The sequence below is a fragment of the Collinsella sp. AF18-8LB genome, assembly GCF_003459795.1.
In the GTDB taxonomy this organism is placed as follows: domain Bacteria; phylum Actinomycetota; class Coriobacteriia; order Coriobacteriales; family Coriobacteriaceae; genus Collinsella.
Map to the genome: position 1 here is coordinate 1 of NZ_QRWU01000003.1, position 177,826 is coordinate 177,826.

At 59.7% G+C, this 177,826-nt stretch carries 156 protein-coding genes, 6 tRNA genes, 1 other RNA gene, 4 pseudogenes and 1 riboswitch; of the genes and pseudogenes, 39 read left to right on the top strand and 128 right to left on the bottom strand.

What is annotated here, in order from left to right; all coding sequences use genetic code 11:
• The 6 genes from DWX25_RS04690 to thyA form a co-directional block, all read right to left on the bottom strand.
• Positions 1 to 823 (bottom strand): IS110 family transposase (locus DWX25_RS04690; RefSeq protein ID WP_233514237.1); only part of this gene is annotated, 823 nt, incomplete at its 3' end.
• A gap of 170 nt (positions 824 to 993) precedes the next feature.
• Positions 994 to 1,764, bottom strand: a complete 771-nt coding sequence (locus DWX25_RS04695; protein ID WP_117799357.1) for a transposase — start codon at positions 1,762 to 1,764, stop codon at positions 994 to 996.
• Between the two features lie 205 nt (positions 1,765 to 1,969).
• On the bottom strand, positions 1,970 to 3,319 hold the full coding sequence (locus DWX25_RS04700) for an MATE family efflux transporter (RefSeq protein ID WP_117799355.1): 1,350 nt from the start codon (positions 3,317 to 3,319) through the stop codon (positions 1,970 to 1,972).
• A gap of 125 nt (positions 3,320 to 3,444) precedes the next feature.
• Positions 3,445 to 4,359: an RNA methyltransferase gene (locus DWX25_RS04705; RefSeq protein ID WP_117794258.1), complete on the bottom strand. Its 915-nt coding sequence runs from the start codon at positions 4,357 to 4,359 to the stop codon at positions 3,445 to 3,447.
• Between the two features lie 109 nt (positions 4,360 to 4,468).
• Complete coding sequence (locus DWX25_RS04710; protein ID WP_117794257.1) at positions 4,469 to 4,987, bottom strand: dihydrofolate reductase; 519 nt, start codon at positions 4,985 to 4,987, stop codon at positions 4,469 to 4,471.
• Between the two features lie 9 nt (positions 4,988 to 4,996).
• Positions 4,997 to 5,845 carry a thymidylate synthase gene (gene thyA / locus DWX25_RS04715; RefSeq protein ID WP_117794256.1) on the bottom strand — a complete coding sequence of 283 codons (849 nt, stop codon included), beginning with the start codon at positions 5,843 to 5,845 and terminating at the stop codon, positions 4,997 to 4,999.
• Positions 5,846 to 6,054: 209 nt separating this feature from the next.
• Between thyA and DWX25_RS04720 the strand changes: the two genes are divergently transcribed.
• Positions 6,055 to 6,819 carry a NifB/NifX family molybdenum-iron cluster-binding protein gene (locus tag DWX25_RS04720; protein WP_117735046.1) on the top strand — a complete coding sequence of 255 codons (765 nt, stop codon included), beginning with the start codon at positions 6,055 to 6,057 and terminating at the stop codon, positions 6,817 to 6,819.
• A 115-nt stretch (positions 6,820 to 6,934) separates the two neighbouring features.
• On the opposite strand, the gene ffh is transcribed toward DWX25_RS04720, so the two are convergent.
• The 27 genes from ffh to DWX25_RS04855 form a co-directional block, all read right to left on the bottom strand.
• Positions 6,935 to 8,410 carry a signal recognition particle protein gene (gene ffh, locus DWX25_RS04725; RefSeq protein WP_117799353.1) on the bottom strand — a complete coding sequence of 492 codons (1,476 nt, stop codon included), beginning with the start codon at positions 8,408 to 8,410 and terminating at the stop codon, positions 6,935 to 6,937.
• A gap of 10 nt (positions 8,411 to 8,420) precedes the next feature.
• Positions 8,421 to 9,338 (bottom strand): signal recognition particle-docking protein FtsY, encoded by a 918-nt coding sequence (gene ftsY, locus DWX25_RS04730; protein WP_117564147.1) that lies wholly within the window; start codon positions 9,336 to 9,338, stop codon positions 8,421 to 8,423.
• On the bottom strand, positions 9,338 to 12,874 hold the full coding sequence (gene smc / locus DWX25_RS04735; protein ID WP_117799351.1) for a chromosome segregation protein SMC: 3,537 nt from the start codon (positions 12,872 to 12,874) through the stop codon (positions 9,338 to 9,340). The genes ftsY and smc overlap by 1 nt, the downstream gene beginning before the upstream one ends.
• A 10-nt stretch (positions 12,875 to 12,884) precedes the next feature.
• The gene (gene rnc / locus DWX25_RS04740) at positions 12,885 to 13,610 is read right to left on the bottom strand and encodes a ribonuclease III (RefSeq protein ID WP_117637759.1); all 726 of its coding nucleotides are present in this window, start codon (positions 13,608 to 13,610) and stop codon (positions 12,885 to 12,887) included.
• 3 nt (positions 13,611 to 13,613) lie between these two features.
• The gene (locus tag DWX25_RS04745; protein WP_055309519.1) at positions 13,614 to 13,856 is read right to left on the bottom strand and encodes an acyl carrier protein; all 243 of its coding nucleotides are present in this window, start codon (positions 13,854 to 13,856) and stop codon (positions 13,614 to 13,616) included.
• A 124-nt stretch (positions 13,857 to 13,980) separates the two neighbouring features.
• Positions 13,981 to 15,000 carry a phosphate acyltransferase PlsX gene (gene plsX / locus DWX25_RS04750; protein WP_117799349.1) on the bottom strand — a complete coding sequence of 340 codons (1,020 nt, stop codon included), beginning with the start codon at positions 14,998 to 15,000 and terminating at the stop codon, positions 13,981 to 13,983.
• Between the two features lie 87 nt (positions 15,001 to 15,087).
• Positions 15,088 to 15,267 (bottom strand): 50S ribosomal protein L32, encoded by a 180-nt coding sequence (gene rpmF, locus DWX25_RS04755; protein ID WP_022094017.1) that lies wholly within the window; start codon positions 15,265 to 15,267, stop codon positions 15,088 to 15,090.
• 64 nt (positions 15,268 to 15,331) lie between these two features.
• Entirely contained in the window at positions 15,332 to 15,886 is a 555-nt protein-coding gene (locus tag DWX25_RS04760; protein WP_117735041.1) for a DUF177 domain-containing protein, read from the bottom strand.
• Positions 15,886 to 16,383: an ATPase gene (locus tag DWX25_RS04765; protein ID WP_040358176.1), complete on the bottom strand. Its 498-nt coding sequence runs from the start codon at positions 16,381 to 16,383 to the stop codon at positions 15,886 to 15,888. Before DWX25_RS04765 ends, DWX25_RS04760 begins: the two co-directional genes overlap by 1 nt.
• Positions 16,384 to 16,451: 68 nt before the next feature.
• A complete protein-coding gene (gene coaD / locus DWX25_RS04770) occupies positions 16,452 to 16,949 on the bottom strand; it encodes a pantetheine-phosphate adenylyltransferase (RefSeq protein WP_117735040.1) in 498 nt (165 codons plus the stop codon).
• A complete protein-coding gene (rsmD, locus tag DWX25_RS04775; RefSeq protein WP_117799347.1) occupies positions 16,942 to 17,598 on the bottom strand; it encodes a 16S rRNA (guanine(966)-N(2))-methyltransferase RsmD in 657 nt (218 codons plus the stop codon). Before rsmD ends, coaD begins: the two co-directional genes overlap by 8 nt.
• Complete coding sequence (locus tag DWX25_RS04780) at positions 17,595 to 19,772, bottom strand: ATP-dependent DNA helicase RecG (protein WP_117799346.1); 2,178 nt, start codon at positions 19,770 to 19,772, stop codon at positions 17,595 to 17,597. Before DWX25_RS04780 ends, rsmD begins: the two co-directional genes overlap by 4 nt.
• A gap of 10 nt (positions 19,773 to 19,782) precedes the next feature.
• Positions 19,783 to 21,444 carry a DAK2 domain-containing protein gene (locus DWX25_RS04785; protein ID WP_117799345.1) on the bottom strand — a complete coding sequence of 554 codons (1,662 nt, stop codon included), beginning with the start codon at positions 21,442 to 21,444 and terminating at the stop codon, positions 19,783 to 19,785.
• 27 nt (positions 21,445 to 21,471) lie between these two features.
• Positions 21,472 to 21,861 carry an Asp23/Gls24 family envelope stress response protein gene (locus tag DWX25_RS04790; RefSeq protein WP_199412317.1) on the bottom strand — a complete coding sequence of 130 codons (390 nt, stop codon included), beginning with the start codon at positions 21,859 to 21,861 and terminating at the stop codon, positions 21,472 to 21,474.
• A gap of 161 nt (positions 21,862 to 22,022) precedes the next feature.
• Positions 22,023 to 22,097 (bottom strand) — tRNA-Asn (locus tag DWX25_RS04795).
• A 34-nt stretch (positions 22,098 to 22,131) separates the two neighbouring features.
• A tRNA-Asn gene (locus DWX25_RS04800) sits at positions 22,132 to 22,206 on the bottom strand.
• 165 nt (positions 22,207 to 22,371) lie between these two features.
• Positions 22,372 to 23,721, bottom strand: a complete 1,350-nt coding sequence (gene rpoD / locus DWX25_RS04805) for an RNA polymerase sigma factor RpoD (protein ID WP_117742812.1) — start codon at positions 23,719 to 23,721, stop codon at positions 22,372 to 22,374.
• Positions 23,722 to 23,831: 110 nt separating this feature from the next.
• The gene (gene dnaG, locus DWX25_RS04810; protein ID WP_117858864.1) at positions 23,832 to 25,931 is read right to left on the bottom strand and encodes a DNA primase; all 2,100 of its coding nucleotides are present in this window, start codon (positions 25,929 to 25,931) and stop codon (positions 23,832 to 23,834) included.
• On the bottom strand, positions 25,924 to 26,931 hold the full coding sequence (ribF, locus tag DWX25_RS04815) for a riboflavin biosynthesis protein RibF (RefSeq protein ID WP_233505046.1): 1,008 nt from the start codon (positions 26,929 to 26,931) through the stop codon (positions 25,924 to 25,926). Before ribF ends, dnaG begins: the two co-directional genes overlap by 8 nt.
• Positions 26,928 to 27,860, bottom strand: coding sequence for a tRNA pseudouridine(55) synthase TruB (truB, locus tag DWX25_RS04820; protein WP_117799343.1), 933 nt, complete (start codon positions 27,858 to 27,860; stop codon positions 26,928 to 26,930). The genes ribF and truB overlap by 4 nt, the downstream gene beginning before the upstream one ends.
• A 15-nt stretch (positions 27,861 to 27,875) precedes the next feature.
• Positions 27,876 to 28,919 carry a bifunctional oligoribonuclease/PAP phosphatase NrnA gene (locus DWX25_RS04825; RefSeq protein WP_117799342.1) on the bottom strand — a complete coding sequence of 348 codons (1,044 nt, stop codon included), beginning with the start codon at positions 28,917 to 28,919 and terminating at the stop codon, positions 27,876 to 27,878.
• Entirely contained in the window at positions 28,912 to 29,322 is a 411-nt protein-coding gene (gene rbfA, locus DWX25_RS04830; protein ID WP_117799341.1) for a 30S ribosome-binding factor RbfA, read from the bottom strand. The genes DWX25_RS04825 and rbfA overlap by 8 nt, the downstream gene beginning before the upstream one ends.
• Before the next feature lie 11 nt (positions 29,323 to 29,333).
• Positions 29,334 to 32,048, bottom strand: a complete 2,715-nt coding sequence (gene infB, locus DWX25_RS04835) for a translation initiation factor IF-2 (RefSeq protein ID WP_117735032.1) — start codon at positions 32,046 to 32,048, stop codon at positions 29,334 to 29,336.
• Between the two features lie 91 nt (positions 32,049 to 32,139).
• A complete protein-coding gene (nusA, locus tag DWX25_RS04840) occupies positions 32,140 to 33,387 on the bottom strand; it encodes a transcription termination factor NusA (RefSeq protein WP_006234042.1) in 1,248 nt (415 codons plus the stop codon).
• A gap of 1 nt (position 33,388) precedes the next feature.
• Positions 33,389 to 33,883 (bottom strand): ribosome maturation factor RimP, encoded by a 495-nt coding sequence (gene rimP, locus DWX25_RS04845; RefSeq protein WP_117794244.1) that lies wholly within the window; start codon positions 33,881 to 33,883, stop codon positions 33,389 to 33,391.
• Positions 33,884 to 34,139: 256 nt separating this feature from the next.
• Positions 34,140 to 36,716, bottom strand: coding sequence for a leucine--tRNA ligase (leuS, locus tag DWX25_RS04850; RefSeq protein WP_117799340.1), 2,577 nt, complete (start codon positions 36,714 to 36,716; stop codon positions 34,140 to 34,142).
• Between the two features lie 259 nt (positions 36,717 to 36,975).
• The gene (locus DWX25_RS04855) at positions 36,976 to 38,487 is read right to left on the bottom strand and encodes an IMP dehydrogenase (protein WP_089571691.1); all 1,512 of its coding nucleotides are present in this window, start codon (positions 38,485 to 38,487) and stop codon (positions 36,976 to 36,978) included.
• A gap of 193 nt (positions 38,488 to 38,680) precedes the next feature.
• Between DWX25_RS04855 and DWX25_RS04860 the strand changes: the two genes are divergently transcribed.
• Entirely contained in the window at positions 38,681 to 38,905 is a 225-nt protein-coding gene (locus DWX25_RS04860; RefSeq protein ID WP_117799339.1) for a hypothetical protein, read from the top strand.
• A 101-nt stretch (positions 38,906 to 39,006) separates the two neighbouring features.
• Here the strand turns inward: DWX25_RS04860 and DWX25_RS04865 are convergent, their stop codons facing one another.
• The 5 genes from DWX25_RS04865 to DWX25_RS04885 all read right to left on the bottom strand — a co-directional run bounded on the left by DWX25_RS04865 (position 39,007) and on the right by DWX25_RS04885 (position 45,142).
• Entirely contained in the window at positions 39,007 to 39,999 is a 993-nt protein-coding gene (locus DWX25_RS04865) for a PLP-dependent transferase (RefSeq protein ID WP_158557599.1), read from the bottom strand.
• A gap of 96 nt (positions 40,000 to 40,095) precedes the next feature.
• A complete protein-coding gene (locus DWX25_RS04870) occupies positions 40,096 to 41,637 on the bottom strand; it encodes a glycoside hydrolase family 32 protein (RefSeq protein ID WP_117799337.1) in 1,542 nt (513 codons plus the stop codon).
• A gap of 107 nt (positions 41,638 to 41,744) precedes the next feature.
• Positions 41,745 to 43,145: a PTS transporter subunit EIIC gene (locus tag DWX25_RS04875; protein WP_233505271.1), complete on the bottom strand. Its 1,401-nt coding sequence runs from the start codon at positions 43,143 to 43,145 to the stop codon at positions 41,745 to 41,747.
• 184 nt (positions 43,146 to 43,329) lie between these two features.
• A complete protein-coding gene (locus DWX25_RS04880) occupies positions 43,330 to 44,301 on the bottom strand; it encodes a LacI family DNA-binding transcriptional regulator (RefSeq protein ID WP_233505273.1) in 972 nt (323 codons plus the stop codon).
• Between the two features lie 247 nt (positions 44,302 to 44,548).
• Positions 44,549 to 45,142 (bottom strand): DUF4956 domain-containing protein, encoded by a 594-nt coding sequence (locus DWX25_RS04885; protein ID WP_369832058.1) that lies wholly within the window; start codon positions 45,140 to 45,142, stop codon positions 44,549 to 44,551.
• A 46-nt stretch (positions 45,143 to 45,188) separates the two neighbouring features.
• Between DWX25_RS04885 and DWX25_RS04890 the strand changes: the two genes are divergently transcribed.
• Entirely contained in the window at positions 45,189 to 46,469 is a 1,281-nt protein-coding gene (locus DWX25_RS04890; protein WP_117799335.1) for an IS256 family transposase, read from the top strand.
• A gap of 4 nt (positions 46,470 to 46,473) precedes the next feature.
• Here DWX25_RS04890 and DWX25_RS09520 read toward each other — a convergent pair whose 3' ends face one another.
• The 5 genes from DWX25_RS09520 to DWX25_RS04915 form a co-directional block, all read right to left on the bottom strand.
• Complete coding sequence (locus DWX25_RS09520; protein ID WP_199412318.1) at positions 46,474 to 46,692, bottom strand: hypothetical protein; 219 nt, start codon at positions 46,690 to 46,692, stop codon at positions 46,474 to 46,476.
• Positions 46,693 to 46,713: 21 nt separating this feature from the next.
• Positions 46,714 to 47,457, bottom strand: a complete 744-nt coding sequence (locus tag DWX25_RS04900) for a hypothetical protein (protein WP_199407086.1) — start codon at positions 47,455 to 47,457, stop codon at positions 46,714 to 46,716.
• 77 nt (positions 47,458 to 47,534) lie between these two features.
• Positions 47,535 to 48,635, bottom strand: coding sequence for an ATP/GTP-binding protein (locus tag DWX25_RS04905; RefSeq protein WP_117742802.1), 1,101 nt, complete (start codon positions 48,633 to 48,635; stop codon positions 47,535 to 47,537).
• A 478-nt stretch (positions 48,636 to 49,113) separates the two neighbouring features.
• The gene (locus DWX25_RS04910) at positions 49,114 to 50,478 is read right to left on the bottom strand and encodes an AbiH family protein (RefSeq protein WP_158557598.1); all 1,365 of its coding nucleotides are present in this window, start codon (positions 50,476 to 50,478) and stop codon (positions 49,114 to 49,116) included.
• Positions 50,479 to 51,067: 589 nt separating this feature from the next.
• Positions 51,068 to 52,033 carry an Abi family protein gene (locus tag DWX25_RS04915; RefSeq protein ID WP_117735020.1) on the bottom strand — a complete coding sequence of 322 codons (966 nt, stop codon included), beginning with the start codon at positions 52,031 to 52,033 and terminating at the stop codon, positions 51,068 to 51,070.
• Between the two features lie 216 nt (positions 52,034 to 52,249).
• Between DWX25_RS04915 and DWX25_RS04920 the strand changes: the two genes are divergently transcribed.
• The 3 genes from DWX25_RS04920 to DWX25_RS04930 all read left to right on the top strand — a co-directional run bounded on the left by DWX25_RS04920 (position 52,250) and on the right by DWX25_RS04930 (position 56,603).
• A complete protein-coding gene (locus DWX25_RS04920; RefSeq protein WP_117799333.1) occupies positions 52,250 to 52,918 on the top strand; it encodes a hypothetical protein in 669 nt (222 codons plus the stop codon).
• 230 nt (positions 52,919 to 53,148) lie between these two features.
• Positions 53,149 to 53,820, top strand: coding sequence for a hypothetical protein (locus DWX25_RS04925; protein WP_117799332.1), 672 nt, complete (start codon positions 53,149 to 53,151; stop codon positions 53,818 to 53,820).
• Between the two features lie 182 nt (positions 53,821 to 54,002).
• A complete protein-coding gene (locus DWX25_RS04930) occupies positions 54,003 to 56,603 on the top strand; it encodes a transglutaminase domain-containing protein (protein WP_117799331.1) in 2,601 nt (866 codons plus the stop codon).
• A 35-nt stretch (positions 56,604 to 56,638) separates the two neighbouring features.
• On the opposite strand, the gene DWX25_RS04935 is transcribed toward DWX25_RS04930, so the two are convergent.
• From DWX25_RS04935 to DWX25_RS05000, 14 genes are all read right to left on the bottom strand, one after another.
• On the bottom strand, positions 56,639 to 57,478 hold the full coding sequence (locus DWX25_RS04935; RefSeq protein ID WP_158557597.1) for an SDR family NAD(P)-dependent oxidoreductase: 840 nt from the start codon (positions 57,476 to 57,478) through the stop codon (positions 56,639 to 56,641).
• A 4-nt stretch (positions 57,479 to 57,482) separates the two neighbouring features.
• Positions 57,483 to 58,511, bottom strand: coding sequence for a glycosyltransferase (locus DWX25_RS04940; RefSeq protein ID WP_117635101.1), 1,029 nt, complete (start codon positions 58,509 to 58,511; stop codon positions 57,483 to 57,485).
• A gap of 8 nt (positions 58,512 to 58,519) precedes the next feature.
• Positions 58,520 to 59,614, bottom strand: a complete 1,095-nt coding sequence (locus tag DWX25_RS04945) for a polysaccharide pyruvyl transferase family protein (RefSeq protein WP_117794229.1) — start codon at positions 59,612 to 59,614, stop codon at positions 58,520 to 58,522.
• Positions 59,615 to 59,624: 10 nt separating this feature from the next.
• On the bottom strand, positions 59,625 to 60,884 hold the full coding sequence (locus DWX25_RS04950; protein ID WP_158557596.1) for an oligosaccharide flippase family protein: 1,260 nt from the start codon (positions 60,882 to 60,884) through the stop codon (positions 59,625 to 59,627).
• 2 nt (positions 60,885 to 60,886) lie between these two features.
• Complete coding sequence (locus DWX25_RS04955; RefSeq protein ID WP_117799329.1) at positions 60,887 to 62,140, bottom strand: hypothetical protein; 1,254 nt, start codon at positions 62,138 to 62,140, stop codon at positions 60,887 to 60,889.
• On the bottom strand, positions 62,137 to 63,699 hold the full coding sequence (locus tag DWX25_RS09660; RefSeq protein ID WP_117858867.1) for a glycosyltransferase: 1,563 nt from the start codon (positions 63,697 to 63,699) through the stop codon (positions 62,137 to 62,139). The genes DWX25_RS04955 and DWX25_RS09660 overlap by 4 nt, the downstream gene beginning before the upstream one ends.
• Positions 63,699 to 65,174, bottom strand: a complete 1,476-nt coding sequence (locus tag DWX25_RS04965) for a sugar nucleotide-binding protein (protein WP_117807898.1) — start codon at positions 65,172 to 65,174, stop codon at positions 63,699 to 63,701. Before DWX25_RS04965 ends, DWX25_RS09660 begins: the two co-directional genes overlap by 1 nt.
• Positions 65,175 to 65,295: 121 nt before the next feature.
• On the bottom strand, positions 65,296 to 66,318 hold the full coding sequence (rfbB, locus tag DWX25_RS04970) for a dTDP-glucose 4,6-dehydratase (protein ID WP_117807892.1): 1,023 nt from the start codon (positions 66,316 to 66,318) through the stop codon (positions 65,296 to 65,298).
• A 24-nt stretch (positions 66,319 to 66,342) separates the two neighbouring features.
• Positions 66,343 to 67,242: a glucose-1-phosphate thymidylyltransferase RfbA gene (gene rfbA, locus DWX25_RS04975; protein ID WP_117807889.1), complete on the bottom strand. Its 900-nt coding sequence runs from the start codon at positions 67,240 to 67,242 to the stop codon at positions 66,343 to 66,345.
• A 3-nt stretch (positions 67,243 to 67,245) separates the two neighbouring features.
• Positions 67,246 to 68,115, bottom strand: coding sequence for a glycosyltransferase family 2 protein (locus DWX25_RS04980; protein WP_117799175.1), 870 nt, complete (start codon positions 68,113 to 68,115; stop codon positions 67,246 to 67,248).
• Entirely contained in the window at positions 68,116 to 68,817 is a 702-nt protein-coding gene (locus tag DWX25_RS04985) for a sugar transferase (RefSeq protein WP_147335824.1), read from the bottom strand.
• A gap of 85 nt (positions 68,818 to 68,902) precedes the next feature.
• Positions 68,903 to 69,493 (bottom strand): hypothetical protein, encoded by a 591-nt coding sequence (locus DWX25_RS04990; RefSeq protein WP_117799177.1) that lies wholly within the window; start codon positions 69,491 to 69,493, stop codon positions 68,903 to 68,905.
• 324 nt (positions 69,494 to 69,817) lie between these two features.
• Positions 69,818 to 71,581 carry a threonine--tRNA ligase gene (thrS, locus tag DWX25_RS04995; protein WP_117799178.1) on the bottom strand — a complete coding sequence of 588 codons (1,764 nt, stop codon included), beginning with the start codon at positions 71,579 to 71,581 and terminating at the stop codon, positions 69,818 to 69,820.
• A gap of 234 nt (positions 71,582 to 71,815) precedes the next feature.
• On the bottom strand, positions 71,816 to 72,247 hold the full coding sequence (locus tag DWX25_RS05000; protein WP_055251579.1) for a zinc ribbon domain-containing protein: 432 nt from the start codon (positions 72,245 to 72,247) through the stop codon (positions 71,816 to 71,818).
• 565 nt (positions 72,248 to 72,812) lie between these two features.
• On the opposite strand from DWX25_RS05000, the gene DWX25_RS05005 reads away from it, so the two are divergent.
• The 4 genes from DWX25_RS05005 to DWX25_RS05020 all read left to right on the top strand — a co-directional run bounded on the left by DWX25_RS05005 (position 72,813) and on the right by DWX25_RS05020 (position 77,604).
• On the top strand, positions 72,813 to 74,267 hold the full coding sequence (locus DWX25_RS05005; RefSeq protein ID WP_117799179.1) for an NAD(P)/FAD-dependent oxidoreductase: 1,455 nt from the start codon (positions 72,813 to 72,815) through the stop codon (positions 74,265 to 74,267).
• Between the two features lie 16 nt (positions 74,268 to 74,283).
• Entirely contained in the window at positions 74,284 to 75,630 is a 1,347-nt protein-coding gene (locus DWX25_RS05010; protein ID WP_117799228.1) for an NAD(P)/FAD-dependent oxidoreductase, read from the top strand.
• A 3-nt stretch (positions 75,631 to 75,633) separates the two neighbouring features.
• Positions 75,634 to 76,044, top strand: coding sequence for a DUF1667 domain-containing protein (locus DWX25_RS05015; protein WP_117799180.1), 411 nt, complete (start codon positions 75,634 to 75,636; stop codon positions 76,042 to 76,044).
• Between the two features lie 471 nt (positions 76,045 to 76,515).
• Positions 76,516 to 77,604: a Xaa-Pro peptidase family protein gene (locus tag DWX25_RS05020; RefSeq protein WP_199412319.1), complete on the top strand. Its 1,089-nt coding sequence runs from the start codon at positions 76,516 to 76,518 to the stop codon at positions 77,602 to 77,604.
• Between the two features lie 151 nt (positions 77,605 to 77,755).
• Here the strand turns inward: DWX25_RS05020 and DWX25_RS05025 are convergent, their stop codons facing one another.
• From DWX25_RS05025 to DWX25_RS05080, 14 genes and pseudogenes are all read right to left on the bottom strand, one after another.
• Positions 77,756 to 79,099, bottom strand: coding sequence for a folylpolyglutamate synthase/dihydrofolate synthase family protein (locus DWX25_RS05025; protein ID WP_117799181.1), 1,344 nt, complete (start codon positions 79,097 to 79,099; stop codon positions 77,756 to 77,758).
• Positions 79,100 to 79,378: 279 nt separating this feature from the next.
• Complete coding sequence (locus DWX25_RS05030; RefSeq protein WP_117799182.1) at positions 79,379 to 82,075, bottom strand: valine--tRNA ligase; 2,697 nt, start codon at positions 82,073 to 82,075, stop codon at positions 79,379 to 79,381.
• A gap of 287 nt (positions 82,076 to 82,362) precedes the next feature.
• Positions 82,363 to 83,772, bottom strand: a complete 1,410-nt coding sequence (gene clpX, locus DWX25_RS05035; protein ID WP_117799183.1) for an ATP-dependent Clp protease ATP-binding subunit ClpX — start codon at positions 83,770 to 83,772, stop codon at positions 82,363 to 82,365.
• 1 nt (position 83,773) lies between these two features.
• A complete protein-coding gene (locus DWX25_RS05040; RefSeq protein ID WP_022095182.1) occupies positions 83,774 to 84,394 on the bottom strand; it encodes an ATP-dependent Clp protease proteolytic subunit in 621 nt (206 codons plus the stop codon).
• 163 nt (positions 84,395 to 84,557) lie between these two features.
• Positions 84,558 to 85,859: a trigger factor gene (gene tig / locus DWX25_RS05045; RefSeq protein ID WP_233505253.1), complete on the bottom strand. Its 1,302-nt coding sequence runs from the start codon at positions 85,857 to 85,859 to the stop codon at positions 84,558 to 84,560.
• An 89-nt stretch (positions 85,860 to 85,948) separates the two neighbouring features.
• Positions 85,949 to 86,032 (bottom strand) — tRNA-Leu (locus tag DWX25_RS05050).
• Between the two features lie 57 nt (positions 86,033 to 86,089).
• Complete coding sequence (locus DWX25_RS05055; protein WP_199412320.1) at positions 86,090 to 86,644, bottom strand: FAD binding domain-containing protein; 555 nt, start codon at positions 86,642 to 86,644, stop codon at positions 86,090 to 86,092.
• 236 nt (positions 86,645 to 86,880) lie between these two features.
• Positions 86,881 to 88,236: an NADP-specific glutamate dehydrogenase gene (gene gdhA, locus DWX25_RS05060; RefSeq protein WP_117799185.1), complete on the bottom strand. Its 1,356-nt coding sequence runs from the start codon at positions 88,234 to 88,236 to the stop codon at positions 86,881 to 86,883.
• A gap of 263 nt (positions 88,237 to 88,499) precedes the next feature.
• Positions 88,500 to 88,596: transfer RNA gene (locus DWX25_RS09450), tRNA-Sec, on the bottom strand.
• Positions 88,597 to 88,709: 113 nt separating this feature from the next.
• Positions 88,710 to 88,922, bottom strand: a pseudogene (locus DWX25_RS09795) (SelB C-terminal domain-containing protein); the annotation flags it as partial.
• Positions 88,923 to 88,974: 52 nt separating this feature from the next.
• The gene (locus DWX25_RS09670; RefSeq protein WP_233505254.1) at positions 88,975 to 89,466 is read right to left on the bottom strand and encodes a hypothetical protein; all 492 of its coding nucleotides are present in this window, start codon (positions 89,464 to 89,466) and stop codon (positions 88,975 to 88,977) included.
• A gap of 17 nt (positions 89,467 to 89,483) precedes the next feature.
• A complete protein-coding gene (locus tag DWX25_RS05070; protein WP_158558446.1) occupies positions 89,484 to 90,251 on the bottom strand; it encodes a GTP-binding protein in 768 nt (255 codons plus the stop codon).
• Between the two features lie 151 nt (positions 90,252 to 90,402).
• Complete coding sequence (locus DWX25_RS05075; RefSeq protein ID WP_199412321.1) at positions 90,403 to 90,987, bottom strand: hypothetical protein; 585 nt, start codon at positions 90,985 to 90,987, stop codon at positions 90,403 to 90,405.
• 185 nt (positions 90,988 to 91,172) lie between these two features.
• Positions 91,173 to 92,009, bottom strand: coding sequence for a formate/nitrite transporter family protein (locus DWX25_RS05080; RefSeq protein WP_117799231.1), 837 nt, complete (start codon positions 92,007 to 92,009; stop codon positions 91,173 to 91,175).
• A gap of 526 nt (positions 92,010 to 92,535) precedes the next feature.
• Here DWX25_RS05080 and DWX25_RS05085 point away from each other — a divergent pair.
• The 8 genes from DWX25_RS05085 to DWX25_RS05120 all read left to right on the top strand — a co-directional run bounded on the left by DWX25_RS05085 (position 92,536) and on the right by DWX25_RS05120 (position 98,588).
• On the top strand, positions 92,536 to 93,828 hold the full coding sequence (locus DWX25_RS05085; protein ID WP_158557588.1) for a tyrosine-type recombinase/integrase: 1,293 nt from the start codon (positions 92,536 to 92,538) through the stop codon (positions 93,826 to 93,828).
• Between the two features lie 13 nt (positions 93,829 to 93,841).
• A complete protein-coding gene (locus DWX25_RS05090) occupies positions 93,842 to 94,069 on the top strand; it encodes a hypothetical protein (protein ID WP_117799189.1) in 228 nt (75 codons plus the stop codon).
• Positions 94,070 to 94,096: 27 nt separating this feature from the next.
• Positions 94,097 to 94,348 carry a helix-turn-helix domain-containing protein gene (locus tag DWX25_RS05095; protein ID WP_117799190.1) on the top strand — a complete coding sequence of 84 codons (252 nt, stop codon included), beginning with the start codon at positions 94,097 to 94,099 and terminating at the stop codon, positions 94,346 to 94,348.
• 156 nt (positions 94,349 to 94,504) lie between these two features.
• A complete protein-coding gene (locus DWX25_RS05100; protein ID WP_117799191.1) occupies positions 94,505 to 94,948 on the top strand; it encodes a helix-turn-helix transcriptional regulator in 444 nt (147 codons plus the stop codon).
• A 291-nt stretch (positions 94,949 to 95,239) separates the two neighbouring features.
• On the top strand, positions 95,240 to 95,488 hold the full coding sequence (locus DWX25_RS05105) for a helix-turn-helix domain-containing protein (RefSeq protein WP_117799192.1): 249 nt from the start codon (positions 95,240 to 95,242) through the stop codon (positions 95,486 to 95,488).
• 12 nt (positions 95,489 to 95,500) lie between these two features.
• Positions 95,501 to 95,968 carry a hypothetical protein gene (locus DWX25_RS05110; RefSeq protein WP_117799193.1) on the top strand — a complete coding sequence of 156 codons (468 nt, stop codon included), beginning with the start codon at positions 95,501 to 95,503 and terminating at the stop codon, positions 95,966 to 95,968.
• 325 nt (positions 95,969 to 96,293) lie between these two features.
• Positions 96,294 to 97,967, top strand: a complete 1,674-nt coding sequence (locus DWX25_RS05115; protein ID WP_117799194.1) for a DnaB-like helicase C-terminal domain-containing protein — start codon at positions 96,294 to 96,296, stop codon at positions 97,965 to 97,967.
• Positions 97,968 to 98,081: 114 nt separating this feature from the next.
• The gene (locus DWX25_RS05120) at positions 98,082 to 98,588 is read left to right on the top strand and encodes a hypothetical protein (protein WP_117799195.1); all 507 of its coding nucleotides are present in this window, start codon (positions 98,082 to 98,084) and stop codon (positions 98,586 to 98,588) included.
• A 247-nt stretch (positions 98,589 to 98,835) separates the two neighbouring features.
• On the opposite strand, the gene DWX25_RS05125 is transcribed toward DWX25_RS05120, so the two are convergent.
• The 6 genes from DWX25_RS05125 to DWX25_RS05150 all read right to left on the bottom strand — a co-directional run bounded on the left by DWX25_RS05125 (position 98,836) and on the right by DWX25_RS05150 (position 101,823).
• Positions 98,836 to 98,909, bottom strand: a tRNA-Gly gene (locus tag DWX25_RS05125).
• A gap of 6 nt (positions 98,910 to 98,915) precedes the next feature.
• Positions 98,916 to 98,992 (bottom strand) — tRNA-Pro (locus tag DWX25_RS05130).
• 91 nt (positions 98,993 to 99,083) lie between these two features.
• A complete protein-coding gene (brnQ, locus tag DWX25_RS05135) occupies positions 99,084 to 100,442 on the bottom strand; it encodes a branched-chain amino acid transport system II carrier protein (protein ID WP_117799196.1) in 1,359 nt (452 codons plus the stop codon).
• 118 nt (positions 100,443 to 100,560) lie between these two features.
• Positions 100,561 to 101,061, bottom strand: coding sequence for an MBG domain-containing protein (locus DWX25_RS05140; protein WP_117799197.1), 501 nt, complete (start codon positions 101,059 to 101,061; stop codon positions 100,561 to 100,563).
• 5 nt (positions 101,062 to 101,066) lie between these two features.
• Positions 101,067 to 101,405 (bottom strand): molybdenum cofactor biosynthesis protein B, encoded by a 339-nt coding sequence (locus tag DWX25_RS09675; RefSeq protein WP_233505255.1) that lies wholly within the window; start codon positions 101,403 to 101,405, stop codon positions 101,067 to 101,069.
• Between the two features lie 10 nt (positions 101,406 to 101,415).
• Entirely contained in the window at positions 101,416 to 101,823 is a 408-nt protein-coding gene (locus DWX25_RS05150) for a hypothetical protein (protein ID WP_233505256.1), read from the bottom strand.
• Positions 101,824 to 102,040: 217 nt separating this feature from the next.
• Here DWX25_RS05150 and DWX25_RS05155 point away from each other — a divergent pair, with 217 nt between their 5' ends.
• Both DWX25_RS05155 and DWX25_RS05160 read left to right on the top strand, forming a co-directional pair.
• Positions 102,041 to 103,462, top strand: a complete 1,422-nt coding sequence (locus DWX25_RS05155) for a chloride channel protein (protein ID WP_117799198.1) — start codon at positions 102,041 to 102,043, stop codon at positions 103,460 to 103,462.
• Positions 103,463 to 103,546: 84 nt separating this feature from the next.
• Entirely contained in the window at positions 103,547 to 104,509 is a 963-nt protein-coding gene (locus tag DWX25_RS05160; RefSeq protein ID WP_117734988.1) for a diacylglycerol kinase family protein, read from the top strand.
• A 21-nt stretch (positions 104,510 to 104,530) separates the two neighbouring features.
• On the opposite strand, the pseudogene DWX25_RS05165 reads toward DWX25_RS05160, so the two are convergent.
• From DWX25_RS05165 to DWX25_RS05180, 4 genes and pseudogenes are all read right to left on the bottom strand, one after another.
• A pseudogene (locus DWX25_RS05165) lies at positions 104,531 to 104,839 on the bottom strand (peptide chain release factor-like protein); the annotation flags it as partial.
• Positions 104,840 to 104,995: 156 nt separating this feature from the next.
• Positions 104,996 to 105,574, bottom strand: a complete 579-nt coding sequence (locus tag DWX25_RS05170) for a xanthine phosphoribosyltransferase (protein ID WP_117799199.1) — start codon at positions 105,572 to 105,574, stop codon at positions 104,996 to 104,998.
• A gap of 180 nt (positions 105,575 to 105,754) precedes the next feature.
• Positions 105,755 to 107,059: an MFS transporter gene (locus DWX25_RS05175; RefSeq protein ID WP_117799200.1), complete on the bottom strand. Its 1,305-nt coding sequence runs from the start codon at positions 107,057 to 107,059 to the stop codon at positions 105,755 to 105,757.
• 141 nt (positions 107,060 to 107,200) lie between these two features.
• Positions 107,201 to 108,484, bottom strand: coding sequence for an O-acetylhomoserine aminocarboxypropyltransferase/cysteine synthase family protein (locus DWX25_RS05180; RefSeq protein ID WP_117799201.1), 1,284 nt, complete (start codon positions 108,482 to 108,484; stop codon positions 107,201 to 107,203).
• 233 nt (positions 108,485 to 108,717) lie between these two features.
• Between DWX25_RS05180 and DWX25_RS05185 the strand changes: the two genes are divergently transcribed.
• Positions 108,718 to 109,164, top strand: coding sequence for a C-GCAxxG-C-C family protein (locus DWX25_RS05185; protein ID WP_117799202.1), 447 nt, complete (start codon positions 108,718 to 108,720; stop codon positions 109,162 to 109,164).
• Between the two features lie 67 nt (positions 109,165 to 109,231).
• Here DWX25_RS05185 and DWX25_RS05190 read toward each other — a convergent pair whose 3' ends face one another.
• The 3 genes from DWX25_RS05190 to rpsA all read right to left on the bottom strand — a co-directional run bounded on the left by DWX25_RS05190 (position 109,232) and on the right by rpsA (position 111,820).
• Positions 109,232 to 109,870: a YigZ family protein gene (locus tag DWX25_RS05190; RefSeq protein ID WP_199412323.1), complete on the bottom strand. Its 639-nt coding sequence runs from the start codon at positions 109,868 to 109,870 to the stop codon at positions 109,232 to 109,234.
• Positions 109,871 to 109,948: 78 nt separating this feature from the next.
• Positions 109,949 to 110,310: RNase P RNA component class A (gene rnpB / locus DWX25_RS05195), an RNA gene on the bottom strand.
• Between the two features lie 343 nt (positions 110,311 to 110,653).
• Positions 110,654 to 111,820, bottom strand: a complete 1,167-nt coding sequence (gene rpsA / locus DWX25_RS05200; RefSeq protein WP_022095232.1) for a 30S ribosomal protein S1 — start codon at positions 111,818 to 111,820, stop codon at positions 110,654 to 110,656.
• 315 nt (positions 111,821 to 112,135) lie between these two features.
• Between rpsA and DWX25_RS05205 the strand changes: the two genes are divergently transcribed.
• On the top strand, positions 112,136 to 112,894 hold the full coding sequence (locus DWX25_RS05205) for an HAD family hydrolase (RefSeq protein ID WP_117799204.1): 759 nt from the start codon (positions 112,136 to 112,138) through the stop codon (positions 112,892 to 112,894).
• 87 nt (positions 112,895 to 112,981) lie between these two features.
• Here the strand turns inward: DWX25_RS05205 and DWX25_RS05210 are convergent, their stop codons facing one another.
• Positions 112,982 to 113,371, bottom strand: coding sequence for a hypothetical protein (locus DWX25_RS05210; protein WP_233505257.1), 390 nt, complete (start codon positions 113,369 to 113,371; stop codon positions 112,982 to 112,984).
• A gap of 298 nt (positions 113,372 to 113,669) precedes the next feature.
• Between DWX25_RS05210 and trpS the strand changes: the two are divergent.
• From trpS to DWX25_RS05230, 3 genes and pseudogenes are all read left to right on the top strand, one after another.
• Positions 113,670 to 114,720, top strand: a pseudogene (gene trpS / locus DWX25_RS05220) (tryptophan--tRNA ligase).
• A gap of 136 nt (positions 114,721 to 114,856) precedes the next feature.
• On the top strand, positions 114,857 to 115,687 hold the full coding sequence (locus tag DWX25_RS05225) for an HAD-IIB family hydrolase (RefSeq protein WP_233505115.1): 831 nt from the start codon (positions 114,857 to 114,859) through the stop codon (positions 115,685 to 115,687).
• A 257-nt stretch (positions 115,688 to 115,944) separates the two neighbouring features.
• Entirely contained in the window at positions 115,945 to 116,277 is a 333-nt protein-coding gene (locus DWX25_RS05230; protein WP_117743637.1) for an MGMT family protein, read from the top strand.
• Positions 116,278 to 116,331: 54 nt separating this feature from the next.
• Here DWX25_RS05230 and DWX25_RS09680 read toward each other — a convergent pair whose 3' ends face one another.
• From DWX25_RS09680 to DWX25_RS05240, 3 genes are all read right to left on the bottom strand, one after another.
• Positions 116,332 to 116,619: a hypothetical protein gene (locus tag DWX25_RS09680; protein ID WP_233505258.1), complete on the bottom strand. Its 288-nt coding sequence runs from the start codon at positions 116,617 to 116,619 to the stop codon at positions 116,332 to 116,334.
• A complete protein-coding gene (locus DWX25_RS05235) occupies positions 116,579 to 117,427 on the bottom strand; it encodes a hypothetical protein (RefSeq protein ID WP_233505259.1) in 849 nt (282 codons plus the stop codon). Before DWX25_RS05235 ends, DWX25_RS09680 begins: the two co-directional genes overlap by 41 nt.
• 257 nt (positions 117,428 to 117,684) lie before the next feature.
• Positions 117,685 to 118,935, bottom strand: a complete 1,251-nt coding sequence (locus DWX25_RS05240; protein WP_117799207.1) for an MFS transporter — start codon at positions 118,933 to 118,935, stop codon at positions 117,685 to 117,687.
• A 394-nt stretch (positions 118,936 to 119,329) separates the two neighbouring features.
• Between DWX25_RS05240 and DWX25_RS05245 the strand changes: the two genes are divergently transcribed.
• The 5 genes and pseudogenes from DWX25_RS05245 to DWX25_RS09750 form a co-directional block, all read left to right on the top strand.
• Entirely contained in the window at positions 119,330 to 120,349 is a 1,020-nt protein-coding gene (locus DWX25_RS05245; protein WP_117799208.1) for an SPFH domain-containing protein, read from the top strand.
• A 64-nt stretch (positions 120,350 to 120,413) separates the two neighbouring features.
• Positions 120,414 to 120,605 (top strand): Arc family DNA binding domain-containing protein, encoded by a 192-nt coding sequence (locus DWX25_RS05250; RefSeq protein WP_117734980.1) that lies wholly within the window; start codon positions 120,414 to 120,416, stop codon positions 120,603 to 120,605.
• Positions 120,606 to 120,951: 346 nt separating this feature from the next.
• Positions 120,952 to 121,572, top strand: a complete 621-nt coding sequence (locus DWX25_RS05255) for a helix-turn-helix domain-containing protein (RefSeq protein ID WP_117762863.1) — start codon at positions 120,952 to 120,954, stop codon at positions 121,570 to 121,572.
• 100 nt (positions 121,573 to 121,672) lie between these two features.
• Positions 121,673 to 122,026, top strand: a complete 354-nt coding sequence (locus tag DWX25_RS05260) for a hypothetical protein (protein ID WP_117799209.1) — start codon at positions 121,673 to 121,675, stop codon at positions 122,024 to 122,026.
• A gap of 146 nt (positions 122,027 to 122,172) precedes the next feature.
• Positions 122,173 to 122,343 (top strand): annotated as a pseudogene (locus DWX25_RS09750) (helix-turn-helix transcriptional regulator); the annotation flags it as partial.
• A gap of 342 nt (positions 122,344 to 122,685) precedes the next feature.
• Here the strand turns inward: DWX25_RS09750 and DWX25_RS05270 are convergent.
• A complete protein-coding gene (locus tag DWX25_RS05270; RefSeq protein WP_117799210.1) occupies positions 122,686 to 123,999 on the bottom strand; it encodes a serine dehydratase subunit alpha family protein in 1,314 nt (437 codons plus the stop codon).
• A gap of 267 nt (positions 124,000 to 124,266) precedes the next feature.
• Between DWX25_RS05270 and rpiB the strand changes: the two genes are divergently transcribed.
• Positions 124,267 to 124,734 (top strand): ribose 5-phosphate isomerase B, encoded by a 468-nt coding sequence (rpiB, locus tag DWX25_RS05275; protein WP_055251633.1) that lies wholly within the window; start codon positions 124,267 to 124,269, stop codon positions 124,732 to 124,734.
• A 177-nt stretch (positions 124,735 to 124,911) separates the two neighbouring features.
• On the opposite strand, the gene ndk is transcribed toward rpiB, so the two are convergent.
• The 3 genes from ndk to DWX25_RS05290 all read right to left on the bottom strand — a co-directional run bounded on the left by ndk (position 124,912) and on the right by DWX25_RS05290 (position 128,782).
• Positions 124,912 to 125,316, bottom strand: a complete 405-nt coding sequence (gene ndk, locus DWX25_RS05280; protein ID WP_117799211.1) for a nucleoside-diphosphate kinase — start codon at positions 125,314 to 125,316, stop codon at positions 124,912 to 124,914.
• A gap of 386 nt (positions 125,317 to 125,702) precedes the next feature.
• Complete coding sequence (argH, locus tag DWX25_RS05285; RefSeq protein ID WP_117799212.1) at positions 125,703 to 127,133, bottom strand: argininosuccinate lyase; 1,431 nt, start codon at positions 127,131 to 127,133, stop codon at positions 125,703 to 125,705.
• A gap of 422 nt (positions 127,134 to 127,555) precedes the next feature.
• Positions 127,556 to 128,782: an argininosuccinate synthase gene (locus DWX25_RS05290; RefSeq protein WP_035138001.1), complete on the bottom strand. Its 1,227-nt coding sequence runs from the start codon at positions 128,780 to 128,782 to the stop codon at positions 127,556 to 127,558.
• A 554-nt stretch (positions 128,783 to 129,336) separates the two neighbouring features.
• On the opposite strand from DWX25_RS05290, the gene DWX25_RS05295 reads away from it, so the two are divergent.
• Positions 129,337 to 130,164, top strand: a complete 828-nt coding sequence (locus tag DWX25_RS05295; protein ID WP_117776705.1) for a Cof-type HAD-IIB family hydrolase — start codon at positions 129,337 to 129,339, stop codon at positions 130,162 to 130,164.
• A 344-nt stretch (positions 130,165 to 130,508) separates the two neighbouring features.
• On the opposite strand, the gene polA is transcribed toward DWX25_RS05295, so the two are convergent.
• On the bottom strand, positions 130,509 to 133,259 hold the full coding sequence (gene polA / locus DWX25_RS05300; protein WP_117799213.1) for a DNA polymerase I: 2,751 nt from the start codon (positions 133,257 to 133,259) through the stop codon (positions 130,509 to 130,511).
• A gap of 166 nt (positions 133,260 to 133,425) precedes the next feature.
• Here polA and DWX25_RS05305 point away from each other — a divergent pair, with 166 nt between their 5' ends.
• Together DWX25_RS05305 and DWX25_RS05310 are read left to right on the top strand one after the other, a co-directional pair.
• Positions 133,426 to 134,823 (top strand): aminopeptidase, encoded by a 1,398-nt coding sequence (locus DWX25_RS05305; protein ID WP_117799214.1) that lies wholly within the window; start codon positions 133,426 to 133,428, stop codon positions 134,821 to 134,823.
• A 102-nt stretch (positions 134,824 to 134,925) separates the two neighbouring features.
• Positions 134,926 to 135,735 carry a YaaA family protein gene (locus tag DWX25_RS05310; RefSeq protein ID WP_117799215.1) on the top strand — a complete coding sequence of 270 codons (810 nt, stop codon included), beginning with the start codon at positions 134,926 to 134,928 and terminating at the stop codon, positions 135,733 to 135,735.
• 39 nt (positions 135,736 to 135,774) lie between these two features.
• Here the strand turns inward: DWX25_RS05310 and DWX25_RS05315 are convergent, their stop codons facing one another.
• The gene (locus DWX25_RS05315; RefSeq protein WP_117799216.1) at positions 135,775 to 136,296 is read right to left on the bottom strand and encodes a hypothetical protein; all 522 of its coding nucleotides are present in this window, start codon (positions 136,294 to 136,296) and stop codon (positions 135,775 to 135,777) included.
• A gap of 62 nt (positions 136,297 to 136,358) precedes the next feature.
• Positions 136,359 to 136,475, top strand: a riboswitch (TPP riboswitch).
• On the opposite strand from DWX25_RS05315, the gene thiC reads away from it, so the two are divergent.
• Together thiC and thiD are read left to right on the top strand one after the other, a co-directional pair.
• Positions 136,467 to 137,801: a phosphomethylpyrimidine synthase ThiC gene (gene thiC / locus DWX25_RS05320; RefSeq protein ID WP_117799217.1), complete on the top strand. Its 1,335-nt coding sequence runs from the start codon at positions 136,467 to 136,469 to the stop codon at positions 137,799 to 137,801. It overlaps the preceding riboswitch by 9 nt.
• 180 nt (positions 137,802 to 137,981) lie before the next feature.
• Positions 137,982 to 138,812 carry a bifunctional hydroxymethylpyrimidine kinase/phosphomethylpyrimidine kinase gene (gene thiD, locus DWX25_RS05325; RefSeq protein WP_117734968.1) on the top strand — a complete coding sequence of 277 codons (831 nt, stop codon included), beginning with the start codon at positions 137,982 to 137,984 and terminating at the stop codon, positions 138,810 to 138,812.
• 61 nt (positions 138,813 to 138,873) lie between these two features.
• Here the strand turns inward: thiD and DWX25_RS05330 are convergent, their stop codons facing one another.
• From DWX25_RS05330 to DWX25_RS05350, 5 genes are all read right to left on the bottom strand, one after another.
• Positions 138,874 to 139,479 carry a pentapeptide repeat-containing protein gene (locus DWX25_RS05330; protein WP_233505133.1) on the bottom strand — a complete coding sequence of 202 codons (606 nt, stop codon included), beginning with the start codon at positions 139,477 to 139,479 and terminating at the stop codon, positions 138,874 to 138,876.
• Positions 139,480 to 139,564: 85 nt separating this feature from the next.
• Positions 139,565 to 140,224, bottom strand: a complete 660-nt coding sequence (locus tag DWX25_RS05335; RefSeq protein ID WP_158550217.1) for an SGNH/GDSL hydrolase family protein — start codon at positions 140,222 to 140,224, stop codon at positions 139,565 to 139,567.
• A 75-nt stretch (positions 140,225 to 140,299) separates the two neighbouring features.
• Complete coding sequence (locus DWX25_RS05340; RefSeq protein WP_199412324.1) at positions 140,300 to 141,430, bottom strand: TIGR02452 family protein; 1,131 nt, start codon at positions 141,428 to 141,430, stop codon at positions 140,300 to 140,302.
• 138 nt (positions 141,431 to 141,568) lie between these two features.
• Positions 141,569 to 142,264, bottom strand: coding sequence for a Bax inhibitor-1 family protein (locus DWX25_RS05345; protein WP_117734964.1), 696 nt, complete (start codon positions 142,262 to 142,264; stop codon positions 141,569 to 141,571).
• A gap of 82 nt (positions 142,265 to 142,346) precedes the next feature.
• Entirely contained in the window at positions 142,347 to 142,685 is a 339-nt protein-coding gene (locus DWX25_RS05350) for a hypothetical protein (RefSeq protein WP_147351590.1), read from the bottom strand.
• A gap of 249 nt (positions 142,686 to 142,934) precedes the next feature.
• Between DWX25_RS05350 and DWX25_RS05355 the strand changes: the two genes are divergently transcribed.
• The 3 genes from DWX25_RS05355 to DWX25_RS05365 all read left to right on the top strand — a co-directional run bounded on the left by DWX25_RS05355 (position 142,935) and on the right by DWX25_RS05365 (position 145,486).
• Entirely contained in the window at positions 142,935 to 143,984 is a 1,050-nt protein-coding gene (locus DWX25_RS05355) for an inorganic phosphate transporter (protein WP_117734962.1), read from the top strand.
• Positions 143,985 to 144,051: 67 nt separating this feature from the next.
• Positions 144,052 to 144,675, top strand: a complete 624-nt coding sequence (locus DWX25_RS05360) for a DUF47 domain-containing protein (RefSeq protein ID WP_117734961.1) — start codon at positions 144,052 to 144,054, stop codon at positions 144,673 to 144,675.
• Between the two features lie 280 nt (positions 144,676 to 144,955).
• Positions 144,956 to 145,486, top strand: a complete 531-nt coding sequence (locus tag DWX25_RS05365) for a nitroreductase family protein (RefSeq protein ID WP_117799218.1) — start codon at positions 144,956 to 144,958, stop codon at positions 145,484 to 145,486.
• A gap of 176 nt (positions 145,487 to 145,662) precedes the next feature.
• Here the strand turns inward: DWX25_RS05365 and DWX25_RS05370 are convergent, their stop codons facing one another.
• The 29 genes from DWX25_RS05370 to argF form a co-directional block, all read right to left on the bottom strand.
• A complete protein-coding gene (locus DWX25_RS05370; RefSeq protein ID WP_117734960.1) occupies positions 145,663 to 146,337 on the bottom strand; it encodes a DivIVA domain-containing protein in 675 nt (224 codons plus the stop codon).
• A gap of 61 nt (positions 146,338 to 146,398) precedes the next feature.
• Positions 146,399 to 146,686: a YggT family protein gene (locus DWX25_RS05375; RefSeq protein WP_369832059.1), complete on the bottom strand. Its 288-nt coding sequence runs from the start codon at positions 146,684 to 146,686 to the stop codon at positions 146,399 to 146,401.
• A gap of 15 nt (positions 146,687 to 146,701) precedes the next feature.
• Entirely contained in the window at positions 146,702 to 147,427 is a 726-nt protein-coding gene (locus DWX25_RS05380) for a cell division protein SepF (protein ID WP_117734958.1), read from the bottom strand.
• 60 nt (positions 147,428 to 147,487) lie between these two features.
• Positions 147,488 to 148,225 (bottom strand): YggS family pyridoxal phosphate-dependent enzyme, encoded by a 738-nt coding sequence (locus DWX25_RS05385; protein ID WP_117734957.1) that lies wholly within the window; start codon positions 148,223 to 148,225, stop codon positions 147,488 to 147,490.
• 120 nt (positions 148,226 to 148,345) lie between these two features.
• Positions 148,346 to 149,203 carry a PhoU domain-containing protein gene (locus tag DWX25_RS05390; protein WP_117734956.1) on the bottom strand — a complete coding sequence of 286 codons (858 nt, stop codon included), beginning with the start codon at positions 149,201 to 149,203 and terminating at the stop codon, positions 148,346 to 148,348.
• 92 nt (positions 149,204 to 149,295) lie between these two features.
• Positions 149,296 to 150,099 (bottom strand): phosphate ABC transporter ATP-binding protein PstB, encoded by an 804-nt coding sequence (pstB, locus tag DWX25_RS09525; RefSeq protein ID WP_117647229.1) that lies wholly within the window; start codon positions 150,097 to 150,099, stop codon positions 149,296 to 149,298.
• A gap of 12 nt (positions 150,100 to 150,111) precedes the next feature.
• Positions 150,112 to 151,017, bottom strand: a complete 906-nt coding sequence (gene pstA / locus DWX25_RS09530) for a phosphate ABC transporter permease PstA (RefSeq protein ID WP_117762846.1) — start codon at positions 151,015 to 151,017, stop codon at positions 150,112 to 150,114.
• 3 nt (positions 151,018 to 151,020) lie between these two features.
• Entirely contained in the window at positions 151,021 to 151,947 is a 927-nt protein-coding gene (pstC, locus tag DWX25_RS05400; protein WP_117743761.1) for a phosphate ABC transporter permease subunit PstC, read from the bottom strand.
• A gap of 1 nt (position 151,948) precedes the next feature.
• Positions 151,949 to 152,785 (bottom strand): phosphate ABC transporter substrate-binding protein, encoded by an 837-nt coding sequence (locus DWX25_RS05405; protein WP_117734953.1) that lies wholly within the window; start codon positions 152,783 to 152,785, stop codon positions 151,949 to 151,951.
• Positions 152,782 to 153,582 carry a polyphenol oxidase family protein gene (locus DWX25_RS05410; protein ID WP_117743760.1) on the bottom strand — a complete coding sequence of 267 codons (801 nt, stop codon included), beginning with the start codon at positions 153,580 to 153,582 and terminating at the stop codon, positions 152,782 to 152,784. Before DWX25_RS05410 ends, DWX25_RS05405 begins: the two co-directional genes overlap by 4 nt.
• A gap of 209 nt (positions 153,583 to 153,791) precedes the next feature.
• Positions 153,792 to 154,946 carry a cell division protein FtsZ gene (ftsZ, locus tag DWX25_RS05415; RefSeq protein ID WP_117734951.1) on the bottom strand — a complete coding sequence of 385 codons (1,155 nt, stop codon included), beginning with the start codon at positions 154,944 to 154,946 and terminating at the stop codon, positions 153,792 to 153,794.
• Between the two features lie 199 nt (positions 154,947 to 155,145).
• Positions 155,146 to 156,402 (bottom strand): cell division protein FtsQ/DivIB, encoded by a 1,257-nt coding sequence (locus tag DWX25_RS05420; RefSeq protein ID WP_233505616.1) that lies wholly within the window; start codon positions 156,400 to 156,402, stop codon positions 155,146 to 155,148.
• Positions 156,359 to 157,270 carry a UDP-N-acetylmuramate dehydrogenase gene (gene murB, locus DWX25_RS05425; protein ID WP_006234257.1) on the bottom strand — a complete coding sequence of 304 codons (912 nt, stop codon included), beginning with the start codon at positions 157,268 to 157,270 and terminating at the stop codon, positions 156,359 to 156,361. Before murB ends, DWX25_RS05420 begins: the two co-directional genes overlap by 44 nt.
• Before the next feature lie 5 nt (positions 157,271 to 157,275).
• Complete coding sequence (murC, locus tag DWX25_RS05430) at positions 157,276 to 158,694, bottom strand: UDP-N-acetylmuramate--L-alanine ligase (protein ID WP_117799219.1); 1,419 nt, start codon at positions 158,692 to 158,694, stop codon at positions 157,276 to 157,278.
• 97 nt (positions 158,695 to 158,791) lie between these two features.
• A complete protein-coding gene (gene murG / locus DWX25_RS05435; RefSeq protein WP_117799220.1) occupies positions 158,792 to 159,907 on the bottom strand; it encodes an undecaprenyldiphospho-muramoylpentapeptide beta-N-acetylglucosaminyltransferase in 1,116 nt (371 codons plus the stop codon).
• Positions 159,897 to 161,390: a putative lipid II flippase FtsW gene (gene ftsW, locus DWX25_RS05440; protein ID WP_117799221.1), complete on the bottom strand. Its 1,494-nt coding sequence runs from the start codon at positions 161,388 to 161,390 to the stop codon at positions 159,897 to 159,899. The genes murG and ftsW overlap by 11 nt, the downstream gene beginning before the upstream one ends.
• A 36-nt stretch (positions 161,391 to 161,426) precedes the next feature.
• Entirely contained in the window at positions 161,427 to 162,833 is a 1,407-nt protein-coding gene (gene murD, locus DWX25_RS05445; protein WP_117799222.1) for a UDP-N-acetylmuramoyl-L-alanine--D-glutamate ligase, read from the bottom strand.
• Positions 162,834 to 162,842: 9 nt separating this feature from the next.
• Positions 162,843 to 163,862 (bottom strand): phospho-N-acetylmuramoyl-pentapeptide-transferase, encoded by a 1,020-nt coding sequence (gene mraY, locus DWX25_RS05450; RefSeq protein WP_117799223.1) that lies wholly within the window; start codon positions 163,860 to 163,862, stop codon positions 162,843 to 162,845.
• A 3-nt stretch (positions 163,863 to 163,865) separates the two neighbouring features.
• Complete coding sequence (gene murF, locus DWX25_RS05455) at positions 163,866 to 165,290, bottom strand: UDP-N-acetylmuramoyl-tripeptide--D-alanyl-D-alanine ligase (protein WP_117799224.1); 1,425 nt, start codon at positions 165,288 to 165,290, stop codon at positions 163,866 to 163,868.
• 127 nt (positions 165,291 to 165,417) lie between these two features.
• The gene (locus tag DWX25_RS05460) at positions 165,418 to 167,118 is read right to left on the bottom strand and encodes a peptidoglycan D,D-transpeptidase FtsI family protein (RefSeq protein ID WP_369831509.1); all 1,701 of its coding nucleotides are present in this window, start codon (positions 167,116 to 167,118) and stop codon (positions 165,418 to 165,420) included.
• 182 nt (positions 167,119 to 167,300) lie between these two features.
• The gene (locus tag DWX25_RS05465) at positions 167,301 to 167,771 is read right to left on the bottom strand and encodes a hypothetical protein (RefSeq protein WP_022094483.1); all 471 of its coding nucleotides are present in this window, start codon (positions 167,769 to 167,771) and stop codon (positions 167,301 to 167,303) included.
• Between the two features lie 90 nt (positions 167,772 to 167,861).
• Positions 167,862 to 168,827: a 16S rRNA (cytosine(1402)-N(4))-methyltransferase RsmH gene (rsmH, locus tag DWX25_RS05470; RefSeq protein WP_117799226.1), complete on the bottom strand. Its 966-nt coding sequence runs from the start codon at positions 168,825 to 168,827 to the stop codon at positions 167,862 to 167,864.
• A gap of 20 nt (positions 168,828 to 168,847) precedes the next feature.
• Entirely contained in the window at positions 168,848 to 169,282 is a 435-nt protein-coding gene (locus tag DWX25_RS05475; protein WP_006234269.1) for a division/cell wall cluster transcriptional repressor MraZ, read from the bottom strand.
• 460 nt (positions 169,283 to 169,742) lie between these two features.
• The gene (gene xerD / locus DWX25_RS05480) at positions 169,743 to 170,684 is read right to left on the bottom strand and encodes a site-specific tyrosine recombinase XerD (RefSeq protein WP_199412325.1); all 942 of its coding nucleotides are present in this window, start codon (positions 170,682 to 170,684) and stop codon (positions 169,743 to 169,745) included.
• A gap of 2 nt (positions 170,685 to 170,686) precedes the next feature.
• Positions 170,687 to 172,348: a CTP synthase gene (locus DWX25_RS05485; RefSeq protein ID WP_055286060.1), complete on the bottom strand. Its 1,662-nt coding sequence runs from the start codon at positions 172,346 to 172,348 to the stop codon at positions 170,687 to 170,689.
• A gap of 178 nt (positions 172,349 to 172,526) precedes the next feature.
• Complete coding sequence (locus tag DWX25_RS05490; protein ID WP_117734940.1) at positions 172,527 to 172,865, bottom strand: hypothetical protein; 339 nt, start codon at positions 172,863 to 172,865, stop codon at positions 172,527 to 172,529.
• 212 nt (positions 172,866 to 173,077) lie between these two features.
• Positions 173,078 to 174,559, bottom strand: coding sequence for a DUF1846 domain-containing protein (locus tag DWX25_RS05495; protein ID WP_117794763.1), 1,482 nt, complete (start codon positions 174,557 to 174,559; stop codon positions 173,078 to 173,080).
• Positions 174,560 to 175,036: 477 nt separating this feature from the next.
• On the bottom strand, positions 175,037 to 176,524 hold the full coding sequence (locus DWX25_RS05500; RefSeq protein ID WP_369831392.1) for a YfcC family protein: 1,488 nt from the start codon (positions 176,522 to 176,524) through the stop codon (positions 175,037 to 175,039).
• A 138-nt stretch (positions 176,525 to 176,662) separates the two neighbouring features.
• Positions 176,663 to 177,658: an ornithine carbamoyltransferase gene (argF, locus tag DWX25_RS05505; protein ID WP_006234279.1), complete on the bottom strand. Its 996-nt coding sequence runs from the start codon at positions 177,656 to 177,658 to the stop codon at positions 176,663 to 176,665.
• Between the last annotated feature and the right edge of the window lie 168 nt (positions 177,659 to 177,826).

The window sequence follows — 177,826 nt, forward strand, 5'->3', positions numbered from 1 at the left end:
TCTCCCCGCTGGAGTGCTCGGAGGGCGTCAGGCCGACCCACGCGGCGAACGAGCGGGCGTTCCTGAACCTGGAGAACTCGCCGGCCTCGAACACGAGGTCGGCGGCGGAAGCGGTGTCGACGCCCTTGAGGCAGCGCAGGGAGTCGACCCTCTTCCGCCACCTGGGCTTGCGGGCCTCGGCCTCGACGAGCCCCTCGAGCCTCGCCTTCTCCTCCGCCGCCCGCCTGACCGCGTCGACGTAGTAGGCGAGCACCTCCTCGTCGGCCCCCTCCGCGAACCTAATCGACTCGATCCAGGACCAGTGCGCCCGGGTCCAGTTGCCCTTCCTGCGGCCGGTGGGCGTCCTCTCGTCGAAGACGAGCCCGTGCCTGAGCAGGAACTTGGAGAGCCGCTGCTTCGAGCGCGAGAGGTCGTCCCTCGCGTCCTCGAGCGCCCTGGTCAGGTCGCGGGCGGCCTCGCACTCGTCGTCGGGGACCCACACCTCGACCACGTTGCCGACCGACAGCATGCGGGCGAGGAACTCGGCGTCGTTGCGGTCGTTCTTCCTGCGCCTGTCCGCGCTGGGCTTGATCATCTTCGAGACGGCGCCGACCACGCAGTCGACCCCCAGGCCGGAGAGCCTCTTCTGCAGGTCGAAGCCCGTGACCCCGGACTCGTACACGCACCTGGCCCCGGGGTCCACGGAGCGGACCCACTCCGCGACGGCCCCGGCGTCGTAGCCGAAGGTCGCGCAGCGCACCTCCCCGGTCATGACGTCGAGGGAGACGGCCTTTATCGAGCGGGCGTGGACGTCGAGGCCGACGAAGGTGGTAGTATCGAGCATGGGAGCCCCTTCCATGAATGCGGCGCGGCCGCCACGGCTGGATTAGACACTCACCATTGTCGGCCTGATCCGCGGACTTTCATGCCGGGGGCTCCCAATGTTTTATGTCCTGCTCATATCGTCTCTGCCGGCAGTTGGAGACGCTCCTGCGCCGTCACCAATCCAGTAACCTAAATCTTCTTCCAACCTGCCGTACCAGAAACAACTGACGTACGACCGATGCCAACGACCCTCACTATTTGATTAATCGTGAGACCCGCTCTTCTCATTTTGCAGAGAATGGGCTTTCGCTCAGATGGCTTCAAGGAAACAAGCTCGGGAAGTGATATAGGGGCGGCAACGCTTTTGGCGACCTCAAGAGCCTCATCATCCAGAATGCGCGGTCGAGGCTCAGCATCGTAGGGCGCTTGGTCAATTCGATCGGCAGGATAGTGCCGATACTCAAGAGATCCACCCACGAGATCCAAAACAATCCCGGGGTCACAAAATCCAAATCCATCATAGCCGTAAGCGTATGCTCGGTAACTGGACCAACGATATGTATCAACGGCGGAAATGCCCGCCTTGACCGGGTTCATATGAATATAGTCAGCAAGCGAAATTGCTTGCACGCCATTCTCGACCGGAATATTAGTAAATCTATCTTGGAACAAGTGCCCAACTCGGTCTGTTTTGCGATTGAAATACATCGCATACGACGTAAGAACGCCACTCATGCACGAAGATATATTTCCATGAGGATCGTCGACCATAAGATGAAAATGATTCGACATGAGACACCATGCGGTAACGCCAACGCCATTACCGACAAGTTTACCCTCGAACAGTGTAAGCATCCGATAGCGATCTTCATCGTCTTCGAAGATGCAAATGCCGCCATTTCCACGCGCGATAATGTGGTTATAGCCCGTTAACGAAACGACTCGACCAGTTCTTGGCATATCGCCCTCCCATCAAAAACCCACCGGGCAACATCTGATAGGCGCGGACGATCTAATTTGCTGAGCCCGTTTTGACAGTTTACAAGGGCACGGCAAACAGAGTCTCCGAAAAAGGCGAAATTGCTTCACAAGGAGTGTCCCAAAGTGCCGGCAGAAAAGGAGCGTCCCTATGTGCCGGCAGAAAAGGAACGTCCCCAAGTGCCGACTAGGCGGTGGCGCGGCCTAGCCAATTGCCGCTGTGGTGGTAGATGGTGAACATCGTAGCCGTGATGAGCCAGGTTACGGGATAGACCAGCAGCAGGTGCTCGAGCGACGGATCAAAGGGCATAATCGCAAACACCCAGATTACCCTTAGGACGACGGTACCGAAGATGGTGAGAACCATGGGCTGGAAGCTCACGCCGGCGCCGCGGATGGAGCCCGACGCGTTCTCGATAATCGAGAAGATCGCGTAGAACGGTGCAATGAAATGGATGATGGTCGTGGTGTAACCCGAAATCGAAGCATCATCGACAAACAGGCGCGACAGGGGACCCGAGAACACCAACAGTACACCGGACAGACCGCCGATGAGCAAAAACGACAGCACGAGCGACGTGTGGTAGCCCTTGCGCATGCGCTCGTAATTGCGCGCGCCAAAGTTCTGCGCCGAGAACGTGGTGATGGATACGCCGAGCGCCTCGGTCACCATCCAGATGATGCCGTCGAGACGGCCCGAAAGACCCCACGCCGTCGTAACATCGGCACCAAACGAGTTGACCGATACCTGAATCAGAACGTTGGAAATCGAATACGCCGCCGATTGAAAACCCAGCGGCAAACCGCACGAAAGCATGCTCTTGCAAATACCGCGATCGATGCCGAGCTTGGATATCGACAAACGCCATGCGCCCGGAGCACGCATCATGCGAATCACAATCATCGTGGCATTAGAGCAAATGGTCAGTGCCACCGCGATACCGCAACCCAAGGCCTCCAAATGCAGCACGGCAACAAAAATGATATCGAGCACCACGTTCACGAGGCAGCCGGAAGCAATAATCACGGCAGGGCCACGCGTATCGCCCACGGCACGCAGCAGCGCGGTACCCATATTGAGCAGCAGCGCCGCAAACATGGCGGCAAAATAGCAGCGAGCATAGGCTACGCCCTCGGCGAGAAGCTCGTGCGGCGTATTCATCAAAACGAGCATGGGCTCGATAAGCACTATGCCAAGAATGGAAACGACGATACCGCCCACGAGCGCAAGCGTCATGGCTGTATGGATCGAACGGCTCAAGCGCTCGTCATCGTGCTGGCCAAAAAACTGCCCCGTGATAACGGCGCAACCGGCGCCAACGCCAACGCAAAAACCAATGCAGAGCTCCGTGAGCACCATCGTGGCTTGAATGCCGCCCAGCGCAAGCTTGCCGCCAAACTGACCGACGATATAGGTGCCGATAAGCGTGTAAGCCTGCTGGAAAAACGAACTAAAAAAGATGGGAACGCACAGCGACAGCAATTGCTGCCAAATGACACCTTGCGTTACATCGATAGCCGTAGATTTCTTAGCCACACGCCCTCCCCACTCGTATACGTCAAACAACAAATTAGCAATTTAAAACCAAAGTCAAAACCAGCTTAGCACCGACTGGCGGCTACCGAAACGCCCCGAATCAGAGCGCGGTGCGGAATATCTGCCTAGTGATACAAACCCGGCTGGTAGTGATACTCGTTGCTCACGTGCGGGCACAGCTGCCAAAAGGCGACGGCGCTCGCCGCAGCAACGTTGAGCGAATCGACCCCGTGCGCCATCGGAATGCGCACGGCTCGGTCGCAGCCGGCAATGGTCTTGGCGCCCAAGCCAGCACCCTCGGTGCCCATAAAGATCGCCAGACGGTCAATCTCGCGCAGCGCAGGGTCGTCCAGCGAAACGGAGTCGTCCGTCAGCGCCATGGCGGCACAGGAAAACCCGGCATTGTGCAGCGCCGCCAGGCCATCATGCGGCCATACGCGCGCCTCGCTGCCAATACGAGTCCACGGCACCTGAAACACCGTGCCCATGCTCACACGGGCGGAACGACGATACAGCGGATCGCAGCACGTAGGGCTGACCAAAATACCGTCAACATTCAATGCGGCAGCCGAGCGGAAAATCGCGCCCACATTGGTATGGTCGACAATGCCCTCAAGCACGCACACGCGCACCGGACGCTCCCCTGCCGCCTCAGCGACGCCGCCGAGAAACTCATCGACCGGAATCTGCCGCGGGCGACGAAAAGCCGCCAGCGCGCCGCGCGTCACATTAAAGCCCGTCAGCTGCTCCATGAGCTCCATCGAGGCAACAAACACGGGAACCGGGCCCTCACCGTCGCGAACGGCCAGACGCCCAAACAGCGGCATCATCTGATCGAGCCAGCGCTCGCCCAACAGAAAGCTCACCGGCTCGTAGCCGGCGCGTACCGCACGCTCGATGACCTTGGCGCTCTCTGCGATAAAGATGCCCTTTTGCGGCTCCAGCACGCAACGTAGCTCACGCTCCGTCAGTCGCACGTAGGCATCGAGCCGCTCGTCCTCGAGCGAATCGATTCGCAGCACCTCAACGGCATCAGTCATAGTAGCCAGCCCGCACCTTTCTTTGCAGCACCTATACAAATATCGGGGCAACGCCATGCGCCGCCCCGTCATTCATTTCATCCCGATAATACCGAAGGGATAATCGGTTTTACGCCTCGATGCGACGATACGTCACGAACTCATAATCGACGCCCTCGTCACCCTCACCGGCGGCAATCGTTGCGACCCCGCTACGCTGCGCAATCTCCCACGCAGGATCGGTTCCCAAATCGGGAAAGTACGTATCCACGACATGCACGCAATGGTTGTGCGTGACCTCGGCCTCGACGCAATACGGCAAAAACTGCCGATAGACATCGCCGCCACCAATCACCCACGCAACGGGCTCATCGGCAACCGCAGCGAGCGCCTCATCAATACTATGCACCACATCGACGTCCTCGGGAGCAAAGTCCACGTCGCGCGTGAGCACGATATTGCGGCGGTTCTTGAGCGGACGCCCCCCGGGAAAACTCAGCAGCGTCTTGCGTCCCATGATGACCGGACAGCCTTTGGTGCACGCAACAAAATGGCGCATGTCGGCGCGATTGGACACTACCATGTCGCCCTCGCAGCCAATGCCCCAGTCGTCACACACGGCGACGATGACAGAAAGCTTACACGTCATAAGCGCCACCTACACCGCAATAGGAATGTTCTTGACCTGCGGACCGTGCTCATAGCCCTCGACGATCAGATCATCGGTCGTAAACGCATAGAAATCATGCACGTCGGGGCTCAGCGTTACCTTAGGCGCCGCAAACTGCGGACGCTCGATAAGCTCGCGGACAATATCGACATGACGGTCGTAAATGTGAGCATCGGCAATCACGTGCAGCAGCTCGCCGGGAATCATATCGACGGACTGCGCAACCATCATGAGCAGAATGGCGTACTGGCACACGTTCCAGTTGTTCGCGGCCAAAATGTCCTGGCTGCGCTGGTTGAGAATCATGTTGAGCGTCGGTTTGTCATCCTGCGGGCGCTGCGTCACGTTATATGTCACGCTGTAGGCGCACGGATACAGGTGCATCTCGGACAGGTCGCTGAACACATAGGTGTTCGTCATGATGCGACGGCTATACGGCGTATGCTTAAGGTCGTACAGCACGCGGTCCATCTGGTCAAAGTCGCCCTCGGCATAATGGCTCTTCTGGCCAATCTGGTATCCGTAGGCCTTACCGATGGAGCCGGTCTCGTCAGCCCACTCGTCCCAAATATGGCTGTGGAGGTCATGGACGTTATTGGACTTCTTTTGATAGATCCACAGGATCTCGTCCATGGCAGACTTAAGCGCCGTGCGGCGCAGCGTGAGCGCGGGGAACTCCTCGCGCAGGTCGTAGCGCGCCGTAACGCCAAAGTTTTTAATGGTATAGGCAGGGGTGCCGTCCTCCCACACCGGACGGACCTTTTGGCCCTCGGTGGTGGTGCCATGGTCCAAGATATCGCGGCACATGGCTACAAACTGTTGATCAGCTTTGCTCATTGACCCTCCTGTCAGTCGCCTATAAGCAATTTTTATTGTAGCCCAGGCGCACAGCATCGGATGGGACACTTGGGCCGGCACACGCAATGCACGGCAGCTCACTCTCAGTCGCAACGGCTTTGCCTTTTTCTGACATATGCCAAAAATGCCTTGCGCTGGTCCGCAGGTGCGCTATCCTATTTTTGACATATGTCAGATTTGGAGTGTATATGGCAGGAAGACGCAAAAAATTGCGCCGTGTTGGGATTATTCCCGAATATCGCGGTTTTACCCCCGATGGCCTTGCCAGCGGAGACGCCATCGACATGACGGTCGACGAGCTCGAGGTGCTGCGGCTGTGCGACCTGGAAGGCCTCAATCAGGAGGCTGTCGCCCAGCACATGGGCATCGCTCGTGCCACCGTGGCGGCCATCGGCAGCCGCGCGCATCGCAAGGTGGCAAACGCGCTGGTCAACGGGCGCGCGCTGAGTATCGAAGGTGGCAACATCGCGTACTCCCCCATTACCACGACGACGGCCGCATGGCCAGCAAAGGAGGTTGACACTATGAGGGTGGCAACGACGTACGACAACGGCAACATCTTTATGCACTTTGGCCGCAGCGAGCAGTTCAAGATCTACGACATCCAGGACGGCGAGGTGATCGACGAGCAGGTCGTGGGCACCGGTGGCACCGGTCATGGCGCGCTGGCGGGTCTGCTCGCCAACGGCGGCGTCGACACGCTCATCTGCGGCGGCATCGGCGGTGGCGCTATCAACGCGCTTGCTCAAGCCGGCATCACCGTCTATGCGGGAGCCCAGGGCAGCTGCGATGCGTGCGTCGAAGCCCTTATCGCTGGCACGCTCGCACAGAACGGCGAGGCCACGTGCGGCTGCCACGGCCATGACCACGAGCATTCCCATGAGCATGGCGAGTCCTGTGGCTGCCACGGCCATCACGAGCACGAGGGCCATGAGGGCTGCGGCTGCCACTAGCGGCAGGCAATCGATGCCATCACGTGCCTGCTCACACAACAAATAACGCACCAACGACGAAGGCCGCCTGGAATACCATCCGGGCGGCCTTCGCCATACACGACTCAGCCAGTCGCTACTTTTTCTTACGCATCTGCGCTTCCATCTGGCGCAGCAGATCCATATCGGACTTGGGGCCACCCGTTCCCAGGCCGCCCATGCCGCCCAGGCCCATGGCATCCAGGCCGGGAATATTGGGCATGCGCATCTTTTTGCCCTTCTTACCCTTTTTGCCCTTCTTGCCGCCGGCCTGTGCCTGATTGGCCATCGTGCGCATGCGGCCCATCATCTTGTTCATCTCGCCCCACTGCTTCATAAGGCTGTTGACCTCGGTTGGGGTTACGCCAGCTCCCTTGGCAATGCGGGCACGGCGCTGACCGTTGATGATGGAGGGACGCAGGCGCTCCTCCTTGGTCATCGACATGATGATGGCCTCGTTCTTATCGAAGATGCCCTCGTCCAGGTTGCCGCCCATCTGGCTGAGCGCGCGCTGGCCACCGGGAAGCATGCCCAGAATGCCCTTCATGCCGCCCATCTTCTTAACGGCCTTCATCTGGTCGAGCATATCGTTCATGGTGAAGCCCTCGCGCAGCATACGCTCGGCAGCCTCGAGCTGCTCGGCGTCGGCTGCCTCCTGGGCCTTCTCGATGATGCCGACAACATCGCCCATGCCCAAAATACGCTTGGCCATACGATCGGGATAGAACGGCTCCAGCGAATCGGGTTTCTCGCCCATGCTCACGAACTTGATGGGCTTACCGGTCACCTGGCGCACGGAAAGCGCGCCGCCGCCACGGGCATCGCCGTCGAGCTTGGAGATGATCACACCGTCAAAGTCGGTGCGCTCGGCAAAGGTCGAGACCACGTTGACGATATCCTGGCCGGTCATGGCATCGACGACCATCAGCACCTGATCGGGCTTGACGGCTTTCTTGATGTCCACGGCCTCCTTCATCATCTGCTCATCGATCTGCAGGCGACCGGCGGTATCGACGATGACCACGTCGCGCAGGTGGTCGACGGCCTCCTGGATGGCGCCCGTGGCAATGTCGACCGGATGCGCACCGTCACCGCGGAAGACCGGCACGCCAATCTCGCCGCCAAGCGTTGCCAACTGGTCGGCAGCGGCAGGGCGGTAGACGTCGCACGCGGCGAGCAGCGGCGAGCGGCCCTGCTTCTTGAGCAGGTAGGCCAGCTTTACGGCCGCCGTGGTCTTACCGGAGCCCTGCAGACCCACAAGCATGATGACGTTGGGGATACGGTTGCTAAAGACGAGCTTGCTCTCGGTGGAGCCGAGCATCTCGGTGAGCTCGTCGAGCACGATCTTGACGACGTTTTGCGCCGGCGACAGCGACTCCATGACCTCTGCGGTCATGCAGCGCTCCTTGGTCTTGGCGACGAACTCCTTGACGACCTTAAAGTTGACGTCGGCCTCGAGCAGCGCCATACGGATGTCGCGCATGGCCGAGGTGATATCGGCCTCGGTCAGCTTGCCTTTGCCGCGCAGGCGGTCAAATGTGTCGTTGAGGCGATCGCTCAGGGAATCAAACACTAGTCACTCCTTAATTGGACTCGCCCACCAGGGCGCGGCAGAAATCTTTGGCATTGAACTCCTGCAGGTCATCGACCTGCTCACCCACGCCGATGCGCAGGATCGGGAGCTTGAGCTTCTCAGCCACGGCCATGGCGATACCGCCCTTTGCCGTGCCGTCGAGCTTCGTCATGATAATACCGTCCAGACCCAGCGCCTCGTTAAACTCGAGCGCCTGGTTCAGACCGTTCTGACCGGTGGCGGCATCAATCACGAGGACAACCGAGACGGGCATGGGGCCGGCGGCCATATTGGCGGCGCGCTTACGCGTCACGTTGACCACCTTGGCAAGCTCTCGCATGAGCTCGGGGCTTGTGTGCAGACGACCGGCGGTGTCGATCAGCACCAGGTCGCTGCCGCGCTTATCGGCCTCGTCGAGCACGTCATAGCACACGCTCGCCGGATCGGAGCCGCGGTCGCGCTTGATGACGGGGACGCCGGCGCGCTGGCCCCACACATCGAGCTGCTCGATGGCGGCGGCGCGGAAGGTATCGGCCGAACCGATCACGACGTTCTTGCCGCGGGCGGCCATGGCGCTCGCGATCTTACCGACCGTCGTGGTCTTGCCGGCACCGTTAATGCCCACAAACAGCACGCAGCTTGGAGTATCGGAAAACGGATCGCGCTCAACAGGCACAAAATGGCCCTCGAGCTGCTCGGCCAGGGCACGACGAAGCTGCGGAGCGGTCTTGAGGTTCTTCTTTGCCGCGGCATCGCGCAGGTCATCGGAGACCTGAATGGCGACCTCAGCACCCATGTCACCCATAACGAGGGTGTCCTCAAGGTCCTCCCAAAAATCCTCGTCGACCTCGCCGCCAAAGTAGAAGACCTCGTTGAGGGCCTCACGGCTGCGCTCAAGTCCGCGCGAGAGTGCGTCAAAGAATCCCATTATGCATTCACGACCTTTCCGGTTTCGCGATCGAGTTTTTGCGAGACGACGCGGCTGACGCCGTCGGCTTGCATCGAGACGCCATAGAGAACGTCAGCGTCCTCCATAGTACGGCGCTGATGCGAAATGACCAAGAGCTGCGTATCGGAACGCAGCACATCGAGGGCGCCGATGAGCTTGGACAGGTTGGCGTCATCAAGCGCCGCCTCGACCTCGTCCAGCACATAGAACGGCACCGTGCGCGTGCGGTACACGGCAAAGAGCAGGGCGAGCGCCGTCAGACTCTTCTCGCCGCCCGACATGAGCATCATCTTGGTGATGCGCTTGCCGCGCGGCTGCGCCACGACCTCAATGCCCGTCTCGGCCGGATGCTCGGGATCGGTCATCTCCAGATGAGCCTGACCGCCCGGGAAGAGCATGGCGAAGATCTCGCGGAAGTTCGCGTCGACCTTCTCAAAGGTCACCAGGAACGCCTTGCGCATCTTGCGATCAATGGCCACCGTGATCTTGGTGAGCGCCTTGCGCGCGCTCTCCAGATCGGCCAGCTGCTCCTCGATGTAGTCGGCGCGGCGCTTGAGCTGCTCGTACTCCTCCATGGCAACTTGGTTCACAGGGCCCAGGTTGTTGATCTGGCGCACAAGCTGGTTGAGCTCGCGCTCGGCGGCATCGCGGTCCGTGGGCGCGGGAAGCATGAGCGCTTCCTCGAGTACCGTGGTGCCATCGGCGGTAATGGCCTTAATGGCGGCCTCTACCTGCACCTCGAGCTTGCCACGCGCGACCTTAAACTCGTTTTGCGTGGCGGTGGCGGTATCGACCCGCTCCTTAGCGCGGGCAACCTCTGCCTTGGCATCCTCGATGGTCTTCTTGAGCGAAGCGGAGTCCGCCTCTTCCAGAGAGGCCTGGTCACGCAGGCGCGCTGCCCAATCCGACGCGCGTTCCAACAGGGCAGAATATCGTTCGTGCATGGGGTCGACGCGCAGGCGCAGCAGCTCGAGCGAGCGCGAAGCCTGGCGTGTTCCGCGGATACGACGGTCGATGCCCTCAAGACGATGCTCCAGGTCGGGCACGCGGCCCTTCAGCGAACGCAGGCGCTCGCTCGTCCGAGCTAGGCGAACCTTGGCGTCGGCGAGCTTGCCAGCAGCCTCGGAATCGTCACGACGAACGCGGTCAAGTTCATCGTTGGCCTGGGCAATCTGCAAGCCCAGGTCGCTCGCCTGCGCACGAGCCTCGTCACGCGAACGAGCGAGCTCGTCCACGCGCGGACGCGCAGCGCGAACGGCTTCGGAAGCCTGCTCACGGCGCTTGGAAATGCGCATGCGCTCGACCTCTGCGTTGTTGGCGCTTTGCTCCAAGCGGCCGATCTCGGAGAGCAGCGAGCGACGCTCGCCCTCAAGACGGGCAATCTCGCCGGCGGCATCGCCCTCAGCGGCACGCGCTTCCTCAACGGCCGCATTGGCCTCGACGACCTGATCCGACACATGCTCAAACACGGCAGCCAGATCGGGCTCCAAGCCATCGAGCTCACGAATGCGGCGCTTGCGCTCCAAGGCACCCGATGCCTCACCGGCATCGAGCCCCACACGCACCAAGCCGCCGCAGGCAACGCGGGCACCATCGGGGGTCACATAGGTCACACCGTCAACGACCGGCGCCGACAGCGCGGCAGAAAGATCGTCCACTACGTAATAGCCGCCGAGCAGCGCCTCGACAATCGGACCATAACCGGCACGCACGGAAAGGCGATCAACCAGACGCGAACCGGCAGCGCCCTCGGCGGCAGCAGTGCCGCTCACGCCGCGCGCTACCAGCAGCGCCTCGCCCGAGGCCTTCTTCTGGTCCAGGGCCGCACGACCGGCACGCTCAAGCGCGGACGTATCGTCGAACAGCAGCGCATCGATATCGCCGGCGAGCAATTGCTCAACCAGGCCCTCAAGCTCACGCGGGGCCTCGAGCACGTCGCCCAGACGACCCGAGACATCGTCGCCCAGCGCACCCACCAGGCGGCTCACGAGCGGCGAGCTGTCGGCCATGCGGGCATCGAGTTTCTTTTGACTGGCAAGCTCCGAGCGCACCTCGGATAACTTGTTGCGCGCCTCGCTCTCGCGGGCACGCAGGCCCTTCAGGACCGCGCGTGCCGTCTCGGTGGCTTCACGCGCATCGACCTGAGCCTGGCGCGCTTCGTCAAGAGCGCACTCAAGCTCCTCGGCGCGGTCGCGACGGCTCTCGAGCGAAGCCGTGACCTCCTCGAGCTGTTCATCGATCTGCTCCAGGCGCGAGGCGTACATGTTGTCCTCGACCTCGGCATTGCTCAAGGAATCCTTCACCTTAGCGAGCTCGAGCGCGGCGTTATCGGCCACGCGCTGCACATCGCGTTGCTCACGCATAAGCTGCGAAAGCTGATTGTCGAGCGCCACGCGGCGCTCGTGGAGCTCGGCGGCGGCAGGACCAGCGGCGTCAACGTCCTCCTGGGCCTGCATGTGCGCACCAGTCACTTCCTCAAGCTGCGCACGCGCGTCCTCGAGCTCCTCGACCACGCGACGACGCTGATGCTCGGAGCTCGAAATCTGGCCGCGCATGTCGGACAGGCGCGACACCATGTTGTGGCCCTTTTCCTCGAGCAGGCGCATATCGGAGTTAATGCGACCGACCACGTCTTGCATATGGCGGCGCTGCTCGCCCAGATCGCCCACAAACAGGCCCTTTTCCTCGAGCATAACCTGGAGCTTCTCGAGCTCGCGCTCCTTTTCGCCCATGCGGTACTGCGCAAGCTCCAGCTCGGCGGCACCTTCCTTGGAGCGGCTCTCCAAGTCGTTCCACTGCGACTGCAGCGAACGCAGCTCGTCGACGGCTAGCATCTGCGTAAGCTCATTCGCGCGCGAGGACAGCTCTTTGTACTTGCGCGCGCGATCGACCTGACGCTCCAGCGGTCGCAGCTGACGGGCGATTTCCTTATTGATGTCGCGGGCACGCGTCAGGTGCTCGTCCATCGACTTAATTTTTTTGAGCGCACGCTCCTTGCGGCGCTTGTGCTTGGAGATGCCGGCGGCCTCCTCGATGAGGACACGGCGCTCCTCGGGGCGGCTCTGCAAAATGGCATCGAGCTTGCCCTGGCTGATGATGGAATGCGTATCCTTACCCAGGCCCGAATCGTGCAGGATGTCCTGAATGTCCATCAGGCGGCACGGACTCGAGTTGATGAGGTACTCGCTCTCGCCCGAGCGATACATGCGACGGGTGATGGCGACCTCGTCAAAATCGACGGGTAGCACATGGTCCGAGTTATCGAGCACCAGCGTGACCTCGGCGACACCCACCGGCTTGCGAGCCGACGAGCCCGAGAAGATGACATCCTCCATGGCCTGGCCGCGCAGCTGCTTGGCGCTCTGCTCGCCCAGAACCCACAGGATGGAGTCGGAGATGTTCGATTTTCCCGAGCCGTTGGGACCGACGATGACGGTCAGGCCCGGCTCAAACGTCATATGGGCGCGGTCGGCAAACGACTTGAACCCTTTGAGCGTGAGGGACTTGAGATACACGGTTCCTCGCTTACACAGGCTTCTTGTTGAGAATCACGCCGTTAGTGGTGTAGCCCATGCGGTCAAGTGCCTCGAGTGCAGCGGCCCCCTCGGCTTCCTTCTTTGAGGAGCCGGAGCCGCGACCTTGGCGAATACCATCGATCAACACCACGGCGGTAAAGGTGGGCGCATGCGCCGGACCCTCGGAACCAACCAGCTTATACGCCGGAGGCTCGTGGCCGTCGGCCTGCACGCACTCCTGCAAAAACGACTTGGGGTTCGCAGGGTGCTCGGCACGCTCGGAAGCCAAGTGCGGCTTAAGCGTGCGATGAATGAACTCCGCTGCGGCATCCCAGCCGGCATCCAGGTACAGCGCGCCCACGAGCGACTCATAGACGTTCTCGAGCGCCGAATGCAGGCCGCGTGCGCCCGTACCGGTCTCGGAGGCACCAAAGATGATGATGTCGTCGATACCCAGCTCGTGCGATACCTCGGACAGCGTGGCGCCCGAGACAAGCGACACCTTCAGGCGCGTGAGCTTGCCCTCGTCAAACTCCGGATAGGACTCAAACAGGGAGCGTGCGACCACGGCGCCCAAAATGGAATCGCCCAAGAACTCAAGGCGCTCATAGCTGGCAGAAACCGGCTGGCCCTCGACTGCCGAGGGATGCGTAAGCGCCGCGCGCAGCAGCACCTTATTATTGAACTCATGCCCCAGGATTTCCTGGGCGCGCGTAAGTCGTTCAGACAAAGCCAAGACCTAGGCCTCCCTGGCGTTTTCGATCGCGTCGACGGCGTCGGCGACAGAGTTGAGCGAAAGCAGAGTCTCGTCATCGATCTCGAGGTTGAACTCGTCCTCGATAGCCGTAACCAGCTGCAGGCGCTCGAGCGAGTTGGCATCGAGGTCGTCAAAGGTGGTCTCATCGCTAATTTCGGCAACATCGACGCCCAGAACGTCAGCAGCGACCTCGGCGATCTTGTCGAAGATTTCGGAGCGGTCCATAGCGCTTCCTCTCATAGTGCATGAATACCAAAAGAATGGTACCGCCCGGGCGGTACCAAGACACGGTTCTGATTCTACCCCACGACGCACGCCCCGAGGCGCATAACAGCGCTCTAACTCGCTCTTATAAAACGATACCGTCCATAGAGTTGGCGACATTCTCGACCAGCCCGGCGCGCACAGCTTCGGCCGCCGCGAGCGTACCGTTTTTGACAGCTTCGACCGACGTGGCGCCGTGGCCGATCAGAACCACGCCGCGCAGGCCCAAAAGAATCGCGCCGCCCTTGGCGTCGCCAGAGAGCTTAGCCTTGATCTCGCGCATCTGCTTTTTAATAAGCAGCGCGGCGATCTTGGTGCCAAGTGAAGACATAAAGACGCCCTTGAGTTCCTGCAGCAAAAACTTAGTAGCGCCCTCAGTGGCCTTGAGCGCGATGTTGCCCGACATGCCGTCGGCGACCACGACGTCAAAATTGCCCGACGTAAGATCGGTGCCCTCGCAGTTACCAACAAAGCCGGGAACGACGGCTTTCATGGCCGGGAAGCACGCCTTGGTAAAGTTGGAGCCCTTCTCGTCCTCGGTGCCGTTAGCAAGCAGGCCCACGCGGGGATGCTCAATGCCCAGGACGACGCGGGCATAGGCGCTACCCATCTGAGCAAAACGCACCATGTCATCGACCTCGACATCGGGGTTGGCGCCCATATCGCACAGCACCGTCAGACCGCCGGCGCGATTGGGCAGCGCATTGGTCAGACAGGGGCGCACCGGCTGCTTCTTGCCTTCGGCCTGATACCTAAACGGCGTCACATAGGCGGTGGCGGCGGCGGTCATGGCACCGGTCGAGCCGGCAGAGAAGAACGCGTCCGCATTGCCCTTCTTGATGGCGCGGCAAGACAGCACGATCGAAGACTTGCGTTTGGTCATCACGGCGCGAATGGGATCGTCATCCATGGCGATAACGTCGGGTGCCTCAAGGGCCTCAACACGTGCATGGGAAGCTGCAAAGGGATTGACGATTTCGGCGGGGCCAGCTGCCAAGACCTCGATATCGGGATCGGCGGCAAGCGCAGCCTCGATACCATTGAGAACAACCTGAGGTTTCTCGTCTCCGCCCACAACGTCTACACAAACGCGAACGTTACTCATATACATGCTCCTTATACAAAAATGGCCGACTCATTGAGCCGGCCATTGTGGTTCCATTTGGAACGGCATCGCATCCAGAGTATACCGTTACTCGGTAACGATAACCTCGCGGTCCTTGTAGAAACCGCAGCTGGGGCACACGTGGTGCGGGAGCTTGACAGCGCCGCAACGGGGGCACGTGGACTGAGCCGCAGCCGAGATCTTCATGTTGGCGGAACGACGGGTGTGAGTGCGGATACGACCCTGCTTTTGTTTAGGTACGGGCATAGTGACCTTCCTTATGAACTATCCAGTGTGGCGATTACGCGCAAGTAGCGATACTACCACAGTTTTACTCGTCAAGCTTGAGATTCTTCAATGCTGCAAATGGATTTTCCGTGGCAGCGGCCCATTCGGCCTCCGCCTGGGCGGCGCAATCGCATTGCTCGACGTTGAGATTGCAACCGCAAGTGGAGCACAGACCGTGGCAATCGGGCTTGCAGAGCACCACAAACGGCGTGTCCATGACGACCGCGTCATTGATGGGCTCACCCAGATCGACGATGCGGTCCTCACCCAGGAGCTCGTAGCCGTCCTCGTAGGCCTCGGGGTCCTCGGGCTCCTCAAAGAGGTAGAACTCCTCGATCTCGCCGGCGATATCAAACGAAGCGGGCTCCAGGCAACGGTCGCACTCGCCGGTGGCGTGCGCGCGGACCATACCCGTGAGCAAGACACCGGTACCGGCGTTGGTAAAGACAACGTCGTAGTCGATGCCGTCCTGTAGCTGGTACTCCTTCTCGCCCACCGTGTAGGTGGCGACATCGACCTTACCGGTCAGCGGATACGAATCTCCAGGAAACTCGAGCTGCTCAGATAGATCGACGGTAACGCTCGGGAACTCAGCCATTACCACTGACCATTCTGTTGGGCGGCACCCTCGTTAAGCTGCTGACGGCAACGAGTAACGGTGCCGGTCAGGCTCTTGAGGTTCTCCTCCAGGTGCGTAAAGACCTGCTCTGCGTAGTCCTCGGCAGCATAACGCGTCTCGCGCTCGTACTGCTGGGCACGATCACGGATGTCGTCGGCCTGCTGCTGCGCTAAGCGGACGATCTCCTGCTCACCGGCAATGGTAAGGGCCTGCTGCTGAGCGTCGGCGATGATGGAATCGGCCTGAGCGGCAGCGGAAGCCATAAGCTCCTCGCGCTCCTTAAGGATACGGCGGGACTTCTGCCACTCCTCGGGATAGCTCATGCGGATCTCGTCGAGGATGTTGAAGAACACGTCGGCGTCGATGACCTTGAACTGAGCGTTCTTGCCGAAAGGCGGCTTGGCTTCCTCGATCAGCCCTTCGAGCTCATCGACCAAGCTGACGATCCTATCGCCAGGAAAATTCTCGCCCGGCATCCGGTCTCCTTTCATAGGTAACATATCATCGTGCTAGTTTACCACATGCCACCAGGCAATAAGAAACGTCACGAAAAGCGAAGTCTGAGCGCTTCGACCACGTTGGGCGGGACAAACGTCGATACATCGCTGCCGAGTGAGGCGATCTGGCGAACGACCGAGCTCGAGATGTAGCCGTACTGCGGCGCACTCATGACAAAGATGGACTCCAGCTCGTTATCCAAGCGATAGTTGAGATCTGCCTGCTGCAGCTCGTACTCAAAGTCGGTCATGGCGCGCAGGCCCTTGACCACGGCCCCCGCCCCCTGCTCACGTGCAAAGTCGACCAAGAGGCCGGTGAAGGGCAGTACCTCAACGCCGTCCAAATCACCGAGGGCCTCGCGGGCCAGCGCCACGCGCTCATCGAGCATAAACGTCGTGCCCACACCGTTTTTACCCTGCGACTCGGCAACAGCGACGATCACGCTGGGAAAGATGCGGCGGGCGCGGCGGATTACATCGATATGGCCAAACGTAATGGGGTCGAAGGTGCCCGGAACGATGACGCGGTTAATGGTGTCACTCATGGGCGTCCTCCTGAAACGTCGTGGCATCGTTGTTGTCAGCATCGGTGCCGGCGTTATCACCCTCACCATCGTCATCGCCGACCCAACGAAGCAGATCGACCGAGGTGATGCCATAACGCTTCTCACGCACGGTCTCAAAACCTGCCGGATGCGCGCCCGCATCGGCGGCGGCATGCTCAAACAGGGCGTAAGCGCCAGACGCAAGCAGACCCTGCTGGGCCAGATTCTGCAGCAGTTCCTCGACCGGCTCGGCACCAAAAGCATAGGGCGGGTCGAGCAGGACCAGATCAAAGGGGCCGCCCGGTACACGACCGCGTGAGGCACTCGTCAGCATGTCGCCCGTGACCACGCGCCAACGCGCACGGTCACGGCAGAGCGACTCGATATTCTTGGTAATGAGCCGCGCGGCGTTGCGATCGATCTCAAACGTCGTGAGCGAGCGGGCCCCACGAGAGAGCATCTCTAACCCTAAGGCACCGGAGCCGCCAAAGGCGTCCAGCACACGGACCTCGTCCAAATCGAAGTCGAATGCCGACATGACCATAGATGCGCACGCCTCGCGTACGCGATCAGTCGTGGGGCGGGTGACATCGCGACCACGGGGCTCCTCGATCTTACGACCGCGCCATTCGCCGCCGATGATTCTCATCCTCCGCTGACCTCCTTAAAAATGTGTCGATATCGCATGGCGACCGCATCGCGCAGGGGGCGCGTCGCCACGGAGTCAAGGGTGCAAGCATACCGCAAGAGCTCGACCGCGTCCAAATGTGCCCACTCAATCAGCTCCTCGTCGGCATCCAGGTCGACAAACCGCAGGGTCACACCGCCATGTTGGCGGTACCCCAGGATCTCGCCCTCGTGGCGCAGACGCAGGTCCATCTGGGCGAGCGTAAAGCCATCCGAGGTCTTCTCGAGCGATTGTAGGCGATCTTGTGCTGCCGACGCGCCGCCGTTGCCCTTGGAGTGCGTCATGACCAGGCACGTGCCCGACACGCTGCCACGGCCCACGCGACCGCGCAGCTGGTGCAGGGCAGCCAAACCAAAGCGCTCGCCGTTCTCGATGACCATGACGGTGGCATTGGGCACGTCGACGCCCACCTCGACCACCGTAGTCGAGACGAGCACGTCGATCTCGCCACGCTTGAAGGCATCGATGACCCGATCCTTCTCCCCCGCCGGCATGCGGCCGTGAAGGCGCTCGACGGTAAGCCCAGGCAACGCAAGACGCAGTCGGTCGAGCTCGGTTGCCGTATCGTGCAGCGGCACGGGGACCGTCAAGCGGCCCTCGTCGTCGCGGGCGATACCGGGCACGTCCTCCAGCTCATCGGCCGAGTCACTCGGCTCCACGAGCGGGCAGATCACGTAAGCCTGCTGGCCCTTTTCGTGCGCCTCACGGATGGCGCCATAGGCGAGGTCACGGCTCGACTCGGTCAGCACGCGTGTCGTCACGCCAGCGCCAGGGACGGGCCGATGGCGGATGATGCTCGTGTCCAGATCGCCGTAGACCGAAAGCGCCAGCGTACGCGGGATGGGCGTTGCCGTCATTACGAGCAGATCGGCACCGGGGCCCTTCGCGCGCAGGGCGTTGCGTTGGCCGACGCCAAACCGGTGCTGCTCATCGATGACCACGAGCGACAGGTGCTTGAACGCAACGTCATCCGAAAGCACCGCGTGGGTGCCAAAGAGCACGTCAAGCTCGCCCGATTCCAGCTGTGCATGGATGCGCTCGCGCTCTGCGGTCGGCGTAGCACCCGTCAGAAGCGCCCAGGACATGCCGGCCTGCGAGAGCAGAGGGCCAGTCTTATCGGCATATTGGCGCGCCAGCACGCCCGTGGGCGCCATAACGCAGGCCTGGGTGCCCGAATCGGCCGCGACAGCCAGTGCGCAGGCGGCGGCGGCGGTCTTACCGGTACCGACATCACCCAGCAGCAGGCGGTTCATCACGCGCCCGCCATCGCACATATCGCGCAGGATATCCTGGAACGCGGCTTCCTGCTCGTCGCTCAGCGAAAACGGCAAGGCCTGCTTGAGCGCGGCCAGGTGATCGCCCGCGGTATGGGCATAGGGCACCACATCGACCAGGCCGCCGTCGTTGCGCAGGCGCAGCGCCAGCTGCAGGTAGAGGCACTCCTCGTAGGCAAGCCGTGCGCGCGCGATATCGCGCTCAGCCATGCTCGAGGGAAAGTGGATCGAGTGCAAAGCACGGGCATTGCTCATGAGCTTCCGCTTTGCGCGCAGCGGTGCCGGAATGGGATCAAAGGGATTGCCGACAACCTCGAGCGCGCCGCTTACAATGCGGCGCATCCATGCCTGGCTCACCCCATCGCTCACATAATGGACCGGCAGGATCGTGCCCGCGGCACGCCCGTCCTCGAGCTTTTCGAAATGCGGAGAGGCCATCTGCTTAAAACCATAGGCAAACTCGACCTTGCCCATCACGGCCAGGCGGTCGCCCTGCTTAAGCTGCTGGGCAATCCAGGGCTGGCGGAAAAAGGCGACCTGCAGCACGCCCGTCTCGTCAACGAGCGAGACCTCGGTCACCTGCATGCGCGGACGCGGCTGCTTTTGGACGATACGGTCAACCGTGGCGATGATGGTGCACACGATACCGATGGGCGCCATCTCGATGGACCACGAGCGGGTAAAGTCGAGGTATCGATGAGGGATATGGAGAAGGAGGTCCCCCACCGTCCGAATTCCCAGACGGCGAAGGGCCTCCTCACGTTTACCCGAAACATATTTGAGTCGCGCGATATCCTCGTCGAGCGCATTGCTCTGGGCAAAGCGCTCCGAGACGCGCGGCACGGAGCACAGCTCGGACATGGGCAGTTGCCTACTCGATCGAGAAGATCACGGGATAGAGCGGCTGCTCGCCACGATGGGCGTCAATCTCCAGATCGGGCTGAGCCTCCTCAATGGCGTCGACGATCTCCTGGAAGGCTTCATCGGACAGCTCCTCGCCGGCCAGAATCGTCAGCGCGTCACCCTCCTCTTCCTCCTGCATGCGGTTGATGCAATCGAGCGTGACCTGCTTCACATCGGAGCCGACCACGTCAATGGAACCGGCAATGATACCCATAACGTCACCGGAGTGAATCGGCGAGCCGTCGGAGGCGCTGGAGTCGCGCACAGCGCGGGTGACCTCGCCATCGCGGACCTCGCTGATGGCGTCGACCATAGCGGCGACGGCGTCCTCGAGCTCGGAATCGGGCAGGACCGCGAACAGCGCAGAGAAGGCCTGCGGAACGGTCTTGGTGGGAACGACGGCAACCTTCTTGTCGGTGCATGCAGAAGCGGCAGCCTCGGCGGCCATGCGGATGTTACCGTTATTAGGCAGGATGATGACCGAGGTCGCGTTGACCTGGTCGACGGCGCCCAGCAGGTCTGCAGTCGAGGGGTTCATGGTCTGACCACCCGACACGATCACGTCGACGCCGAGGGACTTGAGGATATCGGCCTCGCCGGAACCGGCGGCAACGGCGACAAAGCCCAGCGCCTTGGCGGGCTCGGCGGCCTTCTCCTGGTCCTCATGGATCTTGGCGGTACGGTCGTGGGCCTCCATCTCCATGTTGTGGATAAAGACCTCATAGATCTGACCAAGCTGCAGCATGTGCTCGAGCACCAGGTTGGGGGTGTTGGAGTGCACGTGAATCTTGTAATCGGGGTAAGCACCCACGAGCAGCTCGCAGTCGCCCATGGAGCCCAGGAACTTAAGGCATTCGTCCTCATCAAACGGGGCATCGGCCTTAAAGAGGAACTCGTTGCAGTAACGAAACTCCGAGCCCTCCCAGTCGTCGTTGGCCTCGATCTCAACGCGGTCGAGGGCCGCGTCGCGGGCAGAGCCAGCGGAGTCAAACATGGCGGAGAAATCCTCGACAACGGTGCTGCGACCAAGCGCGGCGGCAACGAAGTTCTCCAGGAAGATAGCAAAGCCAAAGGCGCCGGAGTCGACCACGCCGTTCTCCTTCAGAACAGGCAGCAGGTCGGGCGTACGGGCGACGGACTGATAGGCCTCGACGACGATAGCGTCGAGCGCGTCCTCGGCCGAGAACTTCTTCTTCTCGCACTCGTCGGCCTTGGTCGAAACATCGCGCAGGACCGTGAGAATCGTGCCCTCGATGGGCTTGCGGACGGCCTGGAAGGCGACCTTGACGGCGCGGCGGAACGCGTGGGCGATGTTGGCGGACGTGATAGGCTCATCGGCAGAGACGAGGCCCTCGGCCACGCCGCGCAGGATCTGCGAGGTGATGACGCCGGAGTTACCGCGAGCACCCATCAGGGAGCCGTGGGTGATGGCGCCGGCGATGGCCTCCATGTCGGCATCGGCAGGAAGGGCGGAAAGCTCCTTGGTCACCGAGGCGAGTGTGAGCGACATGTTGGTACCGGTGTCGCCGTCGGGTACGGGGAAGACGTTGAGCTTGTTGATCTCCTCGGCCTTGTCGGAAACAGCAGCCGCAGCGATCGGAAAACAGGTGCGAATGGTCTTTGCAATCATGGGTATTTGAATCTCCGTTTTCGGATGCTAGTTCAGACGGCTCTTGAGCGCGTCGATGTGAATGCCGATCTTAAGGCTGGCGGGATCGATCTGGGCGACCTCCTGCAGAGTGAAGGCAACGGAGCTCGAAAGATTGTGGCAGACGGACTTCATGTTGACGCCGTTCTCGAGCACGACGTGAAGGTCGACCGTGAGGCCGTTCTCGTCGGCGGCGACAAGCACGCCCTTGCGGAGGCGCTGACCGGCAAGCAGGCGCACGCTCTCGGCGCCCTGGAGCTGCTCAGCCATACCGACAACGCCATAGCACGTCATCGCGGCATAACCGGCAATATCGGCAATAACGTCGTTCGAGACGCTCAGGCTGCCGTTAATAGTCTCAGACACAAGAATCTCCTTATCTGGTGCTCGCGGCACCATCTCGTGGGAGCAATCATTGCAATATTCTACAACGAGCGCGCCATGTTGAGGTGGTGGGTCGCGGGATTACATCCTCGACACGAAATGTTGATATGGTAACGTTCGCGCCAGGCGATCGCGGTATGAAAAAACCCGCCGCATAAGCGACGGGTTTTACAACCTGGCTCCCCGGGTAGGACTCGAACCTACAACAGCGCGGTTAACAGCCGCGTGCTCTACCATTGAGCTACCGAGGAATTTAAAAGCCCAGCGGAATGGGCTGAAAAATTCTGGCTCCCCGGGTAGGACTCGAACCTACAACAGCGCGGTTAACAGCCGCGTGCTCTACCATTGAGCTACCGAGGAATAGGTGCGTGCTCTCAAGCAACGAAGTTTATTATACGGACGAATCAGCTCAGGGCAAGAACTTTTTTAAGAAATTTTCCGACCCAACCGTTGCGGCAAGGAGTGTCCCAAAGTGCCGGCAAAAAAGGAACGTCCCTAACTGCCGGAACGGAAACGCCGTGACTACTAAGACTCAATGTAGTCCTTGAGCTTGCTCGAGCGGCTCGGGTGGCGGAGCTTGGCCAGGGTCTTGGACTCGATCTGGCGGATACGCTCGCGCGTGACACCAAACTCGCGGCCGACTTCCTCGAGCGTGCGGGGATGTCCGTCGACAAGGCCAAAGCGCAGCTCGATAACCTTGCGCTCACGATCGGCAAGCGAATCGAGCACCTGGGTGAGCTGCTCCTGCAGCATGGAGAAGCTGGCCGCATCGGGCGGAACGATGGCCTGGGAGTCCTCGATGAAGTCGCCCAGTTGGGAATCCTCTTCCTCGCCGATGGGAGTCTCGAGCGACACGGGCTCCTGCGAAATCTTCTGGATCTCGCGGACGCGGTCGGCACTCATGTCCATCTCGGCACCGATCTCCTCGGGGGTCGGGTCGCGACCCAGGTCCTGGAGAAGTTGGCGCTGCACGCGGACGAGCTTGTTGATGGTCTCGACCATGTGCACGGGAATACGGATGGTACGGGCTTGGTCGGCGATAGCGCGCGTGATGGCCTGACGGATCCACCACGTAGCGTACGTGGAGAACTTAAAACCCTTCTGGTAGTCGAACTTCTCGACGGCGCGGATCAGACCGAGGTTGCCCTCCTGGATCAGGTCCAGGAACAGCATGCCGCGACCGACATAGCGCTTGGCGATGGAGACGACCAAACGCAGGTTTGCGCTGATGAGTGCCTGCTTGGCTTCGAGGCCCACGTTCTCAATGCGCGTAAGACGACGCATCTCGGCACGCGTGAGCTCGAGCTCGCCCGCCTCGGCAGCCTCGAGCTTCTCGGTGGCCTCGAGACCGGCCTCGATCTTCATGGCCAGATCGACTTCTTCGGAGGCGGTCAGCAGGTCGACCTTGCCGATCTCCTTGAGGTACATACGAACCGGATCGCCAGTCAGCATCACCGTGGAGGCATCGATGCCACGCACGCGGGAGCGTGAACGGGACGTGCGCACGGTGCGCTTCTTCTTGCTCTTGGAAGAACCCATCTCGGCGTCGGCCTGACGGGCCATCTTGAGCTCATGATCGTCGAGCGAGCCGGAATCGTGCTCGTCGTCGTCATCGAAATCGTCGGTATCGGTATCGTTATCGTCATCGTCGACGTCCATGGGGGCGTCGTCGTTACCGCTCGCGGAGATAATCTGGATGCCGCTGTTGCGCAGCGCGGAATACACCGCGGTGAGCTGCTCGTCAGAAACATCGATATCCTTCAGGGCGACCTGAATCTCGTCCTCGGTTACCGAAGTCCTGTTTGAGCCGTTGCCCATGAGCTTTGCAACGCAGGATTCCAGCCCAGTACCCGTGCTCTCAGTCTTTTTTGGCACAGATTCTCCCTTCATAGTCCACAGGACTCAATACTTTAGCACACACATAGACGTCTATACCCAAAAAGAGAACTGGATATAGGCGAGAATACGCTGGTTGACCACAACATCTAGGCCTGTTCGGTGCCCGCGGTCTCCAAACCGATCAAACGGAACGGGTCCGCCACGCCGCCGATAGACTTTTGCAGCTCGCGTTGACGCTGCGAGTCCTGCGCGGCCTGCACGGTCAGCGCGCGGCGGGCCTCATCATCGAGCGATCGATCCTGGCGCAGTTTGGCCTGTGCGGCACGCATGCGGCGCTTGATGGTGTAGAGCTCGAGCGTATCGAGCATGAACACGATGTTCGTCTCGGTAGGGTGTTTGCTCGTCGCGGAGATGCGCCCGGCACTCACAAGCGTTGCCGCCTCGGGACACACCGAGCGCGCCGCATCCATGCAGTTCGCAGGATCGGTACCCGGCGGCGTTGCCAGCACGGCCCACGCGATGGACTCGTGGCGCGGGTCGACCCACTCGATGGAGCAGATGCGATCGGCATACGTGCGGAACAGGTCGGGGTAGCTCGTGAGCATGGTCAGCAGCTCGCGCTCCCCTGCCAAGGACTTGCGCTCTAGATCGGTCAAAACCATAGGGAACGAGGCGTCTACCGGAGCACCGGCGGGCGCAGAGCCCATACCATCAGGCACGTCGATAGGCGGCAGGTCGTCGACGACCTCCACAGGAGCGGCACCGTAAGCATCGAGCGGGACATAGTCGTACGGCTCTTCCTCGACCGGCGCCGCTACTGCCGGCGTCGCGCCCGACGCCCAAGCACCACGAGATGTCCCCTGCAAACCAGACGACCGACCGCCCGCGCTACCAGATCGCTCGGCTTGCGCCCGCTGGCGTTCATAATTCTGCTCGCGACGTCGTTCCGCATCTTCGCGCTTGGCGACATCGCGAAACACGCGACCCGAACTCGCGCGCACCGTCTCCAAATCCAAACCCAGCAGATCGGCAATCTGGATAAAGTACGTGTCGATCATATAGCTATCGCGCAGCGGATAGATAAGCGTCAGCGCATCTTCCAGCGCCTTGGCGCGACCGCCCGGCGTGGTGATGTCGCTCGCTTCCTGCAGCGAACGGTACACGAAGTCCATGAGCGGCTCGGCGGCGTCGATGCGCGCCTGCAGCTCCTTTCCGCCGTGCGCCGTGATGAACTCCATGGGATCGTTGCCGTCGGGCAGCACCACGCAGCGCAGGCCCATCGAATCCTGCTCGATAAACTGTATCGCGCGACGGGCGGCCTTCTGGCCCGCGGCATCGCCGTCAAACATATACACGATGCGCTTGGCAAAGCGGGTGAGCGTCTTGACGTGATGCTCCGTGAGCGCAGTGCCCAGCGTGGCGACGACGTTTTTAATCCCCGCCTCCCAACAGGCGATGCAGTCGGTATAGCCCTCTACCACGATAGCGGTATCCTGCGCGACGATAAACTCCTTGGCCCAATTAAAGCCGTAGAGGTTTCGCTTTTTATGAAACACGCTCGTCTCGGCGGTGTTGAGGTACTTAGGTTGGCCGTCTCCCATGATGCGACCGCCAAAGGCGATGTTATGCCCCTGCTCATCAAAAATGGGAAACATCACGCGGTCGTAGAAGCGGTCGGCAAGCTGCCCGCGCCCGCGACTCACAGCCACGTTGGCGTCGATCATCTCCTGCGGAGTAAAGCCCGCCTGCGACAGATGAGCCACCAGCATGTTACGACCCGGTGCAAAGCCCAGGCAGTAGCGGCGGCAGACGTCGCCACCCATGCCGCGGCTGGCGAAGTACTCACGTGGACGGCCGTCCTTACCGCGCATAAGCATGGTGTGGTAGAACTGGGCGGTCTGGGCGCACAGATCGTAGATTCGGGCACGCTTAGTACCGCGCTCGCGGCGCTCTCCGGTGTCGTGCAGCTCAATACCCGCGCGATCGGCTAAATAACGGATTGACTCGGGAAAGCTCAGGTTCTCGCGCTTCATGATATAGGTGAAGACGTCGCCGCCCTCGCCACATCCAAAGCAGTGCCACACCTGCGTGGCAGGGATAATGTGAAACGACGGGGTCTTTTCGCCATGGAAGGGGCAGCAGCCCCAAAACTCATGGCCGCGGGGCTTGAGCTCAACCGTTTCCTGCACGATGGCTACCAGGTCGGACGCAGCGCGGACCTGGTCTTTCTCCTCATCGCTAATCACGGATACTCACCCCCTGCTCACCCAAGTTATGACGGATATCATCGATATTACCCTCGACGGTCGCGATCAACTCGTCCAGGGAATCGAACACGCGTGACGGACGCAGCCAGCGCGTAAACGCCAGCGAAACGGAAGCGCCGTACAGGTCGCCCGTATACCCAATTAAGTTGGCTTCGAGATGCGCAGATGCCGCATCGTCGGCATACGTTGGCGGCAGGCCGACGTTGACAGCAGCGGGCCACACGGTGTCATCGACCAGCACCAGACCCTCATACACACCATCGGCAGGCACCTGAATGCCGCTGGGAACCTGCAGGTTTGCCGTGGGAAAGCCCATGCCAGAACCCTCGTGACGACCGCGAATAACACCGCCACGCACCATATACGGGCGGCCGAGTAACCCAGCAGCAAGCCCCACATGGCCCTGTCCCAGCTCGTGACGAATGCGGGTGGCGCAAATGGCCTCACCGCCCTCGCAAAGCAGGTCGTGACCATACACGTCAACGCCGCGCTCGGAACCCCAAACGCGCATCTCGGCAACACCAGAAGCACCGCCGCGACCCAGCCTAAAGTCGCTGCCAACGCGAATCGAACGAATGTCGACCACGCGTGACAACAGTGCGAGAAAACCGACATGGTCGAGTGCCGCAACCTCAGGCGTAAAGGGAACGGCCACCACTGCATCGACCCCGATTTGAGCCAGGGCATGCAGACGGTCGGCCGTCGTCATCAATTTTTGAGCGGGTGAAGGGCTCACGACAACGTCCGGGTCGGGATCGAAGGTAACTACGACCGCCTTGCAGCCATGGGCACGGGCATCACGGACGAGCGCCGCAATAAGCTCCTGGTGTCCACGGTGCACACCATCGAACACGCCGATGGCGATGGAGGCAGCACCCAAGTGCTCGCACTCATCAAACACATCGGCAGTAACGATGCGAGCCTCGTCCGACTCGCCCGCGAAAAAGATACGCGCAAGCTCGCGAGCGGAAAACATCATCGAACACCGCCGATTGCCTGCGGAAACACGTGCTCCATGACAAAGCGGCCACTCTCAATGCGAGCGAGCGCCTTGAGTCCTCCATCGAGCACCAACGCAAAAGGCGCCTTCGCGGTATCGAAATCGGCAAGCGCACGCTCAACGGGAATGCGTCGGCCGCAGAGCAGGTCGTCGGCAAGATTGCCCGGCAAGTCAACACGCGTGGCGCCCAGGGCCGCAATGGGATCCAGGGCAAAGCCAGCCGCGGACTCGGGAGAAAGCTCCTCGACCGCATGACAAGCGCCAATGGAAACAACACCGGAGGCCGTGCGGCGCAACGCGGAAATGTGCGCGGCGCTCTCACAGGCGCGGCCCAAGTCGCGAGCGAGCGCACGGATATAGGTGCCCTTGCTCACCGAGAACGCCACGGTCCACACGCATGTATCACCTTCGCCGCCCACGGCGATCAGGTCGGCGGCATAGACCTCGACAGGGCGCAGAGGTAGGTCCACCGCATTGCCCTCTCGAGCAGACTTGTAGGCGCGAACGCCATTGACCGAGATAGCCGAAAACACCGGCGGCACCTGCATCTGCGGACCCATCATGGCGGCTAGCTGCTCGCGGGCATAGGCCGGATCGCGCAGCTCGGGTGCAACGGGCACCGTGCGGACCGCCTCGCCCTCCGCATCATCGGTATTGGTCTCGGCGCCAAACGAGATGTCGGCGACGTAGCTTTTGGTATCGAGCGTGAGCATGCCCAGCAGACGGGTGGCTTGGCCTACACCCACCACCATGACACCCGATGCCATGGGGTCGAGCGTGCCGGCATGGCCGACGCGCCGCTCATGGAGGGCACGCCGGCATTGCGAAACCACATCGTGGGACGTGCAGCCCACCGGCTTATCGACAGCAAGCAGCATATTCAGTTGAGAAGGTGTACGACGAGCCATGTACCATCCAAAAAATTAAAGCTCGACGGTCACCGAAGCGGGATCCTCCCCCACCAGCTCGGCCAGCATGGGAAGTGCCACGGCAAGCGTCTCGAGAATCGTTCCGTTGTTGGAGAAACCGGCGGCAGCGGGATGTCCGCCTCCGCCAAAAGCAGCAGCGATCTCAGACACATTGAGGTCGCCCTTGGAGCGCAGGTTGCCGCGCACCTTGGTATCGCCCTCAATGCCCTTCAGAAACAGGCAGACCTCGACGCCCATCACCGAGCGCACCACGTCAACTAGGCCGTCACACTCATCCGAGGTGACACCGCAAGCCTCAAGGTCACTCTGGTACGCGTAGCTATACGCGACGCGTCCGTGGGCCACCGTCTTGATGCGGCCCATAACGATGGACTTGAGGTGCAAAAACTCAACGCGCATGCTCTGGTAGACCTCGAGCGCAACACGGGCCGGATCGGCACCGTGAGCAACCAGACGCGAGGCCGCATGGAATGCGGCGGCATCGGCGTTTTGGTACTGAAAACGACCGGTGTCGGTAACCAGGCCACACAGCAGACAGGTCGCAACGCCATCACGTGCGACAATGCCGCAATTGTCCAAGAAGCGGTCGATAATCATAGCGCAGGCTGCAGCTTCGACGCGTCTCAGGCTTAGCTCGGCAAACTCCTCGCGCGCCGGATGGTGATCGAAGCACACCACATGCTTGGAGCGGCGAAGCACCTCGGCGGAATTATTGAGGCGCTCGACGACCGGTACGTCCACCGAGATGAACAGGTCAGGATTGCCGGTGTACGCAGATGCCGGCACCAGGCGATCGGAGCCTTCCATAAAGCGGTAGATGCGCGGAACCGGGTCATCGTCTGCTAGCAGCAGGGCAATGTCCTTGTTGGGGAAAAACTTCATAAGCGAGAGGCCCAGACCCAGCACGGAGCCCAGGGCGTCGCCGTCGGGAGAAGTGTGTCCCGAAATCGCAATGGAGGACGCATCCTCGATGAGCTCGAGGATGCGTCGCTGAATATCTGCAGACTCGCACGAGGCGAGGTCGGCGGAATTAGTCATCTAAAGCTGCCTCCTGGACGGCATCCGCTATGGGGTAGCCGTCCTCGTCCTTTTCGATCGCAAGCGTGGCGGGAACGTTTTCCAGCGCACGCGTGATGCGCTCTGCCTCATCGGTCGAGCGATCGATGCGAAAATCGAGCTCGGGCGTAACACGCCAATCGAGCGAGCGAGCCAACAGGCTGCGAATACGGCCCTTGGCGCTTGCGAGCGCCTCCATGACCTCATCGTAGCGGCTCGCATCGCACGACACGTACACGCGCGCGAACGAACGGTCCACCGCGACCTCGACCGCGGTCAAAGTAACCAGGTCGAGACGCGGATCGGAAACCTCAAAGAGCAGGATATAACCGAGCTTCTCGCGAAGCTGCTCGCCCAGACGGCGGGTTGCCTGCGTTTGCTTCATAGCGCTACCCCCTACTCGGTGCGGGCAACCTGGTCGATGCGGTAACCCTCGATCTGGTCGCCGGGCTTGATGTCCTGGAAGTTCTCCAGGCCAATGCCGCCCTCGGAACCACTCTTGAGGCTCTTGGCCTCGTCCTTGTAGTGGCGCATCGAGGCGATCTTGCCGTTAAAGACCACGATGCCGTCGCGCACCAGACGCACGGAATCGGTCGCGGCGATCTCGCCCTCTTCGACGCGGACACCGGCGGCGATACCGACTTTGGGCACCTTGAAGGTGTCCAGGACGGTCGCGGTACCCGTGGAGACCTCGACCTCGGTGGGCTTGAGCATGCCGATACGGGCAGCGTCGAGCTCCTCGAGGCACTTGTAGATGACATCGTAGCAACGGATCTCGACGCCCTCGCGCTCCGCAGCGGAGCGGGCCTTACCGTCGGGACGGACACCAAAGCCGATGATGATGGCGTTGGAGGCGTCGGCCAGGACGACGTCGGTCTCGTTGATGGCACCGACTGCGGAGTGGATCGTGTTGATGCGCACCTCGGACTGGTCCATCTTGTCGAGCGAGTCCTGAAGGGCCTCGATAGAACCCTGAACGTCGGCCTTGATGATCAGGTTGAGCTCCTTGACCTCGGCGTCGGCAATGGTCTCGAAGAGGTTCTCGAGCGTGACGTGCTTAACGCGACTCTGCTCCTCGATACGGGCCTTGAGCGAACGCTCGTCGGCAAGGGCGCGAGCCTCGCGCTCGTCCTCGAACACGCGGAACTCATCACCGGCGTTGGGCACGGACTGAAGACCCAGAATCTCGACGGCGTCGGAAGGACCGGCCTCGGTGACGGCGTTGCCCTTGGGGTCGAGCATGGCGCGGACGCGGCCGTAGGTAAGGCCGGCGACCAGCGTATCGCCCACGTGCAGGGTACCGCGGGTGACGAGCACCGTGGCAACCGAGCCGCGACCCTTGTCGAGCTTGGCCTCGAGGACGTTGCCGGAGGCAAAGGTGTCGGGATTGGCCTTGAGCTCGAGCACGTCGGCCTGGAGCAGCACGGTCTCGAGCAGATCATCGATACCAATCTTCTGCTTGGCCGAGATGTTGACGAACATGTTCTGTCCGCCCCACTCCTCGGGGATGATGCCGTACTCGGTGAGCTCTTGGCGCACGCGGTCGGGGTTGGCACCCGGCTTATCGATCTTGTTGACGGCGACGACGATGGGTACGCCGGCGGCCTTGGCGTGGTTGATCGACTCGATGGTCTGGGGCATGACGCCGTCGTCGGCAGCCACGATCAGAATGACGATGTCGGTCACCTTGGCACCACGGGCACGCATGGCCGTAAAGGTGGCGTGGCCCGGGGTATCGATGAAGGTGATCTTGCGGTCGTTAATCATGACCTGCGAAGCGCCGATGGCCTGGGTAATGCCGCCCGCCTCGCCGGCAGCGACACCGGTGTGACGGATGGCGTCGAGCAGCGACGTCTTACCGTGGTCGACGTGGCCCATGACGGTGACGACCGGTGCGCGCGGCTTAAGGTCGGCGGGATCGTCGTAGAACGAGAAGGTGTTCTCCTCCTCGGGGGTGATGATCTTGATCTGACGACCCAGGTCGTCGGCAACGAGCTCGACGAGGTCGTCGGACATGGACTGCGTCATGGTGAGCGGCGTACCCAGCAGGAACAGGCGCTTGATGATATCGTTGGCCGGAACGTCAAGCGCCTCGGCGAGCTCCTGGACCGTAACGCCCTGGGAGACCTTGATGGCATCGAGCTCCTCGGGGTTCACGCCCTGGGCCAATGCCTCCTCTATCTTGCGCTCCTCCTGAGCCTTTGCAGCCTCGCGCTCGCGCTTCTCCTTGCGCTTCTTGCGGCGACCGGTGGACTCGCGAGAGGCCTCCTCGACGGCGGCACGGGCCTCCTCGAGCACCTTCTCGCGGCTGTACTCCTCGGCCTCGCGAGCCATGCGGCTGTAGTGGTCCTCTTCGTTGTTGTGACCGCCCTTGCGCTTCTTACCCTTGCCCTGCTTGTCGGGGTTGGGGAAGTCCATGCCGGCAGCGACGTTGTTGCTGGCGTTGGTGCGATGGCTGTGCGGGCGGCTCTCGGAGACGTTGCGCTCGGAGTTGTTGTCGGAGGCGTTGCGGTCGTTGCGACGGCCACCGCGGCGGTCGTTGTTACCGCCACGACGGTTACCGCGCTCGGCGGCGCGCTCGGCCTTGGCCTTGTCCTCGGCGTCCTTCTTCTCCTTGAGCACGGTCTCCTGTGCGGCGATCTGGTCGAGCAGCGAACGGAAGCGCGAACCGGAGTCCGAAGCGGGAACGGCGCGGCGCTGAGCCTCGCGGGCTGCCTCCTCCTTCTCGCGGGCAAGGCGCTCCTGCTCGGCCTTCTTTTTGGCCTCGGCCTCGGCGCGCGCAGCCTCCTCGGCAGCCTGGGCTGCGGCAAACTGGCGGCGCTCCTCCTCGCGGGCCTTCTCGGCGGCGATGCGCTCGCGCTCGGCCTCGGCGGCGCGAGCGGCCTCCTCGGCGGCGGCAGCCTCCTCCTCGGCCTGCTTGGCGGCCTCGACTTCCTGAGCGCGGGCCTCGATCACCGAAGCGAGCTGCTTGCGGACCATAGCGACATAGGCGTCCTCCAAGGTGGAGGAAGCGGACTTAGCGGGAATCTTCATATCGGCGAGATGACCCATCAGTTCCTTGGAGGTCATGCCGAACTCTTTGGCCAGGGTGGACACACGGACTTTTGCCATATGACTTCACCTACCCTTTCTGGCACCTTGGGTGCCTAGAGACTGAACGAGCGTGGGAGATGCGCCGGGACCCGCCCGGCGCGACCGCGCGCTAGATCAGGTCCTCCGCATCATCGAAGGCGTCGGTGTCGTGGACACCGCAGAAACGGGAGCCGGGACGAGCCTGGTTGCGGCACTGGATGCCGTCCTCGGACACGTACTCGCAGCGGCGGACATCCTCGTCCTCCTCGTCACCGATCAGGTCGGCGGCGGGCTCCTCGTGAACGGGAACGTTCTTGAGGATGTCGGCGGCAAGCGTCTCGGACTTGATGTCGATGTGCCAGCCGGTCAGGCGCGCGGCGAGGCGGGCGTTCTGGCCCTCCTTGCCGATGGCGAGGGACAGCTGGTCGTCGGGCACGATGACGCCGGCGTAGGCCTTCTCCTCGTCGATGAGGACGCGGGTGACCTTAGCGGGCGAAAGGGCGTTGGCGACGTAGACGGCAGGATCGGCATCCCACAGGATGACGTCGACGCGCTCGCCACGGAGCTCGCCCACGACAGCGCGAACACGGCTGCCCTTGGGGCCGACGCAGGCGCCCACGGGATCCAGACGATCGTCGAGCGAGTGGACGGCGACCTTGGAGCGCTGGCCGGGCTCGCGGGCGATCGACTTGATCTGGACGGTGCCCTCATAGATCTCGGGCACCTCCTGCTCAAACAGACGACGCATGAGCTCGGGGTGGGTACGAGAGATGACAATCGGCGGACGGCTGTGTTCGCCGCGAACAGGCTGCAGGTTGGAGTTGGGGTCGCGAACGTCGATAATCACGGCCTTGATGTGCTGGTTGTGCAGGTAGCGCTCGCCCATCGGACGCTCGTTGCGCTCGTTCTCGTAACGGCGCTGGTCGAAGTGCGGAAGCTCGGCCTCGACGCCCTCGCGAATCTTGACGATCGTAAAGTCGGGGGTGGACTGCAGCACGGTACCGCTGATGAGGTCGCCGATGCGGCCGGAGAACTCCTCGTAGATCTGCTCGCGGGCGGAGTTGCGAACGATGGCGTTGATCTCGGCCTTGGCGTGCTGGGCGGCGATGCGGCTCGTGTTCTTGGGAGTGACGTCGATCTCCTCGAACTCGGTAAAGTTGCCCTCCTCGTCCATGGAATCGTCGATCGGCTCCAGGCGGTAGACATAGATCTTGCCGGTGGTGCGGTCGATGGTCACCTTGGCGCCCCACTCAAGATGCAGGATCTCGGCGTAGCTCTTGGCGAGCGACTGCTCCAGGCGGTCGATCAGGTAGAGCTGGTCGATGTGCTTCTCCTGGCAAAGCTCCATCAGGGCGGACATCATGTCGGATGCTGCCATCTTACTTTCCTTCCTTCGCGGGCTTGAAGTCGTAGGTGGGCTTCAACTTGCATTTTTTAACATCAGAGAAATCGAGGGTAACGGACTCGCCGTCCTCGAGCTCAAGGGTCACGTTCGTCTCGGTGGCGGCGGCAATCTTGCCGGCGTACTTGCGACGGCCCTCGGTGGCGGTGGAGGTGAGCTCGCAGTCCTCGCCCACAAAGCGGGCAAAGTCGCACGGGCGGCGCAGCGGGCGCGCCATGCCCGGGCTCGACACCTCGAGCATATAGCTCGAAGAGATGGGGTCGAGCTCCTCAATCACATCGCCGACCCACTTGGTGTTGGCCGTGACGTCGTTGAGCGACAGGCTCTGACCCTCGGCACCCTCGATACGCACACGCACGCAGGGGGCCTTGGTGGCGCCCACGAGCTCGACGTCGACGATGTCGACATCGTGCTGGGGAGCGACGGCCTCGAGCGCGTCGATGATCGCCTGCTCGGTCTTGGTCTTGACCATTGCGGCACCTCCATCCATACAAAAAAGAAGCGGGGCCGAGACCCCACTTCTTTCAATTACAACTTCATTTGCAAGCAAACTATACCAATACCTGCGGAAACACGCAAGTGCCACAGAAACCCGCAGGTCAGCGTGCCCACAGCATCTCCACAAGAATAAGACAATTGACCGCGGTCTCGAGTGAACGACAATAAGACGAGGGACGCCCCAACCGGATCGTCCCTCGTCTTTTACACGTCAGCTGCGCATGCGGCGTTTACTTGACCACCAGGTTGACCAGCTTGCCGGGCACGCAGATGGCCTTGATGACCGTCTTGCCCTCAAGCCACTTGGCAACGGCTTCCTCAGCGGCAGCCTGCATCTCCTCGTTAGAGGCATCGCGGGCCACGTCGATGCGGCCGCGGACCTTGCCGAGCACCTGGACGACGATCTGCACCGTGTCCTCAACGGACTCGGCCAGGTCAAACTCGGGCCAGGCGGCGGTGTAGGCGTTGCCCTCGCAGCCGAGGGCCTCATGCCACAGCTCATCGGCCCAGAACGGGCAGATGGGGGCAAGGACGCTCACGATATCCTTAGCCACGCCGTAGCACAGCGCCTTGTCGCGGGCGGTACCCTCGGTGGCGTTGAGGTAGGCGCTCGCCGCGTTGACGAGCTCCATGACGGCCGAGATGGCAGTGTTGAACTGGCCGCGGTCAAAGTCCTCGGTGCACTTGGCAATGGTGCGGTGACGCTCGCGATAGAGCTTGAGTGCGGCCTCGTCGAGCACGGACTTGTCGAAGGCCACGTTGGCATCGCCGGACTGGACGAGCTGCCACACGATACGCCAGGCGCGCTTGATAAAGCGGTTGGCACCCTCGACGGCCTTGGGATCCCAGTCGAAGTCCTTCTCGGGCGGGGCGATAAACAGAATCGCCAGACGCATGGTATCGGCGCCGTAGGGCTCGATAACCGAGCTCGGGGGCACAACATTGCCCTTGGACTTAGACATGGTGTCGCCGTTCTCGTCCTTGACCATGCCCTGGCACAGCAGGTTGGTGAAGGGCTCGTCCACGCTCAGCAGACCCAGGTCGCGCAGCGCCTTGGTAAAGAAGCGGCTGTAGAGCAGGTGCAAAATGGCGTGCTCGATGCCGCCGATGTAGTTATCGACGGGCATCCAACGGTCGGCAGCTTCCTTGGAGAAGGGCAGCTCAGTGTTGTGCGGGTCGGTGTAGCGCAGGTAATACCAGCTGGAGCAGGTGAAGGTGTCCATGGTATCGGTCTCGCGCTTGGCCGGGCGACCGCAGACTGGGCAGGTGGTCTCGTAGAAGTCCTTGCACTCGGCGAGGGTCTCGCCGGCGCCCAGGTCCAGGTTCTCAGGCAGCGTCACCGGCAGCTGATCCTCGGGAACGGGCACGATACCGCAGTGCTCGCAGTGGATGGCCGGGATGGGGTTGCCCCAATAGCGCTGACGGCTGATGAGCCAGTCACGCAGGCGGAACTCGACCTTGCGACGACCGCAGCCCATGGCCTCGAGGTCGGCAACGATGGCAGACTCGCCCTCGGAGTGCTTACCGCCGCGCATGCCGGTGTACTTGCCCGACTGCACCAGCGTACCCTCGGCGGCATGGGCGCAATCCCAGTCGACGGTCTCGGCATGGAAGGTGTCGATGGTCTCGCCGCTGGCCTCGACGGCAGCGCGATCCTCATCGTCCAGAATGATCGGCACGATCGGCAGATCGTACTTGCGGGCGAACTCAAAATCGCGCTGGTCGCCGCAGGGAACGGCCATGACGGCACCGGTGCCGTAGTCGGCCACGACGTAGTCGGCAACCCATACGGGGATCTTCTCGCCGTTGACGGGGTTCACCACGTAGCGACCCGTAAAGGCGCCGTGCTTCTCGAGGGTGCCCTGGGCGCGCTCGACGGCAGAGATATGCTTGGAGTCCTCGACGATCTTGGTGACGGCTTCCTCGTACTGAGTGCCCTCGACGAGCTCGTGCAGACGAGCGTACTCGGGAGCGAGGACAAAGAAGGAAACGCCAAAGAGCGTGTCGGCGCGCGTAGTGAAGACGGTGATCTTGCCCTCGTCGCCCTCAATGGGCTCGCCATCGGCATCGCACAGGGTAAAGTCGACCTCGGCGCCCTCGGAGCGGCCGATCCAGTTAGCCTGCATCTGCTTGACGCGCTCGGGCCAGCCGGGAAGCTTCTCCAGGTCGTCGAGCAGCTCCTGGGAGTACTCGGTGATCTTGTAGTACCACTGCTCGAGGTCGCGCTTCTCGGGCTCGGTGCCGCAGCGCCAGCACTTGCCCTCGGTTACCTGCTCGTTGGCCAAAACGGTCTTGCAGGTGGGGCACCAGTTAACCGGGTTCTTCTTGCGGTAGACCAGGCCCTTTTCCCACATCTTCTCAAAGATCCACTGACCCCAGCGATAGTAGTCGGGGCTGCAGGTCTTAACGGTACGATCCAGATCGTAGGAGAAGCCCATGCGCCTCATCGTGGCGAGCGCCTGGTCCATGTTCTTATACGTCCAGGCGGCAGCCTGCGTGTTGTGCTTGATGGCGGCGTTCTCGGCGGGCAGGCCAAAGGCGTCAAAGCCGATGGGATGCAGCACGTCAAAGCCGCGCATGCGGGCCTGACGGGCCATGGCATCGCCGATGGTGTAGTTGCGCGCGTGGCCCATGTGCAGGTCGCCCGACGGATACGGGAACATCTCGAGCACGTACTTCTTGGGCTTGATGGCATCGGTGTCGACGGCAAAGAGGTTGGAGTCCTCCCAGGCCTTCATCCACCGGGACTCGATGGCCTGCGCGTCGTAGGCAGGAATCTCGTCCTTATGATCTGTGCAATCGCACATATCAGCTCCTTTAATCTTTAATGGGGTCGGTCGGCTTAGCTTTATTCGCTACTGCGAACAGTCCTGCGCAAGACGAAGAACACATTAAGTGCTCTACTTTGCGTGCGGAACTTGTAGCGAACAAAGCTAAGCCGCCCGACCCTAAGGTTGACTCGCATGATGATAGCAAATACAACAAGCGAGATGTCTGCGACTTGCAGGCATCTCGCTTTATCTAAATAACGTGGTTGGAACTCAACCTTTATGTGCAGCTCTTATCCTATCGATAAGACACAGACTGCTGGGAGTCTTTCACGACAACGTCGTGGGCTCCGCCTTCGACGATCGAGGTCGAGCTTACCAGGGTCAGACGTGCCTTTTCCTGGAGCTCGGGGATCGAGAGGGCACCGCAGTTGCACATCGTGGACTTGACCTTGTAGAGCGTGCCTCCCACGCCGTCCTTAAGGGAACCGGCATAGGGAACGTAGGAGTCGACGCCCTCGACGAAGCTGAGCTTCGCCGCGCCGCCCAGGTCGTAGCGCTGCCAGTTGCGAGCACGCGCAGAACCCTCGCCCCAGTACTCCTTCATGTACTGGCCGTTGACGTTGACGCGCTCGGTCGGGCTCTCATCGAAGCGGGCGAAGTAGCGACCCAACATCATAAAGTCGGCACCCATAGCAAGGGCGAGCGTCATGTGGTAGTCGTATACGATACCGCCGTCGGAGCACACGGGCACGTAGACGCCGGTCTCCTCGTAGTACTCGTCGCGAGCGCGGCAGACGTCGATCAGCGCGGTGGCCTGGCCACGGCCAATGCCCTTGGTCTCGCGGGTAATGCAAATGGAACCGCCGCCGATACCGACCTTGATGAAGTCGGCACCGCAGTCGGCCAGGAAGCGGAAGCCCTCGGCGTCGACGACGTTACCGGCACCGACCTTGACGTCCTCGCCGTAGTTGGCGCGAATCCACTCGATGGTGCGCTTCTGCCACTCGCTGAAGCCCTCGGAAGAGTCAATGCACAGGACATCGGCACCAGCCTCGATGAGCAGCGGCACGCGCTCGGCATAATCGCGGGTATTGATACCGGCGCCGACCATGTAGCGCTTGTCGTTATCGAGCAGCTCGTTGGGGTTGGTCTTGTGGCTGTCGTAGTCCTTGCGGAAGACGATGCCCATAAGGTGATCGTTGTCGTCGACGATAGGCAGAGCGTTGAGCTTGTTGTCCCAGATGACGTCGTTGGCAACCTTGAGGCTAATGTTCTTGTCGCCCACGATGAGCTGCTCACGCGGGGTCATGAACTCGGAGACCTTCTTCTGGTGGTCATCGCGGCTGGGGCGATAGTCGCGGCTGGTGACGATACCCAGGAGCTTGCCCTTGGGAGTGCCGTCGTCGGTTACCGGCATGGTGGAGTGACCGGTCTTCTCCTTGAGCTCGATGACCTGCTCCATGGTCATGTCGGGGGTCAGCGTGGAATCGGACTGAACAAAGCCGGCCTTGTGATCCTTGACGGCCTTGACCATAGCGGCCTCGGACTCGGGGGTCTGGGAACCGTAAATGAAGGACAGGCCACCCTCGGTAGCGAGCGCGACACCCATGTCGACGCCCGAGACGGACTGCATGATGGCGGAAACCATGGGGATGTTCAGGGTGATAGCCGGCTTCTCACCGCGCTTAAAGCGGGTTAACGGCGTCTTAAGAGAGACGTTATTGGGGATGCACTGCGAGGACGAGTAACCAGGGACCAGCAGATACTCCGAAAACGTGTGGGACTCACCGGGAAAGAACGTAGCCATGTTTCTCCTTTTTCCATGCGACCGGTCGGCTGCAGGCCTCGTAGGACCCAGCCCAACCTTGGGCGCCCAATACTGGAGAAGTATCTTAACGCACTTTGACTGCTACAATGCATGATTTAAGAAGAGCACACGAGGGCTTGACGCAGGCATTGCGTTTGCCCAGCAAACACTTTAGCGGGAAGACGTGGGGCACATGGAGCACAAGACGGCGGCGCGACTGGTCATTCAATCGTGCGACAACGATCTGCCGGGCGTGTTCGGCCACGGCCGCGTCTTGCTGCTGCAGGGTATCGCCCGCGAGCACTCGCTCAACCGCGCCGGCAAGCGAGCCGTAGCGGTCTACAAGGGCCTGCAAGCAGAAATCAACCAAGCGATCGCCACCAAGGCCAACGACCTCATCGCCAGAATCAAAGAGTAGCTAATTTGGGACGGGGCTTTTTTAGCTACCCATCCAGAGCATTCTTGACTCATAGCCAAAAATTGACATTGGGTAGCTAAAAAAGCCCCGTCCCAAATTAGCTACTTGCGGAGGGCGTGGTCTAGGGTGGCCGCTACTGCCAGAGGATCGTCGGTGCCGGCGAAAAGGCGGATGATACTCCCCTGCTTGCCGTGTGGAGCAGAAAGGCGCGTCGCGGCGCCGCCGGCGGGCGATGTGCGAAACTCCCCCGGCAAAGCCTCGAACAACTCACCTGCGCTGCGCTCGATAAGGTCAAACTCAACTACCGGACCAAAGCCGTGCTCGAGGATTCCCGTTGCAACTGCATGATCGGGATGCGAACTCAGCCCGGGGTAACGCACATTGCGCACCATCTCGTTCGCAGCCAAATACTCTGCCAGCGCACGGGCGCGGTCAAAGTGCGATTGCATGCGAGCGTTGAGCGTCTCGAGCCCGCACTCCAGCACGTCGGCCTCATCAACATTCAGATCAAGCACAGGCGCACCGCAGCCGGTAAGCAACGCATGCGCGCACTCGGCAGCGGTGTCCACACGATGCCGTTTGAGCCGCGAGCGCGCAACCGACGCCGCCACAAGCTTGCGCGGAGCCCCACCGGCACACACACGATCAAGGGCCTCGAGCGACAGCACGGCTCCCAAGCGCAGCGGATCGCACCCAAAGACGCTTGCCACAGTGTTATCCACCACGAGGAGTGCACGGGCATCACGAGCCGCGCGGCCCAGAGCACGAAGATCGGGCACGCGCAGGCCAAACCCGCCAATGGAGTTAACGAACCACCACAGATGCGGGCCCGCGGCATCAAACGAAGCATCAAAGCCCGCGGACGCGGCGTCAAACGCTGCAACCGACAGCTCCCCCACCATAGCCACGTTGAGGGCATCAAAGCCGTGCGCAAACGCATCGACAAAGTCATCGGCAAACGCAACTAGGCGGTCACCGGGGCGCACAATCCCCAATTGCGACAACGCTGCTGGCACATGCGAGGCCGTGAGCAACCGCGCTTCACGCGCGCCGGCCCTCAAAGCCCAGGCCTCTTCTAGCTGCTGTACGTCCACGCGGCACCGTCCCTTCATAAGCAAAAACCCACGATGCGGGTGTTCCCCGCATCGTGGGCAACGGCTGCAGTATAGCGCCGATAGACGACCAATCGCCTAGATATTGAGTACGTGGCAGGTCACGCTCGCACCCGGAGCGTCAACGGACACGCCATAGGCCTCCGGATAGATGCGCGTCGAAAACACGAGCGCGCCATCATTCACAAACACCTCGACCGACGAGACATCGGCGACAATGCGCACGTTACGAACCTCGTCGACGGGCTCCCAGCGCACGGTACGACCGCAGCCGGCAGAAGCGCGACCTTCATCGGTAAATCGCATCTCAAAGCGCGAGGGCAGCTCGCCCTCGGCGGGCATAAACGCCAGTTTCAGCTCGCCATCAACGGTTGCGGTAAACGCGCCTTCGATACCGCCAACAATAACGTCAAAGCAGGTATCGCCGGCAACCTCCAACGAGCCCTCCCCCACACGCACCGAGGCATAATGGCGCTCGATCTCGCGCGCCGGCTGCTGCAGTACCACGCCGCCGTCACCGGCCGTAAGCTCGCGCGGCGCCGTCATGCAGTGCTGCCAGCCGCACACCACGGTGGGTGCGTTGCCATAGGTCGGTTCATCGGGCATGCCCATCCAGCCGATCAGAATGTGGCGACCGTCCTCGGCCGTGAACTCCTGCGGAGCATAGAAGTCAAAACCGGCGTCCCACAGGCGGAACTCGCCCAGCTCATAGGTACCGTCAACACCGGTAATGTCGCCCGTTACAGGCATGTAGCCAGCAGCGTATACGTTGCCGCGGTCCCAACGACCGCCCTCGAGCCCCTGAGGAGAGAAGGACAGGAACTTCACCGGCACACCGTCATCGGTCTTAAGCTCAAGATACCCCGGGCACTCCCACATAAAGCCGAAACGCTCGGGCGTAGACACACGGCTCTCGAGTTCCCAGCTCAACATATCGGCCGAGCCATACACCAGGATCTCGCCCACATCGCGCCCGGCACCCTCGCCGTGCATCGCACAAAAATGGCTTTCGATATGCGGTCCATCCACGCGACGACGGGCGCCCAGCACCATGTGATAACGCCCGTCCGCGTCACGCCACACCTTGGGATCGCGCACGTGGCAGGTCAAATCCTCGGGATAATCATCGGACGCCAGCACCACGCGCTTTTGGCTGAATTCCCGACCGGCAAGACCATCAATGCTCTCGACATAAACAGTATCGGCTCGTCGACCGGTATTGACGTAGTCGTACGTGCCGTCTGCATCGGAAAGCTTAACGTTGCCCGTGTACAGCACGCGAATGCGGCCGTCCTCAGCAAGCGCGGAGCCCGAATACACGCCATGGCAATCGAACGGCTCGTCGGGCAGCAGCGGGGCGCCAACGTAGTCCCACGCCATAAGGTCGCGGCTCGTCGCATGACCCCAGACCTTAACGCCACCCTCGACATCAAACGGCGCATATTGAAAATAAGCGTGGAACACGCCGCCCGCTTGGCAAAGACCGTTGGGGTCATTGAGCCAACCCGCCGGCGGCATAATATGGAAGTGCTGGCCATACGCGCCATGACCGCACTCAGAGGCGGCAGCGTCAACAGCGGCAACCAGCTTTGCAAGGTCGCGACCAAGTGCATTAGACATATCAAAGTCCTAACGGATCGAAAGTTACAAGGCACCAGAGATCGGCACCAGATACGGGAAACGCCCGCGAGCATACAACCCGCGGGCACTCCCTCAATCAAAAGCCCTTAGGCCTGCTCGGAAGCCTTGGGCTCGTCCTTGTACAGGACAAACGAGACGCCAAAGGAAACCAGCGCGGCGACCGCAAACATGATCGCGTACTGCACGGGCTGGGCCAGGCAAAGCAGGATACCGAAGATACCGGTAACGCCCGTGCCGGAGGCAGCCAGCGAGGTGAGCGCGCAGACCAGGGCACCGCAACCGGCGCCGATGCAGCCGGCGATGAAGGGCTTAAAGAAGCGCAGGTTCACACCAAAGATGGCAGGCTCGGTAATGCCCATAAAGGCGGACAGAGCCGAAGGAAGCGCCAGGCCCTTGATCTTGGCATCGCGGGTCTTAAAGGCAACGGCAAGCGCGGCGCCACCCTGGGCGATATTGGCAGCGCTAGCGATGGGCAGCCAGTAGGTCACGCCGTACTGGGCGAGCTGGCCCAGGTCGATGGCGGTGTACATCTGGTGGATACCGGTAACGACCGTGGGGGCATAGAACAGGCCGACGATAAAGGAACCGATGCCGAAGGGCAGGGTCAGCAGGGTCTGGATCAGACCGAGGATGGCGTTCTCGGCCCAAACAAAGATGGGGCCGACGGCAACGAGCGTCACGAGCACGGTCACGAACACCGAGACAAGCGGGGTCACAAAGAGGTCGAACATCTCGGGGACAACCTTGTGGAGACGCTTCTCGAGGAAGGCGAGAATGGCGCAGGCGATAACGATGGGAATCACATGGCCCTGATAGCCGACCCACTCAAAGCTGTACACGCCGGGGATGACGGTGACCATGGTCTGCACGCCCTCAGAGGCAACCGTGTAGGCGCTCTGCAGCGAGGAGTTGATGAACGCACCGCCGACGACGGCACCCAGGTACGGGTTGGCGCCAAAGGCCTTGGCGGCGGAGTAGCCGATCAGGATCTGCAGAATGCCGAAGGACGTTCCCGAGACCAGGTCGGCGATCTTGTAGATAAAGTTATTGGTGTCGAGCGCGATAAAGCCGTTGGAGGCCATAAAGTTGAGGGCGCTCATAATGCCCAGCAGCAGGCCCGAAGCCACGATGGCGGGGATGATGGGGACAAAGACGTCTCCGAGTACCTTAATGGCGCGCATAAAGATGTTCTGCTGCTGCGCCGCGGCCTCCTTGACCTCGGCCTTGGTGGCAGCCTCGACGCCACTAAGCGCGATGAACTCCTCGTAGACCTTGTTGACAGTGCCGGTGCCAAAAATAATCTGAAGCTGGCCCTGAGCCTCAAAGACGCCCTTGGCGCCGTCGACGTTCTCGATGGCCCCCTTGTTAACCTTGGCGTTATCGGCGATCACCAGGCGAAGACGCGTAGCGCAGTGCGCGGCCGAAACAACGTTGTCGGCGCCACCGACGTTGTCGAGCACCGCTTGGGCTGATTTGCGGTAGTCCATGACTTCCCTTTCCTCCAACGGGTGCATTCGCACCCGGCCATCTTTGACACTTATACTGTAATCGTTTTCAGTTTCATAATTCTGTAATCGTTTTCATAATAGGGTGAACGGTAGGAAAAAGCCGGCGAAAGGTAGTTTTAAGGCAAAAACAGGCGACTCAGAGGCAGACAGACATGCCCAAACCCTAGACATTCATAAGCTGATGGCCGAGCTTGAGCGTCTTGAGACCGCTCTCCCCCTCCACGCCATCGAGCGTGTTGAGCAACATATTGGTCGCCTCGACGCCACTGGTCAGGTAGCCATAGTGCACGGTGGGAATGCCGCCCGTCAGCGCGCGCAAAAACGCGTTGTCACCAAAACCACTTACGCGGTGCATGCCCTCGCCCACGCCGCGAACCTCATCGATGGCACGCAGCGCACCCGCCGCCATGGTGTCGGTCGCGCAGGCGATAAACGAAACATCGGGAGCGACGGAAAGCAGTTCACGCGCCGCACCATAGCCCGAGTCGAGCGTAAAAGACCCCTGGCGAATCAGGCTCGGATCAAGCGCCACGCCCGCGGCGCGCAAGCCGGCCTCAAAACCGCGACGGCGGTCATAGCCAGCAGCGCGGTCCTCCTCGGTAACTCCAATGTAGGCAATCTTGCCATCCACGCGACCCGCAAGCGCATGACCCAGCTCAAAGGCGGCCTCGTAATCGTCGTGATAGACGCACGCCGCGCCCTCAACATTCTGACCGATCAGCACGATGGGCACGCGGCACGACTCAATCGCCCGGCGATGCTCGTCGGTAATCATGGTTGCCACCAGCACAATGCCATCGACCGGGTGGTTTTGGAATAAATCGAGGTATTCGAGCTCGCGATCGGCAGCGTTGTCGGTATTGGCAAGCAGCATCTGGTAGCCACGGCGACCGAGCACCTGGCCAATGCCGGCGGTAATGCGGCTCACGGATTCCGAGTTAATCTTAGGTACGATGACGCCGATGAGCTTGGTGGAACCGGTGCGCAGCGCGCGAGCCTGGCTGGACCGCACGTATCCGGTCAGCTCAATCGCCTGCTTAATGCGCTCGCCCTTGTCCGTCGATATGTAGCCACCGTTGAGGTAGCGCGAGACGGCGGCGCTCGAAACGCCGGCCAGCTCGGCCACATCTTTCATCTTTACCACGAGTACCCCTGTCGTTGAAATCGCTTTCACCATGATACCCGTGAAGACGGCATGCGAACCAAATCGGCCCACTCAGGTCGAGCAAACGTCAGCGAGCGGGCAGCTGCCGTGGCGAGGTGCCGCGAAAGAGGAGCGAAGCGTACTTTATGTACGCGAGCGACGGTTTGAGCGGCAGATCGCCCGGCAGATGTTCGCGCAGCGTCGACCGGTCCGGCGTTCGGTAGAACGCCGGAAATAGTTAGCCGTGGTACTCGCCGTTGTACTGGATGAGCGTCAGGTCTTCCACGCCGTCGAGCGCGCGGATGGCGTCGGCATAGGGCATATCAACGCCGTCCGAGAACACCTCGACGGCCATCTCGACCTTGTCACCGCGCATGGTCTTGGACTTGACGGTGAACTTGGTGCGGCCAAAGGCGCGCACAATGTCGTCGCCGGCGGTCTGGCCCGTGTAGTGGATGACCATCATGTACACGCGCGCCTTGTCCTGGTGGCTCGCAAAGCCGGCAATCATCACCACAATCACCACCGCCGTGAGCCCCACGAGCGCATACATGCTGGCACCCGCCGTAATGCCCGTGGTAATGGCCCAAAACAGATACAGCAGGTCGAGCGGGTCCTTGACCGCCGTGCGGTAGCGGACAATAGACAGAGCACCGACCTTACCGAGCGAGATAACCACGTTCGTCGAGATCGCGAGCGTGACCATGCAGGTGAGCACGCACATGCCCACGAGCGTCACGGCAAAGCTGCGCGAATAGATTGCGTCGAAAATGTTGGTGTAAGGGTGGCTCCCTAGCGTCCGTTTAACGAAGAGTGGCCTTCGTCCTAGAATCTGAAATCACCACAACAACAGGTTCTAGGAAAGGACGAAGACCGCTATGGAAATCTTATCAGACCCGAAGCCGGACATGCTCGCCATGCCGCGGTTCGACGACGGTGCCATCGACATGCAGGAGCTGCTCAGGCGCCTCGCCGAGCAGGTCGTGAACGCCGTGATGGACGCCGAGGCCGACCAGCTGTGCGGCGGCGGGGCGAACAGCCGCAACGGCTACCGGGAGCGCGGCCTCGCCACCTGCGTCGGCACGCTGACGCTGCGCATCCCGAAGCTCCGCACCGGCAGCTTCTTCCCGGACGACGTGATCGAGCGCTACCAGCGCGCGGACCGCGCCCTCGTGGCCGCCGCCGCCGAGATGTACGCCACCGGCACGAGCACCCGCAAGGTGCGGCGCGTCGCGGAGAAGATGAGCGTGTCCAGGCTCTCCAAGGACCAGGTGAGCGCCATCGCGTCGAGCCTTGACGCCGACATCGAGGAGCCCTGCGCGAGGCCCCTCGACGGCTCGCCGGCGCCCTACGTCTGGCTCGACGCGACCTACGTCAAGTGCCGCCGCGGGGGCCGCGTGGCCTCCACGGCCGTCGTCACGGCCATCGGCTGCGACGCGGGCGGCTGGAGGCGCGTCCTGGGCGTCGACGCGGTGGACACGGAGTCGTGCGACTCGTGGCTGGCATTCCTCAGGAAGATCCGCGACCGCGGCGTCTCCGGCGTGGAGCTCGTCGTCTCCGACGCGCACGCGGGCCTCGTCGCGGCCGCGGCGGAGGTCTTCCGGGGGGCGGCATGGCGGCGCTGCGCCGTCCACCTCATGCGCGACCGCATGCGCGAGGCGGGCTCCCGGCGGCTCAGGCGCCGCGTGGGCAGGATCGTCTCGCAGGTGTTCCGCGGGCGCGACGCCGCCACCGTGACCGCCATGCACCACGCGGCGTGCGACATGCTGGAGGGGTGCTGCCCGAGGGCGGCGGCGATCCTCGAGGAGGCCGAGCCGGACGCCCTGGCATACCTCGACTTCCCGCCGACCCACTGGAAGCGCCTGCGCACCAACAACGTGCAGGAGAGGACCAACCGAGAGATAAAGCGCAGGTCGCGCGTCGTGCAGGTGTTCCCGTCAACGGGCTCGCTGGTGCGGCTCGCGGGCGCGGTCATGCGCGAGCAGGACGAGATATGGCAGGAGTCCAGGTACTTCTCGGAGGAGAGGATGAACGAGCTCTACGACGAGGGCCGCACGCGCGGGCTCGACGGGACGGTCGACTGGTCGCGGCTGGAGGCCGAGGCCAGGAAGATGATCGAATCGGGCCTCGAGCTTGCGGACAGGATCGAGGCGGCATAGGATATCAACCGTATTCCAGGTTCCTGGACGCCGGGCCGACTCGCTTCGGATCGGACGCTACACCAACTTTCTCGACACTACCCTCGCGACAGAGCGGATAGGGGCTCCTCAGCAAAAAGCCGTAGTCGCCAGCCAGAATCTGCTCAAACTCACCGCGTGTAAGTGGCGCGTCCTCCTTGTAGATCCAGCTGCCGTACTTCTTTTTGCGCTCGAGCTTAATCACCTTGTCGCTGCCGTTATAGATTTAGAACAAACGAATACCCAAACCCCTCTTAATCGCCTTATTCAAAACGTCGTTAAGTCGCTTAGGCCAATTCGAAATAAAGAATAGACAAGTGCAGCATGCGCAAAATGAATCATTGTTCAGACGATCAATCTCGTTGAGCAAAAGTTCAGAATGATTGATGTCCGCCACAGTCGCAGCTAAGTCAGCCATACACTCGTTTGCATTTTGCGTCGCCTGTTCATTAGTTAACCATAGCGACCTCAGGGCATGAACGGCAATAATGCAAGCAAATGTATAGCCATCAATACGCCCAATATCCGCAAGCGAATCTCCCCTCCTGGCAACCCAGTCCTTGTAAGATCGCTGGCCAAAAATCACATCTGAAGGAACAAGGGCATCATCCAGAGAGAAAAACTTCGAAGGATCAAAATCACGATATGCTTCAACCGATGGATAGCTTAGATATAGCTGACCCATATCAGTGCTGTCGCAGTAATAGTCTTGCATTAGCTCAAGCCGCTTAAAATCGAGCCGATTGTCCTGAGGATCTAAGTCAAATATAAGCAAGGTGTCTGTAAAACTGGATTCGAGAAGCTGGGCAGCATCATCTTTATCCGAAAGAAGCTCTGCGACAAAGGATTTAAGATCAATGGACTCGAAATCGCAACCGCATTCTTGAAAGAGCTTGTCTAGAAAGTCATGAACATTAATCTCGACAGGAACAATTTGATGATCATCTGCGAGGCTAAAAGAATCAAACATGCGCTCCATCAGCTGAGGCTCGCGTTTAGCACCTTCGACAATGAGCAGGACGTTCTTTACGGACGCATTGTTCATGACTAGTCAAACTCTCCGGCACGGAGGAGCTTCTCAATGTTGTTGCCAAGCCTCAACTCGCGATCGGTGGAATCGGCCAAAGTTCGAATGCCCCCTTTTGCAGAGATTTGATAAACGCAGTCAGGCCTCATTACGCCATTCTTAACAAGCGAGGTATTGTGGGTCGAGCACAGTATCTGACACGATGCCTTTGAAGCAAAGAGCTTCAAAAGGCTCTCTGCCATCTCAAAGTGACAAAAAGCGTCAAACTCATCTATGAACAAAAAGCTGGCCGACTCGTTAAGCTCAAGCTCAGAGAACAACTTAACCAGAGTTCTTGTACCGCTAGAACATGCCTCGACAAACGGGATGCATCGCATGGGATGATTGAAATACAGAACAGGTAAGCCGTCGGACTCTTTAATAACGATCAGGGACTCATCGACTCCAAAATTGCGAATAAATGACTCGAATTCCGCGACCTTGTTCTCGCGTATGATCTTGTCGATTACCTTTCTTGTTTCAAACCCTTTCAATCGAAAACTGTCCATGCGAATCAGTCTCATGCGCGAGACAAATCGGCGCAACTCCGCCAAGACGCCTAAAACATTAGTTGGAAGACTGCTCGTTATGTATGAAAGAAGGCTCAACGAGGTATCGGAGAATTCAAAATTGATCCCAGCAGCACCGATTCGTTCAAGATGGTTCTCTTCGAAAACGCCGCTTGCATTATTGAATTCGAAAATTCGTTCCCCATCAATCAATAGGGTCTCGTGAAGCCAAGTAGTCGGAGAAGTCTTCTCATAGCAGTAATTGATTTCGCGACCGTCAAATTCAAAGACATAGGTGAACTGTGCCGTACCTCGCCCGCAGTCAGCACTCAAAAACAGACGATCATCCTGGTCAGAATAATCGAATGCCTTTGGAAAGCCGAGTGTAATGTCGAATAAAGCTGAACCGAAATTCGATTTACCAGACGCATTTCTGCCGATCAAAAGTGCAGTTTTCACGGTTCCGTTTTTAACGTTATTTTCTGCAAACTGGTAATCACGAGAAGCTGCGAAATTAAATGAAACCGGAGTCGAAAAATTCCTATAGCCATCAACAGTAAAACGCTTAAGCATGAGAGTCTCCTATCTCTTGCCGTAATTATATTACGGCAAGAGATAGGAGACCTGCATCAATTACGTAACTACGGGAAACGTCATGTAACCAAAGCCAATCCGAACCATGAAAACCTACTGAGAGAGCCACTCAAACCTGTAGTATGCGGCAAATTCCAGACATTTCGACCACACTGGATAGTGACAAAGCTTCTACCTGCGGTTTCGTTTCTTGAAAAGGGCGGCGTGCTCGAGAGTTCCGAAATTTGCCGCATACTTCCGTCGAGCGGTTCCGGAAGTGCGGTGAAAAACAGAGAGCTGTCGACCACACCCCGGTTTTGGGCATCAGCGACCTGCGGTTTTGTTGGTAAAAATCCGGGTGTGCTCGGAGGTTTCCGATTTTTCCCCGCACTTCCGGAAAACACGACAACACCAAGCACCCTAAAACTGAAGACGCGATAAGAGACCCCTCAGAAAACAACCTTTTGAGCAGATCGACCTAAATCTCCCGAACGACAAGTCGGCCTTCAAGCATGAGCTTGTGTGCAAGGCTGTTGCTACGTCCGGCAATACCAAGCGAAGCGCCATAGTAATCGAGAAGGGCAAGTACCTTGGCCACCTCTGAGTCGCGAACACCCTTGGCGTAGCTTGAGTATAGGAAGACCAGGCTGGTATGCCCGTTATACAAATCCACCGTGCTAAAAATAGACTCAAAATACGAATAATCGGCTCGCGAAAGCGAATGGCCAAAAAAGACTATCGAAGATGTCTTAAGACCATCCCCTCCCCTTTGCGAAGGATAAGCAATCGAGCCACTTGGAACCCCTCGGGCAGACTTCAATACACGATATGTCTTGGTAAATGGGAGGATATCCCGATTATCCAAATTGCCGGAACCGTCGATTCCAAAAATGCATTCACCATCAAGCGTGCCGTGGATATTGACAAGATCGGCATCCCCAAACCGCTGTTTAAGCCACCGATATGGAGACGTATAGTTAAAGTTGAGAACAGTCACCGCATCATCGGGCACACCATCGGGCACCACGGTATGCTCAATCAGCTTGCGCATTAAGTTATCCGAACAATCTGAATAGCCATCGTTGCGAGCAACCTCATCTTTGAGATAGCAATTGAAGTAGTGTTCCATACGCTCGAGTTCCGACATGAGGATGGAAGATAACTGCCCCTCGGGATCCTCAAGGACCCGAGGGAACGCATGGGCGAGGTAATGCCCCACACGCTCGGTCCAAGGATTGGGCTCGTGTCCCAAAAGGCGAGCACCCTCTCTCAATAGAGCAGAATATACCTCTGAGTCATCCGAACTCTCCGAATCTTCAATGCTCAGCTCAGAAAGAACCCCTTGATTACCATCGTCAATGCCGTCTCCAAGCCGTTCGATCTCGTCGACCCGATTCTCGATGTAGTCACTTACATTGAGAGCGTTCGCTTCATTTGCTATATAAAAGTAGTCCTGCAGAGAACCGAACGAGACGGCATAGTCGGATATCATTACGCCCTCATCGTCGATGCCGTCCTCGGACAGGTTGATGCCAAACACATTGGCAATAGCCGTCTCGACATCGCACCAGTTCACGTTGAAGGCTCTTGCCTCCATGTCCTTCCGGCTTCTAAGGATTAGATCCCAAGCAGTCAGGCCTCTCGCTTTGATGGCTCCGTAATCACAAGCGCCCTCTTCCGAGACAAGAGAATCTATGACCTTCATTCGAGGCTCAAAGAAATCCTTAAACGAAGACGCCAGGCCACAGGAAAGATCGAAACCGTTGCCAACCACTATAAGATGATGATTGCGGCATCTCTTCCCATCATCCTCACCGGTAAACCTGATATCTTCTGCACTCACATTAGTCCTTAATACACCGTTTAGACTCATTCTCAGTCAGATAACGCTCAGGCATCCAGACCATTCGGATGTAATTAACGATTTTATGTCCGCCAACCTTGGCGTAATAAGCCCTCACAATAAGCATAATGAAGAAAGACGGCCATCCAAAAGAACGGCCGCCTCTCCGTAGGACGTAGGCCCGTAGGTTGACTACGTCAATACCAACTATTTACTCTATCGTCCAGGCTCCAAGGGGTCAATTCAATTTAAAGAGCGGCACCGTAAACATCGCTGTCCTGACTACCAGACGATTGATCGAGGAGTTCAGGTACGCCGACGGCTGAATCGGCATCGTGAGGTATGCCTGCTTTGAGCGGCCGCTGGATCGCAGGGGCAATTCTGGAGATGACATTATCCAGAACGATTCCATGCAGCCATCTCACGCATGCTGTAAAGAAATCGACAAAAAAAGAGGGCCGACGCATCAACCCTCTTCAGGTGTCGCCCGAAGGCTTCCACCGCAATTGGCTATATTTTAGTCGATATCCTATGTTTGTCTACGGGCCCAGCACCAAAGAATGTCATCTCCATCTTTAGCTACTGCTTCTTAAGAAGCAGCTATATAGCTACGAAGTGCATCCATCTTGCTCCTAGCCCCAGTCTTTACTATTTTATGAAAATCTGAGGAAGACAGGGAGCCGTGCAAGTCTTCCAGCACGCTAGAGTAGTTCCGAATTAACTGATAGCACTCAGTTTTGGAAACCATCATCTTTCTGAGCAGATAGACAATTAGGACGACATAATCAGTAATAGTTGAAAAGTCTATCGAAGGAACGCCAACCTCGGATGACAGCATCTGGCCAAGCTGATTTCCCACTTTTGCCCTCTTAAACCTAACGTCATAAATGGCACTGTTATGAGCAATCGCGTTACGGAGATCTTTGAGCACAAAGATAGTACGTTCGAGAAGCCCGGGGCCGTCGTAATTGTTCGGAAGCTTTAGGTCATCAGATATGCTCTGTCTAACCGAGCCCTTTAAGCACGAATAGAAAACACCGAAGTTTCCTAGAGTCATGACCTCGAATAGCGCCCAAATAGGCAAGGGTTTATCGCTGTCATAAAAATGCCTAACAACAGGGTTCTTGGAATAATTGTACTGAATCAACCTATTGATTTCCGCACGCAGGCCTAAGCGCTTTTTCATGGCATCGCTATAGTTGCTACTTTTTCTAGGGTAATCACGATATGCCACGAGCGTTCGAGAGAAAATATCCTCCAGCGCGAACGAGCGAGAATCTTCAAGCACGGCCTCCAGCGTATAGTTCTTTAGCGCAGTTTCAATAAACATTACGCTTGGATACAAGAGCGCCTTAACCGCCATATCAAACTCATTTAAAGCAATTACTTCATCAAAGCTTGTTAAACCCAAACAGTTGGAAGAATTGCCCACAAAACGATGGCCCTTATAGCCATGGTAATAACCGTAATTCTTCATCTTTCTTTTATGGACAGAGCCATGCGTCTCTATCCCTTTATCCCTAAGATGTTTCATGAGGCCATTGAGAGTTTTCATTATGGGTCCTTAAGCGCGGAGCCGAAATTGAATTAATTATATCCGCTACCGGGCAAACCTAGGATATCGGTACAAATGGCCCAGCCCCACTTCCCTAAAGCCGTAGAATAAAAAGCTATACAGCGTCGCGCATCCTCAGAAGAATGCCCTCAATATACTTAAACCCGCAATTAGGCAAACACCAAACCCATAATCCGGACAACAGAGGTGAGCCATATGCATAGCCCCATTGATAGCGAAAGCTACGTAAAGCCCATCCTTGGCAGGACCAAAATCGATATCTGGGAGTGTTATGCGAGACATATTCTGCAATTTATCGATAGCGACAAATACGGCAATTTGGCTTACAGCGATAAACCGGATCTGATCGATCGGGCACATTCCCTGGGCATCGAGGTAACAGCTTCCCAATCACAAGACAGCAGAAAGGCAGAATCCCTCTATTCCAAACTCCTATACGAGAATGATTCCTCTCAAGAAAAACGCCGAATCGAACTTATTGAGCAATGTGGAGCACATTTCGAAAAAGGAGTCCTGTTTGGTCCAAATGGTACGGATTCATTCAAGCAGGTTATTGAAGCTCTTCGCAAAAAGCTGGACAGACTCGACTCTGATGACTACGAACTCTTTAGGAGAAACGAGTTGTTTGTCAGATCCAATATTCTTGCTGACGAGGAAATGCTTCGCGAAGCGCTCTCCAACATGAAAAAAGAATCCAGTGGCCACTCATGCCACTTCGCATCTGTTATCGTCTCGGTCCCTGGATACAATTATGTTTTCGATCTCGATGCATCGACATGCGTATCTCTTAAATTCGGATACGAAGACCAGCATCGTATTGCTCGCGAAGCAAACAAGGAAGTGAACATCGCACAGCCAAGCTGAACCGAGCTGCTATAACCGATCTACTAGCAGACCATTTCTTAGCGGGTCGGAAAAAAGCCCCCGGAGCTCTTTGCTGCGCAAGCCTCAACGTCCTAATGAGCCAGCACGCTCAAGCGGCGCAGATTCACGCCAATCCGGCACGAAGGTTCTTAAAATTTCCCTTATCTTGGCAGTGAGAAACCGGAATGCACAAGGCGACCCGGGCACCTCCACCCAAGATAGGATCTTATATGCTCAAAGACGGCATCGCATATCTACTCAAGTTCGCCCCCAAGGAGGCATACATCGTCGACCTGCTGAATGGTCACCTCTACATGAACGCGGCCGGCTACTACCATGGTCTGCCTGGTGAACAGGGCGATCCGCTCGAGGCTTCCATAGCTCCCGGGGTGTGCCTCTACGGATATACTTGCTTGCCCATCTACTGCATGTACGCGGTTCGCGAGGACGACATAGTCAACGACTCAGCCCAAATCCCGATGCGCATGATCCGTGAGTTCGGATGTGCGGAAGGATGGATCGGCATTGTGCAGTACGACAGCTTCGCGCGTCTTTTGGACAGTCACACCACCGACGGCGGGGACGTATACGCCCACGGTCCCATCTCCTACGGCGTCCCCGGGCCAAAACTAATCCGCGAGATCTTTGAGGGCATCCCGCACAATCTCGTTATCAAAACGCCCAAGTACGCATATCAGAAGGGGTATCGAATCATCGGGTCGTTACCGGTCGAATGTCGCCTTTTACCAGACGAGAATCACCCAGGCTGCAAAATTGAAAAATACGACCACGCAGAACTTGACCTAAGCAGCAGCCTCGCGGACTTTTCCTGGAAGGTCTCGGTGGCGAGTCTCGAAGAAGCGCGAGACGGCCTCATGCTGGATTTGCCGCATCAGGCATAGTCAACCCAACGCGATCCACAACGTCACCGGGCAACCAACCATCCGTCCCCTCCCCAACATTCCCCAGAAAGTTCGCTGATGTTGACTAGTATTCCCGTAAAATAAACCCAATAAAATATGTGCGGAGTGCTGGCCTGGAGCTGCCTTCGGACCCTATTGGCTGCTCACCGAGAGGCTCCGCTATGAAACGACCCCTTTACTACCTGCTCTGCGCGATCGCGTGCACGTCCATGGTCGGCGCGACGATGCCCATGGCGGCCATTGCGGAAGCCATTCAGCCTCAATCAACTGCCGCGCAACAGACACAAACCGATACCGCAACCAGCGATACCGACAAGGCCGAAGACACCACGAGCTCAAATGCCACCGGCTCAAGTGACCCCACATCAGATACAGAGGACAACAGCGGCGCCCCCGCCGGCGCGACCAGCGCAACCGACACAGCCACCCCGGCAGCCCCTACCCCCCAACCATCCCTCCGAGCCCAAACCAACGGCACGCCCGAGGCAATCTCCGCCGCGGCAGAAACCGGCTACGCCCACTCCGCCACCGCAACCCAAAACGGCGTCACCTTCACCGTCTCGTGGAACGATGCCCCCGCGGGCTCCGCAACGACCTTCCATGTAACCCAGACCAACGGCTCGTCCCAGGCCAAGGCGCGCATGGACGTGCCCACCTATTGGGACGGCGGCAGCCAGGAAAGCGTCTGCGATCCGTCGCGCCCGGCATGGGCCAGCTACTACAGCCTGGGCGCCGCGGGCCACGACTTTACCTTCGACTTCACGGCGTCGGGCACGTACCGCATCTACTTCTACTTTATGGACAACGACAGAAACGACCCCCAAAACGACAAGGGGATCTACTACCTGCGCACCACGACGGAGGTGACCGTAAACGACCCCGCCCGCCCGAGCGTCACGCAGATCGTCAACGGTGCCGTGGACCTGTGCAGGCAAGAGACAGACGGCTCGGAATACGACATGGCGCTGTGGCTCCACGACTGGACGCTCGACCAGCTGGAGTACGACCACAGCCTCAACTGGTGCTCGGCCGAAAGCGGCCTCACGCGCCACCAGGGCACCTGCGAGAGCTACCAGCGCATCTACTCCAAGCTCCTTGACGCCGCGGGCATCGCCAACGGCCGCATCACCGGCAACGGCCACACCTGGAACGCCGTAAAGATCGACGGCAAATGGTGCCAGATGGACCTAACCTGGGACGACACCAGCGACAACTGGTACGGAGACCTGGACCAGCGCCATCTGTACTTTGGCCTGACCGACGAGCTCATGGCAATCGCCCACTCCGACCACACGGCTAACTACCAGAAGGCCGACTACGCCTACCGCTCGACCGACCTATCCAACAATTACTTTGTGCGAAATGGCAAGGCCGATGAATGGGCCGAGAAGTATGCCGACCGCATTCAGCAGCACCTGGATGCCAAGGAAGAGGGCTTTTCCATCAATGCCGACAACAAGTTGTTTCCGCCGAGCATCTCGGGGATTCAGAACGGGATTGTTGCTTATGCGATGAATCAGAGGGAGTGGAAGACCGGTGGCGCCAAGGTTGAGCTTACTGCGGCATCTAGCGTCACAAAAGAATCGAACAGCAAATGGAGCGCCAAGTACGACCTCACAGCAAGCTATGAGACCACGTACGCCATAACAACCATGCCGAAGGACTGTGAAGTATACAACGGAGCCCAAGCCGAATTCACCGTAACGGCACCAAGCGCGACATCGTTCCAATGGCAATGCTCCGACAACGGAGGTTCAAGTTGGTACAACACGGGTATAGGCGGCGAAACTTCCAGGCAGAAAACCCTGAGGTTTGCATCCAATGCCCAGCTCGCGAAGAGGCTCTACCGCTGCCTAGTCTCGTTCCCGAACAGCAGCACCCTCGCAAGCGAGCCCGCACGCCTCGTCCTTGTCGCCCGATACGCCATCAGCTCCCAGCCCGAAGACTGCACAACTGCCGCAGGGTCAACAGCGTTCTTCGCCATCGAAGCAGAGCGGGCTACTTCGTTCCAGTGGCAATGCTCCGACAATGAGGGCAGATCATGGTACAACACGGGGATCGGAGGTGAGACTTCCACGCAGGCGAGAATCGAGTTCACTGCAAGTACGGGATTGTCAAAACGCCGCTATAGATGCTTGGCATTCTTCCCTGATGGGACTAGCTCGGCTTCAAACACTGCGCAACTAAAACTAAGCGCTAACCAAATAACCGGGCAACCGCGAGACACGGCCGCCTCGACTGGATCCGAAGTGTCTTTCTCCGTGCGAGCCCTAGGTGCCATCTCGTACCAGTGGCAATGTTCCGACAATGATGGGAAGGGCTGGTACGACACCGGGATTGGCAATGCCGCCTCAAAGCTGCCTACGCTGCGGTTCACCGCCAGTGCCGCACTTGCGAAACGTCTCTACAGGTGCGTTGTCACCTTCCAGGATGGAACAACAGCTGCGACTCAAAACGCCAAACTCTCGTTATTGTCGAATAAAGAGAGGATCACCACGCAGCCGAAAGATTGCGCAACGAGCGCAGGAATTGAGGCCTCGTTCTCAATCGACGCTGAGCACGCGGCCGCATTTCAATGGCAATGTTCTGACAACGGAGGCGGGACCTGGTACAACACCGCAATCGGAGGTGTCACCTCGAAAAGTTGCACCATAAGTTTCATTGCAACCGAAGGCTTGGCAAAGAGGCTGTTTCGATGCTTAGTCTCCCTCGAAGACGGTTCGACGCAAGCCTCCGAGGCAGCCAGGCTGCTTCTACGGTAAAGGAGATCTCATACTTTGAAGCGCCCGCAAAGCCGCTACCGGATATCACAGACCCCACGGCCACCGGAGACGTACAAAGTATCGCCAACGACCATGTCGCCCATGGGGCTGGCCAACATCACGGCGAACTCTGCGATCTCCTCGGGCATGGCGAACCTGCCAAGCCTGTTGTCCTCAGCGGAGATGCTGTCGCCCTTCTCGACGCCAAGAAGAGGAGTCGCCGTACTGCCGGGCGCAATCGCGTTGACTACAATGCCATGAGGAACCAGGGCGGATGCCATGCCCTCAGTGATGCCCTTCAGACCCCACTTCGACACGCGGTAGGGAGACCATGCGGGCTCGTTGCCGGCCGAGGATGAGACGATAAGGATATGCCCATTGCTGACCTTATCGGAAATCATGCGCTTTGCAACAGACTGCACCATGAAGTAGACGCCGCGCAGGTTGATGTCCAAGATACGATCGTATTCCTCAACTGAAAAATCGAGAAACCCGCCCATGGAGACGTCCTCGGTGTGAACGCCGGCAGAATTGACTAGGATATTGATGGGGCCGTAGAATGCCACCGCCTCGTCGATGACTTTCGAAAAGGTCTCTGGCTCGGCAAGGTCGACAACAACCCCGGCGCAATTCCCGCCAAGCTCTAACACCACCTTGTCGACCTTCGCGCGCCTAGTGCCGGCGATGACAACATTCGCGCCGTTCTTCAGGAACGCCTTGGCGACCGCCTTGCCGATTCCGCCTGAGCCTCCCACTACGAGGGCGGTCTTCCCCTTGAGCAAGCATTCATCGCCGACGGTCTGCATCACAGGCTGTATATTCTTTGCTTTGAGAGCGACGATGCCCTGCTTGATTGCGTGCTTTAAATTCGCCATGCACCTACTCCTCGACATCCATGAACTTGCCTTTATCGGCCTCGAGCCCCTTCCGATTTCGATCTATGACCAGCTTCGCGTAAAGCACGGGTGCCATGCCGCAGCATGCAATCTTTACTTTCTCGGAACGGCCGACCTCGCTGTTCTTGAACACGGACAGCCAGTTCTTCCTAACGTACGCCGTACATTCTTTCACGAGTTCACCTTCGGAGTCCATTTCATCCGCACCTATTATCTGAGTGAGTAGGAACTCGTAGTTTCGCCAGATATGCCAATCGCATGCGTGGCGAACCATCGGAGTGTCCAGAGTCAAGTTCTCTTTAATGAATTTAATATTTCCAAGGGCGTTCTTGCCATTTTGAACGTTGTAGTTGGTAAGACCGCTACCCATGTTATTCAGACGGTAGTTGTAGACCTTACGTCTACCGACGCCCACATGATTAGAGTGCTGTGCAACCTCGGTAGCAAAGTACAGACCCTCGCCGAACCAAGGAACGGAAAACGAAATATTGTTGTCGACAACTACGGAACGTTTGTACAACTTATTCCAAGGCCCTAGTCGCATAAAGGGATAGATGATGGCAGAGGTAGCGCGCTCTGCCGACCAGGTCTCTCGGACATCCTCAACAATCTGCTCCCTATCGCGCGTTGTAAAGAGATTCACCGAGTAGGACATGTCGGAGCCGGTGCTCTCTGCCAAGTCGACCAAATATTCGACACAATCGGGCTCCAGCCAGTCGTCACCGTCCACAATCATGAGATAGTCACCCGTCGCGACACCAAGTCCCGCATTCCTAGCGGAGCAAGTGCCGCCATTAGGCTTGTGAATAACAATAGCCCTAGGGTCACGTGTAGCATAGTCATCGCAGATGCGACCGCTGTCATCGGGAGAACCATCGTCAACGAGAATAATCTGGAGATTCTTATGGGTTTGAACCTCAAAGGAATGAAGAAGCTTCGGCAGAAATTGTTCAGATTTGTAAACAGCGACGATGATGGAAACAGATGGCTGACTCAAAATACGACCTTCCATTCATTATTCTAGCGAGCAAGACGGGCGGAGAACTCGCCAACGGTGTCACAAAGGAACTCCGAGGAGGACTCACGGTTGACGGCAAGCGACTCATTGACGCCCGCCCAATCAAAATCGTTGAGGCAAAGCTCTTCTGGCTGAAGCTCCGTGCTTATGCGGGAATCCAACCCGTAGCGAGAAAGAATTGCTTTGTTACGCTCCGCATACTGCTCAGGCAGAATATCGACAAAGGGCGTATTGAACAGCAACGAAAAAGCAGTCCCGTGGAATGAATCCGTGAGCACGCAGGTAGCATTGTCAAACAGCCAAAGGAATTCATGAAGCGACGGGTAGAACAAATTCTTCCCCATCGTCTTACGAAGCGACGGACGAATGCTAACGACCTCGAGGCCGAGTGACTTGCATGCGGCAGCAGAATAGCGGTCGAATGCATCGCTTGGATGCAGGTTGTAGATCAGGCAGTACTTCCCATTCACCCCGCGGGGAGCACGAGGCTCAACACGATCAAACCAGGCCTCTTTTGAGAGCAGGTGCACGGGGTCGACAACGGTTTGCGCCTCAAGTCCCATTTCCTCAAGAGTTTTCTGCCCACTTTCCTCGCGCACTGAAAGCCTATCAAAGCGCGCAAACGCTTTGGCGGCACGTTCGCGTTCGCGTGGATCGAGGCCATTTTTACCAAAGGAGGAAGAGAAGGAGAACTTGTAGGCATCGTCTGATGCGCCCTCCAAAAGGTAGGCGCCCTCGATGTTTCCATCAGACATGATGTTCCACACTTGGTCGCCTCCCACACAAAGGACAGGGTACTCCGCAAGAAGCTTACCGAGCTCTTCTGAGTCGGTAACCCTACGGCTCTGCTTCAACAAATCACTCCTCATCGCCTCGAACTTACGGGCACCAATCGCTTTTGGAATCGCACGAATCGGACCGAGCGCGCCAGAGGTCCTCATGGCATCTGCTAAAGGAAAGTCCCGGGGGATGCGGTAGTCAACATACTCAGCATTGATACCCATTGAGGCGAACGCATCCTGAAGGGCATATGCTTGCAGAATGGAACCGTAGTTCGGCACTGCATGGCGTGACAATATACCGACGCACTTTTTCATTTCTTATTCCCTACCTTTCGCAATCGGCGGTAACACTTCGAGACGGAAACAAGTATCCGCGCGCGAGCCAAATGCGACTCACGCACATAATTGCCTCAGTAAGGCAACGGATGATGCAAATGACCTGCAAACTCGCGACTCCTATTGCAGACACGGTCAAAAGCGAAACAATGCAAAATACAGCAGATCCAACTGTGGTGAAGGTAACCTCAGTGACTTTGCCAGAGGCGCCAAGAATCGGCCAGCCGACCATCGTTGCATAGAAGGAAAACAGGAGTACAGGTGAAGCCCAGGCGATAACCCAGGAACCTGATAGATAGTCCTTGCCACCGAGCACGAGCATAACTACATCGGAAAGCGCTGCGAAAGCGATGGTGCCAATGAGCAGAACGGGTATAGAGACAAGGAGCAACTTCCTTGCAAAACCGTAGTCACCCCCCTTGACCATATGGGGGTACAGACTGTTCACAATTGGCGAATAAAGGGACTGGATGGCATTAATTGCAGTCACAGCAAGGGACCAGTAGGAAATCATCGCCTTGTTGGTAATCACGATACCAATCAAAAGCGTAGTGAAACCGGAAAAAACGACGGAGGCCATGTTCGAGAAACAATAGAGCGCGGAAACCTTCAGCTCTGAAAGCGCCTCGCATAGGGGGACGAACGTAATGGTGGTACCGAACATTCGCTTGGCGGAAATGAAAGACCAGGCAAGGGCAATAACGCTCGAAAGGATGTCGAGAATAGGAATCCACAGAATGTCATCGATAGAATGGACAACGACGAACGTCAAGGCAGTAGAGACACCCTTCGAGACAAAATAGCGAGTCGTCAATGGGCCCATGTTTTCATGTCCCTGGAAAAGAAAGTCCGGAGCAACTGCCTTACCGAATACAGCAACAAATGCAAGCATGGTATATAGCATGTTCGAATGAGTAATGGGGATGAACCAGGCCACAACAACAACGATAGCGCCGGTCACTACACCAAGCAACAGGCGAGCCTCTGTCACAGCGCCGATAGCCCGGTTCTCCTCTTCGACAGTCTCGGATTTTGCTATGCGTTTAGTACCGGAAAGGTTGAAACCAAAATCGACGAAAGTCTGGGCGAAAGTCATGAACGACACAACATACGCGTAGATCGCGTAACCCTCCGGCAGAAGCACACGTGTCAGATAAGGCAGCGTAATGAGGGGAAAAATGTACTTAACAATCTGCAGTCCGTACTGCCAAACGACATTGCTGTAGAAATGTTTGTGTTGAGAACTCAAAACTAAACTCCGAACAAACCATGAAGAATAAAGCAGGACATATCGGCGACGCTTGCGAGATAAGCCCACTGAACGACAAAACCGATAACCGCAATAATCGCAAGTGCGATATCTATAAATAGATTTACGGCATCATCCTTATGACTCAAAGAAGCTAAGACAAACAACGTTGAGCAAGGCATCGCATACCGAAAGAAAACATCTGCGGCAAAAAATACTGAAACTGCAATGCATAGGGCAGACCAAATGCCTGAAAAAACAAGCAAACCGGATTTAGAAACGTCGTAACGCCTAAACACCAAAAGGATGCAGAAAACAGCGATAGCTTCAAAATAATATCGGTACCCCATAAGCAACACACTATGTTGAGATGCTGCGGCCCATCCCCAATCGCTGAACTCGCTATATACAGAAAACTTATCCAAAGCGCTCATAAATAGAGAAAGAACAGGTATCGTCCTGAAGGAGGCCGGTAAGGCGGCGGAAAGTATATTTGATAAAGGAAGTAATGCAAGACTGATGCCGTAAATGGCAATCTCATTTTTTACGAAAAGCAGCACAACTCTTAAAGCTATCACCGGTAAAACAGATGAATGAGTAGAGGCGGCAAAGGCGTAAAGCAAAATCAATACAACCGGCCCGGTACGCTTCCCAAAGTCCAAATAGAGTGCCAACAAAAGCAACGAAAAAGCCGGGGTACTTTTTGCATAAGAGAGAACGTTGAAAAACGGTGGGATTGCCACTGAAATCAAAAGGGCGGCACAAGTCCTCCTAAACGACCACCCCTGAAGCACGGCATAATCGTCAACAATAAAGGCCAAGACTGAGTAAAAAGTTGCTGTAACTGCGCTTCGCAGAAGATGGTCATCATTAAATCTCGAAACAATCCAAGCAAAAAGGTTGTAACCATGAGACCCCACAGAGGAATAGACACCCTTGATTGAAAGGAGGTCCCAAAATGATGTCTCACGAAAGATAGGCAGACTGTTGGTATATCGATCAATGTCAGCCATTAATGTCGTATTAACCCCATAGGCAATTGCGCCAGAGCAAAGACCAACCAGAATCGCCAGGCCCACACTCGAATGCTTCTCGGACCTAATATAAAGAATAATGAAGAAAATCGAAGCAAAAGGAAAGAGAAAGCATGATAGAAGGGCGAGGAGAAAATAGGCGTTGTTATATGCACCGGCGTCAGATTTGCGAGGAACAATGCGATGCGAGTTTGTCAAATCAAGCTCGAGTGTATCCATCATCCTACGACCTTTCCGGTCAAGTTGCCGTAAAGGCTGTATACAAGATTATGAAGTGCTGGCGAAGATGCAAAAAGCCCGCAGCGAAAGCGCCAAGTCTTGCTCGCAAGAGGGTTGCCGGCGACCTTCCTGCAGCGTTTCCTCGCATTAAGGACATAAGCCTTAGCCTTGCGCCTGTCGATGCATTTATTCAAATCCAGCCTCGACGCAACGCGAAGAGAGCAAAAAGCCTCAAAGCAAGCAAACGCATCTTTCAACTCAGGTCTATCATCAACCACGTCTCTCACAGTTGACAAAGACGCTTCCATGCCCTCAAGGTGCTTGTCTTCGTATTTCTTATTCGTAGTAATGGAACCCTCGCGGGCAAGATAGCCATAAAGCTCTGCGCCAGAAATACAAGCCTTATCAACACTAGAGAAGACAGTAGCTTCAACGCCAAAGTCCTCGAACAGTTGTCCCTCGGGAAACGCAAGGAGCGGGAATAGTTCCCTAGCATACAGCTTCGCGCAGGCAGAGCCGGACTCACCGTTAAGCAGAAGCAACATTCCAAGAAGTTCGTCGCCGGAAACGATCTTGCCTTCGCCAATCTCTTGACACCCAAAGTCGTCAGTCGAGTCAATCTTCTTATATTCACATGTGACAAGCGGCACGCCCGTCTTCTGGGCAAGGGCAACCATATGCCCCACGGCCCACTTGTCCAGGACATCGTCACCGTCCACAAATGTGACAAAGTCGCCAGTAGCACGGGCGAGGCCGAAGTTACGAGCGGAAGAGAGGCCTCCGTTCTCCTTGTGCACGAGTTTAACTCGATCATCATCCGCAATGGTACGGGCACATATATCTGCCGTATCATCGGTTGCCCCATCATCAACAACCACAATTTCTATGTTTTTATACGTCTGGCCCATAAGAGAGCGAAGACAAGCCGCGGCGCATTCGCCCACGTTATACATGGGGACGACGATGCTTACCTTTGGGGTCTTACCGTTTTCCACTGGGAAGCCACCCCCCCCCACAAATCGCTTAATGGGTTTAGCGGGAACCCCGGCAACGATCACGTTGTCGGGAACGTCGCGAGTCACCACCGCATTGGTACCGATAATCACACCGTTGCCAATGGTCACACCGGGCATCACCGCTGCACCTTCGCCTATCCACACGTTATCGCCAATGCGCACGGGCTTAGTAACTATCTTTCGATCATCAGGCGCCATATCGGGCAACGAGGGATCGTCGCCATAGGACCCATGACTGTTATCAGATATAAAAATATTCGAAGCCATGAGCACGTTATCTCCGATAACGACACTCTCATGCGCAGAGATATGAACTCGATCGTTTATCTTGCAGTTCTTGCCGACAATTAGAGGGGTGCCGTCACCAGCAAGGTCGAAACGACAAGAATAACCACAGGTGAAACCCTCACCATAAACGAAGCGACACTTGCCACCACGAAGGTAAAAGGGGCGGCGGACAAGTCTCGCACCAGGGAACAACACCTTGGTGAGAAGTAGCGCCCACACATTTTTAAACGTCTCAGAAGGACCATATTGACCAAACATTAGGCTTCACCATCCTGCATGGCGAAAGTCTTGAGGTACTCCCCCAGCTCTTCTTCCCAGTCGGGCATGTGGAAGCCGGCGGCCTCAAGCTTGGACAGGTCGAGCGCGGAGTGGACCGGGCGCGGGGCGATGGGGCCCTCGGCGTTCGCGTAGTAGTCGGCGGTCGACACAGGCACGACCCTGTCGCCGTTGCCGTTGGCGGCCTCGAAGACGGAGCGGGCGATGTCCGCCCAGGACTTGACCGCGCCGGAGCCGGTGCAGTTATAGATCCCGTAGGGGGCGTGCGTCCCCAGTACGTGGAAGATGGCCTCGGCCATGTCGCGCGTGAAGGTCAGGCGGCCCAGCTGGTCGTCCACGACCGTGATCTGCGCGAGGCCGTCCTCGGGATCGGCTACGCGGTCGGACAGCCCCCTCATGGTCTTGACGAAGTTGTGGCCCTCGCCGATGACCCAGGAGCTGCGCATGATGTAGTGGCGCGGGCACCCTGCCACGGCGATGTCGCCGGCGGCCTTGGTCTGGCCGTAGACGGACAGCGGAGAGAACGGCTCGTCCTCCGTATGGACCTCGGCGGTGCCGTCGAAGACGTAGTCGGAGGACACGTGGACGAGCGTGATGCCGTGCCCGGCGCAGGTGCGGGCGAGGAGGGCGGGCCCCGTCGCGTTGGCCTTCCAGGCGGTCACGCGGCCCTCGGGGGTCTCGGCTTTATCCACGGCCGTGTAGGCGCCGCAGTTGATGACGGTGCCGTAGAGCGACCAGTCGTACTTGGAATAGGCGTCCGGGTCGGACATGTCGAAGGTGTCGATGTCGCAGAAGTCGAAGTCCTTCGCCACGCCGCGCTCCTCGGCGAGCTTTCGCACCGCACGGCCCAGCTGGCCGTTGCAGCCGGTGACGAGCGTCCTCTTGGGCGCCATGGGGACGACGTCCCTGAGCATCGGGTGGTTGAGGTCCGCCTCGGAGACGGTGGCCTGGTCCAGCGGGATCGGCCACTCGATGGCGAGCTCCGGGTCGGCGAGGTTCACGAAGGTGTAGGTCTTCTTGAGCTCCAGCGACCAGTGGGCGTCCACCAGGTAGGTGTAGGCGGTGCCGTCCTCCAGGGCCTGGAAGGAGTTGCCCACGCCGCGCGGGACGTAGATGGCCCTGGAGGGGTCCAGCACGGTCGTGTAGACCTTCCCGTAGGTGGCGCTGCCCTCGCGCAGGTCGACCCAGGCGCCGAAGACCGAGCCGCGCGCCACGGAGATGAACTTGTCCCAGGGCTCGGCGTGGATGCCGCGGGTGACGCCGCGGCTGTCGTTGTAGGAGACGTTGTTCTGGACGAAGCGGAGGTCCGGGATGCCCAGGGCGCACATCTTGGCGCGCTGCCAGTTCTCCTTGAACCAGCCGCGCGAGTCGCCGTGGACGGCGAGGTCGACGACCTTGAGGCCCTCGATGCCGGTCTCGGCGACGGAGAGGTCCTTCTCGAATGCGATGTCTGCCATGTGGGAAAAGCTCCTATCGAAGAGGTTCAGGTTGCGGGCGCCCGCGCGGGGACGCAGGATCATCCCCATGCCCTGCGGCCCCGCGCGGGCGCCCCGCGGTGCGGTTCGCCGGGATGCGGTCTTACTGGCCCTGTGCGCGGTAGCGGGCCTCGGTGGCCTCCTTGGCCGGGCGCCACCAGGACTCGTTCTTGACGTACCAGTCGATGGTGGCCTTGAGCCCCTCGGCGAAGTCGGTGTGGGCCGGCCTCCAGCCGAGCTCGCACTGGAGCTTGGTGGAGTCGATGGCGTAGCGGCGGTCGTGGCCGGGGCGGTCGGCGACCCAGTCGAAGTCCTCGGGGTCGCGCCCCATCGCCTCGAGGATCATGCGCAGGACCGTGATGTTGTTCCTCTCGCCGTCGGCGCCGATGAGGTAGGTCTCCCCCGTGCGGCCCTTGGTGAGGATGTCCCAGACGGCGCTGGAGTGGTCCTCGGTGTGGATCCAGTCGCGGACGTTCTCGCCCTTGCCGTAGAGCTTGGGGCGGACGCCGTCGATGATGTTCGTGATCTGCCTGGGGATGAACTTCTCCACGTGCTGGTAGGGGCCGTAGTTGTTGGAGCAGTTGGAGATCGTGGCGCGAAGGCCGTAGGTGCGGGTCCATGCGCGCACGAGCATGTCGGAGCTGGCCTTGGTGCTCGAGTACGGCGAGGACGGGTGGTACGGCGTCTCCTCGGTGAACTTCGCCGGGTCGTCGAGCGCCAGGTCGCCGTAGACCTCGTCGGTGGAGACGTGGTGGTAGCGGACGCCGTGCTTCCTCACGGCCTCCAGCAGGCGGAAGGTGCCCTCCACGTTGGTGCGCAGGAACGGCTCCGGGTCGGCGATGGAGTTGTCGTTGTGGCTCTCGGCGGCGTAGTGCACGATGGCGTCGTGGCCGGGGACCAGCCCGTCCAGCAGTTCCGCGTCGCAGATGTCGCCCACGACGAGCTCCACGCGGTCGGAGGGCAGGCCCGCGATGTTCTCGGGGTTGCCTGCGTAGGTCAGCTTGTCCAGGACTGTGACGTGGACCTCGGGGTGGTTGTTGACCACGTAGTGCACGAAGTTGCTGCCGATGAAGCCGCAGCCGCCCGTTACGATGATGTTCTTCGGTTCGAAGAGCTCTTCAGACATGTTTCTATCTCCCATTGGATCGGATTAGTACTCGCGCGGGCTGTTGACGATCTCGCCGGCGGCGACCTTCTTCAGGTGCTGCCCGTAGACCGACTTGCCGTAGGCCTTCGCTGCCTCCTCAAGCCCGGCGGTCGTGATCCAGCCGTTCTCCCAGGCGATCTCCTCGGGCACGGACACGGGCAGGTCCTGGGAGTGCTCCACGGCGCGGACGAACTCCGCGGCCTCGTGCAGGCTCTCCATGGTGCCGGTGTCCAGCCACGCGTAGCCGCGGCCGAGGGTGACCACGGACAGCGTCCCCTCCTCCAGGTACATCTGGTTGAGCGTCGTGATCTCCAGCTCGCCGCGGGCCGAGGGCCTGACCTCATGCGCCTTGGCGGCCACGTCGCCCGGGTAGAAGTACAGGCCGGTGACGGCGTAGGAGCTCTTGGGGCACTCGGGCTTCTCCTCGATGGAGACGGCCCTCCCCTCGCGGTCGAACTCCACGACGCCGAAGCGCTCGGGGTCGTCCACGTGGTAGCCGAAGACCGTGGCGCGGCCCGACTCTGCGTTCTGGACGGCGCGCGTCAGGTGGCGCGACAGGCCGTTGCCGTAGAAGATGTTGTCGCCGAGCACCAGCGCGCACGGCTCGCCGGCGATGAACTCCTCGCCGATGGTGAACGCCTGCGCCAGGCCGTCCGGCGAGGGCTGCTCGGCGTAGGACAGGTTCACGCCGTAGCGCGAGCCGTCCCCGAGCAGGCGCTCGAAGTTGGGGAGGTCGGTAGGCGTGGAGATGACCAGGATGTCCCGGATGCCAGCCAGCATGAGGGTGGACAGCGGGTAGTAGATCATGGGCTTGTCGTAGACCGGCAGCAGCTGCTTGGAGGTCACGAGCGTGAGCGGGTACAGGCGGGTGCCGGACCCGCCGGCGAGGATGATGCCTTTCATTGGCTATAACCTTTCATTTCTTGCAGCCCTGCGGCCAGCGCGATTTCCGAGAAGGCGAGCGCAGCAGTCGACTCCGAAAGCAACGAGCTCGCCAAGACTTCCCTCTCGTAGAAGTTGCGACGAAACCATCTTGGCGAGCCGGCCGCCTTCACCAATCTCACTTGCATGCATGAGTTCGTCTGCATGCGTTTCGAGAAAGAACCCGACGGCACGGTTGCGGGCAAATTGTTGGGATGGCGTCAAGTTATGCGAGTGATAGACCTCTGCACGCGGCTCGTAAGCCACCTTCAACCCTGAGGCGATAAACCTTGCCGCCATGAGCATGTCCTCGTTGGTGTTAACGTGCTCGAATCCGCCGCATTCGAGATATGCAGTTCGTCGATAGGCGGAACAGACATCAGATGCAAAAAACGTCTTAATACCGAGTTTCTCGAGATCACATTTGGAACGAACGGATGGCCAGTCGGGATAGTTAAAACCACGCACCAGCTGTTCAAAACGTCGGGCATCCGCCTTAGGCAGCTGCCTGCCGCTTACGAGAGCGATATCGGAATCATCAAGCATGGGAGCAACAAGCCGCTCCAGATAATCATCAGAAACAGGCACAGCATCTTGGGTAAGGAAGCATACAAAGTCACCCCTCGACTCCCTTAGTGCCATGTCTCTTGTGGTGCCGTGGTTGAAATCCTGGCGATCAATCTTCAGCAGGCGGACTCTTTTGTGCTGCCGGACCAGCTCTATAGTTTTATCTTCCGAAGCGGAATCAACGATCAGGATATCAACCGGCTGAATAGACTGGTGTTCGAGGGCAATTAAAAGCCCATCGATTTCATGCTCAGCATTAAGAGTCGGAATGATGACGGAGATTTCCATCTATCGGCCCGTCCTCTCCTTGCCAAACATGGCGCCGAAAGTGCCAGCAAAACACTTCCAATCCATTCGGAAACAACGGTTCCGCACGTAATGCAATTCGATTTTTTGGCGCAAACCGCTTTCAAATGACGCATCGTTGCGATCCGTTGCCTGCCATAAACCGGTAATTCCAGGTTGAACCGAAAGAAATACAACCTTATCCTCATCAGAAAAATGCATTTCGAGTTCATCACGCGTAATGGGACGAGGACCGATAACGGATAAATCACCATTTAAAACATTAAGAAACTGCGGCATCTCATCGATAGAGCACTTACGAATAAACTGCCCTACCTTAGTGATGCGCGGATCGTTATCGACCTTGCGCTCAATTTCCCACTGATGCAGCTGCTCAAAATTTAAATACTTCTGAACATTGCCCGCATCGGCAACCATGCTGCGCAGCTTAAAGATCTTAATGACCTTGCCATTTTTGCCAATTCGCTCCTGGGTGTACAAGGGATTACCCGGAGACTCTAGACAAATCAGGACGCACACAAGCCCCACTGGAATGAATAAAATAGCGATCGCCATAAGACTAAAAACAAGGTCAAACAGCCTCTTAACAAAGCGATAGCCCAATGTTCCACTAGGCTTTATTTGATTTACAACAAGAGCATCTCTCGTTGGGATACACTTCTCAGTTACTTCTTTAGCAGCCACAGTCAAACTTACGTTCCTGTCCCCAGGAACCCCCCCCCCATCTATGAATCCAAAAACCAAATAAATTGCCGGTGCAACGTCTCCCTTACGTTTTGCTGGGCACGTCTAACGGAAGCAGCTCCCTAAATGTGGAGTCACCCTCGCCCACATCCACCAGGCACCAGCGTTTATGACGGTCGATCTTCTTTACACGGGCCTCTTGCCCCACCAAGGGCCCTTGCTCTATGTGCAGCACGCCGTCTTCTATGCGGGCGACGCTGTTGCGTACCACGCCGTCGTCGTCGAGCACGCTGCAATACCAATCCTGCGCATCGTCCGGCATGGGCATGTACGCCCGCTCCCTACTGCCGGCGATGCGGCAGCCAAAGCTCAACTGGGCCAAGGCCCTATCGAGCGCGGCAGCATCGTGCGTGGCGACGAAGAAATATTCCTTGTACATGGGTTTGGTTTGGAGCGACCATGCGCCGTCACGCTTAAACCAGAACTCCTTTTGCATCACAAAGGCGTCCTGCATAAGGTTGTGCGGAATAATGCGGCGGACCTTTTCGCAGGTCTCGCGCTCTTTTCCATGGGGGGTGTGGACCAGATACCAGCGGACGCGACCGTGCTGGCTACTGGTGGTGACGCCGTTAAATGCGCCCGGCAGCTGCTCTTGGCGCCGTGCCGTCTGTTCCATGTTCTCGCCCCCCCTTGGCTTTGCGATGCACACAAATGCAGGGGCGTTTAGAACAGGCTTCTCGCTCGCAGCTAGGCGCAGTCGCAAAAGTACAGGTTTTTGTATCTTTCGACATAGGCAATTATACGAGCAATTAATCAACGATTGCCCAGATTACGCAAAATGTCCTGCCGGTAGATACATCTCCATAGCCCTCTACAAAAACCTGTACCTTTTTGTGCAACAAAAAAAAGCCGCTCAACCAGCGGCTTTTCTTATTTCGGCATGAAAAAGGCGACCGCCCTTTGTGGACGGTCGCCTTTGTTAATTGTTGTGAAGTTTGCCTTAGGCGCGAGTCTTGATCTCCTCGGTCACCTTGGCAACAAACTCGTCAACGCTCATCTGAACGGTCTCGTTGGAGCGATCGCGGACGGAGATGTTGCCGGCCTCGACCTCCTTCTCGCCCAGGATAAGCATGTAGGGCACGCGATCGATGCTGCGGGCCTCGCGGATCTTGTAACCGATCTTCTCGTCGCGGTCGTCGCAGACCACGCGAATGCCGGCCTGCTCCAGCTTGGCGCACACCTCGTGGGCGTAGTCGCGGCTCTTCTCAGAGACGGGAAGTGCCTTGACCTGCACGGGAGCCAGCCAGGTGGGGAACTTGCCGGCAAAGTGCTCAATCAGAATACCGATGAAGCGCTCGATGGAGCCAAAGCATACGCGATGCAGCATGATGGGGCGCTTCTTGGTGCCGTCGGCGTCCACGTACTCCAAGTCAAAGTTGAGCGGCATCTGGAAGTCGAGCTGCACGGTACCGCACTGCCAGGTACGGCCGAGCGAGTCCTCCAGGTGGAAGTCGATCTTGGGGCCGTAGAAGGCGCCGTCGCCCTCGTTGACCTCGTAGTCCATGCCCAGCTTCTCCAGAGCGGTGCGTAGGCCTTCCTCGGCACGCGCCCAGTCCTCGTCCGAACCCATGGAGTCCTCGGGGCGGGTGGAAAGCTCAACATGGTACTTAAAGCCAAACTTCTGGTACACGGAGTCGATGAGGTTGACCACGCCCACGATCTCGTCGGTCAGCTGGTCGGGGCGCACAAACAGGTGGGCGTCGTCCTGGTTAAAGCAACGCACGCGGAACAGGCCGTGCAGGGCGCCGCGCAGCTCGTGGCGGTGCACCAGGCCAATCTCGCCGGCGCGGATGGGCAGCTCGCGGTAGGAGTGCGGCTTGGAGGCGTACACCAGCACGCCGCCCGGGCAGTTCATGGGCTTAATGCAGTACTCTTCGTCATCGATGACGGTGGAGTACATGTTGTCCTTGTAGTGGTCCCAGTGGCCAGAGGTCTTCCACAGCTGCTTGTTCATGATGAGCGGCGTGGAGATCTCCACGTAGCCGGCCTTGTGGTGGATCTCGCGCCAGTAGTCCAGCAGCGTGTTCTTAAGGATCATGCCGTTGGGCAGGAAGAACGGGAAACCGGGGGCCTCGTCGCGCATCATAAAGAGGTCCATCTCGCGGCCGATCTTACGGTGGTCGCGCTTCTTGGCCTCCTCCAGCATGTGCATGTGCTCATCGAGCTCTTCCTTGGTGGCAAAGGCGACGCCGTTGATGCGGGTGAGCATCTTGTTGTCCTTGTCGCCCTTCCAGTAGGCGCCCGAGACGCCGGTGAGCTTAAAGGCCTTGAGCGCCTTGGTGTAGCAGATGTGGGGGCCGACGCACATGTCGATGTAGTCGCCCTGCTGGTAGAAGGTAATGCGGGCGTCGTCGTCCAGGTCGCCGATGTGCTCGACCTTGTACTTCTCGCCGCGCTCCTCCATAAGGGCGATGGCCTCGGCGCGGGGCTTCTCGTACACGGTAAACTTGAGGTTCTCCTTGACGATCTTTTTCATCTCGGCCTCGATCGCGGGGAAGTCGTCCTCGCTGATCTTGACGCCCTCGGGCAGGTCGACGTCGTAGTAGAAGCCGTTGTCGGTCGCGGGGCCGTAGGCAAAGTCGGCCTCGGGATAGAGGCGCTTGATGGCCTGCGCCATGATGTGCGCGGCAGAGTGGCGGATGACGTGCGTGACCTCGTCCTGCGGGAGCTCGGCCACCGAACCGTCATTGTAGAGTGCCTTCATGGGTATGTTTTCTCCTCTCGGATGCCTGATGCAAGTGCGTGCGATGCGCTCGGCGTTTTTGACTTGCATCATTATAGGCAGGTTGCCTTGGTATACAAGCGCCCGCCGCACCTTAATGGCACGGCGGGCGATTTTCTACGCATGCTTCATCGTGTGGGGCGGGGTTTGGGGCGCGCGTGGCTTGCGCGAGACGCGTGGTGCCCGTGGCTTGCGGCCGGCCCGGCGATGGATGCGTTACTGGATGCGAGTTCGGCAGTAGGGGCAGACCTTCCAGTGCGCGTCGAGCGGGCGATGGCAGCTGGGGCAGACGTTGCGAACCTGGGTATCGCACACCGGGCACACGACAAAGTCCTTCTCGATGGGCGCGCCGCACTGCGGGCAGGTGCCGTACTGGGCAAGCTGGCGCTCGCGCAGGGCCATGTCCAGCTCCTGCTCCTCGCGGTCGGACGCGTAGGAGTGCGGGCGCAGGACCAGGTAGGCAATGAGGCCCACAAACGGGATAAGGGCGATGATGCCCCATGCCACGTAGGCGCTGGCGCCGCGGCGGCGAGCGTCGATGAACACATAGACGACCGACAGCACATACAGGGCGATGATAAAGCCAACGAAGGCATAGACGACGCCCATAAGCTGCGGCGACATGAGTTCGGAGATGTACTTGGACATTACGGGTACCTTTCGGGATATTAACACTCCGGTCAAGTTTACCACGGGGTTTGTTTATATGGGACCACGGCTAGGGGCGGGGCCGGCGCGGACACAAACATCTCAATCTGTAACAGTTAGGAGCGGAATCCGGTCCTAGATGTTACAGAACGAGACACAGGAGTCCATCCCCGACTTCAATCTCGATCAGTAACATCTAGGGTCCCAAAACCCCTCTTACTGTTACAGATCGAGACATTCAAAATCCGCCGGAAGGTTTGTCTTGATCTGTAACATCTAGAACCCAAATCCTCGTCTAACTGTTACAGGTCGAGACAAAGGAAACCGTCCGAACCGAATGTCTCAATCTGTAACAGTTACTCGGCAAAAACAGTCCCAGATGTTACAGAACGAGACAAACCTCTGACGCCAGGGGCGGCAGACGAAGTTATCGACGTTACTGAGTCTCCCCTCGTCTGCCGTTAGCGGGCGCTGCGGGGCTGTTCGCCGCATTGCCGCCGCACCGGAGATGTGCAGACCGTAGGATAGTCTTATTGACAGCCTGTCAACTCGTCTGGGAGGCACTGTGACAGAAACGTTTGATATCGCGATTGTCGGCGCGGGCATCACCGGATGCGCCATCGCGCGGCAGCTCGCGCGCTATGACCTGTCCATTTGCGTGGTCGAGGCGGCTATCGATATTGCGCTGGGCGCGTCGAAGGCCAACGGCGGCCTGGTGCACGCTGGCTACGATCCGGCGCCGGGCACGGTTAAGGCCCAGGTCAACGCTCGTGGCTGCGAGCTGTACGGTACGTGGGCGCAGGAGCTGGGCTTTCTGTTCTGCCGCACCGGGTCGATGGTGTTGGGCTTTAACGACGAGGACCGCGCGCACCTGGAGAAGCTGCGCCAGAATGGCCTTGCCAACGGCGTGCCCGAGCTGTCGATCATCGGACCCGACCGCATCCACGAATTAGAGCCGCGCGCCAGTGCCGATGCAACGTGCGCGTTGTGGTGCCCCTCCACTGGCTTTGTCGACCCGTTTGAGGTTGCCATCGCCGCGCTGGAGAACGCCGTGGCCAACGGGGTGACGTTTATGCGCTCCGCACCGGTGGAGGCGATTGAAGTCGCAGGCTCGGGCGACGACGCACGCTTTACGCTGGCGACCCCTGCTGGCAGCGTGCGCTGCCGCTACCTGATCAACGCCGCGGGCAACGGCGCCGCCGACATCTCGCATATGGCGGGCGCCGAGGAGTTCCAGATGGTCTGGCGTCAGGGCAACATCGTGGTGCTGGACAAGGAGCCGCGTGCGCTTATGCCGCTCTACCCCGTGCCCACGCCGTTGTCCAAGGGCGTTATCGTCACGGGCACGGTCCACGGCAACACCGTGATCACCGCCACGGCTGCCGTGCGTGAGCCGGGCGACACGCAGACCTATGCGAGCGATGTGAACGCGCTGCTGACGGGAGCGCGCAAGCTGATTCCCGATCTGGATACGCGCCGCGTGGTGCGCGCATTTGCCGGCGGGCGCCCGGTCATTCAGGGAACGAACGACTTCTTTATTGGACAGTCGGCCGTGGTGCCGGGGCTGTTCCAGGCGGCAGGTATTCAGTCGCCGGGCGTGGCGAGCGCGCCGGCCATTGCCGAGCGCATGGAGCGCGTGATGCGCGAGGCGGGCGTTGCTTTGCGCGAAAGGGCCGATTGGGACCCGATTCGCCGCGCGCCGGACGACTTTGACCGCGTGCCGCTTGCGCGCAAGGAAGAGCTCATTGAATCCGACCCCGCTTGGGGGCAAATCGTCTGCCGCTGCGAAACGGTGCCCGAAGCCGAGATTGTGGCCGCGATCCGACGCCAGCCGGGCGCGGTTTCGGTCGAGGGCGTCAAGCGCCGCTGCCGTGCCGGCATGGGTCGGTGCCAGAGCGGCTTTTGCCAGAGCCGTGTGGTGGCGATCCTGGCGCGCGAGCTGGGCTGCGACCCCAGCGAGGTATTACTGGAGGACGCCGGCTCCTGGCTGGTCGAGGGACCTTTGAAGGGGGTGCGCTAGGATGGCGACGTTTGATATGCGCGACGAACGCACAGGGGCAGAAGCCGTAGCGGCAGTGCAGACGCAAGCGTTCGACGTGGTCGTTATCGGTGGCGGACCTGCCGGCATGGCGGCCGCGCTTGCCGCGTACAAGGCCGGCGCACAAGTGGCCATCGTGGAGCGCGAGCAGCATCTGGGCGGCATCCTGCGCCAGTGCATCCACCCCGGCTTTGGGCTTTCGCACTTTAAGCAGGAGCTCACCGGTCCCGAGTACGCGCAGCGCTTTATCGACCAGGTTCGCGCGACCGACATCGCGCTGTTCTTGGACAGCATGGTAATTGGGATTGATTCAGGCGAGCCGACGGGAGCCACCGAGGTCCATACCGTCACGCTCATGAGCCCTGCCGGCATGCTACAGCTCACCGGGCGAGCGGTCGTCCTTGCCATGGGCTGCCGCGAGCGCACCCGAAGCGAGATCAAGATTCCCGGTAGCCGCCCCGCCGGCGTGTTTACGGCCGGCCTGGCGCAGCGATACATCAATATCGAGAACCTCAGACCCGGCTCGCGCGCCGTCATTTTGGGTTCGGGCGATATCGGGCTGATCATGGCACGTCGCTGCACGCTCGAGGGGATTTCGGTCGAGGGCGTATACGAGCTCATGCCGTACGCCAACGGGCTGCGCCGCAATGTGAAGAACTGTCTGGACGACTTTGGCATTCCGCTGCACCTGTCCACCACCGTGACGCGTGTAATTGGGCACGACCGCGTGGAAGCCGTCGAGGTGAGTCAAGTCAACGAGCGCCTGGCGCCCATTCCGGGGACCGAGCGCATTGTTCCGTGTGACACGCTGCTGCTTTCGGTGGGCTTGATTCCCGAGAATGAGCTTTCGGTTGCCGCGGGCGTGGAGCTTGACCCGCGCACGCGCGGCGCCGTGGTGGACCAGAGCCTGCAGACGGGCATACCAGGCATCTTTGCCTGCGGCAACGTTCTGCATGTGCACGACCTGGCCGACAACGTGACGACCGAGTCCGAGCACGCCGGTGCGGCTGCGGCGGCGTGGGCGTTGGGCGGCAACGCCGGGGCGAGCGCTGCGGACACGGTCTGCGAGCTCACGGTCTCCCCAGCCGGCATCGCGGGCTACACGCTGCCGGGACGCATTACGGCTGTGGCGCTCACCAAGCTCAACTTCCGCGTACGCCGACCGGTCGATACCGCCCGCGTGCGTATTCTGGCAGGCGACGAGGAACTGCTTGCAGGCAAGGTCCGCGCGTTTAAGCCGAGCGTTATGGAGAGTTTCCCACTACCGGCGAAAGTCATCCAGCAAGCGCTCGACCTGGGCGCCAGCGAGATTGTCCTATCCGTCAACCCCGTTGAGGAGGCATAGCTCATGAGCACGAATGCGACCGAGACGCTGCAGTTCAACTGCACGACCTGCCCATCCGAATGCCTTCTGACCGTAAAGGTGGAGCGCGACGCCAATGGCGCCGTGGTGGAAGTGCGCTCCGTAATCGGCAACAACTGCCCGCGCGGAGATAAGTTCGCACATCAGGAGCTCACCTGCCCTATGCGCGTGCTCACGACGACCGTGGCCGTCTCCGGCAGCGACGAAGCCCTGCTCCCCGTGCGCACGGCCGAAGCCATCCCGCTGGCGCTCCACGCCCAAGCCATGGCCCTCATCCGAGGCCTAGTCGTCAACGCCCCCATCCGCATGGGCGACGTCGTGCTAGAGAACCTCCTAGGCACCAACATCAACCTAATCGCCAGCATGGACATCGACCGAGCCCAAGTAGCTAATTAGGGACGGAGCTCTTTTAGCTACCCCGCCATCCACCCCGCCCCTCCTCAATTGCGGTGAAATAGTTCCTGATTTCCGCCAAAACCCCGGCATCCAGGAACTATTCCACCGCAACTATCCTTGGAATCGGTATTCAGCTTGTGCCTACTTTAGTGCCATTTCAAAACTATGCCGGATTACGGGGCCGATTCGGAGACCCCCATCCATACCGGCAGTTTTCGATTTTTGATAAGCCGTCTACCTGCGGTTTTAATTTCGCGATTTTACCCATGGTCAAGTAATACAGGTCCAGCCCCGTAATCCGCCATACTTTTGAAACCAGCCCATTTGGGACGGGCCTCTTATGACTCCTTTTTCCTGCACACTTGCCAGGCTGGCCATGCCAAGGAGTGTCCCGAAGTGCCGTCATAAAAGGAGCGTCCCTATGTGCCGGGCTTGGGATACCATGGTGGCACCCTAGCGAAAGGACGATGTATGGCACATGTCGATGACCAGCGTGTGGCTCACGTGCTTGATGCGCTCGAGGCTCAGCACCCCGGCGCACAGTTGCTCGTAAACGACCCGTGGTCGATTTACTATCTGACCGGTTTTTATGCCGATATGTTCGAGCGTTTTTGCGGCGTGCTGCTCGCGCGCGGCGCCGAGCCGGTGATCCTAGTCAACGCCCTGCACCAGCTGCCAGAGTATGACAATGCCCGCGTTGCCTACCACACCGATACCGATGTCGTGGCCGACGCCATCGCGAGTGAGATCGACCCGACCAAACCGATCGGCATCGATACTGTCATGCGTTCCGGCTTTTTGATGCCGCTCATGGAGCGCCATGCCGCCAGCGAGTTTTTCCTGGGTGATTTTGCCGTGACCGCCGCGCGAACCTACAAAGACGCCGCCGAGCAGGAACTCATGCGCGTGTCCTCGGCAGCCAACGACGCCGTGATGGCCGACGCGATCAAACTCGTCCACGAAGGCGTGACAGAGCGCGAGATTGCCGACCAGATGCTCGGCCTGTATCGCAAGCATGGCTGCGAGAGCTTTAGCTTTCCGCCCATCGTGAGCTTTGGCGCCAACGCCGGCGACCCGCACCACGAGCCCGACAACACCGTACTCAAGCGCGGCGACGTGGTGCTGTTCGATATTGGCGGACGTCACCGCAACTACTGCTCGGATATGACGCGCACGTTCTTTTGGGGCGAGCCGGACGAGGAGACGACACGCATCTACGACATCGTGCGCCGCGCTAACGAAGCCGCCGAGGCACTCATCGCACCGGGCGTTCGCATGCGCGACCTGGACCGCGCCGCGCGCGACGTGATTGAGGATGCGGGCTACGGTAAGTACTTTACGCATCGCCTGGGACACTCGATCGGCTTGCAGGACCACGAGCCGGGCGACGTTTCACTCGTCAACGAGCAGGTCGTAGAGCCGGGCATGACGTTCTCCATCGAACCGGGCATCTACCTCCCCGGCCGCACCGGCGTCCGCATCGAGGACCTAGCCCTGGTGACCGAGAACGGCGTCGAGATTCTCAACGCCTACCCCCACGACGCCATGCGCCTGGACTAGGCTCATCCCCAACTGAAGAGGAAACTTGGGTAGCTAATTTGGGACGGGGCTTTTTTAGCTGCCCTATGTCAAATGTGGTTTCCTGCTTCGAAGACTCCGGGTAGGGTAGCTAAAAAAGCCCCGTCCCAAATTAGCTACCCTCCAGGATGGGTTAACGGAGCAGACCGGCTACTTCGCCGGCTAGGGTGATGGTGCCGGCTGCTACGAAGGGCTCGCCCGCGGCCTTGAAAGCTGCGAGGGCCTCGGACACGCTGGGGTACACGCCCGCCAGCTTATCAGCATCAACGAGGGCGGCGAGCTCCTCTGCCGGCAGGGCGCGGTCGGAATCGGTCTGAGTCACAATCACGCGCGGAAAGGCCGGGATTAGCACGTCAACGATGCCCGCCACGTCCTTGTCGGCCAGCGCAGCGCACAGCAGCGTGGGGCGATTCTCCACGCACGGATCGATCTCGTCCAGCGCGCTCACAAAGTTCTCGCAGCTCTGGGGATTATGACAGGCGTCGATCAACTTGAGCGGATCGGTTCCCAGCACATCAAAGCGACCCGGCGTGGGGCAGCCCATAAGCGAAGCATCAAGCGCATCGTGGTCAAGCTCGCGGCCCAGATAACCCTCGCACAGCATAATCGCACACGCTGCATTCTGCGGCTGATACGCCGGCTTCACCATGCTCGACGCATAGATCGAACGCGGCGTAGTGCAGCTAAACTCCACCGTGTCGCCAACATGCGCCGGCACCTTAGTCGTGGCGTGGCTCACCACGAGCGGCACGATGCCGCACTCGCGGCAACGGGCATCCATCACGCGCTGAACGCTCGCCTCGTGCGTGCCCTCGCCCAGCACAACCAGGCGTCCGGGCTTAATGACCGCAGCCTTCTCACCCGCAATGGCCTCAAGCGTATCGCCCAGAATGCGTGTATGGTCGAGCCCAATGCCCGTAATGGCAACGGCGACGGGATCGGTCGCACTCGTGGCGTCCCAACGTCCGCCCATGCCGACCTCGAGCACGGCAACATCCACCGCGGCCTCGGCAAACACCACAAGCGCAGCAGCCGTCAGCAGGTCAAACGGCGTGATGGTATAGGCGCGCTCCCCCGCCGCCACACGGTGCGCATTCACCCGACGCCCCGCCTCGACAGCCGCCGAAACGCCACGGGCAAAGGCCTCGTCGCTCACAACGCGCCCGTCAACCTCCATGCGCTCGGGATAGCGAATAAGCTGCGGCGACGTATACAGTGCGGTTTTAAGCCCTTCGCCGCGAAGGATAGCAGCCGAAAAACGCGTAGTCGAAGTCTTGCCATTGGTGCCGGCGACCTGAATGCAATCGAAATACTCGTCCGGACGCCCCAGCTCATCGAGCATATCGACAACCGTCTCAAGCAGAGGACCAGCATCCCCAGAAATCCGCCCCGTATCAGCAGCCAAAGCAACGGCATCATCAAACGAAAGCAACTCAAACGAAAAAGGAACGACATACGACCCAGAACGCTTAGCCATAACCCAAAGTCCCCCATAACAGAAAAAGAGGCTCATCAAAAAGAATGAGCCCCTCGCGTTGACAATTTCAGCCTTTACCCGATTGCAGCAAGATCAAGGCCACAACCAAGTGGCCCCAACCTACCAGTTGCAAACAACCACGTAAACGAACTAGGAGCGGCCCGATGCTTTGCTCGCCGCAAGTTCCGCACGCAAAGGACAGCACTTAATGTGCTGTCCGTCTTGCGCAGGACTGTCCGCAGTAGCGAGCAAAGCGTCGGGACGCCCCCCCAGTAACGCCTACGAGAAGTCAGCAACCTGAGCAGTCAGCGCCGCCAGGATCTCCTTGAGCTCAGCCGCACGGTCCCTCTTCTTCTGGACCACTGCGGGCGCGGCCTTGGCCACAAAGCCCTCGTTGGCGAGCGTCTTCTCGCAGCCGGCGAGCTCCTTCTGCGCCGCGGCGATCTCCTTCTCCAGGCGTGCCTTCTCGGCCGAAAGGTCAACCTTGCCCTCGAGCACCACAAAGACCTCGACGCCGCTATCGACCACGGCGATGCTCGCGGCCGGCTTCTCAACGTCGGTACCCATGACCAGCGAGGTGGTGTTGGCCAGCGGCTCGATGGTCGAGCGCAGGCTCTCGAGCTTCTCGATATCCTCGGCACCGGCGCGCACGACCACGTCGAGCTCGGCCTTGGGGCTCAAGCGATAACGCGAACGGGTGGCGCGGGCGGCGGAAACGACGGTACGGCACAGCTCAAACGCGCGCTCGGCAGGCTCGTCGACGTACTTGGCGTAGTCGGCGGGCTCCGGCCACTTGGCGATCATGAGCGCCTCGGCGCGGTCCACGTTGCCCTCGGCGTCCAAATCGAGCACGCTCGCCGGCATGTTGTCCCAAATCTCCTCGGTGACAAACGGCATGAGCGGGTGCATCAGGCGAATGGAGGTGTCGAGCACAAAGATCAGGTTGCGCTGCGCCTGCAGACGGCCCTCGCCCTTCAGGCGGGCCTTGGTGACCTCGACGTACCAGTCGCAGACCTCGTTCCAGAAGAACTGCTGCACGCCGCGGGCCATGTCGCCAAAGGTGTAGTTCTCGATGCCCTCGGTGACCATCTTCACGGCCTTGGCCAGGCGGCTGAACATCCAAGCGTCGGCCGGCGTCTCCACGACGGGCTCGCCGGGCGCGTAGCCCTCCATGTTCATAAGCAGGAAGCGGCTAGCGTTCCAGATCTTGGTCACAAAGCTCTTGGCCTGATCGGTGCGCGGGCTGTCGATGAGCTTCTTGGTCTTCTTGTCGATGTTCGCGTCGAACTTAACATCCTGGTTGTTGGTGCACAGCGTCAGCAGGTTGTAACGCATGGCGTCGGCGCCGTACATACCGATGAGGTCCATGGGGTCAACGCCGTTGCCCTTGGACTTGGACATGCGGCTGCCGTCCTTGGCCAGAATCGTCGGGTAGATGACGACGTCCTTAGACGGCACCTCGTCCAGGAAGTACAGCGAGCTCATGACCATGCGGGCGACCCACAGCGCGATGATGTCGCGCGCGGTGACGAGTGCCGTCGTGGGATGATGGCCCTCGAGCAGCTCCGGCTTTTGCGGCCAGCCCTGCGTGGCGAAGGTCCACAGCTGCGAGCTAAACCACGTGTCCAGCACGTTCTCGTCCTGGTGCACGTGATGACCGCCGCACTTGGGGCACACATCGGTGTCCTCGGTGAGGGCGTCCTCCCAGCCGCAGTCCTCGCAGTAGAACACGGGGATGCGGTGGCCCCACCACAGCTGGCGGCTGATGCACCAGTCCTTAAGGTTCTCCATCCAAGTGGTGTAGGTCTGCGTCCAGCGCGCGGGGTGGAAGGTGACCTTGCCGGAGTTGACGGCGTCGAGCGCCGGTCCCTTGAGCTTGTCGACGGCCACGAACCACTGCTCGGACAGCCACGGCTCCAGGGCGGAGTCGCAACGGTAGCAGTGCATGACGGAGTGATCGTGCTCGTCGACGTGGTCGAGCAGGCCGTGCTCGTCGAACCACTTGATGACGGCCTCGCGGCACTCGTCGCGGTTCATGCCGGTGAACTCGCCGTAGCCCTCGACGACCACCGCGTGCTCGTCGAAGATATTGATCTGCGGCAGGTCGTGGGCCTGACCCATGGCGTAGTCGTTGGGGTCGTGGGCCGGGGTGACCTTAACGAAGCCGGAGCCAAAGTTGGCGTCGACGTGCCAATCCTCAAAGATGGGGATCTCGCGGTCGACGATGGGGAGCTTGACGGTCTTGCCCACAAAGGCGGCCTTCTCGGGGTCCTTCGGGGAGACGGCAACGCCCGTGTCGCCGAGCATGGTCTCGGGGCGCGTGGTGGCGACGACGATGTAGTCCTGGCCGTTGACCGGCTCGGTCAGCGGGTAGCGCAGGTGCCACAGGTGGCCCTTCTCGTCCTTGTACTCGGCCTCGTCGTCCGAAATAGCGGTGGTGCAGTTGGGGCACCAGTTGACGATGCGCTTGCCGCGGTAGATCAGGCCGTCGTGGTACCAGTCGCAGAACACCTTGCGCACGGCCTGGGCGTAGTCCTCGTCCATGGTAAAGCGCTCGTTGTCGAAGTCGACGGAGCAACCCATGCGCTTGATCTGCTCGACGATGATGCCGCCGTACTCGTGGGTCCAGTCCCAGCAGGCGTCGACAAACTTGTCGCGGCCAATCTCCAGGCGGCTGATGCCCTCACTCTTGAGTTTCTTGTCGACCTTGGTCTGCGTGGCGATACCGGCGTGGTCGGTACCCAGCACCCAGCGCGTGGACTTGCCGCGCATGCGGGCCATACGGATGATGGCGTCCTGGATGGAGTCGTCGGTGGCGTGGCCCATGTGGAGCTTGCCGGTCACGTTGGGAGGCGGAATGGTGACGGTACAGTCGCCCACGCCCTCGCGGCGCTTGTAGTAGCCGCCGTCGAGCCACTTCTGCAGGATCGCCGGCTCGTTGGTCGACGGATCGTAATTCTTGGGCATCTCTTCCATATATCTCTCCCTGTCCCACCGGGGAGGAATGTAGGCCCGATTTTCGTTCGGTCAGGTCCTGGGCTCGCTCGAAGACCACATTAAGTGGTCTTCGGCTCGTGCGGAATCTACGAAAAACGGGCCTACATTCCTCCCCTTAGGTATCGATTACTTCAGTCTGAATTGACTTCGCTTTGGCTTAAACAAACACACAGAATAGCACAGGTAGTTGGGGTTATTGCGTATATATAAAATAGCCTCCGACCGCGGGTGGTCGGAGGCTATTTGCAAGCACGTATTTGGCTGGTTTAGCCGTAGAAGCGCTGGGGCTGCTCGTCGCCCTTTACGGAGGCTTCGGTCACGATGACCTTGGTGACGCCTTCCTCGCTGGGCAGATCGAACATCGTCTGCTGCAGCACGTCCTCGCAGATGGAGCGCAGGCCGCGGGCGCCGGTCTTGCGGGCAAGTGCCATGCGGGCGATCTCGTGCAGGGCCGCGTCCTCAAACTCAAGCTCAACGTCCTCGAGCTGGAACATCTTACGGTACTGGCGCACCACGGCGTTCTTGGGCTCGGTCAGGATCGACACCAGGTCGTCCTCGTCGAGCGCTTGCGTCTGGGTGACGACCGGCGTACGTCCCACAAACTCGGGGATCATGCCAAAGGCGTTGAGGTCCTGCGGGAGCACCTGACGCAGCAGGTCGTTCTCGTCGACCGAAGTGGGGCCGGCGATCTCGGAGTTAAAGCCCACGCCCTTGTTGCCAACACGGTCGGCGATGATCTTATCCAGGCCCACAAAGGCACCGCCGCAGATGAACAGGATGTTGGTCGTGTCGATCTGCAGCAGCTCCTGCTGGGGATGCTTGCGGCCGCCGGTGGGCGGAACGCTTGCCACCGTGCCCTCAAGAATCTTAAGCAGTGCCTGCTGAACGCCCTCGCCCGAAACATCGCGGGTGATGGACAGGTTCTCGGCCTTGCGGGCGATCTTGTCGATCTCGTCCACATAGATGATGCCCACCTGTGCGCGCTCGATATCGCCATCGGCAGCGTTGATGAGCTTGAGCAGGATGTTCTCCACGTCCTCGCCCACGTAACCGGCCTCGGTGAGCGCGGTGGCGTCGGCGATGGCAAACGGCACCTCGAGGATGCGCGCGAGCGTCTGGGCAAGCAGGGTCTTACCGGTACCGGTGGGACCGAGCAGCAAAATGTTGGACTTGGCGAGCTCCACCTCGTCCATATCGTCGTCGAGCTGCGCGTCCGAGCCGTCGTCAAAGGCCGAAAGCGCAGCGCCGCCCTCAATCACGCGGCGGTAGTGGTTGTACACGGCAACCGACATGGCGCGCTTGGCGTCTTCCTGGCCCATGACATAGGCCGAAAGCTCGGCATAGATCTCGTGCGGCGTCGGCACGCGCGTAATGACCTGACGCATATCGTCCTCGAGCTCAAAGCCCTCGGCCTCGGTATCCACAGCGGGCTGAGACGCAGCCTGGCCGTGGTCGTTGAGAAAGCCCGGCAGCTTGCCGTTGCGGGCGGCGTCCATAAAGTCCGAAGCCAGCGACTCCTCCAAAATCTCGGAGCAGGCGGCAACGCACTCGTCGCAGATAAAGATGTTGGTCGGACCCTTAACAAGGCGGCGAACCTGACCCTGCTCTTTTCCGCAGAAGGAGCAGCGGATGGGGTTTCCGTTCTCGTCGAAGTTATCCTGCATGTTACCTGCCATCCTAGGCATCCTTCGCGGCGAGATCGCGCGAGGTGACGATACGGTCGATCAGACCGTAGTCGAGGGCCTCGGCAGCGGTCAGGTAGTTGTCGCGCTCGGTATCGGCCTGGACCTTCTCGATGGGCTGGCCCGAGGCATCGGACAGGATCTGGTTGAGCTCGCGACGGGTCTTCTTGATCTCCTCGGCAACGATCTCAATCTCGGTCTGCTGGCCCTGGGCGCCACCGCTGGGCTGGTGAATCATGACCTTGGAGTGCGGCAAGCAGAAGCGCTTGCCCTTGGCGCCGGCCGAAAGAAGCACGGCGGCCATAGACGCGGCCATACCGACACAGATGGTGGAGACCTGCGGCTTGATAAAGTTCATGGTGTCAAGAATCGCCAGGCCGGAGTATACCTCGCCACCGGGCGAATTGATGTAGAGCGAGATATCCTTCTCGGCATCCTGGCTCTCAAGATGCAGCAGCTGGGCAACGACCAGGTTGGCACTGACAGAGTTGATCTCCTCGCCCAAGAAGATGATGCGGTCGTTGAGCAGGCGCGAATAGATATCGTAACTGCGCTCACCGCGCGGCGTCTGCTCGATAACGTATGGCACGAGGGCGGAATCGAACTTAGCGATCATACGCATCTCCATTTCTCTCTTGCGGACCAAATTGGTTCTAGATAAACGTACGGTGCCCGCATGCTATGCATTGGCTGGCACCGTACGAAGCAACCGGATAACCGGCTTATAACTTTACCCCATCACGGGCACACGCATGCGCTCGCGAACAAGGTGGCGAGAATTACTCGGCGTCCTTGGCGGTCTCGTCGACCTCGGTCACCTTGGCGTTCTCGACCAGGTGATCGACGGCCTTGGAGCGACGGATGGACTCGCGGACGGCGGGCATACGGCCATCGGCGATGAACTCGGCCTTGGAAGCCTCGACGTCCTTGACGCCGGCCTTCTCGAACTCGGCGTTGATGTCGTCCTCGGTGACCTCGATTTTGAGCTCACGGGCGAGGGCGTCGAGCGCCAGGGACTCACGGGCAACGTCGTTGGCCTGCTTGTGCAGGTCGCCGATGAACTGCTCCATGGTCAGACCGGAAGCGGGCAGCCAAGTGTCCAGGGTCATGCCGCGGGCAGCGAGGTTGGACAGGAAGTTCTGGCCAAGCTCCTCAAAGACGGATTGCTCGTAGTCGGCGTCCATCTCCTCGAGCTGCAGACGCTCGGCGAGAGCGGAGACGCAACGGTTCTCCTTCTCGGCCGGGAGGCGGGAAGCCTTGTCCTGCTCGATCTCGAGCTTGATGGCGTCGCGCATGGCGTCGATGCTGTCGAAGCCAAAGTCGGACTTGACGAGCTCGTCGGTGAGCTCGGGGGTGTTGCGGACCTTGATGCCCTTGACGGTGACCTCGACGGTGTGGGTCTCGGCCTCCTCGCCCTCCTCGACCTCGTCGGTCCAGGTGACGGTCTTGACGTCGTCAACGTTAGCGCCGATCAGGGCCTCGTTGAACTCCTTGGGGTTGCTGTCGCTACCGGCGATGAGCATACGGCCCTCGGCGGCGAAGTTATCAGCGTTCTCGACGGCCTTGAGGTCGACGGTCACATAGTCGTCAGCCTCGACGGCGCGACCCTCGACGTCCTCGAAGGTGGCACGGTAGTTGAGGAGCATCTCGACCTGGTTGTTGATCTCGGACTCGGTGACCTCCGCGGGAGGCATCTCGATCTCGACGGCGTCGAAGGAGGAGAGCTCAGCGGCGGGACGCAGGGAGAACTCGACGGTGTAAGTGTAGTCCTCGTGATCCTTGGCGAGGTCGAGCTCCTTGTAGTCACCGCTCTTGGTGGGGACGATGTCCAGCTCGTTGAGGACGGCGGGCTCGTTGGCGGCGATCAGGTCGTTGGTGGCCTGAGCGAGGGTAGCCTCGGCGCCAAGAGCAGAGTCGATGACCGGACGAGGGGCCTTACCGGCGCGGAAGCCCGGGAAGCGGTACTTCTTGGCGGTCTCCTTGTAGGCCTTCTTGATCGCGGCGTCGACGTCGGCGGCCGGGATGGTGACCGTAGCGGTGAGCTTGGCGTCCTTGACGTCAGAAGCGGTGATGTTCAACACGTTCCTCCTCATACTGCCCAGCTTATCTGAGGTGCTGGTACCTTTTATGCAACAAAGAGTCGCGACGGCGGGAGCCGACGCAAGTGCGTTGGTGCGGGCGAAAGGACTCGAACCTTCACGGGAATCCCACCAGAACCTAAATCTGGCGCGTCTACCAATTCCGCCACGCCCGCATGAGCGCACAGACTAGGAATGATAGCAGATACGAACGGCAAGCGCACGCACACGTTTTACAGGCTCACGACCTCACCACGAGTTGCCGATGGCTCAGGGTAGCTAATTTGGGACGGGGCTATTTTATCTACCCCACCAAGGCGTTCGAGCTCGGGGCCAAATTCGAAGTGTGGGTAGCTAAAGCGTACGGCCTCGTAGCTCGCGCGGTAGTCGTGTTTGACGACCACGATGTGCTCGATCACGTCGCGCACGTAACCCATGTCCACGAACTCGGCGAGCGGCACGCGGCCGGCACCCGTCAGCTCAACATAGGAATCGAGCGCGAGGAAGGCGGAGAGCACGTCCGAGAAGCCAAAGCGGCCGTAGATGCTGCCACCCACCGTGGCGGTATTGCGCAGCTGCACGCCCACAATGTCGTAGACGGCAAACTCAAACACATTGTTGACGAGCGTGTTGAGCTCGGCATGGCGCTCGAGCTGGCGCAGGGTGCACATGGCGCCGATGCGAAACTCGGTCTCGGTCTCCTCGATCTGATCGAGTCCGCAGGCCGAAAGGTCAATCGCCGTCGCCACGCGACGCGATCCCAGGCGCATCCAGATGCCGCCGCCCACAATCTTGTTGTTGCGGTTTTACTGCAAGAGCTCATAGGCTTCGGCCGCGTTTCCAACACGGACGTAGGTACCGAACTTGAGTAAGTTCTCCCCCATCTCTTTACTTGTCCAGTACCTCTAAGTGTACCAAACGAGGGCGCACGACCCTCGCCACCATAGAAAAAGGCTCCCGGCCGATATGGTCGAGAGCCTTAGGTGCATCAGCTGGTGCTGAACGGAGCTATGTTGAGCTGGATTTAGCAGACGCCCTGAGCGAGCATGGCGTCGGCGACCTTCAGGAAGCCGGCGATGTTGGCGCCCATGACAAAGTTGCCCTCCTGGCCATACTCCTTGGCGGTGTCGTCAACGTTGTGGAACATGCCGCGCATGAGCTGCTCGAGCTTACCGTCGACCTCCTCGAAGGTCCAGGACAGGTGCTCGGCGTTCTGGCTCATCTCCAGGCCGGACACGAGCACGCCACCGGCGTTGGCAGCCTTACCAGGCATAAAGGTGACGCCGTTCTCCTGGAAGTAGGTCGTGGCCTCGATGGTCGTGGGCATGTTTGCGCCCTCGCCGACTACCTTGCAGCCGTTGGCGACGAGCGCCTGGGCGTCCTCGAGCAGCAGCGTGTTCTCGCGAGCACAGGGCAGCGCGATGTCGCAGGGCAGCTGCCACACGCCGCGGCCGTCGCCCTCGTGCCACACGGCGTTGGGCTTCTCGTCAACATACATGGCGAGCGTGACGCCCTTATCGTGACCGGAACGCTTCTGGTTGTAGACGTGCTCGAGCACGGAGTAGTCGATGCCGTCGGGATCCTCGACCCAGCCGTGGGTATCGGAGCAGGCCAGCACCTTGCCGCCGAGCTGGGAAACCTTCTGGACGGCGTAGATAGCGACGTTGCCGGAGCCGTGAACGACGACGTTCTTGCCCTCGAAGGAGTCGCCGCGGCTCTTGAGGTACTCGTCCACAAAGTAGACCAGGCCGTAGCCGGTGGCCTCGGTACGGGCGAGCGAGCCGCCAAAGGAGAGGCCCTTGCCGGTGAGGACGCCGGTCCACTCGTTGGTCAGGCGCTTGTACTGACCGAACATGTAGGCAACCTCGCGGCCGCCAACGCCCAGGTCGCCGGCGGGGACGTCGGTGTTGGGGCCGATGTGACGATAGAGCTCGGTCATGAAGGACTGGCAGAAGTGCATGATCTCGTTGTTGGACTTGCCCTTGGGGTCAAAGTCGGAGCCGCCCTTGCCGCCGCCCATGGGAAGGGTGGTCAGGCTGTTCTTAAGAATCTGCTCCAGACCCAGGAACTTGAGCATACCCAAGGTGACCGTCGGGTTAAAGCGCAGGCCGCCCTTGTAGGGTCCAATGGCAGAGTTGAACTCGACGCGGTAACCGCGGTTGACCTGAACCTTACCCTGGTCGTCGACCCAGGGAACACGGAACATGACGATGCGCTCGGGCTCGACGAGGCGCTCAAGCAGGGCGGCCTCCTCGTACTCGGGGTGGGCGTCGAGCGCCGGCTGGATGGTGCCGAGGATCTCGGTCGCGGCCTGGATGAACTCAGGCTGCTCGGGATAGCGGGCCTTGAGCTCTTCGAGAACTTTCTGCGTGTAGCTCATGCTTCCTCCAATGATGGGAAACGAAAAGTGTCGGTCGCGGCACCCTATGCGCCGCGAGCTTTATCGTGTATGGATAATATCGCACTGTTGCGGCAAAGTTACGAATAAGACCGCGGGCGGATGTTTCATTTTGATTACGATGCAGGTAGATGGGTTTTTGACCGCCTGACGTGCAAATCGCGTGTTTCGAAGCTGTTTCTCGCGCGTATCGAAACCACCACAAAGGGGACAGGCACCTTTGTGGTGGTTTTGGCGCGATGCGTTGGCGGGAACGTATGCAAATCGAACACATCCAAGACGTTTTGCACGCCTCGCAACGGTTTTGAGGACCGCAGGGCCCACCGGAGCCCATCCGTTCCCAAGCGTGGCGGTATTTTACCAAACCGAATATGCCGCAATCGAAAAGAGCAATGCGGAAACCGCAAGCGCAGCGATCTCAGACCGCCGGCCTCCTTGTCGAGCACCGTAAAGCGCACGGCATCCAGGTGCTCCAAGATGCTAATGGCTCGCTTGCGCGATACGCCCAGGGCTTCGCGCAGCACACTCGTGGTGGCAGCGCCGCTGGAAGCCTCGATAGCCGTCGCAACAACCTCACGCGCATGAGCCTCGGCGGCGGACAAGGCAACGTCACGCTCGACCTTAACGATCGAGCGGTTGAGCGAAAGCTCGCGCAGTGCACGCGTCATGGTGTCGCGATCGAGCTGAAGCTGCTCGCCCACCTCGGGAAGCGTCGGCGCATTAAGACCAGCCTCGTCCAGCAGGGCAACGATACGCTGGCCAGCCTCGCGTACCACGCGTATCGCCGCAGCAGCGGAATGCGGGTCGATCACCTCGGCACCTTCGACGGTGCACACGCCACGCGCGCTCCCCCGCCGACAGAGCCCGCGCGCGGCGACAGTGCGAAAGCAGGACGCGTCCGCCACCAAGCAGCGAAACTGGCGAATACGACAGAATGACGGCCTGATCGCCGACGCGCAACGGCAGCGGCCGTTCCAGGCGCACCTGCACCACACGCGTCTCGCCGACCGCGAGGGGCGGCTCGTCGTCCAAAAGCATAATGCGGCCGAGCACCTCGGCCGTGCCCGCCATGACGTGCATGCGCGTACCCGAAGCAAGAACGCCGGATCGCACGCCATCGCGCCCCACATATGTCAGTTGCATCAAAAAGCGCAGCGTCTGGCCCACGCGACCCTCGACGCCGAGCATCTCGCCGCGCTTGAGGCCCGCCACGCCATCGCCCACCAGGTTCAGGGCGACGCGCTGGCCGGGAACCGCGCACTGGGTATCCCCGTGAACCTGCCCCCGCGCACGCGACAGCGCGTTTGCGACGGCAGCGCAACGAGCTCATCGCCAACCGAAACGGGACCGTCGTGCAGCGTACCCGTCACGACGGTTCCGATGCCGCGGATGCTAAAGCAACGGTCGATGGGAAGACGGGGCGCGGCGCCCGAGCCCACGGCTGCCTCCAGGTGCTCCGACCAGCACGAGCGAACCGCGTTATCGAGCGCCGTAAGCAGCTCGTCCAGGCCCTCGCCCGTCTTGGAGGACACCGGCACTATCGACGCCCCCGCAAACACGGTCCCGTCCAGAAACGCCTCGACATCGAGCTCCGCCAGCGTGGCAATCTCGTCGTCGGCCAAATCGCGCATCGTGAGCGCGACGACCATGCGCGTCACACCCAACAGCTCCAGAACCCGAACGTGCTCGCGGGTCTGCGGCATCACGCCCTCAACGGCCGAAACCACCAGTAACGCTACGTCCACGCCGGTGGCGCCCTGCACCATGGCGCGCAGATAGTGCGCATGCCCGGACACGTCGACCAGGCCGACAATCTTGCCACCGGGAAGCTCGAGCTCGCCAAAACCGAGCTCTGTAGTCATGCCTCGGCGGCGTTCGACCTCCAGACGGTCGGGATCTTTGCCGGTCAGTGCCTCGATAAGGGCCGACTTTCCGTGGTCGACGTGTCCCGCTGTTCCAACGACAACGGGACATTCGACAAGCTCGCGCGCCGTCATCGGCGCAAACCTGCCCGCACGGCATCCACCAACGCAGACGCACATAGATCAAGGTCGGTGTCGTGCAAAAGCGTGCGAACGTCAAACAGCACCTGGTCGTGCCGCACGCGTGTCACGACCGGCGTATCGGGCTCCTGAACCAAGGCGCGCTTTAGGCCATCGGCGGATAGGCGCCCATCGACAGGGCAGACGGCACGCAAAATGTTGGGAGCTCGACAGTCGGCAGCGATCCGCCGCCGGGAGTAGAGGCGCCCTCGACAACCTGCAGCTCCACGGCCTCTTCGCACTGAGCCTCGCGAAGCTTGCGCAGCAGACGCGCGGCGTGCTCTTTGCGGCCCCCACGGGCACAGGTCGCGACGTCATACTCAAGCGTGCTGTAGCCGCGGGCGACATCGGTCACCGCCTGCACCGCTGCGGGAGCAAGCGGAGCGCGGCCCAGATTGGTGTGAATCACAACGCCCGTCGCGTTGACGGCAGGGCGCAGGGTCGGCAGCGACAGTCGGTGGCACCGCTGCTCGATGGCCAAGGCGAGCTCGCGCTTATTCCTAGCGGGGGTGCCAGAGCGGATCGCCTCGCGCTCGGCATCGAGCTCGGCATCAATCGCCTCGCGCACAATCATGTCGCCCGCATCGCCGGCAGCCTTCATGACCGGCCACTCGGCCAGCAGCTCGTGAGCGGCGGGAATGGAGCGCAGGCGGTCGCGCACCTCGGCAGGCGTGGATTCGCAGTCGCTCATGGAAAGCCTTTCGACATGTTCAATAAATAGCGGGTCCCCTTTGGTCGTCATCGGCCAAAATGTGACGAGACGTATGCAAAAGGGACAGGTCCATTATGGCAGCTCGCGACAAGACGGCGAAGCGCCTCGTCCAAAACCTGCCAAAATAAACCTGTCCCTTTTTGGTCGGTTATGGGTTGGGTCCTTTAGGCCTCTTTATTGGTGTAAATAAACCAGTAGCCCAGCGCCACGATCAGGGCGCCGCCCACGATATTGCCCAGCGTGGCGACCGAAAGGTTGAGCGCCAGCCCGGCGGCGTTGAGGGCATCGGCGCCGGCGACATCGGCTCCATAGCCGCAGGAATGCATCAAAATGCCCATGGGCAAAAAGTACATGTTGGCAACGCAGTGCTCAAAACCGCAGGCCACAAAGGCAGCGATAGGCAGCAAAATGCCCACGACCTTATCGACCACGGTCTTGCCGGCAGTGCCGATCCATACGGCAAGGCAGACAAAGATGTTGCACAGAATGCCGCGGAAGAAGATGGTAACGGCGTCGATCGTAACCTTACCGGCGGCGACGCTCACCATGGTGTTGGCGACGGCCTCGCCGTTGAGCTTATAAATAGCTGCCATGTAAATCAAAAAGACAACGAACAGGGCGCCGGCAAAGTTGCCGGTCCACACAATAGTCCAAGCCTTGAGCATCTGGACGAGCGTGATCTTTTTGCTCTTAAGCGCGCAGACCATAAGCGAGTTACCGGTAAACAGCTCCGCGCCGCAAATGAGCACGAGCACCAGTCCCAGGCAAAAAGCAAGACCGCCCACGAAGCGCTGGGCGCCCCAGCCAAGCGTGGGATCGCTCAGAAAGACCGTGAAGAACAGGCCGCCGAAGGCGATAAACGCGCCGGCGAACATGGCGAGCAAAAAGGCCTTCGAGACCGGCAGGCTGGCCTTGGCAACACCGGCAGCCTCGGTCTTGGCCTCGATCGCGGCGGGCGCCAGGCAGTCGGGAGTGGGATATTCTGCCTTACTTTGTGCCATGGCAATCACTACTTTCGTACGATGTGGGACAAACATTGGTCATAAACATGTCCCGCGAAGATGGGAAAAACAAACGCGAGCCAAATTAGCATATTGGCCTGCGATTATATAGCTTGGAGCGGGCGACGGGAAGTCCAAGGATTTGCTTCGCAAATCCTTGTTTCGCTGCGGGCCTTCGGCCCTTGCGTGCTGCGCTGGAAAATGCTCACGCTTTTTCTCAGCTCCGCACCCTGACGGGTTCGATTCCCGTCGCCCGGCGCGTAAACAAAAACAGCTCTGATTCCCAAAGGAAACCAAAGCCGTTAAAACAATTCTTATGGAGCGGGCGACGGGAATCGAACCCGCGTCATCAGCTTGGAAGTGTTGCGACTATTTGCACCAAGCCGTCTACCTGCAAAAACGCGTTCGCTCTACCTGCTATTTCTCTGTCTGTTGCGTCTAAAAAGACTATGTTTTATAGTTCAGTCAACGCAAGTTGTTACACGTTTGTTACACGGCGTGTTACACGGAAATGAAGGCGGAACACATGGAACCAACTGGGGAAATGTACAACTCCTGTTCAGTTTTTCCTTACGTTAGGAAAGACAAAGAGGGAAATGTAACAGCCGAAAAGTGGCGGGCGTACTTCTCCTACAAAGACGAGGACGGAAAGCGCAAGCAAAAGACCGTAACCCTAAAGACGGAGGGGCACGGAAAAGGACGTGGCGGTAAACCGTCTGCCAAGATGCAGAACATGGCGATGATTGAAGCCGAAGCGATCCGCCAACAGCTGAACGAACAGGCTGAACAGGCACCTGAAAACCACGAGACGGTAGCCGAGTATTTCGGAAAGTACGTGGAGGAACGAGCGAACAGCATCGAGCGTTCATCAGCCAACGAGCTAAGGCGCATACTCAAAAGCTACATTGCGCCCAGCATCGGGAAAATAGAGCTGGACGAGCTGACCCCAGACGATGTGGCGGCATGGGTTACGAAGCTCAGCAAGAAGTATTCACCGTCCACGGTGAAGAAGTGCCTAACCAACCTGCGCTCAGCCATGCGGCAGGCGGTAGACCGCGACAGGCTCGTTAAAGACCCCACGCGCGGCGTTAAGAACCCCCAGCAGGCGCACAGGAACCCCAACGCCCTAGATGCAAAGGGACGCGCCAAGGTAGCGCAGTTCATTGCCCTAGACCCCGACAAGCCCCTAAACGTTGGGTTTGCCCTAGCAATGTATATGGGCTTGCGCGAGGGCGAGATATGCGGACTGACGTGGAAGTGCGTGGATCTGGACGAGGGAACCGTTAGCATCGAGCGCACCATAGGGCGTGACGGCTCAAAGTGGTACGTGAAGGAACCCAAGACGGGCGGCAGCAGGCGCGAGCTGTACGCCCCCTCCATCATCGCCGACATGCTCACGGCACGCCTAGCCAACGCCAAAGCCGAGTGCCTAGAGTTGGGCGTTCCGTTCGATGAAAACATGTACGTGACGGGCGGCGCTGACGGCTCGTTTATGCAGCCCCACTATCTTTCGCACAGGTGGAGGATTGCGGCTGACGCTTTGGAGCTTATCGGTACGGAGGGCAACCGCCCAACGTTCCATGACCTGCGCCATACGTTCGCAACGGCGGCGGTTACGGCAGGCACGGATATTAAGACCGTGGCGAGCATGATGGGACACGCCAACGCAGCTATGACGCTGAACATATACGCGAGCGCCGACAAAGAAGCCAAGAAGCGCGGCGCGGCTGTGGTCGAGCAGGCGTACATGGCAGACGTTGCCCAGCACGCCAAGGACGGCTCAGTTATCGAGCTGAACAGGACGGGAACCGAGGACTAGGAAGGTAAGAGAAGTGAGCGACAAGACGAACGAAACCGTATGGGTCATGGGCGATGCAGACATTAACGAGTTGCGCGGCTCTATCTGCACACTCGAAACGCTGACGGAACTGATGGGCAAGTTCGACAGCAACGAATCGCTGGAAGGGGCACAGCTAAGAGATCTAGCCGAATTGCTGGACAGGGAGATAGCCAACGCACGAAAGGCGATGGACAGGGCATACCCGAGAAACGCGGCATAGAGCGGAACCGTGGAAGGACGGAGACAGATGGAAACCCTTATAGAATCTGAACGCGAGCGCAAGGGGCTAAGCCGAATCGAGCTAGGGGCGGCGCTGACCCCACCAGTAACCGAAATCACGGTAAGCGAATGGGAAAATGGCACTCACGACATTCCATCGGCACAGCTGCTGAATCTGACAAAGCTGTTTCGATGCTCAGCCGATTACCTGCTTGGCTTGACCGATGAACGCACCTCTACGTTGCTTGAAAGCGATAGCCCAGCCATACCAACCATCTAGCGCTATCGCCGAGCGAGAATAGAATATAGACAGGTCGGGGCGCTCGAAAGCCGAACGCCCCTTTTTCGTAACTCCCCGCGCTGCAAACGGGAAATGTACACGCCGCCATTCTAGCGCATCGCTGGGACACGCGCGGCACTTGGAGGTCTAGCGCCCATGATTGACGAGCGCCTGAAAGAGCAAATGGCAAATGAAATGTCTTTTCTGCCCAACGGCGCGGTCAAGACGGCGCTAAAGACTCTATTCAAGCATTACGGCGTATCGCAAGCCGCTGTAGCGGACTGTATTGGCAAAGACCGCTCAACGCTAAGCAGGTGGCTAAACACGCTAAAGGGTCTATCAGAGCGCGACCAAGAACGCATCTACCAAATACTGGAAGCCGTAGCCGAGATTAGCGCCACGCCGCCCAGATCGCCCAAGGATGTTGCCGAGCGGTTTAGAAGTGAGCTGGAAGAAGCGAACACGTTGGATCAGCCAACCACCCCGCGCGAGATAGCCGTTATGAATATCGCCCAGATGCTCGACAGCCTGACCGACAGCGACCTAGAGCTTGTAGAGCGGATGGTCGAGAGGTTGCAGGAGCATGGCAACGGCTCATAGCGCCCATTAGTGCCCATATCTCAAATATGAACAGCCCGTGTGTTTTCTGCCCCAATCGAAAATTGCAGTCATTGCACAATTCGCGCAACATGGCAGTAGCCGCAGGGCTATAGCCGCCTTATACAATTCGCATCGCTTCTACAGAGGGCTATACGCGCCTATGGAAAAATAAGGCGCTCAGCCGTTGCGCCGAAAGCGCAACGAAAGCCGCCCAGACGTGCGCGGCGGCGTTTCTCCCCTACGGGTATCTTTCGACTTGTAAGACCGTGTACAAGCGAAAGAGGTAAGAACATGGACGCTGATACCAAGACCACAGCCCGCCAAGAGAAAGCCCGCAGCGCCGAGACGCTAGAGGAAATCTTGAACTCTGACGCGCTCGTTCTGACCGTCAAGCAGGCGGCAACCCTGCTGGATTGCAGCGAACGTTCGGTTTGCCGAGCGTGCGAGCGCGGCATGATTAAAGCCGCCAAGGTTATGAGCATGTGGCGCATCAACAAGGCGGCACTGCTCGAATATATCGGCATCGACACAGCCGCCTAATGGGTCAGATCTATGACGGCAAATACAAATGAGCCGTTTTCAAAGGTATTTGAAGCATGGGCTAGAGCGTGGGCGCACAACCATTTCTCAGCCAAGGAGATACTGATACTCATAGCGCTAGCCCAATGGGCGAAAACTGACGAGAACGGCAGAAAATACGCGTGGCGCAGCCGCAGTGAGTTGGCAGCGTTCGCCAACTGCTCAGAGGGCGGCGTAACGTCAGCGATAACCAGATTGAAGAAAACAGACCCAGCCAAGGGGCGCAATATTCGCGGCTTGGAGCTGAAAAGCGCTGGGCACAAGGGCAGGGCGAGCGAATACTACCTAATGCCCGACACGCCGCTACCGCAGCAAGGCAAGGGCAAGCCCAAAGGCAAGAAGCGGTGCATACGCAAACAGGGTAGTAGCAAGGACAAATCAGACCAAGAGCAGAACACGCTGGAAAAACTGATAGAGCAGATACAAAACGGTCAAGCGTGATAACGCGAGGTCTATAGGTTATTCAATTCAAATAACCTTATGCCCCATATAGGTTATTCAACCCGAGCAACCTACAAATCAAAGGTTATTCACGCAAAGGTTACCTTTGCAGCCGTTTGTAGGTTATTCAGCCCAGCCAACCCATAAGAAGAGAAGAAGGGGGCTGCTATACGCCCACCGCTTTATTCGCGGTGGGACGATAGCACCCCTACTCCTACTTTCAAAAATAAAAACCGCGCGACCACTACCGGCCGCTCATGACGGCGAATCACGTGGGCGGTCTGGAAGTATTCGCGCGTGGCACGAGAGGGGGCGATGCACCCAAATGGATGTGACGGAAAGGGAGCGATTACGTAGAGAAAAGTCCGCGTATTTCAATGATGTGCTCGGACGGCTCACAGCTATGGGGATTACCGACCTTAAAACTCGAGCGGATATAGCCGAGCTTGAGTGGCACCTGTTCACTCTGAATTGCGAGTACTACGAACAAAAGCGATTCATAAGGCATAGGGAGCGGGAACGGCAGAGGGAAATCGAAAGGGAGTGTTTGCGGTTGATGGACAAAGAAGAAGCCGCGCGGCAGGTCGAAACGCCCAGCGCCGACCATGATGGGAAGCAGGAAAGCGCCACCGACCACGACCAGCAACCCGAGGACGAGAAGCGGGACGATGGAGGGGCAAAACTAGAGACGGGCGCGACCGAGGGCGATGGGAATGAACCCGACAGCGAAACCGCCGAATCGCTCGACCTGCTACGGGAAATTGACGAAATGTTATCGGACGCGACAGGCATTATCGGAACGGCGGCGAAAAACGCCATACCCAGACTCAAGACGGGTATACCATCGCTGGATGAAAAGCTGGGCGGCGGTTTAGCTGCGGGCGTGCACATACTCATGGCACCGCCCAGTACGGGAAAGACGGCGCAATCCCTGTTCATATGCAAAAAGGCTATCAGTGATAAAGCAAACGACTGGGGAGACGAACAAGTTCTCTACTGGGGCTTGGACACGAGCGAACCAGACGTGCGGGCACGCTTGGCAAGTTGCGTATCGCTGCTAAATGGAAAGGAACTTGGCATAAAGCCGTTTGAATACAAAGACGTTCCGAGCGATGAACTCATACGGCTAAACGAACTCAGAGAGGACGTTGGGCGCTACAGGAAGAACCCCGCCAACCATGAGCGCGAATTGAGGGAGTGTCTAGAAGCTATTAAGGAGATCTTAGGCGGCATCGTGGGCGATTACCTGAAAGCAGCCGATGAGGTTGAAAGGACGATGTTTAGGAGCAGCCCATGGTTTAGATTCATGAAACCGACCGACAGGACGCGCGATGAGATTAGCGAAATACTTGGCGAGGACTGTAGGCCCAATGCCTGTGAAAACCATTCCCAGATGCTAGAGAACTTACTGGATCTAAGACCGTACGTAGACGAGTACGGAGACAGAGACATGGACGCAGCACGCGAAATTCTAAAAGACTATTGTTCCTATGAAGAGCTGGAAAAGAACCACCTTATAGGCAACCACCCTCGGGGCGATGAGGTCGAATTGCTTCTCTCCTACCTGTACGCATGGGGCAACGTGCGCCTGTGCGTGGTTGACTTCTTGCAAAGGCTGACAATCGCGCCGAAAAACGGCAGCGGCGATGAACGACAGAAAACCGTCCAAATACTTGATCTGCTATCTAACGCGGCGATGGAATTGAAGATACCCATAATAGTAATTAGCAGCATGAGCAAGGAAGCCGTGCGAACCAACAAACCAGACATGATGAATGTAAACGGCAGCACGCGGCTTTCGTACGATGTGGAGACGATAACCGAGATGAGAGCGGAGAAGGACGGGGAAGGCGTTAAATCGGTCACGCTGCACATAGTGAAAAACAAGAGCTATAAACCGTGCGCTTTGAAACTCAAATATTTGCCCGCGTACAACTATTTTGCCGAGGTGAAGGAAGCGAAACAAGAGGACGCGGGCACGGCAAGGGAGGGGCGGTAACGGATCGCATCGAACCGCCCACGGACTACCATCCGCGTGTGCCCCATTCCTCTCTCCCCGACCATATTAGCGGGGCTGTAGCCCTGCGGATGAAACGCCCAAGGAGGTAGCTGGATGGAAGGAAACGCCAAAAAGGACGCTGGAAGCCCGCAGAAGCGCAAGAAGAACCCAAGCAAGAAGAAGCACACAGACAACCCGACCGTATACGACACTGTGAAACGGGAAAACGAGCACGGGGACGCGCAGAAGAGCGGCAAGCCGTGGACGGACGAAGATAAGCGCTACCTGATAGCCCACGCCGCAGACGGGTACGTTTTCCTAGCAATGGCTATGGGCAGGACGGAGGGCGCGATAAGGTCGAAAGCAGATGAGATGGGTGTACACATGACCATGCGCCCAAGGCTGGGCGGTCTGTGCCCCAACTGTGGGCGGCACAGGCTAAGGGAAACCTGCACACGCGCGTACAACATGGGGCTGTGCCCAACGTGCTATGAGATCGCCAAGGCTGACGCTATGACGGAGCGCGTTGACTTTATGAAAGCCCGCAGGCGCTACACGGCAGAGAAGAGGGAGTGCCAAAGGGAGAAGGAGCGGGCGCGGAAGCTGAACCGCGAGCGCTAGCAGAGCCAACCAGAAGCCCCAAAACGGCGCACGGCGCCGACCAGCAATCACGACAGCACAAGACCGAAACAAGGCGCTCAGAGCCGTCCACAATCACCGTGGGCGGCTTTTTTCATGGCGCAAAACTAGACGGAGAACGGGCGAACCCAAGCGACCATTTGCGTAAAGTTGTTACACGTTTGTTACACCCAAGTGTTACACAAAAAAGCAGGTCAGAAGCTTTAATACCTCTGACCTGCTGTTTTTCTGGAGCGGGCGACGGGAATCGAACCCGCGTCATCAGCTTGGAAGGCTGGGGTTCTACCATTGAACTACGCCCGCAAGATATGGTCGGGACGACAGGATTTGAACCTGCGACATCCTGCTCCCAAAGCAGGCGCGCTACCAAACTGCGCCACGTCCCGAAGGTGTTGAGCAGCTAAGGTCTAAACCTTGCGTGTCCCAAAGCGAAGGAAATTATAGGGGAGACTCCCCGCCTGTGCAAGTGACGATACCCTAGCTCCTCGAATGTGCGACAAACCGGCTGTGGAGCAGGCCAATCACAAACGCCACCACGGCAACCGGCGCCCACGCGGCGCCGATATCCGCCAGCGGCAGCACATCAAACGGCAGCCACGCGCCCGCAAAGAACGCATCGCGGACCGAGGTGATCACACTCTGCACGGCAACCACGCCGCCGACCCAGACCCACACCTGCGGATGCGCATCGCAAAAACCGTGCACCAGACCCATAAGCACCAGCACGATGGCGACGGGGTACAGGGCGTTGAGCATGGGCACCGAGAACAAGAGGATCACGTCGAGACCCACGTTGGAGAGCACGCACGAAAACGCCGCGAACACAAAGGCGAGAACCGCAAAGGGACGGCGCATGGCCTCCTCGGAAGCCTCCGCTCCCCCTTTGACCACATACGTCTCGCAGAAATAGCGCGAACAGCAGCTGATGAGCCCGATGCACACGTTCATGCAAGCGAGGAAGAAGATCGCAAAGACCACGACCGTGCCGGCAAGGCCAAAATGCATGGAGGCAGAGCGAGCGAGGATGGCGGCGCCATTGGTGGCATCGGGCATCACGGTGCTGAGTTGCGTGCCGGCAAGTGCTAGGCCGCAGTAGATGATGGCCATGAGCACACCGGCGATCACGCCGGAGCGCGAAATCTCGAAGGCAACGCGCTTGTCATCGGTAACGCCCAGCTCGTGGATAATCTCGGCGATGATGATGCCAAAGGCGAGCGAGGCGAGCAGGTCCATGGTCTGGTAGCCGGTCAAAAAGCCCTGCACGGCAGCGCCGGCATTATAGGGAGCCTGCGGCGCGGCAGCGGGACCCAGCGGCGAGACCACGGCGGCACCCACGACCAACACGATAAGGGCGATGAGCGCGGGGCCCGTAATACGGCCGAGCACGCGCGTGATGACGCCGGGACGCAGCGTGAGCGCAAATGCGACGATAAAGAATCCGACAGCGAACACCAGGCGAGCCGTGGCGAGCGAGACGCCCTCGGGCAGCAGCGGCACCAGCATCTCGAAGGCTGTTGAGCTCGTGCGCGGAATGGCCAAGCACGGGCCGATGGCCAGATACACCGCCGCGACAAAGAATTCGCCAAACTTGGGGTGCACGCGGCCGGCAAGCTCGCGCGCCGTTCCGGCAAGTGCCACGGCGATAAAGCCCATGACGGGCAGGCCGATGGCGGCGATGAGAAAGCCGAGCATGGCGACCGGCGTGGCAGAACCTGCCTGCAGTGCCAGCAGCGGCGGAATAATGAGGTTGCCGGCGCCAAAGAGCATCGAGAACAGGGCAATGCCGACAGTGAGGACATGGTCGGAGCGCAGGCCGCGGGGAGCGGATGAGGCCATGGGACCACCTTTCGAGTCGAGACAAAAACGGGACGGGCAAAAGACCCGTCCCGCAAGTATATATGCTTTAGCAGACTAAATCGTGCAAAGCTTCAATCTAGCCACCCCTTTTGAGCCGTTACGCGTCCGAGCGACGACGACGCAGCAGCTCGAGCGCTATTGCGATAAGCGCAACGGCGCTCGCAGCCACGGCGACTGCCAATGGCGCGTGATCGCCCGTATCGGCGAGCTGCTGAGCGCTCGTCTTGGACGAAGCCTTCTGTCCGGGGTTTTCCGCGCCCGATGCCTTTGCCTTATCGACTGCGGAGTCATCCGAACTACCTGGTTTTGCCGGATCCCCAGAATCCGGCCGGTCGGAATCGGGCGTCCCGGGCTTATCCGGGTCCGGGTTGCCGGGCTCCTGCTTCTTCTTCACCGTCAGCGTACCGGGCTCAACCGTGACATCAAAGTTCGGGTCGGTGACCGTCGCCTCGATCTGGTACTCGCCCGCCGGGGAACTCTCATCGGCGACGCAGGAGTACTCGACCTTCACGCCCGAGGTATCGACCGCCCTCTCAAGGCTCGAGGTGAACGCGGGGTTCGTCTCTCCCTCGAAGCGCTCGGTGTCGTCAACCTTCACCGTTACTAGATTATGCTTTCGCGCGAATAATGTTTATGATAAATATCTCTCGCCTGATAATTTTCTTTTACCAATAACCACGAGACGGCCCGCACTGTCGCTGCATAAAAAGGCGGAGCAGCCCGTAAGGTTACTCCGCCGCAGGTGAGCACGACATTGGCGCGGCACTCATCGGCGGCTTCCACAATGGCATCACCGATTTCGCTGACGTCGTCGCGCACAACCACATGTGAGGCGACCCTCCATCCCTGCGCCTCGATAAGCTCCTCGAGTGCGGCACCTGCCTCGTCCTGGGCAAGGTCGCGCGTATCCGAGCACGTCACGATCGATATCTTCAACTCCATAGCGTTCCTCCTATAGCACCGTTCCCTCGGGCAGGTCGACGCGCACAACGTCCACAACATCTCCCGCCTTGAGCTCACACGGCCCTTCGTCAATACGCAGCAGGCAGTTGGCCCGCTGCATCGTGCCGAGTAGCGCCGAATTCTGCGTCTTGGCCTCGGTCACCAGCAGCTCATCGGTCTCGGGGTCGCGCAAAACCGTGGCGCGATCGAAGAAGCGTCGGTCCTGGCGCTTCTTCACGCCGTGCGTCAATATCGCCTGCTGCACGGGACGCGTACCCTCGGCAAAGCCGCGCATCTTGCGGATCGCGGGGCGGGCGAGCATCTCAAAGCCCGCATACGCCGCCGCGGGATTACCCGAAAGCCCCAAAAACGGCTTGCCCCCAAGCAGGCCAAACGTGATGGCCTTGCCGGGACGCATCGAGATGCGATCTTACAGGCCACGGCGCGCAACGGCAGCGCCGATTCTTTATGTTTGGTTCAGTATAATCCCCCGCTGCCCGCTCAAGACATGGCCCGCAACGGCAAATACACCTGTCGGCTACGCGCCTCTCGTAACAGATCCGAAACCTGCCAATCGCCTTGAGACTGAGGGCGCCGTCCTATAATGCATGCATCACAACAAAAAAGAGGACGTTATGGCTTTTATCGATAAACGTGAAAATACACTCGACCAGTCTGATGACGCCCGTCAGGACAAAGACGGCAGAACCTTCTCTCCGGCCGACTTGATCATCAGCGGTCGCAACCAGCTCACCCGCTCTGAGCAGCTCTTGGCCGCCGACACGCGCCGCAATGCCCGCAACATGCTCGCGAGCGCCAAGTTGCTCGTGCTCGTCGTCATCGTCTCGCTCGCCATGGGCGTTGCCGCTTGGGCGTTTTTAGCCTCGCTGAATATCGCGACTGACTATCGCGAGCACCATGAGTGGATTTACGCGCTGCTTCCCGTTGTGGGCCTTGCCACCGCATGGGTGTACAAAAACCACGGTCTCGCCGCCAAGCGTGGCAACAACCTGGTCATCGACTCCGCTCTGGGCACACGCCTCATCCATATGCGCATGGCCGTCCTCACCTTCGTCTGCTCCACGCTCACGCACCTAACGGGCGGATCGGCCGGTCGCGAGGGAGCCGCAGTGCAGATTGGCGGCACCATCGCCAGCAACATCTCGAGCCTCGCCCACCTCAAAAAGCATGACCACCACGACCTCATGCTCGCCGGCATCTCGTCGGCCTTTGGCGCCGTATTCGGTTCGCCCCTTGCCGGAGCTTTCTTTGGCATGGAGATGTGCTTTATCGGCAAGATCGACTACACCGCGGGCATCTACTGCCTGGTCGCCTCGTTTACCGGCTACTTTACGTCACTCGCTATGGGCACCCAGTACGAGAGCAACGTCATCGCCAGCGTTCCCGACATGACGCCCAGAACGGTTGCCATCGTCGTTATCGGAGGCATTATCTTTGGCCTGACGGCACGTCTCTTTGCCTGGTCGGTTCGAACCGTCAAAAGCCTGTACGGTCGCTTTATCACCAACTACCTTGCTCGCGCACTCGTGGGCGCGCTCGTGGTGCTCGCGGCCTACGCGATACTCGACGCCTGGGACTACGCCGGCCTTTCCACGTGGCTTTCCGGCGCCGGATTTGCAGGCAACACCACCCTGGCGGACGCAGTCATCAAGTTGGTCGTCACAGCGCTTACCCTGGGCGCGGGCTTCCAAGGCGGCGAGGTCACGCCCCTGTTTGGCATCGGCGCGGCACTCGGTGGCTGGATCGGTTGCCTCGCTGGACTCGACCCGAGCTTTATGGCGGCCCTCGGCATGCTCGGCGTCTTCTGCGCCGGCCTCAACGTGCCCATCACCACCTGCATGATGGCTATCGACCTGTTCCATGGAACGGCCGCAGGCTTCTTTGTCATCGTCTCGTTTATTAGCTATCTCGTCGGCGGACACCGCGGCGTATATGCCGCGCAGCGCATCATCTCACCCAAACGCCGTTCGCTTATTGTGGACGAGGGCGGCACGGTGGCGGATGCTATCGAGCGCCACAACGACCTGATAGAGTAGACGTAGTAATCACCGTGCAGCCACAATCGGGCAATTCGACCTGAACGCGGCAGCACCGTCACGCCACACGCTGGGAGTCGCCCCATGCACGCAACTGATTTTGGTCGCACGCTCATCATCGCCAACCCCGCTGCCCAGTCGGGCGCGGCGCGCGAGGTTGCCGAGCGCCTGCAACGCTTTTTGGACATGACGGCGCGCGCGTCCCAGTTTGACTTGGTGCTGACCGAGCGCACGGGGCATGCCAAGGAACTTGCCGCACAGGCCCAGGGCTACCGCACGGTTATCGCACTCGGCGGCGACGGCGTGATCCACGAGGTTGTCAATGGGCTCATGGCGCAGGAAGAGGCCATCCGTCCCGCCCTTGCCGTCCTGCCCGTGGGCTCCGGCAACGATTTTGCCCAGACGCTCGGAATCGACGATTTCTCCGGTAAGGATTTTGGCGCGCTGCTCACCTGTGAGCTGCAACGTCAGGACATCGGGCGTATTCGCTCATGGAATCCCGCAAGCGGAAGCGGCGAGGCCTCGGTGGAGTACTACGACCAGACGCTCTCGGTCGGCATCGATGCCGCCATCGGCCTGGGCACCACCGAGTTGCGCAAGAAGACCGGCTTGACGGGTGCTCCGCTCTACACTCTCTCAGGGCTTGAACAGTTTGGCCTGCGCTATCGCAACTACCCCATGACGGTCACCTTTGACGGCGCCCCCGCCGAGCGCGTGCGGGCGATTATCATGGCGATTCAGCTGGGCCCCACCTATGGCTCGGGCTATCGCATCTGTCCCGATGCCGACCCCTGCGACGGCATACTCGACGTATGCTACGCCTGCGGCCCCGTCCCCCGCGCGGTTGCCCTACCCATGTTCCTTTCGGCCAAGGACGGCCACCACACCAAGTTGCCGCCGGTTCGTATGCGCCGCTGCCGCCATGCCGAGCTCACCTTCGAGCAGCCCGATTACCCCATCCAAGCCGATGGCGAGCCCGTTGTCGCCTCGCGCATCGAGGTCGATGTCCTCGGCAGCGCCCTCCAAGTTTGGCACCCTACCCGCTAGCAAGACCAGTGGAACAAGCGACTACTCGTCCCTGCCCGGCTTGCGCCGGTTGGCCTTTTTAATGGCATTGAAGTGCTTATCGTTGAGCCTGCGCTGACGAGAGCGCTGGGGCACCTTGGTCTTTACACGTCGGCGCGGTGGACGCCCGCGACGCTCGAGCTCGGCGCGCAGCTTGCGCAGGCAGCTCGCGCGATTTTGGAACTGACTACGGCTTTCGCGCGCCGTCACGGTAATCCCTGTGGGCACATGCTTCATGCGCACCGCCGAGTCCGTCGTGTTCACGCCCTGACCGCCCGGACCTGTCGCGCGAAACACCTGCACCTCGCAATCGCGCGCCAACTCCTCAGCCGACATCGCGGCATAGCCCGCATACTCGCGCCATCCCATCTTGTTCTCATCCATATCAACACCTCCCCTCATACAAAAAAATGTGACAAAGGGACAGTCCCTTTGTCACATCGCATACCAATCGCTTGTGTTGCGCGCTTAGGCGAAGGTGATCTCGCCGGTCTCGCAGTCCATATCGGCGATACGGGCCAGGCTCTCAACGCGGAAGCCACGCTCGCGGAGCTTATCGCCACCGCCCTGGAAGCCCTTCTCCACCGCAATGCCAATACCGGATACCTCGGCACCCGCAGCCTCGCAGATCTTGATAAGACCCTCAAGCGCGCAGCCATTGGCCAAGAAGTCGTCGATGATCAGGACCTTGTCGCCCTCGGACAGGAAACGCTTACCAACGATGACCGGGTACTCCTTTTGCTTGGTAAAGGAGTAGATGGTCGTGGCATACTGCTCGCCGTCGAGGTTGATGGACTGCGCCTTCTTGGCAAAGACCACCGGCACACCGCCAAAATGCTGAGCCGCGATGCAGGCCATGCCAATGCCCGAAGTCTCAATCGTCAGGATCTTGTTGATCTCGACGCCCTCGAACAGACGGGCCCACTCGGCGCCCATGTGGTCAAACAGCTCAACGTCGCACTGGTGGTTGAGGAAGGCATCAACCTTAAGGACGTTACCGGCCTTTACGATGCCGTCATGGCGAATACGATCCTCAAGCTCCTGCATGAGGCAACCCCTTCTCGCAGCAAGGATGCCGCGCGATTAATAAACGTTGTTCGGTAGTCTACCACGGACCGACCCCCGCCCGCCCCACAAGCCCCTGCGCACCATAAAGCCGCAAGACCAGCTAATTTGGGACGGGGCTCTTTTAGCTACTTTCAATGAGCCGATAGCCGCCTTCGCAAGCTAATGGCGGGCGCGCATCCTCACCAAACGCACCATGGCGAGCGCAAAGCCCGCTGCCGCCACAGCCATGAGCACGTAGAATACCGAGCGAAAACCAAACAGGAACACATCCGGACGACCTGCAACAATACTGGTCACGGCCTCGCCCATCGCCACGCTCATCTGCCCATACAGGATATGCGATGCCGCTGTAATGCCCACTGCCATACCCGCATAGCGCGCCAGGCTACCCAGGCTGCCCGCAAAGCCGAGCGCTTCGCGCGGAGCCGAGCCCATATACAGCGAGTTATTGGGGCTCTGGAAAATCGACGTACCGCACGACATAAACGCGACGCAACACACGATCACAGGGATGGAAGAGTGCTCGTCGAGCGTGCTTACCGCAAAAAGACCGCATACGTACACGCCTAGGCCGACCGCCGTGGGACCCTCGCAGCCAACACGGTCCGAAACCGTACCCGAAAGCGGGCCGATAAAGGCATTCACCATCGGCAGCGCCAAAAAGAGCAATCCGGAAATGTCGGAACCAAAGCCGTGGGCGTCCTGAAAATAGAACGGCAGGATAAACTCTGATGCGCCAATACCAACGAACACGATGAGCATGCAGGCGAGGTTGATGGTGAAGGCCGAATTTGCAAAGCAGCGACGCGCGGCCTCCGCCAGCGACATGGGACGCTCGCCGGCCTCCGGCTTAACATGCGGCAGCGTGTAAAGCCCCACGATAAACGAGATGACGCCAATGGGCAGGTTGATGAGGAAGATACTCTCCCAGGGAAAGCTTGCCACCAGCATGCCGCCCAGCACGGGGCCACACATCATGCCGAGGGCCACGAAGGTCGCGAGAATGCCCATGGCGCGGCCGCGCTCGCGCGCCGGAAACGACTCGGTGATGATACCCATGTTGTTGGCCATGGCCGCCGCGCAGCCGACGCCCTGCACAATGCGTGCCAGAATAAGAACTTCGAGCGAACTCGAAAGGCCGCAAAGCAGCGAGCCGGCCGTAAAAACGATTACACCCAGCTGGAATACGCCCACCTTGCCGCGCACGTCGCCCAAGCGGCCAAACGGCAGCATAGCCACGCATGTCGCAAGCAGGTACACCGAGCTCACCAACTGGATGTGGTCGAGGCCCACGCCCAGCTCCTTTTGCATCACGGGCAACGCCACGGTCACGACGGTCGAATCCAGACACGACATAAACGTCATGATGAGCACGGTAAACAGAATCGCCCATTTGTTCTTGCCATGGGTGTCGCCTTCTAGGGCAATGTGCTCGCGGCGCAGCTGCTCTGCAGTTTTCTCCATATCCATCCTTTCGAGTGGCCCAACGCAAAAACGGGGCCCCAATCGTCTGCAAACAGTCGCGATTGGGGTCCCGCCTACGGAATCGGAACGAAAGGTCACCGAAGCTTTCTGCCAGCATCGGCGCCTTGTGCGAACGCTAGCCTAGCACTGCTCAAGCGCCTGCTCAAGGTCGGCAATCAGATCGGCCGTGTCCTCGAGGCCGCACGACAGACGCACCATGTCGGCGGAGATGCCACAGGCGATGAGCTCCTCATCGTTCATCTGGCGATGGGTGGCGTTTGCCGGATGCAAGCAGCAGGTGCGCGCATCGGCCACGTGCGTAGCGATCTGGGCGAGCTTAAGGCTCTTCATAAAGGTCTCGGCCGCCGCACGACCACCGTTAAAGCCAAAGCTCACGACGCCACAAGTACCGTTGGGCATGTACTTCTGAGCCAGGTCATAGTACTTGTCGCCCTCCAGACCCGGATAGCTCACAAAGCGCACCTTGGGATGGCTCTGCAGGAACTTGGCAACGGCCAGGCCGTTCTCGCAATGACGCGGCATGCGCACATGCAGGCTCTCGAGCGAGCTGTTCAAGAAGAACGCCGCCTGCGGGTTCTGCATGGGGCCAAGGTCGCGCATGAGCTGAGCGGTTGCCTTGGTAATGAAGGCACCCTCGCGACCGAACTTCTCGGCATACGTCACGCCGTGGTAACTCTCATCGGGCGTGGTGAGACCCGGGAACTTATCCGCATGGGCCATCCAGTCAAACTGGCCGTGGTCGACGATCACGCCGCCCAGGTAGGCAGCGTGTCCATCCATGTACTTGGTGGTAGAGTGCGTAACGATGTCGGCGCCCCACTCAAAGGGACGGCACATCACGGGCGTCGGGAAGGTGTTGTCGACCATCAGCGGCACGCCATGGTCATGCGCGGCCTTGGCAAAGCGCTCAATATCGAGCACGGCAAGGGCGGGGTTGGCGATGGTCTCGCCAAAGACGAGCTTGGTGTTGGGGCGGAAGGCAGCCTCGAGCTCCTCATCGGTGCAGTCAGGGGCCACAAACGTGCAAGTCAGACCCATACGACCCATGGTATGGGCGAGCAGGTTGTAGGTACCGCCATAGATGGCAGAACTGGCGACCACGTGATCGCCGGCGCCGGCCACGTTAAAGATCGCAAGGAAGTTCGCAGCCATGCCCGAACTCGTGAGCATCGCAGCGGTACCACCCTCCATCTCGCAGATCTTGGCGGCAACCAGATCGCACGTGGGATTCTGCAGACGGCTGTAGAAGTAGCCCGATTCCTCCAGGTCAAAAAGCTTGCCCATGTGCTCGGACGTGTCGTACTTCCACGTGGTGGACTGGTAGATGGGCACCTGGCGCGGCTCCGCATCGCCCGGGCGATAACCGCCCTGAACACACGTGGTACCGATGGTCTGCTCGCTCATATCCAACTCCCTTACTTGGGTTTTGTTTTATTCGGTTCACGATACCGCTACCCCGCACCCCTCTCAACCCATCCCGCCGATAGGTTATGGGACAAATTAATCAGGTTTATTTGTCCCAAATCTTAAGAAAGCGTTCGATGGCGAAAAACAATAAGATATGCGCTGGGGTCTCGATGAGTGAGTGCGCCAGCAAGGGTACCATAGGCGGGTACACCGTGATCAAGGAGACAACGATGAAGCAAATCGATACTGCCCAGCTCGACGCCGCCGCCTGCCAAGCTCAGGCTGCCGAATACCACGCCCGCGGTTTTAACTGCGCACAGGCCGTCGCCTGCACGCTCGCGCCTGCCGTCGGACTCGACCCCCAGGTCGCCTTTACCCTCACCGAGGGCTTTGGCGCCGGCATGGGCGGTATGACCGAAACCTGCGGCGCCATCTCGGGCGCCGTGGCCATCATGGGCTTTGTAATGAGCGACGGCATGGAAAACCCCAAGACCAAGGGCAAGACCTACAAGCTGTCGCGCGAGATCGCCAAGCGTTTTGGCGAGAAGAACACGACGACTGTCTGCGGCACGCTCAAGGGCATCGGATCGGATAAGGGTCCGCTCCGCAGCTGCCCCGGCTGCATCGACGATGCCGTCGAGATCGCCTGCGATATGCTAAAGCAGCTCGCCGAGTAAACGGCAGCAACAGAAAACGACGGCCGGCACGCTTGGGATCCATCCAAAAGCACGCCGGCCGTCGCCGTTAGAACTCAGCAAATTCGGGAGCGCCGACTTCGATCTCCTCGCGACCGGCCATAAGCTCGCGCATCTTGGCGCAAAACGACTCCTGCTCCCCCGCCTTAAACACCAAATGAATCGTCACGGCATCCGCGTAATCGGTATCCGAAACCTTGGCACCACAATCCTGCGCCAAGCGAAGCACCTGCTCATACTGCGGATAGGCCACACGCACGTCAACAGGCACGACGCTCGTCATCTCGACGATCTGCCCGGACTCCTGAGCCGCCGCCACCGCCGCCTGCGTCGCCGCGGTATAGGCGCGCACCAAGCCACCAGGCCCCAGCAGCGTGCCACCAAAATAGCGCGTTACCACGCAGCAAACATTTTTGAGCCCAGCACCGCGAAGCACCTCGAGCGTCGGCATGCCGCTGGTTCGACTCGGTTCACCGTCGTCGCTCTGACGCTCGCGTCCATCGACCAAAATCCAAGCGGGAACATTGTGTCGAGCATCGTAATGACGCTTGCGGACCATCTCGATAAAGGTATTCGCCTCATCCTCAGACTCAATATGGACCAGCTGGGCAATAAACCGGCTCTTACGGTCCACAAACTCGCCCGAAGCCTCAATATTCGATTGCAGAGTAAAATAGCTGTCCAACAAAGCCCCTCAACAACAAGCAAAGCAACAAACAGCCTCAATAATACGGCAAAGGCCAAACCAATTGTCAGGGTAACAAAAATGCCAAGTGGGCCTATAAGCCGGGTTCTGTCGTGAACGGTCATTTATCTTGCCTGCACGTTACCGTGCAGCTCCACGCACGCTACCCGAACGCGGACCGGGCCGGCCCATAGCGTTCCTATTCGCGCTTGCTCCGGATGGGGCTTGCCAAGCCGCCGTGTTGCCACGACGCTGGTGGTCTCTTACACCACCGTTTCAGCTTTTCCCTTTACGCCTTGCGGCGCAGGTGGGAGTCTTCTTTTCTGCGGCGCTTTCCGTCGGATCACTCCGCCCGGCCGTTAGCCGGCATCCCGCCCTCTGGAGCCCGGACTTTCCTCACGCGTGCTGCAAGCAGCACATCGCGCGACCGTCTGGCCCACTCAGCAGTGCAAGAGTGTAGCACACCGTCAGCATAGGCAGCGGCACAACACAAGCGCTCGACACGATAAACCAAGAACCATGTCATGCAGTACAATAGGAACGCCGATGGGCAACGTTGTCAGTCGAGACGCGACCGCGCTCCGCACCCCTCCGTCTACTCGGTGCGTTCCCGCCTCCTCCCCGAGGCGGGATGTCGGCGTTTTTTCATGCACCGACAACTCAATAGCAAGCGAATAGCCCAAGCAGCGTTACGCGCAGGCACTACCGAACATCTCGGCAGTAAATGCAAAAAGGGACCCGTCCATTACGGACGGATCCCTTAAAACAAGTGATCGTCAAACCGATTTACTCGGCGTCGGTCTCCTCGTCCTTCTTCTCGGAAGGCAGCGGGGTAACCTCGATCTCGACGCCCAGAGTCTCAGCAGCGGACTTCATGGACAGGGAGATACGACGACGGTCGAGGTCGATCTCCATGACCTTGACCTGAACCTTGTCGCCCACGTGGGTGACCTGAGAAGGCTGATCGACGTGCTTGTTGGCCATCTCGGAGATGTGCACCAGGCCCTCGATGCCCTCGCCCAGGTCGACGAAAGCGCCGAACGGAACAAGCTTGGTCACCGTGCCCTCGACGATAGCGCCGACGGGGTACTTCTTGACCAGTGCGCGCCACGGATCCTCGGTGGTCTGCTTGAGACCCAGGGAGATGCGCTCGCGGTTGAGATCGACGTCGAGAACCTCGACCTCGACCTCCTGGCCGACCTTGACAACCTCGGAAGGATGGTTGACGTGGTTCCAGGAGAGCTCGGAGATGTGGATGAGGCCGTCGATACCGCCGAGGTCGACGAAGGCGCCGAAGTCGACGATGGAGGAAACGGTGCCCTGGAGACGCATGCCAGACTTGAGCTTGGACAGGATCTCGGAGCGCTCGGCCTTACGGGACTCCTCGAGCACGACGCGACGGGAGAGGACGACGTTGTTGCGGTTGCGGTCCATCTCGATGACGCGGGCCTCGATGCGGGTGCCCATGTAAGAGGTGAGGTCCTTGACGCGACGGAGGTCGACGAGGGAAGCGGGCAGGAAGCCGCGCAGGCCGATGTCGAGGATCAGGCCGCCCTTGACAACCTCGATAACCTCGCCCTCGACGTTCTCGCCGGAGTTGAACTTCTCCTCGATGCGGTTCCAAGCACGCTCGTACTCGGCACGCTTCTTGGACAGGACCAGACGACCGTCCTTGTCCTCCTTCTGGAGAACCAGGGCCTCGATGGGATCACCGAGTGCAACGATGTCTGCAGGGTTAGCGTCCTTGCGGATGGACAGCTCGCGGACCGGGATAACGCCCTCGGACTTGAATCCGATGTCAACGAGCACCTCGTCATGCTCGATCTTAACGACAGTGCCGTTAACGAGATCGCCCTCATCAAAGTCGGTAATCGTACCGTCGATGAGGTTGTTCATCTCCTCCTCGTTGACATCGTCAAGAGAGAAAATGGACGAGTTCTGAATCTCACTCAAAGGTGGACCCCTTTCGAACTACGGGGCCCCGATTGCTAGGACCTACAGATGGGTGCGACAAGCACACAACGTTTAGGAACACTCGGGAGCCGACAGATACTGATGTGACGCTTATGCAATCACGTCCGTATAGATTACGGGGAAATCGCTTCGATTTCAAGCGTGAACTGCGATTTTTTACTCGTATGGAGACTTTTTCGCAATCTTGTGAACGACTGTCTCCACAAGTTGACGATGAGCAGCTAGGCACACTGCTTTGGGGTAAAGTATCCCAGACATACGATTCTGGAACGATTTTTCGAGAAAGGTGCCCGCGTGCTCAAAGCAGTCGTTTTCGATATGGACGAGACGCTTCTTAGCATCAACCTCAACGCGTTCATCCTTCGCTATTTTAAGGATGTCTCGTCGATGCTCGCGGATATCGGACGTCGCAGCCGCGGGGGCACGATGGCACGCCTCGGCACCATCCTGGTCGACCTCAACGCCAATCGCCGCAGCAGCACGGACAATCGCACCAATCTTGAGTTCTACCAGGAAGAGGTTGAGCGCCGGTGTGGCATCTGCCTCTCGGACCCACTTATCTACGAGGCGTTTACCTACTACGATCACGAAGTTCTGCCGTACAAGAACGATGACATGATCAACGCAAAAGCCATGCCGGGTGCGCACGCCGCGCTTCAAGCCGTACAGGACGCGGGGCTGCGCTGTGCGCTCTTCACCAACCCCAGCTTTCCCCAAGGGGCCATCGAGTGCCGCATGGGCTGGGGCGAGCTGACAGACGCGCCCTTCGAGCTCGTAACGCACATGGGCAACGCCACGCGCTGCAAGCCCGATGCCACATATTATCTAGAGCAGCTGCAGGTCATGGGGCTCGAGCCACATGAGGTTCTCATGGTGGGCAACGACCCCAAGCGCGATTTCCCCAGCCCCGACTGCGGCATTCAAACCGCCTATGTGGGCCAAGGAAAGCCCGGCCGAGCCACCTGGCGTGGAACCATGGAAGACTTCGCCCGCGACTTTAACGCCGTAGCAGAAGCCTTCTACGAGCACCAAATAGCCGACGAACTAAGCTAGTCCCCAAATCAGGAATGGGGCGCACGTTTGCCCCACGCTTCATTACGTGGGCAACGGCTTGAGGGCAAGATGCGATGCCCCAGTGTCCTAGGCCGTGATCATTTTGACGCGTTCGCCGATTTTGGCGTCGCGCTTGTCGGAAATAACAGTAAAGCCCTCCAGGTCGCACACCTTTACATTTGAAAACACGTGGAACTTGGAGCTATCGGCGAGTACGTAACTCGCCTGGAAATTCTGCATCACGATACGTTTTTTGATAGCCTCGGGATAACCTGGCGTCATGATGCCGCGGTCCTCGTCCACCGCGTTGACACCTATAAACGCCCGGTCAAAGTACAGCTCGCGCAGCGCGCTCTCAACCATAGGACCGGTGAGCGAGCAGGTAACGGGGTTGAAGTCGCCGCCAATTACCACCACCTTAGCAGCAAGCTCGCCCGTAAACCGACATGCATAGCCGTTGGTGGTGTAGATAGTCACCGGCTTGTCGACGAGCAGGCTCAGGAGTGCCGTCGCGGTGGTACCGGAGTCGACAGCGAGATGAGACCGTCACGCCCGGAGACCCCGCTTTCGCCGCCGAGGAGCGCGCGGCGCACGTGGCCCATGAGGAGCGGCTCGAGCATATCGAGGGGCTCCTTCCCAAGAAGGGAAACGACCCTGCGGGACGACACGGCGAAAACCATCGTTGATTCCGGCAAGAGACGCCGTTTCTCTGGTAGCTTCATCTTCAACCAAGACCGACAATGCCGGCCAGGCACTCAACCCAAAAGGAGACAGCATGCCCAACGAGCTCAGCTATGAGGTCAGCCTCGAGCGCAGCAACCAGATCCGCGCCGACCTGCCGCAGCACCCCGAGAAGTACACCATGCTCACCGGCGACCGCCCCACCGGCCGCCTGCACCTGGGCCACTACTTCGGTACCCTCAAGGGCCGTGTCGAGCTGCAGGACATGGGCGTGCACACCAACGTGCTCATCGCCGACTACCAGGTCATCACCGACCGCGACAGCACCGATAACATCCAGGACAACGTCTACAACATGGTCATCGACTACCTGGCCTGCGGCCTGGACCCCGACAAGACGATGATCTACACGCACTCCGCCGTGCCCGCGGCAAACCAGCTCATGCTGCCGTTCTTGTCGCTCGTCTCCGAGGCCCTGCTGCAGCACAACCCCACCGTCAAGGCCGAGATGGAGGCCAGCGGCCATGAGCTCACCGACCTTTTGCTCACCTACCCCGTGCACCAGGCGTGCGACATCTTGTTCTGCAAGGGCAACGTGGTGCCGGTCGGGCGCGACCAGCTGCCGCACATCGAGCTCACCCGCACCATCGCACGCAAGTTCAACAACCGCTACGGCAAGGTGTTCCCCGAGGTCGACGCGCTGCTGTCCGACACGCCGCTGCTGCCCGGCTTGGACGGTCGAAAGATGAGCAAGTCTTACGGCAACGCCATCAACATCTCGATGACGGCCGAGGAGACCGCCAAGCGCATCAAGAAGAGCCAGACCGACGGCGAGCGTATGATCACGTTCGATCCCGAGGCGCGCCCTGGCGTATCCGGCCTGCTCTCCACCGCCGCGATCTGCACCGGCCGCTCCGAGGTCGAGATCGCCGAAGAGATCGGCATGGGCGGCTCCGGCCAGCTCAAGAAGTACGTCACCGAAAGCGTGAACGAGTACTTTGCCCCCCATCCGCGCCCGCCGCGAGGAACTGGTCCAGGATATGGACTACGTCAAGGACGTCCTACGCGAGGGCAATCGCCGTGCCAACGAGGTCGCCGAGGCGACGCTCGCCGAGGTACGCGAAGCCATGGGAATGGTGTACTAAGCCATCCGGCTCGCGGAAACGCGCCGCGACACGCGAATGGGCCATCTTCACGTGTCCACGCCTTCGACATAGCCAAGGTCTTACGAGGTGGGCGATAATAAGCCCGCCTCGTTTTTTACGTTGTATGGGGGATTGCATGTACCGACTTGTTGCCAGCGATATGGATGAGACGTTTCTCGATGCCGACCACGCCATCCCGGCGTCCAATCTCCGAGCACTCAAACGCATGAGGGAGCTCGGTGTGCTGTTCGTCCCTTCGAGCGGGCGATGGTATTCCTCTATCATGGACAACTTCTCGGGGGAGGCCCGCGAGCTGATCGAAGACGGCTATGTGCTCTCCTATAACGGCGGCTTCATCAACCGCGTGGGAGACCCCACCCCGCTCACCACCTGCGGCCTTTCCAACGAATGCGCGAACGCGATCTATGCAAAGGGGCTCGAACTCGGACTCTGCATGCACGTCAACGTCGCCGACGGCCACGTGTTCGTGAATGACGCACCCACACGGGAGCGCGACTATCTGGAATCGATCACCGGGGTCACTCATTTTCGCGGATCTGACCATCCCGACCTCTCATTCCTTGAAGGCCGTGGCATCGTGAAGATCCTGTACGTCGACTGGGACTTCGATGAGCTGCAGGAATTGGGCCGCAAGCTCGCGCCGATGGCCGAGCGACTCGGCGTTGACATCACCTTCTCCTCCAAGCGCTACCTCGAACTCATGCCCGCAGGCGTTGACAAAGGGACGGGGCTCACGCGCCTTGCCGATATGCTGGGAATTCCGATGTCCGAGGTCATCGCCGTTGGTGATTCCGCAAACGACCTCTCCATGATCAAGGCGGCGGGACTGGGCGTCGGCGTGGCGAATGTCACCGACGACGTGCGGCCGTATTGCGATGTCGTCCTTGAAACGGCTGGGACTGAGGGTGCGTTCTCCGAACTCATCGAGCGATTCCTTGAACCCTAACGACCACATGTCACTGTGTCTTTCTATTTGTAACCCTTGATTAACTTATGGAGAGGCTGTATGCTCGTCGGTCTACGACTTGGGTCTCAGAGAATTAGCTATAGTTAACTTAATGAAGGCACAGGCGAATTAAAGACCTTCGACACGAACGTTGCGCCTTCCCTCCCCTCGCGCAACACCTCTTTGGAAAGGCGCCCCGCACATGTGGGGCGCCTTTCTTGACTACAATGGCGATATCGATTGAAAGTGAGGGCGGCATGGCAGACCGGGACACCGACGGATTCTTCAACCGCGTATACGACATGGTACGCCAGGTGCCCTGCGGCATGGTTGCCACATATGGTCAGATCGCCAAGCTCGTTGGTGAGCCCCGTCGAGCCCGATACGTGGGATACGCCCTGCACGTCAATCCGGAACCCGGCACCATCCCCTGTCATCGCATCGTATTCGCCGACGGACGCCTCGCGGAGGGGTTCGCCTTCGGTGGGCCCGAGGCGCAGCGCACACTGCTCGAGGACGAAGGCGTTGCCTTCCTCGCCAACGGACATGTCGACCTGCAGGCCTCTCGCTGGCCAGCGGGCCTGGTATGACAAGGGGCGCCGACAGCGCCCCTTCCCGTTTTGGATCCTTGGCAGGCAACCCAATCAAACGGTCGCCTCGAGTGCGTCCCCCGCGCGGTCGAGTGTGCTTCTGACCTTGGCACTCTGTTTGAACCACGTGCGCAGGTCCTCGAGCGTGCTGCCCGCTGCATACACCTTGATTTTGCGACCACCCCTCGTGGTCACCGTGCAGCGGTCGCCGCTCTCGCTGTTCTCGTGCGCCGTGATCTTCTTGAGGTAATCGCGGCGAAACGCCACGACGCGGGCGTTGCTGATCTCGATGAACCAATCGTCATCGACAAGCGAAGTACCCGTGGCACCTCGGCTTGCCATCTCCTCGGAGAAGGAGAAACCGAGCGCGCGCTCCTGCCTGCCGATCTCGAGGATGCCGCGGGCCGGCATGCCGAGCATGAGCAGGGGCAGGAACCCCCCCTATGAACAGGAACAGGAACGGGATGAGCACGAGCAGGCGCGCACCCTCGTCGGTGAAGACCGCCATGAAGGCGAGGACGAGCGAGAAGACGAGGGCCATGCCGTTGAAAACAATCGTCAACGGCTTGATGGCAGACCAACACAGGCCCGCCTTGGTCATGGGACCGTCGACGGCGTCCGAGACTTCGATGCCCTCTTCCTCCAGACGGGCGAGGAGGTTGAGCGAGCACACCCCCTCGAGGCTTATCGAGCAGAACTTCCGGTCGCCCTCGAACAGGTCGATCCTCATCATCTGCGCGTGAAGCGTTGCACGGGTGATGTTGCCAAACGTCGTCTCCTTGCGGATGCCGAAGGCGTTACGCGAGAGAATGCGCCCACCGTCCACGTCGATACGCGGGATGCTCAGCAAGGCCCAGATAGCCATACCCGCGAGCGCCATGGCATGACCGAACCACACAAGTTCGTGGTCCCACTCGCCCAGCGAGACGCCCTGCCAGACGTAGACACCCAGCATGAGCAGTTCGAACGCGACGGCGCAGCAGGCGATGATCGTGCGGATGGCTGCGGGCATGCGCACCGTGAAGCAATCGAGGCTGTCCGTTGCCTCGCTGCGCTCGCGCGCGCCGCGGCGGGCGACCCATGCAGTGAGCGGGCCGACGATGAACACGGTCATACCGACGCGCAGAATGGATTCGAGCAGATTACTCATAGGGGCCACCGCCTCGGGCTCTGGAGATTAACTGCAGGAAACGCTGCCAGAACGATGGGATGCGCACAACGTAAGGAGCCGCGTATCGGCAAGCGGCGGCATCGCAATCGCCCGGCGAACAGATGATGATCGGCGCCGGGCCAGACGAATTAAACAAAAGGGTGGTCGACGGCGCCCTCGCAGGCGCACCGTCGACCACCCTTCACGTCGCAGCGACCCTACGAGCCGTCCGAAACGAAACGCACTCCGCCAGAGCGCTACCCAATCTTGCGGATGCTCGGGATCGCCCAGGTGATGCCTGCTAGGATCACCATTGCAGCACCGATAAGCACGAAGCACGCGCTTACGCCGATGGCGTCCGCGAACAAGGTCGATGCGACGAGCCCCACGGGCATAGCCCAGCTGCAGACCGCTCCGTACAGACCGAAGACGCGGCCCATGCACTCGGGATCGACGCGCTCCTGCATGAGCGCCATCTGCGGCGCGCTGTACAGCGGACTCGAGACCCCCATCGCGAACGTAAGCCCCAGAAACACAACGAGCGCGGAAGGGGGCACGAGGCCGCCCGCGAGCGTGCCCGCTCCGAAGAGGCCGATGGCCAGCGTGCACGAAAGCGCGCGGTTCTTAAGGCCACCCGTCGCCCCGATCCAGCCGCTCGCCGCGATCATGCCGACCGAGAACGCGATCTCCGCGATAGCCGACTGCGTAGTGGTGCCCCCAAAATGGTCGAACACCATGAGCGGGAACAGCGCGGATATGGGCGAGAACAGGACCGAGAAGGCGAAGCCGATCCAGAGCATGGCGAACAGACCGTGATGGCGTTTGAGCTCGCGGTACCCGTTGGCCGTCTCCAATAGGAAGGCCCGCACCGCGCGGTGCGACGCCTCGGCGTTCTCCTCGGGCGTATGGCGCTCGGGCGCCGGCGTCTTGATGCCGGAGGTCGCCACCGCGATGCTCGCGAGCACCGCCCCGGCGACATCGAGCGCGATCATGAAAGTCAGACCAAACGCCGGGTAGACCGCCGCGGCGATGGCGTTGCCGATGATATAGCTACCCGACTGCATGAACTGCAGCATGCCCGCCAGCTTGCCGAGCACCTCGGGCGGGGCGATGAGCGGTGTGAGCGCGTTGAAGGCGGGCGTATGGAGCGTGCTGCCCAGCGCACGGACGAACAGCACCGCCGCCACAACGGCGACAGAAAGGTCGCCCCGAAGCGAGCCGAAGACAAGCGTGAGGCTCACGGCCGCGATGAAGAGATCGGCGCCGATCATGAGACGCTTGATGGACGTGCGGTCCACGATGGTGCCCGCGAAGGCGCCGAGGAGCGCCATGGGCAAGAAGGCCGCCAGGCTCACGAACGACAGGGCGCTCGCGGAGCCGGTGGTGAGGGTGACGTGCCAGATGAGACCCATCTGCAGAATGGAGCTCGTGAGCACGGAGAAGAACTCGCCGATCCAGACGATGGCGAGCGAGCGCTTCCAAGAAGCGCAGGGATTCGGTTGTGTCATGGAATAATCCTTTGATGCGATCGGTGGTATGCAGCGAAGTACCGGTCGCTCACGCGACCGTGGCTAGAGCCAAATCCTCATGGAAGCAAGCATGGTGCAGCTCCCCTTTCCAAATCTAGAGGTAAACCTTCAGCCGTGAGTGGGGCTATTATAGGGACTTGCGAGCCAAGATGCAACAGGAAGACCTCTACGGAGCGTAGATGCCGGGCGCCCCGAACCACTTATGCCATGAGAGACGGCATCCGATTCTCCTTGACTTGGTCTCAATGTGATATCACAATGCAATCAGCAGTCGCACGGACTGCTCGGGGACTCGCCTCCTCCCCATCGCAATCTGGAGCGCGGCGCCGGGGACGTCACGCAAACGCCGGCGCAGTCGTGAAAGGAACTCACAATGAGCGTGGAAAAGCAACTCAAGGCCAAGTCGGGCTACGGCATGCTCGTCGCCGTGGCGGTGGCGCTCATCGCCATCATCGGCCTCTTTATCTGGAGCACCATCGGGCTCGCGAGCACGCCCGACGGCGTCGACGCGCCCGCAGTCTACGGATGGGGGCTCGGCCTCAGCATCCTCGCGTTTTGCCTGTGGTTCATCCCACTCAACGGATTCTTCTCGCTGCAGCCCGGCCAGGCGCGCGTGTGCATCCTGTTCGGCAAGTACGTGGGCACCGTCCGCGACGAGGGCTTCTTCTGGGCCAACCCGTTCTTTAGCAAGAGCATGGGCAGATCGGCCGGGATCGGCGAGATGATCGAGCTCGAGATGAGCGATTCCAAGGCCGCCAAGGCCGCGGCGCAGAAGGCCGCCAAGGGCAACCCCACCACCATCTCCACCCGCGTGCGCACCCTGAACGGTGAGCGCCTGAAGGTCAACGACAAAATGGGCAACCCCATCGAGATCGCAACCGTCGTGGTGTGGCACGTCGCCGATACCGCCAAGGCGCTCTTCGACGTCGACGACTACCAGAGCTATGTCGCCATGCAGGCCGAGACGGCGCTGCGCCACGTGGCGAGCGTGTACGCCTACGACCACCTGGAGGACGAGTCCGATGCCGCCGGCGCCATCACGCTGCGCGCCAATGTGGAAGAGGTCTCCGAAGCCCTGCGCCGCGAGCTCGCGATGCGCCTGGCGCCCGCCGGCGTCGAGGTCGACGATGCACGTCTCACGCACCTCGCCTACTCCCCCGAGATCGCCCAGGCGATGCTGCGCCGCCAGCAGGCCGAGGCCGTCATCGCCGCGCGCAAGAAGATCGTCGAGGGCGCGGTTTCCATGGTCGACATGGCCGTGAAGGAGATGGCCGCCGGCGGCACCATCGAGCTCGACGACGAGCGCAAGGCGCAGATGGCCAGCAACCTCATGGTGGTGCTCTGCGGTGAATCCGAGGCGCACCCGGTGCTCAACGCAGGCTCGCTGTACTAACCCCAACACCAATGAGTAATTTGGGGACGGGTGCAAAATTGCACATTCGACAAGAAGGCACGTCATGGCACGCAAGCAGTATCCACTCCGTATAGACCCCGCTATCTGGGAGGCCGTCCAACGCTGGGCGGACGATGAGATGCGCAGCGCCAACGGTCAGGTGGAATGGATCTTGCGAGACGCCCTCAAACGCGCGGGAAGGCTGCCAAAGAAAGAGCCCTCGTTCAAGGGCACGCCCAAAGGCGAAGAGGGCTAAGCCGGGAAGACAGGGCTCGGCCGCTGCCGACGTCGGGGCAAAGCCGCGCTCTGCCTCGCCAGCGCCGAGGCAGAGCTGAGCCCCGCCGCTCCAAAGTCGAGCCGAGCGGCGGGGCCAACACCAACCCAAAGCAAGCTCGCCCCCTCTATACGCACCAACCGGTCCCCGGAGGCATCCGCCTTTGGGGACCGTTCTTTTCCCAGTTAGATGTCGTATATAAAGCCTTTTGACAGCTCGATTTTGCCCCGTGGGGGTCAAATATAAAGACCTTTGATGGTACGATGCTCGCGTCAATGACATGGTGGCTCTCGACAGGGGTCACCCCGACCCTCTAGGGAGCAAACGCATGGAGCTGGGCTCGCACATCAAGGAGCATCGCACGGAGCTCGGACTGTCCCAAGACGATCTGGCGGAGCGCATCTACGTGTCGCGCCAGACCATCAGCAACTGGGAGTGCGGCCGTACGTATCCGGATGTCCAGAGCCTGCTGCTGCTTTCCAACGTGTTCGGGGTGACCGTGGACTCCCTCATCAAAGGAGATGTGGAAACCATGGCACAGGTAATGAACGAAGCGGTCAAGAAGTACAACGCCCTCTCCACAATCACGGTCGTGAGCGCGGTCGTGTTTTTGGTGCTGAGCGCGTGGGCGGCGTTCCAGTTCGAATGGGGCTGGGGCATGCACATCGCGCCCACCGCGGCGTTTGCCGCCGTGGCGCTCGTCGTGATGCTCGTGGCGTTCGTGTATATGGAACGCATGAAGAAGCAGCACGACCTCGTCACGTACCGCGAGGTGTTGGCGTTTAGCCGCGGCGAGCAGGTCGATCGCGACACGCTCGAGGGGCGCCGTGAGCGCGAGATGAACCCTTGGGTCAAGGGCACGCGCAACGCGGTGCAGATCATCATCGGCGCCATCGCCGGCGGACTGGTGGGCGTCGGCATCGGCATGCTCGCCAAGATGCTGAGTTAAAAGCGCGGGTACGCACCCGTTCCCCGAAATGGTATCCCCCTTTGCCCCCATTCTGAAGATGTATGCCAGAATGGGGGCGATTCCCGTTAGGAGGTGCCCCATGAACGTCACAGTACGCGCGTCCCTCATCGCATTGATCGCAATCGTTGGCGCCTGCTGGGCAATCCCCGTCCTCCTGGTGAGCATCGTCCCATCCGATGCCGGCATGATCGCCATGATGACGCTGATCTACCTCGTGCTCCCCGTAACTGCGATCGCCCTCGGCCTGCTCGCCGCGAACTCCGCGAGGACACTCTTCTGGATACCCGCGGCGCTCGGAATCGGACCCGCGGTCCTGTTTCCCCTCAAGGTCGAGGGCAGCCAGGACCTTGCGTTCCATGGGGTTGCCTATACCGCAATCGGCTACGCCGCCATGGGCCTGTACACTTGGATGACTGCTCGACAACATCGCTAAGCCATCGCAGCAACAATCATGCAGGTAAACCCCGTGCAAAACAGTTTTTGCAGCGCCCGGCAAGCCTTGCCGCATATGATGTACAACAGATTCGATAGCGCACCCGGCGTGTTCGCGGGACGCTCCTTCACGACCGGGAGGTGACGATGGACATCAGCAACCAGATCAAGACGAGGCGCGAGGCGATGGGGCTCTCCCAAGAACAGCTCGCCGAGAAACTCTACGTGTCGCGTCAGACGATCTCGAACTGGGAGCGGGACAAGACGTATCTGGACGTCCAGAGCCTGCTCATGCTGAGCATCCTATTCGACACCTCCATAGACACGCTCGTGAAGGGAGACGTAACCGTTATGGAAGAGGCAGTCGAAAGAGATCGCAAGCGCATGGGAACGCGGATGCTGCGGCTGGCGGTGGCGTTCGCACTGATACTGTCGCCGGCGTTTAACTGGATGGAGGGCACCTGGGGCGCCGGCGTCGCCGCGGCTGCGGCGTTCCTGCCGGCGATAGCGGCGCTTGTTGTCGCAACCGTCCTCGAGCGCATCAAGCGCGAGAACGACCTGGTGACATACCGCGAGATCCTCGCTGTCCGCAATGCAGACAGGTGCTTTACAGCCACAAGCGCGATAGTTTCAACAACAAGATGCAGTGCCCCAGAGCCCCTAGCAGTCGACGATGGTCTTGCCGATCATGATGTTGAGGATCTCGACGTCGGTATCCTTCATGCCAACGCGGCCCACATAGCCCATGCTGGCGATCGTCTCTTCCACCGTATCCTGAATCAGGCCCTCGCCGGCACGGAAGCCGCGGCCCTGCATGGCCATATCGTGGCCCAGAATCGCCGCATCAACGGCAGCGGAAATCTTAGCGGCGCAGCTTGCCTTGGCGCCATCGCACACGATGCCGCCCACGTTACCGAGCGTATTGGAGACCGTCGCGCCGATCTGCTCGCGCGTGCCACCGCACAACCAGGTAATCGCCGCGCCGGCACCGCACGCAGCGCAAATAGCACCGCAAAACGCCGAGAGCGCACCAATATAGCTCTTGATATGCACGGCAATAAGATCAGACAGCATCACGGCGCGCACCAGGCGCTCGTGGTCGCAGCGCAGGTAGTCGGCATATTCCATAACGGGCAACGCACAGGTAATACCCTGGTTGCCCGAGCCGCACACAATGGCGACCGGTAGCGCACAGCCGTTCATACGGGCGTCAGACCCGGCGGCCGCACGCGCACGCGCACGGCAGGCGACATCGTCGGCGCGAGCGCCCAGCAGCGTACGGCCCACCTCGGCGCCCCAAGCGTTCGCCAAGCCCTCGGCGCTAATAGCGCCGTTCAGCTCAATCTGACGCTCAACGGCAGCGCGGGCGCCCTCGATGTCGCCGTCCTCGATAAAGTCAATGATAGACTCAATCGACATGGGCGTATCGGCGGAACGCTCGGCCACGACGCGCTCGGCGCAGGCGGCACACTCCCCCGCCGACTTGCCACACACCGGAATGCCATCGAGTGTATGGCACGTAACATTGGTGTGATGGTCGGTGATCTCGACGACCGCAGTGTGACCTCCGGCCGTGGCAGTCACCTTAATGTAGAGGTTGGGCACACCCTCGACAAGCGACACATCGCAGTAGTCGGCATCGGAGAGCAGCTCGGTCACGCGAGCACGGTCTGCATCGCCAACACTCTCGAGCACCTCGAGCGCGCTCTTGGCGTCACCGCCCACAGCACCCAGCACGGCCGCGGCCTCAATACCGTGCATACCGCCCGAGTTGGGCACGGTCACGCTCTTTACGTTCTTGATGATGTTGCCCGAGCAGGCAACATCCATATGTTCGGGTTCGCAACCGAGCGTCTGGCTCGCCAGCGCCGCCGCATAGGCAACGGCAATGGGCTCGGTGCAGCCGAGCGCACAGACAAGCTCGCGGTTCAAAACATCACAAAACGCGGTATCACGGATGGAATCGGTAGGCATAGGTATCTCCTACATGTATAACGGGTTGCTCTCGCAAGTATCAACTTCTCCATTTGATAACAAGGCACCAAAAACCGCAAGTCGAGTTCCGGCAGACGGCCGCCAGAAGCAAATTGGCGGCATTTTTCGTAATGGGCTGATGTTCGCGTCCGCTAAAGCGTTTGACCAAAAAACGCCCGAGTGTTTAGGCAAAAGACGCGCTATCATGCAGTCGAACGCGGTAAAACCTTTAGCAATTCCGCCGCACGGACCAGAGAGGAACCACTCATGAAGATCGGTATCGGCAACGACCACGCCGCCGTCGAGCTCAAGAACATCATTTCCGAGCACCTGAAGGAGCGCGGCTGCGAGGTCGTGAACTTTGGCACCGACACCTCCGAGAGCTTTGATTACCCCATCGCCGGCTACAAGGTGGGCAAAGCCGTAGCCAACGGCGACGTCGATCTGGGCATCCTGATCTGTGGCACCGGTGTCGGGATTAGCTTGGCCGCCAACAAGGTCGAGGGCGTTCGTGCCGTCGTGTGCTCCGAGCCCTTCAGCGCCAAGCTCTCGCGCATGCACAACAACACCAACGTGCTCGCCTTTGGCGCCCGCGTCGTGGGCTCCGAGCTCGCCAAGATGATCGTCGACGAGTGGCTCGATGCCGAGTTCGAGGGCGGCCGTCACGAGCGTCGCGTCAATCTCCTCAACGAGATCGACCAGACCCGCGGCCTCAAGGTCGTCGACGAAGCTTAAAGACCTACAACGCCATACGCCAACGAAAACCCCCGTCCGGAACGCAAATCCGGGCGGGGGCTCTATATTAGATTTTTGGGGCATGCCTAGAAATCTACTGGGATAAAAAGGGCGCCGCGGATGGAGTTCCGCGGCGCCTAAGCCACACGCTAACAGCTTTAAGGAGTCAAAGCTGGTTTAGCCAAAGAAGCGCTTGATCTCGATCTCGGCGTTCTCCAGGCAGTCGGAGCCGTGAATCACGTTGGCGTTGACATCGACAGCGAAGTCGCCGCGGATGGTGCCGGGGGCAGCATCAAGCGGGTTGGTAGCGCCCATAAGAGTGCGCATCTTGGAGACAGCAGAAAGACCGGAAACGACCATCTTGACGACCGGACCGCTCGTCATAAAGTCGCAGAGACCGCCAAAGAAAGGCTTGTCGGCCAGATGAGCGTAGTGCTCCTCGACGGTAGCGCGCTCGAGCGTGGTCATCTCCATGCGCTCGATGACAAGGCCGCTGCGCTCAATGCGAGCAACGATGTCGCCGATCTTGCGATCGCGCACGGCGTCGGGCTTAATCATGATGAAGGTCTTCTCGATAGCCATAAGGTAGCCTTTCAAGTAGGTTCGCGCGTGCCCAAGTCCCATTCCGGCACTCGCCTGGACTGCATCGTAACAGAGTTTTAGCTGCAGTTAAACAAAAAGATGTTTATTGAATCGCTGCAATTAATTGAAGCGTTCCATATGTGTCACTTCTGTTTCGAAGCCCGACTAGAGTACCATCCGACTGCCCATCAACCGCACCGAACCGAGCGGACGGTCGGTTGCCGCCTGTGAACGTACCCCCCTTCACAACCTGCCCAAAGGTCCTACAGAAGTTCTCGACAAGCCCCTCCCCCATTACAACAAAATACAGACGCCCACATCAGCAGACGCCCGTAAGAAGCAAAAACGATTTATCAATAAATGGCCAATAAGCCTCAAGCAAACCCTTACTTTGCCCCGTGGCCCATCTCGACGACCTTGGTCAGCGACCCAAACACGCCCTCGTCGGCCACGAGCTGTACCTCGGCACGCTCCAGCTGGACGGCAACGGCGGCAGGAGCGGTACCGCCCTCGGTCGTGCGCGCAGCGACAATCGACGGGATATCGAGCGCCTCGGTAATATCGCGCTCAAAGAGCGGACTTGCCTCCTGGAACACCTCGAACGGCAGGTCCTCAAGATTGCAGCCGTGCTTCTCGCACATCAGGACCAGATGGCCCACCACGGCGTGCGCCTCGCGGAACGGCAGACCGCGCTTAGCCAGGTAATCGGCAACGTCGGTAGCCGCAAGGTGACCCACGCCGCACTCGCGCGCCATGGCATCCTCGTTGACAGTCCAGGTCGAAATCATGCCGGCCATAACGGACAGGCACTGCATGAGCGTGTGAGCGGTATCGAGCGCACCCTCCTTGTCCTCCTGCAGGTCCTTGTTATAGGCCAACGGCAAGCCCTTCATGGTCACCAGTAGCTGCACCAGGTTGCCGTAGACGCGGCCGCTCTTGCCGCGGATCAGCTCGGCAAAGTCGGGATTTTTCTTCTGCGGCATGATGGACGAGCCGGTGGAGTAAGAGTCGGAAAGCGTGATAAAGCCAAATTCGGAGCTCGACCACAGCACGATCTCCTCGGAAAGACGCGACAGATGCATGGCCATAACGGAGCCAGCGTAATGCAGATCGAGCAAGAAATCGCGATCGGAAACAGCGTCGAGCGAGTTAGGGATCACACCCGCAAAGCCAAGTTCGGCAGCCGTCATCTGGCGATCGAGCGGATAGCTCGTGCCGGCAAGCGCGGCAGCACCCAGCGGGCAGTCGTCGGCGGCATCAAAGGCGGCCTTCAGGCGCGTAAAGTCGCGCGCGAACATCCAGGAATACGCCAGCAAATGATGCGACAGCAGCACGGGCTGAGCATGCTGCATGTGCGTGTAGCCAGGTAGAATCACTTTGTCGTACTTCTTAGCGGCATCCACCAGCACATGGCGAAGCGAAAGATTGGCCTCCATGAGCTCCTTGGCGAGCGCCTTGACGCCCAGGCGCGTATCGGTCGCAACCTGGTCGTTGCGCGAACGTCCGGTATGCAAGCGCTTGCCCGCCTCGCCGATGCGGCGCGTCAGCTCGCTCTCGATGGACATATGAATGTCCTCGTCGTTGATATCGAAGGTAAAGTTGCCCGCATCGATATCCTGTTCGATTCCGGTCAGGCCCTCGGAGATCGCCTGCTCGTCCTCGGCACTGATGATGCCCTGGGCCGCCAGCATTTTGGCATGCGCCTTAGAGCCAGCGATATCCTGCTTATAGAGATGTTTGTCGACCGGCAGCGACGCGCCAAACTCCTGCGTGACCTCGGCCACGCCCGCCTCAAAACGACCGCCCCAAAGAGCCATGGAACCGTCTCCTTTCATCAAATACCTAAACAAGCGCCCAAAGCAAGGCACCCTGTCGCTAAAGCGATTTATCAACCGCTAGTTTTGCACATCCCCCACCGTGCGCGGGTCCATGCAGCTAATTTGCAAAGAAGTGACGCACCTGGCACTTGGCGCCCTTCGACTCCCGCCAACCGCATTGAACATAATCGATACTCCTCGAATATATAAAGGTGTAAAGCCCTCAAATTGATAGAAAGAGCCCCGCCGGACAACCCCGGCGGGGCTCGGACTCAGCCGCAGACGCGGCTCATATATGCGGGCGGAACGTAGGGGCCACCGATGTTAAGAAGTGTCAGCAAGCATAACGAAAGGTAGGGACCCCGTGCGCCCGTTTTGTATCACGCGGATGGGCCGCGCGGATACCAAGGGAAGGAAAAGCCTTAGGCCTGGGCGGCAGCGGAGCTGGGACCCTGGACCTTAGCCCACGTCTTGAGCGACAGCGTGTCGATCTCGATAAAGCCGGCGCTGGCCTTCTCGTCAAACGTAGTGTCGCGGTCGTAGGTGGCCAGACCGTAGTCGTAGAGGCTAAAGGGGCTCTTGCGGCCGACAACGTGGCAGTTGCCCTTAAAGAACTTCAGACGGACGGTGCCGGTCACGAACTTCTGGGTGTCGGCCATAAAGGCGTCGAGCGCGTTTTTGAGCGGGCTATACCACTGGCCGTTGTACACGGCGGTAGCCCAATCCTGCTCGAGCTTGATCTTGGTCTTGAGCAGATCGCCCTCAACGCAAATGTCCTCGAGCGCCTTATGGGCGGTGATAAGCGTCAGGGCGCCGGGAACCTCGTAGCACTCGCGGCTCTTGAGGCCCACCAGACGGTCCTCGACCAGGTCGAGACGGCCAAAGCCGTTGTCGCCCGAAATCTTGTTGAGGGCGATGACGATCTCGGAGAGCTTCATCTTCTTGCCGTCGACGGCGACGGGCTTGCCGGCCTCAAACTCAATCTCGGTGTAGGTCGGGGTGTCCGGCGTGTCCTCGGGGTTCTTGGTCATAACCCAAGCGTCGTCGAGCGGCTCGTTCCAGGGGTCCTCCAGGTGACCGCACTCAATGGCACGACCCCACAGGTTGTCGTCGATGGAGTAGGGGTTGTCGTTGGCACCCTCGGGAACAGGCACGTTGTGGGCGTGGGCATAGGCGACCTCGTCGGGGCGGCACTTCAGATCCCACTCACGAACCGGAGCGATAACCTTAAGCTCGGGATCGAGGGCCTTGACGGCAGCCTCAAAACGAACCTGGTCGTTACCCTTGCCGGTGCAGCCGTGGGCGACGTAGGTCGCACCAAACTCGTGAGCGACCTCGACGAGCTTCTTGGCGAGCAGCGGACGAGACAGGGCGGAGAGCAGCGGGTACTTGTTCTCATACATGGAGTTGGCGGCGATGGCCTTAGTCAGGAACTCATCGGAGAATTCGTCGCGCAGGTCGAGCACCTGGCAATCGAGAACGCCCAGGTCGAGTGCCTTCTGCTTCTTGGCGTCCAGGCCGGTCTCCTCCTGGCCCACGTTGCCGCAGACGCAAACGACATCGAGATTCTTCTCGTCTTGGAGCCACTTGACACATACGGATGTATCAAGGCCACCAGAATATGCGAGAACGACTTTTTCCTTGCTCATGGCTGTTTCCTTTCGCCCTTGGTAGCTAGTTAGAACATCGGTCAGTTGCAAGTCATTTCAAGGTCAAATACCGTGCAATATCAGGTTAAAAAGCAAAAATCAGCACATACATGCCCTAGAAACATGCAGCAATATCGTGCTAAAACCCAACGACCTCAAAATGACTCTGTTGAGGCAATTCGCCCCATGCGGACAGAGACGATTGTTATCGTCGTCGGGAAATTGCGCGCTGGCGTCGGATGGCATTGTCTGCAGTGGTGATGATCTTTACGAACTGCATCTGCCTCTCCTTTCACATATCGCCGGGCGCAATTCAAATATCGCAAACGGTACCTTTTCCTCGGTAAGCGGTTGTTTTTCCGTCTCCGTTTTCGATGGTCGCTATATTACGCTAAAGTGCCCGCAGTACAAGCGACAAATTCAAATTTCTGAAAAGTTTTTTCATTACTTTGTGAATCGTGATGCAAACAGGCTTCGTTCCTGCGAAAATACGCTCGATTACCAACCGGAGGGTTATTCCGCCCGAAACAATTTAGAAACGGAAAGGCGCTTTTATGCAAACTTACGAATCGGACGCCGCTATCGGCAACATCAAGATCCTTGCCGTCGATATGGACAAGACATTGCTGACCGACGAGCGCGTACTGCCCCAGGGCCTCGATGAGCGCCTGGAAAAGCTCGCCGAGGCTGGCATCGTGTTCTGCCCCGCCAGCGGACGTCCTGCCCCCAAGCTCGAGGAGATGTTCGAGGGCATCAAAAACCGCCTTGCTTTCTGCCCCGATAACGGAGCCTGCGTGATCTACCGCGGCAACTATATCTATAAGAGCACTATCGATGTGGCGCTGTATCAGCAGGTCTTGAGCCGCGCCTCGGAGGATCCGCGCGCTGTCCCCGTCCTGTGCTGCTTCGACGAGTTTTACGTGCTTGCTCGCGACCACCAATACCACGACGAGCTCAGCGTTTACTACAACACGATCAACTACGTCGATACCTTTGAGGGCCTCGACGTCGACTCCAACAAGATCTCGATCTTCTTCCCCGCCTACGATGCCGAGCCCGCATTTCGCGAGGACTATAACCCCGCGTTCTCGGACCAGCTCTACGTCACCAATGCCGGCCGCGAGTGGATCGACTTTATGAACCTGGGCGTCGACAAGGGTTCGGGCGTCGCGCACCTGTGCGAGCAACTCGGCATCGATATCGCCGATGCCGCCGCCGTGGGCGATACCTACAACGACATCCCCATGTTGGAGCGCGTCGGGCATAGCTATATCGTGGACAACGCCGAGGAGCATATGAACGCGCATGCTAAGTGGCGCATTCCGAGCAACAACGACGGGGGCGTACTGACGCTCATCGATGCCATCTTGGCGGCTCGTTAACGTTGCTCGTCGGACCTGGCCGGGCGAGGCGGGTAAGTTTTCGTTCGGTCAGGTCCTGGGCTCGCTCGGAAAGCACATTAAGTGCTTTCCGGCTCGTGCGGAATCTACGAAAAACTTACCCGCCTCGCCCGGCCAGGTCCTAGGTTTACTTACTTGCCGCCGAGATGGCGTCTTGAGTGTCTAGATACTTAGCTGAAATGATTTGAGCAGAGGGGAGCCCCTTGTTGGAAGGAGCTCCCCTCTGTTTTGGTTACTGTGGGACAAATTAATCAGTAGTGTTTGTCCCAAATCTTAAGTATGTGGGGGCTTGCGTCTTGGGCGAGCTTGCCTTACGGAGTGCTTTCCTATTTGGCGTCGGCCCAGGTTATGCCGGTGCTGGCTTCGGCAATGAGGGGTACGCGGAGGTCTACTACGTGCTCCATGACGTCGCGGACCATGGCGGTGAGGCGCTCGACTTCGTCGACGGGGCACTCAAAGTCCAGTTCGTCGTGTACCTGCAGAATCATGTGGGCGGCAAAGCCCTCTTCTTCCAGGCGGCGGCTTACGCGGGTCATCGCGATCTTGATGATGTCGGCCGCGGTTCCCTGCATGGGGTGGTTCATGGCCGTGCGCTCGCCAAAACCGCGGAGCTGCGGATTTTTGGCCTTGAGCTCCGGAATATGGCGACGGCGGCCGTACATGGTCTCGGCGTAGCCCGTCTGCTTGGCACGTGCCACCACGTTGTCGAGGAACGTGCGCACGCCCGGATATGCCTCGTAGTAGCGGTCGATCATGTCGCGTGCCTCGGCCATCGAGATATGCAGCGACTGCGACAGGCCGTAGGCCTGCTGACCGTACACGATGCCAAAGTTCACGGCCTTGGCGCGGCTGCGCAAATCGGGCGTTACCTCGGACACCGGTACGCCAAACACGCGCGCGGCTGTCTCGGCATGGAAGTCCTCGCCCTCGTTAAAGGCACGCACCAGGTGCTCGTCACCCGAGAGATGCGCCAACAGACGCAGCTCGATCTGCGAGTAGTCCACCGCCAAAAAGACGCTTCCCTCGCCTGCCGAAAACGCCGTCTTGACGGTACGGCCCAGCTCCGAGCGCGTCGGGATGTTCTGCAAGTTCGGGTCACTCGAGGAAAGACGACCCGTCGCCGTGATGGTTTGGTTGTACGTAGTGTGCACGCGACCGTCACCGCGACGCAGCGGGCCCAGTGTGTCCAGATAGGTGGACTTGATCTTGGACTTCTCACGCCAGTCCAAGATCAGACGCACGATTTCGTGGTCACGGGCAAGGTCGCTCAGTACCTTGGCGTTGGTCGAATAATAGCCGCGCTTGGTCTTTTTAAGGCCCTTGGTCGGAAGGCCCATCACGTCAAACAGCACGTGCGAGAGCTGCATGGGACTGCCGATGTTAAAGGTCTCGTCACCGGCCAGGTCGCGAATGCTCCGCTCGACCTCGGCAATCTGGGTCTCCAAGCCCTCGGACAGACTATGCAGACGATCGGGGTCCACGAGCATGCCCGCGCGCTCCATCTTGGCAAGCACCGGCACGAGCGGCATCTCGATGCCATCGAACACGTTGGCGGCGTTCTCGCGGGCCATGCGGTCGCGCAGCGGCGCCACGAGCGCCAGCGTCAGGGCCGCAGTGCGGGCGGCAGGCGCAGGAGCGTCCTCGCCAGCACCCTCCGCACCGCGCGCCGCAGGCAGCGCCATCTGCAGATAGGTATCGGCCAGATACGCCTCATCAAACTCGGAGCGGTCGGAATCCAGCAGGTAGGCGGCGACCACGGTATCGAAGATGCGCGTGGAGTCAACGGCCAGCGGATCCATGAGCTCGGACTCAGAAGAATCGATGGGCGAAAGCTCATGCAGCAGCGCCTTCATATCCGGGCTCGCCACACGGCCTTCCATAAACAGGCGCGCGAGCACACCGGCGATCACGCCATGGGCAACGTTAAAGCCATCGACCTCGGCAGGCGTAGCGCCGTCGTCCTCCTCGAGCGCAAACAGCCCCTTGGACGTCGCCAGCCACAGTGTACGCGTTAGGCCAAAAAGCGCGCCCTCCTCCTTGTCATCGTCCACCACAGCGGCAATCCACTCGCCCGCATCAATCGCGCGAGCGACCTCGGCGGCGGCAGCAGCAAGCGCCTCGGCATCGCCGGCGGCGGCACGCAAAACAGCAGGTATCTCGAACGTGCTGGCAGCGGCCGCAGCCCCGCCCTCGCCGCCAATCAGCGCCAAAAAACGGTTCTGCATGGCCGTAATGCCGAGCGTGCCCAGCGCAGCGGACACCTCGTCGGCAGAAAACGCCGGGAAGGACGTCGCATCAAAGTCGAGCTCGACAGGCGCGTCGGTACGAATGGTTGCGACCTTGCGGCTCAGCAGCGCGTCGTCGATATGCGCGCGCAGGTTCTCGCCCATCTTGCCCTTGACCTCGTCGGCATGTGCGATGACCTCGTCCAAACTGCCGTACTGCGCGATGAGCGCGCTCGCCTTTTTGGGGCCGATGCCCGGCACGCCGGGAATGTTGTCGGAAGTATCGCCCTTCAGGCCGTAAAAATCGGGCACGAGCGCCGGTGTAATGCCGTGATACAGGTCGTCCACGCTCTCGGGCGTCATAATCGCCACGTCGGACAGGCCTTTGCGGGTCGAGACCACGTTGACGTGCTCGGTCACGAGCTGATACATGTCGCGGTCGCCGGTCACCAGCAGCATGTCGCAGCCGGCTTCCTCGCCCAGGCGCGCCATGGTGCCCAGGATATCGTCGCCTTCCCAGCCCTCGGACTGCAAAATCGGCACGTTGAGCGCAGCGAGCAGCTCCTTAATCATGGGGAACTGCGCGTGCAGGTCGGGGTCCATGGGCGGGCGCTGCGCCTTATACTGCGGCAGCATCTCCATGCGCACGCGCGGCTTGCCCTTATCAAACGCCACGACCACACCGTCGGGGTTAAAGGCGTCGATCATCTTGAGAAACATGTTTAAAAAGCCAAAGATGGCGTTGGTGGGGCGACCGTCCGGCGCGTTCATGGTGGGCGGCACGGCGTGGAAGGCGCGGTGCATGAGCGAGTTGCCGTCGATAACGGCAAAGGTGCGGTGCTTGTCAGACATATTGAATACCTCGCTTTGGGCTGGGCACGATTTGCTCCCACCAGTTTACACGCTCCCCGCCTCGCGGCCACCGCACATCAAGCTCCCCCACCACCGCGCGCCCGCGCGTGATACGATGGCTCGCGGTACATTAACCAGCACGATCGATCCGAAAGGAGCCTGCGTCATGGAGCGTCCCTGCGCATGGAAAAAGTACACGCCACAGCAAATCGAGGAGCTCGAGGAGCTTTGCCGCGGCTATAAGAAGTTTTTGAGTGAGAACAAGACCGAGCGCCTGTGTGTCAAGGCCGGCATCAAGATGGCCGAGGAGGCGGGCTACGTCGACCTGGAGACCGCGATCGCCGAGGGCCGCGAGCTCAAGGCAGGCGACAAGGTGTACGCCGCCAACCACGGCAAGGACCTTATGCTCGTCAACCTTGGCACCGCCCCGCTCGAGCAGGGCTTTAACATCCTGGGCGCCCACGTGGACTCGCCGCGCCTGGACCTCAAGCAGAATCCCGCCTTCGAGGCCGGCGACATGGCCTACCTCGACACGCACTACTACGGCGGCGTCAAGAGCTACCACTGGGTGGCCTCCCCGCTCGCGCTTGTGGGCGTCATCTGCAAAAAGGACGGCACCACCGTCGACATCAACATCGGTGACAAGGCCGACGACCCGGTCTTTACCATCTCCGACCTGCTGATCCACCTCTCGAGCGAGCAGATGGCCAAGCCCGCCAAGGACGCCGTCGACGCCGAGATCCTCGACGTGATCGTGGGCGGCCGCCCCGTCAAGTTTGACGAGGACGACAAGGACGCCCCCAAGGAGCCCGTCAAGCAGATGTTCCTGGATATCCTCAAGGAGCAGTACGACGTCGAGGAGGAGGACTTCCTCTCCGCCGAGATCGAGGTCGTGCCCGCCGGCCCCGCCCGCGACATGGGTCTCGATCGCTCCATGATTTTGGGCTATGGCCACGATGACCGCGTCTGCGCCTACCCCTCCATGCTCGCTCAGATCAACGTGGCAGACGTCGAGCGCACGAGCATCACGCTCATCGTCGACAAGGAGGAGATCGGCTCCGTGGGCGCCACCGGCATGACGAGCCGCTTCTTCGAGAACACCGTCGCCGAGATCATGACGCTCGCCGGCGAGAGCAGCCCGCTGGCCCTGCGCCGCGCACTCGCCCGCAGCCGCATGCTCTCCTCTGACGTGTCCGCCGGCTTTGACCCGGGCTATGCCGGTAAGTTCGAGACTAAGAATGCAGCTTTTATGGGTCGCGGCCTGTGCTTTAACAAGTACACGGGCAGCCGCGGCAAGGGCGGCTCCAACGATGCCGACGCCGAGTATGTGGCCCTCATCCGCGACATCATGGACGAGGCCGGCGTGGACTTCCAGACCTGCGAGCTCGGCCGCGTCAACGCGGGCGGCGGCGGCACCATCGCCTACATCATGGCCGAGTATGGCATGAACGTCATCGACTCCGGCGTTGCCGTCCTGTCCATGCACGCCCTGTGGGAGGTCGCCAACAAGGCCGATATCTACGAGGCCTATCGCGGCTACAAGGCCTTCATCGAGCGCGCCTAACCAGCCCTTCATCAGTTGCGGTGAAATACGGACTAAACTGGCCCATAAACGGCCCAAACAGACCGTATTCCACCGCAACTTCCTTTTGGCAGAGGAGAGTCCATGCTGCAGGTCATCATTTCGCCCGCCAAGCAGATGCGCGCGGCCCAAGATGCTTTTGAAGTCCTGGGCATTCCACCTTTTGCGCACGAGACGGCTCGCCTCCACCGCGCACTGCTAGATATCGAACGAAATGAAGGCAGCGGCGGCCTGCAAGCGCTATGGAACGTGAGTGACAAACTGCTGGGGCCTTGCCTCAACACCCTGCATGAGTTCGGGCCCATCCTGAAAAACGGCAATCTCGACAATCCCGAACTCGCCCGTCACCTCTCCCCTGCCGTCATGTCCTATCACGGCATTCAATACCAGAGCATGGCGCCCGAGGTGATGGATTCCGCGCAGCTCGCATGGCTACAAGACCATCTATGGATCCTCTCCGGCCTCTACGGGTGCGTTCGTCCCTTTCATGCCGTCGAACCGTATCGGCTGGAGATGGGCGCGAAGCTCGCCGTTGACGATGCCCGAGACCTCTACGCGTTTTGGAGCGACAAGCTCGCGCGGGCTATCGCCCCGGCGGACTCAAACACCACGATCGTCAACCTCGCCAGCGTAGAGTATGCCAAAGCCGTTCTGCCCCACCTCGCGGGCGACGCCACGGCCGTCACATGCCTCTTTGGCGAGGGTATCCGCAACGGGAAGCCCATCCAACGGTCGACCGCCAGCAAAAAGGCGCGCGGCTCCATGGTGCGGTGGATGGCAGAAAACAAGCTCGAGGATGTAAGCGGGCTCACCGCGTTCGACGTTGGTTATCGTCACTTTCCCGAACTTTCAAATAAAAACACTTTGGTCTTCCTGAACGAACAGGCCTTGTAGGACCACCGCTACTTTGAATGTGCTACCTAGGCACGGCGTCTATTCCGCCAAGCCGTCGGCTTTGGCAATTTCATTTGTCGAGCCGTCCTGATAGGTAATCTTGACGTGCTCCACCTCGGACACTTTGACGCCCGACGGGGGCTCCAGGCGCCATTCCGTCAGCGCGATATCCATCGTCGTGGGCACATCCCCTTGATCTTTGAGCTCGACCAACAGCGTCTTAAGCGCCGCATCGAAGGTCACGCGCTCGATCTCTTCACCAGGAATGGAACCACCGCTCAGCTGCAGCTGGACAAATCCATCGTACGGATACCAATAGTCGCCCGGAACGGCGAGCGTATTGGCATTACCGCCAGCACTCCTCACCGTCATAATCGGTAGGCTATCATCAGCCTCGAACTCCCATGCAGCGCCGCCGCGACCACCAAACGTCCAGATACAAAAGGCAATCACCAGCACGGCAAGCACCGCAAAACCAATCGCGACAAGGCCATGGTGCGCACGGCTTTCCTCGGCCGATACATCCCATTGCGTCTCTCGATATAGATGCTTGTCTTCCATGTTCGCCTCCCCGCAAGCACGCTCGTTGGCCCAATCGTACCCATTCAGGCTATACTTGAGCCCATGACATAACGGGGAGCTTGCAGGACAAGACGGCAGGCTGAGATTGGGCGCGCCCGCCCTGACCCGCAAACCTGATATGGGTAATGCCAACGAAGGGAGCCGTGCCAATGAGCACACAGACCGAGCCCAAGCTCGTCACGCAAATCGACTTCGCCCGCGCCGGGCAAATCACGCCGCAGATGAAAGAAGTCGCCGAGCGCGAGCATCGCGACCCCGAGTACATCCGCGAGCGCGTGGCCGACGGCCGCATCGCCATCCCCGCCAACATCGTGCATATCAAAAAAGGCTTGCGCGCCTTTGGCGTCGGTGAGGGCCTGTCCACCAAGGTCAACGTCAACCTGGGCATCTCGGGCGATAAGGCCGATGCCGCCGAGGAGTGGAAGAAGGTCAAGATCGCCGAGGACTTTGGCGCCGACGCCATCATGGACCTCTCCAACTCGGGCAAGACGCGCCAGTTCCGCCAGCAGCTCATCGACGAGACACCGCTCATGGTGGGCACCGTCCCCATGTACGATGCCATCGGCTACATGGAAAAGCCGCTGGTCAAGCTGACCAAGGACGATCTGCTCGAGGTCGTGCGCGCGCATGCCGAGGACGGCGTGGACTTTATGACCATCCACTGCGGCATCAACAAGTCGGTCATCAAGACCTTTAAGGAGACTGGCCGCCTCATGAACATCGTCAGCCGCGGCGGCTCGCTGCTGTTTGGTTGGATGGAGGTCACCGGTAACGAGAACCCCTTCTACGAGTTCTACGACGAGGTGCTCGAGATCTGCCACGAGTACGACGTGACGATTTCGCTCGGCGACTCCTGCCGCCCGGGCTGTCTCTACGACTCCAACGACGCAACCGAGACCGCCGAGATGATCGAGCTGGGCAAGCTGTGCAAGCGCGCCTGGGCCGCCGGCGTCCAGGTCATGGTCGAGGGTCCGGGTCACATGGCGCTCGACGAGATCGCCGCCAACATGAAGCTGCAGAAGCGCCTGTGCCACAACGCCCCGTTCTATGTGCTGGGGCCGCTGGTGACCGATATCGGCGTGGGCTACGACCACATCACCGCCGCCATTGGTGGCGCCATCTCCGCGAGCTCGGGTGCCGACTTTTTGTGCTACGTGACGCCGGCCGAGCACCTGTGCCTGCCCAACGCTCAGGATGTGCTCGATGGCCTCATGGCCACCAAGATTGCCGCACACGCCGCCGACATCGCCAAGAAGGTACCGCACGCCCGTGACATGGACGACAGGATGGGTCAGGCACGCCGCAAGCTCGACTGGGACGCCATGTGGAAGTGCGCCCTCGACCCGGTCACCGGCAAGAAGCGCTACGAGGAATCCCCCGCCGCCACCGAGGGCACCTGCACCATGTGCGGCAAGATGTGCGCCGTTCGCACTGTCAACAAGGTGTTCGAAGGCACGACGATCGACCTCGGCATGGAGGACTAACTCGTCGCCACGATTGCTTTTGGAAGCACCGCGACGTCGACCGTTGTTGACGTGTGAACATTTTCTTGCATTTGCGTAAAGATTGCACCGCCCGCCCGGGTTCGACATAGAGTCGGCCCGGGCATCTTTATAATGCTAGCTTAAAGACCCATTTGATTCCGACCGAACAAGGGAGCGAACATGGATCGCAGCAAGGTACCTGCCGTCCTGTCCATCGCAGGATCCGATTCCAGCGGTGGCGCCGGCATTCAGGCCGACATCAAGACCATTACGGCGCACCGTCTGTATGCCGAGACGGCCATAACCGCCATCACGGCACAAAACACCCTGGGCATCACCGCCGTGCAGAATATCTCGCCAGATATCGTCGCCGCGCAGATCGACGCCGTCTTTGACGACATCCGCCCGAGCGCCGTCAAGATCGGCATGGTTTCTTCTGTCGAGATTATCGAAGTCATCGCCGACCGCTTGAGCGCCTGGAACGCAACGAACGTGGTCGTGGACCCCGTCATGGTAGCCACCTCGGGCGCTCGACTCATTGCCGAGGACGCGGCCGAGGCGCTCACGCGTCGCCTGTTCCCGTTGGCGACCGTCATCACACCCAATATCCCCGAGGCCATGGCACTGCTCGACTACGAGGTCGATTCCGAGCGCACGCAGCAAAATGCCGCCATGCTCCTCACCCGCCGCTTTGGATGCGCGTCTTTGGTTAAAGGCGGACATCTTGTCAACGAGGCCAACGACGTGCTGGCGGAGCCCGCGCCGCTCGATGACGAGGGCAACCACCTGGGCGATCCGCTCACCACATGGTTCCGTCACAAGCGCATCGAGACCGGCAACACGCATGGCACCGGCTGCACGCTCTCGTCCGCTATCGCCTGCGCGCTGGCCCAGGGCATGGATCTTGCCGACGCCGTCAACGCCGGCAAGGCCTACCTAACGGGCGCCCTCGCCGCCGGCTTTGACATGGGCAAAGGTTCCGGCCCCGTCAACCACATGTGGAATTACTAGCCCTGCAGCAAAACCACCACAAAGGGGACAGGCACCTTTGTGGTGGTTTTTCTTTTAACACTTAATCGTCTGCGAGTTGGATGCCGAGCAAGCCCGAAAGTGCGAGCGCTTGTTCGGCATTGACTGTCAGGCCACGCAACTCACGGTAGTCACCCGAAACAACGGGAGCCTCAAACGTGCAGCGCGATACATCAACACCACATAGCGGTGTCTTGAACACATCAACTCGCGTCAGGTCGCAGCTATCCAGGCGCAGCTGCCCCAACTTGGCCCCCTGGAGCGCCGCCTCGGTCAGGCGCACATCGCACGCCGTGATGGGGCCAATGCGTCCCTCCGAAAGGTTCGCGTAGCTCAGGTCGCATGATGCAAACGAAACGTTCGACAGGCGCGCCTTGACCAAGTTGAGCCCCGGCGCCGAGCAATCAACAAAGTCGCATCGGTTGAGCCAGCAGCCTTCCATATTGCAGCGGATAAAGCGACAACCGCGAAATACGACGTCACGAAACGTCGAACCACTCCAGTCGACGCCATCGAATACGCAGGAGCGGAACACGATGCCGTCAAAGGTCGCACCGTTCGCCACGTCATAGGCGAGCTCCAGCTCCTCAAAAGCGGTATTTGAGACAAGCTCATCCCCCTCGGCAAACAGGTCAATGAGCTCATCCATGCCCATGTGGCAGCCAAGCCGCTCGTTTACCCGGGCAAAACCACCACAAAAGTGCCTGTCCCCTTTGTGGTGGTTTGGGGCTGCGCTACTCACCGAGCATCTCTTGGAGCTTGGCTGCCACGGCATGTCCCAAGCTCTCGTGGCTTTCGGGCATCATATGCAGATAGTCGATATCGCCCGGCTCGGCAAAGTCGGCGGCATTCAAAAAGTCGCAGCCAAGCTGCTCGGCTACGTGCGCGTAGTACTCGGCAAAATGCTCCGAGGCCTCGACGGAATGCTCGTCAAAATCGGTCATATACACATCGGCGATTTGCGGCTTGATCTTGATGGGAGCCATCAGCAGAATGCGCGGACAAGGCGCAGCGTCGGTCCACGAAAACGCGCGGACGGCGCGAATCAGCGCCATGGCGCCACGGGCTATATCGGAAGCCGTCACGTTAAAGACCGTCTTGCAGTCGTTGGTGCCCAGCATGATCACAATGGCGTCCAGCGGCTTATGGGCCTCGAGCAGCATCGGAAGCGCGCGAATGCCGTTGAGGTTAGTGTCCAGGTGGCACATATCGTCGCGCACCGTCGTGCGGCCGTTGAGCCCCTCCTCGATCACATGCCAGCCCTCGCCCAGGTCACGCTGCGCCACGCCGCACCAGCGCACATCCTGCGCATAGCGCACCGCGGTGCCGTCGCGCATACCAGCCGGATCGTAACCATAGGTGTTGCTGTCGCCAAAGCATAGAACGTTTTTCATCGTAAGCTCCCCACTCAATAAAAAGCCGACGGGAGCAGCCCCCGTCGGCTCGGCATGTCGCATCACGCGCACAGTTTACAAGTATTTGCGCCAGTCGTCGTCATCCTCATCGTCCTCGGCAGCGGCCCGAGCCTGCTCGGCGGCACGGGCGGCCGCAGCGCGGGCGGCAACCTGGGCATAGGACTCCTCGTTGCGCTCGGGGAAGTTTGCCAACACGTGCTCGAACTTGGCGAAGTCCTCGTCCCAGCGCGTAGAGGGCACAGCAAAGAAGACCTGCTTGACCTTGAAGTCGCCCGATGCGAGCTCCTTGCGGAAGAGCTCAGCCACGGCCTCGGCGTCAAAGCCGTTGTTGTCGCAGCCCCATGCGCCCAGCACGAGCTTCTCGCGACCCAACTCGTCGCAGATGGCGAGTACAAAGCGGATACGGTCGCGCAGGGCATCCAGCAGAGCATCGTCGCTCACGCGATACTCCTGGCGGGCGCGCTTAACGTTGGGCGCGGCGGCAACGATCACGTCGGCATACGCATGCACATGGTTGCGGTCGAAGCGCACCGCGGGCACCACCAGCGCGCGGTTGCGGTACAGCTCGCAGTTGATATTGCGGCGACGGTTCTCGCCGTACCACTTACGCTGCTTATCGAGGACATTGTACAGATACGAATCGGCACAGAGCGCGGCCTCCTGGCCCAGATAGCCCTGGATGTAACCGCCGCCCGGATTGGTAAACGAGGCAAAGGCAAGCACGGCCATGTCGCAGAACTGCGCATAGCCACGGCCGTTGTCCAGAATGGCCTGCGTGGCGGAGGCATCAAGCACGGTGACCTCGGGCAGGGTCGGAGCGGGCTCCTCGGCAGGCACGGGCTCGGTCTCTGCGGGCTCCTCGGCAGACGCAGACTCGTCCGTGACCTCGGTCTCGACGGGCGCGACCTCGGTGGCCTCGACCTCGGCAGCGTCAGCCTCCACAACCCCAGCAACCTGCTCCTCGGCAGCCGCCTGGGCCTTGGCCTTCATCGCCGCGACAAAACCGGCAGGCATACCGTCGAATTCGCGCACGCCGGCAAGCGAGCGCTCGATATCCTTGGCACACGCCTCGGACACAGTTGCCACGTGACGCTCGGCGGCCTTGACACGGGCCTCGCGCTTGGGGTTGGGCTGCCCTGCGCGGCCGGTCCTGCGGTTACGGTTCCTGTTGTCGACGTCTGCCATAAGTGGTCACCTTTCCTGTCGCTGCCGTTATCGGCTTTTTCCCATCCATGATACCCCGCCACGTACAAAAAAGACGGCCCCGAAGGACCGACTTTCGCATTGATTTACGCGCGCGGCAAGCACCGCTGCAACTCGCCGCTAGTCGCGACGACCAAGGATATTCAGGATGCGCAGGAACACGTTGATGATATCCACGAACAGGTTGGACGCCATGAGCACCGCATTGGGAAGCGTGGGCGGCACCGTCGTGGCCACATAGGTGTCGTAGCCAATAAAGCCGGCGAACACCACAATCACGATCAGGTCGGTGATGGTTTGCGAAACGCCCATAAACATCAGCACGATCTCGACCAGGATCGTGGCAAGCAGAATACCAAATCCGATGCCATACACACGCTGGAAGAACTTGGGGAAGGTCACGCCCAGCGCGCCAAAGACAAAGGTAATGGCGGCGGTGGCGATAAAGGCGGTGTTGATGGTGGGCAGGTCGTAGTTGGCAAGGCCAAACGACGCGGTCAGGCCAAAGGTGCTCGCAAAGATCACGTAACCCGTGAGCGACAGGCCCACAGACTGCTTGCCCGCGGCAGCCGACATCATGACAATGCCGACGATGGTCAAAATAAACGAGCCAAAGACCAGCGGCAAAGCGGCGCCACTCATCATCATGCGGGCAAACGCCATGGTGCTCGTAAAGTAGGCGCCGGCACCCATGGCGCAAAAGCCCAAAAAGATCAGGGCGGACATGACAAGGTTGTACGCACGCGGCGACATCTCCTTGGCACGGCTTGCACCGGTCTCGATGGGGCCGTTCTGATAGCCCTGGATATCATTCATGCTTTCGTCCTTTCAGATAGCGCCGCGACAGCAGCGCCTTAAGCGACAAGATTTCTGCCATTGTACCCAAATGCCACACGTTTTACCTGCGGCGCCCACCCTCGAGCGTGCAGTCAAACGCCCAGACCCACCAACGCATCACGTGGGTCTGCAAGCCGTCCGGCCGTTCGCGCGCCTGGTCCTCCAGATACAACTCGGTCGCATGACCGCCAAAACGAACCTTATAGGTTGCCGTACGAATGCCGTGAACCGTCAGGCCAAACCCAGTGGTCGAGACAATCTCGTCAATCGTAAAGCAGCGACCGTCAACCCAGCAGACGGTGACCGGCACGACTTGTCCGCCCGCGAGGATGCGAGCCACGACGTCCACATACTGCTTGTGCACGCGCCGAGTTTTGCCATCTGTCTGTCGATATTCCATGCCCCTATTATCGAACGCATGTTTGCATATTGTAAAGCGAACAGGCTGTGGTTTTGGCGTGTCGGACCGCATGCGCACGTCCGCACGACGTGTTAGCAAAAAGAACACCGGAGGTCAACAGGGCTAATATTCAATTTTAGTACCCAAAAATTCACTTCTCCCATCAGAACTCGGTAAAGAAACCCGCAGGAGGTGATACGATTTATCATGTTTTTGTAACGTTTCTGCAAACTTCGAGAAAGCCCATATATGGACGTAACGTTCTCAACCTTCCTCGGCCAACTTGTGTCGAACCCAGTCCTTGCCGTCACCGTGATTCTCGCGCTCGGCGCCATCTTCGTCAACGGATGGACCGACGCGCCCAACGCCATCGCGACCTGCGTCACTACGCGTTGCATGCCCGCCCGCGCTGCCATTCTCATGAGCGCCGCATTCAACTTCCTCGGCGTGCTCATCATGACGCACTTTAACGCGAGCGTCGCCAACACCATCTCACATATCGTCGACTTTGGCGGAAATAGCACCATGGCGCTCGCGTGCCTGTGCGCGGCGCTGTTCTCCATCGTCGTCTACGGCGCCACAGCGTCGCGTTTTGGCATCCCCACCTCGCAAAGCCACAGCCTTATCGCCGGCCTGACCGGTGCCGCTATCGCCCTCGGCGGCGCGAGCAGCGTCAACGTCCACGAGTGGATGAAGGTCATCTACGGCTTGGCGCTCTCCATCGGCCTGGGCTTTGTCATGGGCTGGGTCCTGTGCAAGCTCGTCTCGATTCTTTTTGCCGCCGCCAACAGGCGACGTGCCAACGTCTTCTTTAAATACGCTCAGATCGCGAGTGCCGCGGCCATGAGCTTCATGCACGGCGCGCAGGATGGACAGAAGTTCATCGGCGTGCTCTTTTTAGGCGTGGCCTTCGCCAACGGCCAGACGAGCGTCGGCGATGCCGGCATCCCCATCTGGATTATGCTGCTGTGCTCGGCCACTATGGGTATCGGCACCAGCGTGGGCGGCGAGCGCATCATCAAGTCCGTCGGCCAGAGCATGGTTAAGCTCGAGAAGTATCAGGGTTTCTCTGCCGACCTCGCGGGCGCCGCGAACCTGCTACTTGCCACCCTTACCGGCATCCCCGTGTCATCCACGCACATCAAAACCTGCGCCATCATGGGCGTCGGCGCCGTCAAGCGCCTCTCAGCCATCAACTTCGGCGTCGTCAAGGACATGATGTTCACCTGGTTCTTCACCTTCCCCGCTTGCGGACTCATCAGCTTTTTCATGGCCAAGCTGTTCATGATGTTCCTCTAGTCAAACCGAGTGTCCATCCGGACCGCAACACTTCGCCTACCCGTCTTCGCCTCGAAAGGACCCACCCATGGCAAAGAAACCCAATTCGTTCTACTTTGACAACTACGTCGCCTGCGCCGACCTCGCCGTCCAGGCCGCCGAGCTGCTTACCCAGATTTTTGAGAACTTCGATCCCGCGAAGATTCACGATATGCTCGAGGAGATGCATGCCATTGAGCATGCGGCAGACAAGAAGCACCACGAGCTTGAAGACGCCCTGCTCACCGCCTTTATCACCCCGCTCGAGCGCGAGGATCTGAATTTGATGAGCTGCTCACTCGACACCGTGCTCGACCGCATCGAGGGCGTCGTGCAGCGCGTCTACTTCACCAACATTCAGAGCATCCATCCCGACGCCATCGTCATCGCCCACAAGGTGACCGACGCTTGCCGCGCCATGAAGGACCTGATGGTCGAGCTGCCCAACTACCGCAAGTCCAAAACGCTGCGCGAACTGGTCATCCAGATCAACACCATCGAGTCCGAGGCCGACGAGCTCTACATCAACGCCATGCGCAACCTGCACGTCAACGGCAAGGACCCGCTCGAGGTCATCGCCTGGCGTGACGTATATGCCTTCCTGGAATACTGCGCCGACTGCTGTGAGAATGTGGCCGATGTCGTGGATTCGATCGTCATGAAGAACAGTTAATTGGGGGTACGTGTCCCGGCGGCGAAGGGCCGGCCACGGTTTGCTTTCTCACTCCGGCTGCTTTGCAGAGTCGTTCGAAAGTAAACCGTGGCCGGCCCTTCGCCTTACGTACCACCATTGGGAACTTTGGCTGATACTTTGAAAGCGATGGGGCTTTTGTTAGCAGGGCCTTTGGGCCCGGTTGGGAACTTTGGGACCGCCTCAAACGTTTGGCTGGATGGTGCTTTGGGTACCCTTTATTTTGCTTTGGATCGATTCGTTGACTTTGGAGGGCTTGGTTATGGGTTATTTGGATTTGGCTCGTGGTCGGTATTCTTGTCGTTCTTTTGAGGATCGGGCTGTGGAGCAGTCGGTGGTGGATGCTGTTGTTGAAGCTGGACGGATTGCTCCTTCTGCTTGTAATAATCATCCTTCTCGTGTGATGGTGCTGGATACGCCCGAGCTGTTGGAGAAGGCTGCTGCTTGTCAGCCTCGGTTTGCTCGTGATGGGTCTATCTTTGGGGCTCCGCTTGTCTTCCTCATTTGCAGCGTTACCGATGATGCTTGGGTGCGCCCGTATGATCAGATGAATTCCAGTGAAATCGATACGTCCATCGTGTGTGATCAGATGATGATGGAGGCCACCGAGCAGGGCCTGGGAACGTGCTGGGTGTGCCATTTTAAGCCCGAGGTGGCCCGTGAGCAGTTCGACCTGCCCGAGGGTGTCTATCCCTATCACATGCTCGTCTGTGGCTATCCTGCCGACCATATCGCCGACCCCGAGCATCGAGAGGCCCGCACCATTCCCCTCTCCGACTTCCTCCTCAAGTAGATTTTTGGGACATGCCGCAAAACCTACCCTTGACCGCTCACCCGTTCACCGAGTTCTGCGCCACTATGTGCAGGGCTCGGATTTTTATGTTGCGCACCCCTGCACACCCTGCACAGTCATAAAAAAGGACCCGCAAGCTGCGGGTCCTTTCTAGGCACTAAATTGTAGGCCGAATGTTAGTCCAGGTCGTCGGCAGCGAAGTTGTCGATCGGGGCGAAGGGATCGGCCACGGGGACAACCGGATCGGCGACGGGCAGCGGCTCGGCGGGAACAGTCACCGCAGGAGAAGCGGCAGAACCAACCGGCGTGGAGGCCATGAGGTCGGCCGGGAAGGAGTTCTGGGCGTCGTCCATAAAGTGCTGGATGAGCTTGAGGTACTCGGCCTTGAACTCCTCGCGGGAAGCCTTCAGACGGTCGATTTCCTCGAGCTCGGCCTGCTTCTCGGTCAGAGCCTGGCGGATAACCTCGCGGGCCTTGGCGTCAGCCTCGTTGCGGATACGCTCAGCGTTCTCATTGGCATCGTTGACGATGGTCTCAGCGGTCTGCTGGGCAGCGATCAGGGCAGCGGAAATCTGGCGCTCCTGAGCGGAGAAGTCAGGGGCGGGAGCGGCCACGGGGGCGGCAGGGGCGGCCTGGGCGGCGGTATCCTGAGCCTGGGCAAGCTGAGCCTGTGCATCGGCAAGCTGCTGCTCAGTAGCAGTCAGACGGCCCTTAAGGTCGACGATCTTAGCGAGCATAGCGTCAACCTCGGAAGACAGCGTCTCCAAGAAGACGTCGACCTCGGCAGGATCGTAGCCACGCTTGGCCTCAGAGAAAGTCTGAGCCTGGATGTCTGCAGGGGTAATAGCCATAACAAGTCTCCTTTTTCATCGCCTCGGCGCTACACGCCCGACGTAAGTTACTAAGTCAGTTCTATACGAGTATACCTATAAGAAGCTGCAGAACCAGTCTCTGCACCAACTGCAACGCAATAATCGCAACGACCGGCGAAAAATCAACGCCGCCCATCGGCGGGATAAACCGACGAAAGAGGTTGAGCCACGGGCCGCAGACGCTATCGAGCACTGCAGCGATATCCTGCAGCAGGCCGCCCTGCTTCATGGGAATCCACGTCATAAAGCAATAGACCACGATGAGCGTGGAGTAGAAGTTGAACAGCGTGTTGACCAGCTGGACAATGGTGTAGATGTTGATGAGAATCTCCTCGTCTTGGGTTTACTTAAGGTAGCCGTCGGCACGAAGCTTCTTGAGGTCCGAATCCTTGACCTCGCAGCCGGCGGGCAGCACCATGAACACGCGGTCGCCCACCTCCTTGACCGTAGCGCCCAGGCCACAGGCAAAGCCATAGCTAAAGTCCAGGACACGCTTGGCGACCTCGGTGCGAACGCCGACAAAAATCAGCGCGACGGGCTGTTTGGTACGCACACGACGGACAACGGTCTCAACGTCATCATAGCTCTCGGGACGCAGGACATAGGCAGGCAGCTGCGGCGTGGCGTTGATGATGTTGCTCGCATAGGCCGAGGCGTCGCTCGGCGCAGGGGCGGGCGCAGGCGCCGCGGCGCGAGCACGGGCGCTCTCGGCATAGCTCGACGGCGTGTCGTAGGCGCCGGGACGATAGCCACCGGTGACCGTATCCTGAGAACGCGACGGCGGATTGTACGTCGTTGCATGACGCGAGTCATCGCCGACCAGCTGACCGGAGCGCGTATACACGGCAACCGACTCAGCTTCACCGCGGCGCGTCTGGCCCAGCAGGCCGTTGCTCGGCTCGTCCTGGGTATAGAAGCCCTCGCCCGAAGCACCACTGTAGCCGCCGCCCTGATAGCCGTCGTCGTAGCCGTCATCGTAGCCGTAGTCGTCATCCTGGCTATAGCCCTGGTCGTAACCCTGCTGGCCGCCCAGGTGCATCTTATTTTTAATCTCGTCAAGGAAGCCCATGGTTGTGTCCTCTCACGGTTTAGTGCAGGCGCTCTGTAAACCAGTGCGCACTTCAGAGCCCTATTTTACTGCAAACTCCGGGCTAAATACTACCCTGCCCAGGCGAACGAGCGTAGAGCCCTCCTCAAGGGCAGGCTCAAAGTCCTCGCTCATGCCGCAGGAAAGCTCAGGCAGGTTCAAATCGGGATGCGCTGCCTCCAGCTCATCCCTCAGCTCACGAAGCCCCGCAAAGGTGCGGCGTGCCACATCCTTATTCCCCCGGGGCGCCATAGTCATAAGCCCCTGCACGCAAATTCCCTCAAGCTCTGCAAGCTCACCCGCGGCGGCGCGAATCTCATCGGGCGAAAAACCGCCCTTGGACTCCTCGCCGCTCACGTTGACCTCAATCAGCACCTGCTGGGGAGCAACCAGCTCGCCCGCCTCGATCTTACGAGTCGCACGGCTCGAGATAGCCTGCGCCAGATGAAGCGACCCCACCGAATGGATTAGCTCGGCTGAGCCCAGCACCGCATTGATCTTGTTAGTCTGAAGGTTGCCGATCATATCGAAACGCACCTCGGGCAGCTCCGGATGCTCCGCCAGACCCGTAAGCTTGCGGACGAGCTCTTGCGGGCGGTTCTCGGCAAAATGGCGATACCCCGCCCGAATGGCCGCGATGGTCTCGTCGACGCCAACGGTCTTGGACACGGCAATCAAACGCGCGGCATCGTGGGGCCTCCCAGCGCGATCGAGCGCGGCATAAAAGCGCTCGAGTATCTGCTCGCGGCGAGCGCGCATCAAGTCTAAATAGTTATCCATGGCAAATCGCCTCCGCAGACAGCACAACAAGTAGTCCCATGCTAACGCAAGAGCGCGGCCCCGCATCCGCAAGGCCGCGCTCCCTCAGGTATTTACAATCTCTCAACGAGCGGAGCTACCCTACTCCTCGTCGTCCTCGCCATCGTCTTCATCCTCAAGATGATCCAGCAGGTAGCGCAGGCCCTCGCTAACCTCGTTAGCAGGCACCTTGGCAACATAGCGAGCATCGACGGCGGGCCTCATGATAACACCCTCGCCCGAAGGCACGCGCATGCTCTCGAGCTCATCCTCATCAGTGCGGGCGATATCGCCGGCGTTCATACGCTGACCAGTCAACAGGAAGGTCAGACGGCAAGCGGCATCGATGGAAATCGAAGCGATGCGATCGAGGTAGCGTGAAACCATGATGGCGCGACGCAGGTCGTCATAGTTGCTGTCGTCGTCCATAAAGTCGCCCGTATCCATACGGTTAAAGGTGCGGAAGAACTTCTCGTAGGCAGCGTGCACTGGCTCGTCCTCGACGGCCAGGTTGCAGATGATGGACATGTCATTGGTGACGAGCGCAGAAAGCGAAGAGCCCAGCACCTGGTAGACGGCCTCAGCCTCGGCCTCGACCGTGCCGACAAGCTCCTTGGGCAGCGAGATGTCGGCCTTGATCATATGACGCGTGGCGCGGCAAATCTGACGGACCTTATCGGTCATGCGCTGCAGGTTAAAGTCAACATAGATAATCGTCTGAAGCAGGCGGAAGTCGGAGGCGACCGGTGACTGCGTGGCAATCAGGTTGTAGCAGACGGCCTCCAGGTTGGCGCAGCGTGCGTCAATCGAAAGCGTGCGCTTCTTGGTCTTGGTGGCGAGCTTGCGGTCGTCGGTCACATAGGCCTTTACGGCATCGTGGAGGGCCAGATCGACGGCCTCATAGATGCTCAGCATCTCGTGACGGGCCTCGATGAGCTGACGGGAAAACAGTTTGCGCATGGTTCACTCCAATCAGTTGGGTGCGGTCATGCCGCCCGCACAGTGAATACGCACCGGACCAGGTCCGATCGGCTTGGGACTAGTCGCACCGATCAGCCAAAGCGGCCGGTGATATAGTCTTCCGTACGCGAGTCCACCGGGCTGGTGAAGATCGCGTCGGTTTGACCATACTCGATGAGCGTGGCGGGCTCGCCGGCAACTTCCTGCAAGAAGAATGCGGTGTAGTCGCTGATACGAGCTGCCTGCTGCATAGAATGCGTGACGATGATAATCGTCATCTCGGGCGCCAGCTCGGCCATCAAATCCTCGACCTTAGAGACGGACGTGGGGTCGATGGCGGAGCAGGGCTCGTCCATCAGAAGGACATCGGGTTGCACCGCAAGCACGCGGGCGATGCACAGACGCTGCTGCTGACCGCCCGAGAGCGCCAAACCATCCTTGTTGAGCTGATTGGATACCTCTTTCCAGAGGTTGGCGCGCTTGAGCGATTCTTCCACGATGTCATCGAGGTCGCTTTTGCTAGTCACGCCCTGCAGACGAGGGCCAAAGGCGACATTCTCGTAGATGGATTTGGGAAACGGGTTGGGCTGCTGAAAGATCATGCCCACGCGACGACGGAGGTCGACCGGGTCGACGCCCTCGGCATAGATATCATTGCCGTCGAGCGTCATGGTACCCTCGACGCGCGTACCCTCGATCAGGTCATTCATGCGGTTGATGCAGCGCAAAAACGTCGACTTGCCGCAGCCCGAAGGGCCAATGAAGGCGGTGATGGCGTTTTTTGCGATGTTGAGGTCGAGCCCCGTCAGCGCATGAAAGTCACCGTACCAAAAGTTGAAATCCTTGGCCGTGATGGCTGCTTGCTCCGGCGTGGGAGCGGACTGATAGACGGACATGGGACTCCTTAACTAGCGACGCTTGCGCGACAGGTAGCGCGCAAACAGGTTGAAGGCCAGAATAATCGCCATCAGCAAAAGCGCGGTGCCGTAGGCCGCGTTCATGTTGATGCCGTCGTTGGCAAGCAGGTACAGGTGAACCGTCATGGGGCGGCCGGAATCGAGCGGCGAAATAGGTAGATTGATGGCCTGGCCCATGGTGTAGAGCACCACGGCGGTCTCGCCGATGGCGCGGCCGATGGCAAGGACGATGCCGGTGGCAATGCGACCAAAGGCCGAAGGAAGTACGATCTTGGAGACGACCTGCCACTTGGTGGCGCCCAAGCCGTACGCGCCCCAACGGATATAGCGCGGAACGGCGCGAATGGCCTCTTCGGTGGTGCGCATGACGATAGGCAGCATCAGAAGCGCCAGCGCCAGAGCGGCAGAGACCATCGAAAGGCCCAGGCCCATGGCCTCGACAAACAAGGCGTAGCCAAACAGGCCCATAACGATGGAGGGCACCGACGCCAAAGCGTCAGCAGCGTAGCGTATGAGCTCGACGACCTTGCCCTGCTTGGCGTACTCGGCCAGATAGACGGCTGCCAGCACAGCAATCGGCGTGCAGATAAGCATGGCGAGCGCCGTCACGTAGACGGTCGAGACGATCGTGGGCCAAATGCCGCCCTCGGCGTTGACGCCCTGGGGCCAACCGAAGATAAAGTCGAACGAGATATGCGGCAGACCGTTAATGACCACGTAAGCGATGATAGCGACCAGCACCAGCGTGGTGATGTATGCTGCGGCACGGAACACGCCAAGCATGATCTTATTGGACAGGTCTTTGTTGATGCGGCCCTTCTTGCCGTGGGAAAGGGCACGCTTGATGCGCTCGCGCGACGAGGTCGTATCGACCGTCGTGTCAACGGAATCGGACATAGCCTACCCCCTCTTCTTCTTGGAAATCAGACGGACGATGCCCACCAGCGCGGCGGAGATGATAAACAGGACCACACCCATGCCGAACAGCGCCGAGCGGTGCAGACCCGAGGAATAGCTCATGTCGAGCGCGATCTGGCTCGTGAGCGTCGAGATGGGGCTCGCAATGCTGTCGGGAATAACCGGAGCGTTACCCACGACCATGAGCACGGCCATGGTCTCACCGATGGCACGGCCCATACCCAGCACGATGGCATCCACGATACCCAGCTTGGCGGCAGGTAGCACGACCTTATAGATGGTCTGCCACTTGGTGGCGCCCATGGCATACGATGCCTCGCGAATGCCCATGGGAATGGAATTGAGAGCATCGATGGTGAGCGTGGTGATGGTAGGGACGATCATGATAGCAAGCACGAACCACGCCGTCAGCGCACCAAAACCAAGACCGCCGGTCAGTTGCGCGATAAACGGACGGATGATGATCATGCCAAAGAAACCGTAGATGATGGAGGGAATGCCCGCCAGCAGGTCGACGGCGGGGCTGATGAGTTTGCGCACGCGCTTGCTGGCGATCTCGACCAGATACACGGCCGTGCCCACGCCCAGGGGCACACCCATGGCGAGCGCACCGACGGTCACGAGACCCGAGCCGGCCAGCAGCGACATAATGCCGTAGTGGCCCTCGGAGGGCGCCCACGTAAAGCTGAAGAAGTCCGCCAGGCCAATGTCGGTAAAGACGGGCAGCGCCGAGTACGTGGTAAAGACAAAAATCAGGATGACGGTAACGACCGCCAAGAACGCGCAGGCAAAGAAGATCCACTGCAGCGCCTTCTCCTTGATATAGGTACTGCGCGATACGAGCGCCAGCTCGCGCTTCTTGGGTGCCTGAACATTCTGCTCAGTCTGGGAGTTTTCCTGTGCTTCCATGCTACTCACTCCCCTTCTCGTCGTTGGTGACGGGGATAAAGCCCGCCTCGCGAATCTGCTTGTCCATCTTTTCGGACGTCACGTAGTCGATGTAATCCTGCGCCTGCTGCGAAGGCGCACCCTTCACAAAGAAGTACAGGTCACGCGAGATGGGATAGCCGCCGCTCGCGACCGTCTTCTCGGACGCCTCAACATGATTGACCGAGGCGGCCTTGACCGAGGTCTTGGCGTTGAGGCTATCGACGAAGCCCAGCGAAATGTAGCCAATGGCACCGCGCGAACGAGATACCACGTCGCGCACCTGACCCGTGCCCGAAAGAACGGCCGAGCGACGATCGAACGGGGTGCCGTCCATCACGATGGTGCGAAAGGCCTCACGCGTGCCAGACGCCTCATCTCGGTTGATGACCTGAATCTTCAGGTCCTCTCCGCCGACTTCCTTCCAGTTGGTGATCTTGCCGGCGTAAATATCGCGGAGCTGCCCGGTCGAGAGGTTATCGACCGGGTTATCGTCATTCACGATGACCGCGATGCCGTCGTGCGCGATCACAATCGGGGTCAGGCCCAGATCCTGCTCGTCGGCATTGAGGCCGCGAGATGAGCTGGCGATATCGGCCGTGCCGTTGCTGACGGCCTCGATGCCCGCAGAGGAGCCCAGACCGGAGACAAGTACGTCGATGCCGGTCTCTTCCTTAAAGCCCTCGGCCGCAATCTCGGCAATGGGTAGGCAGGTGGTCGAGCCGGCGACGGTAATGGAAGAAGTAGAAGATCCCGAAGAACAGGCGCACAGCGTAAGCGTAAGCACAGCGGCGCTCAGGACCGATACGATCTTTCTCATAGCATCACGCCGATCGCAGCATGGCGCCCACAGGTGCCGTTCTCGTTACGGTAGGAAAAAAAGCGGTCGTTCTGACGCACAGTCGAAAGCTTGGTATCCACGATATTATCCGCGTCGACACCGACATCTACCAGCGCCTCGCAAATGGCAGCGGAAAGATCGAGCATGCGAGAGATGCTCGCATCGATGCACGAGAACTCGGCGGCAAAGCGATCCATGAGTTCCTGGGACACCTCATATTCGTCACCCAAGATATGGGGACCGATATAGGCGGAAACGTCGCTCGCATCGCAGCCGGCAGCATCGCAAAGCGCCTGGCACGCCTTGGCGGAAATACGTGCAATCGTGCCCTTCCAACCGGAGTGCACCACGGCAAATCCGCCGGGAGCCACCAGCACCACGGGAACGCAGTCGGCAAAGCAGAGCAGCACGGGCACGTTATGCGCCGTACAGACGATGGCATCGCAGCCCTCGGCAATCTGCTCGCGAACGTCCTCAAGGTCATCGGCGCCGTTCGAGGTCACCGCAACGATATGGTCACCATGGATCTGATTGGGAACGAGCAGGTTGTGCTCGCACTCGGCGGCACCCATAGCCTCGAGCGCGCGACGACGATTTTCTTGAACAGCAAAGGGATCATCGCCAACATGCGAGCCCAAGTTGAGTGAGGAGTACGCATCTTCGGAAACACCACCGACGCGCTCGGTGAAGGCAAAGCGAACATAGGATGTCGCGCCCTCCACCAACGTAACTCCATCATGGTCGACACGCGAAACTTTGTCCGCACGTGCTGCCATACCAAAGCCTCCTAATAACACAAGTACGCGGCATCGCCGCTACAGCCCGCGTTTATACGGCTGTCATACTTCCTTAAAAGGATACCTGCTGCACTGGAGGCAATCGTAAAGGGAACGTAAAGAGATTGGAGGTTCTAGTTTACAAAGTCGAAATAAAAAGGGCGCATCCATACGGACACGCCCCTGTGCACAACAATGCAAAGAACGACCTAGAAGCTACCGCGCTTCAGGAAGTCGGGAAGCTCGAACTGATCGTTGCCGAAGTTAGGAAGCTCGGTGCCACCGACGTTGCGGGTCGGAGCGGCCTGAGCCGGGCTGGCGGCAGGAGCGGTGCGCTGCGGCTCAGCGGAGGCAGCGACCTTGCTCTGAGACTGCTGAGCAGCAAAGAGCTCGTCCTGACGGTTGACGTTGGAGTCGGAGAAGCCCGTAGCGATGACGGTGATACGCACCTGATCGCCCAGGGACTCGTCGACAACGGTACCGAAGATGATGTTGGCCTCGGGGTCGACGGCGTTGGCGACAACGTCGGCGGCGTCGCTGATCTCCTGGATGCCCAGATCCTTGGAACCGGCAATGGAGAGCAGCACGCGCGTGGCGCCATCGATGGAGCTCTCGAGCAGCGGGCTGGAGATGGCCTGCTGGGCAGCGTCGACGGCACGGGTATCCCCAGAAGAGGTACCAATACCCATCATGGCGGTACCGGCCTGCTTCATGATGGTCTTAACATCGGCGAAGTCCAGGTTGATGATACCGGGGACGGTGATGAGGTCGGTGATGCCCTGGGTGCCCTGGGAAAGGACGCCATCGGCAATCGCGAAGGCCTCGAGCATGGTGGTCTTCTTCTCGGCGATGTCGAGCAGCTTATCGTTAGGAATGACGATCATGGTGTCGACGCAATCGGAGAGGGTCTTGATGCCCTCCTCGGCGCTCTTCTTGCGCTTGCGGCCCTCGAAGGTGAAGGGCTTGGTCACGACGGCGACGGTCAGTGCGCCGACCTCGTTCATCGCGATATCGGCAACGATGGGAGCAGCACCGGTACCGGTGCCACCGCCCTCGCCGCAGGTGATGAACACCATGTCGGCGCCAGCGAGCGCCTCGGCAATGTCGTCGCGGGACTCATCGGCAGCCTTGCGGCCAACCTCGGGGTTGGCGCCGGCGCCCAGGCCGCGGGTAAGGTCGGTGCCGATGTGCACCTTGATATCGGCATCAGAGATCGCGAGTGCCTGAGCATCGGTGTTGATGGCAACAAACTCGACGCCGCGGATGCCCTCTTCGATCATTCGATTGACCGCGTTGGTACCGCCGCCGCCGACGCCGACCACCTTAATGACGGCAAGGTAGTTGTTGATCTCTGTCTCGTGCATGTCGGTCCTCCGAACAAAGGTTATAGCCATAGCATGGGTCGACCCCTGCGCACATTAACCTTCAGGTTGAAAGTAAATGCAAAGGTAAACCGTATTATGTTTGCACATTATGAACGTATCAGTCAAATAATTGACCGTGAAAACCAAACAAACCAGATAAACGGCGTGGTATGGCCCCTCAACAAAGCATCAACCAGCGCTACGAGGTCGGAGCGTTCCTAAATGTGTAGTTGCCCGGAGAGCGCACATTGATATACGTTACGCCCTCTACCTGCGAAAGCAACTTAGTGACTACGCGTTCTTTCTTGGCGATATCGTCCGAATCGCCCAGCGACACCTCAATGCCGTTATTGAGGTTTGCCGAGATGGCTTCGACCGAAGGCGTGGAAATATCCTTGACTTGTCCCAAGAACTCGCTCGAAAAACCACGCACATAATCCAAGCCAGCCTTAACGGCCTTGGAGCTCACCGCCTGGCCGGAAACCGGAGCGACATCCGCCGAGACATCAGTCAGCAACACCGCGCCATAGTGCTTAGCGAGCGCCAGTGCGGCATCAATGCCGGTCAGGGTATTTGAGCCCTGCCCTGTCGTGATGACGTTGCCCTGGTCGTCCACTTCGACCGACGTCGACAGCGGGGCGATCCAGGTGTCATCATCACCGATGGCCCAGGCAAGGTCATCGGAGCTGATATAGGCAATTGCGATGACCTTGCGCTCCATCGGCGTAATGATGAGCGTATGCGGGAACTGACGCTGGACATCCACGCCCGAGACCCACGGGTTCTGCTTGAGGTCCTCGGTAATCTGGTCGGGATCGACGTTAAAAAGTGACGTTCCCTCGGGCAAATCGATCAGCTGGACAGCATCGTGCTTCGTCACATGCTCGCTGCCTTGAATCTGAATATCAGTGGCGGTAAACAATCCAGAGTTGATCACCACGATGGCAACGACGACGAGCACGGCCAAGACAGCCAGAACGCCGCCCAGGATTTTGCCTTTGCCTGCAACGACAGAAGCGGCGTCTGATGTTTTATTTGCCATCGCCCCAAGTGAAGACAACGGGTTGACGCCTTTTTTACCCGAAGGCTTCTCGGCGGTAGCCGACACCGATGTCAGCGAGCGCGGTTTCGATGCGCCTAGCATGCGACCCGGACGCGCCGCTTTAGTTCCCGTCGAGGGCTTAGGAGCTGGCATGGGACGGGCAGGCTTGGCGCCCATAACAGGCTTTGACGTCACCGAGGGACGCGAGGACTTTTTTGCGGCCGGACGATTACCGAGCTGCGAGCCGACGACCGGACGACTGGTCTGTCGAGCATGCCCGACAGACTTAGAGTGCGCGACGGTATTGCGTTGAGGTTTGGCAGGCGCGCCGGAACGCCCTCCGGCGCGGCGGAAGGTGGGTTTCGATGCTCTAGAAGCCGAGGAATTTAACTTCCGGTCTGAGCTCGATGCCATACGCCTCCCTCACCTTTCCGTGCACATGTCTGATAACCGCGGCAACGTCATCGGCCGAGGCAGTTCCGTTATTAACGATAAAATTAGCGTGAACGGGCGAAACTTCCGCGCCGCCAATCGAAAAACCCTTTAATCCACAATCCTCGATAAGCTTGCCCACACTCGCATCGGGCGGGTTGCGAAAGACCGACCCGCAGGATGCGCGACCCATGGGCTGTGTACGCTTGCGCCTCGTCAGGTACCGCTCCATGCGCTCGCGAATGTCGGCCTTGGGCGCCGGTTTAAGCTTGAGCACGCACTCGAGGATAATCTCATTGCGGGGAAGGCTACATTCGCGGTAGCCCCAAGTGATCTCGGACCCCGCATAATGCTTGATACCGGATGCCGGGTCAAACGTTACGACATCCTCGACCAGCGAGCCAATCCACTCGGTCCGTGTGCCGGCATTCATAGATATCGCACCGCCGACCGAACCAGGGATGCCAACGGCAAACTCAAGGCCCGAGAGGCTACGCGACAGGGCATCGTTGACCAGGCGCGCAAACATCACGCCCGCACCGACCGTCAGCGTACAGCCGTCATCGGCAACAACCGTGCGCTGAAACTCACGTCCGAGCGAAATGACAGCACCGCGATAACCACCATCGGCAACCAGCAGATTGGAGCCCTTGCCGATGATGACCCACGGCACCTGCTCGCGATCGAGCACCGCCACGGCGCGGCGGAGGGCATGATAGCTATGGCACGTCACGAAGAGGTCGGCCTTGCCGCCGATACGATAGCTCGTATGACGCGCAAGGCGCTCGTCCTCGATCACATCCGTGTCGATCATGCCCGAGAGCGCCATGACGGCGTTAAACAGACCCATTTGACTTAAGCGTCTTTCTTGGCAGTCAGATACTCGATGAACTCGGGACCGACGGTCGTAACGTCACCGGCACCCATGGTGAGCAGCAGGTCGCCCTCGCCCACCATCTGCTCGAGCTCCTGATTGAGCTCAAGACGGCTGGAGCAGTACACGACCTCCTTGCCAGGATGCTTGGCGCGCACGGTATCGGCGAGCATCTTAGAGGTGACACCCGGAATGGGCATCTCGCCAGCCGAGAACACATCGATCAGCAGCAGTTTATCGGCATTGGCAAATGCATCGGCAAAGTCGTCGCACAGGGCCTGCAGGCGCGAATAGCGGTGCGGCTGGAATACGACGTCGACGTGCTTGTAGCCCAGCGACGAAGCGGCAGCAAGCGTCGCCTTGATCTCAGTGGGGTGATGGCCGTAATCATCGACCACGGTGATGCCATCGATATCGCCCACGTGGGTAAAACGACGGCGGACGCCCTCAAAGCTCGAGAGCGCCTTGGCGGCGGCGTCGATGTCAAGGCCCAGGACATGGGCGACGGTGAGCGCCGCCGTGGCGTTGAGCATGTTGTGGCGACCGGGATTGCTCTTGATCTCCACAGCGTGCTCAGTGCCGTCCTCAAAGCGAACGATAAAGTCACTCTGGATGCCCTTGACATCCGGATGCACGCAGACGACATCGTTGCTCTCGGCAAAGCCGTAGGAAAGCACGTGACGGCCCGTCGACTTGGCGAGCTCGACCAGATGCGGATCCTCACCGCAGACGATGACGGTGCCGTCCTCGCCCACCAGGCTCATGAATTTGGCGAAAGTTGCCTCGATCTCCTCGATACCCGAGTAGTGATCGAGGTGGTCGGCCTCGACGTTGGTCACAATGACCACGTTGGGGTTCAGGAACAGGAAGGAGCTGTCGGACTCGTCGGCCTCGGCGACAAAGTAGTCGCCCGAGCCGTTCTTGCCGTTCGTGTCATAGCCCTCGACGATGCCGCCGATCAAGAAGCTCGGATCCAGGCCCATGCGGTCGAGCATGGTGGCGCACATCGAAGACGTGGTGGTCTTGCCATGCGTGCCGGCAACAGCGACGGTGGTGTAGCCGTGGCCCAAAGCAGAGAGCATCTTGGCACGGGGCCACACGGGAATACCAAGCTCGCGAGCGCGCACAAGTTCAGGGTTGGACTCCGGAATAGCGGTGGAGACAACAACCACGTCGGGCTTGACCTCGTCGATCGTGGCGGCCTCATGGCCCACATGCACCTTCACGCCAGCGCGGGTAAGCTGGCGGATATAACGTGACGTCTTAAGGTCAGAGCCGGTAACGGCATAACCGCGCTCGTGCAGAACGAGGGCGATGCCGCTCATGCCGGCGCCGCCGATACCGATAAAGTGGGCGCTCTTAAACTTGGGCGCGGAGGTTGCAGTTTGGGAATCAGCCATGTGCTCGTGTACTCCTTGCGTAAACACTGCCTGTAACCCGTTAACTGTACCGCACCTACCGCATCAGCGCGAGGGCGACCGACGATATCCCGTCTAACTAACGCAAACCCTCTACCGCATCCGCCAGAAGAGCGGCGGCCCTATCCTGAGCCAGACCACGCGCCGCCTGACGCATGGCGTCGCGCGCCGACGCATCATCGACCAGGTGCAGCAGCTCATCGGCAAAGGCAGAACCGTCGATATCGGCATCGGCGCAAAGTACGCCGGCCCCGGCGTCGACCAGATAACGGGCATTGGTGGTTTGGTGGTCGGCCGTCGCATGCGGATACGGCACGAGCACCGAGGGCACGGCAAGCGCAGCGATCTCGGCCACGCTCGATGCGCCCGAACGCGAGAGCGCCAAATCGGCAGAAGCCAGCATATCGCCCATGTTGTCGATGTAAGGCTGGACGCGGTAACGCTTCGCTTCCTCGGGCGTCAGCGCCAAAGCGCGCTCGGTCTCCTCAAAGCCGTCGGCACCCGTCGAATGCAACACATAGAGGTTCTTGCGCGAAAGCAGCTCGTTTTTGAGCGAAACCACGCGCTCGTTGAGGTGCTGGGCGCCAAGTGAACCGCCAAAGACGAGCAGCAGCGTAGCGTCCTCGGGAACGCCAAGTGCCTTGCGGCCGCGAGCGCGATCGCCCTCGATCACCGAGTGACGTACGGGGTTGCCGGTCATGAGCACATGGTCAGGGTCGCCTTCGCGCTCAAAGACCGCGCGCGCTGCCGGCACCGAGATGCACACGCGGGCGGCGTGGGAGTTCATCATCTTGTTGGCCAGGCCCGGAACAGAGTTCTGCTCATGCAACAGATACGGAACGCCCGCGCCCTTGCACCACCCCAGCAGCGGAACCTCGACATAGGCACCAAAACCGATGCCGGCATCGGGCTTGCCGACCTTTGAGAAATAACTGGCGAGCGCACGCTTGGCCTTGTTGACACGCCACAGCGAGGTCAGCGCCGTCCAAGGACGGGAGCGGTCGAAGCCCGTGACCGTAATGGGCACAAAATCAAACCCGGCCTCGGGGACCAGACGACCCTCGAGCTTGCGCGACTGGCCCACGAACACAACGTAGTGACCACGGTCACGCAGCTCTTCGGCCAAGGCGAGCGCAGGGTTGATGTGTCCTGCCGTGCCGCCGGCTGCAATAGCAACGGTCATCTTATCGGTCATGGTAGTCCCTTCGTACACGCGGTCCCTGGTCGTCGGTGCGCAGACGCGCCGACGGGTCCGAGTTCAAATCGATTCGATTATATCCGCCGCCCGCGTTGCGAGGGCTGGGGCGCTGCGGACGACCTTGCGGAGCCGTTCGCGGGCGTGGACGGGCTACCGGCTCGGATGCAGAACCATCCAGAACGGTAAAGCCGCTACGCGAAGGTCGTTCACCGCGCACATGGGCAACGCCGGCGGTGCTCTCGTCCATAACGGCAAAGCTCTCACGGCGGCGGTCATGCTCATCGCGGCGGGCGCTCTCGTACGAAACGCGCAGGATCAACCCGGCGAGCATAAGCGACACAATAATCGACGAGCCGCCGTAGCTAATAAACGGCAGCGGTTTGCCCGTCATGGGAAACACATTGAGAATGCCCAGCGCGTTGATCAAAAACTGCACCGCAAGGATGACCGCGGAGCCAGACGCCATAAGCGCTCCGCGACGGTCGGTCGCCTGCTCGGCAATGCGAAACGCCGAGTAGATCAGCATCGCAAACACCAAGAAGAACAGCACGGTTCCGACAAAACCGGCCTCCTCGCCAACGATGGCCAGGATGTAGTCGTTGTGCGCCTCGGGCAGATACGAGTACTTCATGGTTGAGTTGCCGATGCCACGGCCGAACAGGCCGCCCGAGGCAAAGGCCATGATGGCAAGCGTGGCCTGATAGCCGTCACCATACTCGTCGGCCCAAGGGTTCAAGGCAACCTGAATACGCACCATACGGTACGGCTCTGCAACAAGCGCAATCACGATCACGAGAATGCCGAAGATTATCACGCCGAGGATGAATTTGGGGTCGAGACCCGCGAACAACGCCATGCACATGAGGGTCAACAGGATAATCAGGACGGTACCGAAATCGGGCTGGATAAAGATCAGAAAGAGCGAAATGCCCAGGTAGATGCCCATCTTGCGAAGGAATTCGTTGATGTTGCCACCGGGCGAAAAGAAGCGGTCGAGCATGATGGCCGAATACGCGATGGCAAATGGCTTTAAAAACTCGGAAGGCTGGAACTGAATGCCGGCGATGTTGAGCCAGCGCGTGGCGCCACGGCTGCCGCTGCCCACCAAGAAAACCAGCAGAAGCAAGAGCATCATGCCGATAAGGAAGATCCTGAGCACATCCTCCCCAAACCAGCTGTCCGGCAAAACGCGCACGATGGCAATCAGCGCTAGAACACCGATCGCGGTAAACGCGGCCTGTCGACCCAAAAAAAACGTCGCCGAGCCATTCTCGTGCAGCGCCTCGACCGAAGATGCCGAGTACACCATCAGCAGGCCAAAGCACACCAAGGTAAACAGGCAGGCCATGAATATCAAACGGGGGCGCATGATACGGGCGGGAACGCCGGCAATATAGCGTTCGCTAAACGTCTGCCCGCCGCGACCGGAACGCGGATTGCTGCGCCACGAGGAAGCACGGTCCGAGTCGGGCCTCCTCATACCTTGTCGGGGGCTCTCCTCTCTCACCGGCAGCCCCTATTCCATTTGCGATTTCGCCGCAGCGGCAAGCTGGGCAACATAGTCCTTAAACACGCGGCCGCGCTCCTCATAGCCCGAGAACTCATCGAACGAAGAGCAGGCAGGAGAAAGTAAGATCACGTCGCCACGGCTCGACAGCGAACGGGCAACGTCCACGGCGTCGCGTAGGTCATCCGCCTGGGCGATATCCACATCGCCATCGACATCGGCCTCGTCCATAGCGGCGGTGAAGCGCTCGCGTGCATCGCCAAAGCAGACGACCGAGCGTACGTTATCCATAACGAAGCGCGCGAAGTCCGTGAGCGGCGTGCCCTTATCGTGGCCGCCGAGCAGCAAGATCACATCGTCACCGGGAAATGCCGTCAGGGCCTTCTCGACCGCATCGGTGTTGGTCGCCTTGGAATCGTTGACGTAGCGCACGCCGTCAATCTCGCCACACGGCTCCACGCGGTGCTCGAGCGGCTGGAACGAGGCCAGGCCGCGACAGACACCATCGACATCGGCACCGACTGCCAGGGCAGCCGTGGCAGCGCACAGGGCATTGATAACATTGTGATGGCCCGAGATCTTGAGCTCGGATGTAGCGATCAGCGGGGTCTCGACGCCCTTCAGGCGCACGATCATCTTGCCATCGCGCACAAAGGCGACATCCTCGCCCTCAGGCTCGTCAAAGGCAACCTTGCAGATGCGATGACCCGGCGTGTAGATGTACTCATCGAACTCGTGAATGCCGGCGTCTTCGACGTCGACAACCACCAGATCGTCATCGTCCATATTGTCAAACAGTTTGACCTTGGCAAGCGCGTAGTTCTTATGGCTCTTATGCCAGCCCAAGTGGTCTGGAGTGATGTTGAGCAGCACCGCCACGCGAGGGTGGAGCTCGGTGGTCGTAGCAATCTGATAGCTCGAGAGCTCAGCCACAAACCACTCGTTGTGGGCTCGGCCGTCAATCTCGTTGACCGGCGGCTCGCCGATGTTGCCGACAGCTACGCTGGCCTCGCCGGCAGCCTTGAGCAGATAATCAGTCAGCGACGTGGTGGTCGTCTTGCCGTTGGTGCCCGTGATGGCAATCCAGTTATCGGGCGACAGGCGATAGGCAAACTCGGGCTCACCCATAATCTGGGCGGCATGCTCGTGCCCGGCCTTAAAGAAGCCCGAGAACTCCGAGATGCCCGGGCACGTCACGCATACGTCATAGGCGCCCTCGACCTGTTCGGTCCCATAGACAAACGACGCACCAGCAGCCTCGAGCGTACGCGTGGCGTCATTGGGCTCAGAGGTGCCGCCGCCATACACGGTAACGGCGCTTACGCGCTCGGGATGCGCCAGCGCCCAGCGGGCGACATCGAGACCGGATTTGCCCTGACCCAAAACGAGCAGGCTAAAGACATCAGCAAGAGGCATGAAAGACCACTATCCCAACTGGAAGAACAGAGCAAGGCCAACGGCACCAAAGGCCGCAGCGATAATCCAAAAACGGATGACGACCTTGGTCTCGGCCCAGCCCTTCTTTTCGAAATGATGATGGATGGGCGCCATAAGGAAGACGCGCTTGTGCGTAAAGTGGAAGTAGACAACCTGAATCATGACCGAAAGGGTCTCAACGATAAACAGGCCGCCGATGATGAGGGAGACGACCTCGGTGTTGGTCATGATGGACGTGCAGGCAAACGCGGCGCCCAGGGCAAGCGATCCGGTATCGCCCATAAAGATGCTCGCCGGATAGCAGTTGAACCACAGAAAGCCCAAGCAGGCACCGGCACACGCGGTGCAGAAGATGGACAGGTTCACGTCTCCGTGCAAAAATGCCATGGCAGCCATGGCGAGCATGGCAATCATGGAGGTACCGCCAGCAAGACCGTCAAGGCCATCGGTCAGGTTCACGGCATTAGAAAGACCGGCAATCATCAGCCAGCAAAAGACAATATAGAGCCACGGGAACGAATAGCCGCAGATGGTAGTCGAAAGTACGCCAAGGTCGATCGTCAACCCACCGGGAAAACGAATCTCGGGGGCGACGCCGCACCAGTTGACGGCAAGTACCGTAAAGGTGACACAGATAATGGTTAGGCCGATCATCTTGGCATGGGGCGTCAGACCGAGCGAGCGCCCATGCGTAACGGAGGTCAGGTCGTCGATCAGGCCCAGCACGCCGGTCGCCAGCGTGGCGAGGTGCACGAGCACGAGCTCGGTGGTGAGCTTGCCCATCAGCAGGCAGGTCAGCGAGATCGCGACGAGGATGACAACACCACCCATGGTGGGCGTTCCCTGCTTAACCAAATGACGCTTGGGGCCGTCGGCACGAACCTGCTGGCCGATACCCTCAACCTTGAGCAGCTTGATCCACCACGGCATGAGCAGCAGCGCAATGGCGGCGGCGATGCCAAGCCCCAAAAAAGCCTGATACGTTGGATACGAGGGATTGCCGAACATGGGCTAGCACACACCTTCCACAAAGCGGTCGAGCTCAACAAAGCGGGAACCCTTGACCAGTACAACATCATGTTTTTCAAGCGCGCCGCCCATGCGGTCGAGCACCTGCTGATAATCGGAGAACACCTGGATGCGGTCCTCGTCCATGCCCATCATGCGCGCGGCATCGGCCATAAGCTGGGCCAGTTCACCACCCACGCACGCCAGCATGTCGAGCTCCTTGGCGGCGGCATAGGCGCCCACGAGCTCATGCATGCGAGGAGCCTCATCGCCCATCTCGCCCATCTCGCCCAGGATCGCCATGCGAGACCCCGTGCACGAAAGCGAGCACAGTAGATCGAGACCGGCAGCCATCGATTCGGCGCTAGCGTTATAGGAGTCATCGATGATGCGTGCACCGCTCTTGGCGCGCTTGATCTCCTGGCGGTGTCCGGTGATCGTGAGGCCCCTAAAGGCAGCATCGATCTGCTCGGGCGTCACGCCCAGGCGATAGGCAACCGCGGCGGCCTTAACGGCATTAGGAACGGACTGCACGCCGGGGATGGCAAGCATGGTATCGATCGTCTCGCCCTGGCCAAAATCGAGCGTAAAGACCGGACGGCCCTCGTCATCAACACGAACGTCGCGGGCGCGGACCTCATCATCGTCCGAGACGCCGGCAAGCATCACGTCGATACCAGCAGGCTGGGCGAACGTATCGCGAATGAACGGCGTAAAGTCGTCCTCGCCACCCAAAACCAGCAGCGGCAAATAGTCGCCGGCGGCGCACATGCCCTGGACAATCTCGGCCTTAGCGCGGGCGATGTTCTCGCGGCTGCCCAAAATACCGATATGAGAGGTACCGATCTTGCTCACGATGGCAAGGTTGGGATTGGCGGACTGGGACAGGCGCTCGATCTCGTGGAAATGGTTCATGCCCATCTCGAGCACCAGGACCTCGGTATCGGCCGGGGCGGAAAGCACCGTGAGCGGCATGCCGATCAGGTTATTGAAATTGCCCTTGGTGGCCCAGACACGATAGCGCTTGGCGAGTACAGCGGCGAGCACGTCCTTAGTCGTCGTCTTGCCGATGGAACCGGTAATGCCAACGACCAGGCAGCCAAGCTCCAGGCGATACGCGTGCGCCAAATGCAGCAGAAACTCCTCGGGATCATCGGTCAGCAGGATGGCACAGCCCTTGTCCTGCGCCAGCGAGACCAGCTCGGCCTCGGGCTCGCGCGTCATCACGACGGCGCCGGCACCCGACTGGACGGCACGGGAAGCAAAATCATTGCCGTCGACGTTTTCACCGGGAAAGGCGACGAAAATCGTCCCTTCCTCGACCTGGCGCGAGTCGATAACGCACCCGCGGCATACCCGATCGACTTCTCCCGTCACGGTTCGGGCCCCTGTTGCGGCCGCGAGGTTGTTGACGGCGATCTCTATCATTGCAGCTCCCCTGTAAACCTAATAATGCTATCGGCGTATTGTATCCCAGCGCCGCGCATGCGTGGTGCAGGGCATGTGAACACCCCTCATATGGGACAACAAACCACGCCCCAAAGATTGTAACCCCCTACTTCGTGCGCGGGATACCCAGCACGTCGAGCGCGTTGGCCATAATGGACTGGAACGGCACCGCAGCGGCATCTGAGCCGCTCGGCGTTCCGTCGAGCGTGATATAGCACAGCACCTTGGGCGATTGCGCCGGCGCAAAGCCCATAAAGGACGACATGTAGTTCTCCTTGAGGTAGCCGCCGTTCTCGTCGGCACGTTCGGCCGTACCGGTCTTACCCGCCACGTCATAGCCGTCAACCGCACCGCCAACGCCCGTTCCCTCGGACACGACCGTCTGCATGCACGATGTCACCTGTGATGCGGCGTCCTCCGAAATCGCGCGCTCGCCTTCGCCCCAGTCCTTCTCGTCGCCTTTGCTGGACTTATAGAAGTGCGGGGTCATCATCACGCCGCCGTTGGCGATGCCGCCCACGGCACGTGCGATCTCAATCGGCGAGACAGACAGCGCCTGCCCAAAGCTCATCGAGCCCAGCGTGGCGCCGTCATACCGGTCACGCTCCTTGACGATGCCCAGGCTCTCGCCCGGAAAATCGACACCCGAGCTGTGACCGATGCCCCACTTGTCCACATAGGCGGCAAAGTCGTCGGCACCGATTTTGCGCCCCACCAGGACAAAGCCCACGTTGGACGAACGGCGCATCATCTCGCGCACATCCATGGTCATGGCATAGTCGCGTTTGTCGGCATCGGTGACGGTATCGTCGCCCACCTTGATACTCGCCGGCACCTCAAACGACGTACTCGATCGCACTACGCCCAAGTCGAAGCCGGCGCCCGCCACGAGTGTCTTAAAGACCGAGCCGGGCTCGTAGGCGTCGGTTACCAGGCGCAGGTTCATATCCTCGGTCTTGGCGTTTTCCAAATCGGTCTGGTCGTAGGTCGGATACGAGCAGGCGGCGAGAATTTCGCCGGTCGTGGGGTCGGTGACCAAAGCCGAGCCGTTCTTGGCCTTTGTCTTCTCGACAGCCTCTGCCAGAGCGTCCTCAGCCGTACGCTGGATATTGACATCGAGCGTCGTCACGATATCAACGCCGTCGACCGCAGCCACCTTTTTATAGGCACCGCCCGCGATATAGCTGCCGTCCCTCGCGCGCTCGCGTACGAGAGAACCGTTCGTACCGGTCAGAAGCTTGTTGTATTGCTTTTCGAGACCCGTCAAGCCGTCGTTGTCTACATTCACTACACCCAGCACCTGCGATGCCAGATTGCCGTATGGATATACGCGCTTCATGGCCTGCTCAAAAAGCACGCCGGGCAGGTTCTTCTTCTCCAGCGCCGCAGCATCGTCTTCGTCCACCTGGCGCTTGATATACACCCAGGTTCCATCGGACTCGACGAGCTTACGGCAGGTCTTTTTATCGATTCCAGTTGCCTTGACCAGCGCCGACACCGTCTTGTCAACATCCTCGACAAGCTGCGGGTTCACGGCGATGTTGCGACATTCGACCGACGACGCCAGCACGTTACCGTTGCGGTCGTAGATGGTGCCACGTTTGGCATAGAGGGTCTGCGCAAGCAGGCGCCGCGCATCGGCACGCTCGCGCAGTTTATCGGCTTCGACAATTTGATAGTCGGCAAGGCGAAAGACGCCCAAGCCCAAGCCAAGCCCAATGAATCCCATGACGGCTTTGCGGCGAGGCAGCGGCGTGCCTGTGAGCCATTCGGTCGACGAACTCTTGCGCGACCTGGTGTTATGCACTTGAGGGCCGCCCGAGCCGCGAAGTCGCGACGCCGGGTCGTTGCCACGGGACCGCCCGGCGTTGTAAGATTGCCGACCCGTTCCTTGATAACCAGAACGTCCCCGCGACGAGGGACGTCCAGAACCGCGGCCCCCATCGGAACCGCGGCGATAGTCATTTGTCATACTCAGCTACCGTCTTGCTACTGAGCGGTCGCGGTCGCGTTGGCGCCCGCGGCTGCATCCTGCGAAAAGTCAAGTGTAACGCTCTCGCTGGGCTCCACCATGCCATAAGCGCCCGCAAGGTCGCGAATGCGCGTGTCGGCGCCATAGACCGAATGCATGACCTCCAGGTCGGAGCTCTCATCGGTCGCCTTTTCGAGCGTGTTGGTTAGCTCGGCGTTGCTGTTGAGCACCTGGGCCGTAACGCCGGCGAGCGCCACGCGGGCGACGCCGATCGTCATGAAGATAGCCGCAATGATGCAAAACGTTTTAAGAACGCTCATGAAAACCGGGCTTACCGCCTGGTTTGCCTGACGGCCCGCGCCCGTGTAGACATCAAAGCGCGGCGTGCGCTGCTCACGGGGAGCAACGGGGGCCTGCGGTGTCTCACGATAGGCGGGCATGGCGTTCATATCATAGGCAAGTGCTGCGCTTGAAGTGTTGTAGCCCATGATATGCCGCCTCCCATCCCGAGTACGTTGGTAGTGTGTTTAAGCTTCGTTTATGGTGCGAGCGGGAGGTCCAATATCGCGCGGTCGCGCCTACAGACGCTGCGCCACGCGGATTTTGGCTGATCTCGCCCGAGGGTTGCGCTCAACCTCATCAGGCTGGGCAACCAAGGGTTTGCGGGTGATGACCTTGAGTATCGGCACGTTGCCGCACACGCACACCGGAATCTCCGGCGGACACGTGCACCCCTGGCTCATCTCCTTAAAGTGGTTCTTTACGATACGGTCCTCGAGCGAGTGATACGAGATGACGCAGATACGTCCGCCCGGGTTGAGCCACCTGGTGGCGGCATCAAGCCCTCGTTCGAGCACATCGAGTTCGTGATTGACCTCGATGCGAATGGCCTGGAAACTTTTCTTGGCCGGGTGTCCGCCATGCCGACGAGCGGCAGCCGGGATACCCGCCTTGATGATCTCGACAAATTGGCCGGTGGTTTCGATCGGTTTTTGCTCGCGGCGGCGCACGATCTCGCGCGCGATCTGCGAGGCGAACTTCTCTTCGCCGTAGACGCGTAGAATCCGGGCGAGGTCGTGTTCGTTATAGGTGTTGATGACCTCAGCTGCGTTTAAGGTGTTATTACCCGGATCCATCCGCATGTCCAATGGGGCGTCCTCGTTATACGAAAAGCCCCTGCCAGGGATATCGAGTTGCGGTGACGAAACGCCCAAATCGAACAGGAAGCCATCGACCCCGGGCACCTCGGCCGAGCAAAGCAGCTCGTCCAAGTCGCCGAAGTTGCCCTTCAGCAGCTGGTGCGGAACGCCGGGAACCTCGCGGTCCAGACGGGCGCCAGCGGCCTCGAGGGCCATGTCGTCCTGATCGACGCCGAGCAAAAGGCCCGTCTCCCCCACCTGCGCAGCCATCTTTACCGAATGACCGGCACCGCCAAGGGTACAATCGCAGACAACGGAGCCGCTCTTTAGCCGCAGCGACTCAAGCACTTCGCCGAGCATGACAGGTTCATGCCGATATTCTTGTGTCAAGATCCCACGCTCCATCCGTTACCCGTGCCTTGCCCTTACGAGAAGAAGAGGTCCAGCAGGGCCTCGTCGTCATCGTCCTCATCGGCCGCGGCGCGATCCCAAACCTCAAGGTGGTCGTAGTTGCCCACAACCGTGACCTCGCGGTCGAGGTTCGCCTGCTTGCGGAGAGACTCGGAAAGACCGATACGACCGGCGCTGTCCACGTCCATCGACGTGGTGCGCTTGTTGATCGCCCTCATGAGCTTCTGGTCGTTGATGTCGCGCGGGTTAAAACCCTCGTGGCCCTCACGACCCGCGAAGAGTCCTTCGACCCACTTATCGAAGGCCTCGGCAGAGAACACGTACAGAGCATCGACATCCAGGGCTTTGAACACGCGAACGTGCTCTCCAAGCTCCTCGCGAAGGGGTGCAGGCAGGGACAGACGGCCTTTTGCATCGAGATTGCGCTCGTATGCGCCAGTCATTCCCATGTGCGCCCTCCCCTCGGTTACTCAGATGGCACGTACGCGGGGAACCCCCCCGCCAGTCGACGTCATTAATAATATGGGGAACCGCCCCATTTTTCAACACCTTTCCCCACCCCTTCCCCCACTCCGCCCCACCACTCCACCCACCATATATTGCAAAACACCCCCAATCATATGTTCGAAAACACAATATGTTGTGTTTACAGCAACGGCGGGATGCCACCTGTGGCACCCCGCCGTTCAACCTCAACCTTCAAGTTGACCTTGAGGCGATTTTTGCGTCCCTTTACATGCCGTTCACATCGCCCCCAAACTCCCCCACCCAAGGCACGTGCGGCCCACCACCGCGACGACATGTGGCGAAAAATAGAACGGGCCCCAGATTGCCCATGCGCGCGAAAGCACGCCGCGGCAATCTGGGGCCCGTTCCCAAATACCTATTAATTTGCAGGTCAGCGATGTGCTAACGATGTGCCAGCGGGTGTGCTGCCAGATAGACCTCGGTCAGTTGCGTACGATCGACATGCGTGTAGACCTGCGTGGTCGATATATCGGCATGTCCCAAAATCTCCTGTAGCACACGGAGATCCGCGCCGCCCGCAAGCATATGGGTGGCAAAGGAGTGACGCAGCGTATGGGGGTGGAGTCCCACCAACCCCACCTGGCGTCCGTAGCGCTCACAGATGGCATGGATGCCCTGGCGCGACAGGCGGCGGCCGTTCTTATTTAAAAAGACCGCCGAGGTCTCGGTTCCGCGGGCATGGGCCGCCAAGCGAGAACGCCCCTCAGTTACATAGAGCGTCAGAGCTCGCGCCGCGCTTCCCACCAGCGGGGACAGGCGTTCCTTTGAGCCCTTACCGCGAACGAGCACAAAGCCATCGTCGATATGGATATCGCCCACATCGAGCCCCACCAACTCGCTCACACGCAAACCGCATCCGTAGAGCACTTCCAAGATGGCATGGTCGCGCAAGCCCATCTCGCCCTCGGGGAAGTCTTGATCGAGCAGCGCCGAGACATCCTCCACCGATAGATACTCCGGCAAACGCTCAGCTTTTTTAGGCAGGCGCAACGCCGCCGTTGGATTTTGGGCCACAGCCCCATCGCGCACCAAAAAGGCATGCAGGCCCTTCACTGCCGCAAGCGCACGCTCCACCGAGGCATCGGAATAGCCCCCATCGCGACGGTCGGCGACAAAGCCCTCCACGACCTGACGGGTCACCTCTTCAAAAGACACAATACCCGCCCGCTCCAGATAGACGCAGTACGTCGTCAGGTCACGACGATAGGCCGCAATCGTGTTGCGCGCCAAACCCCGCTCGACCGCGAGGTAATCGAGATACTCCCCCGCCGCCACGGCGAGCGACGAGGGAGTAGCTCCGGTATGTTCTTTGTTCGCCGGCACCCTTAGTCCGTAGCGAGGTTCATGGGCGTCACCTGCAGGCGATCGACACCCTCGTGCTGACCGATCGAGGCACGCACGAACTCTCGGAACAGCGGCTGCGGGTTGGTCGGACGGCTCTTGAACTCAGGGTGAGCCTGAGTTGCCACATACCACGGATGCACATCGCGCGGCAGCTCGACCATCTCGACCAGGCGCTCGTCGGGCGAGAGGCCAGAGATAACCAAGCCGGCGTCCTCGAGCTGGTCGCGGAAGGCGTTGTTGAACTCAAAGCGGTGACGGTGACGCTCGTAGACGAGTTCCTCGCCATATGCCTCGCGAGCAAGGGTATCGGCGGCGAGCTTGCACGGATAGGCGCCCAGACGCATGGTGCCGCCCTTCTCGGTCACGTCCTCCTGCGAGCTCATCAGATCGATGACGCTAAACGGGCCGTCCGGATCGAACTCAGAGGAGCTGGCGCCGGCAAGGCCGACGACGTTGCGGGCGAACTCGCACACGGCCACCTGCATACCCAGGCAAATACCCAGATACGGAATCTTGTGCTCACGGGCAAACTCGGCCGCGAGGATCTTGCCCTCCAGGGCGCGCTTGCCAAAGCCGCCGGGGACCAGGATGCCCGAGGCGTCGCCCAGAACCTCGGAGACATTCTGCTCGTCGAGGCTCTCGCCGTCGACCAGCTGGACGTCCACATGGCGATCGTAGAAGACGCCCGCATGGTGCAGGGCCTCGATAACCGACAGGTACGCATCGGGCAGCTGCGTGTACTTGCCCACGACGGCGATCTTCACCTTGTCGGCGTGATGGTTGGCGTGATTCTGTTTGCGCAGGAACTCGTTCCACTCGCTCATGTCGCGCTCACGCGGATCCAGACCCAGACGCTCGCAAATGCGCAGGTCAAAGTCCTGCTCGGCAAGCAGCTGCGGCACGTCGTAGATGCTCGCGCAGTCCTCGTTGGTAAAGACGCAGTCGGTGTCGACGTCACAGAAACTCGCGATCTTGCCGCGGATGGCGTCGTCAATATGGTGATCGGAGCGTAGCACGATGATGTCGGGCTGGATACCAAAGCTGCGGAGCTCTTTGACGGAGTGCTGTGTGGGCTTGGTCTTGACCTCGTGGGCGGCGGCAATATAGGGAACGAGCGACACGTGGATGTAGCAGACGTTCTCGGGGCCGGCCTCCTTGCGGTACTGACGGATGGCCTCGACAAACGGTTGGGACTCGATGTCGCCGATCGTGCCGCCCAGCTCGGTGATAACTACATCGGAGCCGGTCTGCTCCTCGATGCGACGAAACTTGTCCTTAATGGCATTGGTAACGTGAGGAATCACCTGCACGGTACCGCCCAAAAAGTCGCCGCGACGCTCGCGGGCGATTAGGCTTTTGTAGATGGCACCGGTCGTAAAGTTGGAATCGCGGGTCAGGTTCTCATCAATAAAGCGCTCGTAATGACCCAGGTCCAGGTCGGACTCGTAACCGTCCTCGGTCACGAAGACCTCACCATGCTGGAAGGGGCTCATGGTACCGGGGTCGACGTTCAGATACGGGTCGGCCTTTTGCATCGTTACTTTGTAGCCACGCGACTTGAGCAGACGGCCCAGCGAGGCCGCGGTAATACCCTTGCCCAGGGACGAAACCACACCACCGGTTACGAACACATGCTTGGTCATATTGAGTTACCTGCACTTCCCGTAGAAGTTGTTTATCCACATCTTACGGGTCTTCATTGTAATACTCGCGCCGCGGACCGTTCGCAATTTTTCTCGCGTGCGATTGCATTTCTCAGTCTTGAAACAAAACGCCGCCCGGTGTCCCAGGCAGCGTCGCTATGGCAAGGGTTACATGCTGCTATCGATCAGCAACCTCGTCCTCAAGCATTTCTTGAACGAGCATACCGGTACGGACGCCCTCAAGATACCACTCGCCACGTTCGGTGAGGCAAATGCCATTTGCAAGCTGACCGCCGTCATCGCTATAACGCGAGACGACATCAATCATGCCTTCGGAATCCAAGCGATCGATTGCGGCGCGGGCACGATACGGCGAAACCCCCACGCACTCGGCAAGCGTTTTGCGCGAGAAACCATACGGCCCGCCATTGTCTTCGGTTTGCCGGTCGATCTCCATCAACACCAGCACCTCGACACGCTTCATATCGTTGACACTCGCACGACCCTTGCCCGCCATAGCAGCCTCCTCAAACCGAGCACGAGCATTTAACGCGCCGTGCGCGACCGGCGTATCCCGCAAAGGATGTTACATCAGCGTTATTGTATACCGCTCAAATCACTTATAGGCAGGTAAACGGGCTATTTTTAACCCAAACAAAGGCAATGTTGATAAAATAAGCCGCATAGGGCATATACCCCATGCGGCCTAATCAGACCAATCGTCTCGTTTTAGCGGTGAAAGAATCCACGACGCTCGAATTTAGGCTCGCAGCACACATTGATGCCCAGCTTGCGCAGCACCGTCTCATCAGTCGGCGAGATGATAACGCTAAAGAAGGCGTCGCAGCCGCGGAGCTGCTCCAGGCCCGAAAGGACACGGGCGGCAGTCTCACTCGTAGCCGAGGTGATCGACAACGCCATGAGCGTCTCGTCGGTATGGAGGCGAGGGTTTTTGCTACCCAGGAAATGCGTCTTGAGCTTGCTGATGGGCTCGATCGCCTCGTCACTGATGACTTCGAGCTCTAGGTCCACGCCCGAGACATGCTTGAGGGCGTTCATGATCAGCGAGCTCGCGGCACCCAGGCGCGTTGAGGTCTTACCGGTCACAACAGAACCGTCCGGCATGACCATGGCGCCCACGGGACCGCCCGTCAGTTGCTCTCTGGTGAGGGCAGCCGAGCGCGCCGGCGAATAGTTTTTATCGATGCCGGCCTTTTTCATGATGAGTTTGAGACGATCGACCTGTTCGTCGCCCACGCCGGTACGGCGCACGCTTTCAACCGCGGCAAAATAGCGGCGCACGATCTCCATCTTGGAGGCATCACGGCAGGCATCGTCGTCGGTAATGGCAAAGCCAACCATGTTGACGCCCATGTCCGTAGGGCTCTGATAGGGGCTCTCGCCCAGAATCTTTTCCATAAGGGCGCGAACAACCGGGAATGCCTCAACATCACGGTTGTAATTGACCGTGGTCTTGTTGTAAGCCTCAAGATGGAACGAATCGATGATGTTGGCATCGTCAAGGTCTGCCGTGGCGGCCTCGTAGGCGATATTGACCGGATGCGTCAGAGGAAGATTCCAGACCGGGAAGGTCTCGAACTTGGCATAGCCAGCGGCGGTACCGTGCTTATGCTCGTGATACAGCTGCGACAGGCAGGTGGCAAGCTTGCCCGAGCCAGGGCCGGGTGCCGTCACGACAACGAGCGGACGCGTGGTCTCGACAAACTCGTTCTTGCCGTAGCCTTCGTCAGAAACAATCAGATCGACATCGTGCGGATAGCCCTCGATGGGATAATGCAGCTTGGCGGGAATACCGAGCGCGTTCAGACGATTGCGGAAGACATCGGCAGCGGGCTGGCCGGCATACTGCGTGATTACCACGGCGGCAACGGCAAATCCATTCCCTCGGAACAGATCGACCAGGCGCAGGACGTCTTCATCATAGGTAATACCCAAGTCGCCACGGGCCTTGTTCTTCTCGATATGGTTCGCATTGATTGCAATGATGACCTCGACGTCATCGGCGATGCTCTTGAGCATGCGAAACTTGCTGTCCGGCTCAAAGCCCGGCAGCACGCGGCTGGCATGATAGTCATCGAACAGCTTGCCGCCAAACTCCAAATACAGCTTGCCGCCAAACTGCGAGATGCGCTCCTTAATATGAGCAGCCTGCAGCTCGATATACTTCGCATTGTCGAAACCCTGGCGCATGTATGGCTCCCGTCCCGTTTCCCAATTAAGTTCCTACGCGATTATAGCGAAGCCTGCCCTTCCCAAAGGCCAGGCCAACAACGGGCACCAACCAAACACGCCACCACGCAACCGTAAGGAACCCGGGTAGTCTATTTGGGACGGCACCACCTTGCACCAACAATAGAAACGTCGTAGGAAGATGCAACGTCAGCGAGCGCCGCCTAGAACGAACAAGTTGGCATGAAAAAGGCAAGGCATAGACCTTTTGGTCATGCCTTGCCTTTTGAATGACAAATTGTCGTTCTGAACGGCGCGCAGCGTCGACTGGTTGCGCGGTTCGTAGAGCCGCGCAACATAAGTGCGCCTCCCCCCGCGCACGGAACGGGAGGAGGCTAAAGGTAGGAGTCTACCGGTGGGGTTACCCCACCGGACAGACGATGACCAGGTGATCCTTTACAGGATCGTCATGGTTTCCGTGGGGTACCCAAGGGGTACTTAGAGCATCACGCAAGCGATGGTCAGGATGACGGCGCAGACGACGGAGAGAGCGACGATGAGCTTAAGAGCAAACTTGAGCCAGGTCGTCCACTCGATCTTGGCCAGGGCAAGACCGCCCATGATGGCGCCAGAGGTCGGGGTGAACAGGTTCACGACGCCGATGGCGGCGGAGAAGATCATGACCATGACCTCGGGCGAGAAGCCGAGCTTAACAGCCAGCGGTCCCATGATGGGCATGGAGACAGTAGCCATACCGGAGGTCGAGGGGATCAGGAAGGACAGGCCAAAGTAGACTAGGAAGCTCATGGGAGCGAAGATCACGCCGGACAGACCAGCCAAAGCATTGGCGGCAGCGTCGAGGACGTAGACGTCGAGGCCGGTGCTAGCCATGAGGACGGAGATACCACGGGCGAGAGCGATGACGAGGACAACGGACATCATGTCGGCAGCGCCGGTGATGAAGGTGTTGACGATCTGCTTCTCGGACAGGCCACCAATGATACCGATCAGGATAGCCATGAGGAAGAACCAAGTGGAAGCCTCGTCGAAGTACCACTGGCCAATGGGCAGGCCGGTGATCAGGGCAGACCAGCCCTGAACGATGGCGTTACCGTCGGCGTCATAGACAGCGCCAGCATCGAAGAAGTTGGCGACGCCCTCGTTGAGGTCGGCCAGCGGGATGAAGCCGACGATCATGACGACGAAGGTGAAGGCAAAGGCGATCAGAACACCCTTCTGACGACCGGTGAGCTTGACCTCCTTGTTAACCTCGGAAGCAGCCTTGCCGTGAGCCTCTTCGGCGTCCTTGAGCTCCTGCATCGAAAGGATGGTGGAACCCTTGTCAGCCTTGACCTTCTTGGCATAGCTCATGACGAAGACGATGGACATGGCAGTGGTAACAATCCACAGGACGGCACCGAGGCCGATGATGATGGACTGGTTGACCTCAATGCCAACGCCGGTCAGAGCGTCGACGGCAGCGCCGACGGCGAACGGGTTAACCGTGGAGCCCAGGCAGCCGCAGCCAGCGCCGAGCAGGACGGTAGCAGCGCCGACCATGGGGTCGAAGCCAGCAGCCATCATGGTAGCGGCGAGCAGGGCGTAGAAGGGAACGGTCTCCTCGCACATACCATAGGTGGTACCACCGAGGGAGAAGATGAGCATCAGCACGGGAATGAGCATGATCTCGTTGCCCTTAAGCTTCTGCACCAGAACGGCAATGCCGTTGTCCAGGGCGCCGGTCTCGGTCATCATGCCGAGGAAGCCGCCGAGGATCATAACGAAGAGGCAGACGGGCAGAGCGTCAGCGAAGCCCTTGACCGGGGCGGTGCAGAAATCGCTCAGGCGGGCAGCGGTAACCGCGCCGCCGGACGTACCGGAGACGATAACGGTAACAACCGCGACAATTGCCAGCAGAGCAAGAAGAATGGTGAACGATGAAGGCATACCGCGCTTTTTCTTAGCGGTCTCAGTCATAGTTCTCATCCCCCCTTCATAAATCATTTACTGATCTCGCCCAAAGCGGCTCTTCCGTGCCGTGCATGTCGCTCGGTGCGAGATTTTTACCAGACAAAAGCGCTCGGGGTGCGCAGCAATGCACCCCGAGCGAGATGCTAGATGCTCTTACTTGAGCGTAGCGTACATGACAGCCTTGATGGTGTGCATGCGGTTCTCAGCCTCGTCGAAGACCTTGGAAGCGGGGCTCTCGAAGACCTCGTCGGTGACCTCCTGCTCGGTGATGCCGAACTGCTCGCACTTCTCGGCGCCAATCGTAGTGTTGGTGTCGTGGAAGCTGGGCAGGCAGTGCAGGAAGATGGCACCCGGGTTGGCCATAGCCATGACCTCGGAGGTGACACGATACGGGGTGAGCTGAGCGATGCGCTCGGCCCAGACCTCGTCGGGCTCGCCCATGGAGACCCACACGTCGGTGTAGATGACGTCGGCACCGGTGACGCCGTCCTTGACGTCGGTGGTCAGCTTGATGGTGCAGCCGTTGGCCTCGGCGATGGGCTTGCAGGCCTCGATGACGTCGTCAGCGGGCATGCACTCCTCGGGGCCGCAGGCCACGAAGTTCATGCCGAGCTTGGAGCAGACAACCATGAGGGAGCGAGCGACGTTGTTCTTGCAGTCACCCATGAAGACGAGGGTCTTGCCCTTGATGTCGTAGTTGAAGTTCTCCTGGACGGTCAGGATGTCGGCGAGCATCTGAGTGGGGTGCCACTCAGTGGTCAGGCCGTTCCACACGGGCACGCCGGACTTAGCGGCGAGCTCCTCGACGTCGTCCTGGGCAAAGCCACGGAACTCGATGCCGTCATACATGCGGCCGAGAACGCGGGCGGTGTCCTCGATGGACTCCTTCTTGCCCATCTGGGACGAACCGGGATCGAGATAGGTGACGCCCATGCCCAGATCCATGCCGCCGACCTCGAAGGCGCAGCGGGTACGAGTGGAGGTCTTCTGGAAGAGCAGGACGATGTTCTTGCCCTCGAGATAGCGGTGCGGAACGCCAGCGCGCTTCATATCCTTGAAGTTCTTGGAGAGCTTGAGCAGGTACTCGATCTCCTCGGTGGTGAGGTCGAGAAGCTTGAGGAAGCTACGGCCGGAGAGGTTAACACCCATGGTTCGTTTCCTTTCGAAGAAATGAATTCCTTAATTACTTACGTAATGCTACCCGTTTGACGGGCGAAACCGGTGCGGTTGTAGGGAGACCGCACCGGAAACGAAAAGACTTAGAGGTCCTCGCGCCAGAAGGGCATGCTCATGCAGCGCGGGCCGCCACGGCCGCGG

Bases quoted from the DNA above. Each gene is read 5' to 3' on its own strand.
- DWX25_RS05245 (WP_117799208.1), top strand. From the start codon at position 119,330: ATGAGCGTGGAAAAGCAACTCAAGGCCAAGTCGGGCTACGGCATGCTC.
- DWX25_RS04930 (WP_117799331.1), top strand. From the start codon at position 54,003: ATGAAACGACCCCTTTACTACCTGCTCTGCGCGATCGCGTGCACGTCC.
- truB (WP_117799343.1), bottom strand. From the start codon at position 27,860: ATGGCTCGTCGTACACCTTCTCAACTGAATATGCTGCTTGCTGTCGAT.
- DWX25_RS05500 (WP_369831392.1), bottom strand. From the start codon at position 176,524: ATGAGAACTATGACTGAGACCGCTAAGAAAAAGCGCGGTATGCCTTCA.
- DWX25_RS04880 (WP_233505273.1), bottom strand. From the start codon at position 44,301: ATGAAAGATGTGGCCGAGCTGGCCGGCGTTTCGAGCGCCGCCGTCTCG.
- DWX25_RS09660 (WP_117858867.1), bottom strand. From the start codon at position 63,699: ATGTTTGGTCAATATGGTCCTTCTGAGACGTTTAAAAATGTGTGGGCG.
- pstA (WP_117762846.1), bottom strand. From the start codon at position 151,017: ATGTCCGATTCCGTTGACACGACGGTCGATACGACCTCGTCGCGCGAG.
- DWX25_RS05335 (WP_158550217.1), bottom strand. From the start codon at position 140,224: ATGAAAAACGTTCTATGCTTTGGCGACAGCAACACCTATGGTTACGAT.
- DWX25_RS05475 (WP_006234269.1), bottom strand. From the start codon at position 169,282: ATGGGAATGACTGGCGCATACGAGCGCAATCTCGATGCAAAAGGCCGT.
- DWX25_RS05370 (WP_117734960.1), bottom strand. From the start codon at position 146,337: ATGGCTATTACCCCTGCAGACATCCAGGCTCAGACTTTCTCTGAGGCC.
- DWX25_RS05310 (WP_117799215.1), top strand. From the start codon at position 134,926: ATGCTGCAGGTCATCATTTCGCCCGCCAAGCAGATGCGCGCGGCCCAA.
- rsmD (WP_117799347.1), bottom strand. From the start codon at position 17,598: ATGAGAATCATCGGCGGCGAATGGCGCGGTCGTAAGATCGAGGAGCCC.
- DWX25_RS05360 (WP_117734961.1), top strand. From the start codon at position 144,052: ATGGCAAAGAAACCCAATTCGTTCTACTTTGACAACTACGTCGCCTGC.
- DWX25_RS05270 (WP_117799210.1), bottom strand. From the start codon at position 123,999: ATGCCTACCGATTCCATCCGTGATACCGCGTTTTGTGATGTTTTGAAC.
- DWX25_RS05255 (WP_117762863.1), top strand. From the start codon at position 120,952: ATGGAGCTGGGCTCGCACATCAAGGAGCATCGCACGGAGCTCGGACTG.
- DWX25_RS05100 (WP_117799191.1), top strand. From the start codon at position 94,505: ATGATTGACGAGCGCCTGAAAGAGCAAATGGCAAATGAAATGTCTTTT.
- DWX25_RS04765 (WP_040358176.1), bottom strand. From the start codon at position 16,383: ATGCCGGGCGAGAATTTTCCTGGCGATAGGATCGTCAGCTTGGTCGAT.
- DWX25_RS05490 (WP_117734940.1), bottom strand. From the start codon at position 172,865: ATGGCGGGCAAGGGTCGTGCGAGTGTCAACGATATGAAGCGTGTCGAG.
- DWX25_RS04980 (WP_117799175.1), bottom strand. From the start codon at position 68,115: ATGGAAATCTCCGTCATCATTCCGACTCTTAATGCTGAGCATGAAATC.
- DWX25_RS04925 (WP_117799332.1), top strand. From the start codon at position 53,149: ATGCTCAAAGACGGCATCGCATATCTACTCAAGTTCGCCCCCAAGGAG.
- DWX25_RS05420 (WP_233505616.1), bottom strand. From the start codon at position 156,402: ATGGCATCGAGCTCAGACCGGAAGTTAAATTCCTCGGCTTCTAGAGCA.
- DWX25_RS09680 (WP_233505258.1), bottom strand. From the start codon at position 116,619: ATGGCAAGCCGAGGTGCCACGGGTACTTCGCTTGTCGATGACGATTGG.
- DWX25_RS04760 (WP_117735041.1), bottom strand. From the start codon at position 15,886: ATGGCTGAGTTCCCGAGCGTTACCGTCGATCTATCTGAGCAGCTCGAG.
- DWX25_RS05115 (WP_117799194.1), top strand. From the start codon at position 96,294: ATGGATGTGACGGAAAGGGAGCGATTACGTAGAGAAAAGTCCGCGTAT.
- pstB (WP_117647229.1), bottom strand. From the start codon at position 150,099: ATGTCCGTCTATCAGTCCGCTCCCACGCCGGAGCAAGCAGCCATCACG.
- DWX25_RS05170 (WP_117799199.1), bottom strand. From the start codon at position 105,574: ATGCAGGAGCTTGAGGATCGTATTCGCCATGACGGCATCGTAAAGGCC.
- DWX25_RS05355 (WP_117734962.1), top strand. From the start codon at position 142,935: ATGGACGTAACGTTCTCAACCTTCCTCGGCCAACTTGTGTCGAACCCA.
- DWX25_RS05340 (WP_199412324.1), bottom strand. From the start codon at position 141,430: ATGGCAGACGTCGACAACAGGAACCGTAACCGCAGGACCGGCCGCGCA.
- DWX25_RS05030 (WP_117799182.1), bottom strand. From the start codon at position 82,075: ATGGAAGAGATGCCCAAGAATTACGATCCGTCGACCAACGAGCCGGCG.
- rbfA (WP_117799341.1), bottom strand. From the start codon at position 29,322: ATGAAGCAAACGCAGGCAACCCGCCGTCTGGGCGAGCAGCTTCGCGAG.
- ftsY (WP_117564147.1), bottom strand. From the start codon at position 9,338: ATGGGATTCTTTGACGCACTCTCGCGCGGACTTGAGCGCAGCCGTGAG.
- rfbB (WP_117807892.1), bottom strand. From the start codon at position 66,318: ATGTCTGAAGAGCTCTTCGAACCGAAGAACATCATCGTAACGGGCGGC.
- DWX25_RS05180 (WP_117799201.1), bottom strand. From the start codon at position 108,484: ATGAGCGAGCAGACCATCGGTACCACGTGTGTTCAGGGCGGTTATCGC.
- murF (WP_117799224.1), bottom strand. From the start codon at position 165,290: ATGATAGAGATCGCCGTCAACAACCTCGCGGCCGCAACAGGGGCCCGA.
- DWX25_RS05075 (WP_199412321.1), bottom strand. From the start codon at position 90,987: ATGAGCGACTGCGAATCCACGCCTGCCGAGGTGCGCGACCGCCTGCGC.
- DWX25_RS05000 (WP_055251579.1), bottom strand. From the start codon at position 72,247: ATGTCCAAGTACATCTCCGAACTCATGTCGCCGCAGCTTATGGGCGTC.
- infB (WP_117735032.1), bottom strand. From the start codon at position 32,048: ATGGCAAAAGTCCGTGTGTCCACCCTGGCCAAAGAGTTCGGCATGACC.
- argF (WP_006234279.1), bottom strand. From the start codon at position 177,658: ATGGGTGTTAACCTCTCCGGCCGTAGCTTCCTCAAGCTTCTCGACCTC.
- DWX25_RS04890 (WP_117799335.1), top strand. From the start codon at position 45,189: ATGGAAATCTTATCAGACCCGAAGCCGGACATGCTCGCCATGCCGCGG.
- DWX25_RS05290 (WP_035138001.1), bottom strand. From the start codon at position 128,782: ATGAGCAAGGAAAAAGTCGTTCTCGCATATTCTGGTGGCCTTGATACA.
- DWX25_RS05095 (WP_117799190.1), top strand. From the start codon at position 94,097: ATGGAAACCCTTATAGAATCTGAACGCGAGCGCAAGGGGCTAAGCCGA.
- DWX25_RS05070 (WP_158558446.1), bottom strand. From the start codon at position 90,251: ATGACGGCGCGCGAGCTTGTCGAATGTCCCGTTGTCGTTGGAACAGCG.
- DWX25_RS05080 (WP_117799231.1), bottom strand. From the start codon at position 92,009: ATGGCACAAAGTAAGGCAGAATATCCCACTCCCGACTGCCTGGCGCCC.
- clpX (WP_117799183.1), bottom strand. From the start codon at position 83,772: ATGGCAGGTAACATGCAGGATAACTTCGACGAGAACGGAAACCCCATC.
- DWX25_RS05230 (WP_117743637.1), top strand. From the start codon at position 115,945: ATGGCAGACCGGGACACCGACGGATTCTTCAACCGCGTATACGACATG.
- polA (WP_117799213.1), bottom strand. From the start codon at position 133,259: ATGTCTGACAAGCACCGCACCTTTGCCGTTATCGACGGCAACTCGCTC.
- DWX25_RS04745 (WP_055309519.1), bottom strand. From the start codon at position 13,856: ATGGACCGCTCCGAAATCTTCGACAAGATCGCCGAGGTCGCTGCTGAC.
- coaD (WP_117735040.1), bottom strand. From the start codon at position 16,949: ATGAGTGACACCATTAACCGCGTCATCGTTCCGGGCACCTTCGACCCC.
- rpmF (WP_022094017.1), bottom strand. From the start codon at position 15,267: ATGCCCGTACCTAAACAAAAGCAGGGTCGTATCCGCACTCACACCCGT.
- DWX25_RS04905 (WP_117742802.1), bottom strand. From the start codon at position 48,635: ATGCTTAAGCGTTTTACTGTTGATGGCTATAGGAATTTTTCGACTCCG.
- murB (WP_006234257.1), bottom strand. From the start codon at position 157,270: ATGGGTCTGTTTAACGCCGTCATGGCGCTCTCGGGCATGATCGACACG.
- DWX25_RS05225 (WP_233505115.1), top strand. From the start codon at position 114,857: ATGTACCGACTTGTTGCCAGCGATATGGATGAGACGTTTCTCGATGCC.
- DWX25_RS04870 (WP_117799337.1), bottom strand. From the start codon at position 41,637: ATGTCTAATGCACTTGGTCGCGACCTTGCAAAGCTGGTTGCCGCTGTT.
- DWX25_RS04945 (WP_117794229.1), bottom strand. From the start codon at position 59,614: ATGAAAAAGTGCGTCGGTATATTGTCACGCCATGCAGTGCCGAACTAC.
- rimP (WP_117794244.1), bottom strand. From the start codon at position 33,883: ATGGTCAAGACCAAGACCGAGCAGGCGATCATCGACGCGCTCGAGGCC.
- DWX25_RS04955 (WP_117799329.1), bottom strand. From the start codon at position 62,140: ATGATGGATACACTCGAGCTTGATTTGACAAACTCGCATCGCATTGTT.
- DWX25_RS04920 (WP_117799333.1), top strand. From the start codon at position 52,250: ATGCATAGCCCCATTGATAGCGAAAGCTACGTAAAGCCCATCCTTGGC.
- DWX25_RS04695 (WP_117799357.1), bottom strand. From the start codon at position 1,764: ATGCCAAGAACTGGTCGAGTCGTTTCGTTAACGGGCTATAACCACATT.
- DWX25_RS05405 (WP_117734953.1), bottom strand. From the start codon at position 152,785: ATGAGAAAGATCGTATCGGTCCTGAGCGCCGCTGTGCTTACGCTTACG.
- DWX25_RS04790 (WP_199412317.1), bottom strand. From the start codon at position 21,861: ATGGTGCCGCGAGCACCAGATAAGGAGATTCTTGTGTCTGAGACTATT.
- DWX25_RS05015 (WP_117799180.1), top strand. From the start codon at position 75,634: ATGAGCACGAATGCGACCGAGACGCTGCAGTTCAACTGCACGACCTGC.
- DWX25_RS05390 (WP_117734956.1), bottom strand. From the start codon at position 149,203: ATGCGCAAACTGTTTTCCCGTCAGCTCATCGAGGCCCGTCACGAGATG.
- brnQ (WP_117799196.1), bottom strand. From the start codon at position 100,442: ATGGCCTCATCCGCTCCCCGCGGCCTGCGCTCCGACCATGTCCTCACT.
- DWX25_RS05305 (WP_117799214.1), top strand. From the start codon at position 133,426: ATGGAGCGTCCCTGCGCATGGAAAAAGTACACGCCACAGCAAATCGAG.
- DWX25_RS05465 (WP_022094483.1), bottom strand. From the start codon at position 167,771: ATGGGCTACAACACTTCAAGCGCAGCACTTGCCTATGATATGAACGCC.
- rfbA (WP_117807889.1), bottom strand. From the start codon at position 67,242: ATGAAAGGCATCATCCTCGCCGGCGGGTCCGGCACCCGCCTGTACCCG.
- DWX25_RS04780 (WP_117799346.1), bottom strand. From the start codon at position 19,772: ATGTCCGAGCTGTGCTCCGTGCCGCGCGTCTCGGAGCGCTTTGCCCAG.
- DWX25_RS04875 (WP_233505271.1), bottom strand. From the start codon at position 43,145: ATGGACTACCGCAAATCAGCCCAAGCGGTGCTCGACAACGTCGGTGGC.
- murC (WP_117799219.1), bottom strand. From the start codon at position 158,694: ATGGCTGATTCCCAAACTGCAACCTCCGCGCCCAAGTTTAAGAGCGCC.
- DWX25_RS05250 (WP_117734980.1), top strand. From the start codon at position 120,414: ATGGCACGCAAGCAGTATCCACTCCGTATAGACCCCGCTATCTGGGAG.
- DWX25_RS05240 (WP_117799207.1), bottom strand. From the start codon at position 118,935: ATGACACAACCGAATCCCTGCGCTTCTTGGAAGCGCTCGCTCGCCATC.
- DWX25_RS05120 (WP_117799195.1), top strand. From the start codon at position 98,082: ATGGAAGGAAACGCCAAAAAGGACGCTGGAAGCCCGCAGAAGCGCAAG.
- DWX25_RS05010 (WP_117799228.1), top strand. From the start codon at position 74,284: ATGCGCGACGAACGCACAGGGGCAGAAGCCGTAGCGGCAGTGCAGACG.
- thiD (WP_117734968.1), top strand. From the start codon at position 137,982: ATGGATCGCAGCAAGGTACCTGCCGTCCTGTCCATCGCAGGATCCGAT.
- thrS (WP_117799178.1), bottom strand. From the start codon at position 71,581: ATGAAGGCACTCTACAATGACGGTTCGGTGGCCGAGCTCCCGCAGGAC.
- pstC (WP_117743761.1), bottom strand. From the start codon at position 151,947: ATGGAAGCACAGGAAAACTCCCAGACTGAGCAGAATGTTCAGGCACCC.
- DWX25_RS04825 (WP_117799342.1), bottom strand. From the start codon at position 28,919: ATGACTAATTCCGCCGACCTCGCCTCGTGCGAGTCTGCAGATATTCAG.
- ribF (WP_233505046.1), bottom strand. From the start codon at position 26,931: ATGATGTTTTCCGCTCGCGAGCTTGCGCGTATCTTTTTCGCGGGCGAG.
- DWX25_RS09675 (WP_233505255.1), bottom strand. From the start codon at position 101,405: ATGGAGTTGAAGATATCGATCGTGACGTGCTCGGATACGCGCGACCTT.
- DWX25_RS05085 (WP_158557588.1), top strand. From the start codon at position 92,536: ATGGAACCAACTGGGGAAATGTACAACTCCTGTTCAGTTTTTCCTTAC.
- thyA (WP_117794256.1), bottom strand. From the start codon at position 5,845: ATGAGCAAAGCTGATCAACAGTTTGTAGCCATGTGCCGCGATATCTTG.
- ftsW (WP_117799221.1), bottom strand. From the start codon at position 161,390: ATGAGGAGGCCCGACTCGGACCGTGCTTCCTCGTGGCGCAGCAATCCG.
- DWX25_RS05385 (WP_117734957.1), bottom strand. From the start codon at position 148,225: ATGGATAACTATTTAGACTTGATGCGCGCTCGCCGCGAGCAGATACTC.
- DWX25_RS05315 (WP_117799216.1), bottom strand. From the start codon at position 136,296: ATGGAAGACAAGCATCTATATCGAGAGACGCAATGGGATGTATCGGCC.
- DWX25_RS04965 (WP_117807898.1), bottom strand. From the start codon at position 65,174: ATGGCAGACATCGCATTCGAGAAGGACCTCTCCGTCGCCGAGACCGGC.
- DWX25_RS04785 (WP_117799345.1), bottom strand. From the start codon at position 21,444: ATGATTGCAAAGACCATTCGCACCTGTTTTCCGATCGCTGCGGCTGCT.
- argH (WP_117799212.1), bottom strand. From the start codon at position 127,133: ATGGCTCTTTGGGGCGGTCGTTTTGAGGCGGGCGTGGCCGAGGTCACG.
- nusA (WP_006234042.1), bottom strand. From the start codon at position 33,387: ATGGCAGCATCCGACATGATGTCCGCCCTGATGGAGCTTTGCCAGGAG.
- DWX25_RS05040 (WP_022095182.1), bottom strand. From the start codon at position 84,394: ATGATCGCTAAGTTCGATTCCGCCCTCGTGCCATACGTTATCGAGCAG.
- DWX25_RS05410 (WP_117743760.1), bottom strand. From the start codon at position 153,582: ATGGCAGCACGTGCGGACAAAGTTTCGCGTGTCGACCATGATGGAGTT.
- ftsZ (WP_117734951.1), bottom strand. From the start codon at position 154,946: ATGCACGAGACAGAGATCAACAACTACCTTGCCGTCATTAAGGTGGTC.
- DWX25_RS05365 (WP_117799218.1), top strand. From the start codon at position 144,956: ATGGGTTATTTGGATTTGGCTCGTGGTCGGTATTCTTGTCGTTCTTTT.
- DWX25_RS05330 (WP_233505133.1), bottom strand. From the start codon at position 139,479: ATGGATGAGCTCATTGACCTGTTTGCCGAGGGGGATGAGCTTGTCTCA.
- DWX25_RS05485 (WP_055286060.1), bottom strand. From the start codon at position 172,348: ATGACCAAGCATGTGTTCGTAACCGGTGGTGTGGTTTCGTCCCTGGGC.
- DWX25_RS04705 (WP_117794258.1), bottom strand. From the start codon at position 4,359: ATGACTGATGCCGTTGAGGTGCTGCGAATCGATTCGCTCGAGGACGAG.
- DWX25_RS05020 (WP_199412319.1), top strand. From the start codon at position 76,516: ATGGCACATGTCGATGACCAGCGTGTGGCTCACGTGCTTGATGCGCTC.
- DWX25_RS04990 (WP_117799177.1), bottom strand. From the start codon at position 69,493: ATGGAACAGACGGCACGGCGCCAAGAGCAGCTGCCGGGCGCATTTAAC.
- rsmH (WP_117799226.1), bottom strand. From the start codon at position 168,827: ATGGAGCGTGGGATCTTGACACAAGAATATCGGCATGAACCTGTCATG.
- rpiB (WP_055251633.1), top strand. From the start codon at position 124,267: ATGAAGATCGGTATCGGCAACGACCACGCCGCCGTCGAGCTCAAGAAC.
- ndk (WP_117799211.1), bottom strand. From the start codon at position 125,316: ATGGCTATCGAGAAGACCTTCATCATGATTAAGCCCGACGCCGTGCGC.
- DWX25_RS05380 (WP_117734958.1), bottom strand. From the start codon at position 147,427: ATGGGCTTCCTTGACGAGATTAAAAATAAGATGCACCTGGGCGGCCAG.
- DWX25_RS04915 (WP_117735020.1), bottom strand. From the start codon at position 52,033: ATGAAAACTCTCAATGGCCTCATGAAACATCTTAGGGATAAAGGGATA.
- leuS (WP_117799340.1), bottom strand. From the start codon at position 36,716: ATGTGCGATTGCACAGATCATAAGGACGAGATTCCTGCCTACGACGCG.
- DWX25_RS05350 (WP_147351590.1), bottom strand. From the start codon at position 142,685: ATGGAATATCGACAGACAGATGGCAAAACTCGGCGCGTGCACAAGCAG.
- DWX25_RS04710 (WP_117794257.1), bottom strand. From the start codon at position 4,987: ATGACGTGTAAGCTTTCTGTCATCGTCGCCGTGTGTGACGACTGGGGC.
- DWX25_RS05155 (WP_117799198.1), top strand. From the start codon at position 102,041: ATGGCTTTTATCGATAAACGTGAAAATACACTCGACCAGTCTGATGAC.
- DWX25_RS05175 (WP_117799200.1), bottom strand. From the start codon at position 107,059: ATGGAGAAAACTGCAGAGCAGCTGCGCCGCGAGCACATTGCCCTAGAA.
- DWX25_RS05260 (WP_117799209.1), top strand. From the start codon at position 121,673: ATGAACGTCACAGTACGCGCGTCCCTCATCGCATTGATCGCAATCGTT.
- DWX25_RS04935 (WP_158557597.1), bottom strand. From the start codon at position 57,478: ATGGCGAATTTAAAGCACGCAATCAAGCAGGGCATCGTCGCTCTCAAA.
- DWX25_RS05495 (WP_117794763.1), bottom strand. From the start codon at position 174,559: ATGCGCCAGGGTTTCGACAATGCGAAGTATATCGAGCTGCAGGCTGCT.
- DWX25_RS05345 (WP_117734964.1), bottom strand. From the start codon at position 142,264: ATGAATGATATCCAGGGCTATCAGAACGGCCCCATCGAGACCGGTGCA.
- DWX25_RS04720 (WP_117735046.1), top strand. From the start codon at position 6,055: ATGGCAGGAAGACGCAAAAAATTGCGCCGTGTTGGGATTATTCCCGAA.
- DWX25_RS05160 (WP_117734988.1), top strand. From the start codon at position 103,547: ATGCACGCAACTGATTTTGGTCGCACGCTCATCATCGCCAACCCCGCT.
- DWX25_RS05110 (WP_117799193.1), top strand. From the start codon at position 95,501: ATGACGGCAAATACAAATGAGCCGTTTTCAAAGGTATTTGAAGCATGG.
- DWX25_RS04940 (WP_117635101.1), bottom strand. From the start codon at position 58,511: ATGGAAGGTCGTATTTTGAGTCAGCCATCTGTTTCCATCATCGTCGCT.
- DWX25_RS05025 (WP_117799181.1), bottom strand. From the start codon at position 79,099: ATGGCTAAGCGTTCTGGGTCGTATGTCGTTCCTTTTTCGTTTGAGTTG.
- mraY (WP_117799223.1), bottom strand. From the start codon at position 163,862: ATGTTCGGCAATCCCTCGTATCCAACGTATCAGGCTTTTTTGGGGCTT.
- murG (WP_117799220.1), bottom strand. From the start codon at position 159,907: ATGACCGATAAGATGACCGTTGCTATTGCAGCCGGCGGCACGGCAGGA.
- thiC (WP_117799217.1), top strand. From the start codon at position 136,467: ATGAGCACACAGACCGAGCCCAAGCTCGTCACGCAAATCGACTTCGCC.
- DWX25_RS04855 (WP_089571691.1), bottom strand. From the start codon at position 38,487: ATGGCTACGTTCTTTCCCGGTGAGTCCCACACGTTTTCGGAGTATCTG.
- DWX25_RS05295 (WP_117776705.1), top strand. From the start codon at position 129,337: ATGCAAACTTACGAATCGGACGCCGCTATCGGCAACATCAAGATCCTT.
- DWX25_RS05105 (WP_117799192.1), top strand. From the start codon at position 95,240: ATGGACGCTGATACCAAGACCACAGCCCGCCAAGAGAAAGCCCGCAGC.
- plsX (WP_117799349.1), bottom strand. From the start codon at position 15,000: ATGAGTAACGTTCGCGTTTGTGTAGACGTTGTGGGCGGAGACGAGAAA.
- DWX25_RS05150 (WP_233505256.1), bottom strand. From the start codon at position 101,823: ATGCGTCCCGGCAAGGCCATCACGTTTGGCCTGCTTGGGGGCAAGCCG.
- DWX25_RS04860 (WP_117799339.1), top strand. From the start codon at position 38,681: ATGGAGCACAAGACGGCGGCGCGACTGGTCATTCAATCGTGCGACAAC.
- DWX25_RS05235 (WP_233505259.1), bottom strand. From the start codon at position 117,427: ATGAGTAATCTGCTCGAATCCATTCTGCGCGTCGGTATGACCGTGTTC.
- murD (WP_117799222.1), bottom strand. From the start codon at position 162,833: ATGCCTCTTGCTGATGTCTTTAGCCTGCTCGTTTTGGGTCAGGGCAAA.
- DWX25_RS04900 (WP_199407086.1), bottom strand. From the start codon at position 47,457: ATGTTTGATTCTTTTAGCCTCGCAGATGATCATCAAATTGTTCCTGTC.
- gdhA (WP_117799185.1), bottom strand. From the start codon at position 88,236: ATGAGCTACACGCAGAAAGTTCTCGAAGAGCTCAAGGCCCGCTATCCC.
- DWX25_RS05185 (WP_117799202.1), top strand. From the start codon at position 108,718: ATGAAGCAAATCGATACTGCCCAGCTCGACGCCGCCGCCTGCCAAGCT.